240 protein-coding genes and 2 pseudogenes (2 of these 242 only partly in view) are annotated in these 214443 nt (G+C 62.5%); 99 read left to right on the forward strand and 143 right to left on the reverse strand.

Features of this window, described 5'->3' with window-relative positions; all coding sequences use genetic code 11:
- The 7 genes from AC1PUL_RS11130 to AC1PUL_RS11160 all read right to left on the reverse strand — a co-directional run.
- Positions 1 to 139, reverse strand: partial view of a winged helix-turn-helix transcriptional regulator gene (locus AC1PUL_RS11130; RefSeq protein WP_480464261.1) — the 5' end (the start) only. Its footprint begins 269 nt before the window's first position; only the first 139 of its 408 coding nucleotides appear in the window; it begins with the start codon at positions 137 to 139; its stop codon lies beyond the left edge, outside the window.
- Between the two features lie 308 nt (positions 140 to 447).
- Positions 448 to 1062, reverse strand: coding sequence for a L,D-transpeptidase (locus tag AC1PUL_RS11135; RefSeq protein WP_480464262.1), 615 nt, complete (start codon positions 1060 to 1062; stop codon positions 448 to 450).
- A 154-nt stretch (positions 1063 to 1216) separates the two neighbouring features.
- Complete coding sequence (locus AC1PUL_RS11140) at positions 1217 to 1738, reverse strand: GNAT family N-acetyltransferase (protein ID WP_480464263.1); 522 nt, start codon at positions 1736 to 1738, stop codon at positions 1217 to 1219.
- On the reverse strand, positions 1731 to 1940 hold the full coding sequence (locus AC1PUL_RS11145; RefSeq protein ID WP_480464264.1) for a YdeI/OmpD-associated family protein: 210 nt from the start codon (positions 1938 to 1940) through the stop codon (positions 1731 to 1733). The genes AC1PUL_RS11140 and AC1PUL_RS11145 overlap by 8 nt, the downstream gene beginning before the upstream one ends.
- A complete protein-coding gene (locus AC1PUL_RS11150; protein WP_480464265.1) occupies positions 1918 to 2331 on the reverse strand; it encodes a YdeI/OmpD-associated family protein in 414 nt (137 codons plus the stop codon). The genes AC1PUL_RS11145 and AC1PUL_RS11150 overlap by 23 nt, the downstream gene beginning before the upstream one ends.
- Positions 2332 to 2338: 7 nt before the next feature.
- Complete coding sequence (locus tag AC1PUL_RS11155) at positions 2339 to 4003, reverse strand: electron transfer flavoprotein-ubiquinone oxidoreductase (RefSeq protein ID WP_480464266.1); 1665 nt, start codon at positions 4001 to 4003, stop codon at positions 2339 to 2341.
- A 143-nt stretch (positions 4004 to 4146) separates the two neighbouring features.
- Positions 4147 to 4767 carry a TetR/AcrR family transcriptional regulator gene (locus AC1PUL_RS11160; protein WP_480464267.1) on the reverse strand — a complete coding sequence of 207 codons (621 nt, stop codon included), beginning with the start codon at positions 4765 to 4767 and terminating at the stop codon, positions 4147 to 4149.
- A 209-nt stretch (positions 4768 to 4976) separates the two neighbouring features.
- On the opposite strand from AC1PUL_RS11160, the gene AC1PUL_RS11165 reads away from it, so the two are divergent.
- Positions 4977 to 5411: a DUF2141 domain-containing protein gene (locus tag AC1PUL_RS11165; RefSeq protein ID WP_480464268.1), complete on the forward strand. Its 435-nt coding sequence runs from the start codon at positions 4977 to 4979 to the stop codon at positions 5409 to 5411.
- Positions 5408 to 6295: an SDR family NAD(P)-dependent oxidoreductase gene (locus AC1PUL_RS11170; RefSeq protein ID WP_480464269.1), complete on the forward strand. Its 888-nt coding sequence runs from the start codon at positions 5408 to 5410 to the stop codon at positions 6293 to 6295. Before AC1PUL_RS11165 ends, AC1PUL_RS11170 begins: the two co-directional genes overlap by 4 nt.
- A gap of 39 nt (positions 6296 to 6334) precedes the next feature.
- On the opposite strand, the gene AC1PUL_RS11175 is transcribed toward AC1PUL_RS11170, so the two are convergent.
- Positions 6335 to 7252 carry a VOC family protein gene (locus AC1PUL_RS11175; protein WP_480464270.1) on the reverse strand — a complete coding sequence of 306 codons (918 nt, stop codon included), beginning with the start codon at positions 7250 to 7252 and terminating at the stop codon, positions 6335 to 6337.
- A 64-nt stretch (positions 7253 to 7316) separates the two neighbouring features.
- On the reverse strand, positions 7317 to 7742 hold the full coding sequence (locus AC1PUL_RS11180) for a DoxX family protein (RefSeq protein ID WP_166604267.1): 426 nt from the start codon (positions 7740 to 7742) through the stop codon (positions 7317 to 7319).
- 134 nt (positions 7743 to 7876) lie between these two features.
- Here AC1PUL_RS11180 and AC1PUL_RS11185 point away from each other — a divergent pair, with 134 nt between their 5' ends.
- From AC1PUL_RS11185 to AC1PUL_RS11205, 5 genes are all read left to right on the forward strand, one after another.
- Complete coding sequence (locus AC1PUL_RS11185) at positions 7877 to 8773, forward strand: LysR family transcriptional regulator (protein ID WP_480464271.1); 897 nt, start codon at positions 7877 to 7879, stop codon at positions 8771 to 8773.
- Positions 8774 to 8866: 93 nt separating this feature from the next.
- Positions 8867 to 9652, forward strand: a complete 786-nt coding sequence (locus tag AC1PUL_RS11190; protein WP_480464272.1) for an SDR family oxidoreductase — start codon at positions 8867 to 8869, stop codon at positions 9650 to 9652.
- 135 nt (positions 9653 to 9787) lie between these two features.
- Positions 9788 to 10018 (forward strand): hypothetical protein, encoded by a 231-nt coding sequence (locus AC1PUL_RS11195; protein ID WP_480464273.1) that lies wholly within the window; start codon positions 9788 to 9790, stop codon positions 10016 to 10018.
- A 114-nt stretch (positions 10019 to 10132) separates the two neighbouring features.
- Entirely contained in the window at positions 10133 to 10330 is a 198-nt protein-coding gene (locus AC1PUL_RS11200) for a hypothetical protein (RefSeq protein WP_480464274.1), read from the forward strand.
- 136 nt (positions 10331 to 10466) lie between these two features.
- Entirely contained in the window at positions 10467 to 11759 is a 1293-nt protein-coding gene (locus tag AC1PUL_RS11205) for an Hsp70 family protein (protein WP_480464275.1), read from the forward strand.
- A 363-nt stretch (positions 11760 to 12122) separates the two neighbouring features.
- Here the strand turns inward: AC1PUL_RS11205 and AC1PUL_RS11210 are convergent, their stop codons facing one another.
- Positions 12123 to 12266 carry a type ISP restriction/modification enzyme gene (locus AC1PUL_RS11210; protein ID WP_480464276.1) on the reverse strand — a complete coding sequence of 48 codons (144 nt, stop codon included), beginning with the start codon at positions 12264 to 12266 and terminating at the stop codon, positions 12123 to 12125.
- Positions 12267 to 12929: 663 nt separating this feature from the next.
- Here AC1PUL_RS11210 and AC1PUL_RS11215 point away from each other — a divergent pair.
- The 3 genes from AC1PUL_RS11215 to AC1PUL_RS11225 all read left to right on the forward strand — a co-directional run bounded on the left by AC1PUL_RS11215 (position 12930) and on the right by AC1PUL_RS11225 (position 14452).
- Positions 12930 to 13823 (forward strand): uracil-DNA glycosylase, encoded by an 894-nt coding sequence (locus tag AC1PUL_RS11215; RefSeq protein WP_480464277.1) that lies wholly within the window; start codon positions 12930 to 12932, stop codon positions 13821 to 13823.
- 143 nt (positions 13824 to 13966) lie between these two features.
- Positions 13967 to 14158: a hypothetical protein gene (locus AC1PUL_RS11220; protein WP_480464278.1), complete on the forward strand. Its 192-nt coding sequence runs from the start codon at positions 13967 to 13969 to the stop codon at positions 14156 to 14158.
- Positions 14159 to 14293: 135 nt separating this feature from the next.
- Positions 14294 to 14452: a hypothetical protein gene (locus AC1PUL_RS11225; protein WP_480464279.1), complete on the forward strand. Its 159-nt coding sequence runs from the start codon at positions 14294 to 14296 to the stop codon at positions 14450 to 14452.
- 53 nt (positions 14453 to 14505) lie between these two features.
- Here the strand turns inward: AC1PUL_RS11225 and AC1PUL_RS11230 are convergent, their stop codons facing one another.
- A complete protein-coding gene (locus AC1PUL_RS11230; protein WP_480464280.1) occupies positions 14506 to 15417 on the reverse strand; it encodes a hypothetical protein in 912 nt (303 codons plus the stop codon).
- A 309-nt stretch (positions 15418 to 15726) separates the two neighbouring features.
- Between AC1PUL_RS11230 and AC1PUL_RS11235 the strand changes: the two genes are divergently transcribed.
- A complete protein-coding gene (locus tag AC1PUL_RS11235) occupies positions 15727 to 16962 on the forward strand; it encodes an MFS transporter (RefSeq protein WP_480464281.1) in 1236 nt (411 codons plus the stop codon).
- A 4-nt stretch (positions 16963 to 16966) separates the two neighbouring features.
- On the opposite strand, the gene AC1PUL_RS11240 is transcribed toward AC1PUL_RS11235, so the two are convergent.
- Complete coding sequence (locus AC1PUL_RS11240) at positions 16967 to 17905, reverse strand: DMT family transporter (RefSeq protein WP_480464282.1); 939 nt, start codon at positions 17903 to 17905, stop codon at positions 16967 to 16969.
- A gap of 294 nt (positions 17906 to 18199) precedes the next feature.
- Here AC1PUL_RS11240 and AC1PUL_RS11245 point away from each other — a divergent pair, with 294 nt between their 5' ends.
- The 3 genes from AC1PUL_RS11245 (at position 18200) to AC1PUL_RS11255 (ending at position 24832) form a co-directional block, all read left to right on the forward strand.
- Positions 18200 to 19309, forward strand: coding sequence for a methyl-accepting chemotaxis protein (locus AC1PUL_RS11245; RefSeq protein ID WP_480464283.1), 1110 nt, complete (start codon positions 18200 to 18202; stop codon positions 19307 to 19309).
- A 248-nt stretch (positions 19310 to 19557) separates the two neighbouring features.
- Complete coding sequence (gene pepN / locus AC1PUL_RS11250; RefSeq protein ID WP_480464284.1) at positions 19558 to 22206, forward strand: aminopeptidase N; 2649 nt, start codon at positions 19558 to 19560, stop codon at positions 22204 to 22206.
- 265 nt (positions 22207 to 22471) lie between these two features.
- Positions 22472 to 24832, forward strand: a complete 2361-nt coding sequence (locus AC1PUL_RS11255) for a PAS domain-containing sensor histidine kinase (RefSeq protein WP_480464285.1) — start codon at positions 22472 to 22474, stop codon at positions 24830 to 24832.
- 79 nt (positions 24833 to 24911) lie between these two features.
- Here AC1PUL_RS11255 and AC1PUL_RS11260 read toward each other — a convergent pair whose 3' ends face one another.
- The 5 genes from AC1PUL_RS11260 to AC1PUL_RS11280 form a co-directional block, all read right to left on the reverse strand.
- Positions 24912 to 26843, reverse strand: coding sequence for a methyl-accepting chemotaxis protein (locus tag AC1PUL_RS11260; RefSeq protein WP_480464286.1), 1932 nt, complete (start codon positions 26841 to 26843; stop codon positions 24912 to 24914).
- Between the two features lie 121 nt (positions 26844 to 26964).
- On the reverse strand, positions 26965 to 29916 hold the full coding sequence (locus tag AC1PUL_RS11265) for a bifunctional [glutamine synthetase] adenylyltransferase/[glutamine synthetase]-adenylyl-L-tyrosine phosphorylase (protein WP_480464287.1): 2952 nt from the start codon (positions 29914 to 29916) through the stop codon (positions 26965 to 26967).
- Positions 29917 to 29968: 52 nt separating this feature from the next.
- Complete coding sequence (locus tag AC1PUL_RS11270) at positions 29969 to 31384, reverse strand: sensor histidine kinase (RefSeq protein ID WP_480464288.1); 1416 nt, start codon at positions 31382 to 31384, stop codon at positions 29969 to 29971.
- 1 nt (position 31385) lies between these two features.
- Complete coding sequence (locus AC1PUL_RS11275; protein WP_480464289.1) at positions 31386 to 32144, reverse strand: response regulator transcription factor; 759 nt, start codon at positions 32142 to 32144, stop codon at positions 31386 to 31388.
- 98 nt (positions 32145 to 32242) lie between these two features.
- A complete protein-coding gene (locus AC1PUL_RS11280; RefSeq protein WP_480464290.1) occupies positions 32243 to 33784 on the reverse strand; it encodes a Do family serine endopeptidase in 1542 nt (513 codons plus the stop codon).
- A 208-nt stretch (positions 33785 to 33992) separates the two neighbouring features.
- On the opposite strand from AC1PUL_RS11280, the gene AC1PUL_RS11285 reads away from it, so the two are divergent.
- Positions 33993 to 34253 (forward strand): CopG family ribbon-helix-helix protein, encoded by a 261-nt coding sequence (locus AC1PUL_RS11285; RefSeq protein WP_480464291.1) that lies wholly within the window; start codon positions 33993 to 33995, stop codon positions 34251 to 34253.
- 10 nt (positions 34254 to 34263) lie between these two features.
- Here AC1PUL_RS11285 and AC1PUL_RS11290 read toward each other — a convergent pair whose 3' ends face one another.
- From AC1PUL_RS11290 to AC1PUL_RS11350, 13 genes are all read right to left on the reverse strand, one after another.
- Positions 34264 to 34707, reverse strand: a complete 444-nt coding sequence (locus AC1PUL_RS11290) for a cytochrome c-type biogenesis protein (protein WP_480464292.1) — start codon at positions 34705 to 34707, stop codon at positions 34264 to 34266.
- Between the two features lie 155 nt (positions 34708 to 34862).
- Positions 34863 to 36851 carry a heme lyase CcmF/NrfE family subunit gene (locus AC1PUL_RS11295; RefSeq protein ID WP_480464293.1) on the reverse strand — a complete coding sequence of 663 codons (1989 nt, stop codon included), beginning with the start codon at positions 36849 to 36851 and terminating at the stop codon, positions 34863 to 34865.
- Positions 36848 to 37300 (reverse strand): cytochrome c maturation protein CcmE, encoded by a 453-nt coding sequence (gene ccmE / locus AC1PUL_RS11300; protein ID WP_480464294.1) that lies wholly within the window; start codon positions 37298 to 37300, stop codon positions 36848 to 36850. The genes AC1PUL_RS11295 and ccmE overlap by 4 nt, the downstream gene beginning before the upstream one ends.
- Positions 37297 to 38511 (reverse strand): c-type cytochrome biogenesis protein CcmI, encoded by a 1215-nt coding sequence (ccmI, locus tag AC1PUL_RS11305; protein WP_480464295.1) that lies wholly within the window; start codon positions 38509 to 38511, stop codon positions 37297 to 37299. The genes ccmE and ccmI overlap by 4 nt, the downstream gene beginning before the upstream one ends.
- Positions 38512 to 38691: 180 nt before the next feature.
- Entirely contained in the window at positions 38692 to 39099 is a 408-nt protein-coding gene (locus AC1PUL_RS11310) for a hypothetical protein (RefSeq protein ID WP_480468558.1), read from the reverse strand.
- 122 nt (positions 39100 to 39221) lie between these two features.
- Positions 39222 to 40616 (reverse strand): ATP-binding protein, encoded by a 1395-nt coding sequence (locus tag AC1PUL_RS11315; protein WP_480464296.1) that lies wholly within the window; start codon positions 40614 to 40616, stop codon positions 39222 to 39224.
- Positions 40613 to 41278: a response regulator transcription factor gene (locus AC1PUL_RS11320; protein ID WP_102021540.1), complete on the reverse strand. Its 666-nt coding sequence runs from the start codon at positions 41276 to 41278 to the stop codon at positions 40613 to 40615. Before AC1PUL_RS11320 ends, AC1PUL_RS11315 begins: the two co-directional genes overlap by 4 nt.
- A 47-nt stretch (positions 41279 to 41325) precedes the next feature.
- Positions 41326 to 41565 (reverse strand): hypothetical protein, encoded by a 240-nt coding sequence (locus tag AC1PUL_RS11325; protein WP_480464297.1) that lies wholly within the window; start codon positions 41563 to 41565, stop codon positions 41326 to 41328.
- Positions 41566 to 41675: 110 nt separating this feature from the next.
- Positions 41676 to 42188 carry a type II toxin-antitoxin system YhaV family toxin gene (locus AC1PUL_RS11330; protein ID WP_480464298.1) on the reverse strand — a complete coding sequence of 171 codons (513 nt, stop codon included), beginning with the start codon at positions 42186 to 42188 and terminating at the stop codon, positions 41676 to 41678.
- Between the two features lie 3 nt (positions 42189 to 42191).
- Entirely contained in the window at positions 42192 to 42524 is a 333-nt protein-coding gene (locus tag AC1PUL_RS11335; RefSeq protein ID WP_480464299.1) for a type II toxin-antitoxin system PrlF family antitoxin, read from the reverse strand.
- A gap of 69 nt (positions 42525 to 42593) precedes the next feature.
- Positions 42594 to 42803, reverse strand: coding sequence for a hypothetical protein (locus AC1PUL_RS11340; RefSeq protein ID WP_480464300.1), 210 nt, complete (start codon positions 42801 to 42803; stop codon positions 42594 to 42596).
- A 23-nt stretch (positions 42804 to 42826) separates the two neighbouring features.
- Positions 42827 to 46603: a baseplate multidomain protein megatron gene (locus tag AC1PUL_RS11345; protein ID WP_480464301.1), complete on the reverse strand. Its 3777-nt coding sequence runs from the start codon at positions 46601 to 46603 to the stop codon at positions 42827 to 42829.
- A gap of 2 nt (positions 46604 to 46605) precedes the next feature.
- Positions 46606 to 47121, reverse strand: a complete 516-nt coding sequence (locus AC1PUL_RS11350) for an NlpC/P60 family protein (protein ID WP_480464302.1) — start codon at positions 47119 to 47121, stop codon at positions 46606 to 46608.
- 295 nt (positions 47122 to 47416) lie between these two features.
- Between AC1PUL_RS11350 and AC1PUL_RS11355 the strand changes: the two genes are divergently transcribed.
- Positions 47417 to 47677, forward strand: a complete 261-nt coding sequence (locus tag AC1PUL_RS11355; RefSeq protein WP_480464303.1) for a CopG family ribbon-helix-helix protein — start codon at positions 47417 to 47419, stop codon at positions 47675 to 47677.
- Entirely contained in the window at positions 47677 to 47985 is a 309-nt protein-coding gene (locus AC1PUL_RS11360) for a type II toxin-antitoxin system RelE/ParE family toxin (RefSeq protein WP_480464304.1), read from the forward strand. Before AC1PUL_RS11355 ends, AC1PUL_RS11360 begins: the two co-directional genes overlap by 1 nt.
- Before the next feature lie 293 nt (positions 47986 to 48278).
- Here AC1PUL_RS11360 and AC1PUL_RS11365 read toward each other — a convergent pair whose 3' ends face one another.
- From AC1PUL_RS11365 to AC1PUL_RS11380, 4 genes are all read right to left on the reverse strand, one after another.
- On the reverse strand, positions 48279 to 49175 hold the full coding sequence (locus tag AC1PUL_RS11365; RefSeq protein WP_480464305.1) for a DUF2163 domain-containing protein: 897 nt from the start codon (positions 49173 to 49175) through the stop codon (positions 48279 to 48281).
- Positions 49172 to 49804, reverse strand: coding sequence for a phage distal tail protein, Rcc01695 family (locus tag AC1PUL_RS11370; RefSeq protein ID WP_480464306.1), 633 nt, complete (start codon positions 49802 to 49804; stop codon positions 49172 to 49174). Before AC1PUL_RS11370 ends, AC1PUL_RS11365 begins: the two co-directional genes overlap by 4 nt.
- A gap of 251 nt (positions 49805 to 50055) precedes the next feature.
- Positions 50056 to 50640 carry an NUDIX hydrolase gene (locus AC1PUL_RS11375; RefSeq protein ID WP_480464307.1) on the reverse strand — a complete coding sequence of 195 codons (585 nt, stop codon included), beginning with the start codon at positions 50638 to 50640 and terminating at the stop codon, positions 50056 to 50058.
- A gap of 160 nt (positions 50641 to 50800) precedes the next feature.
- The gene (locus tag AC1PUL_RS11380) at positions 50801 to 51421 is read right to left on the reverse strand and encodes a phage tail tape measure protein (RefSeq protein ID WP_480464308.1); all 621 of its coding nucleotides are present in this window, start codon (positions 51419 to 51421) and stop codon (positions 50801 to 50803) included.
- Positions 51422 to 51541: 120 nt separating this feature from the next.
- Here AC1PUL_RS11380 and AC1PUL_RS11385 point away from each other — a divergent pair, with 120 nt between their 5' ends.
- Positions 51542 to 51871 carry a nucleotidyltransferase domain-containing protein gene (locus AC1PUL_RS11385; RefSeq protein ID WP_480464309.1) on the forward strand — a complete coding sequence of 110 codons (330 nt, stop codon included), beginning with the start codon at positions 51542 to 51544 and terminating at the stop codon, positions 51869 to 51871.
- Positions 51849 to 52340: a ribonuclease toxin HepT-like protein gene (locus AC1PUL_RS11390; RefSeq protein WP_480464310.1), complete on the forward strand. Its 492-nt coding sequence runs from the start codon at positions 51849 to 51851 to the stop codon at positions 52338 to 52340. Before AC1PUL_RS11385 ends, AC1PUL_RS11390 begins: the two co-directional genes overlap by 23 nt.
- Before the next feature lie 289 nt (positions 52341 to 52629).
- Here the strand turns inward: AC1PUL_RS11390 and AC1PUL_RS11395 are convergent, their stop codons facing one another.
- From AC1PUL_RS11395 to AC1PUL_RS11405, 3 genes are read right to left on the reverse strand one after another with little or no spacing between them, the layout of a single operon-like run.
- Entirely contained in the window at positions 52630 to 52833 is a 204-nt protein-coding gene (locus AC1PUL_RS11395) for a rcc01693 family protein (protein ID WP_480464311.1), read from the reverse strand.
- Positions 52830 to 53255, reverse strand: coding sequence for a gene transfer agent family protein (locus AC1PUL_RS11400; protein ID WP_480464312.1), 426 nt, complete (start codon positions 53253 to 53255; stop codon positions 52830 to 52832). The genes AC1PUL_RS11395 and AC1PUL_RS11400 overlap by 4 nt, the downstream gene beginning before the upstream one ends.
- A 7-nt stretch (positions 53256 to 53262) precedes the next feature.
- Complete coding sequence (locus tag AC1PUL_RS11405; RefSeq protein ID WP_480464313.1) at positions 53263 to 53670, reverse strand: phage major tail protein, TP901-1 family; 408 nt, start codon at positions 53668 to 53670, stop codon at positions 53263 to 53265.
- A 441-nt stretch (positions 53671 to 54111) separates the two neighbouring features.
- Between AC1PUL_RS11405 and AC1PUL_RS11410 the strand changes: the two genes are divergently transcribed.
- Positions 54112 to 55350: an MFS transporter gene (locus AC1PUL_RS11410; RefSeq protein WP_480464314.1), complete on the forward strand. Its 1239-nt coding sequence runs from the start codon at positions 54112 to 54114 to the stop codon at positions 55348 to 55350.
- A 244-nt stretch (positions 55351 to 55594) separates the two neighbouring features.
- Here AC1PUL_RS11410 and AC1PUL_RS11415 read toward each other — a convergent pair whose 3' ends face one another.
- From AC1PUL_RS11415 to AC1PUL_RS11455, 9 genes are all read right to left on the reverse strand, one after another.
- Entirely contained in the window at positions 55595 to 55993 is a 399-nt protein-coding gene (locus tag AC1PUL_RS11415; RefSeq protein ID WP_480464315.1) for a DUF3168 domain-containing protein, read from the reverse strand.
- Positions 55990 to 56211 (reverse strand): hypothetical protein, encoded by a 222-nt coding sequence (locus AC1PUL_RS11420; RefSeq protein WP_480464316.1) that lies wholly within the window; start codon positions 56209 to 56211, stop codon positions 55990 to 55992. Before AC1PUL_RS11420 ends, AC1PUL_RS11415 begins: the two co-directional genes overlap by 4 nt.
- A complete protein-coding gene (locus AC1PUL_RS11425) occupies positions 56208 to 56543 on the reverse strand; it encodes a phage head closure protein (RefSeq protein WP_480464317.1) in 336 nt (111 codons plus the stop codon). Before AC1PUL_RS11425 ends, AC1PUL_RS11420 begins: the two co-directional genes overlap by 4 nt.
- A 2-nt stretch (positions 56544 to 56545) precedes the next feature.
- Positions 56546 to 57115: a head-tail connector protein gene (locus AC1PUL_RS11430; protein WP_480464318.1), complete on the reverse strand. Its 570-nt coding sequence runs from the start codon at positions 57113 to 57115 to the stop codon at positions 56546 to 56548.
- Positions 57116 to 57474: 359 nt separating this feature from the next.
- Complete coding sequence (locus AC1PUL_RS11435; RefSeq protein ID WP_480464319.1) at positions 57475 to 58806, reverse strand: phage major capsid protein; 1332 nt, start codon at positions 58804 to 58806, stop codon at positions 57475 to 57477.
- Positions 58807 to 58811: 5 nt separating this feature from the next.
- Complete coding sequence (locus tag AC1PUL_RS11440; protein ID WP_480464320.1) at positions 58812 to 59387, reverse strand: HK97 family phage prohead protease; 576 nt, start codon at positions 59385 to 59387, stop codon at positions 58812 to 58814.
- Positions 59388 to 59736: 349 nt separating this feature from the next.
- A complete protein-coding gene (locus tag AC1PUL_RS11445; protein ID WP_480464321.1) occupies positions 59737 to 60057 on the reverse strand; it encodes a DUF6107 family protein in 321 nt (106 codons plus the stop codon).
- A 239-nt stretch (positions 60058 to 60296) separates the two neighbouring features.
- On the reverse strand, positions 60297 to 60866 hold the full coding sequence (locus tag AC1PUL_RS11450; protein ID WP_480464322.1) for an alpha-ketoglutarate-dependent dioxygenase AlkB: 570 nt from the start codon (positions 60864 to 60866) through the stop codon (positions 60297 to 60299).
- Between the two features lie 313 nt (positions 60867 to 61179).
- Positions 61180 to 62340, reverse strand: a complete 1161-nt coding sequence (locus AC1PUL_RS11455) for a phage portal protein (RefSeq protein ID WP_480464323.1) — start codon at positions 62338 to 62340, stop codon at positions 61180 to 61182.
- A gap of 108 nt (positions 62341 to 62448) precedes the next feature.
- On the opposite strand from AC1PUL_RS11455, the gene AC1PUL_RS11460 reads away from it, so the two are divergent.
- Positions 62449 to 62694 (forward strand): hypothetical protein, encoded by a 246-nt coding sequence (locus AC1PUL_RS11460; RefSeq protein WP_480464324.1) that lies wholly within the window; start codon positions 62449 to 62451, stop codon positions 62692 to 62694.
- 113 nt (positions 62695 to 62807) lie between these two features.
- Here AC1PUL_RS11460 and AC1PUL_RS11465 read toward each other — a convergent pair whose 3' ends face one another.
- Positions 62808 to 63113: a Dabb family protein gene (locus AC1PUL_RS11465; RefSeq protein WP_480464325.1), complete on the reverse strand. Its 306-nt coding sequence runs from the start codon at positions 63111 to 63113 to the stop codon at positions 62808 to 62810.
- 79 nt (positions 63114 to 63192) lie between these two features.
- Positions 63193 to 63813, reverse strand: coding sequence for a glycoside hydrolase family 19 protein (locus tag AC1PUL_RS11470; RefSeq protein WP_480464326.1), 621 nt, complete (start codon positions 63811 to 63813; stop codon positions 63193 to 63195).
- 209 nt (positions 63814 to 64022) lie between these two features.
- On the opposite strand from AC1PUL_RS11470, the gene AC1PUL_RS11475 reads away from it, so the two are divergent.
- Both AC1PUL_RS11475 and AC1PUL_RS11480 read left to right on the forward strand, forming a co-directional pair.
- On the forward strand, positions 64023 to 64148 hold the full coding sequence (locus tag AC1PUL_RS11475) for a hypothetical protein (protein ID WP_480464327.1): 126 nt from the start codon (positions 64023 to 64025) through the stop codon (positions 64146 to 64148).
- A gap of 351 nt (positions 64149 to 64499) precedes the next feature.
- Positions 64500 to 64856: an endonuclease domain-containing protein gene (locus AC1PUL_RS11480; RefSeq protein WP_480464328.1), complete on the forward strand. Its 357-nt coding sequence runs from the start codon at positions 64500 to 64502 to the stop codon at positions 64854 to 64856.
- 278 nt (positions 64857 to 65134) lie between these two features.
- Here the strand turns inward: AC1PUL_RS11480 and AC1PUL_RS11485 are convergent, their stop codons facing one another.
- From AC1PUL_RS11485 to AC1PUL_RS11525, 9 genes are all read right to left on the reverse strand, one after another.
- Positions 65135 to 66676: a DNA-packaging protein gene (locus AC1PUL_RS11485; RefSeq protein ID WP_480464329.1), complete on the reverse strand. Its 1542-nt coding sequence runs from the start codon at positions 66674 to 66676 to the stop codon at positions 65135 to 65137.
- Positions 66677 to 67019: 343 nt separating this feature from the next.
- Positions 67020 to 67511: a hypothetical protein gene (locus tag AC1PUL_RS11490; protein WP_480464330.1), complete on the reverse strand. Its 492-nt coding sequence runs from the start codon at positions 67509 to 67511 to the stop codon at positions 67020 to 67022.
- Between the two features lie 159 nt (positions 67512 to 67670).
- Complete coding sequence (locus AC1PUL_RS11495; RefSeq protein WP_480464331.1) at positions 67671 to 68183, reverse strand: HNH endonuclease; 513 nt, start codon at positions 68181 to 68183, stop codon at positions 67671 to 67673.
- A 260-nt stretch (positions 68184 to 68443) separates the two neighbouring features.
- The gene (locus tag AC1PUL_RS11500) at positions 68444 to 69604 is read right to left on the reverse strand and encodes a GGDEF domain-containing protein (protein ID WP_480464332.1); all 1161 of its coding nucleotides are present in this window, start codon (positions 69602 to 69604) and stop codon (positions 68444 to 68446) included.
- Between the two features lie 148 nt (positions 69605 to 69752).
- Positions 69753 to 70103 carry a carboxymuconolactone decarboxylase family protein gene (locus AC1PUL_RS11505; RefSeq protein WP_480464333.1) on the reverse strand — a complete coding sequence of 117 codons (351 nt, stop codon included), beginning with the start codon at positions 70101 to 70103 and terminating at the stop codon, positions 69753 to 69755.
- A gap of 249 nt (positions 70104 to 70352) precedes the next feature.
- Entirely contained in the window at positions 70353 to 70556 is a 204-nt protein-coding gene (locus tag AC1PUL_RS11510; RefSeq protein WP_210314909.1) for a heavy-metal-associated domain-containing protein, read from the reverse strand.
- A gap of 204 nt (positions 70557 to 70760) precedes the next feature.
- Positions 70761 to 71204, reverse strand: a complete 444-nt coding sequence (gene cueR / locus AC1PUL_RS11515) for a Cu(I)-responsive transcriptional regulator (protein WP_480468559.1) — start codon at positions 71202 to 71204, stop codon at positions 70761 to 70763.
- Positions 71205 to 71685: 481 nt separating this feature from the next.
- Positions 71686 to 74394 carry a heavy metal translocating P-type ATPase gene (locus AC1PUL_RS11520; RefSeq protein WP_480464334.1) on the reverse strand — a complete coding sequence of 903 codons (2709 nt, stop codon included), beginning with the start codon at positions 74392 to 74394 and terminating at the stop codon, positions 71686 to 71688.
- Between the two features lie 334 nt (positions 74395 to 74728).
- Entirely contained in the window at positions 74729 to 75028 is a 300-nt protein-coding gene (locus AC1PUL_RS11525) for a type II toxin-antitoxin system RelB/DinJ family antitoxin (RefSeq protein ID WP_480464335.1), read from the reverse strand.
- A gap of 167 nt (positions 75029 to 75195) precedes the next feature.
- Here AC1PUL_RS11525 and AC1PUL_RS11530 point away from each other — a divergent pair, with 167 nt between their 5' ends.
- The 3 genes from AC1PUL_RS11530 to AC1PUL_RS11540 all read left to right on the forward strand — a co-directional run bounded on the left by AC1PUL_RS11530 (position 75196) and on the right by AC1PUL_RS11540 (position 76560).
- On the forward strand, positions 75196 to 75525 hold the full coding sequence (locus tag AC1PUL_RS11530; protein ID WP_480464336.1) for a type II toxin-antitoxin system RelE/ParE family toxin: 330 nt from the start codon (positions 75196 to 75198) through the stop codon (positions 75523 to 75525).
- On the forward strand, positions 75522 to 75803 hold the full coding sequence (locus AC1PUL_RS11535; protein WP_480464337.1) for a helix-turn-helix domain-containing protein: 282 nt from the start codon (positions 75522 to 75524) through the stop codon (positions 75801 to 75803). Before AC1PUL_RS11530 ends, AC1PUL_RS11535 begins: the two co-directional genes overlap by 4 nt.
- A 235-nt stretch (positions 75804 to 76038) precedes the next feature.
- Positions 76039 to 76560: a GNAT family N-acetyltransferase gene (locus tag AC1PUL_RS11540; protein WP_480464338.1), complete on the forward strand. Its 522-nt coding sequence runs from the start codon at positions 76039 to 76041 to the stop codon at positions 76558 to 76560.
- A gap of 159 nt (positions 76561 to 76719) precedes the next feature.
- On the opposite strand, the gene AC1PUL_RS11545 is transcribed toward AC1PUL_RS11540, so the two are convergent.
- Positions 76720 to 77148: a hypothetical protein gene (locus AC1PUL_RS11545; RefSeq protein ID WP_480464339.1), complete on the reverse strand. Its 429-nt coding sequence runs from the start codon at positions 77146 to 77148 to the stop codon at positions 76720 to 76722.
- Positions 77149 to 77161: 13 nt separating this feature from the next.
- Positions 77162 to 77644 carry an SRPBCC family protein gene (locus AC1PUL_RS11550; protein ID WP_480464340.1) on the reverse strand — a complete coding sequence of 161 codons (483 nt, stop codon included), beginning with the start codon at positions 77642 to 77644 and terminating at the stop codon, positions 77162 to 77164.
- 297 nt (positions 77645 to 77941) lie between these two features.
- Here AC1PUL_RS11550 and AC1PUL_RS11555 point away from each other — a divergent pair, with 297 nt between their 5' ends.
- Positions 77942 to 78736 (forward strand): hypothetical protein, encoded by a 795-nt coding sequence (locus AC1PUL_RS11555; protein ID WP_480464341.1) that lies wholly within the window; start codon positions 77942 to 77944, stop codon positions 78734 to 78736.
- 39 nt (positions 78737 to 78775) lie between these two features.
- Here the strand turns inward: AC1PUL_RS11555 and AC1PUL_RS11560 are convergent, their stop codons facing one another.
- The 3 genes from AC1PUL_RS11560 to AC1PUL_RS11570 are packed head-to-tail and all read right to left on the reverse strand — an operon-like array spanning position 78776 to position 79892.
- Positions 78776 to 79096, reverse strand: coding sequence for a type II toxin-antitoxin system RelE/ParE family toxin (locus AC1PUL_RS11560; RefSeq protein WP_480464342.1), 321 nt, complete (start codon positions 79094 to 79096; stop codon positions 78776 to 78778).
- A complete protein-coding gene (locus AC1PUL_RS11565) occupies positions 79093 to 79371 on the reverse strand; it encodes a ribbon-helix-helix protein, CopG family (RefSeq protein WP_480464343.1) in 279 nt (92 codons plus the stop codon). Before AC1PUL_RS11565 ends, AC1PUL_RS11560 begins: the two co-directional genes overlap by 4 nt.
- Before the next feature lie 56 nt (positions 79372 to 79427).
- The gene (locus tag AC1PUL_RS11570; protein ID WP_480464344.1) at positions 79428 to 79892 is read right to left on the reverse strand and encodes a YcgN family cysteine cluster protein; all 465 of its coding nucleotides are present in this window, start codon (positions 79890 to 79892) and stop codon (positions 79428 to 79430) included.
- A 399-nt stretch (positions 79893 to 80291) separates the two neighbouring features.
- On the opposite strand from AC1PUL_RS11570, the gene AC1PUL_RS11575 reads away from it, so the two are divergent.
- Together AC1PUL_RS11575 and AC1PUL_RS11580 are read left to right on the forward strand one after the other, a co-directional pair.
- The gene (locus AC1PUL_RS11575; protein ID WP_480468560.1) at positions 80292 to 82421 is read left to right on the forward strand and encodes a transglycosylase domain-containing protein; all 2130 of its coding nucleotides are present in this window, start codon (positions 80292 to 80294) and stop codon (positions 82419 to 82421) included.
- Between the two features lie 350 nt (positions 82422 to 82771).
- Positions 82772 to 83932: a GGDEF domain-containing protein gene (locus AC1PUL_RS11580; RefSeq protein ID WP_480464345.1), complete on the forward strand. Its 1161-nt coding sequence runs from the start codon at positions 82772 to 82774 to the stop codon at positions 83930 to 83932.
- 10 nt (positions 83933 to 83942) lie between these two features.
- On the opposite strand, the pseudogene AC1PUL_RS11585 reads toward AC1PUL_RS11580, so the two are convergent.
- From AC1PUL_RS11585 to AC1PUL_RS11595, 3 genes and pseudogenes are all read right to left on the reverse strand, one after another.
- Positions 83943 to 84527: pseudogene (locus AC1PUL_RS11585) on the reverse strand (ATPase); the annotation flags it as partial.
- 21 nt (positions 84528 to 84548) lie between these two features.
- Positions 84549 to 84767, reverse strand: a complete 219-nt coding sequence (locus tag AC1PUL_RS11590; RefSeq protein ID WP_480464346.1) for a hypothetical protein — start codon at positions 84765 to 84767, stop codon at positions 84549 to 84551.
- Positions 84768 to 84882: 115 nt separating this feature from the next.
- Positions 84883 to 85656 (reverse strand): class I SAM-dependent methyltransferase, encoded by a 774-nt coding sequence (locus AC1PUL_RS11595; protein WP_480464347.1) that lies wholly within the window; start codon positions 85654 to 85656, stop codon positions 84883 to 84885.
- A gap of 271 nt (positions 85657 to 85927) precedes the next feature.
- Between AC1PUL_RS11595 and AC1PUL_RS11600 the strand changes: the two genes are divergently transcribed.
- Complete coding sequence (locus AC1PUL_RS11600; protein WP_480464348.1) at positions 85928 to 86599, forward strand: permease; 672 nt, start codon at positions 85928 to 85930, stop codon at positions 86597 to 86599.
- Positions 86600 to 86609: 10 nt separating this feature from the next.
- On the opposite strand, the gene AC1PUL_RS11605 is transcribed toward AC1PUL_RS11600, so the two are convergent.
- On the reverse strand, positions 86610 to 86891 hold the full coding sequence (locus AC1PUL_RS11605; RefSeq protein WP_480464349.1) for a hypothetical protein: 282 nt from the start codon (positions 86889 to 86891) through the stop codon (positions 86610 to 86612).
- A 162-nt stretch (positions 86892 to 87053) separates the two neighbouring features.
- A complete protein-coding gene (locus AC1PUL_RS11610) occupies positions 87054 to 87947 on the reverse strand; it encodes an NAD-dependent epimerase/dehydratase family protein (protein WP_480464350.1) in 894 nt (297 codons plus the stop codon).
- A 151-nt stretch (positions 87948 to 88098) separates the two neighbouring features.
- Between AC1PUL_RS11610 and AC1PUL_RS11615 the strand changes: the two genes are divergently transcribed.
- From AC1PUL_RS11615 to AC1PUL_RS11640, 6 genes are all read left to right on the forward strand, one after another.
- Positions 88099 to 88578, forward strand: coding sequence for a DUF3833 family protein (locus tag AC1PUL_RS11615; protein ID WP_480464351.1), 480 nt, complete (start codon positions 88099 to 88101; stop codon positions 88576 to 88578).
- Positions 88579 to 88658: 80 nt separating this feature from the next.
- Entirely contained in the window at positions 88659 to 89036 is a 378-nt protein-coding gene (locus AC1PUL_RS11620; protein WP_480464352.1) for a PH domain-containing protein, read from the forward strand.
- 49 nt (positions 89037 to 89085) lie between these two features.
- Positions 89086 to 89325: a DUF4160 domain-containing protein gene (locus tag AC1PUL_RS11625; protein ID WP_480464353.1), complete on the forward strand. Its 240-nt coding sequence runs from the start codon at positions 89086 to 89088 to the stop codon at positions 89323 to 89325.
- The gene (locus AC1PUL_RS11630; protein ID WP_480464354.1) at positions 89318 to 89731 is read left to right on the forward strand and encodes a DUF2442 domain-containing protein; all 414 of its coding nucleotides are present in this window, start codon (positions 89318 to 89320) and stop codon (positions 89729 to 89731) included. The genes AC1PUL_RS11625 and AC1PUL_RS11630 overlap by 8 nt, the downstream gene beginning before the upstream one ends.
- Positions 89732 to 89858: 127 nt before the next feature.
- On the forward strand, positions 89859 to 90443 hold the full coding sequence (locus AC1PUL_RS11635) for a DUF1214 domain-containing protein (protein ID WP_480468561.1): 585 nt from the start codon (positions 89859 to 89861) through the stop codon (positions 90441 to 90443).
- Positions 90440 to 90991, forward strand: a complete 552-nt coding sequence (locus AC1PUL_RS11640) for a DUF1254 domain-containing protein (RefSeq protein WP_480464355.1) — start codon at positions 90440 to 90442, stop codon at positions 90989 to 90991. The genes AC1PUL_RS11635 and AC1PUL_RS11640 overlap by 4 nt, the downstream gene beginning before the upstream one ends.
- Positions 90992 to 91247: 256 nt before the next feature.
- Here AC1PUL_RS11640 and AC1PUL_RS11645 read toward each other — a convergent pair whose 3' ends face one another.
- The gene (locus tag AC1PUL_RS11645; RefSeq protein WP_480464356.1) at positions 91248 to 91460 is read right to left on the reverse strand and encodes a hypothetical protein; all 213 of its coding nucleotides are present in this window, start codon (positions 91458 to 91460) and stop codon (positions 91248 to 91250) included.
- A gap of 393 nt (positions 91461 to 91853) precedes the next feature.
- On the opposite strand from AC1PUL_RS11645, the gene AC1PUL_RS11650 reads away from it, so the two are divergent.
- Complete coding sequence (locus AC1PUL_RS11650) at positions 91854 to 93005, forward strand: DUF2336 domain-containing protein (protein WP_480468562.1); 1152 nt, start codon at positions 91854 to 91856, stop codon at positions 93003 to 93005.
- 151 nt (positions 93006 to 93156) lie between these two features.
- Here AC1PUL_RS11650 and AC1PUL_RS11655 read toward each other — a convergent pair whose 3' ends face one another.
- From AC1PUL_RS11655 to AC1PUL_RS11670, 4 genes are all read right to left on the reverse strand, one after another.
- The gene (locus AC1PUL_RS11655) at positions 93157 to 93504 is read right to left on the reverse strand and encodes a DUF1491 family protein (RefSeq protein ID WP_480464357.1); all 348 of its coding nucleotides are present in this window, start codon (positions 93502 to 93504) and stop codon (positions 93157 to 93159) included.
- 54 nt (positions 93505 to 93558) lie between these two features.
- Positions 93559 to 94068 carry a type II toxin-antitoxin system YhaV family toxin gene (locus AC1PUL_RS11660; protein ID WP_480464358.1) on the reverse strand — a complete coding sequence of 170 codons (510 nt, stop codon included), beginning with the start codon at positions 94066 to 94068 and terminating at the stop codon, positions 93559 to 93561.
- Positions 94058 to 94381, reverse strand: a complete 324-nt coding sequence (locus AC1PUL_RS11665; protein ID WP_480464359.1) for a type II toxin-antitoxin system PrlF family antitoxin — start codon at positions 94379 to 94381, stop codon at positions 94058 to 94060. The genes AC1PUL_RS11660 and AC1PUL_RS11665 overlap by 11 nt, the downstream gene beginning before the upstream one ends.
- A gap of 176 nt (positions 94382 to 94557) precedes the next feature.
- Complete coding sequence (locus tag AC1PUL_RS11670; protein ID WP_480464360.1) at positions 94558 to 96018, reverse strand: methyl-accepting chemotaxis protein; 1461 nt, start codon at positions 96016 to 96018, stop codon at positions 94558 to 94560.
- Positions 96019 to 96209: 191 nt separating this feature from the next.
- Here AC1PUL_RS11670 and AC1PUL_RS11675 point away from each other — a divergent pair, with 191 nt between their 5' ends.
- Positions 96210 to 97193: a glycosyltransferase gene (locus tag AC1PUL_RS11675; protein ID WP_480464361.1), complete on the forward strand. Its 984-nt coding sequence runs from the start codon at positions 96210 to 96212 to the stop codon at positions 97191 to 97193.
- Positions 97194 to 97232: 39 nt separating this feature from the next.
- Here AC1PUL_RS11675 and AC1PUL_RS11680 read toward each other — a convergent pair whose 3' ends face one another.
- Both AC1PUL_RS11680 and AC1PUL_RS11685 read right to left on the reverse strand, forming a co-directional pair.
- Positions 97233 to 98249 (reverse strand): peptidoglycan-binding domain-containing protein, encoded by a 1017-nt coding sequence (locus AC1PUL_RS11680; protein ID WP_480464362.1) that lies wholly within the window; start codon positions 98247 to 98249, stop codon positions 97233 to 97235.
- The gene (locus tag AC1PUL_RS11685) at positions 98221 to 99717 is read right to left on the reverse strand and encodes a sensor histidine kinase (RefSeq protein ID WP_480468563.1); all 1497 of its coding nucleotides are present in this window, start codon (positions 99715 to 99717) and stop codon (positions 98221 to 98223) included. Before AC1PUL_RS11685 ends, AC1PUL_RS11680 begins: the two co-directional genes overlap by 29 nt.
- Positions 99718 to 100217: 500 nt before the next feature.
- Here AC1PUL_RS11685 and AC1PUL_RS11690 point away from each other — a divergent pair, with 500 nt between their 5' ends.
- From AC1PUL_RS11690 to AC1PUL_RS11715, 6 genes are all read left to right on the forward strand, one after another.
- Complete coding sequence (locus AC1PUL_RS11690; RefSeq protein ID WP_480464363.1) at positions 100218 to 100682, forward strand: DUF5330 domain-containing protein; 465 nt, start codon at positions 100218 to 100220, stop codon at positions 100680 to 100682.
- Between the two features lie 241 nt (positions 100683 to 100923).
- A complete protein-coding gene (locus AC1PUL_RS11695; RefSeq protein WP_480464364.1) occupies positions 100924 to 101184 on the forward strand; it encodes a CopG family ribbon-helix-helix protein in 261 nt (86 codons plus the stop codon).
- Positions 101181 to 101501, forward strand: coding sequence for a type II toxin-antitoxin system RelE/ParE family toxin (locus AC1PUL_RS11700; protein ID WP_480464365.1), 321 nt, complete (start codon positions 101181 to 101183; stop codon positions 101499 to 101501). Before AC1PUL_RS11695 ends, AC1PUL_RS11700 begins: the two co-directional genes overlap by 4 nt.
- 107 nt (positions 101502 to 101608) lie before the next feature.
- Complete coding sequence (locus AC1PUL_RS11705) at positions 101609 to 102025, forward strand: SufE family protein (RefSeq protein ID WP_480464366.1); 417 nt, start codon at positions 101609 to 101611, stop codon at positions 102023 to 102025.
- A gap of 124 nt (positions 102026 to 102149) precedes the next feature.
- Complete coding sequence (locus tag AC1PUL_RS11710; protein ID WP_480464367.1) at positions 102150 to 102380, forward strand: hypothetical protein; 231 nt, start codon at positions 102150 to 102152, stop codon at positions 102378 to 102380.
- A gap of 50 nt (positions 102381 to 102430) precedes the next feature.
- Positions 102431 to 102970: a hypothetical protein gene (locus AC1PUL_RS11715; protein ID WP_480464368.1), complete on the forward strand. Its 540-nt coding sequence runs from the start codon at positions 102431 to 102433 to the stop codon at positions 102968 to 102970.
- A 49-nt stretch (positions 102971 to 103019) separates the two neighbouring features.
- Here AC1PUL_RS11715 and AC1PUL_RS11720 read toward each other — a convergent pair whose 3' ends face one another.
- The 10 genes from AC1PUL_RS11720 to AC1PUL_RS11765 form a co-directional block, all read right to left on the reverse strand.
- Positions 103020 to 103823: a DUF6456 domain-containing protein gene (locus AC1PUL_RS11720; protein WP_480464369.1), complete on the reverse strand. Its 804-nt coding sequence runs from the start codon at positions 103821 to 103823 to the stop codon at positions 103020 to 103022.
- A 16-nt stretch (positions 103824 to 103839) separates the two neighbouring features.
- Complete coding sequence (locus tag AC1PUL_RS11725; RefSeq protein WP_480464370.1) at positions 103840 to 104268, reverse strand: helix-turn-helix domain-containing protein; 429 nt, start codon at positions 104266 to 104268, stop codon at positions 103840 to 103842.
- Positions 104269 to 104487: 219 nt separating this feature from the next.
- Positions 104488 to 104916 carry a Ros/MucR family transcriptional regulator gene (locus AC1PUL_RS11730; protein ID WP_480464371.1) on the reverse strand — a complete coding sequence of 143 codons (429 nt, stop codon included), beginning with the start codon at positions 104914 to 104916 and terminating at the stop codon, positions 104488 to 104490.
- Between the two features lie 407 nt (positions 104917 to 105323).
- Positions 105324 to 105656: a monovalent cation/H(+) antiporter subunit G gene (mnhG, locus tag AC1PUL_RS11735; RefSeq protein ID WP_480464372.1), complete on the reverse strand. Its 333-nt coding sequence runs from the start codon at positions 105654 to 105656 to the stop codon at positions 105324 to 105326.
- Entirely contained in the window at positions 105653 to 106051 is a 399-nt protein-coding gene (locus AC1PUL_RS11740) for a cation:proton antiporter (protein WP_480464373.1), read from the reverse strand. Before AC1PUL_RS11740 ends, mnhG begins: the two co-directional genes overlap by 4 nt.
- A complete protein-coding gene (locus AC1PUL_RS11745) occupies positions 106051 to 106524 on the reverse strand; it encodes a Na+/H+ antiporter subunit E (RefSeq protein ID WP_480464374.1) in 474 nt (157 codons plus the stop codon). Before AC1PUL_RS11745 ends, AC1PUL_RS11740 begins: the two co-directional genes overlap by 1 nt.
- Positions 106521 to 108104 (reverse strand): Na+/H+ antiporter subunit D, encoded by a 1584-nt coding sequence (locus AC1PUL_RS11750; RefSeq protein ID WP_480464375.1) that lies wholly within the window; start codon positions 108102 to 108104, stop codon positions 106521 to 106523. Before AC1PUL_RS11750 ends, AC1PUL_RS11745 begins: the two co-directional genes overlap by 4 nt.
- 20 nt (positions 108105 to 108124) lie before the next feature.
- The gene (locus AC1PUL_RS11755; RefSeq protein WP_480464376.1) at positions 108125 to 108502 is read right to left on the reverse strand and encodes a Na+/H+ antiporter subunit C; all 378 of its coding nucleotides are present in this window, start codon (positions 108500 to 108502) and stop codon (positions 108125 to 108127) included.
- The gene (locus AC1PUL_RS11760; protein WP_480464377.1) at positions 108502 to 108921 is read right to left on the reverse strand and encodes a Na+/H+ antiporter subunit B; all 420 of its coding nucleotides are present in this window, start codon (positions 108919 to 108921) and stop codon (positions 108502 to 108504) included. The genes AC1PUL_RS11755 and AC1PUL_RS11760 overlap by 1 nt, the downstream gene beginning before the upstream one ends.
- Before the next feature lie 253 nt (positions 108922 to 109174).
- The gene (locus AC1PUL_RS11765; protein ID WP_480468564.1) at positions 109175 to 111565 is read right to left on the reverse strand and encodes a putative monovalent cation/H+ antiporter subunit A; all 2391 of its coding nucleotides are present in this window, start codon (positions 111563 to 111565) and stop codon (positions 109175 to 109177) included.
- 309 nt (positions 111566 to 111874) lie between these two features.
- Between AC1PUL_RS11765 and msrB the strand changes: the two genes are divergently transcribed.
- From msrB to AC1PUL_RS11780, 3 genes and pseudogenes are all read left to right on the forward strand, one after another.
- On the forward strand, positions 111875 to 112288 hold the full coding sequence (gene msrB / locus AC1PUL_RS11770; RefSeq protein WP_480464378.1) for a peptide-methionine (R)-S-oxide reductase MsrB: 414 nt from the start codon (positions 111875 to 111877) through the stop codon (positions 112286 to 112288).
- A 149-nt stretch (positions 112289 to 112437) separates the two neighbouring features.
- Positions 112438 to 112839 carry a hypothetical protein gene (locus AC1PUL_RS11775; protein WP_480464379.1) on the forward strand — a complete coding sequence of 134 codons (402 nt, stop codon included), beginning with the start codon at positions 112438 to 112440 and terminating at the stop codon, positions 112837 to 112839.
- A gap of 130 nt (positions 112840 to 112969) precedes the next feature.
- Positions 112970 to 113245: pseudogene (locus AC1PUL_RS11780) on the forward strand (plasmid stabilization protein).
- Here AC1PUL_RS11780 and AC1PUL_RS11785 read toward each other — a convergent pair.
- The 5 genes from AC1PUL_RS11785 to AC1PUL_RS11805 form a co-directional block, all read right to left on the reverse strand.
- Positions 113242 to 113613 carry a helix-turn-helix domain-containing protein gene (locus tag AC1PUL_RS11785; RefSeq protein ID WP_480464380.1) on the reverse strand — a complete coding sequence of 124 codons (372 nt, stop codon included), beginning with the start codon at positions 113611 to 113613 and terminating at the stop codon, positions 113242 to 113244. The pseudogene AC1PUL_RS11780 and the gene AC1PUL_RS11785 overlap by 4 nt on opposite strands.
- Positions 113613 to 113978 carry a type II toxin-antitoxin system RelE/ParE family toxin gene (locus AC1PUL_RS11790; protein ID WP_480464381.1) on the reverse strand — a complete coding sequence of 122 codons (366 nt, stop codon included), beginning with the start codon at positions 113976 to 113978 and terminating at the stop codon, positions 113613 to 113615. The genes AC1PUL_RS11785 and AC1PUL_RS11790 overlap by 1 nt, the downstream gene beginning before the upstream one ends.
- 94 nt (positions 113979 to 114072) lie before the next feature.
- The gene (locus tag AC1PUL_RS11795) at positions 114073 to 114645 is read right to left on the reverse strand and encodes a nucleoside 2-deoxyribosyltransferase (RefSeq protein WP_480464382.1); all 573 of its coding nucleotides are present in this window, start codon (positions 114643 to 114645) and stop codon (positions 114073 to 114075) included.
- A gap of 111 nt (positions 114646 to 114756) precedes the next feature.
- Complete coding sequence (locus tag AC1PUL_RS11800; protein WP_480464383.1) at positions 114757 to 115173, reverse strand: hypothetical protein; 417 nt, start codon at positions 115171 to 115173, stop codon at positions 114757 to 114759.
- Positions 115174 to 115189: 16 nt separating this feature from the next.
- On the reverse strand, positions 115190 to 115825 hold the full coding sequence (locus AC1PUL_RS11805; protein WP_480464384.1) for a nucleotidyltransferase domain-containing protein: 636 nt from the start codon (positions 115823 to 115825) through the stop codon (positions 115190 to 115192).
- Positions 115826 to 115952: 127 nt separating this feature from the next.
- Between AC1PUL_RS11805 and recQ the strand changes: the two genes are divergently transcribed.
- Positions 115953 to 117809, forward strand: a complete 1857-nt coding sequence (gene recQ, locus AC1PUL_RS11810) for a DNA helicase RecQ (protein ID WP_480464385.1) — start codon at positions 115953 to 115955, stop codon at positions 117807 to 117809.
- A 179-nt stretch (positions 117810 to 117988) separates the two neighbouring features.
- On the opposite strand, the gene AC1PUL_RS11815 is transcribed toward recQ, so the two are convergent.
- On the reverse strand, positions 117989 to 118612 hold the full coding sequence (locus tag AC1PUL_RS11815) for a LysE family translocator (protein ID WP_480464386.1): 624 nt from the start codon (positions 118610 to 118612) through the stop codon (positions 117989 to 117991).
- A gap of 246 nt (positions 118613 to 118858) precedes the next feature.
- Positions 118859 to 119356, reverse strand: a complete 498-nt coding sequence (locus AC1PUL_RS11820) for an N-acetyltransferase family protein (protein WP_480464387.1) — start codon at positions 119354 to 119356, stop codon at positions 118859 to 118861.
- Positions 119357 to 119546: 190 nt separating this feature from the next.
- On the opposite strand from AC1PUL_RS11820, the gene AC1PUL_RS11825 reads away from it, so the two are divergent.
- Complete coding sequence (locus AC1PUL_RS11825) at positions 119547 to 120014, forward strand: ABZJ_00895 family protein (RefSeq protein ID WP_480464388.1); 468 nt, start codon at positions 119547 to 119549, stop codon at positions 120012 to 120014.
- A gap of 196 nt (positions 120015 to 120210) precedes the next feature.
- Here AC1PUL_RS11825 and trhA read toward each other — a convergent pair whose 3' ends face one another.
- Positions 120211 to 120870, reverse strand: a complete 660-nt coding sequence (gene trhA, locus AC1PUL_RS11830) for a PAQR family membrane homeostasis protein TrhA (protein ID WP_480464389.1) — start codon at positions 120868 to 120870, stop codon at positions 120211 to 120213.
- Between the two features lie 198 nt (positions 120871 to 121068).
- Here trhA and AC1PUL_RS11835 point away from each other — a divergent pair, with 198 nt between their 5' ends.
- From AC1PUL_RS11835 to AC1PUL_RS11860, 6 genes are all read left to right on the forward strand, one after another.
- Positions 121069 to 121452 (forward strand): MAPEG family protein, encoded by a 384-nt coding sequence (locus AC1PUL_RS11835; protein ID WP_480464390.1) that lies wholly within the window; start codon positions 121069 to 121071, stop codon positions 121450 to 121452.
- A gap of 303 nt (positions 121453 to 121755) precedes the next feature.
- Entirely contained in the window at positions 121756 to 123678 is a 1923-nt protein-coding gene (locus AC1PUL_RS11840; RefSeq protein WP_480464391.1) for a HAMP domain-containing methyl-accepting chemotaxis protein, read from the forward strand.
- Between the two features lie 487 nt (positions 123679 to 124165).
- Positions 124166 to 125977 carry a HAMP domain-containing methyl-accepting chemotaxis protein gene (locus tag AC1PUL_RS11845; RefSeq protein ID WP_480464392.1) on the forward strand — a complete coding sequence of 604 codons (1812 nt, stop codon included), beginning with the start codon at positions 124166 to 124168 and terminating at the stop codon, positions 125975 to 125977.
- Between the two features lie 480 nt (positions 125978 to 126457).
- Complete coding sequence (locus tag AC1PUL_RS11850; RefSeq protein WP_480464393.1) at positions 126458 to 128422, forward strand: methyl-accepting chemotaxis protein; 1965 nt, start codon at positions 126458 to 126460, stop codon at positions 128420 to 128422.
- 232 nt (positions 128423 to 128654) lie between these two features.
- Positions 128655 to 128927: a CopG family ribbon-helix-helix protein gene (locus AC1PUL_RS11855; protein ID WP_480464394.1), complete on the forward strand. Its 273-nt coding sequence runs from the start codon at positions 128655 to 128657 to the stop codon at positions 128925 to 128927.
- On the forward strand, positions 128915 to 129208 hold the full coding sequence (locus AC1PUL_RS11860; protein ID WP_480464395.1) for a type II toxin-antitoxin system RelE/ParE family toxin: 294 nt from the start codon (positions 128915 to 128917) through the stop codon (positions 129206 to 129208). The genes AC1PUL_RS11855 and AC1PUL_RS11860 overlap by 13 nt, the downstream gene beginning before the upstream one ends.
- A gap of 65 nt (positions 129209 to 129273) precedes the next feature.
- Here AC1PUL_RS11860 and AC1PUL_RS11865 read toward each other — a convergent pair whose 3' ends face one another.
- The 3 genes from AC1PUL_RS11865 to xylF form a co-directional block, all read right to left on the reverse strand.
- Positions 129274 to 130059, reverse strand: a complete 786-nt coding sequence (locus AC1PUL_RS11865; RefSeq protein ID WP_480464396.1) for an ATP-binding cassette domain-containing protein — start codon at positions 130057 to 130059, stop codon at positions 129274 to 129276.
- Between the two features lie 14 nt (positions 130060 to 130073).
- On the reverse strand, positions 130074 to 131387 hold the full coding sequence (locus AC1PUL_RS11870) for a sugar ABC transporter permease (RefSeq protein ID WP_480464397.1): 1314 nt from the start codon (positions 131385 to 131387) through the stop codon (positions 130074 to 130076).
- A 239-nt stretch (positions 131388 to 131626) separates the two neighbouring features.
- A complete protein-coding gene (xylF, locus tag AC1PUL_RS11875) occupies positions 131627 to 132667 on the reverse strand; it encodes a D-xylose ABC transporter substrate-binding protein (RefSeq protein ID WP_480464398.1) in 1041 nt (346 codons plus the stop codon).
- A gap of 240 nt (positions 132668 to 132907) precedes the next feature.
- Between xylF and AC1PUL_RS11880 the strand changes: the two genes are divergently transcribed.
- From AC1PUL_RS11880 to AC1PUL_RS11900, 5 genes are all read left to right on the forward strand, one after another.
- Entirely contained in the window at positions 132908 to 134119 is a 1212-nt protein-coding gene (locus AC1PUL_RS11880; RefSeq protein ID WP_480468565.1) for an ROK family protein, read from the forward strand.
- A gap of 147 nt (positions 134120 to 134266) precedes the next feature.
- Entirely contained in the window at positions 134267 to 134479 is a 213-nt protein-coding gene (locus AC1PUL_RS11885) for a hypothetical protein (protein WP_246780623.1), read from the forward strand.
- Between the two features lie 76 nt (positions 134480 to 134555).
- Positions 134556 to 135263 (forward strand): haloacid dehalogenase type II, encoded by a 708-nt coding sequence (locus AC1PUL_RS11890; protein ID WP_480464399.1) that lies wholly within the window; start codon positions 134556 to 134558, stop codon positions 135261 to 135263.
- Positions 135264 to 135393: 130 nt separating this feature from the next.
- Positions 135394 to 135642: a DUF982 domain-containing protein gene (locus tag AC1PUL_RS11895; RefSeq protein ID WP_480468566.1), complete on the forward strand. Its 249-nt coding sequence runs from the start codon at positions 135394 to 135396 to the stop codon at positions 135640 to 135642.
- A 209-nt stretch (positions 135643 to 135851) separates the two neighbouring features.
- Complete coding sequence (locus AC1PUL_RS11900; protein ID WP_480464400.1) at positions 135852 to 136919, forward strand: GGDEF domain-containing protein; 1068 nt, start codon at positions 135852 to 135854, stop codon at positions 136917 to 136919.
- A gap of 18 nt (positions 136920 to 136937) precedes the next feature.
- Here the strand turns inward: AC1PUL_RS11900 and AC1PUL_RS11905 are convergent, their stop codons facing one another.
- Entirely contained in the window at positions 136938 to 137375 is a 438-nt protein-coding gene (locus AC1PUL_RS11905; RefSeq protein ID WP_480468567.1) for a YqaA family protein, read from the reverse strand.
- Between the two features lie 201 nt (positions 137376 to 137576).
- Positions 137577 to 137879, reverse strand: a complete 303-nt coding sequence (locus tag AC1PUL_RS11910) for a hypothetical protein (RefSeq protein ID WP_480464401.1) — start codon at positions 137877 to 137879, stop codon at positions 137577 to 137579.
- Between the two features lie 182 nt (positions 137880 to 138061).
- On the opposite strand from AC1PUL_RS11910, the gene AC1PUL_RS11915 reads away from it, so the two are divergent.
- The 3 genes from AC1PUL_RS11915 to AC1PUL_RS11925 all read left to right on the forward strand — a co-directional run bounded on the left by AC1PUL_RS11915 (position 138062) and on the right by AC1PUL_RS11925 (position 140903).
- On the forward strand, positions 138062 to 139645 hold the full coding sequence (locus AC1PUL_RS11915) for a sensor histidine kinase (protein ID WP_480464402.1): 1584 nt from the start codon (positions 138062 to 138064) through the stop codon (positions 139643 to 139645).
- A gap of 204 nt (positions 139646 to 139849) precedes the next feature.
- Positions 139850 to 140671 (forward strand): hypothetical protein, encoded by an 822-nt coding sequence (locus tag AC1PUL_RS11920; RefSeq protein WP_480464403.1) that lies wholly within the window; start codon positions 139850 to 139852, stop codon positions 140669 to 140671.
- Positions 140672 to 140675: 4 nt separating this feature from the next.
- Positions 140676 to 140903, forward strand: coding sequence for a hypothetical protein (locus tag AC1PUL_RS11925; protein ID WP_480464404.1), 228 nt, complete (start codon positions 140676 to 140678; stop codon positions 140901 to 140903).
- Between the two features lie 95 nt (positions 140904 to 140998).
- Here the strand turns inward: AC1PUL_RS11925 and AC1PUL_RS11930 are convergent, their stop codons facing one another.
- Positions 140999 to 141391, reverse strand: coding sequence for a hypothetical protein (locus tag AC1PUL_RS11930; RefSeq protein WP_480464405.1), 393 nt, complete (start codon positions 141389 to 141391; stop codon positions 140999 to 141001).
- A 228-nt stretch (positions 141392 to 141619) separates the two neighbouring features.
- On the opposite strand from AC1PUL_RS11930, the gene AC1PUL_RS11935 reads away from it, so the two are divergent.
- The 5 genes from AC1PUL_RS11935 to AC1PUL_RS11955 all read left to right on the forward strand — a co-directional run bounded on the left by AC1PUL_RS11935 (position 141620) and on the right by AC1PUL_RS11955 (position 145123).
- Complete coding sequence (locus tag AC1PUL_RS11935; RefSeq protein ID WP_480464406.1) at positions 141620 to 143179, forward strand: helicase HerA-like C-terminal domain-containing protein; 1560 nt, start codon at positions 141620 to 141622, stop codon at positions 143177 to 143179.
- A gap of 151 nt (positions 143180 to 143330) precedes the next feature.
- A complete protein-coding gene (locus tag AC1PUL_RS11940; protein WP_480464407.1) occupies positions 143331 to 144137 on the forward strand; it encodes an EAL domain-containing protein in 807 nt (268 codons plus the stop codon).
- A gap of 49 nt (positions 144138 to 144186) precedes the next feature.
- Complete coding sequence (locus tag AC1PUL_RS11945) at positions 144187 to 144507, forward strand: YnfA family protein (protein WP_480464408.1); 321 nt, start codon at positions 144187 to 144189, stop codon at positions 144505 to 144507.
- A 62-nt stretch (positions 144508 to 144569) separates the two neighbouring features.
- Positions 144570 to 144818, forward strand: a complete 249-nt coding sequence (locus AC1PUL_RS11950; RefSeq protein WP_480464409.1) for a BrnT family toxin — start codon at positions 144570 to 144572, stop codon at positions 144816 to 144818.
- Positions 144815 to 145123 carry a BrnA antitoxin family protein gene (locus tag AC1PUL_RS11955; protein ID WP_480464410.1) on the forward strand — a complete coding sequence of 103 codons (309 nt, stop codon included), beginning with the start codon at positions 144815 to 144817 and terminating at the stop codon, positions 145121 to 145123. The genes AC1PUL_RS11950 and AC1PUL_RS11955 overlap by 4 nt, the downstream gene beginning before the upstream one ends.
- 25 nt (positions 145124 to 145148) lie before the next feature.
- Here AC1PUL_RS11955 and AC1PUL_RS11960 read toward each other — a convergent pair whose 3' ends face one another.
- Positions 145149 to 145784 (reverse strand): LysE family translocator, encoded by a 636-nt coding sequence (locus AC1PUL_RS11960; RefSeq protein WP_480464411.1) that lies wholly within the window; start codon positions 145782 to 145784, stop codon positions 145149 to 145151.
- 123 nt (positions 145785 to 145907) lie between these two features.
- On the opposite strand from AC1PUL_RS11960, the gene AC1PUL_RS11965 reads away from it, so the two are divergent.
- Entirely contained in the window at positions 145908 to 146612 is a 705-nt protein-coding gene (locus AC1PUL_RS11965) for a helix-turn-helix transcriptional regulator (RefSeq protein ID WP_480464412.1), read from the forward strand.
- Between the two features lie 11 nt (positions 146613 to 146623).
- Here AC1PUL_RS11965 and AC1PUL_RS11970 read toward each other — a convergent pair whose 3' ends face one another.
- The gene (locus AC1PUL_RS11970) at positions 146624 to 147001 is read right to left on the reverse strand and encodes a tautomerase family protein (protein WP_480464413.1); all 378 of its coding nucleotides are present in this window, start codon (positions 146999 to 147001) and stop codon (positions 146624 to 146626) included.
- Positions 147002 to 147096: 95 nt separating this feature from the next.
- Here AC1PUL_RS11970 and AC1PUL_RS11975 point away from each other — a divergent pair, with 95 nt between their 5' ends.
- Positions 147097 to 147939 (forward strand): LysR family transcriptional regulator, encoded by an 843-nt coding sequence (locus AC1PUL_RS11975; RefSeq protein WP_480464414.1) that lies wholly within the window; start codon positions 147097 to 147099, stop codon positions 147937 to 147939.
- A 4-nt stretch (positions 147940 to 147943) separates the two neighbouring features.
- Here the strand turns inward: AC1PUL_RS11975 and AC1PUL_RS11980 are convergent, their stop codons facing one another.
- Complete coding sequence (locus AC1PUL_RS11980; RefSeq protein ID WP_480464415.1) at positions 147944 to 148996, reverse strand: fatty acid desaturase; 1053 nt, start codon at positions 148994 to 148996, stop codon at positions 147944 to 147946.
- 318 nt (positions 148997 to 149314) lie between these two features.
- Positions 149315 to 149806 (reverse strand): histidine kinase, encoded by a 492-nt coding sequence (locus tag AC1PUL_RS11985; protein ID WP_480464416.1) that lies wholly within the window; start codon positions 149804 to 149806, stop codon positions 149315 to 149317.
- A gap of 465 nt (positions 149807 to 150271) precedes the next feature.
- Between AC1PUL_RS11985 and AC1PUL_RS11990 the strand changes: the two genes are divergently transcribed.
- The 3 genes from AC1PUL_RS11990 (at position 150272) to AC1PUL_RS12000 (ending at position 151325) form a co-directional block, all read left to right on the forward strand.
- On the forward strand, positions 150272 to 150481 hold the full coding sequence (locus AC1PUL_RS11990) for a cold-shock protein (RefSeq protein ID WP_298466534.1): 210 nt from the start codon (positions 150272 to 150274) through the stop codon (positions 150479 to 150481).
- Positions 150482 to 150722: 241 nt separating this feature from the next.
- The gene (gene rpsU / locus AC1PUL_RS11995; RefSeq protein ID WP_307375267.1) at positions 150723 to 150965 is read left to right on the forward strand and encodes a 30S ribosomal protein S21; all 243 of its coding nucleotides are present in this window, start codon (positions 150723 to 150725) and stop codon (positions 150963 to 150965) included.
- A gap of 132 nt (positions 150966 to 151097) precedes the next feature.
- Positions 151098 to 151325, forward strand: a complete 228-nt coding sequence (locus tag AC1PUL_RS12000) for a hypothetical protein (RefSeq protein ID WP_298466530.1) — start codon at positions 151098 to 151100, stop codon at positions 151323 to 151325.
- A gap of 132 nt (positions 151326 to 151457) precedes the next feature.
- Here the strand turns inward: AC1PUL_RS12000 and AC1PUL_RS12005 are convergent, their stop codons facing one another.
- Genes AC1PUL_RS12005 through AC1PUL_RS12015 form a run of 3 tightly spaced genes read right to left on the reverse strand, consistent with a single transcriptional unit; the run spans position 151458 to position 153490 of the window.
- On the reverse strand, positions 151458 to 152234 hold the full coding sequence (locus AC1PUL_RS12005) for a VOC family protein (protein WP_480464417.1): 777 nt from the start codon (positions 152232 to 152234) through the stop codon (positions 151458 to 151460).
- Positions 152235 to 152257: 23 nt separating this feature from the next.
- Positions 152258 to 152746, reverse strand: a complete 489-nt coding sequence (locus tag AC1PUL_RS12010) for a DUF1579 domain-containing protein (RefSeq protein ID WP_480464418.1) — start codon at positions 152744 to 152746, stop codon at positions 152258 to 152260.
- Between the two features lie 12 nt (positions 152747 to 152758).
- Entirely contained in the window at positions 152759 to 153490 is a 732-nt protein-coding gene (locus tag AC1PUL_RS12015) for a DUF899 domain-containing protein (RefSeq protein WP_480464419.1), read from the reverse strand.
- A 50-nt stretch (positions 153491 to 153540) separates the two neighbouring features.
- On the opposite strand from AC1PUL_RS12015, the gene AC1PUL_RS12020 reads away from it, so the two are divergent.
- The 3 genes from AC1PUL_RS12020 (at position 153541) to AC1PUL_RS12030 (ending at position 156576) form a co-directional block, all read left to right on the forward strand.
- Positions 153541 to 153987, forward strand: a complete 447-nt coding sequence (locus tag AC1PUL_RS12020; protein WP_480464420.1) for a MarR family winged helix-turn-helix transcriptional regulator — start codon at positions 153541 to 153543, stop codon at positions 153985 to 153987.
- A gap of 329 nt (positions 153988 to 154316) precedes the next feature.
- Positions 154317 to 155360: an AraC family transcriptional regulator gene (locus tag AC1PUL_RS12025; protein WP_480464421.1), complete on the forward strand. Its 1044-nt coding sequence runs from the start codon at positions 154317 to 154319 to the stop codon at positions 155358 to 155360.
- Between the two features lie 352 nt (positions 155361 to 155712).
- Positions 155713 to 156576: an AraC family transcriptional regulator gene (locus tag AC1PUL_RS12030; RefSeq protein WP_480464422.1), complete on the forward strand. Its 864-nt coding sequence runs from the start codon at positions 155713 to 155715 to the stop codon at positions 156574 to 156576.
- Positions 156577 to 156591: 15 nt separating this feature from the next.
- Here the strand turns inward: AC1PUL_RS12030 and AC1PUL_RS12035 are convergent, their stop codons facing one another.
- From AC1PUL_RS12035 to AC1PUL_RS12065, 7 genes are all read right to left on the reverse strand, one after another.
- A complete protein-coding gene (locus AC1PUL_RS12035) occupies positions 156592 to 158064 on the reverse strand; it encodes a lipopolysaccharide biosynthesis protein (protein ID WP_480464423.1) in 1473 nt (490 codons plus the stop codon).
- Positions 158065 to 158184: 120 nt separating this feature from the next.
- Positions 158185 to 159279, reverse strand: a complete 1095-nt coding sequence (locus AC1PUL_RS12040) for a vWA domain-containing protein (protein WP_480464424.1) — start codon at positions 159277 to 159279, stop codon at positions 158185 to 158187.
- Positions 159280 to 159477: 198 nt separating this feature from the next.
- Entirely contained in the window at positions 159478 to 160560 is a 1083-nt protein-coding gene (locus tag AC1PUL_RS12045) for a vWA domain-containing protein (protein WP_480464425.1), read from the reverse strand.
- Positions 160561 to 161019: 459 nt separating this feature from the next.
- A complete protein-coding gene (locus AC1PUL_RS12050; RefSeq protein WP_480464426.1) occupies positions 161020 to 161235 on the reverse strand; it encodes a hypothetical protein in 216 nt (71 codons plus the stop codon).
- 70 nt (positions 161236 to 161305) lie between these two features.
- Positions 161306 to 162043 (reverse strand): type 1 glutamine amidotransferase domain-containing protein, encoded by a 738-nt coding sequence (locus tag AC1PUL_RS12055; RefSeq protein ID WP_480464427.1) that lies wholly within the window; start codon positions 162041 to 162043, stop codon positions 161306 to 161308.
- Positions 162044 to 162084: 41 nt separating this feature from the next.
- Positions 162085 to 162462, reverse strand: coding sequence for a GFA family protein (locus AC1PUL_RS12060; protein WP_480464428.1), 378 nt, complete (start codon positions 162460 to 162462; stop codon positions 162085 to 162087).
- 40 nt (positions 162463 to 162502) lie between these two features.
- Positions 162503 to 163141, reverse strand: coding sequence for an NADPH-dependent F420 reductase (locus AC1PUL_RS12065; RefSeq protein ID WP_480464429.1), 639 nt, complete (start codon positions 163139 to 163141; stop codon positions 162503 to 162505).
- Between the two features lie 72 nt (positions 163142 to 163213).
- On the opposite strand from AC1PUL_RS12065, the gene AC1PUL_RS12070 reads away from it, so the two are divergent.
- The gene (locus AC1PUL_RS12070) at positions 163214 to 164158 is read left to right on the forward strand and encodes a LysR substrate-binding domain-containing protein (RefSeq protein ID WP_480464430.1); all 945 of its coding nucleotides are present in this window, start codon (positions 163214 to 163216) and stop codon (positions 164156 to 164158) included.
- A 71-nt stretch (positions 164159 to 164229) separates the two neighbouring features.
- Here the strand turns inward: AC1PUL_RS12070 and AC1PUL_RS12075 are convergent, their stop codons facing one another.
- The gene (locus tag AC1PUL_RS12075; RefSeq protein WP_480464431.1) at positions 164230 to 164652 is read right to left on the reverse strand and encodes an organic hydroperoxide resistance protein; all 423 of its coding nucleotides are present in this window, start codon (positions 164650 to 164652) and stop codon (positions 164230 to 164232) included.
- A 145-nt stretch (positions 164653 to 164797) separates the two neighbouring features.
- On the opposite strand from AC1PUL_RS12075, the gene AC1PUL_RS12080 reads away from it, so the two are divergent.
- The 5 genes from AC1PUL_RS12080 to AC1PUL_RS12100 all read left to right on the forward strand — a co-directional run bounded on the left by AC1PUL_RS12080 (position 164798) and on the right by AC1PUL_RS12100 (position 168546).
- Positions 164798 to 165253 carry a MarR family winged helix-turn-helix transcriptional regulator gene (locus AC1PUL_RS12080; protein ID WP_480464432.1) on the forward strand — a complete coding sequence of 152 codons (456 nt, stop codon included), beginning with the start codon at positions 164798 to 164800 and terminating at the stop codon, positions 165251 to 165253.
- A gap of 96 nt (positions 165254 to 165349) precedes the next feature.
- Positions 165350 to 166675 (forward strand): DUF2254 domain-containing protein, encoded by a 1326-nt coding sequence (locus tag AC1PUL_RS12085; RefSeq protein ID WP_480464433.1) that lies wholly within the window; start codon positions 165350 to 165352, stop codon positions 166673 to 166675.
- Between the two features lie 79 nt (positions 166676 to 166754).
- On the forward strand, positions 166755 to 167651 hold the full coding sequence (gene bla, locus AC1PUL_RS12090) for a class A beta-lactamase (RefSeq protein WP_480464434.1): 897 nt from the start codon (positions 166755 to 166757) through the stop codon (positions 167649 to 167651).
- Between the two features lie 17 nt (positions 167652 to 167668).
- Positions 167669 to 168001 carry a hypothetical protein gene (locus tag AC1PUL_RS12095; RefSeq protein WP_480464435.1) on the forward strand — a complete coding sequence of 111 codons (333 nt, stop codon included), beginning with the start codon at positions 167669 to 167671 and terminating at the stop codon, positions 167999 to 168001.
- Positions 168002 to 168141: 140 nt separating this feature from the next.
- Positions 168142 to 168546 (forward strand): baeRF12 domain-containing protein, encoded by a 405-nt coding sequence (locus tag AC1PUL_RS12100; RefSeq protein ID WP_298466502.1) that lies wholly within the window; start codon positions 168142 to 168144, stop codon positions 168544 to 168546.
- A gap of 110 nt (positions 168547 to 168656) precedes the next feature.
- Here the strand turns inward: AC1PUL_RS12100 and AC1PUL_RS12105 are convergent, their stop codons facing one another.
- The 3 genes from AC1PUL_RS12105 to AC1PUL_RS12115 form a co-directional block, all read right to left on the reverse strand.
- On the reverse strand, positions 168657 to 169364 hold the full coding sequence (locus tag AC1PUL_RS12105) for a L,D-transpeptidase (protein ID WP_480464436.1): 708 nt from the start codon (positions 169362 to 169364) through the stop codon (positions 168657 to 168659).
- A gap of 156 nt (positions 169365 to 169520) precedes the next feature.
- Entirely contained in the window at positions 169521 to 170348 is an 828-nt protein-coding gene (locus tag AC1PUL_RS12110; protein ID WP_480464437.1) for a L,D-transpeptidase, read from the reverse strand.
- A gap of 74 nt (positions 170349 to 170422) precedes the next feature.
- A complete protein-coding gene (locus AC1PUL_RS12115) occupies positions 170423 to 172027 on the reverse strand; it encodes an MDR family MFS transporter (protein ID WP_480464438.1) in 1605 nt (534 codons plus the stop codon).
- A gap of 133 nt (positions 172028 to 172160) precedes the next feature.
- Between AC1PUL_RS12115 and AC1PUL_RS12120 the strand changes: the two genes are divergently transcribed.
- On the forward strand, positions 172161 to 172697 hold the full coding sequence (locus AC1PUL_RS12120) for a MarR family winged helix-turn-helix transcriptional regulator (RefSeq protein ID WP_480464439.1): 537 nt from the start codon (positions 172161 to 172163) through the stop codon (positions 172695 to 172697).
- Positions 172698 to 172872: 175 nt separating this feature from the next.
- Here the strand turns inward: AC1PUL_RS12120 and AC1PUL_RS12125 are convergent, their stop codons facing one another.
- Entirely contained in the window at positions 172873 to 173076 is a 204-nt protein-coding gene (locus AC1PUL_RS12125; RefSeq protein WP_480464440.1) for a hypothetical protein, read from the reverse strand.
- Positions 173077 to 173293: 217 nt separating this feature from the next.
- On the opposite strand from AC1PUL_RS12125, the gene AC1PUL_RS12130 reads away from it, so the two are divergent.
- Positions 173294 to 174673, forward strand: a complete 1380-nt coding sequence (locus AC1PUL_RS12130) for a TIGR03808 family TAT-translocated repetitive protein (RefSeq protein WP_480464441.1) — start codon at positions 173294 to 173296, stop codon at positions 174671 to 174673.
- Between the two features lie 117 nt (positions 174674 to 174790).
- Complete coding sequence (locus AC1PUL_RS12135) at positions 174791 to 176626, forward strand: putative bifunctional diguanylate cyclase/phosphodiesterase (protein WP_480464442.1); 1836 nt, start codon at positions 174791 to 174793, stop codon at positions 176624 to 176626.
- A 102-nt stretch (positions 176627 to 176728) separates the two neighbouring features.
- Here AC1PUL_RS12135 and AC1PUL_RS12140 read toward each other — a convergent pair whose 3' ends face one another.
- On the reverse strand, positions 176729 to 177283 hold the full coding sequence (locus tag AC1PUL_RS12140) for a DUF2087 domain-containing protein (protein WP_480464443.1): 555 nt from the start codon (positions 177281 to 177283) through the stop codon (positions 176729 to 176731).
- Positions 177284 to 177584: 301 nt separating this feature from the next.
- On the opposite strand from AC1PUL_RS12140, the gene AC1PUL_RS12145 reads away from it, so the two are divergent.
- Entirely contained in the window at positions 177585 to 178244 is a 660-nt protein-coding gene (locus AC1PUL_RS12145) for a glutathione S-transferase family protein (RefSeq protein ID WP_480464444.1), read from the forward strand.
- A gap of 22 nt (positions 178245 to 178266) precedes the next feature.
- On the opposite strand, the gene AC1PUL_RS12150 is transcribed toward AC1PUL_RS12145, so the two are convergent.
- The 3 genes from AC1PUL_RS12150 to AC1PUL_RS12160 form a co-directional block, all read right to left on the reverse strand.
- Entirely contained in the window at positions 178267 to 178674 is a 408-nt protein-coding gene (locus tag AC1PUL_RS12150) for a DUF2442 domain-containing protein (RefSeq protein ID WP_480464445.1), read from the reverse strand.
- Positions 178667 to 178894: a DUF4160 domain-containing protein gene (locus AC1PUL_RS12155; protein ID WP_480464446.1), complete on the reverse strand. Its 228-nt coding sequence runs from the start codon at positions 178892 to 178894 to the stop codon at positions 178667 to 178669. Before AC1PUL_RS12155 ends, AC1PUL_RS12150 begins: the two co-directional genes overlap by 8 nt.
- 72 nt (positions 178895 to 178966) lie before the next feature.
- Entirely contained in the window at positions 178967 to 179323 is a 357-nt protein-coding gene (locus AC1PUL_RS12160) for a DUF4406 domain-containing protein (protein WP_480464447.1), read from the reverse strand.
- Between the two features lie 119 nt (positions 179324 to 179442).
- Here AC1PUL_RS12160 and AC1PUL_RS12165 point away from each other — a divergent pair, with 119 nt between their 5' ends.
- The gene (locus AC1PUL_RS12165; RefSeq protein WP_480464448.1) at positions 179443 to 180198 is read left to right on the forward strand and encodes a DeoR/GlpR family DNA-binding transcription regulator; all 756 of its coding nucleotides are present in this window, start codon (positions 179443 to 179445) and stop codon (positions 180196 to 180198) included.
- A gap of 18 nt (positions 180199 to 180216) precedes the next feature.
- Here the strand turns inward: AC1PUL_RS12165 and AC1PUL_RS12170 are convergent, their stop codons facing one another.
- The 3 genes from AC1PUL_RS12170 to AC1PUL_RS12180 form a co-directional block, all read right to left on the reverse strand.
- Positions 180217 to 181557, reverse strand: a complete 1341-nt coding sequence (locus AC1PUL_RS12170; protein ID WP_480464449.1) for a lipopolysaccharide biosynthesis protein — start codon at positions 181555 to 181557, stop codon at positions 180217 to 180219.
- A complete protein-coding gene (locus tag AC1PUL_RS12175) occupies positions 181554 to 182846 on the reverse strand; it encodes a GNAT family N-acetyltransferase (RefSeq protein ID WP_480464450.1) in 1293 nt (430 codons plus the stop codon). The genes AC1PUL_RS12170 and AC1PUL_RS12175 overlap by 4 nt, the downstream gene beginning before the upstream one ends.
- A gap of 115 nt (positions 182847 to 182961) precedes the next feature.
- Positions 182962 to 183969, reverse strand: coding sequence for an asparaginase (locus AC1PUL_RS12180; RefSeq protein ID WP_480464451.1), 1008 nt, complete (start codon positions 183967 to 183969; stop codon positions 182962 to 182964).
- Positions 183970 to 184041: 72 nt separating this feature from the next.
- Here AC1PUL_RS12180 and AC1PUL_RS12185 point away from each other — a divergent pair, with 72 nt between their 5' ends.
- Positions 184042 to 184776, forward strand: coding sequence for a DUF3750 domain-containing protein (locus tag AC1PUL_RS12185; protein ID WP_298466471.1), 735 nt, complete (start codon positions 184042 to 184044; stop codon positions 184774 to 184776).
- Between the two features lie 340 nt (positions 184777 to 185116).
- Here the strand turns inward: AC1PUL_RS12185 and AC1PUL_RS12190 are convergent, their stop codons facing one another.
- The gene (locus AC1PUL_RS12190; protein ID WP_480464452.1) at positions 185117 to 185485 is read right to left on the reverse strand and encodes an NIPSNAP family protein; all 369 of its coding nucleotides are present in this window, start codon (positions 185483 to 185485) and stop codon (positions 185117 to 185119) included.
- Positions 185486 to 185604: 119 nt separating this feature from the next.
- On the opposite strand from AC1PUL_RS12190, the gene AC1PUL_RS12195 reads away from it, so the two are divergent.
- On the forward strand, positions 185605 to 185910 hold the full coding sequence (locus tag AC1PUL_RS12195) for a hypothetical protein (RefSeq protein WP_480464453.1): 306 nt from the start codon (positions 185605 to 185607) through the stop codon (positions 185908 to 185910).
- A 358-nt stretch (positions 185911 to 186268) separates the two neighbouring features.
- On the opposite strand, the gene AC1PUL_RS12200 is transcribed toward AC1PUL_RS12195, so the two are convergent.
- From AC1PUL_RS12200 to AC1PUL_RS12210, 3 genes are all read right to left on the reverse strand, one after another.
- The gene (locus AC1PUL_RS12200; protein WP_480464454.1) at positions 186269 to 187735 is read right to left on the reverse strand and encodes a hypothetical protein; all 1467 of its coding nucleotides are present in this window, start codon (positions 187733 to 187735) and stop codon (positions 186269 to 186271) included.
- The gene (locus AC1PUL_RS12205; RefSeq protein WP_480468568.1) at positions 187735 to 188466 is read right to left on the reverse strand and encodes a COG3904 family protein; all 732 of its coding nucleotides are present in this window, start codon (positions 188464 to 188466) and stop codon (positions 187735 to 187737) included. Before AC1PUL_RS12205 ends, AC1PUL_RS12200 begins: the two co-directional genes overlap by 1 nt.
- 62 nt (positions 188467 to 188528) lie before the next feature.
- On the reverse strand, positions 188529 to 189836 hold the full coding sequence (locus tag AC1PUL_RS12210) for a hypothetical protein (protein ID WP_480464455.1): 1308 nt from the start codon (positions 189834 to 189836) through the stop codon (positions 188529 to 188531).
- Positions 189837 to 190041: 205 nt separating this feature from the next.
- Between AC1PUL_RS12210 and AC1PUL_RS12215 the strand changes: the two genes are divergently transcribed.
- Both AC1PUL_RS12215 and AC1PUL_RS12220 read left to right on the forward strand, forming a co-directional pair.
- Complete coding sequence (locus AC1PUL_RS12215) at positions 190042 to 191067, forward strand: hydroxyacid dehydrogenase (RefSeq protein WP_480464456.1); 1026 nt, start codon at positions 190042 to 190044, stop codon at positions 191065 to 191067.
- A gap of 157 nt (positions 191068 to 191224) precedes the next feature.
- Positions 191225 to 192349 carry a diguanylate cyclase domain-containing protein gene (locus AC1PUL_RS12220; protein ID WP_480464457.1) on the forward strand — a complete coding sequence of 375 codons (1125 nt, stop codon included), beginning with the start codon at positions 191225 to 191227 and terminating at the stop codon, positions 192347 to 192349.
- A 30-nt stretch (positions 192350 to 192379) separates the two neighbouring features.
- On the opposite strand, the gene AC1PUL_RS12225 is transcribed toward AC1PUL_RS12220, so the two are convergent.
- The gene (locus AC1PUL_RS12225; RefSeq protein WP_480464458.1) at positions 192380 to 193381 is read right to left on the reverse strand and encodes an NAD(P)H-quinone oxidoreductase; all 1002 of its coding nucleotides are present in this window, start codon (positions 193379 to 193381) and stop codon (positions 192380 to 192382) included.
- 452 nt (positions 193382 to 193833) lie between these two features.
- On the opposite strand from AC1PUL_RS12225, the gene AC1PUL_RS12230 reads away from it, so the two are divergent.
- Positions 193834 to 195123 (forward strand): pilus assembly protein TadG-related protein, encoded by a 1290-nt coding sequence (locus AC1PUL_RS12230; protein ID WP_480468569.1) that lies wholly within the window; start codon positions 193834 to 193836, stop codon positions 195121 to 195123.
- A 5-nt stretch (positions 195124 to 195128) separates the two neighbouring features.
- Here AC1PUL_RS12230 and AC1PUL_RS12235 read toward each other — a convergent pair whose 3' ends face one another.
- Positions 195129 to 196115, reverse strand: a complete 987-nt coding sequence (locus AC1PUL_RS12235) for a GNAT family N-acetyltransferase (protein WP_480464459.1) — start codon at positions 196113 to 196115, stop codon at positions 195129 to 195131.
- A gap of 59 nt (positions 196116 to 196174) precedes the next feature.
- Positions 196175 to 197974 (reverse strand): bifunctional diguanylate cyclase/phosphodiesterase, encoded by a 1800-nt coding sequence (locus AC1PUL_RS12240; protein ID WP_480464460.1) that lies wholly within the window; start codon positions 197972 to 197974, stop codon positions 196175 to 196177.
- A 345-nt stretch (positions 197975 to 198319) separates the two neighbouring features.
- Here AC1PUL_RS12240 and betI point away from each other — a divergent pair, with 345 nt between their 5' ends.
- Entirely contained in the window at positions 198320 to 198952 is a 633-nt protein-coding gene (gene betI / locus AC1PUL_RS12245; RefSeq protein WP_480464461.1) for a transcriptional regulator BetI, read from the forward strand.
- 112 nt (positions 198953 to 199064) lie between these two features.
- Positions 199065 to 200528 (forward strand): betaine-aldehyde dehydrogenase, encoded by a 1464-nt coding sequence (gene betB, locus AC1PUL_RS12250; protein WP_480464462.1) that lies wholly within the window; start codon positions 199065 to 199067, stop codon positions 200526 to 200528.
- Positions 200529 to 200754: 226 nt separating this feature from the next.
- On the opposite strand, the gene AC1PUL_RS12255 is transcribed toward betB, so the two are convergent.
- Both AC1PUL_RS12255 and AC1PUL_RS12260 read right to left on the reverse strand, forming a co-directional pair.
- Entirely contained in the window at positions 200755 to 201105 is a 351-nt protein-coding gene (locus tag AC1PUL_RS12255; protein ID WP_444558822.1) for a helix-turn-helix domain-containing protein, read from the reverse strand.
- Between the two features lie 3 nt (positions 201106 to 201108).
- On the reverse strand, positions 201109 to 201306 hold the full coding sequence (locus AC1PUL_RS12260; RefSeq protein ID WP_246780618.1) for a type II toxin-antitoxin system RelE family toxin: 198 nt from the start codon (positions 201304 to 201306) through the stop codon (positions 201109 to 201111).
- 100 nt (positions 201307 to 201406) lie between these two features.
- On the opposite strand from AC1PUL_RS12260, the gene betA reads away from it, so the two are divergent.
- Positions 201407 to 203059 (forward strand): choline dehydrogenase, encoded by a 1653-nt coding sequence (gene betA / locus AC1PUL_RS12265; protein ID WP_480464463.1) that lies wholly within the window; start codon positions 201407 to 201409, stop codon positions 203057 to 203059.
- Positions 203060 to 203062: 3 nt separating this feature from the next.
- Here the strand turns inward: betA and AC1PUL_RS12270 are convergent, their stop codons facing one another.
- From AC1PUL_RS12270 to AC1PUL_RS12290, 5 genes are all read right to left on the reverse strand, one after another.
- Positions 203063 to 203362, reverse strand: a complete 300-nt coding sequence (locus tag AC1PUL_RS12270; RefSeq protein ID WP_480464464.1) for a type II toxin-antitoxin system RelE/ParE family toxin — start codon at positions 203360 to 203362, stop codon at positions 203063 to 203065.
- Positions 203359 to 203631, reverse strand: a complete 273-nt coding sequence (locus AC1PUL_RS12275) for a prevent-host-death protein (RefSeq protein ID WP_298469795.1) — start codon at positions 203629 to 203631, stop codon at positions 203359 to 203361. Before AC1PUL_RS12275 ends, AC1PUL_RS12270 begins: the two co-directional genes overlap by 4 nt.
- Positions 203632 to 203695: 64 nt before the next feature.
- Positions 203696 to 205108, reverse strand: coding sequence for a virulence factor family protein (locus AC1PUL_RS12280; protein WP_480464465.1), 1413 nt, complete (start codon positions 205106 to 205108; stop codon positions 203696 to 203698).
- Entirely contained in the window at positions 205105 to 206436 is a 1332-nt protein-coding gene (locus AC1PUL_RS12285) for a phosphatidylglycerol lysyltransferase domain-containing protein (protein WP_480464466.1), read from the reverse strand. Before AC1PUL_RS12285 ends, AC1PUL_RS12280 begins: the two co-directional genes overlap by 4 nt.
- Before the next feature lie 205 nt (positions 206437 to 206641).
- Positions 206642 to 207784 (reverse strand): alpha/beta hydrolase, encoded by a 1143-nt coding sequence (locus tag AC1PUL_RS12290; RefSeq protein WP_480464467.1) that lies wholly within the window; start codon positions 207782 to 207784, stop codon positions 206642 to 206644.
- A gap of 367 nt (positions 207785 to 208151) precedes the next feature.
- Here AC1PUL_RS12290 and AC1PUL_RS12295 point away from each other — a divergent pair, with 367 nt between their 5' ends.
- The 3 genes from AC1PUL_RS12295 (at position 208152) to AC1PUL_RS12305 (ending at position 211108) form a co-directional block, all read left to right on the forward strand.
- Positions 208152 to 209186, forward strand: coding sequence for a TRAP transporter substrate-binding protein (locus tag AC1PUL_RS12295; RefSeq protein WP_480464468.1), 1035 nt, complete (start codon positions 208152 to 208154; stop codon positions 209184 to 209186).
- A 72-nt stretch (positions 209187 to 209258) separates the two neighbouring features.
- Positions 209259 to 209798 (forward strand): TRAP transporter small permease, encoded by a 540-nt coding sequence (locus tag AC1PUL_RS12300; protein WP_480464469.1) that lies wholly within the window; start codon positions 209259 to 209261, stop codon positions 209796 to 209798.
- On the forward strand, positions 209798 to 211108 hold the full coding sequence (locus AC1PUL_RS12305) for a TRAP transporter large permease (RefSeq protein ID WP_480464470.1): 1311 nt from the start codon (positions 209798 to 209800) through the stop codon (positions 211106 to 211108). The genes AC1PUL_RS12300 and AC1PUL_RS12305 overlap by 1 nt, the downstream gene beginning before the upstream one ends.
- Positions 211109 to 211128: 20 nt before the next feature.
- On the opposite strand, the gene AC1PUL_RS12310 is transcribed toward AC1PUL_RS12305, so the two are convergent.
- The gene (locus AC1PUL_RS12310) at positions 211129 to 211365 is read right to left on the reverse strand and encodes an Ada metal-binding domain-containing protein (protein WP_480464471.1); all 237 of its coding nucleotides are present in this window, start codon (positions 211363 to 211365) and stop codon (positions 211129 to 211131) included.
- A 152-nt stretch (positions 211366 to 211517) separates the two neighbouring features.
- Between AC1PUL_RS12310 and AC1PUL_RS12315 the strand changes: the two genes are divergently transcribed.
- Positions 211518 to 212168 (forward strand): DUF2161 domain-containing phosphodiesterase, encoded by a 651-nt coding sequence (locus AC1PUL_RS12315; RefSeq protein WP_480464472.1) that lies wholly within the window; start codon positions 211518 to 211520, stop codon positions 212166 to 212168.
- Positions 212169 to 212184: 16 nt separating this feature from the next.
- On the opposite strand, the gene AC1PUL_RS12320 is transcribed toward AC1PUL_RS12315, so the two are convergent.
- The 4 genes from AC1PUL_RS12320 to AC1PUL_RS12335 all read right to left on the reverse strand — a co-directional run.
- The gene (locus tag AC1PUL_RS12320; RefSeq protein WP_480464473.1) at positions 212185 to 212655 is read right to left on the reverse strand and encodes a DUF6644 family protein; all 471 of its coding nucleotides are present in this window, start codon (positions 212653 to 212655) and stop codon (positions 212185 to 212187) included.
- Positions 212656 to 212659: 4 nt separating this feature from the next.
- Entirely contained in the window at positions 212660 to 213061 is a 402-nt protein-coding gene (locus AC1PUL_RS12325; RefSeq protein WP_480464474.1) for a DUF6152 family protein, read from the reverse strand.
- A 164-nt stretch (positions 213062 to 213225) separates the two neighbouring features.
- The gene (locus AC1PUL_RS12330; RefSeq protein WP_480464475.1) at positions 213226 to 214242 is read right to left on the reverse strand and encodes a sulfate ABC transporter substrate-binding protein; all 1017 of its coding nucleotides are present in this window, start codon (positions 214240 to 214242) and stop codon (positions 213226 to 213228) included.
- 21 nt (positions 214243 to 214263) lie between these two features.
- Positions 214264 to 214443, reverse strand: partial view of a hypothetical protein gene (locus tag AC1PUL_RS12335; RefSeq protein WP_480464476.1) — the 3' portion only. 57 nt of this gene lie beyond the right edge of the window; the window shows 180 of its 237 coding nt (coding positions 58-237); its start codon lies beyond the right edge, outside the window — the gene reads right to left on this strand; the stop codon is at positions 214264 to 214266.

Here is a 214443-nt window from a genome sequence, read left to right on the forward strand (position 1 = left end):
GCTCGTTGAAGCGCAGCACTTCTTCCTTGAGGAGATGGTGGAGGATCACGCCCTTCCACTTGCCATCGAGCAGCTGCAAGGTCGATTCGATCTGGCAACCTCCAAGGTCAGACAAGCCGGCATTCAATTCGCGAGCCATTCGATATCCCTTCTCAAATCTCTGACGACACCGGCGTGCGGTGTGTCCGCTCCCACTTAGTCCCGCATGCCCGGAGCGAAAAGGCTCCGACCGGGCTCAATTGGTCGACACAGCGTCAACAGGGCTGATGACGCACAACTGTGCCTTAAAGTTTCATTGCAGGGAGATTGGGGCGAAGTCTTGGAGGTGCAAGAGGGTTGGCGAAGTCGTGACTGTACGTGACAGATACCATTCACCGAGCGATCAAACGGCTGTGGCGCCCGTCACGAAACAGGCGCCACAGGAAATCACCGCGATTTTCCAAAGCATCAAGCCTGCAGCACAACCACCTTGGAGCCGACCTCGACGCGCTGGTAAAGATCGATCACATCATGGTTCATCATGCGCACGCAGCCGGATGACATGGCCTGGCCGATCGACCAGGGCTGGTTGGTGCCGTGGATACGGAACATGGTGTCGTTGCCACCCCGATAGAGATACATGGCACGGGCGCCGAGCGGGTTGTTCGGACCTCCGGGCAAGCCACCCGCGTATTTCAGGTTCCGCTCAGGATCGCGACGGATCATGTTTGCCGTCGGCGTCCAGGACGGCCATTCAGCCTTGCGACCGACATAGGCATTGCCGGCCAGGGCGAGACCGGCACGGCCGACTCCGATGCCGTAGCGCATGGCGCGACCATTGCCCATGACGTAGTAGAGGCGCCGTGCCGGTGTATCGACCACGATCGTGCCTGCTGCATGCGGCGTCTCATAGGCCACTTCCTGACGACGCAGTTCCGGCTTGATCTTTTCAAGCGGCACCTTCTTCAGCGGAAAGGGCTCGTCCGGGATATCGCCATACATGGCTTGCTGATTGGGCACGGACTGGCAGCCGGCAAGGAAGAGCGGCAGGCCGAACAGGAGACCGCGGCGGGAAATGGTCATGTTTCAGGCGTCCTCAGGATACGATTCGTTGCCGAGGAGCCTAGGAATTTATGGTTAATGACCCGTAAAAATTAACGAAGCACAATTCACTGATGCGTCGAAGCCATGACATTGGTGTGACCAGACTTTGGCGCGAGCCGTTTGTCACGACATGTCAAAGGGCGGCGGTCATGGCACAACGCCGACTTGGATCGAGCCCCTTGGCGCTTTCAGTGTGCAAGAGAGCCGCCAAACGGGACGGGCAGTCTGCAACGTCGCAAATGGCGAAGCCCATGGTTTCATAAAAACGTGCATTGAATGGAGCCAACAGATCGGTGGTTAGGCTTGCCTGCCGCATGCCCCGCGCTTGCGCCAGAATTGCAGATACCAATCGCCGGCCAATACCCTGTCTTTGATAGTCCGGATGCACATCAATCTCGCCCAGATGAAGACAAGCTTCATCCGGTACAACATAGCCACCTGCATAGCCGATCACGGCACCGTCCGGGTCGATCGCAATCAGCAGTAGATCGTCCCGCAGGTAGAGTTCAAGTTCTTCCTCTGTGCTCGCTTGCGGCTCGCCCGAGACTGCACCGGCGGCGCGCAAGGTTTCGAAGGCGGCAAGTTCGACCTCCTGGATTGCGGCGAAGTGGTGAGGCTTCGCTTTGACAATGCGAAAATGTCCGGTCTCAGCCACGACCGCCCTTCCATTGGTTGGCTCGGATATTGTCGGCGGCAAGCGTTGCGGTTTCTGCAATGCGTTTCGCCCGCGTCTCTGCCGTCCGGGCATTGAGGATCCATTCCAGAATTCCGCGGCGTGCCGACTTCGGAAAAGCCTCGAAATTGACACGTGCCGGCGGCAAGGCATCCAGTGCGTCACCGAGATCCCCCGGGATCATTAGCGCATCGACCCTTCTCGAGGGCCTGCCAGCGGCCATTGGCCTTGGCTTCATTGATCACGGCAAGGCCCTGAGGCTGCATGCGCCCGCTGCTTATCGCACGCTCCACCCGCGCCTTGTTGACCGCCGACCAGTTTGAACTGGCCCGGCGCGGCGAAAACAGCAGCATGGTGAAGTCATCATCGCGTTTGCGGGGCAGGCTGTCGATCCAGCCCCAGCAGAGCGCCTCTTCCACGGCCTCGTCGACCGTCAGCTGGCCACCTTTCGACTGCTTGCGGTAAACCAGCCAGACGCTTTCACTCGTTGCATGATGATACCGCAACCATTCGGACCATTCGGCACGGCTCAGGGCTATCACTTCCGGGAATGCCTTGTCTCCTGCGCCTGCCACTTTGCCCTCACATGTTCGGATAAACCGGTCCTTCCCCGCCTTGCGGCGGCACCCAGTTGATGTTCTGGTTCGGGTCCTTGATATCGCAGGTCTTGCAGTGAACGCAGTTCTGGGCGTTGATGACAAAGGTCTGCTCGCCGTCCTTCTCCACCCATTCATAGACGCCGGCCGGACAGTAGCGCGTCGACGGGCCGGCATAGATGCCGAGTTCGGAGCGCTTCTGCAGGTCGAGATCGGCGACCTTGAGGTGAACCGGCTGGTCTTCCTCGTGATTGGTGTTGGAGAGGAAGACCGAGGACAGGCGGTCGAAGGTCAGAACACCATCCGGCTTCGGATAGGCGATCGGTTTGTGCTGGGCCGCCGGCTCGAGCGACTGGGCGTCGGTCTTGCCATGCTTCAGCGTGCCGAAGAAGGAGAAGCCGAAAAGCTGGTTGGTCCACATGTCGATGCCACCGAGGCCAACGCCAAGCGCCGTGCCAAGCTTCGACCACAGCGGCTTGACGTTGCGAACCCGCTTCAGATCCTTGCCGATATCGGTCGAACGCCATTCGTTCTCGATCTCGATCGGCTCGTCATTGGCGCGACCGGCGGCAATGGCGTCCGCGATCTTTTCCGCTGCCAGCATGCCAGAGAGAACGGCATTGTGGCTGCCCTTGATGCGGGGAACGTTGACGAGGCCGGCGGAACAGCCGATCAACGCGCCGCCCGGGAAGGAGAGCTTCGGCACCGACTGGTAGCCGCCTTCGGTGATCGCGCGGGCACCGTAGGAGAGGCGCTTGCCGCCCTCGAAGGTGTCGCGGATCGCCGGATGGGTCTTGAAGCGCTGGAACTCCTCGAAGGGGAAGAGATAGGGGTTCTTGTAGTTGAGGTGCACGACGAAGCCGACGGCGACCATGTTGTCTTCGAGGTGATAGAGGAAGGAGCCGCCACCGGTCTTCATGCCGAGCGGCCAGCCGAAGGAGTGCTGCACGAGGCCCGGCTTGTGGTGCTCGGGCTTGACCTGCCAGAGTTCCTTGAGACCAATGCCGAACTTCTGCACGTCGCTGTCGCGGGCAAGATCGAACTTGGCGATCAGCTGCTTGGCGAGCGAGCCGCGAACGCCTTCGGAGATCAGCACATATTTGCCGAGCAGCGCCATGCCGCGGGTATAGGCCGGGCCCGGCTCGCCATTCTTCTCGATGCCCATGTCGCCGGTGGCAACGCCGATGACAGCACCCTCGTCGTTGTAAAGCACTTCGGAGGCGGCAAAGCCCGGATAGATCTCGACGCCGAGCGCTTCCGCATGGGCGCCCAGCCAACGACAGACATTGCCGAGAGAGACGATGTAGTTGCCGTGATTGTTCATCAGCGGCGGCATCAGGGCGTTCGGCAGACGGACCGAGCCTGCGGGGCCGAGGAACAGGAACTGGTCGTCGGTGACGGGCGTCTTGAACGGATGGTCGGCTTCTTCGCGCCAGCCGGGGATCAACCGGTCGATGCCGATGGGATCGACCACGGCACCGGAGAGGATGTGCGCGCCGACTTCAGCACCCTTTTCGAGCACGACGACGGTCAGATCCGGATTGACCTGTTTCAGCCGGATCGCCGCCGACAGACCTGCGGGGCCGGCGCCCACGATCACGACGTCGAATTCCATGCTTTCGCGTTCAGGCAGTTCCATCTCGGTGCTCATTCGTCATTCCTCGCCAGGCGGTGCTTTCCGCCATCCTCCTTGACAAAACCCAACCGGATTGTCGAGCCGAAGCGCGACGCGCCAAGGCGCAAATTCCGGCAGAGCGGTGTGAAGACGAAGAATATCTTACGTGCACGTAAGGGTCAATGCGACAAGTTTGGATCGGCCGAGGCGATCAAGGCGGAGAAGCCACGGATCATATGCGCATCGCTGCCCTCGATCAGGGCGGCAGGCAGATCGAGGGTGCGGATGACCGAGGAGCTTTTGATCGAGGCAAGGCCATGCAGCGAGGACCAGATGACCAAAGCATCCAGAAGCACCGCGTCGTCGCCGCGCTCCTCGCCCTTGAGTTGCGCCCTGCGCTTCAGGCCTAATACGAGAAGCGAAAAAGCATGCTTCGCCTTGGCCATCATCTCGGGAAAGGCCTCGCCATCCGGCAGCGGCGTGCCGAACATCAGCCGGTATTCGAGCGGATGCTCACGCGCATAGCGCAGATAATCCTCCGCCATATTCGCCATGTCCTGATCCGGATCCTCGGATTTCGGATGGGCATCCAGGAAGGCCGCAAAGGCGTCGAAGGCGCGCGAGACCATTTCCGCCAGAATGTGATCGCGGCTGGCAAAATGCCTGTAGGGCGCCTGATGCGACACGCCGAGCCGCCGCGCCACCTCGCGCAGGCTCAGTTTTTCCAGTCCGTCGCTGGCGATGATCGCCATGCCTTCGGCAAGACAGGCTTCGCGCAGATCGCGTTGTGTTCTGGGCATAAGGCTTCCCGCAGATTTTCGCTCGATTTCGGGCCAGACGGTCGGACCACACGGCGCCCGTTCTCAAATAGCCGCGACGCCGCAAGCTCACAATAGATGCCGGCCCAAAGCGACCGAGGTTTCGGAGGTCCTTGTAGATCACAAATGTTGACAGCGTCAACTTTTGTGATTATCGATTAAGTTGACACCGTCAACATATGGAGGCCAGCATGATCAGGATCATCCCAGCATTCTCCTTTGCAGCAAGCCTTGTCGCTCTTGCTCCTTCGGGCGCAGCGGCACAGGAGCTGACCGTGCGCGTCTCCGGGATTGCCGAGGCGCGTGGCGAAATCGGCTGTGCGCTGCATGCGAGCGGTGCGTCGTTTCCGACCGGACAGGCCGGCGCGCGCATTGTCTGGATCAAGGCCACGGCGCCTGAGACCCGATGCCGGTTCGCCGATGTCGCCGCCGGAAGCTATGCGGTTGCGATCTCCCATGATCTCAACGGCAATCGGCGCACCGACACCAATTTCTTGGGCATGCCGACCGAGGCCTGGGGTGTGTCCAACAATGCGAGGCCCAGCCTTCGCGCACCGCGTTTCGACGAAGCACGCTTTGAGACTGACGGCAGCGCCCAAACCATCACCGTGAGGATTGCCAAATGAGCGACAATGTAACCGCCATCAATCACATGACCCGCAGGCGCAGCCTGAAATACGGACCACTGGCTTTGGTGACCGGCGCTTCTGATGGAATCGGTCGAGAGTTCGCCCGCGAGTTGGCGCGGCGTGGATATGGGCTGATCATCGTCGCTCGCAGGCGCGACCGGCTGGAGGCGCTGGCGGAGGAACTGGCGAGAGCCCATGGCGTCGCGGTGGACGTAGTGCCATGCGACCTGTCGCAACCAGACCAGGTGGACGAACTGATCCGCACCACGGCGCATTACGACATCGGCCTTCTGGTGGCCGCCGCCGGCTTCGGTACCTCGGGTCCGTTTACCCGCATCCCTGTCGAGACCGAGCTCGACATGATCGACGTCAACTGCCGCGCCGTCGTGCAGATCAGCCATGCCATGGCCAAACGTTTCGTGCGCCGCGGCTCGGGCGGCATGGTGCTGATGAGCTCGCTGCTTGCCTTCCAGGGGGTGGCGCAGTCGGCCAATTATGCAGCGACCAAGGCCTTCATCCAGACCTTCGCCGAGGGCCTGCGCGCCGAGCTTCGCCCCCAGGGCATCGACGTGATCGCCTGTGCGCCCGGCCCGATCGCCAGTGGTTTTGCCACCCGGGCCAATCTCGTCATGGGCATGAGCCAGCCCGCCTCGGTGGTTGCCGCCGCGACACTGAACGCCCTTGGCCGTCGCGGCACGATCCGACCGGGCCTGCTCGCCAAGGCGCTGGAGGCCTCGTTCACCGGCATGCCGCGATGGGGCCGCACCCTCATTCTGTCGAAGATCATGGCCGGCATGGCGCGGGGGCCTTCGAGGAAGGAGGATTCCGATACGGCTTTGTCGTCGGGGAAACCTTCTTTGAACCCGGTCGACCCCATCTGAACGCCGCAGGCAAACGGGCTTCGACGCCTCCTGCTGTGACTAAGTCTGTCGTCGGGCGAGGCGCAGACGAACGGTTGCCCCGGTCGGATCGCGGAACGCAATATCATTGGCGGACAGCACAGCGTCGGGATGACTGGCGAGCCCCTGATAAGAGGCGTCATCGGAGATCACGAATTCGTAGGCCAGAAGGCGTGCCATGTCTGCGGGTGCCGGCGTCACCCTCGGGCCCTGCCAGGTGTTGAAGGCCAGCCGATGGGTATAGGCAGCACCGGCACCCAGGTCGGCGAAACCGAGATGCGGCAGCACGAGATTGCGGACAAAGCCGAGCTGCTCGAAAAAGGCGATCGGGGCTGAAAGCTCCGGAACGCGCAGATGAAGATGTGCGATCCGCGCAGCGTCGTCGATGCGCCGCTCAACCGGGCGACCATCGAGATGCGCGAGTTCCTGCTCAAGATCAAGCCGCTCCCGGCCGCTATGCGGGCGGCCTTCCCGATCGTAGAGCCCGAAACCGCGCGCAAAATCGCCAAAGCGGCCAAAGCGCTCCGGTGTTTCATAGGCAATCTCGATGCCGAGACCATCCGGATCGTCAAAATAGATCGCCTTGGACATCAGATGGTCGACGGGGGAAATCGGCAGGCGGAGCACCATGAGATGGGCGAGCAGCCGGGAGAATTCGACCTGATCGCGGACGCCGATTGCGATGTGATACAGACCGGCATGAGCGGGTGTTGCCGCCCTCTGCGCACCACTGTGGAATACCAGAAGGATCTCGCTCTCCGTCCCGAGATGCACGGCGCATTTGGTGCGGGCATGGATCTTGAGACCGAGGGTGCGGGTCCAGAAGGCGATGGTGCGGTCGAGATCGGTGACGACGAATTCGGCGAGGGCGTATCGCAGGCGTTCGGGTTCTCCGACCGCGGCAAGGGCCTCGGCCAGCGCCAGCGCGGCGGTGGTCATCTTGGCATCCTCATGGAAAAGACAAGACAGCGGCCCGCATATGCGGACCGCCGCCTGGGAGCTGTCAGCGAGCCGAGATCGGCGCCTTGCGGGTGCGGCCCCAGAAGACGAAGATGGCAACGGCGAGCACGACGAAGTTGAACGGGGTGAGCGCTGCCTCTCCACGGGTGAAGTGGAACAGGATCGCCAGAACCTGGATCGCGCTGAAGCCGAGGGCTGCGAGCGGGGTCAGGCCGGGCTGAATGCGTGTCAGCGCCGGGAGAATGATGCCGAGAACGCCGGCAAGCTCGGCAAAGCCGATGCCGCGAACGAACCAGAGCGGATATTCCTGCGCCCAGACGAGACCCATGCCGACGAGCTGTTCGGGCGTCATGAGCAGCTTCATATAGGCTGCGAAGGCGAAGAAGGCGGCAAGCAGGGCCTGGGCAACCCAGAGGCCGATGGTCCAGCCCCGGGCGGGGGCGAGTGTTTGAAGGCTGGTGGTGTTCATGTCTCTCTCCTTGATCTCTGGGGTCTGGTGTCTGGGGGCACTGATCCAGACCCGGTGAGAAGAGATCTATACTTTTCCCCTCAGATGATCATGATTGCCAATATTGATCCAGAATTTCTCCTGAGTTGATGATCATGGACACCTTGACCAGTCTTCGCGTCTTCCTCTCCGTCGCGGATCTGCGCAGCTTCACGGCAGCGGCGGAGCGGCTCGACCTCTCGCCGGCCATGGCCAGCAAACATCTGCAGCACCTGGAGCAGCGGGTCGGTTCGCGCCTGCTGAACCGCACCAGCCGCAATGTCAGCCTGACCGAATCGGGCGCCCTCTATCGTGAAACGGTGCGGGCGCTGATCGAGGGACTGGATGATGTCGAGGCGCGCATCGCCCAGACGACGGTCACCCCGCGCGGCACTTTGAAAGTCAGCCTGCCGATCTGGATGGCCAACGGGGCCTTTGCCCGGCTGCTCGCCGCCTATCGCGAGCGGTTTCCCGAAGTCCAGCTCGACATCGATGTCAGCGGCCGGATCGTCAATCTCGTCGAGGAGGGATTTGATCTTGCGCTGCGTGTCACCCCCAAACCGGAGGAAGGGCTGATCCTCAAGAAGCTGCAAAACGTGCTCTTCGTGCTGGTTGCCGCACCCGCCTTCCTGCAGCGCAACGGCCGCCCGGCCGCCATCTCGGACCTCAACGACAGCCCCCTCCTCGCCTATTCTCCGGTCGCGGGGGACGGGCGCGTGACGCTTGGCAATGCGGACAAATCCACCCCTGTACAGTTCCGCACGGTACTGAAAAGCCCGAACGAGACGCTGCTCCTCCTCGCCGCGCGAGAGGGCATGGGCTATACCGTCATGCCCCGCTGGCTGGTCAATGACGATCTGTCCGCCGGGCGGCTGGAGCGCGTCCTTGCCGACGACGTGGCGGTAACGGTCCCCTTTTTCGCCGTCTATCCGAACCGTGGCTATATGCCGGCCAAGACCCGCAGCTTTCTCGACTTCATCGCCGCCGAGCTTGCGAAACTGGAATTTACGTGAGGGCCAGCCCTTCGCTCATTGTCGGGGTTCCGATCCGCCAGCCGCATCGGTAGACTGGTTGCACGCACATCATATCACGAAAGGATTTTCCCCATGGATCTCGGTATTTCCGGCAAACGCGCCCTCGTGCTCGCCGCCTCGCGCGGCCTCGGGTTTGGCATCGCAAAGGCGCTGGCGGCGGAGGGCTGCCATGTGCTGATCTGCGGGCGCACTGAAGAGAGACTGAAGGCCAATGTCGAGGCGATCCGCTCGGTCGGCGGCAAGGCGGATTACGTCGTGGCCGATCTCGCCGACGCGCATTTCGTAGATCAGATGCTGGCAGCCGTCCATCACACGCTCGGCGGCATCGATATCCTCGTCAACAATACCGGCGGTCCGACGCCCGGCATGGCGGAGGAGATGGATGCGGATAAGCTCTACACCTTCTTCCAGTCGATGGTGGTCCGCGTCATCACGCTCACCAATGCGCTTGTGCCGCTGATGAAGACGCAGGGCTTTGGCCGCGTGCTGACAGTCGCCTCTTCGGGCGTCTTCGAACCGATCCCGAACCTTGCGCTCTCCAACACGCTGCGCGGTGCCCTTGTCGGCTGGAACAAGACGCTGTCTTCCGAGCTCGCCTCCTATGGCGTCACCGCCAACATGATCCTGCCCGGACGTATCCATACCGACCGGATCGACGAGCTCGATGGTGCCAATGCCAAAAAGCAAGGCAAGAGCCTCGAAGAGGTGCGCGCCGCATCGGTAAAATCCATCCCCGCCCAGCGGCTCGGACGCGTCGAAGAATTCGCCGCCGCTGCCGCCTTTCTCTGCTCGGCCCAGGCCAGCTACATCACCGGCACCATGCTGCGTGTCGATGGCGGGGCGGCGAAATCGATCTAAGGTCGAACTCAGGCGCCAGCCTGCGCGCCAAACGTAAGTTCCGCTTCGCTAAATTTCGAATGATTGATTGAACAGCTTGGCAAGGTCTGGGGACTATTCAAAGACCAGTTTCACTGGGAGATGAGAGTTCCCGCCATGACGGAAGCCGGACATGAAGACCGGACGCTTCTCGACTTTCTTGCACCATTGTTCATGGTGGAAGACGAGCCGGAGACGCCCAAACCACTTCCCACCAAGGCGCGCTCTGCTGTGCAGGGCGCGATCATCGGGCAGTTGTTGTCGCGATTTGCCGAAGACGAAGAGCCTGAACCGCTCGACATTGATGCGCCCCTCGCCGTTCTCTCGCGCGCCTATCTGGATGTCTGAGACGCGGGTCGGCGTCAGAATAGAACCAACTCGGGCGACATCGCGCCAGGCGCTTGATCCGAGATAAAAGTGGGTTCACGGTCCCTCTCCGTATCACAATCCAGGAGAATGCCGATGCCGCCTGTCCGTATCGCCCTGCAAGTGCTGTTCGCACTCTGCGTTCTCATCGGCTTTATCTGGATGGGTCAGGGCTCGGGTCACTTTCCCTATCCCGCCTCCAGCTTCATGATCGACCAGACGCCGTGGATCTTCTATGGCGCAGCCCTTGCTGCTGTCGGGCTCTTCGGACTGTTTCGCCTGCGCCGTCGCTGACGATCCCGCCGCCATTTCCACCCTTGCCCTTGTCAGCCCCCTGTGGCATCAGGCGCGCTCTTTGACGCGTTGGCCTTGCCGACCTGCCGGCCAGCCGGCCTCCACAGACAACCAACAGAACTAGGGAGCGATGGCCATGGCTGAAGCGCTTGGGCTCGATTTCGGCACGACCAATACCGTCATCGCCGTCGCGGAAAGCGGAGATGAAACCCGCTCGGTTGCCTATACATCGTCGGCCGGCACCTCGGACAGCATGCGCACGGCGCTGTCCTTCCTCAAGGATCGCCAGCTCGGCGCGGGTGCCCTGAAGGTCGAGGCAGGCCAGGCCGCGATCCGCACCTTTATCGACAATCCCGGCGATTGCCGCTTCCTGCAGTCGATCAAGACCTTCGCGGCCTCCGCCCTCTTCCAGGGCACGCTGGTGCATGCCCGCCGCTTCCAGTTCGAAGACCTGATGGAGGTCTTCCTCAAGCGGCTGCAGGCCTATGCCGGTGATGGCTGGCCGGGCGAGGCAAAGCGCCTCGTCGCCGGTCGCCCGGTGCATTTTGCCGGCGCCAGCCCCGATCCTGATCTCGCCGTCACCCGCTACAACGAGGCGCTGACGCGGCTTGGCTTTCCCGAGATCCACTATGTCTATGAGCCGGTCGCTGCCGCCTTCTACTTCGCCCGCACGCTGAAGCGGGACGCAACCGTGCTGGTCGCCGACTTCGGCGGCGGTACCACCGACTTTTCGCTGATCCGCTTTTCGACCGAGGCCGGCAGGCTGAGTGCAACACCGATCGGTCATTCGGGTGTCGGCATCGCCGGCGACCAGTTCGATGCGCGCATCATCGACCAGCTCGTCGCCCCCGAGATCGGAAAGGGCAGCCAGTTCAAGAGTTTCGGCAAGCTGCTCGACGTGCCGAGCAACTACTATCTCGCCTTTTCGCGCTGGAACCAGCTCTCGGTCTTCAAAACCTTGAAGGAATTCACCGACCTCAAGTCGCTCGTCCGCCAGGCGGAAGAGCCGGAAAAGCTGGAATTGTTAATTGACCTGATCGACCATGATGAAGGCTACCCGCTCTACCAGGCCGTCTCCGCCACCAAGATGGCGCTGTCCTCAGCAGAGGAAGCCGAGTTCCGCTTCGCCCCCCTCGGCAAGGCCGGCGAAAAGCGCGTCACCCGCCGCGACTTCGAAAGCTGGATCGCCGAGGATCTTGTCCGCATGGAAGAGGCGCTCGACGAGGTGCTGGCGACGAGCAACACGGAAGCCGCCAGCATCGACAAGGTCTTCCTCACCGGCGGCACCTCCTTCGTGCCCGCCGTGCGCGACATTTTCCACCGCCGCTTCGACGTGTCGCGCATCGAAACCGGCGGCGAACTGGTCTCGATCGCCCATGGTCTCGCGCTGATCGGCGAGCGGGATGATATTGCGCAGTGGGTGGCGTGACCCCCCCCCGTGAGGCGGAGGGCGGAGCGAAGCTCCGGGCTGGGGTGATCCGACGAAGACGTCACACACAAAAGTGCCCCTCACCCTACCCTCTCCCCGTAGGCGGGGAGAGGGAGGCGCGCGACGCAGCCGGATCTGCCTTCTCCCCGCTTGCGGGGAGAAGGTGCCCGAAGGGCGGATGAGGGGCATCCTGTGATCAGCTCACCGCCGCGCGTTCTTCATCGCCTCCGTCACCGCCATGGTCTCAACAGACACAGTCGTCACCCGGGCGATGAGATCGATGACATGCTCCTTGTAGTCGGCGAAGCGGTAGGTGTTGAACTTTTCGCGGATCGTCGGGTCCTTCGGGGTCTTTTCCTTGTACTAGTCGAGGATCCATTCCAGCCCCGAGCGGTTGCCGAGCCGGTAGTCGAAGGCCGCCGGCGGAATGCCGGAGAGCACCGTTTCCGTATCGATGCGGATCTGGCCGTTGTCACGATCGGCTTTCAGGAACGGGTTGAGCTTCACTCCCGATTGTCTACTATAACGCGACGTTGAATACGGAGGCGCAAGTGAGATTTCCTGTGACTCTCTTACTTCTTTTGGCTCAGCCAGCGATGGCTGCGGAGCTCACGCCTCGCGACTACTCGCCTACAGATACAGCATCCATACGTACAATCGCTATAAAGAGAGACCCCGGTTACAATGTAGTTGTTGTAGGTATCGCCAATCGATCGACAGTGCCGTTTAATGTCAACTACGCCTGCACCCTGATTGATTCAACGGGCCAACCCTTTGGAACAACAGGAGGCACGGCCAATGCTGTCCCGCCCTTTCAGGAGATAATCTCCGAAAGCATATCGTTTGCCGAAGATGCAGCGGGGGCAGCTTGCCGTATCGAGTTTACACTCCCCCTCAACTGATCTCGCCGAAGGGGGCGACTAGAAGCAAACAGTGTTACTGAGTTGACGGGGTAGCGTCGTCGTGACGTGGCCGAGTTGGATTTCATCGGTTGTCCTTCACCCAGATCATACATGGTTCAAACAAGTAAGGCTGCGTGGTCTTCGTGTGGTTCTTTCCCTCGTACAATGCGCCGTGGCGGACGCAACGGGCCACAGGTTGTTTGCCGGCAACATCCCCCGCCCCGCTTTCCATTTGCCTTTCCCCTTCCAATCACACTAGAACAGCCTGATGATCCAAGCCCGCGACATGACGCCCGCAGAGCTAGCAGCGCTTCTCGCATTCCATGCGGAAGCGGGCGTCGAATGGCTCGTGGAAGAGGATCCCGTCGACCGGATCGCGGCTTTTCAGGCCGAGAAGGCAGCGCGGCAGATCACGCAGCGGCAGGCGGACGCTTCGACATCGAAGACGCCTTCGAGAACGGCGCCGGCCCGAGGTGCCGCCGCCGCATCAGAGCGTCAGCCGGCGCGGGCCCAGCCTTCGCAAAGCTCCGCTTTGCCCGCAATTCCGGATGAAAATGCCGTCGCAGAAGCCCGTTTTGCGGCCGAAAGCGCCCGTTCGCTGGCTGAGCTGAAGACAGCGATCGAGGCTTTTGCCAGCTGCAACCTGAAGACCTCGGCGCGCTCGACAATCACGGCCCAGGGTGGCGGCACGGCCGGCATCATGGTGATCGGCCCCATGCCGAATGCCGACGACGACCGCGAGGGTCAGGCTTTTTCCGGTCGCGCTGGTCTGCTTCTCGACCGCATGCTCGCCGCCATCGGCCAGAGCCGCGAGAGCGTCACCATCACCACCGTCATTCCCTGGCGCCCTCCGGGTGACCGCATGCCGTCTGGCCCGGAAACGGCCATCTGCCGACCGTTCATCGAACGGCAGATCGCGCTTGCCGAACCCCGCCTGGTGTTGGTGCTCGGCAATTTCGCCGCACGTTTCTTCTTCGGTGAAACCGGAACGATCCATGCGCTCCGAGGAAAATGGCGCGAAATCGGCGTCGGCGGCCATTCGGTGCAGGCGATGGCGACCCTGCATCCGCAGGAGCTCCTGTCCGCCCCGGCCAGCAAGGCGCTGGCCTGGATGGACCTGCTCGCCTTTTCCGAACGCCTCAATCCAGCCAATAACGGCTAAATTTATAGCAGTGTAAACAAATTATGAAAACTGCCATGCGCAGAATGCATGGCAGTATCGCAGCCATGCCGGTTGCCGAATCTATGCTGCACTGCGATATATAGAGTCGAAAGTGGGAGGGACACTTTTAAAGGAAGACCACCGTGAGCCTTCGCACCCGTCCTATCCATTGCAAATTCGAGACCCTGCGTCTCGCAGGCGAAACCGGTCGCGGCGCCAGCCCCTACAATCGCAGTGGCAGCGGCGTTGCAGCCGAGCAGCTGAGCGCCCGCTTCGCCGGTCAGGCTGGCCGCATCGCGCGTCCCGCCACCGTGTTTTCCGACTTCCGCGCCTGAAGTCAGCTTGCGCCGCCGAGCCAGCATGCGAGGAACGCATATCAGGGCTTCCGCATTGTGCATTGCGGCAATCGTTCAGCCGTGAACAAATATAATCGCAGAAATCGATATGCATAGAGAGCAGAGGACAAGACCATGAACATCTCGTTCCACCCCGTCCGCAGCCTCCGTGAGGCCATGCACCAGATCGGCCATGCCGTCAGCGCGTCGGAAGAACTGTCGATGGCAGCGCGCAAGCGGAAGCAGGCTCAGGACCGAAGTGTCGATCGCGCGCTCCAGCCGCTCGGCTTCTGATTGAACACGGATTGCTTGCTCACAGGGCCCGCCATGTGCGGGCCTTTTGCGTATCAGTGACCGCCGACCGCGCCGAGGCGCGGATCAGACTTTCCCACGCGCGCCGAGCCGCAGATCCGCTCATAGGCGAAATCGACGATCGCGAATTTGATCGCCTGCCAACCGCAATATTCGTCCAGGAAGTCGCGCCGCAGGATGCAGTGATTGCGATCTCCGTCCGGCCAGTGGAGGCAACCGCTTTCGACGGCGCGACGGAAGAGCCGCTGGAGATGGGTGCGGGAAATCATGAAATGCTCGGCCATCAGACGCGCGTCGATCCGGCCGATATTGTAGCCCTCGGCATCGGGCGACAATTCCATGGCACGGCGCACCAACTCATCCATCACGAGACCGCCGGCTTCCGTCCAGAGGAAGAGGGCCACGCGCGGCGGCGGTTCCAGCCAGCTGGGGTCCAGGCAGGCCCGCCGGGCAATCTGCGGCTGGATCTGGCGAAACAGATCGGGCTGCTCGGCCAGTGTTGCCGCCCTTTCGCCGCCATCCAGGCGGTCCAAGAGCTCAAAATTGGTCATCAGCCACTGATGCATGGCCTTATGGGGCAATTCCGTCGCCTCGTAGCGTCTGGGGCGGCGGTTTGGGTCGCCAGCGATGCGAACAAACTTGTAGCTCAGCAGTTGGTCGAGGAAATTGAGGACTGTGTTGCGGCTCGCGGCATTGTTCGAGGTGATGATTTCCCGGAGATTGGTGGTGGTCAGACCGCTTCCCGGTTGGCTGGGATCATATTCGAGCTGCAAAGCGAACGCGGCCTGGCTGAGCAGCCATCGCTGATGGGATGCCAGCATGCGGGAAAGGCGCGGGCTCTGGTCAAACTGGCTCCGCAATTTGCCGGCATAGGCGCGCAAGGCAGAAATGAAATGCGGGTGTCGGGCGATCGCGGTCGGTGAAAGGCTCATGACACGGTCATCCATGTCTGTCGATCCGGCCAGGAAAAGGTGGAGCACAAGCGGCTGCCACTTTGCCGTTTTACAACGCTTTTACTCGCGCGACCTGGCTCCATTCGACCCCTTTGGCGGGCACCAGACCGAAATTCGGCGCCTCTCTCACCCAGTTGTTTTAAAGGTAAACGATTTGCTCACAGTGTTTCAATCATTTATTGCCCGAATCTGCGAGAGAATGCTCAAAGCTCCCGCAAAAGCGCAAAACTGCGTCGTATTCAACATTTCACCTGCCGGGCCATGCTGGCACTATTCTTGAAGACGAGTTGCCCGGGGGAACCAATGCTGTCCAGTCTCGCATCGATTGCCACCCTGATGCTCTCCACCCTGCTGATGATGGCAGGCTTTGGCCTGATGGGCTACATGCTGCCAATCCGCTCGCTGAACGAGGGCTGGTCGACCTTCATCATCTCCGTCATCGCCACGGGCTACACCTTCGGCTTCACGGTCTCCTGCGTCGTCACGCCGATCTTCGTGCGCCGTGTCGGCCATGTCCGGGTGTTTGGCGCTTTGATTACCTTGCTCACCGTCTCCATCCTGCTCTGCGCTCTCGTGGTCGAGTGGTGGGCCTGGGTCATCTTTCGCGGCCTTTCCGGCTTTGCCATCGCCGGTGCCTATCTGCTGATCGAGAGCTGGCTCAATGAGCGAGTCACCAATGCCAATCGCGGGGCGCTGTTTTCCGTTTACATGGTGACCTGCCTGGTCGGCTCGATCGGCGGGCAATACATCGTGCCGCTGGGCGATGTGAATGGACCAAACCTCTTCATCATCTGCGCGCTGATCTTCTCGCTGGCGCTGTTCCCCGTCGCTCTCTCGACCGCGCCTTCGCCGACACCGATCGCAGAAGCGCGCTTCGATCTCAAACGCCTCTATCGCCGCTCGCCAATCGCCTTTTTCGGCTCGCTCCTGTCGGGCGCGCTTTCAGGCACCTGGGGCAGTCTCGGAGGCGTCTATTCCCAGACGATCGGCATGACAACGGCTGAGGGCGCCACGCTGCTTGCTGCCTTTCTCGCAGGTGGGGCGCTGGCCCAGGTGCCGATCGGGCGTATCTCGGACCGAATGGACCGGCGCCTGGTCATGGTCGCCTCCGGGCTCTTCGGCGTCGGCGCCTGCGGTTTGATGATCGCCTTCAGCGCCGGCGACGCAACGGCGCTCTACGTTGCCGGCTTCTTCGTCGGCACCGTGCTCTATCCGGTCTATTCCTTGAATGTCGCCCATGCCAATGACCTGGCCGATCCCGACGAATATGTGACGCTCTCCAGCGCCATCATGATCCTTTACGGCATGGGCACGGTGACCGGCCCGCTGATGGCCGGCAGTCTGATGCAGTGGTTCGGGCCCAATGCACTCATCGTTTTCCTCGGCCTCGCCTTCGCGCTCTATGCCACCTATGCCGCCTGGCGCATCACACGGCGTCCCGACAAGGGGTCGCTTGCCGACAAGGCCGATTTCCAGGCCACTGTTCTGCCCATGCAGGGCACGGAAGGCGCCTCGCCCCTCTCCGATCCCGAGCGCTGATCGGTCATCCCTGAGGGGTCGAGGCCTTGCGGGCGGCACGCCGTTCGAGGCCCAGCTGATGCTCCCGGTAGATGATGAAGATCCCGGCTCCAACGACGATTGCCGCACCGATCAAGGTGGTTGCGGGCGGGATCTCCGAAAAGAGAATATAGGCCGCGATCGAGCCGAGAATGATCGAACAGTATTCGAAGGGGGCGATCGTCGAGACATCGGCAAAGCGATAGCTCTCGGTCAGCAGAATCTGGCCGAGACCGCCGAAGAAACCGGCCAGCGCCAGAAGTGCCAGCGCGCGCCACGAGAGTTCCGCCCAACCGAAGAACCAGGTGAGTGCTGATAAAAGCGCTGCTGTGACGGAAAAGAACAGGACAATCGTCGAGGTCTTTTCTTCCCGCACCAGCTGGCGAACCTGCAGCATGGCGCCAGCGCCGAGCATGGCCGAGATCAGAACGGCCACCGCCCCCATCGCCGCCTCGGAGCCCAGACCTTGCTGACCAAACAGAGTCAGCTTTGGCAGGGATATGATCAACACGCCGACGAGGCCGACGACCACAGCAGTCCAACGGTAGAGCCGAACCGTCTCCTTGAGGAAGACAGCGGCAAAAATGACCGCGATCAACGGCATCGCATAGCCTATGGCGATGGCATCCGGCAGCGGCAGATGCACCAGACCATAAAAGCCGGTCCCCATGGCACAGACGCCAAGAAGACCTCGCTTCAGGTGACCGAGCGGATTGTCCGTCTGCATCGCCGAGCGCAATTCGCCCCGCCAGGCGAGGTAGATAACGATGGGAAGGATCGCGAAGGCAGAGCGATAGAAGCTGATCTGTCCAGGGGGAATGCCGCTTCCGGCGAGTTTGATGCAGGTCTGCATGGCAACGAAGACGGTCACCGAACAGACTTTCAGCACAATGCCGCGCAGCGGATTTGGGTCGGCAAAGGCCATGGGTTCAGGTGTCTTAGATGCGTGTGGCGGACGTGTCAGGATTTGCGCCAGGCTTCGGGAACGTGGCCTCTGCCTCGCCTCGGACTCGGCACAGACCTAGCTTGCATGCCGGGCGGCATGCCGCAAGCCGCATCTCACGCAAGATTGATCCAATAATGGTTGAAGTACGAGCCCCATACAACTCTTCGATTAACCGCGTTTTAATCGAAGAAAACTTATTTCCTAAGAATAAGTCATATTAATGCGGCGTCTTCTGCCGTTTTTCGATCGTTTCATTTGAAGAGGATTGGCGCCATGCCGCAGGCAGATCCCCAGAACCAGCAGCCGACAGACATCCCCGCAACGCCGCGTTCGATGCGCCTGATCACGGAAAGCATCGGCAGTGACCTGGAGCGCTTCAGCGCCGACAACGCGCTGATCGTGCGCCAGATCCGGCTCCTGGCGATCAACGCGCTCATCGAGGCAGCCAGGGCTGGCGAGACCGGTAAAGGCTTTGCCGTCGTCGCCAACGAAGTGCAACGCCTTGCCCAGGGGGCGGGCGAAACCGCAGAACGCTTCCAGGAGAACGTGCTCGGCCGCATACGGCAGAGCCGTGACATGGCCGATGATCTCGTGGCGCAGATGGAGGGGGTGCGGCTGGTCGATCTCGCCCAAACCCTTGTCCAGTTCATCGTGCGCAATCTCTTCGAGCGTACCGCAGACGTGCGCTGGTGGGCGACCGACAGTGCGCTGTGGGAAGCGCTCGAAGAGCCGACACCGGAGCGGGCAAACCATGCGGCAAACCGGCTCGGTGTGATCAACCGTTTCTACACGGTCTATCTCGATCTGGTCATGACAGATGCGAGCGGCCGCGTCGTGGCGTCGGCCAATCCGCGCTACCAGCGCAATCTCAGCAACAAGGATCTGTCGAACGAGGAATGGTTCCGCGCGGCGCGCGGCTGCCGCAGCGGAGACGACTATGTCGTCGATACCGTCAAGCGCAGCGCCCTGCACGACAACCGCGACATCCTCGTCTACGCGACCGGCATCCGCGCCGGCGGTCGCTCTGACGGTCAGTTGCTCGGCACGCTCGGCGTCTATTTCGACTGGAAGGCGCAGGGCCAGGCGATCGTCGACAAGGAAGCCAACCTGCCGCCACAGGTCGCCGAACGCACCCAGGTCCTGCTGCTCGACGGCAGCAACATGGTCATCGCGTCCTCCCGTCCCGAGCGACTCTACACCCATTTCGCGCTCAACAATCCAGGCAACCTCGCCCGGGGCAGCTATTATGACCATAGCGGCGCCACCGTCGCCTTTGCCAAGACCCTTGGCTATGAAGATTATGACGGGCTCGGCTGGTCGGGTGTCATCGTGCAAACGCTGGAGAGCGACGACGCGCTGCGTCAGCAATTGCGTCTGAAGTGAACCAGGTCGAAACCATAGATGTATTTTTAGCAAAGATGAAACGGCGACTATTCTTGGATTCTGAGCGTCTTCTGGGCGCACCAACCGAAGAAAAGCGGCCGACTGATCAAGAGCATACCCGAAAATAGCTCGCGTTTTAACAATCGTTCAGAAATTGCTGCAATTATTGCCGGCAACTTGACCCCATTCGGCCGCGAGCCCTTCCACTCGCGCCGGGGTGGCCAACCCCGCAGCGACCAGGACACACAATGCGCACAGATACGGGCCGGATCGTTCATCTGGCAGACTACCGCCCCACCGACTTCGTTCTGGAACGGGTTGATCTGACTTTCGAACTGGACCCGACGGAAACCAAGGTGGAAGCCCGCCTGATCTTCCATCGCCGCGAAGGTGTCGATCCGACTGCGCCCCTGGTGCTGGATGGTGACGACCTCACCATGACCAGCCTGCTGTTCGACCAGATCGAACTGGATCCCGCGCGCTACACCGCGACGCCGGAGAGCCTCACCATCCGCGACCTACCGGAATCGACGCCTTTCGAGATCACCGTTGTCACGATGATCAACCCGGAGGCCAATACCCAGTTGATGGGCCTCTACCGCTCAAACGGCATCTATTGCACCCAGTGCGAGGCCGAGGGCTTCCGCCGCATCACCTATTTCCCCGACCGTCCGGATGTGCTCGCCGTCTATACGATCAACATCATCGCCGACAAGGCCGCCAATCCGCTGCTCTTGTCCAACGGCAACTTCCTCGGTGGCGCCGGCTTCGGCCCGGACAAACATTTCGCCGCCTGGTTCGATCCGCATCCGAAGCCGTCCTATCTGTTTGCGCTGGTTGCCGGCGATCTCGGCGTGGTCGAAGACACCTTCACGACCATGTCCGGCCGTGACGTGACGCTGAAGATCTATGTCGAGCACGGCAAGGAGCCGCGCGCGGCCTATGCCATGGATGCGCTGAAGCGCTCCATGAAGTGGGACGAAGAGGTCTTTGGACGCGAATATGATCTCGACATCTTCATGATCGTCGCCGTCTCCGACTTCAACATGGGGGCCATGGAAAACAAGGGCCTCAACATCTTCAACGACAAGTATGTGCTTGCCGATCCCGAGACCGCGACCGACCAGGACTACGCGAATATCGAGGCGATCATCGCGCATGAATACTTCCACAACTGGACCGGCAACCGCATCACCTGCCGCGACTGGTTCCAGCTCTGCCTGAAGGAAGGCCTCACCGTCTATCGCGACCACGAATTCTCCGCCGACATGCGCTCGCGCGCGGTCAAGCGCATCGCCGAAGTCCGTCATCTGCGCTCGGAGCAGTTCCCGGAGGATGCCGGCCCGCTGGCACACCCGGTGCGTCCGACCAAGTATCGCGAGATCAACAACTTCTACACGACGACCGTCTACGAGAAGGGCTCGGAAGTCACCCGGATGATCGCGACCATTCTCGGCCGCGACGACTTCAAGAAGGGCATGGACCTCTATTTCGAACGCCACGACGGCGAGGCCGCGACGGTCGAGGATTTCGTCAAGTGCTTCGAGGATGCAAGCGGCAAGGATCTGACGCAGTTCTCGCTCTGGTATCACCAGGCCGGCACGCCGCAGATCACCGTCTCCTCGGCCTATGATGCCGGCGCCAAGACGCTCACCCTGTCGCTTGAGCAGATGATCCCGGCCACCCCCGGCCAGAGCAGCAAGGAGCCGATGCATATTCCGCTGCGCTTCGCCCTGATCTCGGAAAACGGCCCGGAAGCCTCGGCCTCCGCGATATCAGGCGGCGATGTCACCGGCGATGTGCTGCATCTCAACCAGCGTGCCCAGACCTTTACCTTCTCCGGCATCGGCAGTCGCCCGGTCGTCTCGCTCAATCGCGGCTTCTCGGCTCCGGTGACCCTGCATTTCGCCCAGAGTGCCGAGGATCTCGGCCATATTGCCCGCCACGACAGCGATCTCTTCGCCCGCTGGCAGGCCATCACCGATCTTGCCCTGCCGGTCTTGACCGACGCGGCCAAGACCGCCCGCGAGGCTGGCTCCGTGACGACAAGCCCCGCTTTCATCGACGTGCTGCTCTCAGTTGCTGCCGACGAGGCGCTGGAACCCGCTTTCCGCGCTCAGGCGCTCTCGCTTCCGAGCGAAGCCGACATTGCCCGTGAACTGGGCGACAACAACGATCCCGACGCAATCCATGCCGGCCGCCAGGCCGTGCTCGGTGCCATCGCCACGGCAGGCGCCGATGTCTTCCGCAAGCTCTACGCCACCCATTCGGCTTCCGGCCCCTTCTCGCCGGATGCTGCAGGTGCCGGCAAGAGGGCTTTGAAGAACCTTGCGCTTTCCTTCCTGTCGCTGGCGGAAAACAGCCCGGCGCTGGCCGCCGAGGCCTTTGCCAAGGCCGACAACATGACCGACCTGTCGCAGGCGCTGACCATTCTGGCCCACCGCTTCCCGGATGCGGCCGAGACGAAGGCGTCACTCGCTGCCTTCGAGACGCGCTTTGCCTCGAATGCGCTCGTTCTCGACAAGTGGTTCACCATCCAGGCGACGATCCCGGGTGCGGCGAGCCTGGAACGGGTCAAGGCGCTCATGGCAAGCCCGCATTTCCAGCCCAGCAATCCGAACCGCGTCCGCTCGCTCGTCGGCACCTTCGCCTTCGGCAACGCGACCGGCTTCAACCGCGCAGACGGCGCAGCCTATACCTTCTTTGCCGAGCAGATCCTGGCGATCGACCCGCGCAATCCGCAGCTGGCGGCCCGCCTACTGACGGCCATGCGCTCCTGGCGCCTGCTTGAAGCCGGCCGCGCCGAGAAGGCTCGCGCCGCACTTTCGACCATCGAGGCTTCGGCGACGTTGTCGACCGATGTGCGCGACATCGTCGAGCGCGTGCTCAAGGGCTGAGACAGCCCCGCGAACCATTCATGAAGGCGCCGGCAAAACCGGCGCCTTTTTTCGTCCGAAGGCTCGTTCAGAGGCCTTCAAGGCTGCCTGATTTCCCATCAGATTCAGCCGCTTGCCACGTCGCCAATAAAAAAGCGGAGTCGGAGCAAGGGGTTAATATTTTCTTTACGCACCGGCTCTGGACAAGGCGAATCGGTCATGATTCCTTGGCGTCAGATTCGAGCAAGCGGCGCTTCGAATCACACGAGGGACAGAGGCAGGGACGATGTTGGACGCGCGGCGGGTCACCGCAGCTGATGAGCGGCTGCGCATCAAATTTTCGGACATGGTGGAATTCTTCAGGCGGCACGGAGGGGCTTCCTCCGACTCTTCGTCTCAGGCGCATGGCGCAGCGCAGGCCACGGCGCGCTCGCGGCGCATCGAGACCATTTTGCGCCGGGCGATCCCGGTGCTCATCCTCGCCTTTCTGACCGTCGTGGCACTTGCGCGCACGATCGGCATCATGAGCGAGCATCAGCGCATGGAAAACGCCGTTCGTCAGTCGACGGCCCTGATTGCGGCAACCGTGAACGCGGCTCTCGGGGAGCGGCTCCCGCTCTTTGAAACACGCAATCGCGTCGAGGCGGAAAAGCGCCTCTCGACTTTCCTCGACCGCGAACACTTCTCCCATGGCGCCTTCGTGCTGCTCGTCGATCCGGCCGGCCGGGTCTTTGCCTCGTCACCGGAAGCCGCCGGTCAGGTCGGTGCGACACTGCAGAGCCTGCTGCCCGAGGTCATGACCATCCGCCAGTCCGGCAGCCGGACCGGAGCCATCGAAACCGACCTCAACGGCATTCCGCATCACGCGATCTTCACGCCCGTCGGCACGGATGGTGCGATGATCGTCGCGGCCCATTCGCTGCAGGCGGTCGAGGATTTCTGGCGCCGCGAACTCTCGCTGAACGTCACGCTCTTCACCTGCATCTCGGTGATCCTCTTCGTCATTCTCTACGCCTATTTCTATCAGGTGAAGCGGGCCCGCGAGGCAGACGATACCTTCCTGGAATCCAACCTGCGCGTCGAAACGGCGCTGGCGCGTGGCCGCTGCGGGCTGTGGGATTTCGATCTGGAAAGCCGCAAGCTGGTCTGGTCGCGCTCGATGTACGAAATGCTCGGCCTCACCCCGTCCGCCCAGCCGCTCGCCTTTGCCGATGCAGCCCGCCTGATGCATCCTGATGACGGCAATCTCTATGCGCTCGCCCGCTCCGTCGGCCGTGGCAGCTCGCGTCACATCGACCAGATCTTCCGCATGCGCCACGCCCAGGGCCACTATGTCTGGATGCGGGCCCGCGCCCAGATCATCTCGACCACCACGGGCGAGCAGCATGTGATCGGCATCGCCATGGACGTGACCGAGCAGCATCGACTGGCCCAGCGTTATGCCGAAGCCGATCAGCGCCTGGCGGACGCCATCGAATGCACATCGGAAGCCTTCGTGCTCTGGGACAAGAACGACAAGCTGGTCGCCTGGAACGGCCATTTCCAGAAGGTTTACGGCCTGCCGGATGATGTGCTCGTCCCGGGCAAGGAGCGTGCCGTTGTGCTTGCTGCCGCCGGCAAGCCGATCATCCAGCGCCGCATTGCCGATGCCGATGACGGCACCAATTCGCGCACCTCCGAGGTGCAGCTGGCCGACGAGCGCTGGCTGCAGATCAACGAGCGCCGCACCCGTGACGGCGGCCTGGTCTCGGTCGGCACCGACATCACGCTTCTGAAGCGTCACCAGGAGCGCCTGCGCGACCAGGAACGCCGGTTGATGGCAACCATCGGCGACCTCTCCGCCTCTCAGAAGATCCTGGAGCGGCAGAAGACCGAACTCTCCGACGCCAACGAGAAGTATCTCGCCGAAAAGCAGCGCGCCGAGGCCGCCAACAAGGCAAAGTCGGAATTCCTCGCCAATATGAGCCATGAGCTCAGGACGCCGCTCAACGCCATCCTCGGCTTCTCGGAAATCCTGCTTGCCCGCATGTTCGGCCCGGTCGGCTCGCCGAAATACGAGGAATATGCCAAGGACATCCACGAAAGCGGCAAGCATCTCCTCAACGTCATCAACGACATCCTCGACATGTCGAAGATCGAGGCGGGTCAGATGAAGATCCGTTGCGAAACGATCGATCTCTGCCCGCTGATCGAAGAAAGCATGCGCCTCACCGCAATTCCGGCCGAAGAGAAGAACATCACCGTCGAGCAGCGCGTCGAGCCTGGCCTGTCGCTGATCGCCGACCGCCGCGCCATCAAGCAGATCCTGCTCAACATCCTGTCGAATGCCGTGAAGTTTACCGACGAAGGCGGCAAGATCGCCCTTCGTGCCCGCAAGGTCGAGGGTGCCGTCATCGTCTCGATTGTCGATACCGGCATCGGCATACCGAAGAGCGCGCTCGGCAAGATCGGCAACCCCTTCGAACAGGTGCAAAGCCAGTATGCCAAATCGAAGGGCGGTTCCGGCCTCGGGCTTGCCATCTCCCGCTCGCTGGTGGCCCTGCACGGCGGCTCGCTGAAGATCCGCTCCCGCGAGGGCCAGGGCACGGTGGTGTCGCTGCGCATCCCGGAAACCCTCGCCTTCGCCCCGATGCGCCGCGCGGGTTGAGACGCCACCCCCACCTATCTCCAGAAACGCAAAGGCCGTCCGGTGGGCGGCCTTTGCTGTTTCAGGCTGATGGCTCTCTTCAGAACTCTTCCCAGCTCTCGGCCTTGGCCGAGGTCATGCCGAGGGCGCCAGCGACCTTGTTCATCATCCGGCGTGCGGGGGAGACGACAGGGGCGTGGGCGCTGCTGCTGGCGACCACCGGACGATGCGCGCCTTCGGAGGTGCCAAGCTGGAACTGCGAAATCAGCTGGCGCAGGCGCTCAGCTTCCGACGCCAGCGAGGCGGACGCGGCCGTCGCCTCTTCAACCATGGCCGCGTTCTGCTGCGTGGTCTGGTCCATCTGATTGACGGCCGTGTTGACCTCGGAGAGACCCACCGATTGTTCACGTGACGAGGTGGCAATCGCATCCAGCTGACCGTTGATCGCGATGACGTGGTCGCCGATCACCTTCAGCGCCTCGCCGGTTGCCGTCACCAGCTTCACACCGCTTTCGACCTCCTGGGCCGACTTGCCGATCAGTTCCTTGATCTCCTTGGCGGCCTGGGCGGAGCGCTGGGCAAGCTCGCGCACTTCCTGGGCAACAACCGCGAAGCCCTTGCCCGCTTCACCGGCGCGGGCGGCTTCGACGCCGGCATTCAGCGCCAGAAGATTGGTTTGGAAGGCGATTTCGTCGATCACGCCGATGATGTTGGAGATCTGGCTCGATGAGCTTTCGATCCGCTGCATGGCGTCAACCGCATCGGCGACCACCTGGCCCGACGTCTTGGCAGAGGCTGTTGCCTGGGCGGCCATGTTGCGGGCCTCTTCGGTGCGCTTCGACGAGTTCTGCACATTGGTCGTGATCTGGTCGAGCGCGGCAGCGGTTTCCTCGAGCGAGGCCGCCTGCTGCTCGGTGCGCTTCGACAGGTCGGAAGCGCTCTGGCTCAGTTCGCGCGAACCGCCATCGATTGCGGTCGCTGACTGTGCCACGGCGCTCAAGGTGCCGCGCAACTTGGTCACGGCTGTGTTGAAGTCGGCACGCAGGCTTTCAAAATCAGCGGCAAACGGGGTCAGCAACTGATAGCCGAGGTCACCATCGGAAAGACGCTGCAGGCCCTCTGCGAGGCCCGAGGTTGCCTGCGCCATGTCTGCCGACCGCTTCCGGTCCGCCTCGGCAGCCCTTGCCCGCTCCGCTTCGGCCTGGCTGCGTGCGGCTTCCGCTTCACTTTCCAGTTCGCGGGCCTTCAGACCATTGACCTTGAAGACCTGTACGGAGCGCGCCATCAGACCGATCTCATCGCGGCGATCGGTGCCGTCGACATGGGTATCGAAGTTGCCGGCCGCGAGCACGTCCATGGTTTGCGACATTTGCCGGATCGGACGGACCAGCCAGGCGCGCATGGCAACAAACCCGCCTATCAGGACTGCGGCGATGCCAAGGAAGACACCGATCAGCGAATTGCGAGCTGCGGCAGCCGTAGCATCGGATAACTCCTGGGCACGCGCATTCGATGCCGCGGCGATCTTGGTCACAAACGCGCTAAACTGCGGGGTGATCTGAGCGAAAGCCGGCTGGCATTCGGTCAGAAAAATCTGTTGGCTCTCGGCGATAGCTTCGGGTGTGGTAGCGAGTCTGCCGAGAGATACAGCGCGGCCACAGGTCTTTTCGACGATCTGTAGGACTTGGTCGCGCAGGCCAGAGATTTCTGCTTCACTAGGCAGTGCCTTGATCGCCATATCAGTAAACTGAAGAAAGGATGCCTTGGTGTCGGCCAGCTCCTTCTCGGCAGCGGCGATGGTGTCGGGATCGGCGGCCATCAGCATATCCCCGATCGATGCGCGCATCTGCTGTATCGTGCGCCCGGCGCGCGAAATGTACAGCGCTCCGGTCGTTTCATTCTCAAGGAGACCCGTGTAGGTCTCGTTCGTTGCGGTGAGCTTGCTGCCCATAAAGAGTGCGACCCCCATCGAAAAAATTCCGAAGGCGGCCATGATGGCAATGAACTTGCCCAGAATTGGTATGTTCCGCATTCCCATCTCCCACTTCAAGCGGTCAAGTGACCAGACGATTCGGGAGGAAAGTTTATTGAGCCACCATTAATTTACAGATATTCTAAATTAGATCACTCGAATATCACGTAAATTTTATGGCCTATGCGACCACGCGTGAAAACACTCCTCTGACCGCCTTGGATAGTCGTTTCACCTCCGCCTCAGCTGTCTTCACATCCGGGCTCTCGGCTGCCCGCGCCACCCGATCCGTCAAACCGGCGGGCACTTTGTCGGGATCGAAGGGACCGTCAATACACAGCCTTATGACCTGCGACAGATCGGTGTAGAGCTTTAAGGCCGTCAGGCAGGTGTCGAGATCGTTCGGATCGAGGAGTGTACCGAGCGCCTTCAGGGCCTCCGCCGTCGACAGTTCGTTGGTGCGCACGCGATGCCCCTTCGAAGGGGCGACCAGGGCCAAATACTGCGCAATGAATTCGATATCAACAAGGCCACCGGGAATGAGTTTCAGATCCCAGATGTCCCGTGCCGGCTTCTCCTGCTCGATCAGCCCGCGCATCTCGGCCACATCCTTGACGGTCTTGGCCTGATCCCGCGGTGCTGCCAGAACCTCCTCGATGATGCGCTCGGCCTCTTCGATCAGGCTCGGATCGCCGGAGATCATCCGCGCCCTTGAGAGCGCCATGTGCTCCCAGGTCCAGGCCTCCTCGCGCTGGTAGCGGGCGAAGGATCTGAGCCGGGTTGCGACCGGCCCCTTGTTGCCGGAGGGCCGCAGCCGCATGTCGACCTCATAGAGCACGCCTTCCGCCGTCGGGGCAGACAAGGCCGCGATCAGCCGCTGCGTCAGCCGCGTGAAGTAGCGCACCGGGTCGAGCGGCTTTGCACCATCCGATTCCGCTGCATCGTCGTCATGCTCGTAAAGCAGGATCAAATCGACGTCGGAGCCTGCCGTCAGCTCGTAGGAGCCGAGCTTGCCCATGCCGGCCAGCGCCACCCGGCCGCCCGGGATCCTGCCATGCGCTGCCTCCATCTCGGCAATGACCGCCTTCAGCGCCTCGTCGATGACGAGGCCGGCAAGATCGGTGAAGGCATGGCCCGCCTGGGCGCCACCGATCGAACCGGTCAGCAGGCGAATGCCGATCAGAAAGCGCTGTTCGGCGGCAAAGATGCGCAGCCGGTCGAGGATTTCCTCATAGTGGCGCGCGCTGGAGAGAAAGCTCTTCAGCCGCTTGCCGAGATAGTCGCGGGTGGGAAGTTCGACCAGGAGACCCGGATCCAGCATGCCGTCAAAGACATGCGGGCGCTCGGCGATGATCTCGGCAAGCCTCGGAGCAGCCGCCATGATGTTGACCATCAGGTCGAGAAGGGCGGGATTGTTGCCGAGCAGCGAGAAGAGCTGGATGCCGGCGGGGAGCCCAGAGAGGAAGTTGTCGAAGCGCAGCAGCGCCTCGTCGGCCCGCCGGCTTTCGCCGAAGGCCTTCAGGAGATCCGGCGTCATCTCGGTCAGCCGCTCGCGGGCCTCCACCGATTGCGTCGCCCGGTAGCGACCGTAATGCCAGGTCCTGATGACGCGGGAGATGTCCTCCGGCCGCTCGAAGCCAAGGCCCTTCAGCGTCTTCAGCGTATCCGGATCGTCCTTCTGCCCGGTGAAGACGAGATTGCCTGTCGCACTCGACAGGCCCTCCTCCTTTTCGAAGAGCCGGGCGTAACGTTTCTCGACGGTCTTGAGCGTCGTTTCCAGCGCGCGGGAAAAGGCGGTCGTGTCGATGAAGCCCAGCATGAAGGCGATGCGCTTCAGTTCGGCCTCGGTCTCCGGCAGGACATGGGTCTGCTCGTCATGCACCATCTGGATGCGGTGTTCGACATCGCGCAGGAACCAGTAGCAGTCGGTCAGTTCTTCTGCCGTCTGCGCGTCGATCCAGCGGGCGGCGGCGAGTGCGTTCAGCGCCTCTTCGGTCGGGCGGCAGCGCAGATCCGGCATACGGCCACCGGCAATCAGCTGCTGGGTCTGGGCAAAGAATTCGATCTCGCGGATGCCGCCGCGTCCCAGCTTGACGTTATGGCCCTTCACCGCAATCGCACCATGGCCCTTGTGCACATGGATCTGCCGCTTGATCGAGTGGATGTCGGCAATTGCCGCATAGTCGAGATATTTGCGGAAGACGAAGGGCACGAGTTCCCGCAGGAAGCTTTCGCCTGCCTTCAGGTCGCCCGCGACCGGCCGCGCCTTAATGAAGGCGGCGCGCTCCCAGTTCTGGCCCCTGCCCTCGTAATAGATGAGCGCAGCCTCGACCGGTACGGCAAGCGGCGTCGAGCCCGGATCAGGCCTCAGCCTCAGGTCGGTGCGAAAGACATACCCATCTGCCGTGCGCTCCTGCAGGATACGCACCAGACGGCGCATCATCCGGCCATAGGTCTCCATGGCGTCGACAGGGTCTTTCAGGATGCCGGCGTCCGGATCGTAGAAGATCACGAGGTCGATGTCGGAGGAGTAGTTCAGCTCGCGGGCGCCATGCTTGCCCATGCCCAGCACGATCAAGCCGCTACCTTCAGCCGGATTGCCGCGGTTCTTCAGGGTGAGTTTGCCGCCTTCATGGCCGGCGAGCAGCAAATGGTCGATCGCGGCTCCAACCGCAGCATCGGCAATGGCCGTCAGCCAGGCTGTGGTGTCGCGTGCGGTGAAGACGCGGGCGAGATCGGCGAGCGCCGTCAGAAAGGCGACCTTGCGCTTGGCGCGTCTCAGCCGTGCCATCACCTCCGCCTCGCCAGGTGCCGCACCGGAGGCGTCGGGCGCCCAAGCATTCCGCGCCGCGTCGATCGCGTCCAGGATCTGCGGCTCCAGCGGCTGGGACACCGCCTCGAGCAGAAGCGAGGGTTTCAGGTTTGCGACATCGCGCAGATAGGGAGAGAGCGTGAAGGCCGAAAGCACGAATTGGCGGAGCGGCCCCTCAGTCGAAAGATGCTCGGCCAGTGCCGGCTCCTGCTTCGTCAGGTCCTTGAGAAGTGCAACCGCCGCCTTCAGCTCCGTCTGGTTCAGCGGACGGATCACCCCATCCGCCACATCGGACAATCTGCTCGTCCTGCCGTTCCCCATCAGCCTCTCCTCTCCCGGTCGAGATTTCTCGCGAATCTCAAACCTGAATAGGTTACGGCTTCATTCCGGGAAAAACCATCGTTGCCGTCAGACCCGGATAATCGGGATCATCGCGCGTGTGGGAGAGCTTCAACTGCCCGCCATGCAGGGCCATGATCGCCTCGACCAGAGAAAGCCCTAGGCCCGTGCCCGCCTTCGACCGGCTCTTGTCCAGCCGCACGAAGCGTTTCACCACCTCCCCGCGCTTGTCTTCCGGCACCCCCGGCCCCTGGTCGGAAACGGCAATTTCGACGCCGGCTGCCCCTCGCGAGACGCGCACCCGGATCTCCGAGCCCGCCTCGCCCTGGCTGCCATATTTGATCGCGTTGTCGATGAGGTTGGAGATCGCCTGCCCGACCAGTTCGCGATTTCCCCGTACCGAAAGACCCGGCGCGATCTCGCAGATCATTGTCTGACCCGCCTCTTCGGCGACCGGCTCGTAAAGCTCGGCGCTGTCGGCGGCAACAGCTGAAATATCGATGTCTGAGAGTTCGGCGGCAATCGAGCCAGCTTCTACTCTGGAGATCATCAGCAGCGCATTGAAGGTGCGGATCAGCTGGTCGGATTCGGCGATGATCGTCTCCAGCGCCGCCTTCCTCGCATTCGCATCATCCTCGTCCAGCGCATCGGCCGCCTTGTTGCGCAGGCGCGTCAAAGGTGTCTTCAGGTCATGGGCGATGTTGTCGGAAACCTGTTTCAGCCCCTCGTTCAGCTGTTCGATGCGTCCCAGCATGCCGTTCAGCGAGGACGACAGCCGGTCGAACTCGTCGCCCGATCCTGACACGGGAAGGCGCTGCGAGAGGTCGCCGGCCATGATCTTCTGACTTGCCGCCGAGACCCGGTCGATGCGCTTCAAGGCATTGCGTCCGATGGCAAACCAGATGACGACAGCCCCGACGCCCATGATCAGAAGCGCCACCATCAGCGCCTGGCGCACCAGCAGTCTCAGCTTGCCCGGTTCGCCGAGGTCACGCCCGACCAGCACGCGCAGGCCATTCTCGAGGATGAAGACATGGCCGGTCGCCAGATGGCGTTTCACGCCGCCGCTGTCGGTATAGCGCTGGTAGCGGAAGGGGAAATCCGTCCATCCCTCTTCATCGAAAACGCCTGGCTGCAGAGAGGCGACATTGCCGGCGAGGATTTCGCCATTCGGCCCGGCAATCACATAGAGGTTGGCCCCCGGCTGGCGGGCGCGGCGCTCCATGGTGCGCAGCAGCTGGTTGATCCCGCCGCGTTCGAAGGCGCCCTGAATTTCGGTGATTTCCTGGCGCAGCGCCTCGCGGGTCTGATTGTTGAGGATACGCTCGGCGAGCCCCGTCACGTAGAAGACGAGGAAGGCGGCGCAGAGCGCAAAGAGCAGGATGTAGAGCGCGGACAGCCGCACGGCCGTCGACTTGGCCAGCACCCCGAGACGGGCCTTGAGCCGCATGTCAGCCTTCGTCCTTGATCATGTAACCGGCACCGCGCACCGTCTTCAGAAGCGGCTTGTCGAAATCCTTCTCGATCTTGGAGCGCAACCGCGAGACATGCACGTCGATGACATTGGTCTGGGGATCGAAGTGATAATCCCAGACATGTTCGAGCAGCATGGTGCGCGTCACCACCTGCCCGGCATTCTTCATCAGATATTCCAGCAGGCGGAACTCGCGCGGCTGCAGCAGGATTTCCTTGCCCGCCCGCTTCACCTCGTGAGAGAGCCGGTCGAGTTCAAGGTCGCCGACGCGGTAGACCATGTCCTGTTCCGGCTTGCCCTTGCGGCGACCGAGCACCTCGACGCGCGCCAACAGTTCGGAAAAGGCATAGGGTTTCGGCAGATAGTCGTCGCCGCCGGCGCGCAGGCCCGTGACGCGGTCATCCACCTGGCCGAGTGCGGAGAGAATGAGGACGGGCGTGTCGATGCCGCGCTTGCGCAGTTCGCTGATCACCGAAAGGCCATCGCGGCGCGGCAGCATGCGGTCGACCACCATCACGTCATAGCTGTTTTCGGTGCCCATGAAGAGGCCGCTTTCACCGTCGCTCGCATGATCGGCGACGATGCCGGCCTCGCGAAAGGCCTTGGTCATATAGGCTGCTGCTTCCAGGTCGTCTTCGATGACAAGTATCTTCATGTGCGCGACATTAGCGTCGCCGCCTGCCACCGTATAGCCGGTTTCGCCGGACTTCGGCTGCGCTTGCTCCGCGATCCCCATGCTTCGTCCTTTCCTGACACTCGGGCGGTAAACAACCGCCGGAAACGACAAGGGGCGCCGCCGGTCCACGACCGCCGGCGCCCCTCGTCACATCACAATCAGCCCTGGTTGATCGGGAGCGCCACGAAGCGGCTGCCGTTTTCCGATTCGACCTGGAAGAGCGCCCGGGTGCGGCCGTCCTTCTTGGCCTGATCAAGGACACGCTGGACATCGGCCGCCGAGGAGACTTCCTGGTTGTTGACCGAGGTGATCGTCTCGCCGGACTTCAGGCCCTTGTCGGCGGCATCGCTTGCCGGATCGACATCGACGATCGCCAGACCCTTGCCGCCGTCAGCCGGACGGACGGAGAGGCCGAGGCCCGACAGTTCCTGCTCGGCTTCCGGAGCCGGAGCCGTGTTGTTTTCCGTGTCGGCGCTCGCAGACTGTTCGGCCGGCAATTCGCCGAGCTTGACCTTGACTTCGGTCGCCTTGCCATCGCGCCAAAGGGCCACGTCAACGGTGGTGTTGGGTGCGAAGGCTGCAATGCGGCGGGCGAGATCGCGGGGATCCTTGACCGGATCGCCGTTGACGGCGGTCACCACGTCGCCCTGCTGGATGCCGGCCTCTTCGCCCGGCGAACCGGCCTGCGGGGCAACGACCAGAGCGCCGGCGGCTTCAGACAGGCCGAGGCTGTCGGCGATGTCCTGGTTCACGGGCTGGATCTGTACGCCGAGCCAGCCGCGCGACACCGTACCGGTCTCCTTCAGCTTGGCAATGACATCGGTCGCAACCGAGGCCGGGATCGCAAAGGCGATACCGACATTGCCACCCGAGGGCGAGAAGATCGCGGTGTTGATGCCGACGACTTCGCCGTTCAGGTTGAAGCCGGGGCCACCCGAATTACCACGGTTCACGGCCGCATCGATCTGCAGGTAGTCGTCATAGGGGCCGGAGCCGATGTTGCGGCCACGGGCGGAGATGATGCCGGCGGTCACCGTGCCACCGAGGCCGAAGGGGTTGCCGACGGCGACAACCCAGTCACCGACCCGGACCTTCTCGTCATCGGCAAACTTCACATAGGTGAACTTGGTGTTAGGCGCATCGACCTTCAGCAGAGCGAGGTCGGTGCGGCTGTCCTTGCCGACGAGCTTGGCGTCATACTCCTTGCCGTCGTTCATCACGATCGTGAAGGCCGAACCGTCGTCGATGACGTGGTTGTTGGTGACGACATAGCCGTCTTCGGAGATGAAGAAGCCGGAACCCTGGGCGGTCGGGCGCAGACGACCCGGGCCGCGCTCGGCACGCGGACGCTCGCCGGGGCCTTCCATGCCAGGGCCGCCGAATTCACGGAAGAAGCGCTTCAGCGGATGATCATCCGGCAGATCTTCGAAGCTGCGGCCACCGAAGTTGAAGGAGAAGTTATTCTCATCATTTGATGCAGGCTGGACGTTCGACTGGACGCGGACGGATACGACGGCCGGCAGGACCGCCTCTACGACATCGCCAAAGCTCGGCACCTGCGGTGCGTTGACCTCGACGGGGGCAGCGAGCGCCGGAACGGCGGCGAAGGGAGCAGCGGTCACCATCATCACGGCCGCAAGGCCGGCAGCGGTGGAGGTCTTGAGGATGGTCTTGAGGGAGCGACCTTTGGTCTCGGACATTTGATCTACCTTCATCTGTTCTTCTGACTGGAGCCGCCGGCCTACCCGGCGGTGGGAAGCGGTGGATGACAGGAGATATAGGGGGCGTCACGTTACGGCGAACTGTACGGCAGATGAATTCTTCGTAATCTTTGGCGGCAACATTGACCGCATTTGACCAGACATATGAGAGATGCTATCTTCTGTATTACAAACGGAGTGAAAAGCGATGCGGAAACAGCAGTTATCCGATCCGATCACACTGAGGTTACCTCTCGACCTTCTGGCCGAAATCGAGGCCGTAGCCGGTGCCTGCGAACGCAGCCGCAGCTGGGTCATGGTGCGGGCGCTGAAGGCCTACATGGCCCAGGAAGGGCGCGAGATCCAGGAGATCGCACAGGCACGCAAGGCGGTCGCCGATGGTGAAGGGTCGGACGCCGATGAAGTACTCGCCGAGCTTGACGCCATCATCAAGGGTGCTGCGGCGTGAACGCCCCCTATCACTCCGCGTCCAGCACCTTCCTCAGCCGCGCTTCCTCTTCCGGTGAGAGCTTGATCAAAGGCTGCGCCGCGCGCCGCCGGGTGTAGACCACGGCAACAATCAATCCGACGATCGCAAGGGCCGCCGGTGCGCCCCAGAGCGCGATCGTACGGATGCTGAGCCGCGGCTTCAGTAGTACGAATTCGCCGTAGCGCGACACGACATAGTCGAGCACCTGCTCGTCCGTATCGCCATTCACCAGACGCTCGCGCACCACCACGCGGAGGTCGCGCGCCAGCTCGGCATTCGAATCGTCGATCGACTGGTTCTGGCAGACCATGCAGCGCAATTCGGCCGAAAGCGCGCGCGCCCGCTGTTCCAGCGCGGGATCGGCAAGGATCTCGTCGGGATTGACCGCAAAGGCATGGATCGGGGTGAGGAGAAGGGTGAGGACCAGCAACATGCGCCGTAGCGGAAGACGTGCCCACCCCTCATCCGGCTGCCGCCACCTTCTCCCCGCAGGCGGGGAGAAGGCCGAAGCCGCAAGCGCTTGCCGTTCCCTCTCCCCGCCTGCGGGGAGAGGGTTAGGGTGAGGGGCAATCTTCTCAAACCACACGCTCACTCCGCAGCCTCCAGCACCGGCTTTGCCGAAATCTTCGCCCGCTTCGGCGCACCGACCCGCAGGCGGCGATCCGACAGCGACACCACGCCACCGATCATCATCACGATCGTGCCGTACCAGATGCAGAGGATCCAGGGTTTCCACCAGATGCGCACGACGATGCCGCCATTGGCCATGGGGTCACCGAGCGAGACATAGAGCTGGCTCAGGCCGAAGGTGACGATGCCGGCTTCCGTGGTCGGCATCTGGCGCGCGGTGTAAAGCCGCTTCGACGACCAGACATCGGCCACTTCGACGCCACCCTCACGGATGGTGAAATGTCCCTGGTCTTCGGTGAAGTTCGGTCCGGTCGCCGCACGAATGCCGTCGAAGGTCACGACATATCCGCCGGCCTCCGCCGTCATGCCGGGCTTCATCTCGACGACGGTCTCCGTCTCGAAGGTGGTAACGGCAACGACGCCGAGCACGGTGATGCCAAGGCCCAAATGCGCAAGCGCCGTGCCGAAGGCCGAGCGGGGCAGGCCCTTGAGGCGGCTCCAGGCCGTCGACAGCGGATGCTTGCCAAAACCTGCCCGATACCAGAGATCGGCAATCGCGCCACCCATGACGAAGAAGGCCAGCGCCAGACCGCCAACCGCCATAACCGGGCCGCCGTTCTGGGCGTACCAGAAGCCAAGCCCGATCACGAGCGAAGCCGCTGCCGCCACATAAAGACGCTGCAGGGCACCCAGGACGTCGCCGCGCTTCCAGGCAAGGAAGGGCCCAAAGGGCACGGCCAGCAAAAGCGGGATCATCAGAAGCCCGAAGGTAATGTTGAAGAAGGGCGGGCCGACGGAGATCTTCTCCCCGGTGATCGTCTCCAGCAACAGCGGATAGAGCGTGCCGATCAGGACCGAAGCCGTCGAGACCGTCAGGATCAGGTTGTTGAGGACGAGCGCGCCTTCGCGCGAGATCGGCTGGAACAGGCCACCCGCCTTCAACATCGGCGCGCGCAGCGCAAACAGTGTAAAGGCGCCGCCGATGAAGACGACGAGAATGCCGAGGATGAAGACGCCACGGCTCGGATCGGTCGCAAAGGCATGCACCGAAGTCAAAACGCCGGACCGCACCAGGAAGGTACCCAGCAGCGACAGCGAGAAGGCGATGATCGCCAGCAGCACCGTCCAGATCTTCAAGGCGTCGCGCTTTTCCATCACCAGCGCCGAGTGCAGCAGCGCGGTGCCCGCCAGCCAGGGCATAAAGGAGGCGTTTTCGACCGGGTCCCAGAACCACCAGCCACCCCAGCCGAGCTCGTAATAGGCCCAGTAGGAGCCCATCGAAATGCCGGCCGTCAGGAAGACCCAGGCAGCCAGCGTCCAGGGCCGCACCCAGCGCGCCCAGGCGGCGTCAATGCGGCCATCCATCAGCGCGGCGATGGCGAAGGAGAAGCAGACGGAGAAGCCGACATAGCCGAGATAGAGAAGCGGCGGATGGATGGCGAGCCCGATATCCTGCAGCACCGGGTTGAGGTCCTGGCCCTCCGCCGGGATCGGCGACAGGCGGATGAAGGGGTTCGATGTCAGGAGGATGAACAGCGTGAAGGCGGTGGTGATCCAGGCCTGCACCGCCAGCACATTGGCCTTCAACCGGTCCGGCAAATTGGTGCCGAAGAAGGCGACCATGGCGCTGAAGAAGGCAAGGATCAGCACCCAGAGCAGCATCGACCCTTCATGGTTTCCCCAGACGCCCGAGACCTTGTAGATCATCGGTTTCAGCGAATGGGAGTTCTGATAGACGTTCTGCACCGAGAAGTCGGAGACGACGTAGCCATAGGTCAAAACGGCGAAGGAGAAGCCGACCAGCAGAAGGGTGGCATAGGTGCCGGTGGTACCGACCGCCATCATCGCCGCATCGCCGCGGCGCGCGCCGATCACCGGCAGGATCGACACGACAAGACAGGTCGCAAGCGCGAGGACAAGGGCATAATGGCCAAGCTCTATGATCATTGGATCTGTTCCTTGCCGCTGAGTTCCACCCCTTGCGCCTTCAGACGATCCGCAACATCCTTCGGCATGTAATTCTCGTCATGCTTGGCCAGCACGGTATCGGCGACGAAGACCTGGCCCATGCCCTCGAAACGGCCCTCGGCCACGACCCCCTGCCCTTCGCGGAAGAGATCGGGAAGGATGCCCGTATAGGTCACCGGCAGCTCTTTCAGCGTATCGGTCACGGTAAAGGTCACCGTCGAGCCCTCGCCACGCACCACCGAGCCCGCCTCGACGAGACCACCAAGCCGGATGCGGGTCCCGGGCTGCACGTCGGATTCGGCAAGATCGGCAGGCACGTAGAAATAGGCGATCGACTGGCCGAAAGCGAACATCACCAGAAGCACGGCCGTCAGAATAAAACTCATGCCGCCGGCGATGACAGCCAGGCGTTTCTGTTTGCGGGTCATTGGCTCACCTCCTCGACATCAAGGCCGAGTTCCCTTGCCATGGCGATCAGCTGCTGGCCCTGGGCGCCCTCAGCCGGGAAAGCCTTCAGGCCCTCCTGCAGCGCGGCTTCCGCCCGTTCCATATCCTTCAGCATGGCATAGGAGCGGACGAGCCGCATCCAGCCTTCGAAATTGTTGGGATCTTCCTTCAGCCGCGCATCGAGGCTTGCCACCATGCCGCGGATCATCTCGCTGCGATCCGCCTCGGACATTGCTTGCGCGTTGGCAACATCTGCGGCTGTCGGGTTGCCTGGCGCGGCAGGATTTGTCTGCGCTCCGGCCGTTTGCGTCGGCGCCGGCTGATTGGCCAATGGCCCGCCTTCGCTGTTGGCGGCGATGTGCTGATTGACCAGCGGCATCCAGGGTGCCGTCGGCGGAGAGGCCTTGGCGATGTCCTGGAAGGCGGCCAGCGCTTCCGCCCGACGACCGGATTGCTCGAGAGCCAGAGCCAGATAGAAATCGGCACGCGGATTGTTGGGCTCGATCTTCAAGGCCGCCTGGAATGCCATCTGGGCATCATCCGTCACGATCCCGTCATTGCGCACGACAATCGTCTCGCCAAGCCCGCTCATCCGTTCGGAATCGGGGCCGAGAATGCGGATGGCGTTGCGGTAAGCGAGTTCGGCATCGTCATAGCGGCCGATACGGAAATAGACGGGCGCCAGGACATTCCATCCGTTGCCGTCTTCGGGTGCCGTTGCCAGATGTCGCTCGACCCTGGCAACCAACAGGTCAACATCATCGCCCGGGTCGGCCATCCGTGCCTCAAGCGGGGCGTCAGGCGTACCGGGGCTCCCAATTTCGAGATAGCCCGCCAACCCGATGACGGGAAGACAGAGCAGGATGAAGGCCTGGGACCAGGTATAGCGGCGGCGGGTCGCTGGTGCGCTGGCAGGCGCGACATCGTCCTGCGGCTCGTCACCCTCCGCCGTCTTTTCGCGGCTGGCAATCGCCAGCAATCTGCGGCCGATTTCGGCCCGGGCATAATCGGCATCCTCAGCCGAAATCAGCCCCTCCGCCTTGTCCCGCTCCAGTTCGCGCAGCTGATCACGATAGACCGCCGCCTCCCCTTCGTCATAACGCGTCGCGCGGGCCGAGGCCCGCAACAAGGGAGCCAGCAGAAGGACGGCGATGGCAACCGTCAGCAATGCAGAGATGATCCAGAACAACATGAAACTCAATTACGTCAAGGACAGTGGCTTTCCAACGGCTAAACCTCCCTTGACGGAAAGTTGAGATGTTTGGCCGCAGGAATTCTCTAATCCGTCATAACCCGCCTCCCCTTGACCCAAGTCAAGTGTTAGTGACACCATTCCGCGTCAGGTTCGTCGAAAAAATGCCAGCCTGAGCCTTCAGCTCAGCGGCGTCCAGGTGCCGTTCTCGTTGCGGCAGGCAGCACCGCGGGCCTGGCGCTCGCGACCATCCGTGAACACCTTGTGGGTAAACTGGCGGCAGTTCTGTCGGCCGACCTGATAGGGCGCAGCAGCCACCACCTCGCCGCGAACATCGCCGCTTTCCCAGGTCACAGGCTGGCCGCCAGGGGCTGCTTCGAGCGCGCGGTATTCAGCCTCCAGGGCACGCTGCGTCTCGCTACGCGACAGGTCAGCACCGGCACGCGAGACAATGCCACCTTGCAGGGCGGCGATGTAGACGGCGGAATTGGCTGCGGCATTGCGCCCGCCGCCCGAAGTGGTGCAGCCCGCAAGGGCGATCGACACGAGGCCGGTAGATACGATTATCCCGAAGCGTTTCACACCCATCAGACCGTTCCAAGTCCCGTCGATCGTTGCCGCCAGAAGGCGCATCTGACGCTTTTGCTGCCGACCGGCGTCGGCGGCTGAAAGCTGTCCTATACACCTATGTAATTTCACAGGAAAATCAATCACGCAGTGTCCTTCGTCACAGCCGGTAGGATCAACTGTGCGCGAAGCCCGCCGATTGTCGCACGCGAAAGGCCGAAAGAGCCCTGATATTCCCCGGAAATCTCCTTGACGATCGAGAGACCGAGCCCCGTGCCCGGCTTGCTCTCATCCAGTCTGCGGCCGCGTTTCAGCGCCTCGCCGATCTGTTCGGGCGCCAGCCCCGGTCCGTCATCCTCGACCACAACCTCGATCCAGCCACGCCGCCCATCGGTGACGTCATGGTCCCGCGTTGTCATGAAGGCCCGCGTCACCACCTTGGTGCGCGCAAAGCGCGAGGCGTTTTCCAGGAGATTGCCGACAACCTCCTCGACGTCCTGCTGCTCCATGGCGAAGGTGAGGTCGGGTGCGATATCCAGTTCAAAGGCAATCTCGCCATTCAACTTGCGCATCACGCGCGCCAGCCGCTCCATCACCGTCAGCGCCTCGGTACGGGCCAGCACGCTGTCGCGCTGGGCAGCGATCCGGGCCCTATTCAGATAGGAGGTCACCTGCGCCTGCATCGCCTCGGCCTGGGCGGCGATCACCTCGGCATGGGTCTTGTCGAGCGTGCGCGCCTCGTTGACCAGCACGGCAATCGGCGTCTTCAGCGAATGCGCGAGATTGCCGACCTGCATTCTGGCGCGTTCGACGATACGCCTGTTGCTGTCGATCAGCGCGTTGATTTCGCTCGCGAGCGGCTGCACCTCACTTGGAAAATCGCCCTCGATCCGCTCGGCCTCACCGCGGCGGATGCGCTCCAGCGCCCGGCGGGCGCGATCAAGCGGCTTCAACCCGTAGAGAATGGCAAGCCCGTTGACGATCAGTCCGCCAATACCGACCACGGCCAATGCCGCATAAAGCCGGCTGGTGAAGAAGGCGATTTCCTCTTCGATCACTTCGAGATTGCCCGAGACCCGGAAGCGGGCTGCCCGTCCCTGATCGTCGAGGACGACTTCCGTCTCAGCCACTCGGATGTGGTTACCCACATCATCGACCATTTCGTAATAGCGCTCGTAATTCTGATCAAAGGGAGTGAGATCGACGTCGGGAACGGCGAGATTGGCAACGCCCAGCGAGGCGGAGGCAAGCGGTGCTGTGGCATAATTGCCAAGCGGCTCGACCAGCCAGTACCAGCCGGTGGCGGGCTGGGAAAATCTGAGATCGCCAAGCGCCGGCGAACCGGTCAGGCTGTCGCCGTCCCCGATCGAGACGGAATTGACGACGTTATAGAGCTGGGCACGCAGGAGATTGTTGAAGCCGCGTTCGACGCCCTGCCGGTAGAGGGCGGAAATCGCCACCGCGATCGTCACAAGACCGAGCGCCGACCAGAGGGTGGCCAGCAGCAGGACGCGCGCGGTGAGCGAGCGGATCTTCATTTCGCAGGAGCTTGGATGCGATAGCCGAGGCCGCGGACCGTTTCGATCATATCGACGCCGAGCTTCTTGCGCAGGCGCCCGACAAAGACCTCGATCGTGTTGGAATCGCGGTCGAAATCCTGGTCGTAGAGATGCTCGACCAGTTCGGTGCGGGAGACGACCTCGCCCATGTGGTGCATGAGATAGGACAAGAGCCGGTATTCATGCGAGGTCAGCTTCAGCGTCACGCCCTCAACGGTCGCCTTGGAGCTCTTGGTGTCGAGCCTGACCGGACCACAGACGATTTCCGAGGAGGCATGGCCCGCCGCCCGGCGGATCAGCGCGCGGATGCGGGCGAGCACTTCTTCAACATGGAAGGGCTTGGTCACGTAATCGTCGGCGCCGGCATCGATGCCGGCCACCTTGTCCGACCAGCGGTCGCGGGCGGTGAGAATCAGCACCGGCATGACACGGCTTGCGGCCCGCCATTTTTCCAGCACGGTGATGCCGTCCATTTCGGGCAGGCCGATGTCGAGGATCACGGCGTCATAGGGCTCGGTATCGCCCAGAAAATGGCCTTCTTCGCCATCGAAAGCCTTGTCGACGACGTAGCCGGCTTCCTGCAGAGCCTCGACCAGCTGGCGGTTCAGATTGACATCGTCTTCGACGACGAGAATGCGCATGCGGTTCACCCCTCGATGCGGAGAGCCTGTTCAGTCCCTTCGGCAGGTCAACCGGCGACCCGCATCGTGACCTTGCGCGGCCGTTCGCTGCCGTTGCCCGGTACGAGCACAACGATCACGCATTCACCGCCCGATTCGTGCACGGAAAGCAACTGGCCGCCGACTTCGGCAACCACGCGTTCCGCAGCCTGCCTGCAGTCCGCCGCCACGGCATCGCTCCCGATCGCCGGCAGAGCCGCCACGGTCACGGCCAATGCCAGGCCCGTGTTTTTCATGAATGATGCCATTGCTGCTTCTTCTTGGATGACGTCCACTCTTGCAAATTATGTACCGCAAGGCGTCTGAATGGCAAATGAATGGTCTGTAATCGCAAGTGCGCAGCCCCGGTTTCCAAAGGTTATTCCCTGTCGTTTTGCAACTTCAATGACACCAATGCCAAGGATTCGAGGCGCCGAACGACGGCATCGCTCGACGCAGCATCAAGCAGCTGACCCCAGCTGTCGGGCGGGTTTCCATCCTCCAGCATGGCACGAAACACGGCATAGGCGTCGTTGCGCGAGCCATAGGTGCGCAAGGTCTCCGCGTCATTGACCCACGCAAATACAATCACTTTTGCCGCCGCATTGAAGCGAAAGAACAGCCGGAAGCGGCCATTGCCGAACTTCGCCCGGAACCAGTGCTTTCGATCACGACCAAGCGTGCCGCCCTGGCGAAAGTGCGGACCTGTCGGATCGGTCGGAATGACTTCGAAGATCAGCCTGTGGATGGCGGCAAGAAGCTTGAAGTTGGCTGCAGACCGGAACGTCGCGGGCTTTTTCGCTGCCTCCCTTTCGACGGCAGCCGTCAAGCGCTCCAGTTGATCGAGAAACAGAGGATGTGCCCTGATAATCCAGCCATTGATCGTCTCCATCGCTCAGAGATCGACCTCACCCTCAATCGGGGCGTCAAGATCGATCTCAGAACCAGCCGTCAATGCTGCGATTCTGTCCCTCAGGCCAGGCGGGATCTGTTCGAAGGCCTGAGACGGCCTTGCTGCCATGTCCCTGGCCAGGACATCGAGGAAGCCGTCCAGAACAGGATCCTCCTCCTCAGCATCATCCCGTTCGACGATGACCCGGTTCTTCTCATCCAGGCTAAAAGCGATCCGACCACCATACTCCACGCCAAGTGCATCGCGGATCACTTTCGGGACTGTCGTCTGTCCCTTGTCGGTGATGGTGCTGACCTTACGAAGGATCTTGTTCATGGCGTCGGCCCTGTTTCCTACGCGCAAGGTAATGGAAATTCCTTACATCGTAAAGGGTAACACGTTCCCTCATCCGCCCACGCCCTTCGTCGCCGTCAGACGCCCATAGAGCGCCAGCAAGCCTCCGAGCGTGCCGGCAATCGTCGTCAGTGCCTCGGCGATCTCGGCCTGCTCGGCACCGCCCAATTCCAGCCCTGCCCGGCCGAGCAGCGGAGCCGCAATCGCGATCAGCGCGCCCCAGACGGTCTTCGACTGATACCAGGGTTTCATCTCCAGCATGTCTGTCTCCTCTTTGTTGAACTTCAGGTGATGGCCACCACCGCCTCCAGCGGCAGGCCCGCCGCCAGGCGCCCGAGCTGGCGGATGCGGATCGACAGCGCGGTCTGCGCGCCCCCGAAATCGGCCATTTCATCCGTCGCCTGATAGAGATGCACGGCCTCGGTCACCTCGACCGAGCGAAGCACCACGCTGCCGCTCAGAATCTCCAGACGGTAGCGCTCCTCTGCCTCATCGAGCGGCACCTCGCCGTCCGTCCAGGCATCCGCCTCGATACGGCTGCGGCGTATCCAACGGATCCGGATGTCGCCCGATGGCTGCCGCATGGCCTTCGCGTGCACAGGCGAGAGCGGCGTTTCGGCCCGGAGACCGCCGGCAAAGACATGCGGTCCGGACAGGTCGGTCACCAGCCCCATCGGCTCTAGGATCCAGTTCTGCGCCGCCCCGCGCTCGGCATTCACCAGGCCCATCGGCCGCACTGCCGCATCGAGCGCCACGACGTCGGCACCGACGGCAGCCCCCGCCGCCATATCAGCCTCGGTCCCGCCCAAACCGCGCAACAGTCCCGTCAGGCGAAACCGTCCCGCGCTCACTTCCTCGGCCTCAAGGAAACCCAGCACCTCAAGCCCGCCACTCGCGGCCCGGACCGCCAGCCGGTTGGCCCCCGCCAGCACCGCGTTACGACTGGCCGACGCCAGAGCACCACTCGACAGGTCCACGAGCAGGCTGTTGACCCGGTCGAAGCGCCCGACAGGCCCCGGCTCCAGTGCCTCCGCCAGCCGCCCCATGGTCGCCGGACGATCGAGGGTCAGCCGCAGCCGATAGCCCTCCATCTCCGGCGAACTGGACACCGCCAGCCGCCGCCAGGGACGGCAAATGGCTGCAACACTCGTATCACCGACATGGCTTGCGCCCTCTAGCCTTGGCAGATCGAGAAACTGCACGACCGGCGCAAAGCCCGCCGCACCGCCACCATCGACAACCCGTCCGGGTTCGACCACCGGCACGGGTGCAGTGACCTTGCCGGCAAAGGCCCTCAGCGTCAGGCGACGCTCGAAGCCCTCGTCGATCGCCTCGACCAGAAACCGCCCTGCCGGCCCCTCAGGAAAACGCAGCACATCCCCGGGCTCGACCGCAATGTCCTGCGGCCCAAGCGCCAGCTGAACCGTCCGCCGCGCCAGCCGGTTGTCGCGCAGCCAGCCCTCAGCGGCGGCCAGCGCCGTCTCCTCGGGCATTGCCGCCGGCAGGTCGCGCGCCAGCTGCCGATCGGTCGCCGCCTCTACGCGCCTCGACCGCACGCTCGCCTCGACATAAGCCACCGCCGGATCGTAAAAGGTCACCAGCGCTTCCGAGGCAAAATCGCTGTCATGGCCGCGCGTCTCGCTCCAGAGCGGACGGTCGGCAATGTCGGCGAGCACCGTGATCTCGCGGGCGGGGAGGCTCGCCGTCGGCCGGGTGCGGAATTTCAACCGCCCGGCATCCTCGATCACGTCGATCTGGAAGAGCTCGAGCAGCGGCTCGATCAGCTCCCGCGCAGAGGTCAGATCCCCCTTCACATAGCCGCCGAGATCACCCGCCACCTCCGAAACGTCGAAATCGATAAACCCGTGATCCCTCAGGATCGCCGCGATGGTGTCGGCGAGCGTCGCCGTGCCCAGCCGACCGTTTAGCCAATGCCCTGTGCGCCAGTTTGCACCGTCGGCCCAGAGCGCCGTATTCTGCGGAAAGGCCGGATGGGGCCGCGCATCCCAGGTCCAGGCATAGAGCCTCTCCGGATCGACCATGCCGTCCGCTGCCCTTTCCTGCCAGTGCGTCAGATGCGCGTCGAGAAACTGGCGTTGCTGGCTGTCGCTGCGCAGCCCCGCCGAAAAGTAGGGCCTGCCACTTTCTGCCGATTTCGCATCGACAAAGATGTTCGGCTGGTTCGCCCCCTTGTCGACCGCGCCGCAACCGACTTCGGTCATCCAGATGGGTTTCATCCGGGGCACCCAGGCCGTGGGCGTCGCCTGCTCGACGCCGCCGATTCGGTTGAAATGCTGTTGCTCCCACCAGGATTTCAGATCCTTGAACCTGAAGACCCAGGGCTTGCCATAGGCGCCATCGGTGATTGGCGTCCTCACCCGGGCGCTGCGGTCCGCCACACCCGCATAAAACCAGTCGAAGCCCTCGCCCGACGCCAGCGCACGGGCAAAACCCTCGGCATCGTCGGCTCCTGTAAACCCGTCCGGGCTTTCGGCTTCCAGATCCTCGTCCCGCCAGTCGGCGAGCGGCATGTAATTGTCGATCCCGACAGCCGTCACATCCGGGCTCGCCCAGAGCGGATCGAGATGGAAGAAGACATCGCCCGAGCCATCCGCCGGCTGGTGGCCGAAATATTCGGTCCAGTCGGCCCCGTAGGAGATCGCCGTCGAACTGCCGAGAATGCCGCGCACCTCACCGGCGAGTGCCACCAGCGCCTCGACGAAAGGAAAGGCGTTTGCCCCGTCCCGCAGCGTCGTCAGCCCGCGCAGTTCCGAGCCGAGCAGGAAGGCTTCGACGCCACCCGCCTGAGCGGCGAGCGCTGCATAATGCAGCACGAGGCGCCGATAGCCCTCGCTGCGGTTGACGAAGGTCGACACCTGCGCCCGCGCCGAGGCCGTCTTGTCGGCGCCCGGCGGAAAACAGGTGATCCGCCCCCGCCAGGGATAGGCGCCCTGCTCGGCCCCGCCATAGGGGTCGGGCAGGCCGTTGCCTGAGGGAATATCCATCAGCACGAAGGGGTAGAGCGTCACCTTCAGCCCGCGCGCCTTCAAATCGCGGATCGCCTCGATCACGCTCTCGTCGCTGGGAGAGCCGCCATAGGCCGGGCCGCCGGCGTGGCGGGAGACGACGTGAGCCTCGCCTCTGCCAATGCCCGCGACACTCCAGGGCCGGCTTTCCTCGTTGCGATAGGTCACCTCGACGCCCGGCAGCACCCGGCAGTCGCCGGCGCGCAAATCCGTGCCGAACCAGGCGACAACCAGTGCCACGCTTTCAAGGTTCGGGCAGAGCGCCTGCAACTCGTCCAGCGAGGCCTGCCAGTCGGTGGCCGCAACCAGCGTGTTGCGGTTCAGCCAGCGCTTTGCGCCCTCACTTGGCACATCCGAAATCCTGACCGTCGCATAGCCATGCTCGGTCGCGCCGGGGATCATGGTGACCGCCCGGATATTCTCCTCCAGCGATCCGACGGGTCTGATGACCTCGAACTGGATCAGCGGAATACGATTGCCGAAATCATCGAGCGGCAGCCGTTCGAAGACGACATAGGCGAGGCCGCGATAGGCCGGCGCATGGGTTGCCCCCTGCTTGGCCGCGATCAGCGGATCGGCGGGCTGGCTCTCTGTGCCGCGATAGACCCGCATCTCGATTTCGGTGAGATCAAGCTCGCGCCCGTCTGCCCAGACCCGCCGCACACCGGCGATCGGCCCTTCGCAGAGCCCGAGCGCCAGATTGGCATAGTAGCGATAGGTCGTCGTGCGCGTGCCGCCGGAGGATTTGCCACCGGTCCGCTCGGTCACCGTCTCCTCCTCGAAACGCGTCGCCCAGATCAGCGTGCCACCCAGCCGCGCCGTGCCATAGAGCCTCGGGATAACAGTGCCTTCGCTCGCCCCGGAAAGCCGCGCGGAGGAGAGCCGCGCCCCATTCACCTCCCGCGTGCCGCTCAACAGGCTGCGGTCGATCATACCGCCGGCCAGCGCGCCGGCCGCCTGGCCGATCACCGCGCCCACGGGTCCGAAGACCGAACCGAGGGCAGCCCCCGCCGCCTGCAGAAGAATGGTCGCCATCGTCAGATCCTTTCGGGAAAGCGATAGATGCCGGCAATCTTGCGCCGCCAGCCGGGCACGAGCGCCGACAGCGTCACGGCCGACTGCTCATAGGCGTGGATGAAGGCATTGGGAGGCGGTTGACTGCGCGCGCATTCCGCCGAAAACTGCCGGCCCGCGACGCCCATCGCCCCGCCGCCCCCTTCCAAAGCCATGCAGGCCAATATCCCCGCATGTTTTGCCGCCAGATGCGGCCGAAAGCGAAACAGCACGAGATCGCCGGGCCGGCTCTGTCCAAAAGAAGAGACCGCCAGAAAATGCCGCTCGGCAGCCCCAATCAACCGCTCCTCCCCCGCCCGCTCCGCCCAATCGGGCGCATAGGCCGGCACCACCTCCGGCTCCCCCCCATAAAGCTCCCGCCAGATCCCGCGGATCAGCCCCAGACAATCGCACCCCACCCCCCTCGTCGATCCCTGATGCCGATAGGGCGTGCCGATCCAGGTCCCGGCAATGGCCAGAACGTCTGTGTTGATGGACATGAGAGGGCTCCGGGGTGGGAGATGGGAATGGGAAGCGGTGGGTTTGGAAATGGCGATGCAGGGAACGGGCAAGCGACGCGAGGGCAGCGGCAAAGGCCCGCGCAGCCCTTCCCCCTCACCCTGAGGCACCCTCGCTCCGCGAGGGCCTCGAAGGGTCGAGGCCAAGAACTGCATCCTTCGAGGCCCCTGCTTGCGCAGGGAGCGTCTCAGGATGAGGGCTGCCCCTCGCGCGATGTCCCTTCAACCGGCGTCCAATTCGTATTACACTGTAGTGCCGATTGTCTGGAGGTTCACCATGACCAAACCAACTCTGTCTGATCCGATCACGCTCCGGATACCCGAGGATGTGCTCGCCGACATCGAGACAATCGCGCAGGCAACCGAGCGCTCACGCAGTTGGGTCATAGTCCGGGCGCTCAGAACCTATCTCCAGCAGGAGGGGGCAGAGATCATCGCCTATAGACGCGGTCTCGACGACGTGGCGGCTGGAGAGGTCGAAGATCTGGACGAGGTATTCAACGACCTTAAACGCATCGCCTCCGACAAGGTCGCCTGATGCGCGTTTTCCTTTCGAAATCGGCAGCAGGCTGGCTTCGAACGGAATTGCGCTACCTGCAGCAGCGAAACCCCGCCGCAGCACAAAACGTCATTTCGCGCATCTCGGAGGCAAAGCTCGTCCTTGGGGCTCATCCCGAAGCCGGCCCGGTTGCCCGAAGCCTACCCGTTCCGGGCGCCCGAACCTTCGTCATGGGCGACTACCTGCTCGACTACCTGATTGAGCCCGAACGCATCGTTATCGTCACGATCCGCCATGGACGCATGCGCCCTCCGGATCTAACCCTTGAGGCGGATCCGGAGGAATGAGGGCAAGACATCGGTGTGGGAACGCGGCCCTTTCCCCTCACCCTGAGGCGCCCTCGCCCCGCGAGGGCCTCGAAGGGTCGAGGCCACGACGATTAGGTTTTCCCAAGGCCGCCGCCTGGATTGAGTTCGAGGCTCTTGCCCCTCACCCTGCCCTCTCCCCGCAGGCGGGGAGAGGGAGGCACACGCGGTTGCCATCTCCCCGCCTGCTCCCTGCTTGCGGGGAGAAGGTGCCGGCAGGCGGATGAGGGGCAAGCGCAGGCAGGGCTGCCCCTTCCTGCGAAGAGCCTTGGCCCTCACCGATAGAGCACCCCTCCATCATGGGTGCTGTCGCCGCTGACATAGGAATAGGCAAAGTCGCTGCCCGGCATATGCGGAAAACCGCGGAAATTCAGGGAATTGCCGAAGCGTGTTCGACAGGTTGCAAAACTCTTGTCGCAGCCGACCGTCAGCGTCACGGCATCGCCCGCCGCCGGCCTTGCCTCCAGCGGCAGCCAAAGCCGGAGCGTCACGAGACCACCCATGGCTGCCCCGCTTTCCTCGATCGCCAGTCGCCGGCCCAACAGCCGCCCCGCGTCAAACCGCATATGCCCGAGCCGGAAATGTCCTTCGGCCAGATCCGGAAGCCCCGACACGGTCAGCCGATCCGCCGAGAACACTTCGGCCACGACGCCAGACACCCGACGATTGCCCAGATCCATATCCACCCGGCATCTCGCATCGCCGAGATCGGCATCGCAGCGGCGGTTGTAGATCCGCCCCTCCGGTTGCTGCAAACGGTGCGCAAAGCTCCTGAGCTCCGCCGAAAAGCCCGGCCCCGCCCGGCTCACCTCGCCGATCTCCTGCACCGTCACAAGCGCATGCTGGTCCTCTGCCGCCTGCCAGTTGACGAGGAAGCATTCGACCCGCGCGCCGTCATAGCGCCCGGCTGCAAGATCCGCTTCCGTAATCGCCTCGCTCGAAAACCCGCCGCTCACCTCGGCACCGGGCGCCGCCAGCCCGCTTGCGCTACTCGCCTCGGTCGCCGCAAAACCGGTCCCCGGTTCGAAGCGTGTCCCGGCGAAGACAAGCACCTGGTCGTGCTCGGTCAAGCCGAGCCGAAAGCCGTCGCGGCAGGTCACCCGCCAGGCGCGGCACAGCGTCGTCTCAGCCGTCGCCAGATGCGCGGCAAGCGCTTGGGGTAACCGTTTCATGGGATCACCTCGATCAGCGGAATGGAGGGAATGCGCCCGGCGCGAAAGGCTTCGAGATCGATCTCGATCCGGTCGGTGTCGAACCGCACCGGCACGTCATAGTCGAAGCCCGCCCGGATCTCCGTGCCCACATCAGGCACATGCCCGGCCGAAAATGTCACAATCCCGGTCGCCGCATCGCAGCTGAAACCCTCGGTCACCTCGACACCATCGAGCGCGATCCGCACCGACCCCGCCACCGGCTTCACCACCGGCCGCCGCTCTACCGCCGCGCCATCGCCATAGGCCTTCACCAGCTGAAACGCCAAGGTCTGACCGTCGCCTGTCCCGATCCACTGATCGAGCGCCGTCACCGCCTCGCCCGGCCGGGCCGACGAGCCATCGACGGGATCGCGAAACCGGAACCCATGCAGCTGCCCGCCGCGTGCCTCGAAGAATTCCAGCACGGCATAGAGATCGCCGACCGAGCGCACCGCCGTGCCGACATCGTAGCGGCGTCTCGAAAACCGCCAGCGCCGATTGCGCGCCTCGCGCCCGTTCGACAGCGACACAATATCCGTCTGCCGCCCCGGCCCGCCGCTCGATGTCAGCGACAGACGCAGCGGAAAACGCTGTTCATGAAAGGCCATGGCAGGCTCCGTTCGATGATGTGTGAGGATGGGATGCTTCGAGGCCCGCTGAAGCGGGCACCTCAGCATGAGGGCGGTGCCGACATCCGTGAGGATTGAGACTGCCGACGCCGGCCGCAGTCCGCTCTCCCCCCCGTGTGGGGGAGATGTCGGCGCAGCCGACAGAAGGGGGTGCCCCACCTTAAAGAATGCCCCTCATCCTGAGGCGCCCGCGCCCCGCGCGGGCCTCGAAGGATCGCGTTCCTTGCGCCCTACGACCTGGCTTCCCGGCCGCGGGGCACGGTCGTCAGATAGCCGGCAGCGATCAGGGCCGAATGCAATGAAGAGACATGCAGGGCCTGTTCCAGCAACCCGCCGACGATCCCATCGAGTTCGTCGATCAGGCTCACCAGCTCAACCGTCAGGCCTTCCTCGCCCGTCTCCAACTGCGGGGTGGCAATCCGCACGGCCCCCTCGGCGAGAAAGGTGTGAAGCCTGTTGGTCTGCAGGGCCGGATTGGGGAAGCGCGTGGCGACCAATTGAAAGCGTGACGCGGTATAGCCGGTTTCCTCCAGCAATTCCCGTCGCGCAGCCGCTTCGAGATCCCGGTCCAGCGGGTCCACCGCACCGCCCGGCAATTCCAGGAAAGTCCGCCCGGCCGCATGCCGATATTGCCGTGTCAGCACCAGATTTTGGTCTTCGGTGATGGCAACGATATTCACCCAGTCAGGATAGGAGATCACATAATAGGGATCGATCTCGTGTCCCTCAGGGGTCTCACAGGTCTCGGCGCGCAGGTCAATCCAGCGATCCCTGACGACCTCCCGAACCTGGCGAACCCTCCACTTCCCGTCCATGCCCATCTCCCTGCGAAACGAGCAATCGTAGGCGCAATGCCCACGCTTTCGCAAACGCTCCCCGCTACAGACGCCCTCATCCTGAGGCGCCCGCGCCCCGCGCGGGCCTCGAAGGATCACCGTCCTACTCCCTACTCCCTACTCCCTAACTCCCTACTCGCTACATCCCCCGCCGCCCGCGCCCGACCGAACGCGCCAGCATGGCCGTGATCTGCCCTTCGCTCCTGGCAAAACTCGCCGCATCGCTCGCCGTCACCTGGAAATGGATGACCGTCGTCCCGCCACCGCCTTCGGCTGCAACACCCAGCGCCCCATCTGATCCGCGCTTCAGCGGCAGGATCGCCTCCGCCCCCGCCTCGCCCATCAGCCCGGTCCCGCCGGCCATGGGGAAGTAAGTGGGTGCCGAGACCACGCCGCCCTCGGCAAAGGGCGTGACCCGTCCGGGCATGCCGCCTTGCGCAAAGGCGCTGAGGCCACCAGAAACGGCCGATCCCAAACCCGAGGACACCCCCGAGGACAGGCCGTTGATCAGATTGCCCGCGACACCGCCGAGCAGGTTTTCGAGCGGCTTGAGACCCGCCGAAAGGGCGATGTCGGTCAGCCTGAGCCCCACCCCGCGCAACACCTCCTCCAGCCCCTTGCCCCCTGTCGTGGCCCCCTTCAGCGCCGAGGTGAGCACCCGCCCGAAACTTGCCGAACGGCTTTCGAGCTCGTCGAGCACGGAAAGCGCCTGCGCGCCGTCGAGATCGACGGAGAGCGCCAATGTATCGTCATCGGTCATCGGATTTCCTTTCCTCTACTCCGCCCACCGTGGGATTGCATCCTGTGCCCCTCTTCACGCAGAGCCTGGCCACTTCCTGTCGTGCCACGCTTGCGCTACAGTTATGGAAGGAGAAGGCTGATGAACCGCATGCAATCGTTGATCGCCGAAAGGCTTGAACCCAGGCTCGCATTGGCTCAGCGTCTCGTGGCCGCAATCGTGCAAGAGGCCGCTGGCGAAGGTATTGTCGTCACGCCCATCGGCTCACTGGCGCGTGGCGATTTTCGCATTCATTCGGATATCGACCTGCTGGTTCGAGGCCCTCTATCGCCAGCGCGCCGTCTACAGGCCGAGCAAATCGCGGCCTCGCATTTGCGCGGCACCCATCTGCCGTATGATCTCATCTTCGAGGCCGATCTTGAGGCTGACAGGGTAGACGAGCTTCTGCATGACGCCCTTCACGCTTGCTGAATTCTCGCGGCTTTCGCCAAGGCTCGATCGTTGTGATCGCGAGCTTGGCCAGCTCAGCGACTTCTTCGATCGCCACAGAAGCGATGTTCTGGCTGGTGACTGGGGCGCCGTCTCCGCTGCCTCGCTTGGCGTGCACAACGTCTATAACGGGATTGAGGACATCCTGATGAGCCTCGCGCGCGATCTTGATGGCTCGGCCCCGACAGGCCCCACGCTGCACCAGGACATACTCGACCAGATGGCCTCGGAACTGGCTGGCCGCAGACCGGCACTGCTCTCGCCCGATCTGCATATACAGCTCACCGAACTCAAGGGTTTCCGCCACCTCGTCCGACACAAGTATGGCTTCGATCTCAAGCCCGAGAAAGTCGTCGACAATGTCGAGCGGCTGCAGAAGGTCTTCCCGACGTTTGCCAAGCGACTGAAGGACCTGCACGACCAGCTCGCCGAGCGATCCCCCGCACCCTGAGGCGCCCTCGCCTGGCGAGGGCCTCGAAGGGCGAGGCCACCCCCTCAAGCACAAACCGATCCTTCGAGGCCCCTGCTGTCGCAGGGGCACCTCAGGATAAGGCCCCATGCGGCTTCCACCCACCTCCCCCTTGAGGGGGGAGGTCGCCGCGAAGCGGCGGGTGGGGGTGACGCGGGAGAAGCAAGCCAAGCTCACCCCACCCCGGACCTGCGGTCCGACCCTCCATCTCAAGGGAAGCGCGGCTTCGGCGCCAGCGGCACCGCCCCAAGCGGAGAGAGACACGCCGACGCTAATCCGGAAACCGCGCCATCAGGGCCTCCACCTCGCCGCGCGACATCCCGGCCTGTGGCGAGAACGCCCCCGCCATGGCCGCCAGTTCCGGCAGGCTCAGGCCCCAGAAAACCTCAGGAGACAGCCGCAGACGGGCGAGCCCGAGCGCCATGACCGTTTCCCAGGGAAACGGCAGCGCCCCTCGCCCGTCTGCGGCCCTCAAGGGGAGGTGCCGCCCTCGCCGGTTCTCCGCTCGCTTGGAGCCCGATCCCCCGGTGCTGCACCATCCGCGTCAGCACCGAAGGTCACGGCTAGCAACTCGCCGACCACCCGGGCTGCACCCGCCACGCCGCCATCCACCGCCATCTCGGCCACATCGGCATCCGATAGCCGGTTGCCGCCGCCGCGCAGACCGCAGGCGAGAATGCGGGTGAGATCCGCACTTTTCAGCCTGCCACTCGCAAACCGGGCCGCGAGATCGGCGAGGCTGTCTGCCCCAAACGCCGTCTCCAGCTCGGCCAGCGCGCCGAGCGTCAGGCATAAGATCCGCCGCTCGCCGTCGATCACCGCCTCCACCTCGCCGCGATGGCGGTTGGCGCGGTTCACCGTGACAGGCTCGCGCCTCTCCCGTTCATAGCCCCGCATGGCCGCCTCACAGCGTCGCGAAGGAAACGGCACCGGCCGATTCCAGCGCGATCTCGAAGGTCACCTCGCCGTCGTGATTGCCGGCATAATCGAGTGCTGTCACCTGAAACGGCGCCGTCACCGTGCCGAAATCCGGGATCACCACCTGATAAGTGAGGATCGATCCGGCAAAGAAGGCCGCCCGGATCAGCGCATCGGAAGCCGCATCCTTGAACAGACCCGAGCCGGTCAACCCGGCGCGCCGGACACCCGCCCCCTCCAGCAGCTCCCGCCAGCGCCCGGCGCTTTCGCTATCGGTGACATCGACGGTCTGCGCATTGAAGGCGAGCCGCCTCGCCCTCAAGCCCGCCACCGTCACAAACCCCGCCCCATCCTCGACCTTCAGCAACAGATCCTTGCCCTTCTGCGCACCCATGGCGTCTCTCCTTTGATGATGTGTGTGAATGCTGCTGGGACGAGACGCTTGGGGCGGCGCATCTCCCCCCTTGCGGGGGAGAACGGAAAATCGAAGGGTTAGGCGAGCGCAAGCCGCCTAAACTTCAGATTTTCCAAGAGGGGGGCAGTGTTCTGCTGGCGCTAAAGCTTACCAAGCCCCCCTCTTGCAAAATCTCAAGGTTTGGCCCTGATCGGGCCAATTCCTCTCAAAGCCTTCGCGCGGCGTCGCGCACGGGCCTCCGCTCGCTGAAATCGATTCACTGGATCGATTTCTGGCCTGCGGCCACCACTCCGAAGTCTCCCACGCCAGGGGGGAGATGGCCCGGAGCTAACAGCGCCCCGCAAGATTTCGCCCTATCGTCCGTGTCCCGACCGGCCTAGAACAAACCGCCCGCCCCGACACACTCCCCCGAGTCCCCGCATGAACATGCCCCGCACCCTCCTCGTCGCCGCGCTCGCGGTCTCGCAGATCCTCGGCTGGGGTACGACCTATGAAATGCCGGCCGTCTTCGGCCGCGCCATGGCCGCCGATCTCGGGCTCGCCAATGAAGTGGCCTTTGCCGGCCTCACGGTGATGATGCTCACCATGGCTTTTCTCGGGCCCTTTACCGGGCGGCAGATCGCCCGGCATGGCGCGTCCCGCGTACTCGCCATGGGTTCGGTGCTGATGGCCGTGGGTCTCGTCACCCTCGCTCTTTCCACCAGCCTTGCGACCTATGCGCTCGCCTGGCTGATCCTCGGCGTCGGCGGCTCCTTTGCGCTCACCGTGCCGGCCTTCGCCGCCGTCGTCGAGCGCGAGGGCCGCGATGCGCGCCGCGCCATCGGCATCCTGATGATCTTTACCGGCCTCTCCTCGGCCGTCTGCTGGCCGCTTTTGACGCTTGCAGGCGAGGTCCTCGGCTGGCGCGGCGCCCTGCTTGCGGCAGCCGGCGCCCAGCTGGCCATCGCGCTCCCCGTGCATCTGGCGCTCGGCCGCATCGCCATCACCCGCTCGGAGGAAGACCGCGCCGCCGATGCGATCGAACCGCTCGCCTTGAGCCCGCGCCTGGCAACGATATCCTTCCTGCTGATCGCACTCTCGACCTCGCTTGCCAGCCTGATGACCTTCGGGCTTTCGCCACAGCTCCTGCATATCCTGGAACTTTCGGGCGCCACGCCGGCGCTTGCGCTGCAGCTCGGATCGCTGCGCGCCGTCTTCGGCATTACCGCCCGCGCCTTCGATCTGGTGCTCGGCAAGCACTCGTCGCCGGTGACAACAGGCCTTGCCGGCACTGCCATGCTGACGGGCTCGACGCTGCTTTTGATCTTCTCCTCGGGCACGCCGTCGAGCCTGCTTATCTTCACCGCGCTCTACGGCTTCGGCTCGGGCGTCACGACACTTGCCCGCGCCACTCTGCCGCTCGCCTTCTTCTCCGCCAGCCGCTTCGCCCGCCAGTCGGCCCGCCTGTCCCTGCCGCAAAACCTCGCCAACGCCACCGCCCCGGTGCTGATGACCGCCGTCATCGACCGCGCCGGCATCTCCACCGGCCTCGTCCTCGCCACCCTGCTCGCCGCCACGGGTTTTCTGGCCATCCTGGCGCTGGCGGTGATCGCGCGGCGGGGACGGGTCCCCGATCCCATCTCCCCCCTTGTGGGGGAGAAAGGAAAATCGAAGGCTTAGGCGAGCGCAAGCCGCCTAAACTTCAGATTTTCCAAGAGAGGGGCAACGTTCTGTCGGCACTCACCTTACGGAGCCCCCCTCTTGCGAAATCTGAGGTTTGGCCCTGATCGGGCCAATTCCTCTCAAAGCGTTCGCGCGGCGTCGCGCTCAGGCCTTCGTTCGCTGAAATCGATTCACTGGATCGATTTCTGGCCTTCGGCCACCGCTCCGAAGTCTCCCCCGCAAGGGGGGAGATGAAACTGCCTCACTCCATCACCGCCCGAAACCCTGCCTCCGCGACAAACAGCCCGGCCTTGACCTCGCGCCGGCTCGCCGTCCGGCGATGGCGAAAATTCACCAGCCGAAACCCGCCCAGCATCTCCGGCAAACCATCGGCCACCCGCCTCACCTCCGCGACCAGCCCTTCGGCCTCGCGGCGTGACACCGCACTCCAGGCCTCCAGCGTCAGCAGGATCTCCGCGCCTTCGGCCTCGGCGGTCGAAAAATCCCGCGCCTCGACCGGACCGATCACCAGCGCCGGAAACCGCTGCGGCCGGACCGTCCGGTCGGACAGACCCTGGACCCCGAGTGCTGCCATCAGCGTCGCATCCGCCTTCACCGCCTGTTGAAGTGCCGCCAGCAAGGCATTGACCGCATTCGTCATGTGATGTCTCCCCGATCGCGGACAGGCGTGTCCTCGTCCATAACGCCCACCATGTGCATGCCCAGCATCCCGCGCTGATCCGTGTCCTGCCGCTCGCCAGCCGCCAGCGAAAGCCCATCCCTCGGCCGCGCGAGCCGACCCTTAAGCGCCCGCCGCAAAACATCGCCCAGGCGCCTGCCGGTGTCCTCCAGCGCCGTCCTCTCCCTTGCGCCGCTCATCCCGTCACCTCGCGACACAGCACCAGCTGAAATCGCCCGGTCTCGTCGGGATCGCGCAGGGCCAGGATTTCGAAGACCCGCGCGCTCTTGCGAAACCGCTGCCCAGCCGCGAGATCAGCGCGCGCGCGCACCGTCAAATGATGCGTCACCGTCGCCACCAGCCCCGGCCCCTTCTCCTCCTCGGCAAAGGAACGCGGCTCGATCAGCGCCCAGACGCGGGCAACCTCGACAAACCCCGTTACCGCCCCGCCCTGACCGTCGTCCACCGGCTCCGGCCGCTCCAGCACCAGCCGCGCCGTCAGCCGGCCGGCATCGATATCCAGCAGAACCATGGTCAAAGCCCCCGCCGGCAGAAGGGTGCGATCAGCCGCTCGTAACCCGGCGGCACGACCGCCGGCTGGGCATCGAACGCCACCACGCCCCGGCAGGCAAACATCGCCGCGACATGCGTGAGCATCGCTCGCTTCAACGTCTCCGGCACATCGGCGCCGCTCTCGCCAAAACCAGCTGCAAACTCCACCTCGATCCCGTTGATCGCCCGCCCCGGCTGCGGCACATCCCGCAGCCAGAGCCGCGCCGGCCGCGCTTCGCCATCCAGCAGATGCCCGGCGAGATCGACCGCCTGCGGCTCACCCTCGCCATCATAAACCGTCACCGAAGCGACGGCCCGGACCGGCCCGCGCGCAATCGTCACGATCCCGTCCGCCGGCCAGTCGTCGAGACACAGCCTGAAATCCCTCGCTGCCAGCACCAGCCCCGTCTCCCGCTCAAGATGCTCGCGGGCGACGATGGCGAGTGCTGCAAGCAGCGCATCCTCCTCCTCGCTATCCAGCCTCAGATGCGCCCTGATCTCGCCAAGCGTCAGCGGCTCCACGGTGGGAGGGGTTAGTTCGATGATGGTCATGGGGGGATCCTTGGCAACGAATTGCAGGTAGCCCCTCACCCTGAGGCGCCGGGCCACGCCCGGCCTCGAAGGGCGAGGCCAGCTGTTGAATGCAAAAACGGATGCTTCGAGGGGCGCTCGCGCGCCCGCCTCAGCATGAGGGCGGTGGCGGGCTTCTCGTCCTTCTCCCCGCCTGCGGGGAGAAGGTGGCGGCAGCCGGATGAGGGGCAAAATGGCAAAGCATGGGGGGCCACTACCCACCTCCCCCTTAAGGGGAGAGGTCGCCGCAAAGTGGCGGGTGGGGGTGACCCGGCGTCAAACTGGCGCAGTTTCACCCCACCCCGGAGCTACGCTCCGACCCTCCCCCTTAAGTGGAAGGGTCAAACCCCAAACTTCACCAGCTTGATCGCCTCGAAGTCCTGCACGCCGCCGCCGACGCGCTTGGTCGTGTAGAACAGCACATAGGGTTTTGCCGAATAGGGATCGCGCAGCACGCGCACGCCCACCCGGTCGACCACCAGATACCCGGCCCGGAAATCACCAAAGGCGATCGCCGTCGCATTGGCCGCGATCTCCGGCATGTCCTCGGATTCCGCCACCGCAAATCCCATCAACGAGGCGGGATCGCCGGCCCTGGCCGGTGGCGCCCAGAGATAATTGCCGTCGGCGTCCTTCAGCTTGCGCACGGCCCCTTGCGTCCTTCGGCTCATCACGAACGTGCCGTTCTGACGATGCCCCGCCTTCAGCGCATAGACCACGTTGATCAGCACGTCGGAGGCCCCGCTTGCCGCAAAAGCCCCCGCCGCGCCGGTGGCTACAGTGCCGATCTTGCCCCATTCCCAGGCGCCGTCATCCACCTGGTCGTAAGACAGAAACCCCTTGGGCTTCAGCACGCCGTCACCCGAGACGAAGGCCTCGCCCTCCTGTTCGGCAAACGCGATGTCGACTTCCGCCGCGATCCAGGCCTCGATGTCGACGGCGGCATCGTCGAGCAGACCTTGGGTTGCCGCCGGCATCGCATAGAGCTCCATGGTCGGGAAAGCGAGTTCGGAGAGTTCCGGCGTCCCGGTCTGCGTGCGCGCCGCCGTCTCGGCCACCCAGCCGCTCGCAAAGCCGCTCGCGGCAAAGGGCTTCTTCAGCACGGCGCTTGAGACCTGCCGCACGGTCGCGAGCGACCGGATCGGCGAGATGACCCTCAGCCTGCGGCCGATCTCCTCGTCCACCTGCGGCGGCACCAGATAACCGCCATCGCCGGAGACGCCTGCCGACAGCGCCTTCTGGTCGAGATCGCGCAAGGCTGCATCATCGCCGCGCCGCACATAGGCCTCGAAGGCCGCCTTGTGTTCGGCCAACCCCGCCTCGTCGCGGCCGGGACGCTCCAGCGCCGGACGGCGCTTCTTCAGCACCAGTTCGTCGAGAAGCCGGCTCTGCTCGTCGATCGCCTTGTTGATCCGCTCGACCTTGTCGCGGGTCACGACGTCACTTGTCAGCTTCTCCTCGATCTCGCCCAGCCGCTCGTCATTCGCCTCCTTGAAAGCCTCGAAGGCCGTCATGAATTCGGCAAAGGCCGCCGTCACCGTATCGGGCGCCGCCTTGACCTCGGGTGCGAGCCTGACCGGCTCCCTCTTCACCCGCCTGGCGCGACGCCCGCCCGCCGCATCCGTCACGTCCTGCCCCGTCCTGCCCTCACCCGTCATCATCGCGTCTTCCATGTCGCTCATCCTTTCGTAAAGTGATTGTTCGCCATCGAGCGAGCCGCCCGGCGCATCAGCCGGACAAGCTCGGTTTCCCTGTCGCGGTAAAACCGCCTGTGCTTGACATTGGAGACCCTGGCCGTCGGCAGCATGGGAAAGGTCACCACGGAGATCTCCCAGAGATCGGCCTCGAGAATGCGCCGCACCCCCGTCTTACGGTCACTCCTGGTCTTCACCGCGCGAAAGCCGATCGAGAGCCCATCGAGCGCACCCGCCTTCATCAGCGCATGCACCTCGCGGGCACGGGCGACGTCGGTCGCCAGTTTCCCCTCGACATAAAGCCCCCGCTCGTCCTCGCGGATCACGGTCCAGCGGCCGATCACCTCGGCCGGATCGTGCTGGTAGAGCATGCGCACACCGCCCGCCCCGCGCTTTGTCAGCGAAGCGGCAAAAGCCCCGGGCTCGATCGCGTCTCGCCCAAGATCCACCTCGCCGAACAGGCTCGCATACCCCGAAAACCGCCCATCGCCGGCCACGCCCTTCAGCGTCAGCCCGGCATAACAAAACCGCGGCGCCCCCGCCGTTTCCAAAGCCTGCATGGCTCGTCTCCTCGTGATGTTGATTTGGTTTGGCTGCCCAAGGGGCGGAGGCGGTGCCCACCCACCTCCCCCTTGAGGGGGGAGGTCGCCGCAAAGCGGCGGGTGGGGGTGATCCTGGCCGCGAGTGGAATGCTGAACTCAGACTGAGGCGCCACCGCGTCACCCCACCCCGGAGCTGCGCTCCGACCCTCCCCCTCAAGGGGAGGGTAAATAGCCGCTCCGCCCTTAACCCCTCACCCTGAGGTGCCCTCGCCATGCGAGGGCCTCGAAGGGTCAGGGCCACCCATTACATCCACGCAGCATCCTTCGAGGCCCCTGCCTGCGCAGGGGCTCCTCAGGATGAGCGCGTTCACCCACCCACCTTGTCCCCCGCCCGGCCCGTCAGCCGCACCAGGACACCGAGCCCCCACCAGGCGGTAAACGACGCCAGCGTCGCCCCCGCCAGCATGATTTCCGCCGTCGTGAGCCGGCCCTCGAGCCCCAGCTGCCCGGCGCCCCAGACACCCGTCGGCCCGCCGAAGATCAGCCCGCAGGCAACGCCGGTCAGAAAACGGACCGCCGCCTCGCGGCGATGTTTGGGAAGCAGATAGACCAGCGAGATCGCGGAACCCGCGACAGCACCGACCAGGCGCGCGGAGGTCACCCCGCCGTCATGGCCGAAGTCAGTCATTTGTTCATCTTTCGCGGTTAGCTTTTTGGGTGAGCGCCGGCCGGAACGATCCCGCCCCAAAGGCTGCGGCCGGCGCCCCTCTTCCTCTTCAGCCCAAGTCGAGCCCTTCACCCGTCAGGTGAAGTCGACACAAATTTCCGAATCCCTGGAATCGCTTGGCAGTGAAAGCTCACAGTCTGATTCCGCCGGTTGATTTGATGGATGAAGTCGCGGCCGGTCCCGCCTGACAGTGCCTTCGGTCAAAACCGCATGGTCCGAAAGGTCAGCGACACCCGCCGCTGCCGCATCACCCGCAGCCCGTCTATCACGTCCGACCGCCGCGCCGGGATCGCATGCGTCCAGTCACGCCGCGCCGGTCCGGCAAGCACCAGCAGCGAACGCGGCGGCAAAATGACCGCCCGCGTCTCGCCGCTCTCAAGGCAATCGAACCGCATCTCACAGGCCGCGAGCAGACTGAGCGAGGCGACCACCTCGCCGAAACAGGGCTCACAATCGACATGCGCGCTGATCCCCTGCCCGGGCCGATATTCATTGGCAATCACCTGGTCCGGCACGGCTAAGAAAAACCCGTCCGCCACCAGCCGCTCCGCCAGTCCCTGCAGCATCTCCCGCAGCGGCCCGATCCGGCTCTCCACCGTGGCGCGCCTCGCCCGGTAGTCATAGCGATAGCCAAAATGCCGAACCCGCCGCTTCAGCTCGTCGCTCCACGCGCCGGCGTCGAGGAAGGCGATCAGCGCGGCTTCCTGCTGAGGGGTGATCCAGTCGGGGGTGAGACTGGCACCGGGTGGAAGGTGGGGCTGGGTCTCCATGGGCGAGTGTCCGTATAGGTCAAGCGAGCATCCTAGCGTGGACGCGCTAGGCCGGCATCCGTATGATGCTGGGGTATTGCCAGTGGAACGGATCCCCTCACTTGCGAAATCTGAAGTTTAGGCGGCTTGCGCTCGCCTAAGCCTTCGATTTCGCTTTCTCCCCCACAGAGGGGGGAGAGGGAACGCGCCGCCAGCCGCATCGACACCTCTCCCCCTTGTGGGAGAGGTTACAAAATCGAGGGCTTAGCCCGATCAGGGCTAAACCTCAGATTTTGTTGGTGAGGGGATCAGCGCTTTTGGCACAACAAACCCCTCAATACCCCACCGCCTCACGCTTCTCCTCATCCGTCAGAAACGCCGCCGCCCCCACCCGCGCCCAAAGCGCATCGCGCTCCACTGACAGCCCCGCCACCGTATCGAGATCCGGCACCAGCCTAACTCCCTCCCCGGTCAGCTCCCCCAGAAACACCGAAAGCGACGCCCCGGTCCGCGTCACCAGCGGCAGCACGGTGAGGCGATAGAAGGCGCGGTTCGCCTCCTGGTAATTGGCATAGGTATTGTCGCCGGGAATGCCGAGCAGCATGGGCGGCACGCCGAAGGCGAGTGCTATGTCGCGGGCAGCGCCATTCTTCGCCTCGACGAAATCCATGTCCTTGGGCGAAAGTCCCATCGATTTCCAGTCGAGCCCGCCCTCGAGCAAAAGCGGTCGCCCGGCGCGCATGGGACCGGAATAGCCCTCGTCGAGCTCCACCTTCAGCCGCTGATACTGATCGGCGGAGAGATTGCCGCCCTCCTTCGGCTGATAGACCAGCGCGCCGGAAGGCCTTGCCGAATTGTCGAGCAGCGCCTTGTTCCAGCGCCCCGCGGCATTGTGTAGATCAAGTGCCACTTGCGCTGCCGCCAGCGGCGCAAAACCCTCGTGATCGTCGAGCGGGTGAAACAGCTTCAGATGCAGGAGCCCGTCCAGCGCAATCCGCCTGGCCTTCGTGCCAGCGCGGTAGTCATAAGCCAACGGCCAGCCATCCGCTCCGGTCACCACGCTCACCCGGTCCGGGCGAAGCAAATGCAGTTCCGCCCTCCCAGCACCGATGGCCACCGCCTCGACGTAAGAATTGCCCGAAAGCAGCAGCTGGCCATACAGCGTTTCCAGAAAATCCGCCCCCGTCATCGCCCCGTTCGGCCGCGCCAGCAGCGCAAGGGCCGGATGCTCTGGCCGCTCGGTCTCACGCTGATAGGCCAGAAAACCGATGCTGGCGGCTGCTTCGGACACCAGACGCACGCAGCGATGCGCCACAGGGTTCTTCATGAACCCCTCCCGCGACAGCGCCGCATAGGACCTGCCCGTCCACCGCGCCTCGCCCTCGCCCGCTATCAGCGCCAGGGCCGTTCCGGGACGGGGGTTGAGCGCCTTTTCTTCGGGCAAAGAGGTTCGATCCCGGGCCACAGCCCAGGGCAGACGGAAGGGGAGTTTCATCGGGGTGTCCTTGTTACAGGAGATGGTGACAGCGGAATTTCATCTTGGCCGGACGCCATCCCTGGATTACCATCTCAGGGTTGCATGCCCAACATATCGGGGAGACCGATGGAAAAGTCCAAGACTGCCTTGAACGTCCTGATCCGCAACGAAACTCAGAAGCTGACGGCGAATTTCATCAACACCTGCGGGACGACCATGGTGGCCATCGGCGTGCTGACACCAACGATCAACGCCATCGTGACAGATCCAAGCACGCTCAGTCCGCTTGCCGTCTTGGGATTCTCAGCATTCGGCGTTATATTGCATCTGTGGGCACAAACATTTCTCTTGGACCTGGAGGAAGCACCATGATGGACATCACCGCCACCAGCGGCTTCTTCAACCAGGCCGGCCTGTTCCTGCTCGGTTTATCGATCCTCGCCGGTCTCTACCTGCTGCTGCGCCGGCGCCAGAGCCGCTGAGCCTTAAAGCCTCGCCCCCACCGCATCCCCCACCACATAATCCGCCGCATAGCGCTCCTCGCGCAGCGGCTTCACGCGCCGGATGCTCTCCTCATAGAGCGGATGCGCCTTGTAGGCGGCAAGCGCTGCCTCATCCTCGAATTCACCGTAGACCACGAGGTCGATGCTGCGGTGAAAACCGTCGGTCTTCACATTGGTGCCGATCTCCAGCCGCGTCGCACTCGGGATTTCCGTCAGGATCGACAGCCCCGCCCGCACAGCCTCAAAGTTCTCGGGGCTGACAGTGAAGAAGACGATGTGGCGGATCATGGGGCACCTCGAAGAGCTGTTGCAGCGCACCAGCCGATAGCATCGCGCGAGCCGCCGCTCAATGCGCCGCTTGGCCGCTTCACACCATGAGCCCGGCCCTGATCGCCGCGTCGAAACTCCGCGCCGTCACCGCGATCTTCTTCGCCCGGTCCGTCCCGTTGACGATTTTTCGCGCCCCCGTCCAGTCGGCCTTGCTGCCGGAAAAGAAATCCGCAAGCCTTGCGCCCGAAAACAGCCCCTCGGTCATGCCGACCACCAGGATCGTCGCCGATACATCCATCCTGAGCGCCAGATCCGGCTCGGCGACGAGGTCGAGCCCGGTCACCCGGCTCATCCTCGCATAATTCTCGCGATGGGTGATCTGCACCAGACCCCGCCCATAATAGCTCCGCCCCGCCGCGTCTCGCCGCCAATAGGGCGTCGTCACCGTCGGCAGCTTGCCACCGCGCCAGGCCCGTTCCAGCCGGTTGACGGCCTCCTCATCGGTCGCCGCCAGCGTCTCGCGCACCGCCTGCATGGTGCCGGCGGTCTCGTGATGCGCCGTCGCCAGTATATAGGCGAGCCAGCGCGGATCGGCCCAGCCGCGCGCTGAAAAGCGCGTCAGCACCGCCTCCACGCCCTCCACCTGGCCCTGGGTGAGCCGCCCGCCGAACACGGCGTTGCGCAGCCCTGCGAAGACGATTCGCCGGTCGATCCGCATGGTCAGATCCTCAATGTCGGGAAAGCAGAGGCCCGCAACGCCGGTTGGGGCGGCAGAGCCATGAAAAAAGTTCAGAATTAAAACGATTGAAGAAATTTCAATCGTTTAGAGCTCGTTCCGTTCATATTTACAAAGGTTTAACGCTGTGGAACTTTGCCGCCCACAGACACGTTTGGAGCGCAATACTTCCAAACCCGAGGAGGGAAGAGATGCAGACGAACACCACGACCAAGACCACCGCCCCGGCTACAATCCCGGCCCATGTCCTCCAGCGCCTCGAAAACGAATGGCGCCAGGTCCGCCAGCCGACCCCGCCGAGCAGCCAGGCGAAGTAACCCGATTCACCGCATTGCGTGACGAGACCGGCATCCGAAAGGGTGCCGGTTTTTTTCGTTTGGATGCCAGCTGAACCGATCCCCTCACTTGCGAAATCTGAAGTTTAGGCGGCTTGAGCTGGCCTAAGCCTTCGAATTCGCTTTCTCCCCCACAGTGGGGGGAGAGGGAGCGCGGGGCCAGCCGCATCGACACCTCTCCCCTTTGTGGGAGAGGTTACAAAATCGAGGGCTTAGCCCGATCAGGGCTAAACCTCAGATTTTGTTGGTGAGGGGACCCGTTCCGTTGGCACAACACCCCCCTGCCACCACAACCCAAAGGCGCATACTGACCCAATCCAACAAGCCAGTCCCATGCGCCACGAACCAAAACCCCTTGATCGAGCCCGGGCGCGCCAGATGCGCGCCGACCCGACCACGCCCGAAGCCATGCTCTGGCGTGCGCTCCGCGACCGCCAGCTCGCCGGCGCCAAATTCCGCCGACAGGTCCCGCTGCGCGGCTATATCCTCGATTTCGTCTGCTTCGAAGCGAGGCTGATCATTGAGGTCGACGGCGGCCAGCATGGCGACAGCCTCCACGATCTTAACCGCGACGCCCTCTTCCGCGCCGAAGGTTTCCGCATCCTGCGTTTCTGGAACGACGAGGTCCTGCAGCATCTCGATGATGTCTGCCGTCACGTTCTCTCAGAACTGCGCAATTCGGGCGAGTGAGGGTGCCAACGGAACCGCTCCCCTCACACACAACGGGGAGAGGTGTCGATGCGGCCAGCCCCGCGCTCCCTCTCCCCCCACTGTGGGGGAGAAAGCGAAATCGAAGGCTTAGGCGAGCGCAAGCCGCCTAAACTTCAGATTTTCGCAAGTGAGGGGATCAGTTCCGTTGGCACAATCATCACCGATCCCCTCACCAACAAAATCTGAAGTTTAGCCCTCAATCGGGCTAAGCCTTCGATTTTGTAACCTCTCCCACAAAGGGGAGAGGTAGCCCCACCTCACACCCCGCGTATCCTTGGCTCCCCCCCGCCCTCCAACATCAGCGCCGTCAACGCCCAGACCAGCGAATCCAGCCGGTCCGGCGAGCGCCCGTTCGACAGTCCCTCCGGGCCGAAATCACACATCTGGTCCTCCAGCTCGACAAACCGCCCCGCATGCAACACCCGCCCCTGCTCGTACAAGGCCGCCACCGGTTCGGCGCGCAAAAACTTGCCGCGCGTCGCCCGCACCACCGTCACCGGCAGCCGCGCCTCGATGCCCTCCAGCACGGCGCGCACCATGTCGCCGCCCTGGTTGACCTCGGCCACCACCCGGTCGGCCTCGAAGCGCCTGAAGGCCGAGACCACCGCCCGGGCCCAGCCCGCCGGGCCGGCGCCCTCCACCGAACAATCCGCCAGCACCACCGCCTGGCCATTCTCCTTCAGCCCCGCGACGACGATGCCGCAGCAGGCCGAGACACCACCGGCCGGCGGATCGACCGCCACGACGATGCGCCGCAGGGGTTCGGCCAGTTTCACCACGATCTCGTCGAGCCGCGCGCGCTTCCAGAGCGCATCCGGCCGGTCCTCGATCAGCTCGCCATCCAGCTCCTGCCGCCCAAGCCTCGTCCCGCCATAACGGGCGGCAAGCGCGCTCAAAAACCCCGGCGCCAGGTGCGCCGCATTGGCCGACGTTGCCATCCTGGTCAGCCGCGTCGCCTCATCCGCCATCAGCCGCTTCAACAGCGGCACCGGCCTTGGCGTCGTCGTCACCACCTGGCGCGGATCGTCGCCGAGCCGCAGTGCAAATTGCAGCATGTCGAAGGTCTCATCGGCATGTTTCCATTTGGCGAGCTCGTCGCACCAGGCGAGATGAAATTGCGGCCCGCGCAGGCTTTCCGGGTCTTCCGAGGAAAAGATCTGCGCAATCGCCCCGTTCGGCCAGACAAGCCTACGTCTCGAAATCTCCACCTCCGGCCGCATCTGCCTGGCAATCCTGGTCAACCCGGAGGCCCCGTCGATCATCACCTCGCGCGCATCGCCGAGCGTTTCCGCCACCAGGGCAATGCGCAAATCCGTCCTTTTACCCGCCGCGATCACTCGCGCCTGCACCCATTCGGCCCCGGCCCGCGTCTTGCCCGATCCCCGCCCGCCGAGGATCAGCCAGCTCCGCCAATCTCCCTCCGGCGGCAATTGCTCGGGCCGTGCCAGAAGCGTCCAATCGCGTGCGAGAAAAGCGAGGTCGGAAGGGGTAAGCCGCGAAAGGTCGAGCGGTCCCTCAGGGCGGGCGGCCACATCTGCGCCACTCCTCACCGCCCCTGCCGCCACCCGCATGTCCAGCACCCGATGCCGTATAACAGCCTCCGGAGCCTCAAGCCCCGCCGCCGCCCAGGTCTCAGGCGCCATCGTCGTGCAAAGCGTCTCCGCGCCGGCCTTGACCCTGCTAGCATTCACGGCGAGCGCCTCAATGTCCCCCGCCATTTTGCCGATCACCACAGACGCGGCGCGCTCATTCTTCACCCCCCGATCCCGCATCCGCCGTCCCAGGGATTTCCGCGTCATCGGCAGCCTCCTTGGGCGATTATGCCAAACAGCTCAAAACCTCACGGCACCCCTCATGCTGAGGTGCCCGCGCCAGCGGGCCTTGAGGTATCCGGTTGATCCGGTGCCAGCTGAACCGATCCCCTCACCAACAAAATCTGAGGTTTAGCCCTGATCGGGCTAAGCCCTCGATTTTGTAACCTCTCCCACAAGGGGGAGAGGTGTCGATGCGGCTGGCCCCGCGCTCCCTCTCCCCCCACAGTGGGGGAGAAAGCGAAATCGAAGGCTTAGGCGAGCGTAAGCCGCCTAAACTTCAGATTTCGCAAGTGAGGGGATCGGTCCAGTTGGCAAGCCTTTTCCATCATCAGGCCTCGAAAACTTGCCCAAGCCCCACTCCCGGCGGTCCCCGCCCCTCGCCCAGGCCAGCCACCTCCGCCATCCTTGCCGCCACCGCAGCCTCCAACCGCTCAGCCACCGCCGCCTCGACCCTTGCGGCAATCAATGCCTCTATCTCGCCGCGCAAAACCTCCGGATCACGCGCCTCGATCAGCCGCTCGTCGGCATCCAGCCGATCGCGCTCCAGCTGGCGCAACAGGGCATCGATCTTTTCCAGTGTGCGCACGATCAGCGCGATCGCATCGGTCGCCGCCTTGATGTCGGCGCGCGCCTGCTTCGCCAGCCCCTCGTCGGCCCCGTCGATCAGGCTCTCGGCGCCGGCCCGCAGGCGGCGAAACAGGTCGAACTGGGCACGCATCTCGCTGGTGAATTCATTGAGCAGCGCCACCAGATCCCCCGCCCCCGCCGCTTTCACCTCGATCACCTCCGGCAATGCCTCGTCCATATGCGCGCCGAACATGGCCCCCTCCGAAACGAAAAAGGGCCCGCCAAGCGGACCCTTCGCAAAACCTCTCCCGGAAGCGCTTGAACCCTCCGGCCACAGCTTCCTGATCATGCCAAAATCCTATCCCGTGACCGTCACGCTGTCAAGGATTATTTTCCTATTTCACTCAGGGCATCAAAGTTCGTCCACTCCTAAGCTGCTTACGAACTCCCTCCCTTTATCTGTGATGTAAATGATGTCGGGGGTCGTCTTGATGCCACTGACCGTCATACCCGCGCCAATCTGGTACAAGCCAACATACCCAGCATCACTCAATCTTTTGAGAAGTACCATCATATATGCGAGCCAGGGGATACCTTCGTTTTTATCAGTTAAAGCGAGTTGGAACAGAACATCCATCTCCAACTGTGAAAACTTGTCGTGCGCAAATCGAAGATTAGATTTGTATATCCTTAGACTTTTCCTATCGATTTCACCTCGATCAGCCCGCCTATGACAGTTCGGACAGATTGCGATCAGGTTATCGTAATCATGGGTCTGACACTGTGACCACGGTACGATATGATGAATGTCGACCTCTATATGTCGGCATGTCGGGATAGCACATCTATGCCCTGCCTCAATTAGCACACGTCGACGAAGGTCAGCGCCAATAGCCGGGCGTGCCTCTTCATTGAAATTGCTCATTCTATGATCCAATTCTCCCTACTAGCAGCGGCCAACCGTTTTTTGATGCCACAAAGTAGCGCAGTTCAACCCGAGAGCAACATGAGATTCGGCAACTACAAGTTTCCCGATTTACGGGGAGATCGATGAAGATTGGCGAAGATGCGGCTCATAACCTCTCGCCTCCGGCGGGGTTTGGTGTTTGCGGCCGCCGCTCTCCCCCTCATCTTGAGGCGCCCCTACAACGCAGGGGCTTCGAAGGATCCAGGCCACCAGCCCCCTCAACCCGCCTTCGACCTGTTCCGCCCGGCGCTCTTCGCCTCATAAAGCGCCAGATCCGCCCGGATAATCAGGTCGCGGGCGTCGCGCATGCCGCCCTGTTCCGTGCCGGCATAGCCGACGGAGACGGTCACCGCCGACAGCCCGTCGGCGCGGGCCGGATGCGGAATGGCAAGCTCGCGGACCGTGCGCACCAGCCGGTCGGCGAGAAATGTGCCGCCGGTCTCGGCATCGACGGCAAACAGCAGCGTGAATTCCTCGCCGCCGTAACGCGCCACGAAACCATCGTGGCGGGTGGCGAAGGTCGAGAGGGCAGAGGCGATCCGGCGCAGGCAATCGTCGCCGGCGACATGGCCGAAGCGGTCGTTGAAGGCCTTGAAATGATCGACATCGACCATCATCAGCAGCACCTCGTCACGCGTCTCGATCCAGCGATCCAGCGTCTCGTCGAGATGCCGGCGGTTGGCGATGCCGGTCAGCATGTCGGTCAGCGTCAGGTCGCGCAATTCGTCGCCACGGCGCTCGGCCCGGTCGGCGCGGTTCTGGGCGTCATAGCGGGCAAGATAGGTGAGACAGCGTTGCCGCTCGACATGCCAGTTGCCGTAGAGCGTGAAAAACAGCCCTGTCACCACCTGAACGGTCAGGGGAAACACCAGGTTTTGGTCGAGATCGGGCTTGTTGTGGATCACCCAGAGCGCGGTCAGGCAGGTGACCGAGGTGAAGATCAGCGCCCATCGAAAACGCAGCACCAGCAACATGTTGCCGAAGAGCAGGACGAGCGGCAGTTCGCCGAGTGTGTAGCTCGCATAGCTCGATTGCGAGGCATAGAGCAGATAAAGCGGCAAAAGGCTGGCGACGAACATGCCACCCAGCAGCAGAAGCTCGCGGACAGCAGGCGGCACGCGCGGCACGAGGTAGAAGATCAGCAGCGATCCCGGCACGAGCACGAAGAGGCGCATTGCCACCGTGAAGGGCTGGATATCCGCCATCAGGTGCAGGCTGGTCAGGTTGTAGATGTTGTAGACGATCAGTCCGACAATGATGGCGTGACGCAAATGCCGGATGCGCTCGTCGCCGAAATCGCGTTCCTCGGCGCGCTCCACCACGGGCGGCATGCGCAACAACCAGTTCAGCCGCCCTTTCGCATTCACCTCAGTCCGCATGCCTGCCATCGCCTGTCTGGCAGCGACCACTTCGCTGCCACACGATGAGCATGCCCGGCGCGTACAAATTTTCTGCTAATTTAGCGCTATCAAAGCCGAACCAGGACGGAGAAATTTTGGGCTGAACGCCCGCCGCCCCTTCGACCGTTCAGGCCTCCGGCCCGCCAAACTGCTCCCAGGCAGCCATGGCGTCGCCGGCATACATCAGCGAAGGCCCGCCGCCCATATAGACTGCAAGCCCCAGCGCTTCCTCGAACTCGGCCTTGGTGCAGCCAAGCTTGATCAGCGCTTCCGTGTGGAAACCGATGCAGCCATCGCAGCGGGTGGAGATCGCAATGCCGAGCGCCACCAGTTCCTTCACCTTCTTCGACAGCGCCCCGTCCTTCGTCGCCGCCCCCGCCATGGCCGAAAAGCCCTGCATCACATCGGGAATATCCTTGCGCAGCGTCTTGATCCCGCTGGAAATATCCCGGGTGATAGCGATGTAGTCCTTACTCATGGCGATGCCTCCAAAATATATACGATACTTCATATATATTGAGGATGGAGGGGATTGCAAGGGATGGAGCGGCGGTAGCGAGTAGCGAGTAGCGAGTAGCGAGTAGCGAGTAGCGAGTAGCGAGTAGCGAGTAGCGAGTAGCGAGTAGCGAGTAGCATTCAAGTCGCCTATCGGCCGGTCAAGCCCTTGCCCGTTCGACCTGCCCCCTCCCACTATTCGCTATTCGCTATTCGCTACTCCCTCCCGCACTCACCCTTCCCGCACCGGCGTATAACCCGCCTCGCGGATCGCCTGTTCGGCCAGCACGGCATCTCCCTCGACAAAGGCCTTGCGGGCGGCGAGATCGATGGTGACGGCCTTGCCCGGCAGCACTTCGGCCAGCGCCTTGACCACCGTCTTTTCGCAATGGCCGCAGGTCATGTCCTCGATCCTGAAAATCGTTTGTCCGATCATGGTGTTATCCTTCCTTCTTCCCGACGGGTTTCACCCGCCGCTTTGTTGTCTCTGGCTTGCGCCATCACGGCGCGGCTCTGGTCTGCACGGCACTTCGCAAGCGCGACCCACCCTGACCCCTGACGGGGCGCTGCCGGCGAAGCCGCAAGAGGGTGTCGCGCTTGGCACCTCGCGTCCTTTCTGCACCTTCCCATGGGGGCAAGGTCAATCCCCGCAGCGGTCCCCGGCCTTCGCTTTGCCGGCGGTCTTTTGCCGCAGCGGTCTGCCCTCGAGGTCGGCGAGGATCGGGCAGTTCGGCCGGTCATTGCCCTGGCAGCGCTCGGCAAGGTGCACGAGCGTGTCGCGCATCGCCTGCATCTCGGCGATCTTTGCTTCCAGTTCCTCGACATGGGCGAGCGCCAGGGCCTTCACCTCGGCACTCGCGCGCTCTTTGTCGTCCCACAACTTCAACAGCCGCTCGGTCTCCTCCAGCGAGAAACCGAGATTGCGCGACCGCCGCACGAAGCGCAGCCGGTTGACGCTGTCACTATCATAGACCCTGTAATTCGAGGCCGTCCGCCCCGCCGGCGCAATCAGCCCGATCTCCTCGTAATAGCGGATCATCTTGGCCGAAACGCCCGAGGCGGCAGAGGCCTCACCGATATTCACCGTCATCGTTTCTCCTTCCTTCTCCTCTCCCCCTTGTGGGAGAGGTTACAAAATCGAGGGCTTAGCCCGATCAGGGCTAAACCTCAGATTTTGTTGGTGAGAGGCTCGGTTCCAGTGGCAGCTTTCACCATTCATCGCGCGACTTCTCCCCCTTGGTGGGGGAGAAAGCAAAATCGAGACTTAGGTCCGCGCAAGCGACCTCAAGTCTCAGATTTTGCAAGTGAGGGGGTTGGTTCGGGCCTGCCCGCAGCACCAATCCCCTCACCAACAAAATCTGAAGTTTAGGCGGCTTACGCTCGCCTAAAGCTTCGATTTTGTATCCTCTCCCACAGGGGGAGAGGTGGAAACCGCCGGGCTCCGCGCACTCCACCCTCCCCTTGAGGGGGAGGGTCGGAGCGAAGCTCCGGGGTGGGGTGAGCCGGCGACGTACACAACATCACCCCACCCGCGCGTTCCGCGCGACCTCCCCCTCAAGGGGAGGTCAAAACCCCGTCACCTTCGCCGCCCGCAGCCGCAATGCATTGGTCAACACAAACACACTCGACAGCCCCATGGCAGCAGCCCCCAGCATCGGCGAAAACGTCACGCCGAAGAGCGGATAAAGCAGCCCCGCCGCCACCGGTATCAGCGCCACATTGTAGCCGAAGGCCCAGAAGAGGTTCTGGCGGATATTGGCCATCACCCGGTCCGAGAGCTCGATGGCATGCAGCGCGCCCATGAGATCGCCGCCGACCAGCACGACATCGGCACTTTCGATCGCCACATCCGTGCCCGTGCCAATCGCAATCCCGGCATCCGCCGTGGCAAGTGCGGGCGCATCATTGATGCCGTCGCCGACAAAGGCGACCTTCTCACCTTTTGCCTGCAGCTCCTTGATCGCGCTCACCTTTCCCTCCGGCAGCACTTCGGCCACGACCGCATCGATGCCTGCCCTTCTCGCCACGGCCTCTGCCGTGCGCCGGTTGTCGCCGGTCACCATGACAAGCTTCAGGCCCCGCGCTTTCAGCGCCGCAATGGCCTTGGCACTCGTCGGCTTGATCGGATCGGCCACCGCAATCGCGGCGGCCAGTTTCCCGTCGATGGCCACATAAAGCGGGCTTGCGCCTTCATCGGCGAGACGTGTCATTACAACTGTGAGACTGGAGGCAAAGTCCCCCTCTGTCCTGGCGGACATCTCCCCCACAAGGGGGGAGAGACCGTGTGGCCGAGCGTCGGCAGAGACAGCCCCTCCCCCTTGTGGGGAGGGGTTGGGGAGGGGATTTTCTGAGTGACCATGTGGCATCACTCCGAGCTTCACCATGAACCGGTCGGCACCGGCAGCCACCCGCCGCCCGTCAACCATCCCGGTCACGCCAAACCCCGCCACCGCCTCGACCTGATCCACGATTGCCAGCGCAATGCCCCGCCCTTCCGCCGCCCTTACGATGGCATCCGCCAGCGGGTGCTCCGAACGTGCCTCAAGGCTTGCCGTCAGCCGCAGAACCTCCGCCTCAGCAAAGCCCTCTGCCGTCACGATCTCCGTCACCTCCGGCTTGCCGGCGGTGATCGTGCCGGTCTTGTCCATCACCACCCATTGGATATCCGCCAGGCTCTGCAGCGCCTCGCCCTTGCGGAAGAGCACGCCGAGTTCGGCGGCGCGGCCTGTGCCGACCATGATCGAGGTCGGGGTGGCAAGCCCCATGGCGCAGGGGCAGGCGATGATCAGAACGGCCACCGCCGCCACCAGCCCATGCGTATAGGCGGGCTCCGGCCCGAGCAGCAGCCATAGGAAAAAAGTCATAAGCGCGATGCCGATGACAGCGGGCACGAACCAGGCGGTCACCTCGTCGACGAGCTTCTGGATCGGCAGTTTTGCCCCTTGTGCCTCCTGCACCATGCGGATGATGCGCGAGAGCAACATGTCGGCGCCCACGCCGGTTGCCTCGAAACGGAAGGAGCCGGAACCATTGACCGTACCGCCGATGACGGTGGCGCCTGGCCCTTTTTCGACCGGGATCGGTTCGCCTGATATCATCGCCTCGTCGACGGCACTTGCCCCATCAATCACCCGGCCATCGACCGGAATGCGCTCGCCCGGACGCACCACGACGGTATCCCCGAGCTTCACGTCGGACAGGGCCACGTCGTATGTCGCGCCGTCGCGCTCCACCCGCGCGTTCCTGGCCTGCAGGCCCGCAAGCTTGCGGATCGCCGCCCCCGTTCGCCCCTTGGCGCGGGCTTCCAATAGGCGTCCGAGCAGGATCAGCGAGACGATGACGGTTGCGGCCTCATAATAGACGAAGCGCGCGGTCTCCGGCAGCAGGCCGGGCGCAAAGGTCGTCACGACAGAATAGAGATAGGCCGCCCCGGTGCCGATCGCGACCAGCGAATTCATGTCGGGGGTCAGCCGCAGGAGGGCCGGAATACCCTTCACGTAAAAGCGCCGACCGGGGCCTGCGAGCACCGCTGTCGCCAGGGCAAACTGCAGCAGATACAGGCTGTTGCCCGGGAAGACATCCATCAGAACATGATGCAGCGGCGGATAGATATGCGCCCCCATCTCCACGACAAAGAGCGGCAAAGTGAGCACAAAGGCGATCAGGAAATCCCGCTTCAGCGCGGTGATTTCCTTCTCGCGCCTGATCTCGCGGCCATCGACGGCCTGGCCTGTCGAACCCACCCGACGCGTGGACGTCACATCATCGGCCCCGGCATGGCCACAAGCCTCCTGCCCGCCCGCCGGCGAACCGCTCTCACCACCGGACAGCCTGACGGCATAACCCGCCTTGCCCACGGCTGCGGAGAGCGCCGGCAGGGCGGAGACACCGCCCAGCACCGTCACCACTGCCTCGCCGGTCGCCAGATTGACGCTCGCCGTCTTCACCGATGGCACCGCCTTCAGCGCCTTTTCGACCCGCAAAACGCAGGAGGCGCAGGTCATGTCCTCGACCTCCAGCACCAGCGTCTCGGCCTTCGCCTCGTAACCGGCCTTGCCGATCGCAGCCAGCAGAGCCTCTGCCGAAAAGCCCGGCCCCGGTTTCAGAACAAGGGTTTCACTGGCAAAGTTCACAGAGCTTTCGGCCACGCCCGGCACGGCGGCTGCGGCCTTTTCCACCCGCCGCACACAGGATGCGCAGGTCATGCCCTCGACGGGCAGAAGGATGGTATCGTCAACGTTCTTGGCCACATCGGGCCTGGACTGCATGTTCATGGAATTCACCTCTGGCAAACACCATGGACCTTCCCATCATGGGAGGGTCAAGGGGTGGGGTGAGGATTTTTGCCTGGCGGCCTGATGTGTTGCCCCACCCTCCCCTTGAGGGGGAGGGTCGGAGCGCAGCTCCGGGGTGGGGTGACGGGCGCAACGTCAGCGTTGATCAAAAAGGTCCCAACTCGTAGCCAAGTCACCCCCACCCGCCGCTATGCGGCGACCTCCCCCCTCGAGGGGGAGGTGAGGTGCGCCTACGGGCGCCGTGAACGAAAGTGCGCCACCAGTTCAAAGATCGCCATACGGTCAGCAATTGCCAGAGCTGACCAGGTGAGCCTCACCGGCCAGTATCCTTGGCGACGGCCGCCTCTCGGCGCTGTGCGAAGATGTTCGCCACAGCATCATCTTCGACATCGTCGCGCACATCTTCCAGCGCCTCGCGCACCTTGGCGCGGAACCAGGCATCATGCATGGCGGGATCCGAGAGGAGTTCGATCGGGAGAGCGCCTTCGTTGGCGGTGCGGGTCAGCAGAATGCGCACGGCATCGGACACCGTCAGCCCCATGCCCTCCAGCACGGCGGCCGCACGGTCGCGGATCTCGGGATCGATGCGAGTCTGGACGAGTGCGTTGGTCATGCCGTTCTCCTCACAGCACTGTACTTCAATTGCATGACGTCGACAATCACGCGCCCACCACCCTCCTCTTGAGGGGCAGGGTCGGAGCGCAGCTCCGGGGTGGGGTGAGGATTTGTTGCGGAGAAATCTGGAATTGCGGTTTATACAAAATTTTGTATGATCCCGCCATGAAAGCCGTGCTCTTCGTCGGCAGCGCTCTTGATGACCTCCGGCAGTTCCCTGCCGGAGCCAGACGTGATGCGGGCTATCAGCTGGATCGCGTGCAGAACAATCTGGAGCCGAGCGACTGGAAACCCATGTCCGGCATAGGATCCGGCGTTCAGGAAATCAGGATCAGGGATTTGAGCGGCGCCTTCCGGATCATCTATGTCGCGAGGTTCGTCGAGGCGGTCTATGTCCTGCATTGTTTCCAGAAGAAGAGCCAGAAGACGGCGCAGCGGGATCTCGAACTTGCCGCGAGGCGTTACGAGCAATTGATGAAGGAGCGAAAGGCATGACCGGGGACAGCGATACAAGCATCTGGGACGTCCTTGAAGACAGCCCGGCGGAAGCCGAGACCATGAAACTGCGGTCCAAACTGATGATGGCCCTGGAACAGCACATCAAAGCCAAGAACTGGACCCAGGCCGAGGCCGCCCGGCGTCTGGGCGTCACACAGCCGAGAATCTCCGACCTAAAGCGCGGCAAGATCGATCTCTTCGCACTCGACGGTCTCGTCCAGATGGCCCTTGCTGCCGGCCTGACGGTCGACCTGCAGATTCGCGACGCCGCCTGATGACACCCTCCCCTTGAGGGGGAGGGTCGGAGCGGAGCTCCGGGGTGGGGTGACGGGCACGACGTTAGCGTTGCTCAAAAAGGTCCGAACTCGTAGCCAAGTCACCCCCACCCGCCGCTTTGCGGCGACCTCCCCCTCAAGGGGGAGGTGGGGTGCGCACATCCCTTTGTACATTGATGGGCTTGCCGCCACGCCTCGCAGCACCTAGGCATGAACGCACATCGGAGGAAACGCCATGCCCCTCAGCTTCACCATCGGCGAGACCATGCCTGCAGATGAGCCCCAGATGTCCCAGCTCTACGCGTCCGCCTTTCCAGAGGAAGAGCTTGTCCCCCTGGTCCAAGCGCTTCTGCCAGAGCCTGGCGTTCTCTCGCTGTCTGTCAGGATCGGCGCGCTGCTCACCGGCCATGTTCTCTTCACCCGTGGCGCACTTGAAGGACGCCCCGAAATCGTGGCGCTGCTCGGCCCGCTCGCCGTCCACCCCGATCATCAGCGGCGGGGGATCGGCAAGGCCCTGATCGCCGAGGGTCTCGCACGATTGACGACCGAAGGTGTGACGCAAGTGCTGGTGCTGGGCGACCCGGCCTATTACAGCCGCTCCGGCTTCCGGCCGGCAAGCCATGTCATTGCGCCTTATCCGCTTCCCGCTGAATGGACGGAGGCCTGGCAGTGGCAAAGGCTTGATGGTGGCGACGACAATCTGGCGGGTCGCCTGCTCCTGCCAAAGGCCTGGATGCGGCCGGAATTGTGGGGTTGAGGGCCCTGCCACCCTCCCCTTGATGGGGAGGGTCGGAGCGCAGCTCCGGGGTGGGGTGACGGGCGGAACCGATGCGACAATCTCCAAGGCGAACTCGTGGATATGTCACCCCCACCCGCCGCTTTGCGGCGACCTCCCCCCTCAAGGGGGAGGTAGCTCTCAGCCCGCCTCTAATGCGCGCAAATGCTCGATCCGCTCGGGCCCGCAGGAGAGTTTGGCGGCGAGCTTGTCCTTCGGCGCGATGACGCGCCAGAAGGGCACGACCGCGTCCATCGGTTTTCCCGCCTCCAGTTCGTCCAGCGCCACTTCGGCCACGACGCGCAGATAGATCGCGGTGGTGACGGGGCACATGGCATCCGCCTTGGCGCGTTTGGCAAGATCGCTGCGCAGGCGGGCGATGGAACGGGTTTCGCCGGAGGGAATGGCGGCGACATAGCGGGCGATCTCGCCCGGCGAGGAGATCAGCATCATCGCGCCTGAGGGCACGCCGGCAAAGGGCGAGGAGAGCATCACCACATGCGGGTCCTTGGCGGCGCCGAAGCGCTTGCGCCAGTCGGTCGGCTTCTTCGGTTTGTCGCTCTTGGCCATGGGGCTCCTCCTTTCAACGCTCGGCTTCTGTTTTCAGCGCTTGCAGATAACGGGCGGCAAAAGCCTGCGGATCAAACATGATCCGGGCGATGATGCGACCGAGCGGATTGTCGATCGTGGCGCGCTCCACCACCGTCACCCGCGTGCCGCTCGCCTGCGGCTGAAGATCCGCCTGCCAGGCGCCATGATAACCGGCATCGGAGCGGAATGTCAGGGCCAGCTTCAAGGGTTCGCGCTCTGCCCAGGCAAAGCGGATCACCTCGCCGCGCGTGGTCGTCTCGACCCAGCCATCGCGGTCTACCTCGATGGAGGCTAGACCGTCGCGCCATTCCGGCTGGCGAGCGACATCGGTGATCACGGCGGTCACGCGCTCGGGCGGTGCGGCAATTTCAATCTGCGCCCTGCCCTCGCGGGTCGGCGGCAGGGAAAGCCCTGCGACAAAGACAAGGGCGGCAAGCCCGATGAGCGTAAGAGACAGGATCAGCAAGAATTTCACGCAAACCTCCTTTAGCAGTGGAGCACGTCCTAGCGAAGAACCGCGCCTGAGGAAGTATCGAGCGGAAAATCTTTGAGGATCAGAAGCTTGCAGGCGAAGCCCCGCATCTGGCGGCGTTTGCCCGATCCGGCGCATGACATCGCCTCGTCCATAAGCAAGACGTCAAACTGTGGCCAACCGGGCGCCTCGCCCCTGATCTGCCGAGACAAGGGGATCGTTTCATCCTAGCCTTGAGGTCCGAACGCCTGCAGTTGCGGTCTTTGCACCCTCGCGAAGACACCGAGACGGAGAGAACCGATGTCTTTCATGCGTGCCTCGCTTGCCTTGTGCTCTTCGACCGACCGGCTGCGCCTGACCCTGGCCGTCGCCCTCCTGTCTCTGCTCGCGTCCTGCCAGGCGCCACCCGCACCGCAGATCCAGAGCGTTCTCGGTCAGTTTTCGCTCGCCGAGATCACGGTTGATTATTCCAGGCTGAACCAGCCGCTGCTGGTGTCGGATCTGGAGGGCGACATCAACCGGTCGGTTTCGTCTTCGGCGGTCGATGGGCTCGGCACGCGGCTCGGGCTGACCAACCAGGCGGCCAAGCAGACGGCGATGCAGCAGGCGATATCAGCCCATATCACCCCGCATCTGCGCGATCAGCTGACGCCCCTCTTCAAGGGCACGCGCCCGGCCCGCGCCGAGGTTGTCGTCTATTCCGTCTTTATCCGCAGCCAGCTCAGCCTGCAGCGGCTCACCGGGGCGGAAGTCACCATCGACGGGGTCAGGCGACCGGACGGGCCGCAGCTGGTTGCGGGGCTTCGCATCGTTGATGTCCAGACGGGCGAGCCGCTGCAGGAAATCCCGCCGATCACCAAGACCGACGATGGCTCGATCACGGTGGCCCTGAGCGGGCCCAAGGCGCCCGAATACGGCGCCTCCCCCCGGCTCAACAAGCTGGCCTTCGACTTTGCCCGCGAGGCGGCCTACGCGCTTGCGAACGCACCTCCTGCGGCCGGTTTCGGCCCCGGCACCGTCCCCGGCCCGATGTTCGGCGGCCCCGCGACAGGGAGCGATGTGCGGACGCTTTGGTCGGTGCAGACGGTGGAGTGAGACGGTAAAGAGGAAATCCAGCCTGCTGTTTTGTGAACGCTACTCGTCTGGGGAAGCGTCCTCTCCGAAGTCCGCTTCGTAGTTCCGACCGCCGTAAAAGATGACCAGGATTGTAATTGTTTCCTGCGACACCTCGAAGAGGATCGTCACGCGCCTGCGGAAACCAAGCGTTCTCAGCCCTGGGCGAAGGTCATCTCGTTTCGTGCCTCGCTGCGGGAAAGTGCGAAGCTTTTCGCAATGGTCCACGATTGCATCGACAAATTCCGCTGCCCGTTGCGGCGATGCAGACTGCGCGATGTAAGCCTCCAGCGCTTCAAGCTGCTCCAATGCTTCTGGGGCGAACCGCAACGCATGTGTCACCGAATGCCAGGACCTTCCCGCTTCGCCCGCAAACGCGCCCTCACCTGGTCGATGCTCAAGGCCCTGCCCGGATCATTCTGCATCCGGTCGTAGGCAGCAACACCGTCCGTACGCAGCCAGGTTTCAAGCGATGCCTTCTCCTGCGCAGCGTCTTCCAGATCTTCTATATGGGCGACGATCGCCTCTTCTACGAGCGCGGCCTTGCTCATGCCCGTAGCACGGGCGAGATCATCAAGACGCGTATCAAGGTCCGCAGGCAGGGAAATGGCCAGCATGGCGATCGTCTCCTTTGTCGGCATAATACCACCGATATTGCCCAATCGCGAGGCCCCTACCCCCGTTCCGCTCCCACCTTCAGCGGCCAGTCGACGACGTAATCCTCGAGATCCTCGACATCCATGCCCTCTTCCGAGATCGTGCGGCCGCGGGCCGAGACGCCGGCCTCGTGCACCGTTTCCGGATCGCCCGAGACCAGCGGGTGCCACCAGTAGAGGTCGTGGCCTTCGTCGATCAGGCGGTAGCCGCAGGTGGGCGGCAGCCACTTGATTTCGCGCAGGCCCTTCAGCGTCAGCTGGATGCAGTCGGGCACGGTTTCCTGGCGGTTTTCGTAGTCCTTGCAGCGACAGCTGTCGCCGTCCAAGAGCTTGCAGGCCACCGAGGTGAAGACCACCTCGCCGGTGTCCCAGTCCTCGAGCTTGTTGAGACAACAGAGGCCGCAGCCGTCGCAGAGGCTTTCCCACTCCGCGTTGCTCATTTCCGCGAGCGTCTTGGTCTTCCAAAAGGGTTGTTCGGTCATCGTCTTGTTCAACTGACTTTGGTCCTGCAGCGTTGCGGCGCATCGGGCAGCGTTGCTGCGCCGGGCCGGTGGCAGGGCTGCAACGCCATGGATCAAAAGCGTGTGCTCTCCCCGACCGGGTTCACCATGCCCTGCGAAACCGCTTGTTCTTTTTCGGCAAATCGCCCATCACTCGGAGAATGACGAACTGCCCTTAATCCCTATGGGTCCTGATCCCAATCGTCGGGCGCGTCAAGGGAGTGGGCAACACGTTTTCGGGAAAAAGCAACGGTGGCCGATACAGACAAACCTGACGATCTCGACCCAGCGGAGCAGCTTGCTGCTGCCGATAGCGGCGATCGTCCGAGCTCTGTCGGCGCCGATGTCAAGGCCGAGCGTCCTGCGAAGCTCAAGCGCCACATCTTCCTGAAGATCGACAGCTGGCTCGACTCGACCCTCTGGAACGCCGGCTACGAACTCGGCGAAACCTGGGAAGAGATCACCATCTTCTTCCGCCGTTTCCGCGTAAGGGGCCTGAAGAAGCTCGGCTTCGAGATTGCCGGCGAAGCCATGACGCTCGGTACTGCGGGCATGGTGGTGCTGCTGATGCTCGCCCAGCCGGCGCTTGAGGAAACCAAGAAGGACTGGCGCAACCACGACAATTTCGCCGTCACCTTCCTCGATCGTTACGGCAATATGATCGGCCATCGCGGCATCATCCACGAGAATTCCGTGCCGGTGGACGAGCTGCCGGATCATCTGGTGAAAGCCGTGCTGGCCACCGAAGACCGGCGGTTCTTCGAGCATTTCGGCATCGATTTCTTCGGCCTGGCGCGTGCCATGAGCGAGAATGCCAAGGCCGGCGAAGTGGTCCAGGGCGGCTCGACGCTGACGCAGCAGCTGGCCAAGAACCTGTTCCTGACCAATGAGCGGTCGATCGAGCGCAAGATCAAGGAAGCCTTCCTGGCGCTCTGGCTCGAGGCGAACCTCTCCAAACAGGAGATCCTGTCGCTCTATCTCGACCGCGCCTATATGGGCGGCGGCACGTTTGGGGCAGCAGCCGCCTCGCAATTCTATTTCGGCAAGAACATCACCGAGGTGACGCTGGCGGAAGCGGCGATGCTGGCCGGCCTCTTCAAGGCGCCGGCGAAATATGCGCCGCATGTCAACCTGCCGGCGGCGCGTGCGCGGGCCAATGATGTCTTGACCAACATGGTGCAGAGCGGGCTGATGACCGAGGGCCAAGTGGTGGCCGCCCGGCGCAATCCGGCCTCCGTCATCGACCGCGACGAGAAGGATGCGCCCGACTTCTTCCTCGACTGGGCGTTTGAGGAAGTGCAGCGGATTGCGGCGCGCTTCAAGGATCATACGCTGGTCGTGCGCACCACGATCGATCTCGGACTGCAGCAGGCGGCCGAAGAGGCGGTCGCCTCGTCGCTGCGCGAATATGGCGAAAGCTATAACGTCAAGCAGGGCGCGCTGGTGATGATCGAAAACGGCGGGGCGGTGCGCGCCATGGTCGGCGGTCGTGACTATGGCGAAAGCCAGTTTAACCGCGCGACCCGGGCGCTGCGCCAGCCGGGCTCGTCCTTCAAGATGTATACCTATGCGCTGGCCATGGAAAACGGTTACACGCCGGAGACGGTGGTGGTCGATGCGCCCGTCGCCTGGGGCAATTGGAGCCCGCAGAATTACGGTCGCAGCTTTGCCGGTCGCGTGACCATGGAAACCGCACTGGCAAAGTCGATCAACACGATCCCGGTCCGGCTTGCCAAGGAAAAGTTCGGCATCGACGCGATCATTCAGACCACCAAGGCCATGGGTGTGGAAACGCCGATCAAGAAGGACGTGACGATCCCGCTCGGGACCGCCGAGGTGACCGTCATGGATCAGGCGACGGCCTATGCCGTGCTGCCGGCCGGCGGCTATGCCGCGCGCCGGCACGGCATTGCGCAGATTTCGAACTATGCCGGCGACGTGCTCTATGATTTCGAGCGCGACGCCCCGCCGCCTGAGCGCATCCTGTCGGATCAGGCGGCGCGCTCAATGAACCAGATGATGAGCAAGATCCCCTATATCGGCACGGCGCGGCGCGCGGCGGTCGATGGGATCCTGACGGCCGGCAAGACCGGCACGACGCAGGCTTACCGCGATGCCTGGTTCGTCGGCTATACTGGCAACTACACGGCTGCCGTCTGGTTCGGCAATGACGACTATACCTCGACCAACAACATGACGGGTGGCTCGCTGCCGGCGATGACCTTCAAGAAACTGATGGACTATGCCCATCAGGGCATCGACATCAAGCCGATCCCGGGCGTCGATCAGCCGATGCCGGCGAAGGAAGACAAGCCGCAGGTGGCGGATGCGGCGGCCAATCCGGATGCGCTGCCGCCCATGGTCAGGCCGCGGTCGCTCTCGTCGCAATCGACGCAGTTGATCCGCGATCTGGCCGCACGGCTGAAGGCGGCCGACCAGCTGGTGATCCCGGTCGGCGGCACGGCGCAGGTCGCCATCGAGCCGGAGACCACCGGCTCGACAAGTCGTTAAGACAATCAAAAGTTTACGAAGCGCTCAACATCGTCGAAGCGAATCACGACATGTAGATGTCGCCTTTCAGGTCGTTTGAGAGCAACTTTCGGGTCCGGCCGATCGCGCAGGCGGCAATACCATCCTGAATTGAAACAGGTTGTGGCGCCTCCGCGCCTTCCGATCCTCGCCGTTTACCACGGATTAACCATGGCCGTGGTGTTCATCTATGATTTCTCGTATTGGCACAGGCCCTTCACCCCAAATTAAGCGGGTCGATCCTAGGTTCTCTGCGTTTGGACGGATCTTATATTTCAATCGGTGATTGGACATCCATGATGCGATGGCTCGGACTTCCTGCGAGACCTCGGTTGACGGGGGAACAATATGCGGCCTTTCTCGAAAGTCGTGCCCCCCTTCGCAGTCGTATGCTGCGCGCCGCCGTCTTCTGTGTCCTGATCTTCTATCTCGCCTGTTTCCTTTTCGATCTGTGGTTGCTGGGTGACGTCACGGTTCTGTCGGCGGTGCTGCGCTTCGGCGTGATCCTGCCAATCGCGATCGGCCTGCTCATCTATATCGCCGGCGATCATCCCGTTGAGAGGAAGGAGGTCGCGGCGATCCTGGTGGCGCTCTTCGCCAATATCTGCTGGTGCGTGATCCTTCTGTCGAGCAAGAGCCCCGGGGTTCTCTCCTATTTCTATGCGGCGGCCAGCTTCCAGATGGCGATCACGATTGCCGCTGCCTCGCCCTTCAAACCGGCGCTGAGAGCAAGCATCTTCACCTACTGCCTGAACTATTCGGCGATCTGGTTCCTTGAGGGAGCCAACCCCGCCTATGTCATCCAGCATCTGGCGGTCTACTTGCCGACCGTGATCATGACGCTGCTCGTCTCCTATCAGCTTGAGGTGGAAGCGCTGACCAGCCATCTGCAGATGGAGGAAAACGAGGCGTTGAAACGCGAGCTTTCCCGGCAGAACAAGGATCTCGCGCGGCTCTCCGTCACCGATCCGCTGACCAGGCTTGCAAACCGCCGCGGCACGGACATGGAACTGGTGCGGCTGATGACCGAGGTCCCCGACGAGGCGCGTCGCGTGGTGGTGCTCGTGGCCGATGTCGATCACTTCAAGGCCTATAACGACGCCTATGGTCACGGGGCGGGCGACGATTGTCTCAAGCGCGTGGCGCGCGCCATGCGCCGCTCCCTGCCGATGGAGGCGCATCTCGCCCGTCATGGCGGAGAGGAATTTCTGGCGATCCTTTCTGACGCCGACGAAGACGCCGCGTCGCTTCTGGCCGAAGGCCTGCGCCGCGCCGTACGCCAGCTTGGAATTGCCCATGCCTATACCGGCGACCGCAATTCCTTCGTCACCATCAGCGTGGGTGCGGTGTGCGGCGCGATCCGGGCCGAAGGCGACTTCGAGCTCCTCCTGGAAAAAGCCGACCGCGCCCTCTATGCCGCCAAGGCCGACGGCCGCAACACCTGGCGGGTGAACATCGAGGCGGAGGCCGAGGCTGAGCGGGTGGTGGCGTGAGGGGTTGGGATCAGGGCATCATCGGCCTGGTCTTCATGCTCACCAAATCGAAAAGCTTGCGATGCAACGGCACATCAGCGTTGTAGCTGATCTGATCGATATACGAGCCAGAGCGACCCTCGAACAGGAAGAGCGGCTCTTGAGGCGAGTTGTCGATGATGACGAATTCATCGGCAAACTGCAGGGCTTCAGGCAAATTCTTGAGGGAGGCATGATAGCGCCTTAGAACATCCTGGTCGGGGATGTGATGTCCGCCCTGCGCCACGCGAAAGCGGACACGTGCGAGATTGAGCTCTGATGTTGCGAGAATGACGTAAACCAATCCCACAGCGTAGCCTGCGGCCTTCGCGCGCTGCATCACGTTGAGGGCATGGCGGCTGCTGAGGGTGGTTTCGAAGCAAAAATCGACATTCGACAGGATGGCCTTGTCGATTTCCGCGATGGCCATGCGGCCCGCTCGCACGCGCAGAGCACCAGGCATCATCCCATCCGGCAGTCTCTTGGCGATTTCGTCCGCATTGATGAAGACGCCGGGTGGCTGGAGCTTTTCATAGATCGACGACTTTCCCGATCCATTGGGCCCTGCGAGGATCGTGCATTCGGGCGATGGCGCCGCCTAACGCTTAGTGTTCTTCCGAGCAAGGTTGACAGCATTGCCTAGGTCTGCGACCGGCGTTTCTGTCAAAATAGGCAGGCGCTGGGAAAGAACAGCGATCTTCTGTTCCGGATAGACCAGATTGACAGGCTCTATACCGAGCGCACGCCCACGTTCGGCGGCATCGGCACCGATTTGCTTGATCGCCTCGCGGCGCTGGCTGATCCGGTCGAGCAACATTTGACCCTCTTCGATGGTGCAGAGAGCTTACCACGTTTTCGCTGCCTGGCGAGTCCGCCTCTCTATCTGGCATCTCAGCCGCCCCTTCTCCAGCTTACCAGTGAAAAGAAACCGCTCAATCCGCCCCGCCGATCGGATACAAAAACAGCCGGGTCTTGCGGCTATCCGAGAGTTCCCAGATCTCGTCTGGATCGACATCGGGGACGGGAAAGCTGTTGGAGACGAAGAGGCTGCCCGGCTTCATTTCCTTCGACAGCTTCTGCCAGAGGGCCGCCATGGGGGCGGGTGAGAGGAAGGCGTAGACGAGGTCTTCCTGAGAGACATCCGCCTTCCAGAGGTCGCCGCGACGGATCTCGCCCTTGCCCGAGATGCGTTGCAGGAGGCGGGCGGCGAAGTAGACGGCGGGGGCGTTTTCGATCCCGCGCGCCCGTCGCCCCTCGCCATCGAGCGCCCGCACCACGCCGCCGAGGCCGCAGCCGAGGTCGAGCATGCGCTGAGCCTTGCGGTCGCGCATAAGGTCTTTCAGCACAGAGGCCGTTTCGGCGTTGGTGAGATAGAGCGGCACACGGCCGCGCGTTGTGTTGGAAAAGACCAGCGCCAGGATGAGAAAAACAATGCCGAAGGGCCAGGCCGGCAGATTGCCGAGCAGCATGACCGAGCCCATGGCGAGCGGGAAGAGGAAGGCGATGAGCAGCCACCAGCGGGCAAGCCCCAGAGCCCGCGTTATGCCGGCGGCAATCACCCCCTGCAGGACAAGGGCGAGCGCAATAAGCGGCAGACGCTCCACCGAGGCCGAGAGCGGCCCGGTCACGGCCGCCACGACCGGCAGGGCGACGACCTGGGCGAGAAGCGCGCCGAGGATCGGCGTCTTGCGGAATAGGACGAGCATCGGAACTCCGGAGGCATGTCAACCGGGCGACACTGGCAGGGGGGGCGGTGATTCTCAAGCGTGCCCGTTCCCGTCGATGCGGGCAGTCGTCTTCGTGACAGCCCCTCCCCTAGAGCCGGGTCCCGCGCCACCTGCAACCTTGTGACGTGTCAAACTCAGGGGACGTCGGGCGGACTTGCGTGAGGTTCGACCGGCTGGCATCGTCGCGCTGCCCCTTGCCGCGACAGGATCCCGGCAAGTCACAGTCAGGCGGCAGGTGCACATGGATTTCATGAGGTTGCTAAAATCGCTGGAGGAGTTGCTCTACGAGCTTGTTTCCTGGCTGGTATTCTATCCCCTGACCTTCTGGCGGGCTTTGACCCGGCCCCTCAGCATGATGCGCTATGCCGACGACGAACTGGGCGACCGGCCGGAAGACCAGTATGACGACACGATAAGTCCGCCGCTTTTCCTGTTGATCACCCTGCTCCTGTCGCAGGCCGTTTCCGCCGCCTTTCCGACGACGGCCTCCACGGCCGAGGCGGCGGAACTCACCCAATCGCTCTCAAACCTGCTGATCGCCCGTGGCGTTATCTTCGGTGTCTTCCCGATGGTGATGGCGGTTACGCTCATTCTGCACAAACGCCTGATCCTGACCCGGTCCACGCTGCGCCCACCGTTTTTCAGCCAGTGCTACGTTGCAGGGCCGTTTGTCTTCCTGCTCGGATTGACGGTTGATTTCCTGATGATCCCGGATGGACAGGGCATCCCCTATGCTGCGGTTCTGGGGATCTCAGCGCTCGCCTGGTATGGACAGGCGGAAATCCGCTGGTTCTGCCGAGATCTTGGCATCGGCACCGGAAAGGCCGTCGTGCTCTTTGCGCTTGCCCTGCTGATCGCTCTCGTGACGGCCCTGGCGGTAACGGTCGCCTTTGCCTATCTACTGCCGCGCTGGAACCGCTGAGGTTGGCGCATCAGTGACGGTATTGGCCGAAAGCCTCATCGCCTTCGGCTCGCAAACCTGCCTCGCCGAGCAGAATCCGGCCAACGGCGGCCTCCAGTTCCGTCTTTTCCTTCAGATCGAAATCACGAAAGCCGTGAAAGGCTGCGTGAGACCAGAGGATGCGCCCTGCCAGAAGGGGCGCATCAACCGTCGAGATGACATAGCCCTGCATCGCCACGTCGAAGGTGACAAAGCACTGGCCGCGCACTTCGGTCTGCGCACAATTGGCGACTTCCACGCATTTGCCGGCCAAGTCTCGTCCTTCCTCAAAAGCAAAACCCCAAAAATCAGGGGGAATTCGCACTTGCTTATAGACGAAGATTACGCTGACCTCACGAAACATTTTCGGATTTCGCCCGGCAAAATTTGCAGGTATCGGCTGGCCCGTCGCTCGTGAATTTTCGCCTGACGACGGTCAGACCTTCACATATTTGCGCCAGTCATGCTCCTCCTTGAAGCCGAGGACTTCACGGATCTTCCGGTTGGAGAGCGGCGCTTCGAAGCCGTCGATATCACCGGTGATCGGGGTGTTCGGGGCATATTTGGCCAGGAATTCGCGGGTCGGGATGGTCGCCGTGATCGTGTCGTTGACAGCGTTGAAGACCTGGAAACCGAGGCCGTCCTTCTTGATGCAGAGATCAACGATCTGGCCGAGATCGCGGGCGTCGATATAGGACCAGGCATTGCGCTTGCGGCATGGGGGATCGGCGAGATAGCCGGGAAAATTGGCGTAATCCTCGGGGGCAATGACATTGCCGATGCGCAGCGCATAGACGTCGATGCCGTAGCGCATGGCAAAGGCGCGGCCCGTCTTTTCGTTGACCACCTTGGAGAGGCCGTAACTGTCCATCGGGTCGGTGTCGTAATCCTCGGTGAGCGGGAATTCCTTGTAATCCTTGTCGCCCTCGGCAAAGCAGACGCCGTAGGTGGTTTCCGAGGAGGCAATGATCACCTTGCTGATGCCGAGCTTGGCGGCGGCCTCGATGACATTGTAGGTCGAGACGGTGTTTTCCGCGAAGGTCTGGTTGTCCGGGTGCATCAGGATGCGCGGGACGGCGGCAAAATGCACGACGGCATCGACCTTTTTCGGGCCACCGGCCTCTTCATAGCCGTTATAGCCGAAATGGCAGGAGAGCGCGTTATAGACCTGGCCGCTGTCGGTGACGTCGGTCAGCAGCGTGTGCACGCCGGGCACGTCGAGAACGGCGCGATCGACATTCAGCACCTTGTGTCCCTGGTTCAGCAGATAGGGCACGACATGGCGCCCCGCCTTGCCGCTGCCGCCGGTAAACACGATCCGCTTGCCCATGGTGATCCTCCTTCAGATTGAGTTGTCGGATGACCAGATAGCGCGGCAAGGGCGAAAGCGTAAGGGGCTAAAACGCTTGGCGGCGGGCGCGGGAACCGGAAGAGCCCTCGCCGTGTTTTCCCGGACCCAGCGGCCACCGAGGAGAGACGCCTTGAACCTTCAGGATTTTGCAGACAAAGAGCCCCGTTTCATCCTGGAGGAATTCTTCTCCGGCAGTTTGCGCGGCTATGGCATGACGATCGGCCGGCTCGGCGGTTTCCAGAACCGCTTCACCATCGACGCGCGCGGGCGCTTCGATGCCTCCGCCAATGTGCTGTCGCTGACGGAGGATTATTTCTTCGACGACGGTCATTCGGACAGGCTGACCTGGACGATCCTGAAGCGGGACAAAGGCCGTTACGAGGGCCGCGAAACACTGATCGACGGCACGGCGGAGGGCGAACAGTCCGGGTGTGCCTTCCGCTGGCAATACAGTCGGGACGTGCCCCAGGCCGACGGATCCAAGACCCGTTTCGGCTTCGACGACTGGTTCATCCTGCATGACGAACGGCATATGAGCGTGCATGCCTCGCTCACCAAGCTTGGCGTGGAGGTGGCGACGCTTGAGGCGTTTTACGAGAAGGTGGGATGACGGCTCGAATGGATGGCAAGCACGCTTGACTCACCTTCCGCCCCTCCCCATCTCCGCTCCAACACCACAGGAGGATGACGATGGGTTTGTTTGACGGATTGCTGGGCCATGGATCGAGCGTAGACCCTTCCGATCTCGCCAAGCGGCTGGACGGCGTGTTGATCGAGGGTGAGCGGGTGTCGCTTGCCTTCAAGGTCATCCGCGACGTCTTCGTCTTTACCGACAAACGGCTGATCCTGATCGATGTGCAGGGCATCACCGGTTCAAAGGTCGATTACACTTCCGTACCCTACCGGGCGGTCACCCGCTTCTCCGTCGAAACCGCCGGCACGTTTGATCTCGACAGCGAGTTGAAGATCTGGGTGTCGGGTGCCCATGAGCCGGTGACGAAGACGTTGAAGAAGGGCACTGATGTGCGCGGCATCCAGCGGGCGCTGGCGGCGGGGGTGTTGAGGTAGGCCAATCGATACCGCCTTGCAAAACCCAACGGATGGGTTAAAGTCTTGCATGGTTGTCGTCCATCGCGCTTTTGGCTTTCGTTTCGTGATCTACACGCAGGATCATGAGCCTGCGCATGTTCATGTTACCGGAGCCGGGCAGGCGAAGATAAACCTACGTGGGCCGCATAACCTTCCAGAATTGGTCTACAGCGTCGGGATCTCGCGTGCAGACCTCCGACGTATCTTGACCGAAGTTGTGAAAGAGCAGGATCGCCTGTTGAGAGAATGGGAGCGCATTCATGGCTGACTTCGACGAACAACAACTCACCGATGCAGAAGCACGCGGTCATGCCATGCTCGAGGCCGGGGCAAGGGCAGTTGCTGCGAGATACGATGCAAAAACCGGTCGTGTTGTGCTCGATCTGGCCAACGGTTGTGTCTATGCCTTCCCGACGGCTCTGGTAGAGGATCTGCAAGGGGCCACGCCCGAGACTTTGGCTGGTGTCGAGATCGACGGTCTCGGCTTCAACCTCCACTGGCCGGATATCGATGTCGATCTGTTTGTGCCCGCGCTGATCGCCGGAATCTTTGGGACAAAGGCATGGATGACACGAGAGCTGGCCCGTCGCGCTGGCCAGGTCACTTCTGAGGCAAAAGCGAGCGCGGCTCGGATCAACGGCGCCAAGGGCGGACGACCGCGCAAAGCCGTCTAGCTGGTCAGGGGATGCAGCCAGACAGGTAGCCCCTCCCCCAAACTTCCCTCTCCCCCGAATCAGTGATACCCCTCGGGCATAGCCGTCCGGCGCTCGCATGCCGTATCCCGAAGGTCTCGTCCCGCCCGTGTTTCGTGTTCCGCTCATCGTCGCCACTGCGCTGATCATCGCCTTCGGTGGCGGGATCCTGTCGGCGTTGTCGATGCTGAATGCGTCCGTGGGTTTCGGGGCGATCGAGGTGGCCGGGTGGCGGGCCTTTCCGGCAGCGCAGACGGCGGCAGCCGACCCTTATGCCAAGGCGCATCGGGCCAAGGGTGGGCGGCTGCTTTATGGGTCTGCCGAAGGGCTGCAGTTCACCGCCTCTCGCGATAAGGACGGCCTGACTTTGACGGGCACGTGTTCCTACCGGATGAGCGGGCGCACGCCGACCGCCAGGCTCTGGACGCTTTATGCGGCGGACGCGGCGGGCAATCCGCTCAATGCTGGTCCGGAGCTGCCGACGGCGAAGAATTCCCAGACAGTTCTGCGGCGCAATGACGGCAGTTTCGACATCGTCATTTCGCGCACGGCCAAATCCGGCAACTGGCTGGCCATCCCCGATGCCGGCTCGTTCCAGCTGGTCCTGACGCTGCTGGATACGCCGGCGGCGGCCTCCACCGGTCTGTCGGGGCTTGCCATGCCGGTCATCGAACAGATCGGGTGTGGCCAATGAGCAAGCTTCTGTATGCCATCCTCACGGGTTTCTTTGGTGCCGTCCTCCTGCACATCATCATCATTCTGGGCGTGCCGCATTTCACCGGGCGCGATGCTTACACGCGGGTGACGGCCGAGGGAGCGCCCTTCGTCTTCCACGCGCTCAGTGCCACGCCCGATGCGGTGGGGCTTTCCAGCCTTGATCCCTATCTGCGCCTCGCCGTCTGCCATTTCGACATCAACCGCCAGCCTCTGTCGCTGGTGGCGCTGGGCGGCGGCGTCGATTTCTGGTCGGTGGCGATCTATGACAAGGATGCCAACGAGGTGTTCTCGATGAACGACCGGACGTCGGTGGCCGGCGATCTCGATGTGCTGGTGGCAACGCCGGTGCAGGTGGCGCAGCTCAGAAAGGCGCCGATTGCGGCACTGGCCGAGACCATTCTGGTGGAGCATCCGGGTACGGAGGGCTATGTGGTGCTGCGCGTGCTGGCGCCGCAGGGGAGCTACGAAGCGGATGCCAGAGCCTTTCTGGCCGAGGCGGAATGCCTGCCATTCACCGGCCGCTGACCTTCATACCGTCGAGGAGACCGATGCGGACGTTCCTCGAAACCTTCCGCCCGAGTGTGGCAGGGATGGCGGCGGGTTCGAGTTCGGTATGCAGCAGAAGGTGGCAGTGGGCGAATTCCCGGCGCGGACAGTTATGAGCGGCGGCCAAGGCTCCGCGTGAAATGGAGAGATGGCGCGATGCGTCTCACCCATGCTCGCGCCAAAAGAAAGGCGCAGGTCCTCTGGTTACGACCAGGCCTGCTCGGGACTGCGATGTCTACCAGGGGCGGCGGTCGGGGCCGAAAACCGGGCCTTGGGGTGCTGGCAGTGCGGGCAGCGTCGGCAGCTCGACGCGCGGCCATATGGCGTTCGGATCCAGTCGCTCGTAGCGTATCCCGGTGAAGAAGAGGATCTCCGCCTTCTGATAGACCTTGCGGGCCGAACGGCGTGAGGGGTTCAGCCGGTCCGAAATCCTGATGATGTCCGCCATGCTCGTCTCCTTTCGAGAAGAAAGATCGAGAGGGTCGAGAGGGTCATCTCGCCCTGCCCTCCTAGTACGAGGGCCGGCACAATCCGGTTCATGCTGCGGAATATTTCACACGCACCGGGTTCATCTGCGCCTTTCTCCGACGCGTTCCCCCTGTCGCGGTTCACCCCACGAAACGGGGTACGCATATGCCTAATATCGGAAACATGCGGCGAATCGTCTGCCAAGACCATCCACCTGCTGACAAGAAGCCATAGGTTAGTTAACAGCTTGCTAACAAATTCGTTCTAATCTGTGACGGATCTATTTGTATTGCGTTGGAGTGGGTTTGTCGTGAGCGAACAGTTCAGGGAGCTTGAAAAGCCGGCCGGCGCGCGGAACAAGGATGTCGTTCTGATGGCCACGGTCACGAGTTTCCAGGCGCTCTCCTTTCCCGGCAAGTCAGAGCTTCGACAATTTGCCGAGCTGTTCCAGCCGCTTTTTGCCGGTTCATCCATGGAGGCACGCCGCGAGGCCGTGGCCGCGCTCTCCCAGAGCCCGAACCTGCCGCTCTCGGTCGCAGCCTTCATCGCCTCACAGCCGATTGCCGTCGCCGCACCCTTCCTTGCCTCGTCACCGGCACTGACTGACGACATGCTGATCATGATCGCCCGCACGCAAGGCGCCGATCATGCGCGCGCCATTGTCAAACGCGAGCGTTTGTCGCCCACGGTGATCGATGCTTTGGTCTCGCTGCGCCATGCCCTGCCCCCGCGCCCGAACAAGGCAGAGACCGAGCAGGCGAAGCCCGCACAGGCGCCTCTCCAGCCAGACACGCGATTGAAAGCGACACCAGATGTGGAGCCTTCCCGGTTCGACCGGATCATGACGGAACTCATGATGGCTGATCTTCCCGGCGCGGTGACCGACGCCATCAGCGCCCGCAGCCCGGTATCGACGGTCGCGCCCGCCGCTGATGGCGGGGACAAAGCGAGCCAGATGCGCGAAGAAGTGCTGCGCCAGACGATCAAGACCATGGCCTCGCAGCAGCGTCCGCCGGCCAGCGATCGTCTGGGGCGCCGCAAGGCAACACCGCTGCAGACAGCGCTGCTGGTGCGGTTTGCCCGTTCGCATGACGGTGGGTTGTTCGCGACGACGCTGGCCGACATGCTCTCCTCCAGCCGCTGGCTTGCGGAACGCATCCTGCTCGATATCTCGGGTCGCCAGCTCGCCACGACGCTCGCCGGCGTGGCCATGCAGGAAGCTGACGCGATCTTCATTCTCGAACACATCTATCCGCATCTCGCCCGTCGTGAGAACGATGCGAGCCGGGCAGAACATCTACTGTTCGGCCTGGATCCCGACCAGGCGGAGGACCGCATCGACAGCTGGATCCGGGCAGACCGCTACACCTTTGCCGGCGAGGAGCCGCAGGCTGGCAGCCGCGAGGCTGGATCCGGTGCGAGCCATACGCCCCCCGGCATCACCGCTGCCAACCAGGCCTCGGCCAAGCGCCAGCCGGTCGGCGACGAGCATGCGCGCCAGGTGCTCAGGGCCCGCAAGCGCTAAGCGGCAGGATTTGCGCAGTAGGGCGTAGGCAGTAGGCAGTAGGCAGTAGGTGTCTATGCCTTGTGTCTCGAGCCGAATTTGCCGTGTTTGGGTCACCCCACCCCGGAGCTTCGCTCCGACCCTCTCCCTCAAGGGGAGGGTTGGTGTAAGCTCAGCCTGCGTCATCGGTGAGGGTGAGATAGGTGCCGAGATCCTCGACCTCGATTTCGACCAACCAGAGATCGCTGTCGAATTTCCGCTCGCGGGCAATGAGAGCCTCCACCGCCTCCGGCTCCGATCGCATCAGGCGCGGCTCGAAAAGCCTGATGTCACGATCCCCCTCCCCGATCATGGCCTGCGGTGCCGGGCCATAGAGCGTCTCCAGTCCGTCTCGAAACCGCTGCCGGACGAAGATCGCGCCCGAGGCCTCGGAGCCCTTGTGCACGACAGCGGCATAGCCGCCATCGGAGAAGACGCGACGGGTCAGGGCGGAGACGAAGATGTCAGAGCGGATGCGCATGGGCTAGGGTTTAGGGGATTGCACGGGCGGCGTCGAGGGTGGGGCTGGAGGCGCTCACAAATCGTCCGAGGGCTTCACCGCCTGGGCAAACCGTGCGCCTGAGCCTTCTGCCGCTCGCAGGATGGCGTCGAAGTCGTCTGGTGGATTGCCGCCATCCAGCATGCTCTTGAAAACAGCATAGGCATCCGAACGGCTGCCATAGGCACGCAGCGTTTCCTCATCGTTCACCCAGACAAGGACAATGATCTTCCGGCTGCTGTCAAAGCGAAAGAACAGGCGATATTGCTGAAAGAACTTGGCCCGGAACCAGTGTTTGCGATGACTGCCGAGGGTATCGCCCTGCCGAAATTGCGGCGATGCCGGATCGGCAGGTATATCGGTTCGGACGAGCTTGAGGATGGCGGCCAGCCGCTTCGTCGCGTTTTTCTTGCGCCAGGTTTCGGGGTCGCGATGCTTGCGCGCTTCGACTTCCGCAATCAGAGCATCCAATTGTTCTAGAAAAAGAGGATGGGCATAGATGGACCATCCACTGGCGATGATGGGAGTGCCAGTGTCATTCGTCATCGGGCGACAATGGGGCGTCGAGATCGACGTCGATGTCGCCGACCAGCGTATCAAGCCGTGTGAGCACATTTGGGCTCAAAGGCTTCAACCGCTCGGGATGGACGATCAGGTCGCGTTCCAACAGGTCGAGAAATGCTCCCAGTGCGGGATCCGCCTCTTCGGACACCGCTTCGATATAGACCCGACCAGTGGTATCCGTTCGATAACGGATCTGATCACCCTTGCGAAGACGCAATTGCTTGCGCACACCGCTTGGCACGGTGGTCTGATAGCGATCGGTCAGCCTGGATACTTCGTCCGGTCTTGCAGCCATGTCAGGATCTCGTCAGTCGTATGGCTACAAAGGTAATGCAATTGCATTGCCTTCACAAGCGCCCGATGGAAATCAAGCTCGACGCGATGCACATGCACCACCGCAAAGCTGGCGCACTCCAGGCAGTGGCGACGACGCCGACAGCGGAAGGTGACCGCTATCCTTCAAGCGACGCTTTACACCTTCACCGCCAGTCGCAACCCGCCCCAGTGGCGGCCCGCGACGAAGATCGGGGCGGAGATGTCTTTCATCAGGACGAAATTGCCGCCGCCCATGTCGCGGCGGTAGGTCTGGACCAGGAAGGGGGCCGTCGAGCGGCCGGCGGCCAGGCCGACGCGGTCGTTGAAGATGCGGCGGTTGCGACAGTTGGCCGTGTTCCAGACGCTGTCGCCGGGACGCTGGGGCGCCGAAAACTTCTTGTTGTGGGTCGGCAGATAGCCGTTTTCGTCCACAGCGGCACAGAAGCCGATGCGGTCGGACGAGGCAGCGATCGGTTCGATGATGGCGGGAAGCACCTGATCGGTGAACTCGGTGAAGCCGGTCATCATCTGGACGGGATCGGTGCCGGGGATCGGCCGGTAGTTGCGGTCGAAAAGGTCGCTGGTCCGGATGCGACCGCTGTCCACGGCCTGCTGGAAAACCTGCGAGATGCGCGCGGCGACATCGACGGCGGTGTCGATCCAGTCGCTGTCTGCGGTGCGGATGCCCGCACTTGCGGTCAGCTGGATCAGCGTTTCCGACAGCGCCACGACCTTGTCGACACGGCCTGCCGTCTGCTGCAGGTGGTGGTCGGACTGGCGGACTTCGCCGGACATATTGTTCAGCGTCGCGACGAATTCCGAGCATTGCCGGTCGACCTGGTCGGTCGTCTGGGCCATGGCCGAGGAGCCATCGAGAATGCGGGTGATGACCTGCTCCATGGCCGAGAAGGACTGGTTCATGGCCTGGGAGGTCTCGCGCACATCGCGGGCGCTGGCAGTGGCGCCGCGTCCCGCTTCGTTGAGGCGAACAATCTTGTGGCGGATCTGGTTCAGGGTTTCCTGGATGGCGCCGGTGGCCTGGGAGGTCTGGAGCGCCAGAGCACGCACTTCCGCAGCCACGACCGCAAAGCCCTTGCCGGCGTCACCGGCACGGGCAGCCTCGATGGCGGCGTTGAGTGCGAGGAGGTTTGTCTGACGGGCGATGGTGCCGATTTCCTCGGCCACCTTATCGACCTCGGAGAGCGACTGGGAGAAGCTGCCAATCTCCGTGCCGATCTCTTCAGAGGTCGCGACCATGTCGTCGATCTTGCCGACGGCGCCGGTCAGACGCGTGGCGCTGTCGGTCAGCATGCGCCGGGCTTCACCGGCCGTCTGGTCCGTCTCGCGCAGCGTTGCTGCAACATCGCGATTGGTCTCTGCGATCGATAGCGCTGTCCTGGTGATACCGTCAAAAGTCACGGCATGGCGCTTGGAAATCCCAGCGACGTCCTGGATGGCGCCGGCGATATCGACGAGATCCACGCCGAGCGTGGAAGCCTCCTCGGCAAGCCGTTGCACAATGCCGCGCAAAGTCGCGGTGTCCGCTTGGGCGGCTACCGGTGCGTCCGTGACAGAACCGTGATCGTCGTCGTAGCGCGCGTTCATCGCAGCAGTCATGAATGGTCCTCCTCCAATCGGAGAAAACTAGCGTTTACATGCTTAACACCTGGTTTCTTTAGGAACTGTGAAAATTCACGTAGACGAAAGTCTCAAGAGTGCTCTCCCGGATCACCAAGACCTTTCCGAGCCTGGAATTGCGCGCCGGGCCGCCAGCGTGTTAGGTCACGGAAACTTGATCCGTGGGTCCCATGCATATCGTACTCGCCTCACACACGCGTATTCCGGCCCGCCTCTATGGCGGCACCGAACGCATCATCCTCTGGCTTGGGCGGGCCCTGTCGGAAAGAGGCCATGTCGTCGGTTTGCTTGCACCTGCAGGCTCAAGCTGGCCCTATGGCCCTCTGTCGGTCTTCGATCCAAATCGCCCGCTGGAGGCACAGATCCCCAAGCAGGCGGATGTGTTTCACAGTCATATCGGGCTCGATCCCGAATTTGATGGCAAGGCCTGCCAGACCGTGCACGGGAATGCGGCCGGAGTGCCGCTGCATCGGAATTCGATCTTTGTTTCGGCCGACCACGCGAGGCGCCATGGCGGGACCGTCTTCGTGCATAATGGGCTCGACCCCCGCGTCTATCCGGAGCCGGATCTGGCCCATGGCGGGCGGTCCCTCGTCTTCCTCGCCAAGGCTGCCTGGAAGGTGAAAAACGTGCGCGGGGCGATCCGCGTCGCACATCGGGCCGGAAGGCCGCTCGAGGTGCTCGGCGGATACCGTTTGAACCTGAAGATGGGCTTCCGTCTGACGCTGGACCCCAATGCACGTTTTCACGGCATGGTCGATGACGCGGGAAAAGCCGCCATCCTCTCGCGGTCAGCCGGTCTGCTCTTCCCCGTCCGCTGGCATGAACCCTTCGGGATCGCGGTGATCGAGGCCATGTATTTCGGGCTTCCGGTGTTTGCCACACCCTATGGATCACTGCCTGAGCTCGTGCCGCCGCATGTCGGCCATCTCTCCGACAAGGCGGAGGTGCTGGTGGACGCGATCCGCGATATCGGCCGCTTCGACCGCGCGGCCATTCACGCGCATTTTCGCGAGAACTTCACGGCAGACCGGATGACCGAGCGATACCTTCAGCTCTACGAACGGATCGAAGCGGGGGAGAGCCTGCATCCGACGGGCTTCACGGCGCCCGTTGCCTCACGACCGAAGGAGATTCTGCCCTGGATCGATTGATCCATCAAAACTGAAGTATGGGATTTTGGACGCGGCCGTTCAGAGCGCGCCGATCGCCTTGAGCTTCTTCAGCACCGCCGCACTCGGCTCGCCGGTTTCCGGCATCTGATAATGGCGCTCAAAGCGGCGGATTGCGGCGCGGGTGTCTTCTCCGGGCACGCCGTCGATACGGATGTCCTTGTAGGCCATGTTGGACAGGCCGCGCTGGATTTCCATCACAAGGCCCGGATCGAAATTCGCCTGCTGGACCGGTGGCGGTGCCGTGGGTTCGACCGCCTTGGGCGGAACCGGCTGGACTGCGGCGACCGGACGGCGCGGAGCGGTGACAACCTGCGTTTCGGCATTGCGGATGGCGGCGGCCACGGGGTCTTCACCTGGCGTGTTGACATCCATCACCGGCCGTTGCGCCGGCACGGCTGCGGTCACACCGCGATCAAGCGCCAGGGCTGCCAGCAGTTCCGGCGTGACGAGACCATTCGCTTCCATACCGACGGTTTTCTGGAAAAGGGAGATCGCGGTCTCTGTGCGCGGGCCGATCACGCCGTCCGCATCCCCCTCATAGAGACCCCGGCGCAGCAATTCGGTCTGAACGTTGCGGATCAGGGCTGCGGTTTCCTCCGCATTCGCCGGAAGTGCTGAGGGCACTATGGGCTTGGCAGCCGCAGTCGCGCTCTGATCGAGCACCGGTGCAGGGCGCGTATCGGGGCCTTCGGATGCGGCAGGATCGGCGCCCGGCCTCTCACGCTCGATACGGAATGTGGTGACGTTGGCATCACTCTCATCGCTCAACAGCGGCGCGCGGGGCACGCCGGCCAGTGCGGTGAAGTCTGCAGCGTCTCGGGTTCTCAGGAAGGGCGACGGATGCTGGCCCGGCTGATACCAGAGGGCATTGGCGGCAATCGTCCCGAAGATCAGCGTGAAGCACACAGCACCACCCACGGCGCGTGGATGGCGTCCGACAAGCCGCGCAAGGGCGCCAGCGCCCTTGGAGAAAACGAAGAGGACCTTGGAGCCCGACTTCTTCTTCTCAGGCGATTTTCGCTTTCGCTTCGTCATGCCCCGGTGCTTTCCCACCCGTCTTCAGTTCATGTCCCGCATCGGCAAGGCGCGGCGGAAATTCGACCATATTGGTTTCGCCCACGATCTTGGCACCCGATCCATCCACCGGCAAGGTGACCGTGACGACAGTGCCCTCGCCCGGGCGGCTTTCGATCCGGAAGGTGCCGCCGTGCAGAGCCGTCAATCCCTTTACCAGCGAAAGCCCAAGCCCGGAACCCTCGTAGTTGCGATTGAGATCGTTCTGCACCTGTGTGAAGGGGCGACCGATGATTGCCATCTTTTCGGGGGCGATGCCGATGCCCGTGTCGCTGATGCTGACAGTCACTTCATTGCCATGGCGCATGGCATCGATGATCACGGCGCCGCCGGCATCGGTGAACTTGATGGCGTTGCCAACGAGATTGATGACGATCTGGCGCAGGGCGCGGCCATCGGCGGTGATTTCGCCGAGACCCTTGGGCAGGCGGCTCGTCAGCTTCACGCCCTTGGTCTGGGCCTGCAGCGAGAGCATGCGCTCGCATTCTGTCAGCGACTGCGCGAGATCGACATCCTCGAGCATCAGCTCGTAGCGGCCGGCCTCGATCTTCGACATGTCGAGCATGGTGTTGACGACCGACAGAAGATGGGCGCCGGACTGGCGGATCAGCTGGACATATTCGCGCTGGCGATCGTTTTCGAGCTTGCCGAAATACTCGCCGGCCAGAATATCCGAAAAGCCGAGAATGGCATTGAGCGGCGTGCGCATCTCGTGGCTGACGGCGGCGAGAAAACGGCTCTTGATCTCATGGGCCGCACTTGCCTCGGCCTGCTTGCGGGTGACTTCGTCGCGCATCTGCATCTCGCCCTCGATGTCGAGCATCTGGGCGCGCACGCCCGAGAGCGAACCGTCATCGGCGCGGACGGCGGTCATGTCGAGGCGGACATTGAGGAACTGCGCCTGGTCCAGACCGACGACGGGACGGTCGAGACGGAGATCGGTCACGACCACGTCGGCCCCAAGGCGCAGCTCGTCGAGCGCCTGAACAAAGGCGAGCCTGTCGGAGACATGCACCTGTTCGACGAAGGGGCGCGACAGCGGCTCGCGCAGGAAGGAGAGGAACATCTGGCGATCACGGCCGCCAGCGGCGCGCACGACCCCTGTGACATCAAGCGTCAGAAAGAGGCCCGGGCAGAATTCATAAGGGTCGTCGGCGCTCTCGACCGGGCCGATCGCATCGGCACCGGGGCTTGCGAAACGCAGGCCCGAAACCAGCACGACGGCGGCCATGAGGTAGAGGGCGGTGCCCAGGGCAAAGCCGATCGGCAGGCCGGTTGCGATGCCGAAGACGAGGCTCAAGGAGACGGACACGGCGACCAAGGCGAAGAGCGCGGCAAAGGTCAGCCGGCGCAAGGCTCCGATTTCGGCGCGATCCACCAGGCGGCCGGCGGCATGACGCGACAGCAGGCGGGCCAGAAGCCCGTCCATGGTCCCCGTCAGTGCATCCGACATTTTACGCAATACAACCACGCCAGAAATCCGCGATCGGTTCCTCTGATTTACCCGGCGAAGATAGGCCGCACGCGCTTAAGGAATAGATAAGGCAGGCGCCCGGAAGCGGCCCGAAGCCGCCGTTTTGATCCGAAACAGGACAGCCAAACTGGGCTTTCCAAATCATGGTTAACGGGGCGTAACCGCTGAAATCATTCGACTTTTCTGAAGCGCGTTAAGATTTGCGTCGACTGGGTCCGCCAAGAAGCGGGGGATTGCGGGCTCCTCGCCACATTTATGCTTAACGCCGGCCGCTAAACTTTTAGCCAACAGCTTCCGAATGCCGAGATCTCTCAAATTTTAGTCGAATTCGCGTCAAAACCGAGCGGCTTTTGCAAATCGATTTTGGCGAATCAAACCTAGGGTGGAAATCACGAGTTCGGGGAGAAACCCGGGCCGTTCCGGCAAAGACCGGCAACAGGGATTTGGTGAAGACCATGTGGTTTCTGATCAAGGGAACATTCTATTGCACCGCGACGCTTGTTGCGCTGTCCTTCCTCGCCGCCCCGCCGGCAGAGGAAGAGCAAGGCGCCGGCTTCGACATGGGTGCCGCCATCACCGCCGCCAGCGGTGCCTATGACTATGTGACTTCGCTTTGCGTCGAAAAGCCGGAAGTCTGCGAAAAGGGTGCCGCGACCTTCCAGGCACTCGGCCAGCGGGCCCGCGAAGGGGCGCTCGTCGCCTATCAGTTGCTCGACAATCAGTTCAGCGAGGGCGGCGAGACGGCGGTGGCCGAGGAAAGCCCGGCGCCGAAGGCCGGCGGGATCGAGATCGTCAAGCCGGCGGTCGAAACGCCTCAGCTCGCCACGGCGGAGGCCGAGGCGCCGATCGTGACGGGCACGGTGTCGCCGACCGAACGGCCGAAGCATCTGCCGAAACCCTACCAGCCGCCGAAGCCGTAAGGCCTCGGCAAAACCTGACCGCAATGGCGCGGTCACCTCAAGAATTCCGGGGCGAAACACCCGCCCCTCTCCGCTTGCAGCCGTTCTGCCATGGGCGGTTGCCTGTCTGCCTGTCCCTGACTGAATTCGGCAGTTGCCGGGCCGCGTAGCGCAAGCTGCGCGGCTTTTTTCTTTTCCCCTGCTCCATTTGTCATCGGTGCAGACCTGTCTTACAGTGTCTTGCACAGCAAAGGAGAATGCGATGTCGGACGGCAAATCGACGGAGTCCGTAACGCTTCGGATTCCGGGTGAAATCCTCAGGGATATTGACAGAATTGCGACCGCGACTGAACGCTCGCGCAGCTTCATCATTCTGCGCGCCTTAAAGGGCTATCTCCTCAATGAGGGGGCTGACATGCTGGCCGCGATCGACGGGCAGACGCAACTGGATGCTGGTGAGCATGAGGACTTCGATGCGGTGCTCGCGGAGATGGACCGTCTCATCGCCGGCAAGGTGGCATGAGATCCGTCCGGCTTTCCCGCGCGGCAGCAGACTATCTGCGCCGGGAAAGCATCTATCTGAGAGAACGCAGCCCTGCCGCAGCACGCGCATTGTCTGAAACGATGAAACGAGCCCGCGCATTACTGCAACAGTTTCCGGAAGCCGGTAACACTCACCACGGTTTGCAAGTTGCCGGTTTTCGGACGCTCGTCGCCGGCGAATATCTGATCGACTACCGGCTCTCTGAGACTGCCATCGAGATCGCAAGCATCCGGCATGGCCGCATGCAGATACCGATGCCCGAGCTGGACGACCCCGATACCCTTGACCTTGGCTAACCCTGCTTTACGCCGCTTCTAGGTCTCCGACAGGTTTCCTTGCCGCAGGCGGTTCAAAAGCGTCGGCGTCTCAACTATATCGGTCCGACGTAACAAGCGGGTGCAGCATGGCGACTTTGAACGAGATGATCGACGACTTCGGCTTCCTCGAGGATTGGGAGGACCGGATGCGCTATGTCATCGAGCTCGGCAAGGCGCTGCCGGATCTGCCCAACAGCGAGAAGACGGCTGACAACAAGGTGCAGGGCTGCGCAAGCCAGGTCTGGCTTTCGGTCTCGGCCGGGGACGGCGCCGATCCTGAGATGCATTTTCGCGGCGACAGCGATGCCTTCATCGTGCGCGGCCTCGTCGCCATCGTGCTGGCCGCCTATTCCGGCAAAAAGGCTTCGGACGTCGTCGCCTTCGACGCGCTCGATCTCTTCAAGCAGCTGGGGCTTCTGGAACACCTGACCGCCCAGCGCGCCAACGGGTTGCGCTCGATGATCCAGCGGATCCGCGAAGAGGCCGCACGCCGGCTGGTGTGACGATCGTTTTTTGGACGACGTCTGCGGGCTATCGAACGTCTCTCAGCATATGTGCCACAGCGCCAATCCTTGTGCCTCAAGGGCATTGGGCTTATGCTGTGCGTCACGAACGGAGGCTTGTTCGATGTTGAAGAACACGACCGCGAAGCTGCCAGAGGAACTGGTTGAGGGCCCGCTTCTCGCCTATTCAAGAGGTCTCCTTTCCCGTCGCGAAGCCATACGCCGCCTTGGCCTCAGGGACTCGGCCGATCTCCTCGTTGCACTCGGAGACGCTGGCCTTTCGATGCCGCTGCCACCTGCCAACGACCTCCAAGACCAGGCCGCGACCTTCGTGAAGCTCTGGAAAATGGGATGAAGAGGTGAACGATCATCCTGCCAGACGCTGGGCCGGTCAACAGCCTGTGGGTGGCCGATCGGCTCAATCTCCTGCTTCAGCTCGATATGCGGATTGTGATCGTCGATGCTGTCTACGACGAACTTACCAGCGATCTCTCCTACCTTAAGGATGCCGAGGTCAAAGCCTTCATCGATGGCAACTCTCCGCCTTTCGTCATCGAGCGGACCGACATCGGCGAGAGCGAACGGCGAAAACGGCGGCTGGGCGAAAAACCCAAGAAGAATGCCGGGGAACTGGCCATGGTGGACTTCGTCTCTGACGAAGGCGGTCTGGACCGCTATCTGAAAGCCAATGAGCCTGTCGCCATCCTGTTCGAGGATGCGGGTCTCAGAGTCTTCAACCGACCGCCCAATCTTCACCTGATTTCAACGGTCGGCCTGCTTCGCGGATTGGAAGAGGTGGGCATCATCGCCTCGGCAGATGAGGTGATCCAGGAGATGCTCCACCCAACCAAGCCGGGCAGACGGCCAGAACATGCGCGCAAGTTCACCGATCTTCCTCACGGGGTCGATGAGGCCGCCACGATCGGCAGCTCCTGGAAGCCCTGACGATCCGCAGTCCGACAGGATGCTGGCCAGACGCTCGCCTGACAAGCCTTCAGCCCATCTCCGGTCGAAAGCCCTCGTCGCCCCAATGGCTGGGACGTGGGCGCGGGGGTGGCGGGGTGTAGTGGCGGGAAAGCGCAAGCAGGGCGGCGCGCAGCATCAGCTTGGCGGATCGTGCCGGCCACTGCCGCTCTCGCTCGACGGTTTCCAGCCCCTTGCCGAAGCAGCAGACATCGAGCGCCACGCCAGACAGTTCCGGCCCCATGGCCTCGATGGCGCGGGTAACGCGGATTCGCGCGGCAAGCCTGTCGTCGGCCAGATCGGCGGCTTTCGGCGGGGCGCCCTTGATGCGGCTTGAAAGACGCGGCTGCCAGCTGGCGGTGATCCTCGGCTGCAGGCCGGCGAATTCGAAGTCGGCAGCGAGCCGGTCTCCGGCAGCAACAGCCTCCTCCGGCAGGAAGGCGCGGCCATCCTTCTCCTTCAGGCGCAGGAGCGGAAACAGGGGGGATTCCTGCAGATTGCGGCGCACCGCCTGGCGACCTTCGGCCAAGACGAGCGTCTCGACACGGATGGTGCGGTGCTGTTCCGCATGGGCTTCCTCTGGCAGATCACAGAGATCGCGACGCAGCCAGGCAGCCGTCTCAGTGGTCTGGACCAAGCCCTCGGCAGTCGTGGCGAGCAAGCCGTCCGCGACGAGGCGGGCGAGCAGCTCTGCCGGTGCGTCGATGACGGTTTGATCCGCTGGGCGGGCTCTTGCGGCGGTTGCCGCCCCAGGATGCGTCGGAGGCGATGCGAGCGGGCCGGCGAGCGCCTGGCGGAGGATCCTGCGGATCTGCTTTCTTTCGCTGCGGGTCATTGGCCGCCCTCCCCCGTCAGATGCTTTTGCCGGCGAGCAGATGCACGGCACTTGCCATGCGCTCGACGATCGCCACGAAGGTGTCATAGGCGCGGTCGTCGCGGCGGTCCTCGACCATGCGGCAGGCATGGCCGACGGTGGACCGGTCGCGACCGAAGGCCTGAGCCACCTCCCCCATGGGCATGGAATAGGCGACGTGGCAGACATACATGGCGACCTGCCGGACGTGGTTCGTGGCGCGGCGGCCGGGCTCCTGATCATGGTCGAGGCCCGTGGCGCGCAGCAATTCCTCGGTCAACTGCCGGACGATCATGCAGAGCAGCCGCCGCTCGGGCGTCAGCGCCTGTTCGGCAAACTCATCTGCATCGGCATCGGGCGACCATTCCACCGGTGGCGCAACGGTCATTGCCGGCTTGTGAATGCTGGACGGGTCGGGGCTGGACATGGCGCGCTCCACATAAGGATTTTATTCCTATTCAAGCTAACAGAGCGCGCCGCGATTTGAACCCCAAGATTTCAGGGTATTCGGTGATTTCTGCCGATGACCACAAATAGGGCTTTCTAAGAACGGCAAAGGCCGTGATTATTTTCCTACATCGCGATAAAGAAAAAGGCCGGTCGCGTGACCGGCCCTCAGCGTTTTATGCCGACACGCGGCAAAGGCTTACTTGGCGCGCTTGCGGCGCTGGCCGAGGCCCATTTCCTTGGCGAGGCGCGAACGCGCTTCGGCATAGGCCGGAGCGACCATCGGGTAATCGGCCGGCAGGCCCCACTTCTCGCGGTATTCTTCCGGGGTCATGTTGTAGTGGGTCATCAGGTGGCGCTTCAGCGACTTGAACTTCTGACCATCCTCGAGGCAGATCAGGTAGTCGTCCTCGATCGACTTGCGGATCGGAACCGGCGGCTTGGGCTTTTCGACGACGACCGGTGCCGGCGTCGGCGAAGCGGTGTTGCTCAAGGCCTGGTGCACATCGGCAATCAGATTTGTCAGGTCGCTGACCTGAACGACATGATTGCTGACATAGGCAGCGACGATGTCTGCGGTCAGTTCGACCAGCAGCTGCTGGCTCGGACCCTGTTGTACTTCACTCATTGACTTCTCCTGTTCAGAAACTGCAGAAGCCGCCGCTCCTGCAGGCAATAGTTAGTGGCGCTTCCGAACCGCTGATGTGCGGCCGGAAGATGAATCGCACCCCCGAGAAGATCACCAATTATGCCGCAACGGCCCCAAACCGTCCGGCGCTCTGCGCGGCTATATCAGCAAAGATCAGGCCTGGGACCAACCCTACACCCGATAGTCAACTTCACTTACATACCGAAAACGCAACAGATCAGCGCCCTCAGGACTGGATTATCACTCCGACCGCAAATGTCCATATGATATTTCTACTAGATATGACGGGTATAAATCTTTTTTATTGCCCGATCATATGCTCTGAACTGCCAGGCACAGCTCAGATTTCAATCGTGACACTCACTCAACCAATAATATTGGTTACTTCACTTGCCGATCATATCATCATTTACCGATACAGCAGAGAGTTTGTAGCCGACCTTGTGGGCTGCACGGGCCAGCAGATGGGCCGAGATCGGGGCGGTGAGGACGAAGAAGACGATGCCGGCCACGGCGCGACCGAAGATCGCACTGTCTGCCGCATGCAGACCCACAGCCAGAAGCAGCAGGCCGGAACCGACCGTACCGGCCTTGGAGGCGGCATGCATGCGGGTATAGAGGTCCGGCAGGCGATTGAGACCGATTGCGGCAATCAGCGAGAAAATAGCGCCGCCGACGGTGAGGATTGCAATGGCGATGGCTGCGAGGAGCGAGATCATTTGGCCTCCTTGCCGAGCGGTGCAGCGGATTTGCCGGTCTTGCCGGACTTAGCGCTTTTTGACGAGCCTGCAGCCTTTGGCCGCGACAGCCCCGCCTGGACCTCCTCCCCATCTCCCACACGGCCACGGGCGAGGATGAAGCGGGCAAAGGCGACGGTGGCGAGGAAGCCGACGAGGCCAAGGGCGATGGCAATGTCGATATAGAGCGTGTAGCCGGTTCTGAGCGCAATCACGGCGATGAAGCCGATGACGATGCCGACCAGCATGTCGAGCGCGATGATCCGATCCGGCAGCGTCGGGCCGACCACGGCGCGATAGACGGTCAACAGCAGCGCGATCACCAGAATGACGATGGCGACGAGAGAGGCGTATTCCACGATGATGTCGGGGGTCATCAGGCAAAGGCCTCCATGATCTTTTTCTCGAAACCATCCGCGATATCACGGCGGGCGGCCTCGATGTCGGAGCAGTCGATCGCGTGGATGTAAAGCGTCTGGCGATCCTCGGAGACATCGACGGACAGCGTGCCCGGGGTCAGCGTGATGAGGTTGGCGAGAAGCGAGATCTCCCAGTCGCTCTTGACCGTCAGCGGATAGGCAAAGATGCCGGGCTTCAAGTCCATGTTCGGCTTCAGGACGAGGATCGCGACCCGCCAGGCGGACTTGGCGAGCTCGACGAGGAAGAGCAGGACCAGCGAGAGAACGCGCCGGGTGCGGCTCGTATAGTCCCGGCCAACGAAGCGTTCGCGCAGCAGATAGAGGGTCAACAGCGAGAGGACGAAGCCGAAGATCAGGTTGAGGAGCGTGAAGCTGCCCGAGACGGTGGCCCAGATCACCGCCATCAGGATGCTGATCGCATAAAGGCTCATGGGGCAACTCCTTCAGGGAAGACGGAGCGGATATAGGCAGTGGGATCAGACAGGCCGGACGCCGCCTGCTGTGTCATGACGATCAGGCTCTCCGGGAAGAGGCCGAACCAGACCACGAAACCGGTGAGGATGACGATCGGCGCCATGCGCCAGCGCGTCTCGCTGGTTGAGATGGCAGGCGCTGCCGCGCCCCCTGCCCCGCCTTCCGCTGCCAGCGGGCGCCAGAAGGAGAAGAGGAAGACGCGGCCAAAGGCGATCGTCGTCAGGAAGCCGGAGACGAGGATCGAGCCGGCCAGCCACCAGGCGCCGATATCGATCGAAGCCTTGACCAGAAGTGCCTTCGGCCAGAAGCCGGAGAAAGGCGGCAGGCCGCTTGCGGCGAAGAAGAGAGCCAGCGAGATGGCGGCGAAAGCGGGCGCGGTGATCCAGAGCCCGCCGACGCGATCGAGACGGAAGCTGCCGCCAATGCGGCCGATCTCGCCGGCCACCAGATAGAGCGCGGTCATCAAGAGGATTGAGTGCAGGGCGTAGAAGAGCGCCGCACCAACGGCCATATCGCCGCCGATCGCGATACCGGCCATCATATTGCCGATACCGGCGATGACGACGAAGCCGAGGAAGCGGCGGATATCATTCTGCGCCAGGGCGCCGAGGGCGCCGAGGATCATGGTGAGGGCGGCGACCACGGCGATGACCAGACTCAGCGCCTCGCGCTCGACGGGGAAGAGCATGACCATGACGCGCAGCAGCGCGTAGACGCCGACCTTGGTCAAGAGGCCGGCAAACAGCGCGGCCACGACGACACGAGGCGTGTGATAGGAGGCCGGCAGCCAGAAATTGACCGGGAAGGCCGCAGCTTTCATCGAGAAGGCGAGGATGAAAAGCGCGCCCAGCGTCATCAGCGGCGCGGTTTCCGCATATTGCGGGACCTTCATGGCGATATCGGCCATGTTGAGCGTGCCGAAGATGGCGTAGAGATAGCCGACTGTGATGAGGAACAGCGTCGTCGCCATCAGGTTCAAGACGGCATATTTCAGCGCCCCGTCCAGCTGTTCGCGCTCGGAACCGAGGATCAGCAGGCCGAAGGAAGAGATCAGCAGGACTTCAAACCAGACATAGAGGTTGAAGATATCGCCGGTCAGGAAGGCACCGGAGACGCCGGCCATCAGCAACAGAAGCAGCGGATAGAAGCCATAGCGGCGGCCGCTGGTGTTGATCTCGACATGGGCGTAGAGCGCACCCGCAAAGGCGACGATCGCAGCGGCCAGCGACATGAGGACACCGGTCAGGTCGGCGGTGATGGCAATGCCGAAAGGCGGCAGCCAGCGCCCCATCATCATGGTGACAGGTCCATCATTGAGGACCTTGATCAGGAGCATGAGATTGTTGAGCACGAGCAGCGCCAGCGCCGTCAGAGCGACCGGCGGATGCCAGTCGGTGCGGTGGCGGATCATCATCAGGATCGCGCCGACGGCGATGCAGAGCGCCATGGGCATGACGGCAAGCCAGTCGGCAGCCGTCATCGGCTCCATCACATAGGCGGCGGCGTAGTTGGCAGGTGTCGATGTAGGGGCAGCCATGAGGTCCTCGTGTCTCCCGCTCAATAGCCGCTCGGCGGCAGCGGCTCGTCCAGCGGCTCGGCGACACGCATTTCACCCGTGTCGTCGGTGCCGAGGTCCTGATAGGCGCGATAGGTGAGCACCAGCAGGAAGCAGAAGAAGGAAAAGGAAATGACGATCGCCGTCAGGATAAGCGCCTGCGGCAGCGGATTGGCTGTGCCAGCCGGCAGCATGTCGACCCCGCCCGGTATGAAAGGCGGAATGGCCGGTGTCAGGCGGCCGGTCGTGAAGAGCAGCATGTTGACGGCATTGCCGAGCAAAACGAGGCCCAGCAGGATGCGGACGACCTTCTTCGACAGCATCAGATAGACAGCGCCGGCGAAAAAGATGCCGACAACGAGGGCGAAGATGACTTCCATCAGCCGTCATCCCTTTCTTCAAGTGCAAGCGCGATCGAGGCAAAGGTGCCGACGACCACGAGATAGACGCCGATATCAAACGAGATGACCGTGGCCAGCGGCACTTCGACGCCGGCCAGGCTCGGATAGACCCAGATGCCTGTCATGTAGGGATAGCCGAGCGGGGCCGAGATGAAGCCTGAGACGGTGGACACGAGAAGGCCGAAGCCGGCGATCGACATCGGATGAAAGACCATGGCGCGGCGCACGGCCTGGACGCCGAAAGCGATGCCATACATGGCAAAGGCCGCAGCACCAATCAGACCGCCGATAAAGCCGCCGCCGGGCTCGTTGTGGCCGCGCAGCAAAACGAAGATCGAAAAGATCAGCATTAGCACCGTGAGGAAGGGTGCGAAGGTGCGGAAGATCAGGGTGTTCACTGGCGGGCCTCCGTGACGGGCTGGAGGAAGAGTTCAACCGGGTGTGCGCTAGGTACCCCCCTCTGCCCTGCCGGGCATCTCCCCCTCAAGGGGGGAGATCGGACCCCCGCAGGCTCCAGTGCCCGCAGCAGATGTTGCAATTGTTGGGAGGCGAGCGAAACGGTCGTCGCCAATCTCCCCCCTTGAGGGGGAGATGTCGGCATAGCCGACAGAGGGGGGTAAGCCGCAGTCACGATCATCTGAGAAACGAGACTCATTTGCCTGCCCCCTTTTTCTTCTTCGCCGGTGCCGGCGACGGGGCGACGGCGGAGGGTGATGGGGCGGGAACCAGCGGCGCGCCGACTCGGATGCGGATCAGGGCGAGGATCGACAGGCCCGTGATCATCACCACGGCGATTTCGCCCAGCGTATCGACGCCGCGATAGTCGACGATGATGACGTTCACGACATTGGCGCCGTGGGCGATGATCTTGGAATGCTCGCCGAAGAAGGCCGAGAGCGAGCCATCGAAGGGGCCTGATGTCGAGGCCACCAGCATCATGGCAAAGCCGAGGCCGCAGGCGATGGCGAGCGATCCGTCGAGCAGCCGCGCGAGCATGGGTCGATGGTCGGAGAGCGACAGCCTGAGCCGGGTCATGACCAGCGCCAGGATGACGACCGAGAGCGTCTCGACCATGAACTGGGTGAAGGACAGGTCCGGCGCGCCATAGAGCAGGAAGATCACGGCGACGGCAAAGCCCTGGATACCAAGGCAGACGATGGCGGTCAGCCGGTCCTTGGCGGTGAGCACGGCAATGACGCCGATGACTGCGATCACCAGGATGGCCATTTCATGCAGGCCGACATCCGATGGCAGGCTGAGCGCGGTCGGTACCTCGCCGAAGACCACAGGCGTCACCAAAAGCACGACCGCAACGAAGATGAAGGACAGCGTGATGTAGGTTTCCAGGCGGCCGTTCTGGACGAAGCGGGTGACGGTGGTCGAGAAGCGTACCAGGCCGGAAACAAAGTGGTCGAAGCCGCGGTCCGGGCTTACGCCAAGGCCGATGACAAGGCGATCGACGCTGTCACGCAGGCGTTCGAGGTTGCGATACAGGAGGAGGCCGATCACCACCGTCAGCACCGAGAGAGCAAGGGCCGCCCCGAGCGAGGGAATGAGGCTGATGGTGACTGTCTGCGCCTCGCCATCGACCGCGCTCGCCATCGGCGAGGAGATGAAGCGATGCGCGAGGCCGGAGAAAAGCGCGCCGAGAAGCGAGAGCACGGCGAGCGTCAGCGGGCCGATCCACAAGAGCACCGGGCCTTCATGGGCATGCTTCGGTGTATCACCTTCCTTGCCGATGAAAGGCTTCAGGCCGACGGCAAAGGCGATGACAAACATCAGCGCATTGCCGATGACGGCAACGGCCGTGAACAGCAAGGCGCGCGGATCGGAGCCGGCCAGCGCATAATAGATCTCTTCCTTGGCGAGGAAGCCGAAGAGCGGCGGCAGGCCGGCCATGGAGATGCCCGCCAGGATGGCGGCGGCGAAGGTGATCGGCATCAGCTTGCCAAGCCCGCCCAGCCGCGTGATATCGCGGGTGCCGGCCTCGTGGTCGATGGCGCCTGCGACCATGAAGAGGGCGCCCTTGAACAGCGAATGGGCGACCAGATAAAGCACCGCGGCCTCGATCGCGCGTTCGGTGTCGAAACCGGTGAGCATGACGAGCAGGCCGAGCGATGCCACCGTCGTATAGGCAAGCATCAGCTTCAGATCCGTCTGACGCACCGCGAGCACCGCGCCGACGAGAAGCGTGATGCCGCCAAAGAAGGGGAGCAGGATTTCCCAGGCGGGCGTTTCGCCCATCACCGGATTGAGACGCATCAAGAGATAGACGCCGGCCTTCACCATGGTCGCCGAATGCAGATAGGCCGAAACCGGGGTCGGCGCTTCCATGGCGTTGGGCAGCCAGAAGTGGAAAGGAAACTGCGCAGACTTGGTGAAGGCGCCACCGAGGACGAGCAGCAGAGCCGCTAGATAGAAGGGGCTTTCGCGCAGTGCGTCACCGGTGGAGAGCAGCAGCGAGAGCTGGCTGACGCCGGTGATGTTCCAGATGAAGATCATGCCGGCCAAGAGGATGAGGCCACCGCCGCCGGTGACGACGAGCGCCTGCAGGGCAGCGCGGCGCGAGGCTTCCCGCGTGTGGTCGAAGCCGATCAGCAGGAAGGATGTGATCGAGGTCAGCTCCCAGAAGACGAAGAGCATCAGGAAGCTGTCGGAGACGACGAGGCCGAGCATGGCGCCCATGAACAGCAGGATGAAGCCGATGAAGCGTCCCTGCTGCGGATGGCCCTTCATATAGCCGCCGGCATAAAGCACGATCAGCGTGCCGATGCCGGTGATCAGCAGCGCGAAGGTGAGCGACAAGCCATCGATGAACCAGGAGAAGGAGAGGTTCAGGCTGGGCACCCAGGCATAGCCGCCGGTGATCCGCTCGCCGGCAGAGATCGCGGGCAGGAAGCCGGCGAAATGGGCAAAGGCGAGAGCTGGCGCCAGCGCCAGAACCCAGGCGCCGTTTGCACCCAGACGAGAGACGAGCCACGGCGCCAGAACGGCGGCGGCAAACGGCAACAGCATGGCGACCCAGGTCATGTCGCTCGTCATCTCAGGCATTCCATCTCCCCGTGGGCGTCGGATCGGTTCTCGATCATCAGTCAATACAAGGTGATACGGTGTTAGGACAAGCCAACCTTCGTCTCAAGCAAAAACGGACACTTGCCTCTTCACGGACGCGTCAACCCACGATTCAGTGAAATCACCCCCATGTATTTCAGTTTGCTGTGAAAGGACCGAGCGGCTGGAACGTCCAAAGCGCAAGAAAGGGACGATTGCCGCCTTGCGGGGGCCACCCTATCTATAGTGCAACATCAGCCGGACTTTTCTTCAATCCGGCGACTGCCCAAGGAGAAGATAATGACCGCCGCGAACACCGCCCCGAAGATCGTCAAGTCGGATGCCGAATGGCGTGAGCAGCTGACGCCGGAGCAATACCGCATCCTGCGCGAACATGGGACCGAGCGCGCCTTTACCGGTCCCTACTGGGACAATTTCGAAAAGGGCCTTTATCGCTGCGCCGCCTGCGACGAGCCGCTCTTCGTCTCCGACACCAAGTTCGACGCCGGTTGCGGCTGGCCGAGCTATTTCGAACCGGTGAAGCCGGATGCCGTGACCGAACATCGGGACATGTCCTTCGGCATGATCCGCACGGAAATCCGCTGTGCCAATTGCGGCGGGCATCTCGGTCATGTGTTTCCGGATGGTCCGAAGCCGACGGGACTGCGCTACTGCATCAACGGCCATTCGATGGTGTTCGAGCCGCTAAAGTGACCGCCCGGCCTCCCGCCTCGCGCGGGAGGCACCGTTCCGCACACCTTTGGTCGTGGATATCCCACGTTGCGCCACATGGCTGCAGCTTTTGCATTTGACGACTGACCGCTTTGATGGAACCGATCTCCAATCAACAACCGGGGGTCACCATGAATACCAGATACGTCGCCGTCACCGCTCTCAGCATTGCCGCTGCTCTCTCATCCTGCGCCAGCAAGCCGCAGGATATCGAGGCGGCCTATGTCTCGCCGACGCTTTATGAGAGCCTCACCTGCGACCAGCTGCGCGAAGAGGCGACCGCCGTTTCCGCCCGGGCGATCGCGGCCAGCGGCGCGCAGCAAAAGAAGGCCGACAATGATGCGGTCGCCGTTGGCGTTGGCGTGGTGATCTTCTGGCCGGCGCTTTTCTTCGCCAAGGGCGATGGCGCGACCGCTGCGGAAGTCTCGCGCCTGAAGGGCGAGATGAAGGCGATCGAAATGGCGTCGCTGAAGAACAATTGCGGCATCCGGTTTGAAGACCCGACAGCCAAGCCGGCGGCGAAGAAGGCCTGACAGTTTCAGCTTGAGAGCTCAGTTCGGGCATTCAACTGGGGCACAGATGTTGCAGCAGATGGCGAACCATCTGCTGCCATCTTGATGGCGGGCAGTCGCGGGGCAATATTGTCCAGCAGGGCGATTGACCATGGCCAAACCACAGCTCTCTGTCCGCAGCGCCCGTGCCCGTGATCTGGCACATCGGCTGGCGCGCCGTGAGAACCGCTCGATCGCAGACATCGTGGAACGGGCGCTGGAAGCCTATGAGACGTAGCAGACGGGTCGCGAACCGGCTGCCGATTTCTAGTGCCGGACCAGCTTGCAAGCGGCGCTCAATATTGATCTCGACGCGGTGCTCCGTGCGGATCGGGAGGCGCATGAGGGACCGGAATTGGGAACTTGCGGGCGCGCGTTCTGGCCTTAAGGCCCGACATTGCGCGGCGCTTGCCCGGACCTTCGTGGCACCTCCGAAAGGCTCTTTTCACCGATGCCTGCCAGACGCACGGGCGCATGGTTCTTGAACCGGACGACCAGATCAAGTTCACCGCCCAGCGCTTCGACATAGTCTCGCAAGGTCGAGAGCAGGAAATCCGATCGCTTTTCCAACTGGGCGATCGAAACCTGCTTCTTGCCCATCTTTCGCCCGATATGCTCCTGCGTGAGGTCAAGCGCCTTTCTGAGCTTCTGCAGCGTGTCATACTCATCCAGCAACTCGGCTGCCCGACGCTCCGAGGCCGCTATCATCTCGGGCGTCATGGTTTCGGCAAACACGTCGTCGGCGGATCTGGCCATCAGGGCTTTTCCTTCTTCAACAGGGCTTCAAGATGGGCCGCGTAACGCCCATCAGCCTTACGGATCAATGTCTTATAGAACTGCTTTTGACCTTTTCCGGACTTGTCACCGGCAACGAGAATGACGGCTTTCCTTTCAGGGTCGAAGGCAAAGGCCACCCTCCAGACACCATCAGCCGCATCGAAACGCAGTTCCTTCATGTTGGGATAACTCGAACCCCTTAGCGTGTCCGCCCTTGGCCTTCCGAGTTCCGGTCCACGCGCCTTGAGAAGAAGAACCATTGCACGCAGCTCAATTTTGACCTCTTGCTCGAAGTCCGCGAATTCCCTGGCGAAATCGTCATCAAAAACAACTTCCCACGACATGAAATATAACTTTCAGATTATATAACTTCAACCCTATTATCAATCTTTTCGCGCAGAGGATATCAGCGTTCAAACCTTGATCAAGGTGCCGACATCATCCCCTCCCCGCCAGCGCCTTCAAGCACTGTTCGAAGGCGGTGAAATCGGTCCAGAGCGTCTCGGGATCGGCGGCGTGAATGCAGACGGGGCCGCCGCGGCGCTCGACGCCGCCGTGCAGCATCAGGTTCTCGATCATTTCGAAGTCTTCCAGCATGGTGCCATCGGCTGCACGTCGGCGACCGTCTTCGCCGACATGGACATCGCCGCCATAGAAATCGGCGGAGCGCTGGTAGTGGCTGGCGGCGACATTGGTGTAGCAGGCGACGATCTTGCCGGCGCCGCACATATAGCCGAGCTCGAAGACCGTGCCGGGATCGGCGGCGATGCCGCGAAAGGGCGTGAGATTGGCAATGACGCCATCGGCGCGGTTCATGAAGCCCTCGTCGACTTCCGAAATGTTCAAGCCGAACTGGTGTTTCGTCGGGGCCGGCGGGATGACGAGATCGCCGGGGCAGATCGGCTCGAAACCGTATCTGCGGGTGAGATCGGCCTTGGCATCGAGCACGGCGCGGGCGTCGGGCAGGAAGACTTCTGGGCCGGCGAGATAGAGTTTCAAGGGGGAGGACATGGGCAGTGCGATCCAGATGATTGGGATGTCGATGAGGAGCAGCCGGAGGGCGGGCTTGCAAGGGCAGAACGGGTCTGGAGAGGGTGATGTGCACAGGGTTTCGGAAGGACATCACCGGAGAAGCATTTGCTCCGCCCAGGCGGCGAACTGTTCCAGCCGCTCCAGCGAGCGCTCCGCGTCGCCGCGCGACATCAGACGGGCGCCATATTGTACCTCATCCTTCTGTTCGAGGATGGCACGAAGGATCGCCTCCTGCTTGTCGGGGAGCTCTTTGCCCAAGGCCGCACGCAGCAGTTTGATCACACCCTGATGATCCCCTTGATTGATTTCCCCCTTGAACGTAGCCGTCAGCGCATCGGCATAGGCAATGGCACCATGGATGACGGTTGCCATGGTTGCATTGCCGAAGTCGCCGGGATCTGCAAAGGCTGCACTGTTGCGCGCCTCCTTGAGAAAGGCCCTCGCGATCTTCAGTCGCGCGGAGGCATAGGCTGCATCCTTCTTCTTGGAGGGGCCCGTCCTAACCATTGACCCGCCGACCCTGCTATCGCGGCAGGCTGGCCGGGTGCTGGCCCGCGAGCACAACAAGCTGGCTCAGCGCGCCATTCCACCATGGATCATGCTCGCGGCTTAAACGCAGTACGTCATCGCCGGAGAGACCGATGACATTCGGAGTGAAGCTGAAGATTCTCGCGGTCGGCCTCAACGTCTCGCGAAGCGACTGGACGGTCTCGGCAAGATCAGATCCGGCCGTAACGACGAGGAGGTCAAGGTCACTCTCTGGTCGATCGGTGCCGGTTGCCACACTGCCAAACAACGAGAGGCTGAGGATCTGCGGCAGTGAGGCGGCAATTTCTCGGATGGCATCGAGGATCTGCGGAAACCGTTGCGTCTCTGCCTCGAACAGCGTCTCGATCATGGGAGCGAAATAATTTTGCCGATTGAACCGATGGAGGCGCGTGCTTCTCGTGCCTTCCGAGATCACCAGATCGAGACTCTCAAGGGCAAGCAGTCCAAGCCGTATGCTGCTTTTCGACGCGCCCGAACGCTCAACAATCTGCGACGCTGCCAGCGCCCCACCATGGCGAACGAGCTCACGCAGAACGACGACATTCGAATCCACGCCGAAGACAGCGTTCAACGGGTTGCGCAGACCGGCTCGGAGTTGCAATCTCGCCATGGGTTTCCGTCGCATTGAAGGCCAACCGATCCGATATCAGATCGATTGGTTCGATATTAAATCATGAAGCTGGAATACTCAAGCCGTCCCTGTGGCCAGCCCCTCGCCCATCGGCTACACCATGCGCATGCCGACTCATTCCCTCACCGACCCACTGTTTTCCGGCCAGACCCGCGAGAGCCCGCTTTCGGTGCTGAAGCGCGTCTATGGTTATTCTGCGTTTCGCGGGCGGCAGGCGGAGGTGGTTTCCCATGTGGTATCCGGTGGCGATGCCGTGGTGCTGTTTCCGACGGGGGCTGGCAAGTCGCTCTGCTTTCAGGTGCCCGCGCTCTGCCGGCCAGGCGTCGGCGTCGTCGTTTCGCCGCTGATCGCCCTGATGCGCGACCAGGTGGAGGCGCTGAAAGGTCTCGGCGTCAGGGCTGCGGCGCTGAATTCGACGCTCAGCCGAGAAGAGTATGTCGAGATCCGCCGGGCGCTTGATCGCGGCGAGCTTGATTTCCTCTATGTGACGCCGGAGCGCACGGCGACACCCGGTTTCGTCGAGATGATGCAGGGCGTGGAAATCGCGCTGTTTGCCATCGACGAGGCGCATTGCGTTTCGCAATGGGGGCATGATTTTCGGCCGGAATATCGCGAACTCGGCAAGCTTGCCGATCTCTTTCCCGGCGTTCCCAGACTGGCACTGACGGCAACCGCCGATCCGCATACGCGCGAGGATATCATCGAGCGGCTGCGGCTGACGGAAGCGCAGGTCTTCACCACCTCCTTCGACCGGCCGAACATCGCCTATGAGATCGTCGAGCGCGACCAGCCGCGGCAACAACTCCTGCGCTTCCTCTCTCGGCACAAGGGATCGAGCGGCATCGTCTATTGCCTGTCGCGCGCCAAGGTCGAGGAGATCGCCAGCTGGCTCGACGAGCAGGGCATCCGCGCGCTGCCCTATCATGCCGGCATGGACCGGGCGCTGCGCGACGCCAATCAGGATGCCTTCCTGAAAGAGGAGGAGCTTTGCCTGGTTGCCACGGTTGCCTTCGGCATGGGCATCGACAAGCCGAATGTGCGGTATGTCGCGCATCTCGACCTGCCGGGCTCGGTCGAGGCCTATTACCAGGAGACAGGGCGCGCCGGGCGTGACGGCCTGCCGTCCGAAGTCTGGATGGCCTATGGTATGGCCGATGTCATCCAGCGCGGGCGGATGATCGATGAGGGCGGTGCGGCAGACGACATCAAACGGGTGGAGCGGGCGAAACTCAATGCGCTGCTCGCGATCTGCGAGACGCCAGGCTGCCGGCGTCAGGCGATCCTCAAGCATTTCGGCGAGAGCCATGCAGGCGGCTGCGGCAACTGCGACACCTGCCTGAAACCGGTCGAGACCTGGGACGGGCTCGATGCCGCAATCAAGGCGCTGGCGGCGATCTACCGCACCGGCGAGCGTTTCGGCACCGGCCATCTGATCGACGTGCTCATGGGCACCGAGAACGAGAAGACGCTGCGTTTCGGCCATTGTGACATGCCGGTCTTCGGGGCGGGCAAGGACCTGTCGTCTAAGACCTGGCAGTCGGTCTATCGCCAGCTGCTGGCGGCCGGCTTTATCCGCGTCGACCACACGGCCTATGGCGCACTGACGCTCGACGAAAGCGCACGCGCCGTCTTCAAACGCGAAGTGGACGTGCGCTTCCGCAAGGACCGGCCGACGACCGGCAAGGCGGCACGGGCCCAGTCCTCACGCACGGCCCAGGCCAAAGCCGGGCTCGACCAGGCGGACCAGGCGCTGTTCGAGGCACTCCGCGCCCGGCGCATGGAGCTTGCGAAAGAACAGGGCGTACCGCCCTATGTCGTCTTCCCCGACACGACGCTAATTGCGCTCGCCACCGAACGGCCGATGGACGAGGACGAGATGCTGGGGATTTCCGGCATCGGGCAATCGAAGCTCGAGCGCTACGGGGAGGCGTTTCTCGAGGTGATCACGGCCTATTCGCGGTGAGCGTACCACCCTCCCCTTGAGGGGGAGGGTCGGAGCGCAGCTCCGGGGTGGGGTGACAGGGCGCAACCTTTCCCCTGCTTCATGTATCGAACTCGCAGCGTGGTTCACCCCCACCCGCCGCTTTGCGGCGACCTCCCCCATCAAGGGGGAGGTGGGCGGGCGCCTGACGCCCTCGCGGTTCAAGTCCCCGAGCGCAGGGTTGCGGTGGCGACACCCGCGCCGATCAGAAGCGTGCCGCCGGTCTTGTTGAAAAGGCCGATCGCCCTTGGGCTTTTCACCAGATTGCGGGCGCGCGAGGCGATGAGAGCGTAGCCGGCGGCATTGAGGAAAGCCAGCACCAGGAAGGTCGTCTCGAAGATCAGCATCTGGGTGAAGAAGTCGCCGTGCTTGTCGAGGAACTGCGGCAGGAAGGCGACGAAGAAGGTGATGCTTTTCGGGTTCAGCGCCGTGACCAGCCAGGCATGGGCAACCATTTTCATCGTGCTTGTGGCGTCGGTCTTCGGCTCGACATCGAGCGTGCCGCCGGCGCGAAACAGCTTGATGCCGAGATAGATCAGATAGGCGGCACCCGCCCATTTCAGCGCGGTAAATACGGTGGCCGAGGTCGCAAGGATCGCGCCGACGCCCAGCATCGACAGCGTCATGGCGGTAAAATCGCCCAGCGCCACGCCGATCGACACGGGCAGCGCGCTGCGCCAGCCCTGGCCCAGAGCATAGGAGACAACCAGCAGAATGGTCGGTCCGGGAATGATCAAGAGGACCGCCGAGGCGGCGGCGAAGGCAAGCCAGGTTTCGAACGTCATGGGGATCTCCTGCCGAAGACCAGGATCAATCCCGATGGCCGGACCGTTGTAAAGAGGGCTTGCGGACAATGCCGGTCGGCGGCACGGCGGGATGTCCACCCTCCCCTTGATGGGGAGGGTCGGAGCGGAGCTCCGGGGTGGGGTGAACGGTGCCACGCTCGCCCCTGTTTGATACGCCGAACTCGCAGCCCTCGTCACCCCACCCGCCACTTTGCGGCGACCTCCCCCCTCAAGGGGGAGGTGGGTTCAATCCAGCTTCAGTTCCATCATCGTTAAATCCAGCCAGCGGCCGAATTTCTGGCCGACTTCGTGGTGGGTGCCGACGAGGCGGAAGCCGAGGCTTTTGTGGAGGGCGATGGAGCCGGTGTTGCCGGCTTCGATGGCGGCAATCATAACGTGGATCTTGCCCGCCCTCGCCCGCTCGATCAGTGCGGTCATCAGCGCCTTGCCGAGGCCCCGGCCGTAGTGATCCTTGTCGACATAGACCGAATGCTCAACCGAATGGCGGAAGCCGTCGAAGGGGCGCCAGTCGCCATAGGAGGCGTAGCCGGCGATCTTATCCTCGACTTCGGCAACGAGGATCGGGAAACCGCGTGACTGGCGCAGATCAAACCAGGCCTTGCGGTTGTCGAGATCAACCAGCGTCTCGTTCCAGATCGCGGTCGTTTCGGCCACCGCGTGGTTGTAGATGGCGAGAATGGCGGGGAGATCGGCGGGGGTTGCGTCGCGTAGAATGAAGGTCATGATGCGGCTTTTGCGAATGTGCGGCGGGAAAGCCGCCGGGCGGGACAGAGATGTGAGAGGCGATACTTCGCCGCATCGACACATGGCGCAACAAGGGGCGAATACCAAGTGTCGGCGGTAGGAGCAAAGCGGTTCCTATCACCGACACTTCGTATAAAGGCAAGAGCCAAGACAGACGGAAACCGACGCGATGACATCTCTCCTTCCCGGCCTCATGACCCGCTACATGCTCGTGCTGATCGGCGCGCAGCTTGCCATGTTTCTGCTGGCGCGGGTGCTCTATGCCTTCGGCTGGGGCGAGAGCCTGTCGTCGGCGGCCAATGTGGCGGTGCTGCTTGCAGCGGGCGCGGCTGCGGGCTCTCATCTGACCGCGACGCTGAAGGCGCGACCGAGCTGGGGCTTGAGCCTGAAGCTTTCCGGCCTCCTCGCCCTCGTCGCGGTGTTGACGGGGGCGATATTGCTGCTCGGGATCGTGTTTCTAAACGGCTTCACCCAGGCGGAATTGACCCTGCTCGCCGCGCAGATGGGGATGACGCCGCTTATGGCTGCACTGGTGTTTGCCGGCTTTTTGCTGGTGCTGACCTATCCAGTGACGCTTGCAGGCTTCTACATCGGTGCCGCAGTCACAGCACGCCAGATCGAACGGCAGGGGCGGTGACGCAGAGCTGAGGGGGCTGTGCTTCCCTGCCCTGTCGTCATGCTCGGGCTGGGTTTGGCACAGACACGGATGTCGGAACGGCTTCGGCGAAAGCGGTCGTGTCGAAACCTGGGCCGGCCTTGGCAGATCCTCGGCACGGAGGCCGAGGATGACGGCCTGGGGGCGAGGATGATGGACCGATGGGGCTGAGTGTCCCTCAGCCCAGGCTGATCGCCGTGAACACCGCCGAATAATGCACGATGGACGCGGTCACCACGAAGGCGTGCCAGATGGCGTTCTGGAAGCGCAGGCGTTCCCAGACGTGGAAGACGACGCCGGCGGAATAGATGCAGCCGCCGACGATGATCAGCGTCAGGGTGATTTCGGGGATGATTTCCGACAGGGGCCCCATGGCCAGCGCGCCGCTCCAGCCCATGCCGAGATAAAGCAGGATGGCCAGGCGGTCGTAGCGGCCGGGAAAGCGGAATTTCAGCCAGATGCCGATGAAGGCGGTCAACCAGATGCCAATCAAGAGTGCCAGGATCATCGGGCGATCGGCACCCTGGACGAGGAAGGGCGTATAGGTGGAGGCGATCAGGATGAAGATCGCCGAGTGATCGAAGCGGCGCAGGATCCACTTCACGCGGGAATGCGGCCACATATTGTAGGTGAAGGAAACGCCGAGCGAGAGGATGAGCCCGAGGCCGTAGATCCAGCTTGCGGCGATATCGGCATAATCCGAATAGACGGTGGCATAGAAGATCAGCGCGGTGGCGCCCACGAGCGCAAAGACGACACCGATGCCATGAATGATCCCGTCGGCGACCAATTCGTGCAGGTCGTAGGCGCGGCCAAACTTGAACGGGTCGGTGCTCATTGCGTCTCTTCGTCTTCTCTCTTGATCGGCCCATCACGACCGCGAACCATTGCCGTCGAATGATGGCGGAATTGGTTGCGGTGAACAAGCGCCTGCTCATTCACAAAGGCAGACAGACCGTAACCTTGCTTGCTTGCCATCTGATGACAGCCCGCCTACCAAGGATTGGTTAACCCTTTTCCCTGGCGGGACTTCTTCATGCGCTTCACCATCCTCGCGACCTTTGCCGCTCTCCTGACCTATTGCTGGTTCCTGCTGAAAGTCGGCCAGGCGCGCAAGAAGTTCGGTGTCGAGGCACCGAAGACGACAGGCAATGCGGATTTCGAGCGTATCTTTCGGGTGCAGCAGAACACGGTGGAGCAGATGGTGCTGTTTTTGCCATCGCTGTGGATCTTCGGCTTTTACGTCTCCGACATGCTGGCCGGCCTGCTGGGCCTTGGCTGGACGGCGGCGCGGGCACTTTATGCGGCCGAATATTATGCCGATGCCAAGAAGCGCGGCCCGGGGGCGGCGCTGACCTTCCTCATCGGCATCCTGCTGCTCGTCGGCGGCACGATCGGGGCGCTGATCCAGGGCGTGTGACACCGCGCTTGGCAGCGCCCGAGATGCAACTGGTCCAGGCACAATGGAATTCCTGAGTCATTTCAGGCAATTGCCCCAATAATGTGCGAATATTCGAAAATTGCCTGTTTGTTGAGCAAAACTTAGCCATTCGTAAACAATTGACCCCTAAATTTCAGGATGCATCGGCCTGAAATGGAGAACGATGGCTCGGAGTTGACGAAAAACAAGGCAGAAACCTGCCAGTGCCTCGTCATTCGCCAGAGCATCGAATCCAACCGTCAGGCCCGATCCACCATTCTTGACATGCCGCGGGGGACATACATGACCATTCGAACCAAGCTTCTTGCCTGCATCACACTTCTCACCACAAGCATCCTGATCATCTCGGCCTTCTCCTTTTACACGATGGGGGAGCAGTCCCGTCTGGCAAACGGGATCGTTGTCGATCGCGTTCAACCGATGGAACAGCTCAAAGTGATCGCTGATCGCTATGCGGTCGATATCGTCGATACCGCGCACAAAGTGCGCTCCGGTGCCATGACAGCCGAGGATGGCGTGGCCGGCGTCAACAGGGCTCTGGCCGATATCGAGGACCATTGGAAACAGTATACCGCGACAACCCTGACGGACGAAGAAAAGCAGATTGCCGAGCATTTCGACATGATGCGACGCGATGCGGACAAGGGCGTTCAGGAGCTTCGCGACATCCTCACGGCCAAGGACATGGCAGCGCTTGCCAATTTTGCCGATACCAAGCTCTATCCGACCATCGATCCGCTTGGCACCGACATCGCCAAGCTGATCGATCTGCAGATCCGCGTGGCCAAGGAAGACCTCGCCAGCGGCAACCTGCTGAAGGACCAGCTGACGACAGGCATGATTGCGCTGTCTATGGCGGCTGCGGGCGTCGCGGCTTTCTCGATCTGGACCGTCCTGGCCGGTGTCATCCGTCCGGTCAACTCGATCACCAATGCCATGAACATTCTGGCGGGCGGCGACACCGAGGTGACAATCTATGGCGAAGGCCGTAGCGACGAAATCGGCGGTATGGCGGCCGCAGTTGCGATCTTCCGCGACAATGCCCGGGAACGGGTGCGCCTTGAGCAGGAAGCCGAGGCGAACCGCTCGCTGTCCGAACGCGAGCGCCTGGAACGGGAGCGCCAGCAGGCACGGGAGGCCGAGGAGGTGCGCTTTGCCGTCGAGAGCATCGGCCATGCGCTTGGCCAGCTGTCCGATGGGAAGCTGAACTTCCGGATCACCGAAGCCTTTGCAGAGCGGCTTGACCAGGTTCGTGTCGATTTCAACGAGGCGGTTGCCAAGCTCGAAGATGCCATGCGTCGGGTGGGTCAGAATGCCCAGGCGATCGCGGCCGGTTCCAACCAGATCCGCGCTGCCGCCGACGACCTGTCGAAGCGGACAGAGCAGCAGGCTGCCTCTGTCGAGGAGACGGCTGCGGCACTCGAGCAGATCACAACCACGGTCAGTGATTCCAGCCGTCGCGCCGAGGAAGCCGGCAAGCTGGTGCAGCAGACCCGCGCCTCCGCCGAACATTCCGGGGAGATCGTCAACCGGGCCGTGAACGCCATGCACGACATCGAGGCCTCGTCCAACGAGATCTCGAACATCATCGGCGTCATCGACGAAATCGCCTTCCAGACCAACCTTCTGGCGCTGAATGCAGGTGTCGAGGCGGCGCGTGCGGGCGAGGCCGGAAAGGGCTTTGCCGTCGTCGCTCAGGAAGTGCGCGAGCTCGCCCAGCGGTCGGCCAGTGCCGCCAAGGAAATCAAGGCGCTGATCGGCAAGTCCAGTGAACAGGTGAAAAACGGTGTCGATCTCGTGACAGAAACGGGCAAGGCACTCGTCCACATCGTGACGCAGGTTCAGGCGGTCAGCGGCAATGTCAGCGCCATTGTCGAAGGCTCCAAAGAGCAGGCGACGGGGCTCAAGGAGATCAACAGCGCCGTCAATACCATGGACCAGGGCACCCAGCAGAACGCCGCCATGGTCGAGGAATCCACCGCTGCCAGCCACTCGCTCGCCAAGGAGGCGGAGGCGCTGTTCCAGCTGATTGCGAAGTTCGAGATCGGCAACACCTCCGGCGCGACATCCACGGCAGCCGTTTCGTCCTCGGCACCAGCCTCTGCCGGTAGCGGTTCGCCCGCTCGGCGGCTGATCAACCGGGTGGCGGGCGCGATGCGTGGTGGTCAGGCTGCCGTTCGTCAAGAGGCCTGGGAGGACTTCTGATCCCCTGCGACACCTCCTGGCCTAGGGCAGGAACCCATCAAAGACATGATCGGCGGCGCGCCGCCGATCATCCCCACCGGCACTCAGCCACTCCACGGCGGCGCAGCCAACACACGGGTCTCGACCCCGACGGATGCCGCAATCCGCATAAGATTCTCGGATATCGTCAGGACTCCGCAAAACGTGCGCCGCCCAAGCGTTCACGAGAACGTGCGCGCTAAAGTAGCAAAATTAAGAAATCTTTGTTCTGAATCTGCGCAAATACTCACGTACATGACGCATTTGACGGCAAAAATTAGCAAAGCGTAAACGGGCGATCCCTAAATCTCGTAAGGGTCTGCGACGGCGGTAATGCGTCCTCAGCGGACGAACACGCATGCCGCCGGCCCGCAGGGGGAACTGTAACCGCGGCTGTGGATGAACCATAACCGATGACGCTAAGCATAGGCCGTCATGCGTCTTAACCGTTTAAGCTTTTGGGGCTCTGATGACCATCCGACTGAAATTGCTTCTCTGTATCTCGCTCCTCACCACGGTGATCGTGACGATTTCCACCTTTTCGTTTTACGCGATGAGCGAGCAATCCAAGCTCTCCAATTCGATCGTTGCCGACCGGGTTATCCCGATGGAGCAGCTGAAGGTGATTTCCGACGCCTATGCGGTCGAGATCGTTGACGCCGTACACAAGGTGCGCTCCGGCGCCTTCACGCTCGAGGAGGGCAAGGCGAGTGTCGCGGCGGCCGTGGAGAAGATCGAAGGTCGGTGGTCGGCCTATATGGCGACCTATCTGACGCCGGAGGAGAAGGCGATTGCCGACGAGTTCCTGCGCGTTCGCCAGAACGCGGACGCGGGCGTCAAGGAGTTGCAGGCCCTGCTCGCCGCCAGCGACATGGCGGGGCTTGCAAGCTTTGCCGACACCAAGCTCTATCCGACCATCGACCCGCTGGGCACGGAAATCTCAAAGCTGATCGAGCTGCAGATCCGGGTTGCCAAGGAAAACCTGGCCATCGGCAACGGGCTGAAAGACATGCTGGTGACGTTGATGATCGCGCTATCGGTCGCAGCGGCCGGGATTGCAGGCTTCTCCATCTATACGATCGTCGCCGGTGTCATCCGGCCGGTGAATTCGATCACCTCGGCGATGGATCGGCTGGCGCATGGCGATCTTGAAGTGGCGATCTACGGCGAAGGCCGCCGCGACGAGATCGGCGTGATGGCCTCGACCGTTGCTGTCTTCCGTGACAATGCCCGCGAGCGGGTGCGGCTGGAACGGGAGGCGGAAGCCAATCGCGCAACGGCCGAGGCCGAGCGGATCGCCCATGAACGCCAGCAGGCCCAGGAGGCGGCGGAAGTGCGCTTTGCCGTCGACAAGATCGGGCATGCGCTCAGCCAGCTGTCCGAAGGTCGCCTGTCCTATCGGATCGGCGACACCTTCGCCGAGCGGCTGGATGCGATCCGGGTGAACTTCAACGATGCCGTGGCAAGGCTGGAGGATGCGATGCGCCGGGTCGGCCAGAACGCTCAGGCGATCGCTGCCGGATCGAGCCAGATCCATTCGGCTGCGGACGATCTGTCGAAGCGCACCGAACGCCAGGCGGCTTCCGTCGAAGAGACGGCAGCGGCGCTGGAGCAGATTACCACGACCATAGGCGAAACCAGCCAGCGCGCCCGCGAGGCCGGACGGCAGGTGCATGAGACGCGCGCTGCGGCGGAACGCTCCGGCGCCATCGTCGAGCGGGCGGTTTCGGCGATGCAGGAGATCGAGGGCTCGTCGAAGGAGATCACCACGATCATCAGCGTCATCGACGAAATCGCCTTCCAGACCAACCTTCTGGCGCTCAACGCCGGGGTCGAGGCGGCACGTGCCGGCGAGGCTGGAAAAGGCTTCGCCGTGGTTGCCCAGGAGGTGCGCGAACTGGCTCAGCGCTCGGCGAGTGCCGCCAAGGAAATCCGCGCACTGATCGGCAAATCCGGCGACCAGGTGAAGAATGGCGTCGATCTGGTGGTGGCGACGGGCAAGGCGCTGGAGGAGATCGTCGCGCAGGTCCAGGCCGTGAGCATCAACGTCACCGCCATCGTCGAAGCCTCCGGCGACCAGTCGATCGGCCTGAAGGAGATCAACTCCGCCGTCGCGATCATGGACCAGGGCACGCAGCAGAATGCCGCCATGGTGGAAGAATCCACCGCCGCCAGCCATTCGCTGGCGAAGGAGGCGGAAGCTCTGTTCCAGCTGATCGGCAGGTTCGAGATCAGCGGGCAGAGCGAGTCCCATCGCACGGACATGCGCAAGGCGGCGTAATGCCAAGTGCCTATGACAAGAACCCATAGGTTCCGATCATCGACATTTGGTACAAGCGCGTCTCGCGGGGTAGGCTTGACACGGCGCCCGATCTGGGGCGCCTCTCAAGCTGTGTTCCAAACTTCGCTTTTCCATTGCTAGACCTGTGAGGCCGCATCTGCGGCCTCTTGCTTTCTTGAAGCCCCTGCTTCGCCATGCACCGCTATACCGTTAACTTTAATTATCTTGATACAATCATAAGTAATTGTATTTAAACAACATTCTGTGACAATACCGTTAACGCTCTTTTATGGAGCTGCCCCTAAGTTGGCCTCGCGAAACCGGCCTACGAAGCCGGGACGCCGGTTCGCGCTGCGGATGTGCGCTGCCGGGACGGCGTCGCGATTTCCTCAATCGCCCTCCGCATTCTCAGCTTCCGAGCAGATGATCTGCTCTCGGCCTCCTCCACGTTTGTATCAATCATCAGACAGGGGCATGCCCGTGAAACACATCTCTATCAGCGGAAAATTTCTGACCATCATGGCCGGCTTCGGCCTTTTCTCGCTCGCGACAGCGATTTACTCCGGCAAAACGATGTCGGACATCGACCAAAACTACAGCGCATTGCTGACAGGCGAATCGACCGCCTCGCTCTCCATGGCCCGGGCCAACCGGAGCATGCAGGCCGTGCGTGCCTCGATCAGCGAACTGATGATGGCGCAGTCCGCACAGGACAGGCAGCAAGCCCAACAGGCGATCAATGATGCCCAGGCCGACTTTGAGAAATTCATAGACACCGCCAGCACCGCGCTTCCTGCACGAAGAGATGCGCTTGTCGCATTGAAGACCGAAGTGGCAGGAATAGTTTCCCAAGCCTGCGGTCCCAGCATTGCCGCCGCAAGCGCGTCTTCAACGGCGCAAGACGCCATGGCGGCACAAACGCTGTTCCTCGGCAGCTGCCAGCCTGCCCTCTCCGCCGTGACGCCTAAAATCTCGGTAATCAACAACGAGATCGTTCAGTCGACCGACGATCGGAGCGCAGAGCTTTCCGTCACCGTCAAATCCACCATCATGACAACGCTCGCAGCCGTTGTTGGCGGGTTGCTTCTGGTTCTCGTGCTTGGCTTCCTCGCCGTGCGCGCCTGGCTCGTTCGCCCTATCCAGGCGATGTCACAGACCATGGCGACGCTTGCCAATGGCGATCTTTCCGCCACTGTCGACGGCACCGACCGGCGCGACGAGATTGGCGGCATGGCCAAGGCCGTACAGGTCTTCAAGGACAATGGCCTGAAGGCCCGGGCTTTGGAGCAGGAGGCTCTCGCCAATCGTTCGGCAAGCGAAGCGGAACGCGCTCGGGTGGCCGAAGCAGAGCGGCTCAGGGCGGCGCAGATGGCAGAGGCGACAAGCGGGCTTGGCGAGGGTCTGAAGCATCTGTCGCATGGCGACCTCACCTTCCAGCTGAACAAGCCGTTTGCAAGCGACTTCGAGGGCCTGCGCGCTGACTTCAACGCTGCCGTGAAGCAGCTCGGCGACAGCCTCCGGGCGGTCTCTGAGGCAACCGGCTCGATCGATAACGGGGCTCGCGAGATCAGCCAGAGTGCGAGCGACCTTTCCAAGCGCACGGAACAGCAGGCTGCCTCGCTGGAGGAAACTGCGGCAGCGCTTGACCAGATCACGGCGAATGTGGCGAATTCTTCAAAGCGCACGGAAGAGGCCCGCAATGTTGCGGTCGAGGCCAACCAGTCTGCGCGCCGCTCGGGCGAAGTTGTGTCGAGCGCTGTCGCCGCCATGCAGCGCATCGAGCAGTCCTCGAGCCAGATCTCCAATATCATCGTGGTGATCGACGAAATCGCGTTCCAGACCAATCTCCTGGCTTTGAACGCCGGGGTGGAAGCCGCCCGGGCCGGCGAGGCCGGCAAGGGTTTTGCCGTCGTGGCCCAGGAGGTGCGTGAGCTTGCTCAGCGTTCCGCACAGGCGGCAAAGGAGATCAAGGACCTGATCCGCAACTCGACCGACGAAGTTTCCAACGGCGTCCAGCTGGTGCGCGAGACGGGCGAAGCGCTGAAGGTGATCGAAAGCCAGGTGGTGACGATCAACGCGCAGCTTGACGCCATCGCAACCTCTGCCAAGGAGCAGTCGGTGGGCCTGGCCGAGGTCAACACCGCCGTCAACCAGATGGACCAGGTGACGCAGCAGAATGCCGCAATGGTCGAGGAATCGACGGCGGCGAGTGCCTCGCTCGCCAGCGAAGTCACCCGGATGCGGGAGATCGTCGCCGAGTTCCGGCTCGGCCAGTCCGGCGTGACCGCCACAGCCGGCATCGCCTCACAGCCGTCGCGCCCACAAGCCGTCAGGGCCGGAGAAAAACCGGTGGCTTCGCCGGCACGCCGGATGCTGGCCAAGGTCGCCGGCGCAGTGGGCATGGGCGGCAGCGCGCAGGCTGCCGAGAGCTGGGAAGAATTCTGACGGTTCAAGACAGTCGAGTGACGAAGGCGGCCGGGGCAAGCGATTGCCCCGGCCGTTGCGTTTGTTGGGTTGAGGTCCGGGTGTTTTGGAAAAGGCGGGGTTTTACACCGTCACGCGAGGGCATGGCTGAAGGGGGCGGGGTGTTGGTTTGAAACCGCGGCCACTGCCTTGCGTCGACAGCAACTGCCTCATGCCGTATCATTCAAAACACACCACGACGACAGGTGAACGGATGAGCCGCCCTCTAATCCTCGATGATGTACTCAAGTCCCGACTGACAGATCTGGCGAACCGCACGCAGCGCACCGAAGAGCAGTTGCTGCAGGAGGCCGTCCACGACTATCTGGAGCGCCAAGATGCAAGGGCCGGCTTTCTTGCGGAGGCCGAACAATCCTGGCTAGACTATCAGGCCGATGGCCAACATCTGACGGGTGAAGAAGTGCGTGCCTGGTTGCGGAGTTGGGGTACGCCGGATGAAAAGGCACCGCCGGAGTGCCACGCCTGATCTTAACAAAGCGCGCGTACCTGGGGATAGGGCGATGCCGCGTATCTCTGGCCCGGCAATCGCCGGAGACCGCAACCCGGGCCGGTTGGGCCATCGAGCAATACCTGCTCAAACTTGAAACATCCCCGTTGCTCGGACGTCCCGTGATCGGTGGTCATGCGATGCGAGAGCTGCTCATTCCGTTTGGCAAGAGTGGATATGTTGCCCTCTATCGCCACGACCCGGACAAGGACGTCGTTCTCATCCTCGCTTTCCGACACCAGCGAGAAGCCGGTTACTGACCTCCCCAAAACGCAAACGAGGGGGCTTTCGCCCCCTCGCCTGTCTCATTTCACTGCCTCTCGGCTCACGCCGTCTGCATGGCGCCCGGGCCCGGGATTGCGCCCGGGGGGCACTTGCCGAGGATGATCATGCCGAGCACTTCGTCCTTGGTGACGTCTTCGGTGCGGGCATGGCCCACAACGCGGCCGTTCTTCATGACGAAGACGCGGTCGGCGAGGTCGAAGACGTCGTGGATGTCGTGGCTGATCAGGAAGATGCCGATGCCGTCCTTCTTCAGCTGCTGGATCAGGTCACCGACCTGGGCGGTTTCCTGGGGCCCAAGGGCTGCCGTCGGTTCGTCCATGATCAGGATCTGGGCGTCGAAGAGGATTGCGCGCGCAATCGCCACCGACTGGCGCTGACCGCCGGAGAGGGCTTTGACCGGCTCCTTGAAGCGCTGGAAGTTGGGGTTCAGGCGCCCCATGACTTCACGCGCCTTGGCTTCCATCGCGACGTCGTCGAGCGTGCCCCAGGCGGTGCGCAGCTCGCGGCCGAGATAGAGGTTGGCGGCGGCATCGACGTTATCGGCGACGGCAAGCGTCTGGTAGATCGTCTCGATGCCGTATTTCTTGGCGTCGCGCGGGTTGTTGATGTCGGCAAACTCGCCACGGACCAGGATGTCGCCGTTGTCGCGCTTGTAGGCGCCCGACAGGATCTTGATCAGCGTCGACTTGCCGGCACCGTTATGGCCGAGCAGCGCCACGACCTCTCCCGGGAAGAGATCGATCGAGGCATCGTCGACGGCGTGAATGCCGCCAAAGGAGATGGAAACATTGCGCATTTCCACGAGGGGGGTGCGGTTTTCAGACATGAGTTCAACTCCCCTTACTTCGCACGCGAGCGGTAGACGGTGTCGAGCCAGACCGCGACGACGAGCACGATACCGATGACGATGCTCTGGAGCGGTGTGTCGAGACCGAGCAGAACCATGCCCGAGTTCAGTGATTGCATGACGATGGCGCCGAGCATGGCGCCGGCGATGGTGCCCACGCCGCCAGCCAGCGAGGTGCCGCCGATAACGGCTGCGGCGATGGTGTATAGCTCGTCGAGCGTGCCCTGGGCGTTGGTTGCGGCGTTCAGACGGGCCGTCGAGATGGCCGCGGCGATGGCGCAGAGCGCACCCATCAGGGCGAACAGCTTGACGGTGACCCACTTCACCTTGATGCCGGCGAGTTCGGCAGCTTCCGGGTTGCCGCCGATCGCGAAGACATAGCGGCCGAAACGGGTGCGGTTGGTGATGAAGGCCATGATCATGGCGATTCCGATGGCGATCAGAACCGGCACGGCGATGCCAAGACCGATCTGCAGACCACCTTCCGGCCACGGGATACCGTTTTCTTCGGCATAGCGGCGGGCAAGGTTGACCGGCATGTAGTAGCTGTTGGCGACCCAGACAGCGCCGAGAATGGCAATGCAGCCGGAGGCGACGAGAAAATACTCGGCCCAGAGCGGGCGCAGCGGGAAGCCGAAGCGGCGGCGCTGTTTACGGGTATTGAGGATCGACAGCACGATCATCAGGCACGCGACGATGCCGACGATCCAACTTGCGGTGACCCCGATCGATCCATCCGCGCCACCGCCCATCAGGCGGTAGGTGGTGTCCATCGGGGCAACCGTGGCACCCGAGGTAACCATCCAGGCAGCACCGCGCCAGACGAGCAGGCCGCCAAGGGTGACGATAAAGGCGGGCACGCCGAGGAAGGCGATGATCGCACCATGGAAGGCGCCAATGGCGGTGCCGACGAGAATGCCGGCGCCAAGCGCGATGATCCACATCATCGGATGTTCGAAGCCGATGATCGGCGGCAGAATGCGCGCCTGCAGGACGCCCATGATCATGCCGACAAAGCCGAGAATGGAGCCAACGGACAGGTCGATGTTGCGGGTGACGATGACCAGCACCATGCCGGTGGCCATGACCGAGACGGAAGCCGCCTGGACCGACAGGTTCCAGAGATTTCGCGGCGTCAGGAACAGGCCGTTCGACAGGATGTCGAAGCCGATCCAGATGAGGCCGAGCGCAATGACCATGCCGAGCAGGCGCGTGTCGATCTCGGTGGCTTGAAAGAAGCGCTTCAGCGCTGAAACATTGGATGCCCGTGCTCCGTGCGCGGGCGTGGCAAGGCTGTGATCCGCCATACGAATTATTCTCCCCAGTCGTTTGTCGGCTTGCGAAGGGCCGCGCCTTGCGCGGACTTACGGGCTTTGGCCCGCCATGCGGATCGAGGCATGTCTCATTGTCGTGTGCGGATCATGTGGACACGGCGGCCCCTTAAAGCCGACGATCCAATCCTGCCGCGATGCTCTCGATCAGTCGAAACGCCGCAGCACAAGCGGCTGCGGCGTTCCGGCTCAAGCTCTAAAGCTCAGTCACTCGATCAGTTGCAGGCGGCAACCGAACCGGCGGCAACGCCCTGGCAAGCCTCTTCCTTGGTGATCCAGCCAGCGTCGATGACGACGTTGAGGTTTTCCTTGGTGATCGGCAGCGGAGCGATGAAGTAGGAGTTCATTTCGACGCCCTTCGGGCCGCCGGAGAACTTAACGGTGCCTTCGATCTCGTCCATGGACTTGCCAGCAGCAAGCTCATTGGCGATTTCGCCGGCCTTCTTGCCGAGTTCGCGGCTGTCCTTCCAGACAGACACGGTCTGGGTGCCGAGTGCTACGCGGTTCAGAGCGGCCTTGTCGCCGTCCTGACCGGAGACCGGAACGGAACCGGCGAGACCCTGGGCTTCGAGAGCGGCGACAACACCACCGGCCATACCGTCGTTCGACGAGACAACAGCGTCAACGGCGTTGTTGTTGGCGGTCAGGAACTGCTCCATGTTCTTCTGGGCAGCTTCCGGCTTCCAGCCGTCGGTGTAGGCTTCGCCAACATTCTTGATCTTGCCGGCGTCGATGGCTTCCTTCAGCACTTCCATCTGACCGGAGTAGAGGAAGTCGGAGTTCGGATCGGTCGAGGCGCCCTTGATGAAGACGTAGTTGCCTTCCGGCTTCACCTTGAACACTTCGCGGGCCTGCATGCGGCCAACTTCCTTGTTGTCGAAGGTGATGTAGTAGGCGTCCGGGTTCTCGATCAGACGGTCATAGCCGACGACCGGGATACCTTCAGCAACGGCCTTTTCGATGGCCGGGCCGATGGCTTCCGAATCCTGGGCGAGAACGATCAGAGCGTTTGCGCCCTGGGCGATCAGGCTTTCGATGTCGGTGAGCTGCTTGGCGGCAGAGGTCTGGGCGTCGGCAGAAATGTACTTGTTGCCGGCGGCTTCGAGTGCTGCCTTGATCGCTGCCTCGTCCGTCTTCCAACGCTCTTCCTGGAAGTTCGACCAGGAGACGCCGATGGTCAGACCTTCGGCATTGGCGACAGAATGCAGGCTCACGATGACGGCAGTTGCTGCCATCAGCTTCATAACGGATTTCATTTTTAAAACCTCCCAAGGTGAAAGCGGACCGTCGGAAGACCTCCCAACCGCACGACCCGCTGCGAAACTGCCCTTACCCCATGGACCCCCGTCCAATGGTTTTTCTCGACAGTCGAGAAAATAACTGTCAGAAGATTCTCACGCTGTCAACACGGGCCGGGGGAGGCTTGCAAAGACAGTTGCCAAATGCTTTGGGAGGAGCATGCGGTGGACCATACCAGACAGGGCGACAAGCCCATCATGACAGCCAGTCCTCGGGCGAGCACGGAAGCGGTTCGCCACCAGAACAACGGGCTCGTGCTCAAGGTGCTCAGGCGCGATGGCCCCCTTGCGCATACCGATCTGTCGGCGGCGACGGGGCTATCCTCGGCGACCGTTTCGGCAATTACCTCGCATCTCGAGAAAAATGGTTTGCTGGAACGCCGTGAGGTAACAAGCGCCGGTCAGCGCGGGCGTCCGCGTGCCCTCTTTGCCCGTAAGCGGGATGCCGCGCATGTCATCGCGGTGAGGATTTCTTCGCATGCCGTGCAGTATTCGCTGGCCGATTATCGCGGCACGATGATCGACCGATTCGAGGAGGCGCGCGAACAGGGGACGGAATCGCCTACGCGTTTCCTGAACGGCTTCCGCATGGCCATCGAGCGGCTCATCCAGCGCTCGCGTCTGCCGGCGTCGGCGATCTCGACCATCTCGATTTCGAGCAAGGGACTGGTCGATCGCGAGCGGGCGAAACTTTTGTGGTCGCCGGTCTTCGGCTATCAGGAGCTCGACTTCGAGACGGCGCTGACCAGCTTCAGCGGCAGCCGGATCCATCTCTTCAACGAGAGCCTGCTGGTTACCCATGCACTGGCGCTCCGGCTCGAAAAGAACAGAGGCGTGCCACTCGCATCACTGGCGACCCTGTCGCTCGGCCATTCGATCGGGCTCGGCATCGCCTATCGCGATCAGCATGGGGAACTGGAGATTCGGGCGCCGAATTTCGGCCATATGCTGCATGCGAGCGATGGCAAGCTCTGTCGCTGCGGGGCGATCGGCTGCATCGAGGCCTCGGCCGGCTTCTACGGCATCCTGCGCATGGCGTTTGAAGTGCCACCCGATACGATCCCGGCGAAATTCGTGCCGCTTGCGGAAATGGAAAAGATCGCGAGCCGCGCCCGTCAGGGGCACCGCGCCTCGGAATATGCCTTTCGCCAGGCGGGACTGGCGCTCGGCCAGGGATTGTCACGCATGCTGAGCCTTGCCGAGGAGACGATGCCGATCGCAATCACCGGTCCGGGCACGCGCTTCATGGATCTCCTGACCCGCGGCCTCGACGAGGGGCTTGGCCAATCGCAGCATGTGCGGGTGCGCGGCGCGCCGGAGATCCTGATCATCACCGAGGAAGAGACGCTGGTCTTCGAAGGGCATGTGGACCGGGCGCTGACGGAGATCGACCAGGATCTGGGTGGGTGATTAGCCCGGGCCCCTACACCACCAATGGAGCCGCAGGCGACCTTTCGGCGCATCAGATTGAGGTCGACCTTGCGCTGACGCTGAGGCATATCAGCCGAACATTCAAAGCTTGCTGCCTTGCATGAAGGCATCCAGAGAAAGACCCCGATGATCAAGATCATGGTATTGCTGCATGCGGCTCAGGGCCGGGATTGGCAGACGCCGCCGAAGGGTACCAGCCTGAAGACGCTTGCCGAGGCCGAGGAGCAAGGGCTGATCGAGGTGCGCGGCGAGTTTCAGAAGCGGCAGTTCCGGCTGACGACGCGCGGTTTTTCGACCGTCGAACACGACCGGGGCCGGCTGGCGGCACGACGCAGCTGATTACGGCCTCTGGCGGCCCCTCGCCTGCTTGAACGACTGACGCCTGCGCCCTACCCTCCTTCGAGGAGGAGACTTCATGACCGACGCGATTGCATCCCTGGCCGATGACAGAACCGCATCCAGGCCCCAAGCCTATGTCTTCGATGCCTATGGCACGCTGTTTGATGTGCATGCGGCCGTTCGCCGGAATTCAGCGGCAATCGGGCCGGATGCACAGGCTTTCTCTGACCTGTGGCGGGTGAAGCAGCTCGAATATACCTGGGTGACCAGCCTGATGGGTCAGTATCGGGATTTCCGCGCACTGACCGAGGATGCGCTCGATTTCTGTTTCGGCCGCTTTCCGGCTGTTGACAGAGGTCTGCGGGCCGATCTGATCGATGCCTATCGCAAACTCGACTGCTTTCCCGAGGTGCCGTCGGTGCTGGCAGCGCTGCGCGAAACGGGGGCGAAAATCGCCATCCTCTCCAACGGCACGCCACAGATGCTGGAAGATGCGGTTTCAGCGGCGGGCATCGGCGGGCTGATCGACGACGTCTTTTCCGTCGATGCCCTCAAGGTCTACAAGACAGCACCGGCGGCTTACGCGCTGGTCACCTCAAGCTACAGGCTGGTTGCGCCGGATATCGCCTTCCAGTCCTCCAATCGATGGGACATTGCCGGCGCCAAGGCCTTCGGCATGACATGCCACTGGATCAATCGTGCTGGTGCTCCGGACGAGTATGCCGATCTTGCACCCGACAAGGTCTTCAAATCTCTCCATGGCTTGACCGGTGAGACAGGCTGAGCCGGGCCTCATGCGGTCCGAATGATCCTCGGCGACAGAAAGCGTGGCACAGAGCAATTTTGTCGGCTATGGAGACGCGACACGTGCCGCAGACCTCAATGGCGGCCAAGACGGCAAGGACATGACATCAATGCGCAAGATCTGGAGCAAGCCCGTGATCCTGCACGGGATCGGCGAAGACGGTGAGGATGTCGTGGTCGACAGCGCGCTCGGCGCATCCTGGGCGCTGATCGAGGACTGGCCAGAGGAAGACGGCGAGGCCCTCGACAAGGCTCTGCTCGTTCTTGCCGCCGTGGCGCAAGGCAAGGCCAAGGAAGAAGACGGCCGCAAGGCGTTGATCGCAGCGGCGCTCGAAGCCGGGGTGAAGATCACCGCGTGACCGTCGCACTCGGCTGCCGGTGATTTTCAGCGCATGCCCGTGTCATTTTCTGGGATGATGGCGCCGGCGGTCAATCTCGTCCCATTCGGCCTTTCCAGCTCTTTCCCATAACATGAATTCCAGATATTGGCTTGTTCGCCCGACTAGGGATGATCGGGGTGCATGCTTTTTCAAGATTCCATTTTATCACCTGCTGACGAGCACCTTCGATGTTCAATCTTGCCGAAGAACGACCGTTCCATCTGCAGATCAATATAGCCGCCACGCTTTCGGTGCTGGTCCTGGTGTTCGGTCGGTTGCTGCGTCCGGAGACGGGGGAGTTCCTCAGCCCGTCGCATATCGCCTCGGTCATGCCGTTCTGCCTGTGCTGGGCCATGCTGATGCGCACCCGGCATGACCTGACCTTCCGTATCTGCGGCGCCTTGTGCATCCTTTCCTGCGCGCTGGCGTTCAGGATTTTTCTCGGCAAGCTCGGTTTACATGGCGACTACTGGCGCTTCTTCGTCGTCGCCCTGATCCTGGTGCATGCGGCTGTCCTGTTTTCGCGGATCGTCGATTATGTGATCTCGGCGATCTTGTGCGGGGCGATCTCGTTTATCGGCCTGCCGCGCGCGTATTTCGAGGCTGCCGGCCACCCCGAATTTGTGATCGCGACCGGTGTGACTGCCGTGATTGGGGTCATGCTTAACATCATCGTCATGTCGTCCTACGGCAAGTTGTTCGAGGCCAAGGAGACGTATCGGCGGCTTTCCGGCACGGATCCATTGACCCGCCTTCTCAATCGGCGCGCGTTTCTTGCCCGTTTCGCCAAAGCGCAGGGGGAGCACGCAGAGGGGCCACTGCACCTCGCGATGATCGATCTCGACCATTTCAAGCAGATCAATGACCGGCACGGGCATGATCGCGGCGACGCGGTGCTGCTGGCAATGGCACAATGCCTGCAGCGGCATGCGCCGGGGCTGGCCGGACGGCTGGGTGGAGAAGAGTTTGCCGTCATCCTGCCCGACCAAAGCCGCACGGAGGCCGTTCGGCATCTCGACAGCCTGCTGCGTGATGCGCGGGGGCTCGATGTGGATGGCATCAACATTACCTTCAGCGCCGGGCTGGTGGCTGCCGAGGCCGGCGAGACTGCGGAGCGGGTTCTGGCGCGGGCCGACCGTGCGCTTTATCAGGCCAAGGCAGCGGGCCGGAACCGGATCGTTTATGGCGACATCGCGCCCGTCGCCGCGGAACAGACCATGCGCAGCCCGGCGCTGCAGCAGGCTATCGCCGAGTAGAAAGTTCCGGCGACCGGTTCAGGCGAGGCCAAGGGTGATGGCGGCGAGCACCAGATATCTTCCGCCCTTGGCGATGGTCACCAGAATGAGGAAGGTCAGGAACGGTGTGCGCAAGACGCCGGCGATCACGGTCAGCGGATCACCGATGATCGGCACCCAGGACAGAAGCAGCGACCAGATGCCGAAACGGCGATACCAGGCTTCGGCGCGGGCGAGCTTTGCCGGAGAGACGGGAAACCAGGGACGGTCGCGGAAATGCTCGATGAAGCGTCCGAGCAACCAGTTGACCACCGAGCCCAGCACATTGCCCATGGTGGCAATCAGCAGAAGCAGCACGAGCGGCTGATCCTTCGCCAGGATCAGCCCGACGAGCACAGCTTCGGACTGCGCCGGCACGATGGTTGCCGCGAGGAAGGCAGCGAGGAAAAGCGCGAGATAGGCGGCAAATGCTGTGATCACCCGACCGGTCTAACCTGAAAGGACCAAGCTGGCAATGTGGGGAAAGGCGTGGGCCATCCAACGCGCTGTGCGGTCCAGGTGAAAACAGCCGCCATGCATCTCCGGGGGGCAGGATACATGGCGGCTGCGGATGGCCCTGGGGGCTTAGGCCATCAAAGGGGGGCCATCAAAGGGAGGCCATCAAGACGTGGCGTCCGGTCAGACGACGCTTCGGGCTGCGCGCTCGATATCGGCCTCCGCCGCTTCATCGGCATCAATCACGCGGCTGCCTTCGACGCGGGCACCGGGCTGAAGGCCACCGGGGGCATGGTCTCGAACCTGATGCGGGGCGGGTGTGGTGATGGCGCCGTGGTCCGGATCGTTGACATCCTGGCCGCGCACGCCGCCGGCGACCGTTTCGTGTTCCTCCGGGGCATTGCGGGTCCGGCGCTCGGCGGTGGCATCGGCAATCAAGCGGTCGAGTTCGTCCTCGGTCATGGCGCTCAGATCGAAATCCTGCATCGGGGTCTCCCTGCTTCTTCTGATGATGAGGGTTTGTTCGCCTAATCAACGCATGACGCGGGAAAAGGTGCCGTGGCATGTGGCGAATGGCGCAATCCGTTCCGGAGCGATCAGCCAGGCTGTCTTCATAGGCCGGTCTTCCTGTTGCGTTGCCGCGTGCAACCTGCTCTAAAAACTAAGTCTTGAACAATTTTCACTATGGTTCGCAGGGGTATTTCGACGTGACGGTCTGGGGTCCCGATATGGTGTTGCGCTGGTTCCGGACGATCCAGATCGGAAGCGTCGTTATCCCGGTTCTCGGGGGCCTGATCTGGGGCGGCATAGCCTGGCAGGAGCAGCGCGCGATTGCCACGGATCATGCGGTGGATTCCGTCACGCTTGTCCGCCAATACTCGCAAAGACTGTTTGAGACGGAGATCGTCAAGCATGGCGCCGCCCGCAGCCGGGCAAACGGCGAGACGGCGGACTTCCTGCGGTCCCAGGCCTTTCACAGCTTTCTCGCCGGGCTCGACGCGCGCCAGCCCGACAATTACGGCCTGGTGGTGATCGCCGAGGACGGGCAGATGATCGCCTCCAGCCGCGCCTTTCCCGTCGATGTGCCAATGGGACCACGCGACTATATCAATGCCATCCGTGACGGCGCTCGCCTCTATGTCGATCGGATCAAGCTGTCGCCCGGTGGCGAGGATGCCATCATTGTTGCGAGCCCTTTCGTTACCAATGATTTCCGCGGCATGATCGTTTCCTCCGTCGCCACCGACACCAGCCGCACCTTTCTGCGCAGCGTGACGGCGCGGGAGGACGAGGCGGCCTCGCTGATGCGCGACGACGGCAAGCTTCTGGTGCGCCAGGAGCCGTCCGAGCCGATCATGCTGGCGCCCGACACGCCGGCACGGCAAAACATAGCGGAGGCGAACGAGGGCGTTTACGAGGCGCTGGCCGTATCCGATGGCATCCGCCGGATCTATGCCTTCAGCCGGCTGGGCGACGTTCCGCTTGTGGCCAATTTCGGCGTGCCGCAGAGCCAGATCGTCGCCGCGACGCTCCGAAGCGCCCTGCCCGTCTGGCTGCTGATGGTGGCGATCAGCGCCTTTACGCTGGTGGCAACAGCGCTGGCGCGGCGCAGCATGCTGGCGCAGCGCGAAAGCGACCTGCAGGCCTTGAAGCGGGTCGAGGCAGAGAACCTCGCCCATCAGCGCTCTGAACTGGTGCGCGAAATGAACCACCGCGTGAAAAACAACCTGGCGCTGGTCACCAGCCTGATCAACATGCAGGCCCGGCGCGGCAATTTCGACGTGCAGACGCTGCATATGCGGGTTCGGGCGCTGGCCGAGGTGCATGACCTGCTCTATCGCTCGAACCAGGGCGAAAAGATCGATCTTGGCGATCTCATCGCGCGGGCTTGCGACCCTGCAACGCTGATCCCCGAAGATCGGGCCATCACGCTTCAGGCCAGTCTGGCAGAGGGCGTGCTGGTGCCGGCCGATCGTGCCTCACCGCTGGCGCTGGCGGCGCTGGAACTGGTGACCAATGCGGTGAAACATGCCTTTGCCGGCCGCGACACCGGCACGATCCGGCTGACGCTGTCGGCCAGCAGCAAGGGCTCAGCGCAGCTAACGATCGAGGACGACGGCATCGGCATGCACCAGGAAACCGCCCGCCGCTCCGGCACCCGCCTCGTCGACGCCTTCATCCAGCAGGCCGGCGGCGAGGTGACCCGCGAGGTGGATGGCGGGACGAGATATGTGATCCGGTTTGGGGTGTGAGGGGTCGGGCCTCAGTCGTCGCGGCGGATTGTGGCGGAGATGGCGGCGGCGGCGATGGCGATCGGCCCCAGCATCAAACTGTTTTCCCGACGCTGCGGTCATTTTGGTCTCATGCGCGACCATTGGTGGAATTTTTATAATACGCAACTTGACAGGATGAGGTTGCGACTTAATCTCTGCGACCGGTGACATACGGGGCCAGCAATGCCTTCTGATCCGAATGCTCAATCTCAGGGACGGCTTCCTGCAAAGGGGTCTGCAGCGGCTCACTCGTCCGATTCTTCTGATCGCAGCTTGCGACAAGCGCCCGCTGCCCCACCCGCACCGATCGAAAGGCCATATCAGCCTTTCAGCGGCGTCAGTCTTGAAGACTCGGTCGCACTGCCGCTTGACGATCCGAGCCCCATCGACCTCGAACAGTTCGCCACGGCCATTTCTCACCACCTTGAAAGCAATCATGCTCTTGATGGGGAGGTAAAGGTAATGCTTTCTCAACATCAGGTAGTGCATGCTCAGGCACTGTTGGGCAGCAGGCTTGACGTGTTAGCCTTTCAGACCGACATAACTGACGCGGTCGTGAGCGCTGCGATGGTGCAGGCGCCGGCAAATATCTTTGCCAAAGAGGCGCATGATCACGAGTCGAACCGCGTGGGAAGACGAGATCGTATGCCAGAGAAATCAGAACAAGGCCATTTCGTCCAGGAAATGGCGAAGCGCCTATCACCGCAATTCGATGCATTGAAGATGCATGTGGATGCGCTGGGTACTGATCTGGTGGAGGTCAAGGCGACCCTGACCGAACACGGACATGCGCTTTCCGACATCGGGCGGCGTCTTTCAGAGCAGTATGAGGTAACGATCGCGCACACCGAGATGCTGGAAACCGAGATCGGCTCCCTGCGGCAGGCGCTTGAAACCCAAATCGGCTCGCTCCGGCAGGAGATGAAGGACAGCAGCGCCCAGACAAATGCCTTGCTGCAAACGATAGCCGCATCGCTTCGGGGTCGTTCAGCGTCGATGGAGTGACGCGATGGCAAGGCAAAAAATCACGCCTGATCATCTCGATTACGTTGAAATCGATGAACATGGGCGGTTGTTCTGGCGAGGCGAGCCGATCGTGACCGATGCGCGACTGGCGCTGAGCAAACGACAAAACCTAATTGCCGGTATCATTGGCGTCGCTGCAGTGCTCGGCGGCTTGGGCTCCTTTGTTCAAGGGGCCATCGTATTCATCGAATACCTGAATGGTTCCGGCTAACCCTGAGCGACCGGACACCTGATGCTATCCGCCCGAACACAAAAGCCGCCGGGTTGTCCCGACGGCTTTGCCAATTCAAATACTTATCGTTCGTCTCAGACGAACTGGCTCAGCCCCGGCACCGAGGCCACAACCTCGTCCACCACATCCGAGCCGGCATATTCGCGGGCGACTGCCATGGTTTCCTTGGCAAGCGTGGAGATTTCGCCCATGCCGAGTCCCTGGGACATCAGCTGCTGGCCGAGACCCATGATGCCGCCGCCGCCGATGGCGCTCATCAGGCCGCCGAGCAGGCCACCGCCGCCGGCACCTTCGCCATTGTGCTTGGCGACCAGTTCGGCTGCACCCGGAATGGCTTCGATCATCTTAGCGACCGGGCCGTCGGCTGCTTCGCGCTGCAGGAAGCCGAGCATCATGCCGAGCGCGGTTTCAGCCTTTTCCGGGGAAATGCCGACATTGTCGGCGATGCGGGTGACGATTTCGCTCATTCTCGAAGTCCTCCTGAGGCGATTTTTGACGTTAACGTCAACGTAATGGAAGTTCTTTCCGAACTCAAGCGGTCCGGTCCTGGCGCGACGAAATTTGCCGGGGACGACACAGGCTTTCGACCGCATCGCCGGGGCGTACCGAAACGGGACGGACGACCGTTGTCGATGTTCCACAGTCCTCCTATAAGAGCAAGCTGAAGTGTTGATGGCGATGGGAGAAACGTCCGCATGCTGCAAGAAGGTTCGCTCTATCTCGGCACCAGCCGCAATCCGGACGACAGCCTGAACAAGGCGGAGTATCTGGCGCTGAAATACGGCAACCGCCACGGCATCGTCACCGGGGCGACGGGCACCGGCAAGACCGTGACGCTGCAGGTGCTGGCCGAGAGTTTTTCCGAAGCCGGCGTTCCCGTCTTTGCCGCCGATATCAAGGGCGACCTTTCCGGCATTGCCGCCATGGGCGAGCCGAAGGACTGGATCACCCAGCGGGCGACGCAGATCGGTTTCAAGGAATATGCGCCGGCGGAATTCCCCGTCATCTTCTGGGATATCTATGGCGAGAAGGGCCACCGGGTGCGCACCACCGTCGCCGAGATGGGGCCGCTCCTGCTCTCGCGGCTGATGAATGCCTCGGAGGCGCAGGAAGGCGCACTCAACATTGCCTTCAAGATCGCCGACGAGGGCGGGCTGCCGCTGATGGATCTGAAGGATCTGCAGGCGTTGCTCACCTATATGGCCGAGCATGCGACGGAGCTTTCCAGCCAGTTCGGCCTGATCTCCAAGGCCTCGATTGCCACGCTGCAGCGCGGGCTTCTGATCCTCGAACAGCAGGGAGCGGAGAATTTCTTTGGCGAGCCGGCGCTTGCCGTCACCGACATCATGCGCACGACGCATGACGGGCGCGGCGCGATCTCGATCCTGGCCGCCGACAAGCTGATGATGAACCCGCGTCTTTACGCGACCTTCCTGCTCTGGCTGCTCTCGGAACTGTTCGAGGAACTGCCGGAAGTGGGCGATCTCGACAAGCCGAAGCTGGTCTTCTTCTTCGACGAGGCGCATCTTCTCTTCAATGATGCGCCGAAGGTTTTGATCGAGCGGGTGGAGCAGGTGGTGCGGCTCATTCGCTCCAAGGGGGTCGGCGTCTATTTCGTCACGCAGAACCCGCTCGACGTGCCGGAAACCGTGCTCGCGCAGCTCGGCAACCGTGTGCAGCATGCGCTTCGCGCCTATACGCCAAGGGAGCAGAAGGCGGTGAAGACGGCAGCGGATACCTTCCGCCCCAACCCGGCCTTCGATTGCGCCACCGCGATCACCCAGCTTGGCATCGGCGAGGCACTGGTGTCCACGCTTGAGGCCAAGGGTATTCCGTCCATGGTCGAGCGCACGCTGATCCGCCCGCCCTCGGGCCGGGTCGGGCCGCTCACCGATGCCGAACGCCAGAAGGTGATGGGTCTCAGCCCCGTCGCCGGCCAGTATGACATCGATCTCGATTCGGAATCGGCTTACGAGATCCTCAACGCCCGGGCGAAGAAGGCGGCGGAGGCGGAAGCGGCCAAGCGCGCTGCCGAGGAGAAGGCCGAAGGTGACGACAGCGCTGCCGGTCGCTGGACGCTGCCGGGCTTCGGCGACGAGCCTGCGGCGGACGATGGTGGGCGCAGCACGAAGCGCAGCACCGGATATCAGCGCGAAACCGTGATCGAGGCGGCGATGAAGAGCGCGGCACGATCGGTCGCGACATCGGTCGGGCGGGCGCTGGTGCGTGGAATATTGGGCAGTCTTCGCCGGTGAGCCTGCCGTTTTTGTGCAAAACACAAGAACTGAGTGACGAAAGCTCGCCGTGTCTCGGCGAGTTTTGTTCACTTCCGAGCAACCATCCCTGATATATACTGTGCATGGATACAATTCTCGGCCCTGCATCCGGGAATTCATGAGGTCGAGCTTGGACAGCAGTCTGGATCACATCGTTCTGGTCAACAATGCGAAGCGCGCGCTGGAGCGCGGTCGCTTTGAGCTCACCTATCAGCCGATCTACTCCGTCGATCAAAGGGAAGTGGACAGCGTTGAAACGCTGCTGCGCTGGCGCATCGCGCCCGGACGTCTGGCCGCCGCGCAGGACTTCCGCTCCGTCTTCCATGATCCGATGCTGTCGCTGTCGATCCGCGACTTCGTGCTGTCAACGACGCTGCGCCAGGCGGCGCGCTGGCGGGCCGAGGGCCATGAGATGGGGCGAATCAGCGTCAATGCCACGGCGTTCGACCTCTGTGCCGGGGATTTCGCCCTGCGGCTCACCGACATGGTGCAGAGTTTCGGTCTCACACCCGACATGCTGGAGATCGAGGTTGCGGAGCCTGCCTTCTATGGCCCGCTGGCCAAGCCCGTCAGCCTGGCGCTTGAAGCTTTGCATTACTGCGGCTTTGCGCTGGCCATGGACAATTTCGGCGCGACCCATGCGGGACTTGCGGCGCTGCGAAACCACACATTCCGGCGCCTCAAGATCGATCACTCGCTGATGCGAAGCGCGCTGAACAATCCGGTCGACAAGGCGATCGTGCGCCATGTGATTGCGCTCGGCCATGATCTCGGCATGATCGTGACGGCGGCGGGCGTCGAAAACGAAGACCAGATGGAAACGGCAGTCCAACTCGGTTTCGACAGCGTGCAGGGTTTCTTCGTCTGCTTCCCCAAGGAGGCCGAGCTTCTGCCGCGCGTCTGCCATGTCTTGAACCTGCAGGGCCGCACCGGCTGACCCCGCCCCTGCCCTTTCGTCTTGAAGCCGGCCATGGCAGGATCGGGCCATGACCCTCCTGATCTATCCCGCCGCAGCCCTTGCCGAAATCGCCGGATGTTTTGCCTTCTGGGCCTGGCTGAAACTTGATCGCTCGCCGCTCTGGCTTGTGCCCGGTCTCCTGTCGCTCGCCGCCTTTGCCTGGCTTCTGACACTTGTGCCCTCCGAGGCAGCGGGCCGCGCCTATGCGGCCTATGGCGGCGTCTATATCGCGGCGTCACTCTGCTGGCTCTGGCTGGTCGAGGGGCAAAGGCCTGACCGCTTCGACCTGATGGGCGCTGCGATCTGCCTGATCGGGGCTGCGGTGATCCTGCTGCCGCAGCGGGGTTGAGCGAAAAATCCCCCAGATTGGCAGGATGCCTGGCTTGCGGATTTTTCGTATATACATAAACTATGGTCATTGTCTGGGATGAACCGAAGCGGCTGGCGAATATCGACAAGCACGGGCTGGATTTTGCAGACCTGTCGCTTGCGTCCTTCCAGCGCGCGCTCATCCGGCCGGCCAAGCGCGGCAGGCTGCAGGCAATCGGGCGGTTGGCGGATGGGACGGTGGCCGTGATTTTCGTGCGGCTCGGAACCGAGGGCGTGTCGGTGATTTCCATGCGGGCCGCAAATCCGGCAGAGCGGAGGGCATTGCGATGAAAAAGACAAAGCCTGCGGCAGACGGTTTTCAAGAAGGTCGGGGCTATAGTCGTGCTGACTGGGAAGAAGTCGCAGACAACCCCGAAGTGACCGAGGAGGAATTGAAAGAGTTCCGCCCCTTCCGCGAGGTGTTTCCAGATCTGGCGGAAGCAATCGACCGCAAGCTTGGTCGACCCAAGGCCGCGAGCCCGAAGAAGGCGATCAGCATCCGGCTCGATCAGGAGGTCATCGATCGGTTCAAGGCGACGGGCGATGGCTGGCAGTCGCGGATCAACGAGGCCTTGCGCAAGGCGGTGGGGCTTTAGGGGCCGACGTCGCCCCTCCCCAGCCTCACCAGCTTCGCCAGCCCTCCACCAGCATCAGTGTCGCCACGGCGACAAGGAGCCAGCCGGCGGCGCGGCCGATCCAGATGGTGATTTCAGGCCTTGAGGTCAGCGCGTCTCTCCCCTTGGCAGCGGCCAGCGCGAGCCCGCCATAGACGGCTGCCTGGAGCATGAGGGTGAGCGCCCCCATGACCAGCGCCTGTTGCCAGAAGGGGCCGTATTCGGGCCGCATGAATTGCGGGTAGACGGCGAGGATGAAGAGCCAGGCTTTCGGATTGAGCAGGCAGGTGATCAGGCCCTGGGTGAAGATCCGTGCCGAGCGGTGCAGTTTTGACGCCTCGATGCCGTCGATGACGATGGCGCTTCTGGCGAGCGTGTAGCCGATCCAGATCATGTAGGCGGAGCCGATGACCAGCATGGGGCCGGCAAGCTGCGGAACAAGCGTCGAGAGGGTTGCGACCGCGACGGTGCCGAAGAGGGTGTGGAAGACGCCACCCAGCATGATGCCCGAAGTGGCGGCCACGCCGGCGCGGCGGCCGCCGGTCAGGGTATTCGCCGTGACGAAGATCATGTCCATGCCGGGCACGGTGATGATGCCGGCCAGGAGGAGCGTGAAAAGCCAGAGATTCTCCGTATAGGTCATGTCAGTTGTCCGTGTTGCTGCTTGGATGACCGATCCAGGTTTCTGGCCTGTTTTCAGTCTGTTGCGCCATGCTATACAGAGATCCAACTGACAGAGCTGTGTCAGTTGTGATGAGGGGATGACATGCTCAAGGCGTCCCGGCTGTTCGAGATCATCCAGATCCTGAGGCTCGCCGACCACCCGATAACCGCCCAGCAGATCGCCGAAAAACTGGAGGTCACGCAGCGGTCGATCTATCGCGATATCGCGGCCCTACAGGCGATGCGCGTGCCGATCGAGGGCGAGCGCGGCATCGGCTATATCCTGCGTCCCGGCTTTCACCTGCCGCCACTGATGTTTACGCCCGAGGAAACGGAGGCGATCGTGCTCGGCATGGCGCTGACGAAGCGCACGGCAGACCCCGAGCTGCGCGAGGCCTCGGCGCGGGTGCTGGACAAGATCGCGGCTGCCCTACCCGACCCGCTGCGCGAGGCGATGGTCTCACGCACGCTCTATGCCTGGGGACGGGTGGCCGCAGCACCCGAGGCCATCGACTTTGCGATGCTCCGCCGCGCCATTCGCGACGAGGAGAAGCTCGAGATCGACTATGTCAACGAGAAGGGCGAGGCAACGACGCGGCGGATCCGGCCGATTGCCGTTATCCATTATGCCGAAGCGGCGGTGATTGTCGGCTGGTGCGAATTGCGGGAGGGGATCCGCAATTTCCGGGTCGATCGGGTCAGGGACTGCCGGGCGACGGGAGCGCATTTTCGGCGTGAGGGGGATCGGCTGCGCAAGCTTTGGATCGCGGGGTGGGATAGCTCCGGCCAAGACGCGGCGCGTGGCTGACCGGAGTGCTCCTATCGTGCTGCTGCGCGATCCGCCTGACTGAGGCCGTCATAGCCCCAGTCGGTGGCCGGCAATTCCTGCACCACGACATAGGTAGCGGGATGGAGTTCCGGCCATTGGGCGCGCAGCAGAGCCGTGGCCTTTTTCAGAAACGCCCGCTTCTGTTCCACCGTGTTGGTACCGACGGTGACGAAGACTTCGAGATGCGCGGTCCCTGGCTGCAACTCTCCACCAATGGTCCAGGTCTTGGCAGGTGTGGGCTCAATCTGCACCGAGGTGAGATCATGGCGCTTGGCCAGATCGGTGGCGATAAGGTCCGTCAGGGCGCGGGCGAGATCGCGTTCACGATCAGGATGGGGTGGGTGATAGGTCAGGCGGGCAAAGGGCATGGTCGAATTCTCCGAAACGGGATGACGGAGGCAGGATAGTCACGGTATGCTCAAATAATATCGATCAATTATGCAGTCTGACTTGAGGAAAACTCATGTTTCCGGATCTCCCCTCGCCGCTCCTGCGCAGTTTTGTCGCCGTGGCGGATTGCGGCTCGCTGGCGGCGGCGGCCATGCGGGTCAACCGCAGCGAATCGGCGCTCAGCCTGCAGATGCAGCGGCTCGAGGACATCATCGGACAGGCGCTTTTCGATCGGGACGGGCGGTCGCTGAAGCTCAACGGCACGGGCAGTTGGCTGCTTGCGCACAGCCGGGCGATCCTGGCGCGGATCGATGCGGCGCGTGCAGAACTCGATGCCGCGTCGCGCCCACCGATCCGGCTCGGCATGGTTCAGGATTTCGTCGGCCAGGTGCTACAGCCGACCCTTGCCGATCTGCGTGGGGACGACGGCGCGACACGGTTTTCGATTGTCATCGGCAGCACCAGCGAATTGCTGCAGGCCATGAGCGAGGACAGAATCGATACGGCTGTCTGCGTCGGCGAGCCGGGCATTGGTCATGTGCAGGCCACCACCTTGCAAACGGGCTGGTTCGGCGATGCGCGGCTCCTGGAAGACGAGGTGGTGCCGCTGGTCAGCATCACGCCGCCCTGCCCTTTCCTCTCTGCAGCGACCCGGGCGCTGGATGCCGTCGGGCGGCCATGGCGGCTGGCGCTTGTCACGCCGAGCCTTGACGGGGTGAAGGCCGCTGTGGCGGCGGGGCTCGGGATTGCCTGCCGGACGGAGGCGGGCATGGGCCAGGCGGCGCTCGAAGGAGCCGGGTTGCCGCAGCTTTCGGAGATCCGCTACGTGGTGATGGAGAAACGGCCCGGAAAATCCGGGCCGTCAGAAGCGGCAGGCCGAATGGCGGCCCATCTTGCGGCGCTTGGCCGACGCTAACAGGTCAGGCGGCCACGGCCATCCGCCGCGCCTCGCGGAACGAGACGAGACGTCCCCGCGCTTCGTCCCAGAGCACGAGCTTCACGCAGGCGAAGCTTTCCTTCAGCGTGATGCGGCTGATCGACTTCAGTTCGGGGTGATCGCGCAGGACTTCCGGCAGACGGTAGAAGGGGATCTTGCTGGAGAGGTGATGCACGTGGTGCACGCCGATATGGCCGGTCAGCCAGCGCAGGCCCCAGGGCAGGTCGTAATGCGAGGCGCCATGCAGGGCGGCGTGCTGGAACTGCCATTCCGGCGGGTTCGACCAATGGGTATCTTCGAACTGGTGCTGGACATAGAAGAGCCAGATGCCCAGCGCACCGGCGAGCAGCACGATCGGCAGATGGACGATCAGGAAGGCATCGAGACCGGCGAGCCAGATCATCAAAGCCGCCATGGCAACCATGCCGGCATTGGTGGCCATGGTCGAGACCCAGGGCAAAGCGCCATCCTTCATCATGCCGAAGGGCAGGCGCTGCTTGAGCAGGAACACCCAGATCGGGCCGATGCCGAAAAGCACGACCGGATTGCGATAGAGGCGGTAGCCGAGCTTCTTCCAGCCTGGCAAAGCGCGATATTCGGAGACGGTCAGCGTCGTGATATCGCCGATCCCGCGCTCTTCGAGATTGCCGGCGCTTGCATGATGTTCGGCATGGGCGCGACGCCAGTAGTCGTAAGGGGTGAAGGTCAGGACGCCGAGCAGACGGCCGGTCCAGTCATCGATCGAGCGGCGGGCGAAAAAGGAGCCATGTCCGCAATCATGCTGGATGATGAAGAGGCGCAGCAGGAAAGCGGCCGCCGGGACGACCAGGATCAGGCCCGGCCAGAAGGAATATTCAAAGCTCGCCCAGGCACCGAGCCAGAAGAGCACGAAGGGAACAAGCGTCACGCCCAGCTCGAAACTCGAGCGCGTCAGGTTCGGCTTGCGGTAGGCGTTGACGATCTTGAGCCAGGCTTTGGCATCGGGGGTCTGGTCTTCGGCGACCTCATCGCTGCGATATTCGAAGGCTGCGCTCACTGGCCAACCTCCGTCAGTTTCTGCTCATCGGTCACGGTAAAGAAGAGGATGGGCGCGTCCGACATCGCGGCGCGCGGCTTGGGGCGTCCGAAGGAGAGGCCCGCAGCAATGGTCATGGTCGGCTGGCTTTCGTAAAAGAATAATCGGCCCGCCCTCCCAGGAACGGGTGCTTTCTCCTATCAGATCACGGGGGCCTTGTCGCCATGGAACTCGAAACCTTGCCAGGCTGCGGCATTTTCCCCCGGCAAAGGCAAAAACGCCCCGGTCCCTGTGCGGAACCGGGGCGCTCGTCATGAAAGCAAGCGTGACCGCCGCGAATCAGCCGGCCGGCTGCAGCGTTGCGAGGATCTTGCCGACTTCCGGTATGTTCTTCTCTTCGGTTTCGGCCGAGGCCCAGTAGGTGACGATGGCGATCTTGTCTTCGGAGAGACCGATGATGCCGACGCCGATCGAAACGGGGCCGTCCTTATCGGTGCCCTTCCAGTCGATGGTCTGGAACGGCATGCCGTTCAGCTGATCTTTCGTTTCGCGCTGGCTCGCCGGGTCCGGCACCACGCCGTTTTCTTCAAGGAAGGCGAAGACATCGCTCATCACCTGCTCCATGTCTGCAGCGCCGGCGACATCGAAGGAGATATAGGTGCCGGCGTCGGGCGAATTGGCCTCGACGCCATAGTCGGTCTCGGTCGGCTGCCAGTCAGCCGGGATCTCCACGGTGGCGGCCGGTTCGTCAGCCGGGAAGGTGAAGCTATCGGCGAAGGACGCGGTTGCGGAGATCAGGAGGATTGCCGTTGCGGCAAGGAAGTTTTTCATCGGATGAGCCCGTAGCTGAGTGAAAGAGAATGCCAAAGCCGTGTGCTGAGGGTGGCGGCCTGGCGCACCGTATTAGCAAGTCACAACGGGACTTGTCGTACTGTTTTTGGACAGAACCGCTCTCGGAGGACCGGAATGTAGCGATTTTTCAAGTTATGGCTAATTTTAAGAGGCGGTGACATTCGAGGACCCATCACGCGAATTTTTTCCACTTGACCCACGCGGCCATTCTCTGAGCGTTATCAGCCTGTTGTCCCCATTCATACGGCCGGCTTTCGGGTGCCGGATGCCTTGATGTTCCGGTTTGCGCTTGTGTCCGACAGGGTGACGGCCTATATTGCGGCCATCGAAGATTGCGAGCGACTTTGTCTACGCGCTACCGCGCACGCCAGATTTCCCTTCAACGTCGATAGAAAGCCGGACGAATGTCTCTCCGGCGAACCCAACGATTGAAAGGATATCGTTATGAGCACAGGTACCGTAAAGTGGTTCAACAGCACCAAGGGTTTTGGTTTCATCCAGCCGGATGAAGGCTCTGCCGACGTGTTCGTCCACATCTCCGCCGTTCAGCGCGCTGGCATGCGCGACCTGGTCGAAGGCCAGAAGATCGGCTACGACATCGTACAGGACAAGCGTTCGGGCAAGAGCTCGGCCGACAACCTGCGCGCTGCCTAATGAATTCTGTTGCTCGCCAAGCTGACCACGGATGTACCGGCAGCGAAGGCTGAGTGACGAGAGGAAGGTCGGGTTCCGCCCGGCCTTTTTTGTTTCTGTGCGGATCGGTGCTTATTGGCGCGATCCGCATGTTTCCCGACGTCATCGGGATCTTCGCCGGGGCCTGGCGCGTTAGCCTGTCGTATCCCCTCCTTCGCAACACAAGAACAAGCGGGCCGCAACGCCCGGAAAGGAAACGACCGTGCAAGTTCTCGTTCGTGACAACAATGTCGACCAGGCACTCCGGGTGCTCAAGAAGAAGATGCAGCGCGAAGGTCTCTTCCGCGAAATGAAGGCCCGTAGCGCTTTTGAAAAGCCGTCTGAAAAGCGCGTGCGCGAAAAGGCAGAAGCCGTTCGTCGCCAGCGCAAGCTCGCCCGCAAGAAGCTGCAGCGCGAAGGCCTGCTGCCGGCGCCGAAGAAGGCAGCCGTTCGCGGCGCTCGCTAAGCCGAACCTTGTCCGTGCGCCCCACGGCGCGCGGACCCGCCCGCCCCGCCCGGCCGGCCCCATGCCGATGAGGACGCAGGCGATGACACGACATGCCGAGACAGGCAGCCCCGCTGCGGGAAGGATCCGGACATGACCGCCACCAAAGACGCTTTCTTCAAACCCGAAAAAGTTTCGCCGCAGGACAAGGCCGCGACCACCGACAGCGTTGCCCGCTCGCTGATCGCAGCGGAAGCGACCGCGCGCGAACGCAAGACGGAAGCGCTGAAGGCGCTGAGAATGGAGCGCGAGGCGCTGGAAGCCGACAAGGCGCCGGCACCGAAGAAGCGCGCCGTCAAAAAGGCCGTGAAGCGCGGCTGAGCAGAGCGCGATCTTTCAGCTGCGCTTTCCACGCTTCACCCGGTTCGCCCCCACTGTCGGCTACGCCGACATCTCCCCCACTGGTGGGGAGATTGCCATCAGGCGCTGGGGCCGGCCCCATTCAGCCCCATTTCAACGCGTTGCCGCCGTCAGGTTGAAGAACGCACCCTGCGGATCTTGGCAGGCGGCGATCCAGGAGCCGCCGGGGACCTGATGCGGCTCCATCAGCACCATGCCGCCGAGTTCAGTGACCTTTGCAGCGGCCGCATCGATGGCCGGCACGATGAAGTAGAAGCCCCAATAGGCCATTGGCATCTCCGGCATCTTGGTCATCATGCCGCCAATGCTCTGATCACCGCGCTTGAAGGTCTGGTAGATGCCCATGGCATCCATGTCGACGGCCATGTCCTTTTCCCAGCCGAATCGGGCGGCGTAGAAGTCCCAGACTTTTTCCCAGTCTCCCGCCATCAGCTCGTTCCAGCCGACAGTGCCGACCGCGCCCGGGGTGGGCCAATTGCCGGTTTCACCATCGGGCATCTGTGGCGCCATGATACAGACGACGGCCCCTTGCGGATCGGCGACAACGGCGAAGCGGCCGATGCCGGGGATGTCTTCAGGGGCGCGGTGAACTGCGCCGCCATTCGCCTCATATTCATCCGCCGTCCTGTCGACGTCATCGACTTGGATATAGCCGGTCCAGTTCGGCGGGAGGCCCTGCCCCGCCATCTCGGGCGTGAGCTGCATCATGCCGGCCACGCCGGAGGGAAAGCCCGGTACGGCAAAGGTAGTATAGGTGAAGCCTTCCATCTCCATATCCGTCGGCTGCCAGCCGAGCAGTGCGCCGTAAAAACCCTTGGCGGCGGCGGGGTCGGGCGTCATCAATTCATGCCAGAGAAATGTGCCATGCATGGAAAAGTCCCTCTCTTTTGAAATCAGCCGATACGTTTGGAAACACTGGTCATGAAGGTGTGAAAGCTGCCGTCGGGCTTCCTGATGCTGCCGGAGAAGCGTCTGTTGTCATCATCGATGAAGTGGATGACATCGCGATAAAGCTCGTTGCGTTCAGGGTCTTCCATGCTCGGGCCTTCGGCCTCGAGCACAAGCGTCTGGCCCTCGTCTTCCAGCCAGCCCTTGTAGACCCAGAACTTGTCCATCATCGAGCCGATCCAGCTGCCGACATAATGGCCGACACGCGGATCGTAGCCGAGGGTGATGATCATGGTGCCGCGCTCGCCCTCGCCCATACCGCCCTCCGCTTCGGCGACGATCCAGAGGCCGCCGATGGAACGGACCTTCTCGGTCCAGCGCTTGAGGGGATCCTCGGGGTCGTAAGCCTCGTGGCCGGTGGAGGTGACATAGAGCCAATCGCCGACCAGGCGGTCGAGAAAGCGGTGATGTGCGCTCGGTTTTGAAGATTCCATGGCCCATGCTCCTCAGTGGCAGCAGCCGGCCTTTTCAGCCGGCTTTGTGACATATTCGTCCTTGCGCTTGACGAAGCTCAGCGTGCCCGTTTCGTTGCGGCCGAGCGGCGCGTGATCGAGGATCATCAGGGCACCCAGGGTTTCCTCGCCGCCGCGGGCATATTGCGAATAGGTGTGGAAGATCTCGCCCTGTTCGTTGCGATAGAAGGCGGACATGCCGGGCAGTTCGTCGAAGGCCTGTTCGCTCGGGGTCTGGCGGAAATTGTAGTGCACCGAGCCGGAAGCGAGCTCTTCCTTGGTGAAGGAGACGTGGAAGTCGTAATTGAAATCACTGCCAAGGGACGAGACCCAGGGGAAATGCCAGTTCATGCGGCGCTTATAGGCCTCGATCTTGTCAAGCGGCGCGCGGGACACCGTGACCAAGGTGACGTCGTGATTGTTGAGATGCGGCAGCATGCCGTCGATATGGTCGGCGAAGAAGGAGCAGCCCTCGCAGCCGGCATCCCAGTCGGGATGGAACATGAAATGGTTGATCATCAGCTGGCTGCGACCACCGAAGAGATCGGCAAGCGAGACCTCGCCCTTCGGGGACTGGAAGCGATAATCCTTCTCGACCTTGACCCAGGGAAGCGCCAGGCGCTGAGCATTCACGCGATCGCGCTGGCGCGTGAGAGCCTTTTCCTCAGCCAGCAGAGCCTTCCGGGCCTCGAGCCACTCTTCCCGGGAAACAACGGAATATTCCATTTTTCTGTTCCTCCTCTTGACATTTACGTTGATATCAACATATTTATGGCATGTCAAATGGGCCACTGATTCCCTACTCCACCACCATCCATGTGAAGGACACGTGCCTTTGCCTGCATGCCCAGCGGGCGGCACGGGCGCTGGCGCGGCGCTTTGATGCGGCGTTGAAGCCCATCGGGCTGACGAACCAGCAATTTTCGCTGATGATGGCGCTGAACCGGCCGGAACCACCGCCGATGGGGCCAGTTGCGAAGCTGCTCGCCATGGACCGGACGACGTTGACGGCGGCGCTGAAGCCGCTGTCCGCGCGCGGCTGGGTGATGATCGAGCCGGACCTCAGGGACAAGCGCGGCAAGCGGCTGAAACTGACGCCGGAAGGCGCGGCGGCGCTTGCGAGCGCCGTGCCGATCTGGCGCGAGGTGCATGCCGACATCGAGGCTGGCATGACCGGCGACCCGCAGGCGCTACGCCAGGGGCTGATGGAGATCAGCGGCTGAGATCTTTCGTCAGCCGGCGACCCACTGCCGCCACACAAGCTCTGCACCAGGCAGGCTAAAATATCAGCATAAGCCCACTTTGCGACAGCCGCTTGACGCGGATTGACGCGGCAGCAAGCAATGAAAATATTTTTACTAAACTGTCGTGCGTTCCGGATGTCGGTATTGGCTTCGCCGGCACACCGCTCTCATCGACATATTAGAACACAAAAAACTACCAATAATAAATGGTAAATTTGAGCAAGCGCTCGGATTGCTTATCCCGTATATAAATTCTCCCCACCAATCTATCACGATTTTTCAGTGCTTTTTTGGGGGGAGAGGGTGACATGAATAATGAAAAAATTTCTATTCCGCGTGTGGGCGATTATCTGCGCCCCGTTATAGGCAACGGCTATGTCGGCCTTGATACAAGAATTTCGAATGCAGCCAAGCTGGAGCAACTGTCGGGACAACCGGACATTCCCTATCTGACGAGGCCTTTGCGCAGGGACCCGGTCCAGGCGTCTCTCAGCGGCTTCAGGAGCCCTGGCGTATCGATCTACAAGGTCTGGACCCAGTCTGCGATCAGCTCGAAGAGCAAGGGCGCGATCGACGTCATCGTGATCCGGTTCGTGCTGGAGGGTGCCCTGTCGGACCCTTCGGCAACGATCCGGCAGGAGTGTCGCAAGGGCTATGCCTTGCTGACGCCGCACGAGCAGATCTCCGAGTTCTTCTGCGCGGCAGACACAGAGTTCCTGACACTTGCGATCGATCGGACGCGGCTGGAGGGGGTTTCAAAACTGTTCAGCCACCCCGACGACTACCGCTGGGAGCGCTACGCCTCCGTGGTGCCGGCCGAAGCCTCGAACATCGCCAACTGCCAGCGCCTTGCGCAATTCATGATGCAACAGCTCAGCGGCGGAATGCACGACGCCGGCTCCCTATATCCGATGTTGGAGGAGGCACTGCTGGTGCAGATCCTCACCATCTGGCCGCGCAGCCTGCAGCCTCAGCGAAGCATCCAGCTGATCAGCAGCCGCGGCGTGCGACGCGCCCTCACCTTCATCGAGGAGAACCTGCACAAACCGATCACCGCCGGCGACGTCGCCAAGGCCTGCGGCATGTGCATCCGCTCGCTACAGGCATCCTTCAAACGGGAGTTCGGTTATACGCCGAGCAACTACATTCTGTTTGCCCGGCTGGATAGGGTGCGGGCCGAGATCTGCAACCTTGATCACGACCCTTACGTCTCGGACGTCGCCTATAAATGGGGCTTCCGCCATATGGGCGATTTCTCGACCCGCTACAAAGCGCGCTTCGGCCTTACCCCGAAGCAGGACCGAGAGCGCGCCATGGCCGAACGCCAGAAGGTCTACAAGCTGATCAACTGATCAGATGGGCGCAATCGTCCCTTTGCCCGGACCGAGCGGCAACAAAACCTGCAGACAAATGCACCTAAGCTATTGCGATTGAAGTCACGCCGAAAAACAGAAATTCCAAATATTAATATATCTTTATGTGTTGTTTTCTTGGTGTGCAATTTGAGGGAGGTTGAAGTCAACGGTGAGGAGTGGAAACATCTCAAGCGTTCGACTTGGAGACTATTTTCGGCCAGTCCTGCACACTGGTTGCGTCGGCCTGAACGCATCGATATCCGATGCCAGAAGCCTTGAGCTCTTCTCGTCACAGCTCAACATTCCCTATCGGATCAGGTCCGCACACAGGGATCCGGTGCGAGCGTCATTGACCGGCTTTGGTAGCGCTGGCATAGCCATCTACAAGTTCTGGACCCAGTCTGCTTTGTATGCCACCAGCCAGGTCGCCATAGACGCCATCGCGGTTCGTTTCGTGATCAAAGGCATGATGACGAACCGTTCATCAGGGAGTCTACAGGATTTTCCTGCCGGCTACGCGTTGTTCGCCCCGAAAGATCAACTTTCGGAGTTGTACTGTTCGGCGGATACGGAGTTTCTGGCGCTGGCGATCGACCGCACACGGCTGGAGGAGGTCTCCAAACTCTTCACTCACCCGGAAGACTATCGCTGGGATCGCTATACCGGTGCCGTTCCGGTCGAGGCCTCGAACATCGGCAACTGTCAGCGACTGGCCGAACTCATGATGCTGCAGGTCTCCGGCGGATTGCAGGATGCCGGCAGCCTTTATCCGATGCTCGAAGAAGCGCTGCTTTTGCAGCTCCTGACGGTGTGGCCATGCAGCCTTCGGCCTCAACGCAACATCGAGCTGATCAGCAGTCGCAGCGTGCGACGCGCGCTCACCTTCATCGACGAGAACCTGCAGAAACCGATCACCGCCGGCGATGTCGCCCAGGCCTGCGGCATGTGCATCCGCACCCTGCAGACATCCTTCAAACGGGAGTTCGGCTATACACCGAGCAACTACATCCTATTTGCCCGGCTGGACAGGGTGCGTGCCGAGATCTGCAACCTCGATCACGATCCTTATGTCTCGGAAGTGGCCTACAAATGGGGCTTCCGCCACATGGGCGACTTCTCCACCCGCTACAAAGCGCGCTTCGGCCTCACTCCAAAGGAGGACCGAGAGCGCGCCTTGGGCGAACGCAAGAAGGTCTACAAGCTGATCAATTGATCGCAAGAACGGCCTTCAGCGAGGGTGCTCTGCAATCTGGACCTGGACCGGCATAGGCTTGGCGACCCCGGTCAGCTTCGACCTCAGGAAATCATAGGTGCCGAAGCCGTGGACACTGCGTGTGAGCCTCAGCATCACGAGATAGACGAACAAAGCGATCACGGTCGAAACCAGCGCCGCCTGACCCGGCGGCAGGAGTGGATACGCCATAACGGCGGCGATCGCGGCCGTGAGACTGGACGAGAAGAGTGTTGCAAGTGCGGTCGCGGGGATCTCCATGCGCTGTCGGACGCAAGCATGATAGATGAGAATGCCAAGGGTGACGCATTCGATAGCGAGCCGCGCCCAGGCGAGGCCCTCGATGCCGCCGAGCAGAAAGGCCAAGGGCGCCACAACCAGCGTGAGGCAGGCCGACACCAGGCTTACATGGCAAAGCGTCTGAGCATGTCCGGTCGCGGCGAGGAAACTCCAGGGCACAATGGCGATTGCGGAGACGCCGGCGGCCAACAAAAGCAACGCGGCCGCAGGACCTAACTCGGCGAATTCAAGCCCGAAGAGCTGCGGAATGAGGCCCGGCAGAATGGCGCTTCCAATCATCGCAACCGGCAGGAAGAAGAGTGCCACACCCAACCATGCATCCACGTGACCACGCGTTGGCGCACGGACGAACTTCACCGTCAGCGATGACGAGAGCTGTAGCGCCAGCTGGCTGACCAGCCCGGTGAAAACGATCGCGACGGCGAAAAGTCCGACATCGCTGACGCCAACCAGAAATAGCAGGAAGAGATAGTCCACCCTGGACATGGCCAGGGCCTGAAGAAGATTGATGAGCCACATCTGCGCCCGATAGCCTTGAAAGGCTTGCCCGAGAGGGTTCGGCCCCGGCGCGTCAATGTCGTTTGGGTTTGTGACCAGCCGACACAGGTCGAGCGCCTGCGGCAAAAAGCGAGCCGCGAGCGCCAGCAGTGCTCCGGCCGGCCCCAGCAAGAGGACACCGATCGCCGAGAGAGGGATGAGAAGCAGGCTACCGACGACTGTATTGCGTGCCGGGCGGTAAAAGTCACCGCTGCCACGTGATGCAGCCTCGGCGACCTTCGCCAGGCTGTAGGTGAGGAATAACACAGCGGCGGCAAAACAGAAAAGCGGCATGCCATCAGCTCCCCAGGCGAGGCTTGTCAACGCCAGAAGGAGAACTGCCAGAAACGTGGCGACAACGACGGGCACATAGCCATCGAAAGAGGCGCGGATGATATCCTGCTGGTCGGAGGCCACGCGGCTTTGCGCCGCAAATCTGAGAATGCTCTGCGGATAGCCACGCTCGACAATCACGCTCAGGTAGACCACCGCCAAGAAGCCGAATGCCGTCGCCCCCAGACCGTCAGCCCCGAGCTGGCGCGCGACAAAAACGGAAGCCACAAACCCGCAGGCCATCGAGACGGCTGTTGACCCGAGGTTGAGGACGGAGTTTCGCAAAGCGCTGTCTGACATGGATAAAGCTTTCTTTGAAATGCGGGCCGGCCTTCAGGCCTGGTGTCTTATGGTTTGGAGAGTGGGGGGCAGGCGTTGCGGATCAGGAAAACCCGGACGCCGGCCGGTCACACGCACAGGTCAGCGTTGGAGTCTCGACCCGAGATCGAGATCACTCTCTTGGATCACAGCCCTGCCGATACTGGCAAACCGGTTTCGGAGTGCGATGGCGCTTCCGGCCCTTGAGAACTTTCCGGGCGACGCACAGGCCTGAAGAATGCCTCCCGCGCTACTGCCCATGTCGAAGCCAACCGAGTAGATGACAACACCTGCGGCCTTAGCCGCATCGCAGAGCTCGCGTGTTCTGGCATTCGCGCCATCAACAGTGTTCGCGCCATCGCCCATGAAGACTATATACTTCGAAGGATTGGGTGATTTGTTGTGCGCCAGGTGTGCAGCATCGTCTTCAGGCGATGTGAGCGCGTTGACAGCCTCTCGCATGGCTGGCGTCGAATTTGTCGCGCCGCCTGACTGCAAAGCGTTCACGGCGTTGCGCGTCTTCACGAGCTCAAATGTAAGTTCAGAGTCTTTCTTGAGCTGACCATTGAAGGCGGCGACAGCCGTTCGAAAATAGGTTGTCTGGACTTTGGTGGCCGTCAGCTCGTCTATCAGGGCCCGTGCCGCTTGTTTAAGATTTAAGATCTTATCACCGCCCATCGAACCGGAAGTGTCGAGAACCATGTAGAGAGAGAAAGCCTGCATACCACCCCCCTGCCCTTCATTCACAGCGCTGGCGGTCACGGAAACGTCGCGTGCGCCCACTCCGAGAAGGCGCGTCAGGCCTGACACCTCAAAAGCCCTGGAGGCGGTGACCGTCACTTCATATTGCAGCTGACCGCCGGCAATCGGCTTGGTCACGGCATCGGCAACGACCTTCGGTGCGGCGACAGTGACCTCCGAGGTTACACCCAGCTGCTTGATCTGCTCGCGGGTAAAGTCGCTTGCCACTTTCTCAGCGGTTGAGAGGCCAGCGCCCTTGTGAGCCATGGCCGACACTCCGGCCAGGGCGCCGGCATCGGCTGCCGCCTGCAACTGGCTCTTCAGATCGATCATCCGGTTCACATCGACTGCCACGCCTGCCGTCGCTGCAAGACAAACGACGCTGCCCGCGGTCAAGATGCCGAAGTTGCCATTTCTGCATTGCAGAAAGTGCCGTACCAAATGCTTTATACGCATAACAAGCCTCACATTCGCTACTCGCCAGCCCTCGCAGAAGAGGCAGGCGTCGAGACCAGGTGTCCGTGAATTGCAATCCAAGAAGCGAGTGAAAACCGAGCCCCCGCGACATCGACACGCGGGGGCTCGGGGCGAAGTGCGGATCCGTTCCCGGTTTGACCAGGTGAGAACCCGCCGCCGACCAGCCTCGCGCGCAGGTCAGCTTCGCAATCTTGATCCCCGCGCACTCGAAACGAGCGCGCTATTGGCTATGTTTCTGAATTGATTGATAAGTTGGCTCGCATTTGCCGCCCGGAAGTACTTCCCTGGAGATGCGCAGGTCTGCAATATTCCACTTTTCCCTGCGGGCACTCTGAACCCGACGGCGTAAATGACGATGCCGGCAGCCTTGGCTTCATCGCAGAGTTCGCGCGTCTTGGCGTTCGCACCGTCGATGTTGTTTGCTCCATCCCCCATGAAGAGAATGTACTTGGCCGGATTTGTCGATTTCGTGGATTGATAATGCGCAGCGTCGTCGCTTGGATCCATCAGCTGGTTCACGGCGACCCGCATCGCCGGGGTCGAGTTGGTCGCCCCGCCGTCATCCAGATCATTGATGAATGCGCGGGTCTGTTTCAGGGTGAAGGTCAGATCGCTCTGATCCTTCAGTCTTCCGCTGAACGCCGCGCCGCCTGTTCGGAAGAATGTCTTGGGTGTCTCGCTGTTGTTGAGGGTGTTGACCAGCGCAATACCTGCCGACTGTAGATCATCGATTTTGTCACCCTCCATAGACCCCGAGGTATCGAGGACCATGAACAGAGAGAATGCCTGGGGGCCGCCCCCCTCATTCACCGCATTCGCAACAACGGACACTTCTTGCGTTCCCATTCCGATCAGGCTCGTCAAGCCGGAAACCTCGAAACTCCTCGAGGCTGTCACAGTCACTTCGTAAGCCTTGATCCCTCCTGGACCGGTCGAGACGGTTGCGTCGGCGCTGACCTTTGGCGTGACGACGATGTCCGAAGAGAAGTTGCTCGACCGCTTGATCTGTTCAAGGGTAAAGTCGGTCGCGACCTTTTCCGCCGTCGTTTCCCCGACATTCTTCTCCGCCATATGTGACACGCCGGCCAAAGCACCGGCATCTGCCGCCGCCTGCAACTCTGTCTTCATGTCGATCATGCGGTTGACATCAATCGCAACGCCTGCGGTTGCCGCGAGACAGGTGATACTGCCTGCAGTCATGATGGCGAAGTTGCCATCCCGGCACCGCATAAACCTGAATATCAGATTCCTTATACGCATAACAAACCTCACGAACCTGTACTCTTCGTGAGTTAACCGTCGTTTTGCGGCGTAAAAATCATATTAACGCTCAGGACAAGATCTGCCGCATTGAATTTAATATTCGCATTTCAGATATCTTTATTCGCAATATTGATATGCACGCACCAAACTGCCAAACATATTCTGTAAGTTTATTGAAATTAAGCTGAAACGCATTGACGATATTTTGGCGCTATCGTCAATGCGAATCGTGATCTCGTTGCGCACTTCAGCGCACAAGAGGTCTTGAGACCTGTGAGTGGGTAAGGTCCGATAAGCGGCTGCGTTTGCGAACGCCCCCGCAGGCATGGTGCCAGGGGGCTTCCGGTCTCGCCCTCGAGCATTTCCGGTGAAAACGGGATCACCTGAAATGCTCTATCTATCTGTTTTTACGCAGTCCGGACGCGAAACCGCTGACGCACTTTTGCTGGACCTGCTCTAGCCGGCAAGCCCAAGGGGCATCGCGGCCAGCGGGGCGATCAGCATGACGGTCGCCATGGCGAGTGCGATGCGATCGCGCCCTTCGAAAAGCGGCCCGCGAAAGGCGGCGGCCGGATAGCGGCGGCGGATCTCATGGCGGGTGGCCTCCTGGACCGGAGCATCCGGCGACAGGCGATCGTCTTGTTGAAGCTCGTTTGCAATGGTGGTGTGCATGGGTTCGTCCTCGGTTGGGGGTACCAAGATCGAACCCGGGTCCGGGGCAAAGTGTTCCCCGCTCAGCCCGTCAACGCCCCAACGCCTCAATGACGAGCCTTGCAGCTGCGGCGCCGGAATTCTGCTGCTGGCCGGTGATCAGGCGGCCGTCGCGGATGGCGAAGGGCTCGAACATGCCGTGGACGACAAAGTTGGTGCCTTCGAGCTTTTTCGCCTCCTCCTCGATGCGGAAGGGCTGGATGCGCTTGCCGACGAAGCTGTCGGCGAAATCCTCCTCGCTGTCGGCAAAGCCGGTCCAGGTCTTGCCCTTGACCAGAAGCTCGCCGTTGGAGAGCTTCGTCTTCAGGAGCACGCAGGTGCCGTGGCAGACGATGGCGACGATCTTGCCGGTCTCATAGGCGCGGGCGACGAAGGCGTGCAGGGTCTGGTCATCGATCATGGTGACCATCGGTGACTGGCCGCCGACGAGGAAGATCGCGTCATAGCCGGCAAGATCGACATCGGCGATGGACTTCGTGCCCTTGAGCAGGGCCGAATGACTGGGCGAGGTCTTAAAGCCGAGCGAGAGGATGTCATGGGCGGAATAGCCCGAGGCATCCTCCGGATCGGAATAGGCGTCGGCGACGAGATCGCCACCTCTGGGGCTGACAATGTCGATGGCGTAGCCCGCCTCGTGGAAAGCCCAGTAGGGATGGGTGAGCTCGGCCCACCAGAAGCCGATCGGCCAGCCTGTCGTGGGCGAGATGCCGGGATTGGCGGCGATGATGAGAATGCGGCACGCAGGGGTATTGCCCGCGGAATGGCTCATAGGGGTCTCCAGTGATTTTGAGGGTGGCAGGCTTTCGACGCTCAGGTCGCAACAGCGGGCAGGTCGTACCAGTCGGGTTTCGAGTCCGCCCAGAGGTTCTTGATAATGCGACGACCGGTTGGGCCTTCGATCAGGCCGGCGGAGATCAACCAGCGGCCGGCCTCCGTCACCTCCTTCAGCACACGAGCACCGCAGGTGGCGCAGAAGGCGCGGCGGGCGGCGGCAGACGACTGGTACCAGACCAGATGTTCGGTGCCCGACGCCTCGACGTCCACGACAGGAACGGCGAGGAAGGCGTTGAAATTGCCGTGCATCTTCTGGCAGTCATCGCAATGGCAGGCGAGCACGCCGGCAGCATTGGCAGGCAGCGTCATATGCACCTTGCCGCAATGGCAGCGGGCATGCAGGCGATCGGTCATGGTCTTTTCCCCTTGTGGTTCTCTCGTTGAACGGGCCGGCTCACGCCGCCGGGCTGACGGCGGCGAGCGCCCAATTCCGCCCCTTGCCGCGCAGCAAGGCCTGGTTGATCCAGACCATGGCGAGCGGTTCGAGGAGGCGCGCGCGTTTGAGTGCTCCGGCATCGAAGGGCTCGAAGCCTAGGTCTACAAGCAGGATCGATACGGCAGCCTTGGCCGCCTCGTCGTCGCCGGCCATGAACTGCGCCGGGCGGTGCGGCAGGCTCTCATTATCCTGCATGATTTCGGCGCCAACCTGGTTGAGGGTCTTCACCACGCGGGCGCCGGGCAGCCAGGACTGCACCTGTTCTGCGCCACTCGTTGAGTGGCCGAGCGCAAGCGACAGGCTGCCGTCGATCATGGCCAGCGGGTTCATGCAGTCGATGACGATCTTGCCGGAGAGATCGCCCAGCGCCTTCACCGCGCTTTCCGCCTTGTCCCAGGGCAGTGCGAGGATGACGATCTCGGCAGCCTGCGCAGCCTGAACCGGGTCGAGAAGACGGGCTTCGACTTCCCCTGCAAGGGTCACGAGGTCGGGGCGGGTGACATCGCGCACGCCGAGCGTTACCTGATGGCCCCTGCCCTTCAGACCGCGGGCGATGGCGCTGCCGACATTGCCGATTCCGATGATGGCGATCTGCATGACCTTCTCCTTGCGCATCTGATGGAGAAAGAGATAGGACATGGATGATTGGCGTAAAATCGAAATCGGATCATGTCTGACTTAAGCCAAACCAAACTCAGAAAGCTCGACCTGACGCTGCTGCTGGTGTTCCTCGGCCTCCTGCGTCATCGCAAGGCCGCCGCCGTGGCCGGCGAACTGGGGCTGACGCAATCGGCGATCAGCCAGGCCCTGAAGCGGTTGCGGGATGTGTTTCGCGACGAACTTTTCCTGCGCCGGCCCCATGGCATGGAGCCGACGGCGGCAGCACTTGCGCTGGAAGTGCCGGTTGCCCAGGCGGTTGCCGCGCTGCGCAGTGCGCTGACGGTGACCCGCAGCTTCGATCCGGCATCCGCCGACGGCGTGGTCCGGATCGCCGCGCTCGATTCCGAACAGGCGGTCATCATGCCGCGCTTCGCTGCCCGTATACGGCAGATGGCACCGCAGCTTCGGCTCTCGGTGCTGCCGCTCGGGCGGCGCGACGCAATCGAGGCGCTGGGAGACGGCCGGGCCGAAATCGCACTCGGCTTTCTCTGGGATGCGCCGGACAGCCTTTCCAGACGCAATCTCTATCAGGAGAGTTTTCTGGTGGCGGGGCTGGCCCGTGCCCTGCCGGAGGCGCCACGGATTTCACTCGATGCCTATTGTGCAGCCGAACACGTGCTGGTCGCGCCCGGCGGCGATCTGACCGGCATTGCCGATCGGACACTGGAGGCGATGGGACGGAACCGGCGGATCGTGCTCGGCCTGCCGTCCTTCCTGCCGGCGCTGGCAGCCGTGGCACAATCCGGCGCGATCGTCACGCTGCCGCGCAGGGTGGCGCAGGATTTTGCCGCCGGCTTTGGCCTGGTCACGGCGGAGCCGCCGATCGAGATCCGGCGATTTCCCGTCTCCGCCTTCTGGCATCGGCGCAATGACAGCGACCCGCTGACGCAATGGCTGACGCAATGGTTGGTGCAGGGGCTGGTGCAGGAGCTGGCGGCGACGCTCGATCCCTGAGCCTGGACGAGAAAAAGGCCGGCGCGAGGCCGGCCTTCGGGCGGTGGATGGAATGGTCGGCTGTCCGCCGATCAGATGACCGAAACCGGCACTTCGGTCGAGGTGCGCATGGCGTGGCTGTAGGGGCAGACGATGTGGGCTGCAGCGACCAGCTTCTCGGCCAGTGCGCGCTCCATGCCCGGGATTTCGACAGAGATCTTCACTTCGATGCCGAAGCCGGTGCCATCGTCGCGCGGGCCGATGCCGACATCGGTGTGGACCTTGGCGTCTTCAGGGATCTTCACCTTTTCCTTGCCAGCGACAAACTTCAGGGCGCCGAGGAAGCAGGCGGAATAACCGACGGCAAAGAGCTGCTCGGGATTGGTGCCGGTGGCGCCGTCGCCGCCGAGTTCCTTCGGGGTGGTCAGCGTCACATCGAGAACGCCATTGTCGGAGGCGCCGTGACCGGAACGGCCGCCGGTGGCATGACCGTGAGCGGTATAAAGAATTGCCATGAGGTGTTCTCCTTGTTTTACGGTTGATGCGTTTCTATATAGAGCACAACTGAATTGCGCACAATTGTTTTTTTGCGCGTTGAAATGTGGGCCGTTTTTGTCCACTGTGGAAACAATAGATGCCGAGAGAGGTTCATCAAGGACCATGACCGACGAAATGCTGGAAAACGATTTGCGGCTGGACAAGCAGCTGTGCTTTGCGCTTTACGGCGCAGCACATGCCTTCACGCGCGCCTACAAGCCGCTTCTGTCGCCGCTTGGGCTGACCTACCCGCAATATGTGGTGATGATGGCGCTTTGGGAGGAAGACGACCTCTCGGTGAAGGCGCTCGGCGAAAAAGTGGGGCTGGATTCCGGCACGCTGTCGCCGCTGCTGAAGCGTCTGGAGCAGATCAACTATGTCGCGCGCCGCCGTGACGCGGCCGACGAGCGCGTGGTGTTCATCACGCTGACGGAACAGGGACGGGCTCTGAAGGCGCGGGCGCTGCAGGTCTTTTCGACGATCGGCAACCAGACCGGATGCGACATTGCCGAGATCGAAAGCCTTCGCGACAGCCTGAAGCGGCTGAAGGCCCAGCTTGAGACCATCGGTCGGGACTGACCGCAGTCTGCGCATGGTGGATTTGACCCCGCAGCCCAGACAAGGGTGTCGGCTCCCTGGAGGGGAGCAAAGTCATGCCTTGCGCGTTGTGGAACAATGGACAAAGCGCGCAATCTTTTCGACATCGTCAGGGGTCAGCTCTGGCTCCTGCCCCTGATCTTTTCCTGCCTCGCGGCCATTTTGGCATTTCTGCTGATCGCCTACGGCCATCTCGTGGCACCGGAGGCGGTGCGCGAGGCCTGGTGGCTCTATAGCGGCGAAGCCGAGACGGCGCGGCAATTGCTAAGCAGCCTGCTTTCAGGCCTGATGACCATGACCTCCCTGGTGGTCTCCGTCACCTTCGTCATTCTGACGCTGGCGGCCAACCAGCTCGGCCCGCGACTGATTTCCCATTTCATGGCCGACAGGCAGATTCAGGCCGTGCTCGGATTGTTCATTGGCACGATCCTCTATCTCATCCTCGTTCTGCGAACAATCTCCGACACGCTCGGGAAAGACGGGGTGCCGCATCTGGCGATTTCCGCCGGCAGCCTGCTGACGGTCATCTGCCTGCTGGCGCTGCTCTTTTACATCCACAAGGTGGCGCGGCTGATCATCGCCGACAATATGGTGCAGGCCTTGCACGCCAATCTCGTCGGTACGGTCAAAGAGGTCCTTCCGTCCAAGCCAGCGCAGCACAGCGAAGAGGTGGCCCGCTTTGCCGGCCTCGGCCATCCGATCGCTCTTCACAAGGTCGGGCATGTGCAGGTGATCGATTATGGCAGGCTCACCCGCATTGCGGCCGACAAGGATTTGCGGATCGATGTGGCGGTCCGGGCCGGCCAGTATCTCCTGTCAAACGGCGACCATTTCACGATTTTTGCCGACAAGGACGTCGAGGACGACACGATCGCCGCGCTGCGTGACTGCTTTACGGTCGGCCTTCAGAACACCACCGCGCAGGATCTGGAGTTCAGCATCCGGCAGCTGACGGAGATCGCCGTCCGGGCACTTTCACCAGGGGTCAACGACCCCTTCACGGCCGTGGCGGTCGTCGATCGCCTGGCTGCAGCCTTCGAGGAGGTGCAGCAGCGCCCCCTGCCCTACCGGCAGCATTACGATGCACAAGGCGTGTTGCGGCTGATAGTCAGCCGATCGGAGTACGCGCGGCTGCTCGACACTGGCTTTCGCCTGATCCGCCAGGCGGGCGCGGGAGAGCCAATGGTGCTGATGCGGCTTGCCGCGCGGCTCGCGGATCTGGGCCATTCCGTGCGCGAGCGGACCCAGATCGAGGCGCTTCTGACCCAACTCGCAGCCCTGGAAGACACCGCTGCTCAATGCCACTCGATCGAACAGGACAGGGCCTCGATGCAAGCCCATCTTGATGAAGCGCGCAGGGTATTGGAGACGGCGAGATCCAGACAAAGAACAGCCGTAACCTGATTGCGAAGCAGCCCGCGCCGAGCGCGCGCCTCGCTGATGCCTTCATTGACCCCGAAGCAGGGGGCTGAAGGAGAAGCGCATGACATCATCAAGACCTACCGCAAACCGCCCACCTGCCACCATCACCCGCCTCTTGCTGATAACGGTGGCGCTTGCCGGCGCGACGCTGCCCTTCGGCAGACCGGTCATGGCGAGCGAGGTCGTCATCGCGGCGAAGGAGGTGGAGAAGAAACTCGACATGCGGGTGGGGCTCTCCGTCATCGATACGGGCAGCGGACGCGTCACGGCCTATCGCGAGACGGAGCGGTTTGCGATGGCCAGCACCTTCAAGGCGCTGGCCTGTGCAGCAGCGCTTTCGGCCGGAGAGGACGTGCTGGCGCGCAAGATCCCCATTCGCAAGGCGGATCTGCGCCCGCATTCGCCGGTGACGGAAAGACGTGTCGGCGCCCGGATCTCCACCCGCGAACTCTGCGCGATCACGCTTGAGACCAGCGACAATGCGGCGGCGAACCTCATCCTCAAGGCGATCGGCGGACCGGACGGATTGACGGCGTTTCTGCGCAGGATTGGCGATAAGACGACACGGATGGACCGCTATGAGCCGGAACTCAACACGGCGACACCAGGGGATCCGCGCGACACGACGACGCCCGGCGCCATGGCGCAGACGCTCAGGCGGCTGCTGATTGCGGATGCTCTGTCGCCAGAGGCACGCGACGAACTCCGGGGCTGGATGGCGGCCAATGCCGTGGCAGACGGATTGCTCAGGGCCCGGCTGCCCAAGGGCTGGCAGATTGCCGATCGCAGCGGCGCGGGGGGACACGGGACACGCGGCGTGATTGCCGTTCTGTGGCCACCGGCTGCGGCACCGCTCGTCGTCGCGATCTACATGGACGGGCAAAGCCACAATCTTGCAACACGCGGTGCGGCGATCGTAGAGATCGCCGCCGCCATCTTTGCCGAGCATGCCCGATGAGATTGTCCTGGTTTTCAATGCTTATCCTTGCACTCGCCTCAGGTCTGGCGTCCGGCGCTTCGGCATCGGAACCCGTGGGCGAGACGGATCAGGAGCGGCTTGCCTGGCAGAAGAAGAAATGTGCAGTGTTCGAAACCGCCTTTGCCGAGCTGACGGCGGGGCTTGGCACCGAGGGGACGTCCGAGACCTTTCTCGCGGGCAACCGGGCGTATATCGCAAGCGGCTGCCTTGCGGATGTCGACGCCTGCCCTGAAACGGAGAAGGACATCGCGATCGCCAACGGGCTTACCATCGCCACGATGAATGCCGGCGCGGCCTCAACCTTCAGCCCGTTCCGCTGCCGGAGTTAGCGGCTGGCGCGAAACGTCGCAGTCGGCGGGATCCGGTTGCCTCTAGAGGAACCGATGCCCTGCGAGAAGGGTTCACCCCGGGTCAACCGCGGCACGGACCTGTCTCGTTCATGCCGCCCAGACCAGCAAGGAGTTCCCATATGCAAGTGCCTCAGAACACCGTCATTGCCGTCGCCGACGGCGAGAAGCTGAGCTTGTTCCAGAACGAGGGCAATGCGTTGGACGTCAGGCTGAAGGCGATCCCCTGCGAGGAGATCGACGGTTCGAAGATCTCGTCCGGCAGCCGCCATCAGAGCAGCGCGGCCAATCCGGACGACAGCCAGCAGCAGGAAGACGGTTTCGGCAGCGGCATTACCGACATGCTGAACGCCCATGTGCTGGATGGCACGATCCAGAATCTGGTGATCATCGCGGCGCCGCGGACACTCGGCGAAATGCGCAAGGGCTACCACAAGCAGCTCTCTGCGGTGCTGATCGGTGAACTTGCAAAGGATCTGACCGGCCATTCGCTGCAGGACATCGAAAAGGCGCTCGACGCCGCGTGACCGGGATAATCGCCATTGCGCTCAGGGCGCATCGGACACGAAAAGAGGCCCCGCCATGTCTGGAGGGGCCTCTTCTCGTGGATGGCAGCAGCCCCGAAGGGCGCGCCCTGCTACTGGCGGACGATAATGCGGGCCCTGTTCGGCACGCGCTCGTAGAGATCGATGATGTCCTGGTTCATCAGGCGGACGCAGCCCGACGAGACAGCCTTGCCGATGGAATTCCATTCCGGCGAGCCGTGCAGGCGGTAGAGGGTGTCTTCGCCGTTCTGGAAGATGTAGAGGGCACGCGCACCGAGCGGATTGTCGATGCCGCCGGGCTTGCCGCCGTTGCGGACGGAGTATTTCTCCAGTTCCGGCTGGCGGGCGATCATTTCATCCGGGGGCGTCCATTTCGGCCATTTCTGGCGCCACTGGATGACGCCCTGGCCACCCCATTCGAAGCCGTCGCGACCGATGCCGACACCGTAGCGCATGGCGGTGCCGCCGCGCTCGACGAGATAGAGGAAGCGGTTCGGGGTGTCGACGACGACGGTGCCTGGGGCTTCGCCGGTGGGATCGATGACCTGCTGGCGATAGAAGCGCTCGGGGATCCTCCAATAGGGCACGGCGGGAATGACGAAGCCACCGTCATAGACCTCGCCATACATGGCGTCGAGTTCAGGTGTACGGCCCTTGGGGGCTGCCGGCACGACCGGGCCTTCGACGCGGGTGCCGGGGGGAAGCGGACGGGAGGTTGTGCAGCTGGCGAGCAGGGTAGCTGCGCCGAGACCTGTCAGGGACAGAAGCGAACGGCGGGTCAGATGCGGTAGAGAGGACATGAATATATAGGTTTCCTGTAGCAGTTCTGCGGAGGAAGACGCCGGGATCAGCTCTTTGTTCCGCGATGATGCGATGCAAACAGGAAAGGTTCAATTAAAGCAACGCTGCCCCCCTTTCACGTTTTGGAGAGAGGCGGAAGTCGCAAATGAGTGTCGCTAAATGACAACAATGGGCGTGTTCTCAGGTACGCGATCGAAGAGATCGATGACATCCTGGTTGAACATGCGCACGCAGCCGGACGAGGTTGCCTTGCCGACCGACTGCCAGTCGGGGGTGCCGTGGACGCGGTAGAGCGTATCCTTGCCGTCCTGGTAAATGTAGAGGGCGCGGGCGCCGAGCGGATTGTTGAGGCCGGCCACGAGACCGCCACGCTCGGCAGAGACGGTTCGCAAATTGGGGTTCTTCTCGACCATCTCATCGGTCGGCGTCCAGTGCGGCCATTTGGCCTTGCGCTGGATGACGCCCCTGCCCGACCAGGCATAGCCGTCACGGCCGAGACCGACGCCATAGCGGATCGCCTTGCCATTCGCCTGAACCAGATAGAGGTAATGGGCCTTGGTATCGACGACGATGGTGCCGGGGGCTTCCGCCGTCTGATAGCTCACCTCCTGGCGCAACAAGTCGGCGCGCACCCGGTCAAGCGGGATCGGCGAGAGGGTATGGCCGTCATCGACCATCAGGCCGTAAAGGGTGCGATGCAGCGGATTGCTGACCGGCAGGCCATAGGTCTGATGGAACTGGGTGCGATAGAGATCGCGTTTCTGCGGCGCGGTCTGGTCAGCGGCGGGCGGCGTGCGGGCCGGGTCATACCAGACGGGCGCCACCTCGTCTTGAAACACCTCGATGTTCATCCGGCTGGTATCGGTCATCAGGATACAGCCGGACAAGGAACCGACAAGCGCCGTGCCAAAACCCAGCGAGACGAGGCGTCTCGACAGCAGGGACACTGCGGAAGCGGGACCGGACGGGGAGGACTTGGACATGCTGCACCGATTCGAACTGACGTCGTTGCAACACCCTTTCAGCCCCGGCTGGCGCGAAGCTTATGGCCTCGACCTCACTCCGCGACGACCGCATCTGTTACCTTGCCCTCGCCTTCCCGCGGCAGGCGGATATTGGGCAGGAGCAGCGCGCAGATCAGGCCGATGACCATCATCCCGGAGGCCGTCAGGAAGAGCGGGACGAAGGCGTCGGAATAGGCGTTGGCGACGAGGGTGCGGGCGGCGTCCGGCAGGGCGGCCAGGGCTTCGGGCGTCAGGTTGCGGAAATCGACGCCGCCGGGCAGCGCGATCTGCACATGGGCGAGGCCGGAGCTGACGATGGCGCCGTAGATCGAGATGGCGATGGCAGCACCGCCCATTCGGGTCAGCGTGACGGTGCCGGTGGCGGCTCCGACATCGGCCCTGGAGGCGGCGTTCTGGACACCGATGACGGGGACCTGCTGGCCGATGCCGACGCCGACGCCCTGCAGCAGCATGACGAGCGCGATAACGATCAGTGGTGTTCCGGCATGCAGGAAGGAGAAGATGCCGAGGCTGATGACGCCCAGCGCTGCCGAGGCAATCGAGAAGGGTTTGTAGCGGCCACTTCTGGCAATCAGGCGGCCGGTGGCGATCGAGCCGATGGCGATGCCGCCTGTTGTCGCGACGAAGAGCAGGCCGGCCATGGAGGGTGAGAGGCCTGTCGTGGTCTGGAGGTAAAGCGCGATGTAGTTGACCGAGCCGATGCCGATGGCGCCCGAGACCAAGGAGATGACCAGAAGCAGGTTGATGGTCGGCTTGGAAAACAGGGAAAGCGGCACCACCGGTTCGGGCGCGCGGCGCTCGACCAGCACCCAGCCTGTGGCGCAGAGCACGCCGAAGGCGACGACGGCGAGGCTTTCCCATGACATCAGCGAGCCGAAGATCTGGCCGCTATCGGCCCAGAGCACGACGGAGGCGACGGCACCGGCCAGCAGGATCGCGCCGGCATAATCGATCTTCGGCTTGCGGTTCGGCTTGCGATAGGGGAGCAGGAAAGCGAGACCGATCAGGACGGCGATGCCGATCGGCAGGTTGACGAGGAAGATCGAACGCCAGCCGAAAAGGTCTGACAACGTGCCGCCGAGCACGGGACCGAGGGCGCCCGAGGCCATCAGCACGAGGCTGGAATAGCTCTGGTAGCGGGCACGTTCACGCGGCTCGAAGAGATCGGCATTGATCGAGAAGATCGAGACCATGATGCCGCCGCCGCCAAGCGCCTGCAGCACGCGGGCGGCAATCAGCGTATCCATGGAGACGGCGAGACCGCAGACGAGCGAGCCGATGGTGAAGATCGCGATTGCCGCCATGATCACGTATTTGCGGCCGAAGAGATCACCCAGCTTGCCGTAGAGCGGCATGACCGCGCTGGTGGTCAGCAGATAGGCGGAGCCGACCCAGCCGAAACGTTCGAGCTCGCCGAACTCACCGACGATGGTCGGCAGTGCCGTCGAGACGATCTGGTTATCCAGGGTCGCCATGAACATGGCCGACATCAGAAGCAGATAAACGAAGAGCCGGAGCCTCGGATCGGTGACCAGCGGCCCTTGGTCAGGCGGCAATCGACCGGCGCCTAGAGATGTCGGATGTGGTTCGAAACGGGTGTCTGGCCCTGATTGGGCGGCGGTGATGGGGCGGGTCATGGATCGGGGGCTCCTATGCGAAGCCAAAATGTGCCTCCCGCAATTATATGTCAATAGCACATATTTGCTTAGCGCATCTATTTTGCTTTTCGTCCCGATCTTGCTCTGCTAAACTGCGCTGATGACGACACAGATGCCGAAACAATCCGACGCCTCTCAGACCGTTGCCCTGCATGGCGATGTGCCTGCTTCCGATGGCAGTTCGCTGGCCGCTATCGGTCACGCCATGACCCGCATGCGGCTGCTGATCGGCCGGCGCTTCATTGGACGGCTGGCGCTGAAACGTATCGGCACCGGGCTGGAGTTGTCGGATATAGACGCAATCGGCGTGATCAAGCGGATCGGCAGCCAGCAGGAAGTCACGGTTGGCACGATCGCCGAACAGTTGCGGATCGACCCGTCACGCGGCAGCCGGATCGTGGCCGACCTGGTGAAGCAGGGATTGCTCGAACGCGCGGCCTCTCAGGAGGATGGACGCCGCAGCCTGGTGCGCGTGACAGAGGCCGGTCGCCGGGTGCTCGACGACATCGAGGCGATCAAACGTGAGACGATCGTGGAAGCGACTGCAGGATGGTCTGCCGAGGATGTGGAAGCCTTTGGACGGCTCTATGCCCGCTTCACCGAGGGCCTTGAGGCGCAATATGCGCGGTTCGAGCAGAACGAAGACTGAGGCAGGCTTGTCCCAGGCGGGACTGCGGATCGGTGACTGATGTCTGAGAGAACGACCCGACCGGCACTCCCTCCCCCGAGAAAATGCCGGCCGGTCGTCATGGGACCGGTTTTTCACCAACCCTCCCCGCTCCGCCAGGACAGGAAGGGCGAATGTCCCACGCCGAAGAGAAATTTCAGACCGGTTTCGGCCCTTGCAAGGCGTTGTAGATCTTCTTGGCCAGGACCGCCGAGACCGGGATCGACAGAACGATACCGGCAGCAAAGGCCGACGCGATCTGCCAGCCTTCGCGCATGTCAAGCGTCAGGACCGCGATCACCGCCGCACCGCCGACGGCGCTGGCGACGAGGATGTAAAGAACGGCTGCGAGACGAAGCATGGTCGTTTTCCTTCGTGTTCTTGTCTTTGCATCTAGACCATACGCCGGTGCCGCTGATCTTCCTTGATCTGCCTCAAGTTTTCCGTGCAGACACCTTAGACAATAGGCGAAGGTCTTCGCTCGCCGCGTTAACACTGTTTTAAGCCTTTTCTTGCCGTCGAGCGCAGCGTCCGGCAAGGTCGCCGTGACTTGTTTGCTCAGGATGAGAAGGAAGCAAATGCCGTCTCGACGGGTGGTCATGATCGGCCTTGGCGGGCTGCTGGCAGCGGCGGGGCTGCCCTGTGGCGGTCGGCTGGCCTCTGCACAGACACTTGCCATGGCAGAGTTGCGCGGCGGTTTCGATGCGGGCGAAGCCGGCATCCTGCCGGGAACCGCCGATGATCAGAGCCGCAAACTGCAGGACCTCATCGATCGGGCGGCGGCGGTCGGCCAACCGGTCTTCCTGCCTGCCGGCACCTACGAGGTCGCCAATCTCGAATTGCGCGATGGCACCCGGCTGACCGGCGTGCCGGGGCTGACACGTCTGGTCTATCGCGGCGATGGACATCTGATCGCGGCACAGGAGATCGGCCGGGTAAGCCTTGAAGGCATCACCTTCGACGGCGCCAACCGATGGTTGGCGGATTATACCGAGGGTCTCCTCTCTTTCCGCAATGTCGGCGAGGTGACGATTGAGGATTGCGAGATCGTCGGCAGTCGCAAGTGCGGGATCTATGCGGCGCGCTCAGGCGGCGTGATCGAAAGGACCCGGATCACCGGGGCCGCCGAGGCCGGCATCTGGGGGATCGAGAACGCCGCCTTTACCATTCGCAACAACGAGGTCTTTGACTGCGGCAACGGCGGCATCCTCGTGCATCGCTGGACCAAGGGCGAGGATGGGACCGTGATTACCGGCAACCGCGTGGCACGGATCGCCGCAACGAATGGCGGTACCGGGCAATATGGCAACGGGATCAACGTGTTCCGCGCCGACAATGTGATGGTGACGGACAACCATGTGTCCGACTGTGCCTTTTCGGCAATCCGGGGGAATTCCGCCTCCAACATCACGATCAGCAACAACCAGGCCTTCCGCTCCGGTGAAACGGCCGTCTATGCCGAGTTCGAGTTCGAGGGGGCACTGATCACCGGCAATATCATCGACGGGGCAGCGATCGGCATTTCGGTCGCCAATTTCGACAATGGCGGGCGGCTTTCGACGGTCAGCGACAACATCATCCGGCGTCTGGTCAACATGGGACCCTATGTTCCAACGATCAGCAGCTTCGGCTTCGGCATTTCGGTGGAGGCCGACACGCTGGTCACCGGCAATCTGGTCGAAGGCGCGGAGACTGCGGCGCTGGCGATCGGCTGGGGCCCCTATCTGCGCAATGTGATTGTCACCGAAAACATCCTGCGCGACAGCGCTCAGGGCATTCAGGTGAGTGTGGTCGAAGGGGCCGGCCAGACGGTCATCCGTGACAACATCGTAGACGGCGCCCGCGACGGGGCGATCTTCGGCTATCGCTGGAAGGAGCGGGTGAGCGAGGATCTCATCGACGGCGCCCCATCATTTCCGCATCTGAGCATCAGCGGAAACGTCTCAGCCGGACGCTGAAGACACCGCAAGACCTTGTTAACTCTGCCGAGACCCAGGCGAAACGTCGCATAATGTCGTAATGACTGTTTAAGTATGGGCTGATTTAATTCCCGCCAACAAACGATCGCGGGTCCCATGCTTCTTCATCTGCAGAACATCATCCTCGAGAAGATCGCAACCGGCCAGTCTCTGGCCGAGACCATCGACTATCTCTGCCGCGAAGTCGAAACCATGATCGACGACCTTGTCTGCTCGGTCCTTCTGCTCGAAGACGAAAAACGCCTGCGTCATCTGGCCGGCCCGTCTCTTCCCTTCGAATACACCTCGGCCGTCGATGGGATCGAGATCGGTCACGGTGTCGGCTCATGCGGAACCGCTGCCTATCATGGCGAACCGGTGCTCGTGGAAGACATCGATACCCACGAATATTGGCAGCCCTATAAGCACCTCGCCCTGCCGATCGGCCTCATGGCCTGCTGGTCGACGCCGATCATCGGCTCCGGGAAAGTGCTCGGGACCTTCGCTTTCTACTATCGCACGCCCCGTGGGCCTTCGGAGCAGGAACGGCAGATCGTCAATGCCTGCGTGCATCTCTGCGCCATCGCCATTGAACGCGAACATCGCGTGACGGAGCGCCGCCGGCTTGCCGATACCGACGGGCTGACCGGCCTTGCGAACCGCAGCCGTTTCAACGAGGTGATCAATGAGGTGTCACGGCGCGAGCCCGAATGGGCCCTGCTGCTGATCGATCTCGACAATCTGAAGATGGTCAACGACACCTTTGGTCACGGGGCCGGAGACGACCTGATCCGCATCGTTGCGGAGCGAATGAAGCAGGAGGCGTCCCCCGGCATGGCGTTTCGTCTCGGCGGCGATGAATTCGCCGTCATTGTGCCCTGCGTGGCGACGACGGAGCCGGCCGATCTCGCCGAACGGCTGATTTCGCGGATCAAGGAGCCAGCCGATTGCGGCGGTCACCTGATCTATCCGGCAGCAACGCTGGGCGGCGCCCGGGCAGGCCTCGAGCGGAGCCCGCAGCAGGTGCGGCAGAACGCCGACTATGCCCTCTATCACGCCAAGGAAAGAAGTCGCGGACGCTACCTCGAATATCAGGCCGGGCTCGGAACGGCGATCGTCAAGCGATTCCGCGCGGTGCAGGAAGTGGACAAAGCACTGCGCGACGACCGGATCGAGGCGCATTTCCAGCCGATCGTCGAGCTTTCAACCGGCCGCATCATGGGATTTGAATCCCTTTGCCGGATGACCATGCCCGATGGCAATATTGTTGCGGCTGCGCATTTTTACGAGGCGATGAAGGATGCGCATGTCGCAATCGAAATCACCGACAGAATGCTGGAACGCAGCGCTTCGGCTGCAGGCGCCTGGCATCGGGAAGGCCTTCTCTTTTCGCGCGTCGGGATCAACCTCTCGGCTGCCGACTTTCATCGCGGCGGCTTGACGCGACGCATTGTCGATGCCTTTTCCAAGGCCGGGCTGGGACCGACTGCGGTCGTCGCCGAGGTGACGGAATCCGTCTATCTGGCCCAGAAAGACAATGTCGTCGCCGACGAGATCCACGCTCTGCGCGAGGCCGGCATCAAGGTGGCGCTCGACGATTTCGGCACGGGCTTCGCCTCGCTTACCCATCTCCTGACGGTGCCCGTCGACGTTATCAAGATCGACAAATGCTTTGTCCGGCGGCTCGCCGATGCCGGCGGTGGCGGCATCATCACCAAGGGTCTGCTCGACATCGCCAAGGGCCTCGGCATCTGGGTGGTTGCCGAAGGCATAGAAGAATTGTCTCAGGGCGAGCATCTGTTGTCGCTCGACTGCAAGGCGGGCCAGGGCTATTTCTTCTCCCGGCCGATCGACCGCCACACAGTGCGCGAAATGCTGAAGGTCAGCAATTTTCATCAAGACTGGGCGCGCGTCCTGCGCGAGCTGCAACCCTTGCTCGGCAAGACCGGCTGAGGCGCGACGGGTTAATACCAAGTGTCGATGATAGGAACCTATAGGTTCCTATCATCGACACTTGGTATAAGGCCCGCCACGCCCGAGGGATCATTGTGTCATTCAGACAGCACGTCCCCAACCCGCAACGATCCGGATCAATTCGCGCGCTTCCGGCGGCGGGCGCTTCTCCACTCTCCGATACAGTCGGCAATCGCGGGTGCGGGTGAGGAGCCCCATATTGACTAGTTCGCGGCGGATCAGCACGTGATCGCCAAAACCGTTGTGGCGCATCAGCACCGTATTGACGGCTTTTTCCGGCATGTCCTGGCCTGCCGGCAGGAAGGACCAGAGCACCCAGAGCGCCAGCTGCTGCTGGTTGAGCTTGCCCGGCCAGCGGACGAGCACATCGGTTCCGGCAAAGCAGCGGGCGGTCAATTCGACGCGGCGGAAATCGGGGGCTGGTTCCGCTTGGACTGCTGGCGGGTTGGCCAGCCGGTTTTCCGCAGCAAGGCTTGCCTTGAAGTGCTGGTAGTTGCGATAGCCGACGGCGCGGGTCAGCATGTTCAAGAGCTCGACATGGCCGGGCAGTTCGGCCCGCGCTTCGAGTTCGCGTTTCAGGTGTTTGGCCAGCGACGACAGATCGGGGGCCGCGAAGGCATGGATTGTCTTCGACATCTCATTTCTCCTGGTCGTGCCCGGTCTTTGAAAGGACCACAAGGCCGGTGGTCACCGACTTCCGACGGGGCACGGGAAAACGAGCTTCGTCGATCAGAAGAAAAGCAGGTTTAGCTCCCCTCATCGGGGCGGTGACGCCTGGGTGAACTGCAGACCCTGGAGGGCAAGGGATAAGCGCTGCAGGCGGGCTCTGTCAATTGTGCGATCGATCAGGAAAATTCATCGTTGCCATCACGCCGGGCTGCTTTTCCCGGAGACGGCGCCGCGCTAGCCTCCGGCCCATCAATCAAGGGAGACCGGCATGCTGAAGATCTACGGCGTTTACAAGTCGCGCGCGACGCGCATCCTCTGGCTGGTGGAGGAACTCGGCATGCCCTTCGAGCTCAAGCCGGTGATCCAGGCTTACAAGCTCAAGGATCCGATGGCTGCCGATGCACGGCTCAATACGCGGTCGCCGGAATTCCTTGCGGTCAACCCGATGGGCAGCATTCCGACGATCGAAGACGACGGGCTGGTGCTGAACGAGTCGCTGGCCCAGACGCTTTATGTGGCCAAGAAGACCGGCGGACCGATCGGCCCGCGCGATCTCCACGAGGAAGCGCAGATGCTGCAATGGTCTCTGTTTGCGGCCACATCGATTGAGACGGATGCCCTGAAGATCTCGATGGCCAATGCGAGCGGCAAGCTAGCCTCGGCTGAGGGCCAGGCGGAGGCGGCTGAGGTCGCAAAAATCCTCGCGCGGCCATTCGGGGTGCTTGAGGCGCATTTCTCGCACAATGATTATACGGTCGGCGGACGTTTTACCGTGGCCGATATCAACCTGGCCGAGGTCGTTCGCTACGCGCAGGCGTATCAGCCGCTGTTCGACGCGCATCCGAAGACCGCCGAATGGCTCGCCCGCGTGCAATCCCGCCCGGGCTTCAAGGCGATGTGGGAGAAGCGGCTGGCGGAGGTGGAGTGAGGGTGCGAGCTGTTGTGAACGCTCAGCCGACAGTCTTCTTCGGCCGACCGCCCTTGGCGCCGTTTGCGCGGCTGGCGGCAATCTTGGCCGGGGAGCGCGACTGCCCTCCCCGGCGCTGGGCCTCCAGAAAGGCGCGGGATCCGAAGATGCCGGCCATCAGCCCCTGGATGGTGTAGTCGACATCGAGCCTTTCCCAGTGCAGGCCGGTTTCGCCGAGCAGTTCAACCTCGGCCAATTCATCCAGCGTAGCATGCTCAAGGCCCTCAAGCGCCCGGGCCGGCACGAGGAAGGTCGCGCCGTTTGCGAAGTCAACGACGATGCGCTCGCTCTCGCGGTCGAAGCGCGCGGCGACGGGAATTGGCCTGATAGCGCGTTCTTCTGTCCAGCGAGCCTTGGCAGCCTGCAATTCGGCGTCTGTGACCTCAACCATGATAGCGTCTCCACGTCTCGATGAAGAGCGACTGTTGCGCTCTGATTTCCTCGACAGCCCTTCGGACGTCACGATCGGACAGCCCGCCCTGGGTTATGACCTTCAGGGTGACAATGTCGATGCGAGCCTCTCCGTCTCCGTAGACATGCACGTGCGGGGGCTCGTGATCTGCCGTGTAGATCACGAAGCGCATGCCATGCTTGCGGAAAACAGTGACCATAACCAAGAATAACCCAGGAAGTTGGGTTATTCAACCTTACCAGACCCTGTGCCCTGGCCCGACGTTCCTCCCTCACCCGCAGCCCGGCACATCCTCGAGCCGGTACCAGACGGGGATGCCGCGTTCGGTGGCGATGCGGACGTCGTTGTCGGCGCCCTTGGAGGCGCCGGGTAGGCGCAGGACACCGTCGCACAATGCCAGGAGCCGGCCGGCGACGGGGTGGAAGATTTCTTCGTAGAGAGCGTCGCCGATCGCCTTGCCGCCGGCGGCATGCCAGACGGGCAGCGCCACCCACTCCCCGATCATCGGCACATGGCCCGCCTTGAACAGCGCATAGGACGGCGTTTCGAGCACCTTCAGGTTGGCGGCCATCTTTTCGGGGTCATCGCCCGTGCCCGAACGATAGGGGCCGGCTATCAAAATCAGCATGTCAGTCTTCCTTTCTTGTCTGCCTCATGCAGAAACGTGCATATATCCGCACGATTTTGCTGGATTGTCGAATCTATTTCGGCATAATCCCGATATATCGTGAACAAACGGGCACAATCATGCTGACTGAACAGAGACGACGGCTGATCCTCGATGTGCTGAAGCGTGACGGGCGGGCGGTGGCCGGGGAGCTGGCGCGACTTTGGGAGGTGTCGGAAGACACGATCCGGCGTGACATGCGGGACATGGCGGCAGCGGGTCTGCTCAAGCGCGTGCATGGCGGGGCCCTGCCGATTGTTGCCCCCCTGCCCGATCTCTCCGTGCGGCGGGGGCTTGCGACCGATGAGAAGCGACGGCTGGCGGCGGCAGCGCTTCGGCTGATCTCGCCGGGTCAGGTTGTGTTCTTCGACGGGGGCACGACGACGGCGGAGATCGTGCGGCAGATCCCGCTCGACATGGCGCTCACCGTCGTCACCCATGCGCCGACGATTGCCGCCGAGCTGGAACGGCACAGCTATATCGCGGTGGTGCTGATCGGCGGGCGGATCTATCGCCATTCGATGGTCGCGGTCGGGCCGACGGCGCTTGCGGCTATCGAGCAGATCCGGCCGGATATCTTTTTCCTCGGCGCGACGGCCGCGCATCCGGCAGAGGGGCTCACGACCGGGGATTTCGAGGAGGCGGCGATCAAGCGGCGGATCTTGGAGCGCAGCCTTGCCAGCTATTGCCCGCTGACTGCAGAGAAGCTGGACAGCGTCTCACCGTTTGGCATCGTGCCGATAACGCAGGCGACCGGGCTGATCGTCGCCTCGGATATCGATCCGGCCGTTCTCGACGGCTATCGCGCCAAGGGCGCTCATCTTGTGCTGGCCTGACGATGGGCGCCCGAGCGGTCAGTCCTGCGCGGCAATGCGTGTGAAGGGACGCGCCAGCACCCAGTAGCCGGTGTGACGGTGAACGAGCACCGTGACCACCACGAGCCGGACGACCTGCACAAGAACCATGGCGGCGGCGGCGCCAATGATCCCATATTGCGGCACGAGCGTAAGCATCGCCAGGACACAGACCGCAATCGACAACATGACAATGACAAGGCTCAGGCGGTAGCGGCCCTGGACGACGAGCAGTTCGGATGCCTGGCCGATCGCGGCGCGCACAACATAGGCAAGACCCAGAAGCACAAGGCAGGGATAGGCCGAGACAAAGGCATCCCCGAAGAGATGCAGCAGCGGATAGCCGGCCACCAGTGTCAACGCCACCGAGGGAATGGTGAGCCAGAAGGTGGCATTGGTGGAGCGGGTGATGCGGGCCTGCAGCGCTGCCCTGTCGGCAGAGGCGAGCGACAGCGAGAAGCCACGGGCGGCGACCAGCATGAAGCCATATTGCACGAAGGCGGCAAGCGAGAGCGAACGCTGGGCGGCGAAATAGAGCGAGGCCTGATCGGGCGGCACGAGGAAGCCGAGGATCAGAACGTCGATCCAGACGAAGAGCTCCTCGGCCGTCATCGCCGGCATCATCAGCACGGAAGCGAGAAGCCAGAAGCGGCGACGGCCCGGCGCCTTTGTGGGTGGAGAGGGGCTTTTCGGCAGACGGGCGCGCAAGACAAAGGCCTGGACCAGGAGCACCAGAAGCGAAGCCAACGCAACAATCGCCAGGACAGTCACGGCATCAAGCGGCAGCCCGGCGAGGCTCGCCATAGCCACGCCCGCCATGACCAGCACAGGCCGGAGGACAAAGCCCGGAATCGTCGAAAGCGCATACCAGCCGAAGCCCCGGGCTATGCCGGTCAGATAGGTCTCAAGCGACAGGATCGGAAAGCCGATGGCAAGCACGGCGATGGGCAGCAGAAAGGCCGGATCGACCAGGCCTGGCAGGATGAAGAGGAAGGCGAGCGCGAGTGCGGCCAGCAGACCGGAGCCGATCAGGACGGCGCGGAAGCCGGTTTCGATATATCCCGCGAGATGCGCATGCTTTTCGCGTCGGCCATACCGGGGAATGAAGCGGGCGGCGGAATCATAAAAGCCGAGCACGCCGATCTGCCCGACGACACTGACCCAGGTCCAAAGGATGACATAGACACCGTAGTCGCGAAGATCCATGGCCCGTGCGAGGAGGATCTGCAGCCCGAGCCCGACAAAGGCCGCGGCGATGCGGACGGATATGCTGGTGAGCACGCCGCGCAAACCGGGATCACGAAGTGCGTTCGCCGCCCTGAGCCGCAGAGCTGCCATCATGCAAGGCAGAGCAGGACGAGGCTGACGGTGCCGCTCTGCCTCGAGAAGACACGCGTGACAGCATTGACCGCAGCGAGAACCCGCGACCGCGCGCCGGCGCCGACTGCATCATATATGGAGCGAACACGCGGCCTGAGACCCGCCATCCAATGTCGGCAGTAGAGCTGACCGAGCGCGGTCTGCGGCATGTAGCAGGCGGTGAGCGGTTCGATCGTGTCTGTCCAGCTTGACTTATAAGTCGAGGGATCGTTGAGGAAATCGAAACGCCTGATACCGCTCTCGATTGCCCAGCGCTGCGCACTTTCCATCTGAACCTTGCCGGGCGAATATTTCTGGTAGTCGAGATCGATGGCACCGAGGAAGCAATAGTAGTGGTCGCGCAGCCTCATGCCGATTTCCATGGCGATGGGCGTGCCGTCGAGGGTCATGACATGAAGGTAGATGCCGTCCTCGCCTTCCAGCGGTAAAGCCCCCAGCTGGCGCAGCAAGGCGAGGAAACGCGGATCAAAGATGTTGCGGCCGACACGGCCGGTGCCCTTGAGCCAGGATTGCTTCAGGCTGATGCAGCGATCGATATGCGCCGCATATCCTTCGCTCCCGGCGGGGTAGATGTGATAGTCGAGCGTGCCCAGCTTTTCGAGCCGGTTGCGGCGGCTGTTGCGCTGCAGGCGCTGCTTCTTCGGCAAGGCGCGGTGGTGGCTCTCCCAGTCGCTGATGCGCGTGAGGTCAAGCAGGCAGGACTGGCGGGTCTCGTTGAGGTTGACGCCTTCGCCTGCGAGGATCTCCGCCAGGAGGGATGATTGCGGGACGTGATCGAAGCAGATCGCATCATGGCCCTTGTCCTTGCGGATCTCGTCGAGCACGGCGCGTCCCAGCATCCGGTCGAAGCGCTCGGGATCGTAAAGGACGGTCGAATATTGGTTCACCGGGGCCGTGAGTGGCACCAGAAGGGTGATCGCCGGGCTCATCCTGCGGGTCATCAGCGGCAAGATCATGATGCAGGCGCCGGCATCCCAGAGGACATAAAGCTTCAGCCGAGCCTCGGGCTTTTCACCCGTCAGAAACGCCTGGCACCAGTGACGGCACCATTCAAAGCTCTGGAAATAGGTGAAGGGCTCGGGGCAACGCCGTTCCAGTTCGCGCCAGACATCCTCAAGCGCTTCGAGATCGGCCAATGTCTCCCGGCATTCGAGCTCGAACAACCGACCGGCCAGATCCAAGGGCGCAGACCGAATGCGGCCGTCCTTGCGAACGACAACGGGGTCCTGCCCTCTGGTTGGAACTTGCATGAAACGCGGTCTCGTCGGTTGCGTATGATCGGTCGCAACGCAGAATAGCTGCCAAGGGTTAAACCTCCCTTGAAGCGAACAACAATGCCTAGTAGCCCCCAGCGGCCCTCAGGGCTCAGGCGAAGAGCACATCGGTCGTGCGCACAGTGCCGACCGGCAAGCCGTTCCAGTTGGTCATGCCGTGATGGGCAAGCTTCATCAAAGCCGCCTGCTCCTCGCTGTCCTTTTCAAAATGGCGGGCAAGAAGAACCGCGATCATGGCTTCGGCCGCCCGGGTTGCGCCATCCTCGCATTTGACGGCAAAGGACAGGCCCTTTTCCGGCAGGAGCGCGCAGAAGACGCCTTCGGCACCGGTCTTGGCGAAGATTTTCCCCGGTGCCACCTGCATCAGCTTCGTGCAGAAGCGTTTGGTGCCGGCGACATAGAAGGGTTCGGCCATGCAGGCATCGATCAGGCGGCGGGCGGCCGCGGCGCGGATGGGTTCAAGTCCCCTGCCCGTGGCGAGCTTGCCGAAGCCTCTGGCGAGACCGATAAGCGGTACGGCATAGGTCGGGATCGAGCAGCCGTCGGTGCCGCAATTGTCACGCGAGAGCACGGCGCCCGTCAGATCCGACATGATGGCGCGGATCGCCTGCTGCAGGGGATGATCGAAGCCGGCATAGCCGCGCGGGTCTTCGCCGGTATGCACGCAGGTGCAGACGAAGCCGGAATGTTTGCCGGAGCAATTGTTGTGAAGCGCATTCGGCTTGTCGAGCGTGCGGGCCTGGTCGATCAGCACGGGCTGGTGCGAGGACCAGTGGGCGCCGCATTCGAGCACGCTTTCATCCCGCCCGGCGGCCTTCAGCATGGAGGCGGCGGTGGCGACATGTTCCGGTTCCCCGGAATGGGAGGAGCAGGCGAGCGCCAGTTCGCGGTTGCCGAAACGATAAGCATCCGCGGCACCGCTTTCGACCAGCGGCAGGGCCTGCATGGCCTTGCAGGCCGAGCGCGGGAAGACGCCCGCCTCGACATCACCGGCGGAGAAAACGATCTTGCCCTCGGCATCGACCACAACGGCAAGCCCGCGATGGCGGCTCTCGACGAGTTGACCGCGTGTGACCTCGACCGTGACTGGATTTTCCATACTACGCCTCAAAATACCAACAATGTCAGAGTTCTTTTAAATCATGCATCGCTCCAATCTTCGAGGTCGGGATTGAAATTTCTGCTGCGCTTCCTCTCCGTCGTCGTTCTCGTCTTCATCCTGCCGACGCTGGTTTCGGCCGGGCTCTGGGTGTCGAAGGACCGACCGCAGCGCTGGAGCGAGGCGAACTGGGGTTCGTCCGGCCTGCTGCCGACGGCGGAGGAGAGCCCGGAAGCGGCGATCTATGTGTTTTCGGCGATGACCGGGGGCCTGAAGGGCGCGATTGCCAGCCATGCCTGGATCGTCACCAAGGACGAGAACGGCGCCTATCAGCGCTATGACAAGGTGGGCTGGGGCTCGCCGATCCGCAGGAACCATCGGGCGCCGGATGCCTTCTGGTACTCCAACCCGCCGCGGCTGGTCGCGGAGGTGAAGGGCGAGGCGGCAAAACGGCTGATCCCGAAGGTGGAGGCTGCCATCGAGGGCTACCCCTACGGCCAGCCGGGCGGCTACCGCATCTATCCGGGGCCGAACTCCAACACCTTTGTCGCGCATGTGCTGCGGGAAGTGCCGGAACTCGGCGCCGTGCTGCCGCCGGATGCCGTCGGACGCGACTATCTGCCGGGCGGCGCCTTCTATCATCTCGACGAAGACGGCCGCGACCTGCATGTGAGCCTTGGCGGGCTTGCCGGCTTTTCGGTCGGCGTGCGCAGCGGGCTGGAGGTGAATTTTTTGGGGTTAGTTGCCGGGATCGATGTCGTGCAGCCGGGCATCAAGGTGCCGGGCTTCGGGACCGTCGGGCTTTAGGGCTTTACCATTCAAGCGCACATGGCCAGAAGCAAAAGAGCCACCCGCGAGGGTGGCTCCCATGAGCTTTAGTCCTTGTCCGGACCCGGATGGCGAAGCATCCGAAGGAAGGCTGGATCAGGCCGAGGGCTGCCCCGTCAAAACCGCACCCTTTCCAAAGTCACGCACGCAGACCGAAATCTCACTAGACATTGGATCACCTTCCTTTCGTTACGTTGCCGATAATGGAAAGGTAGGGTGGCATCGGGGATTCGACAAGGCACGTTGTGTGACGTTTTGTTGGGATAATTGTGTTGCATCGCACAGCAGTGCGTCCATAATCCGCGCGCTCGCGCTTCGATCACTCTTCTTTCAAAAGGGGCGTCAGGAACAGTCGCTCATAGCTGACGAACGGTGGTGATCTGCCGAATTTTGCGTTGGCAGCAACGCCATCCGGATCTCGTACGACCTCTTCACGGTATTTGAGATAGGATTGCTCGTCCGGGAAGGTGAAAATCGCAATTGCGGTGTTCGCATCGCCATCTTGACCGGCACCAGGAAAGCTCACCCTGGCGTCGTAAGGCGTTTCGTGAGGCATGAAGTAGCCAAGGTGTTGACCCCCGTAGCGCTCAATCAGCGCAATCCAGATCCTGGCATATTCCTCAAACTCTGCGGTCCGACCGGGATGCAGCCGATATCGAATTTCGCATGTGATGGCACGTCTGAGCATGGGGCCTCTTCTCGGTGTGATGGCGCGCGCCACCATTGATGCAACGCCTTCCGGGCGCATTCCATGTTGACCGTCCCCGTCCCGGCGGCGACACTCGCTTTGCAATGGGAGGACATATCATGGACGATAGCATCCGCTGGCGGAACATGCGCTCGGCGCCGCGCGACGGCAGCCGCATTCTTGTGACCATACGGGCCACCGAACAGGGGCCGGGTGCGGTCGATCTCGTCTACTGGTCGAAGGGCGACCGGTTCGGGGCCGATGGCTGGCGCTCGTCCGATTCGACGCCGGGCGCGATCATTTCCTATGCCGAGCCGGAGCTGAAATGCTGGATGCCTCTTCCGGGCGTCAACATGGATGCGATGGTGAGACCGCCGGCCTGGGAGGGCGAGGACGAAAAGGAGCTGGATGGCTCGGGGATCTGAGGGGTGGTGTGATGGGCTCAGTCGTCAGCCTGACACTCCGAGCCTAGGATCGCGTCATGTTCACACCGAGTAGAAAGCACGACAGCTATCAAGCACTCCGCTCTCAAGTTGGGTGAACTCGGCAGTGCGAGGTTTTGCACAATGTCCGCCAAGGCTGAGCAGGAGGGGTTCCATCGGGGTGTGGGAATTGCGGAGTTGCCTAGGACTGTGGCGCATCTTAAGGCGACACAATTGGGCGCCATAATCAAATAGGTACAAGGTTCGACCTTGAGAATTTAAAAATGTAATCACGGCAAGCCTGATAGGCACGCGGGCGATATCCAAAGGGTGCCGGACACTTGTGGTTTCGACGATCAGCCTATTCAGCGCCTTCAGGCCGCCATGCTTCACCAAAGCTGGCCTCTTTCAATTCCTCAACAAAATCAGCGTGCTTCTGACGCAGGTCGCCCTTCTTCAAAATAAGGTATGCCAAAGTCGACCCAATTATATGAGCAGTATTCGCCTCAGCTAAAGAAACAGCACGCTCACCATTGTGGACGATCCGAGAACGGGTGCCATAAGCTTTCTTGATCTCCCTCGCCAGCGTGGCCCGTGATCCGGGGGTGGCTGTCCATATAGATCCGGCCAAACGCGCGATTGTATCCGTGACTGCGCTTTTATCGTCTTTCGGCGCCAGCATGGATTCGATCGCGGTGAAGAAAAGTAGAACCCGTTCTGCGGGTTCGGTCGATCTACGCCCACGGGTAAGCCAACCCAGTGCTTGTTGAAGGCGTTCAGCCAGAGTGCCCGGATCAGGTTTAAGGAGTAATTCTAGCTTCTCCGTTGTTTCTGGAGAACCTAAAGAAGCGGCAAGCTCCCTGTCGATCTGGTACCACCGAGGAAGGTCACCTCCACCTCCTGACAACACCTCAGCAGACATCACGAATCCCGGTGATCCCCAAATTGGCGGGTTGATGGGATGTGGCTCGACGTCGTTGAAACCTGGGAACATTGCGTGGCTGGAGCGATACTGCAGCCGAATAAAACTGGTGGCCACGTCAATCATCCACAATGCTTGAGGCTGAAGCGCCTTTGGCATGCCTTGCAAAGTCACAGTCCAGCATATTGGCGGCAGGAATGCGTTTGCGACGCCCGCATCGTCAAACGTGAAGGCTCTCACTCCGTGACTAGAATCTTGAAGGTTCAAGTCGGGGTGCTCCGCTGAAAGCTCTCGCGCCAACGTATCGCGGCGGACGATCCGGATGCGTCCGATCTTGACGTCATCTACGCCTTCTTCGAGCTTAACAAGGTAATTCGGCCAAAACATCGTATGCTGCTTGGTGGCGACTTCCTGCAACTCGAATGCAATTGCCTTTGCAATATCACGTGACGACTTTGAGCCGACAATTGGGAAGACTACTCGCCTCGCCACGTCGCCAACGGTTCGTTCGTGTATAAATGCGTGCCCAAAAACAGCTATGGCACGTTCGGTGAGCTTACTCTGCACGCTTAATAGTTCATCAGTGAATTCGACTATACCCGACTTGCCGGTGCTGTAACCGCCACTGCGCATTCGCAGGACTGCACGGAAATCTTCTTCAGTCCGAACAATCGCCTGATTGAACGCTTTGACATACGCTTCGGCAAGATCAATTAGGGGCTTATCGTCAGCGCCCTTTGCACTTTTTTTGGCCATCTGCAAACTCTCTGAGTTGTAGTCCATTGGCAAACTACGGCCAATGCCATTACTTAGAGTAGATAGCATACGATGAGCGACCAGAATGCGATCAAGTCTTACATCAGCACTTTTCGAAACCACTAGGAGCTCTCCCAGCTCCAGCGCCATCACCCCCCCTGCTTCGCCGTCGCCAGGGGCTCGGTGACCAGCTTGAATTCCGTCATCTCCTCCGGCGTCAGGTAATAGAGCCGGTCGGGGGGTGTTTCCAGCGCGTGGATCCAGAGCCCGTCGGCAATGCCCATGTCGTCGAGGTGACGGGCGATGCGGGCCGTCGTGCTCTGGGCGGCCGACATGGCCTGTTCCGGCGAGGGGCGCTGTTGGCCGGCGTTGAAGACCTGATGCACACCGACAATCGCGTCTTGAGCGGCCTGGCGCGCCACGCCGCCTGCAAAGATCAAGGGGCAGGAGGAAGCGCAGAGCGCCCGGGTTTCCACCTGGGTGTTGAGCCCCTTTTCGCGGATCAGCCGGGAGATCGCCAGCGCATCATCCACGGAACCGCCCGGCGAATTCAGCGTGATCGACTTCACATATTCGCCCCGGGCGGCGATCTCTTCGGCAAAACGATCGGCGGCGCCGAGATCGATCGACCCTTGCGCCTTCAAGACGCCTCCGGTCGTAAGCTCGAAGCGCATCGGCTGGCGCAATTCGTCCTGTGGCGTGGCCGGCTCTACGGGCGGAGACTGAGGGACGCCGTCGGTCAGGGCCGGCGGAAGGACCGGGGCGTCCGTCGTCATCGGATCGTGGCCGGGCAAGGCCGCATTGGCGAGGCTCATTTCCCTGAGATCGACGAAGAGAAAAGCCCCTGCCGCCGCCAGAAGGCCGAAAAAGGCGCCGCGCATCAGGAGGCCGTCATCGGCGCGGACAAAGGCATTCTTCAGCCGAACGAATGGCGCTGACGGTCTCACGCGGGCGGCCCCTTGCGCGGCGCTTTGGCCGACATGTCGAGGCTGGTGACATTCGGGCCGGCACGCCTTTCCTCCTCATCGACTTCGGCGGCTCTGACGGCCTCGGCGAGATCGACGCCCCGGTGGCTCAGCGCACGCTGCACCTCCAGCGCTTCCAGAAGCTCGGCGGCGGTGATCCGCTGGGCAAAGGGCAGCCGCTCGTCCTGCCGGCGGATCGCGCTATGGACGACGGCGAGGATGAAGACGAGAACGGCGGGCAGAAGGTCGATGGAAATGGCACCCGCCCAGGCCGGAATGAAATCGGCGGCGTAACGCAGAACGGCTTCGGCCGAAGACAAGGGCACGAAGCGGCGCTCCGGCACCGGTTCGCGCGCCAGGATTTCGTCTGCCGCCTGCGACAGGACCTCTGACTGGGCGGTGACCGAAGCGCGGATGGTCTCCATCACCTGATCCTGGCGTTCGGCAAGATCGGCTGCGCGACCGTCGGCGACGGGGGCGATGAAGCCGAGCGACAGGTCTTCCGCAGCGCGCTTGACGGAGGGGGCGATCGAGGTCTGTTCGAGCGCGGTGATGACGCCCGAGAGCGCCACGACTTCGGCCGAGAATTCATCGCTGCGGGGCGCAACGGCGCCCGGCGCCGACACCAGCTTGCGCATGGTTTCCAGATGCGCGCGGCCCTGATCGAACAGGGTGGTCACGCGCTCCCGCGAGGCGGTGATGCCGGTTTCGAGCTCGTTGAGCTGGGCCGACATCTGCGACAGAAGCTGCACGACGCTGCCCGAACCGGTGGTGCCGGTCAGCGCGCCGTTCTGACGCTCGTCTTCGGCAAGCCGTGCGAAACGTTCCGAGGCTCGCTGGATGTCGGGCAGAAGGCTCTGCGCGGCCAGCGCATTCTGATGCGCCTGGTCGAGATCGGCGGTGTAGTCCTCCACCGTTTCGGCAAGATGCTGTTCGAGAGCGGCCGAGCCTGCGAGTGCTGCTGCATTCAGCCAGCTCGACATGGCGATGATCATGGCGCAGCCGAGCGCCATGACGCCGAGCATGGCGCTGCGCGCCGCCGTGCCCGTCACATGCGGATAGAAGCGCGCCATGTAGGACCAGAAGGCATAGATCGCGACCGAGACCGAGGCCGAATAGATGATGGCGGCAAAGAAGACGGCGGTCGGCGAGCCATCGAGTATGCTGCGCACCCCGAGATAGGTATAGACGCCGGAGGCAAGTGCCAGCACGGCCAGCGCAAAACGGGTCATGGTTTCGACGGCGGCAACGCCATCCTGCAAACGATGCGAAGCGCCAAGCGCCATGGAGACCTCCGACAGGGACAGATGTCTTAACAAGCGCTTAAGAACGGGGCGGAATGAAGGCTGGGGAGTGGGTTGTGATCGGCAGTCGCTTTTTCCCGACAGCGAAGACCGCTTCAACTCCGGATGGCACGGCGCCAGGGCTTGCCCATGGAGCGACATTTCGCGCTAAGCTTTGCGGCAGTCGGGATTCTCAAGGGAGGAAACAATGAGTCGTTCCGTCATTCTGGTCGATCCATTGCCGCGGACACTGGATCTGATCATGGAGCCCGCCGTCCGGGCCCGGCTCGAGGCCCTGGGCGAGGTGATCGTCTCGGAAGATCGCCCCATGCCTGCCGAAGTGGTCGAACAGCATCTTCCCGACACCGTGTTGATCTTCGGCCAGACGGACATGCCGAAAGAGCGCCTGGACCGGGCGCCGAGGCTGAAGGCGATCATCAATGTCGAATCGAATTTCCTGCCGAATATCGACTATCAGGCCTGTGTCGAACGCGGGATCTGGGTGATCACGCCGGCCTCGGCCTTTGCCTCGCCGGTGGCGGAGGCGGCCCTTGCCATGGCGCTGGATCTCGCCCGGGGGATCACGGCGGCGGATCGCGACTTTCGCCTTGGCGTCGAGCGCTATGGCCTGGAGGGCAATGCGAAGACCTTCCGCTTTGCCGGCGCCCCCGTCGGGATCATCGGCTTTGGTGATCTCGGCCATGCGTTTCGCGACCTCATCCGCCCGTTCAAGAACCGGGTCCGCGTCTTCGATCCCTGGCTTCCGAAGGAGATCATCGAAGGCCAGGATTGCGAGCCGGCGACGCTCGACGACGTGCTCCGCGAAAGCCAGGTGGTCTTCGTGTTTGCGAGCGTCACCAGCGAAAACGAGGGCTTCATCGGCAAACGCGAGTTCGCGATGATGAAGCCGGGGGCGGCTTTCCTGCTGATGAGCCGTGCGGCTGTCGTCGATTTTCCGGCGATGATCCAAGCGGCCCAATCCGGCCATATCCGGGTGGCGACGGATGTGTTTCCGGAGGAACCAGTCGCCGCCGACGATCCTGTCCGCCAGGCGTCTGGCATTCTGCTCTCGGCCCACAGGACGGGCGGTACGCGGGACGCCTTCTATGCGCTGGGCTCCATGGCCGTTGCCGATGCCGAACTGATCATGAAGGGCCTGCCGCCCCGCCTCTGCCGCCGCGCCGACCCGGCAACGGCAAGCCGGTTGAGGTCGAAGCCGGTGACGGTGTCGTGAGGGCGGGGGCGTGTGTCCTCGACCGGACGGAAGTCATGCCGCCCATCAAGATATCAAATTTTGTCGTTCGGCCTGACTGAATCTTAAGCTGGCTGGTCCATGATGCGCGCAGCGACGGCCCCTTGAGAGCCTAAACCATGTGCCTGAGGGATCTGGCGTGCGTGACAGAGAAGCCGACGATGTGTTCAAGACGCTGGTATCGGAGTTGCACTCGACGCTGACCCCGACGACGATTATGGGGATCACCATCCTGGCCGTCGGGCTGTTTGCCTATCAAAGCCTCGGAAGCATACCGGTGCTGATGGCGACGATCGGCGGTGCCACCGCATCGCTTGCCAAGATTGCCGTTTCCCTCGCCCATCGCCGCGCTGACGCGAGGGCGCGCACAACGGTTGCGGACGCGGAGCGCTGGGAAAAGGTGCAGGGCCTCGTCATCGTTCTGATTGCCGCCTGTGTGGGGACGATCGCGACCATCGCCTTCTATCACCGAGACCTGTCGGTCCACATTCTCGCCGCAGCGCTGACCTTTGGATACTGCGCCGGTGTGACGGTCAGAATATCCGTTCGACCGTTGATCGCCGCAGCTGCGATCCTGATTGCCGCCGTCCCCGCGACGATCTCGATCTTGTTGTATGGCGATTTGGCCCACTGGATTCTCACTCTGCTCTGCGTGATATTCATCGTGGCCGCGCTGCAGAGCATGCTGCATGTGTATCGAACGACCGTGCGTCACATCCGCCTGTTTCTGCAGATGGAGCATCAGGCGCGGCACGATCCGCTGACGGGGCTCGGCAACCGCACGGCACTGACGGAAGCCTACATGAACCTATGTCGCGCTGACGATGCGCTCACCTCAGTGCATTGTTTCGACCTGGATGGGTTCAAGGACGTCAATGACCGCTTTGGTCATGCAGTGGGAGATGCATTGCTTGTCGCGATCGCCGGACGGCTGCGCGAAAAACTGGAGGCGCCACATCTCGCCGTTCGCATTGGCGGCGATGAATTCGTCATCCTGCAACCCGATGTCCGCCATCCCGATGATGCCGAGGCTCTGGCGCGCAGGGTGCTGGATTTTCTCCGCGCGCCTTACGAGATCGCCGGTCAAGAGATCCGCATTGGGATAAGCCTGGGCTATACGATGGCCCTTGGCGGATCAGCGGATCTGGACCAGATGATGGTCACGGCAGATACGGCCTCCTACCGCGCCAAGCGAAACGGTGGCGGAATCGACAGGGAAATTCCAGCCATGCCCGGCCTTGGAAAGTTTTCCGCCGTCGCGTGATGGGATGATGAGAGGTGCCGACACGCACCCTCACCCCATCTTCAACACGATCTTGCCGATATGTTCTGAGCTTTCCATCAGCCGGTGCGCCTCCACGACCGCCTCGAAGGGCATGACCGCGTGGATGACCGGGGCGAGATCGCCGCGTTCGAGGCGGGGCCAGACTTCGGTGGCGAGGTCATCGCGGATGGCGCGTTTTTCTTCCGCCGTGCGCGGGCGCATGGTCGAGCCGGTGACGGTTAGGCGCTTGACCATGATCGGGCGGAGATCTGCTTTTTCGGCCACCGCGCCGCCGAGGAAGGCGATGATGGAGAGGCAGCCGTCCTTGGCGAGGACCTGGAGATTGCGATCGAAATAGGAGGCTCCGATCATGTCGAGCACGACATCCACGCCCGTGCCTTGCGTCTCTTCCTTGACGATTTCGACGAAATCCTCGGCCTTGTAGTTGATTGCCCTGGTGGCCCCGAGATCCATGCAGGCCGCGCATTTTTCCGCCGAGCCGGCGGTGGTGTAGACCGTTGCGCCGAAGGTTTTGGCGAGCTGGATGGCGGTGGTGCCAATGCCCGACGAGCCGCCATGGATGAGCACGGTCTCGCCTTCGGTCAGGCCTGCCATCTGGAAGAGATTGGCCCAGACAGTGAAGAAGGTTTCCGGCAGAGCGGCGGCCTTCACCGCGTCATAGCCCTTGGGGAATGGCAGAGCCTGACTGGCGGGGACGGCGCAGTATTCGGCATAGCCGCCGCCATTCGCCAGGGCGCAGATCCGGTCGCCGATCTGGAAATCGGTGACACCCGTGCCAAGGCCGACGATCTCGCCGGCGATTTCCAGGCCAAGAATGGGGCTTGCATCCTTCGGCGGCGGATAGGCGCCCTGGCGCTGGGCGACATCCGGCCGGTTGACGCCCGCTGCTTCAACCTTCACCAGGATTTCGCCGGGCCTGGGGCTCGGCAGCGGCCCCTCGACGAGGCGCATGACCTCCGGGCCGCCATGGGTGGTGAGATCAACATGGCGCATGGTGGCGGGCAGTGACATCGGCGGGCTCCTCGGATCGATTGCTCAAGGTGAGGCATAGAGCCTCGCAAATGCGATGAAAAGGAGGCCCTTTGTCCGACGCGACAAATGGTATCGGAGGCGACAAAGGCTTAAGGCCAAGCTGATCGTCTTCGAAAATATTTCTCGCAGTCTCGCAACATAATCCAAAATACAGGAAACAAATTAAGTCTCACAAATCAACATGTTTGAACAATAAAATCCAAAGCCATACGCAAAAAAACCGAAGCCTGAGAATATTTATTATACTATACGTGCCGGTCAACGACGTGCGACAATGCTGTGCGTTACTTACAAAACCTAGATTGGAAAAATTCGCCGAGATTGGATGTTCTACGAACGATATTCTACTCACATTAAATTTATTTACCAAAAACGACAACCCAACATTAATTTCCAACACCCTAAAAGACCCTCAGAAATTGGGGGTTAATATGCGCAGTTTATGGGAAGATCGTAGCGGCAATTTCGGCATCACCACAGCTCTTCTCCTGGTGCCCGTGATTGGCGTTGCTGGCCTCGCGATCGATATTCACACAGCGGTCATCGCCAAGGGCGACCTGCAGGCGGCTGCGGATTCAGCCGTTCTGGCGGCGGTGGGCGAATATTCGGCCGGGACGCGCCAGGCGATGCAGATCGGCGACAAGGGCAGACTGACGGATGCCATCGAGGATGCCCGCAAGGTGTTTAATGCGCATGCCGGCAATCACACAGACTTCAAACTCGTTGCAAGCGATGTCGACGTGGTCAAGTCCGGTCGCGATCTGCAAGCCGTCTTCAGTTATACTGCGGAGGTGCCGACTGTTCTGGCCCGCATTCTCGGCCAGGAGAGCGTGACCATCTCTGGGCAGGCGACCGCCGTGTTCCAGACGGAAACCTTCCGCGACTTCTACCTGCTGCTCGACAACACGCCGTCCATGGGCGTGGCCGCGACACCGACCGAAGTGAGCCGGATGATGAACGCCACGCCGGACAGCTGTGCCTTCGCCTGTCATGTGGTCAAGGATGGCGTGGACGACCTTAACTCGTATTACCATATCGCCAAGCGAAACGGGATCGTGACACGTATCGATGTCGTGGCGCAGGCGACGAGCGCGCTGATGGCGACAGCCATGAGCGAGCGCAAGTCAGACAACCAGTTCCGGATGGCCGTCTACACCTTTGGACAAAAGGCCGAAGACATGAAGCTCCTGGAGGTCTCGCCGCTGACCAAGGACCTGAGGTCAGTACAAAACAATGCCTCGATGATCGACCTGATGTCGACGCCGAGCCACGGCTTTGCCCGCGATGCCCTGACGAATTTTACGCAGGCTATCGAGAACCTGGGAGAGAAGATGGGCACGCCCGGCGATGGATCGACAGCTTCTACGCCAGAGAAAATCGTCTTCTTCGTCTCGGATGGCGTGGCCAACTACATGAACCGGACGTCCTGCATGCGCCCCACCAGCAACAACCGCTGCATGGAGCCGGTCAACTTGAATTCCTGCAAAGCACTGAAGGACAAGGGCTATCGCGTGGCGGTCCTGTATACGACCTATCTGCCACTACCGACCAACAACTTCTATCGCAACTGGATCGCCCCCTTCCAGCCCAGCTTGCCAACGGTCATGCGCGATTGCGCCTCGCCCGGTCTCTATTTCGAGGTGAGCCCAAGCGAAGGCATCGAGGAGGCGATGAACGCGTTGTTCATGAAGATCATCAACACGCCACGGCTTGCGAGTTGAGAGTCTTAGAGATCGATTTCCATGAAAGTGGCAATCGGGGTCTGACGGTAGGCGCCGAAGGGCCCGCGGTCGCGGAAACCCACGCTTTCATAGAGGCGCCGCGCCTCGACATTGCGGATGCCGACTTCGAGCCGCACGGAGTGGATGCCCCTCTCTTTCGCGGCTTGCAAAACGGCCAGTAGGAGGGCGCGGCCGACGCCCTGCCCGGCGTGATCGGGATCAACGATCATGCGCTTGAGTTCGGCGGCGCCCTCAATCAGGTCCATAAGGGCGGCGCAGCCGAGCGCCCGCCCGGCTTCATCACGGGCGACAAAGACCGAGATATCAGGGCGCGCGAGGGCGGCAGCCGTCAGCGGCTGGCGGAAGGCGCCGGGATACAGGCGTAGGGCGGCGGCATCCGATAGCGCAAGCAATTTGTCGATTTCCGCTTGGTCTGCTGCTTCGACCGCCACGTCAACCGTCATCGTCGCCAAGCCATTCGCCACATGGTCAAACGACCCACCGGCAACAATGGCATCTATGAACGGCTCTTTGCCATCAAGGTATTCGCGTATGCCGGAGATATTCTCGCGCTCCAGCCGCAGCTTCAAGTGTTCATACTCGCTGCGCAGGACATGGTTGGCCCGCAATTTGTCGCGAAATGTCAGCAGATGCGCGATCTTTGGGTGAGACGCCTTGATCACGTGAAGCTTATGGGTCCTCACACCGTCTACGTCGCGCTTGAAGAAATGGTGACCCGGCGTCAGATCCCCGCCACGTCGATATCCCAGATCCTTGAGCTGTTGTTCCGTCGAGGCGGAGATCTCTGCCTCATGATGGACTGCCAGAATGTCGATCTCGGGTTTGGCGGCAAGGCCCGGCACCGCCGTGCTGCCGACATGGTGGATCTCGAACCGGCCAATTCCGAATACTGATCTCAGCCTCGCCGCCTCCTTTTCGAAGCGGTCAGGCCATTCGGGATCATAAGGCGCAATCTGGCTGGTCAGGGGCATGGCCCACCATAGACCAGCGTCGCCATGTCTTCCACAGATCGCAGCGGCGAAAGCTGCTCTCAACCGTCGAGCAGGCCGAACGACAGCCCACCGTCGTTCTCCTTCGCCTGCTTTTTCAATTCCGCGATCTCGCCGCTGATGCGGTTGACATCGTCGATGACGAGGCCGGCGGGGAGTTCGAGCACGCCGATCGAGCAGCGCATCAGCGGGAAGTCTCGCTCGCGGCCCTGGCGGTCAAGGCCCTTGATATGGCCGGTCTGGCGGTCGGATTCGGAATAAAGGTCGATGATTTCGTCGTGGAAATCCGAAAGCAGACGGTCGAGGATTTCGGTCAGTTCCTCGCGGGTCCAGTCGCTGACGCCGATGAAGAAATCATCGCCGCCGACATGGCCGAGGAAATCGCCTTCGGAGAAGAAGTAGCGGCGCAGGAGCGCTGCGAACAGCGAGATGGCGTGGTCGCCCTGATGGAAGCCATAGTGGTCGTTGAACGGCTTGAAGTGGTCGAAGTCGCAGTAGCAGAAGAAGCGGGCGCCATCGCCGTCGAGTGCTGCAGTCCTCATGAAATCGCGGATGGCGCGGTTGCCGGGTAACCCGGTCAACGGGTTCTGGTCCTGGGCGGTCTTCAGCTGCTTTTCGCTCATGATGCGGATCAGCGAGGCGGCGGAGACCACGCCGGCGTAACGCATGTTCTCCGTCAGGATGACGCAGTCGGAGCCTTCCATATTGGCGAACATCGTCATCAGCCGCTCGGCATCGGCATCCAGGCCGACGATCGGCGCGCGGTCGACGAAATGCGAGATGGAGCGCTCGTAGAGTTTGTTTTTCAGAAGATCGCGGCCGAAGGGCTGGTAGATGTATTCCTTCAGATGCCGCTCGTTGATGATGCCGCGCGGCTCGCCATTGGCATTCAGCACCGGGAAGAAGGACTGGCCGGGGTTGCGGCGGAAGAGATCGAAGACGTGGTCGATGTTTTCGTGTTCGAAGACGGTGGGCAGCGTTTCGATCTGCTTGCGGATCAGGATCTCGTCGAGGGACTGGCTGGTGCGGCGGGCCTTGCCGACATCCTGGAGATGGGGAAAGGCGCTTTTCAGTTCCGAGACGATGGTGCTGGGGCGGGCGATATACCAGCCCTGGACGAGATCGACGCCGAATTCGCGGCAGGCAAGGAATTCGCTTTCCGTCTCGATGCCTTCGGCAATGACGCGCACGCCGAGCACATGGCAGAAATTGACGATGTTCTTGACGAGGTGGCGCTTGCGCGGATTGCTGTCGAGGCCGGCGATGAAGTGGCGGTCGATCTTCACATAGTCGACAGGGAAGTCGCAAAGCAGCTTCATCTCGCCGTGGCCGACACCGAAATCATCGATGGCGAGCTTGAAGCCGGAGCGGCGCAGGCGCTCGACCAGGCTTGCGAATTCCGGAACGCGGGTGTTGTCGAAACGCTCCGAGAGCTCGAAACAGACGGAAGACGGCGGCACATGCGCCTTGCGCAGCTGGTCGAGCAGGGTGTCGACGAGTGCGTTGCCATCGGGGATCAGGCGGACATCGAGATTGAGGAAGAGGGTGGCGCTGGCGCAATCCGGAAGCGTCGCGAATTTGGCCAGCGCGCGGCTTGCGACCATCTGTTCGAGGGCGAGCAGCTGGCCGGTGGCGGCGGCCTGATCAAGCAAGTCGAGCGGGCTTTCGAAGCCGATGCGGTCGTGGCCGCGCATCAGGCTCTCGTGGCCGAAGACAGCACCCGTGCCGACCTCGACGATCGGCTGGAAGGCATTTTCGACGACGAGCTTGGCAAGCGTGACGAGCTGGTCACTGGCGAAGCGGCGCAGCGCTCCGAAATCCTCAGCCACCCCTGCAGACATGACGCGATACTCCAATATCCACTTGTTTTTATGGGCGGAAATGTGCCGGGCCAATCGTCAACAAAGGCTTTCTCCAGTGTGACAGCGAGATGAAAGTTTTGCGGCACAACCATTGGCCGAGACGACGCTGCCGTGCACCTCAACGCAGGAAAAGCCCGGCGGGCCGGGCGTTCCGGACGGCCGCATAAGGGCGGTCTCCAGCCTCATTCGGGCACTGGACCGCATCGGCCGTGTTCCGGTTTACCGTTAAGCGCGCGCCGCTTTCGGGGCTATCGGCATGTCGCAGATTTTTTATTGATTGATCAGTCAATCAAAATTATCATCCGGCAAGACAGGGGAACAGACATGCCGAAGGTCGGAATGGAGCCAGTGCGCCGCAAGGCGCTCGTCGATGCCGCGTTGAAGACGATCGGCCATCACGGTTCGCTGACCGTCACCATGTCGGAGATTGCCCGCGAGGCGGGCGTGTCGGCAGCACTTGCGCATCACTATTTCGGCTCGAAGGACCAGCTGCTGATCGAGACGATCCGCTCGCTGCTGCGCCAGTTGCGCGCCGATGCGGTGGTGGCGCTGGCGGCGGCGCAAACGCCGCGTGAGCGGATTTCGGCCGTCATCCGCATTTCCTTCCAGGCCGACCAGTTCGACCCTCAGGTGGTGGCCGCCTGGCTTGCCTTCTACTCCGAAGCACAGCGCTCGGAAGAGGTGCGCCGGCTGCTCGCGCTTTATGCGCGGCGGCTGCAGTCCAACTTGATGTCCGGTCTGAAGCCACTGTGTGGTGCAGTCGACGCGAGCCGGATTGCCGACGGTGCGGCGGCGATGATCGATGGGCTCTATATCCGGCAATCTCTGAAGGCCGCGCCGCTCTCCTTTGATGCCTCTGTCGCACTGGTCGAGGATTATGTGACGGGGCAGCTCGCCGCCCACCCTCCCCTTGAGGGGGAGGGTCGGACCAAAGGTCCGGGGTGGGGTGAGCCATGAGCGCAGCAGACCGAACGAAACGACATCAGAAGATCACCCCCACCCGCCGCTTTGCGGCGACCTCCCCCCTCAAGGGGGAGGTGGAGAGAAACCACCCGTCTGGAGACAGGACATGAAAGCCCAACCGCAAGCCTCCCACTTCATCGACGGGGAATATGTCGAGGATACCGCCGGCACCGTCATTGAAAGCATTTATCCGGCGACCGGCGAGGTGATCGCACGGCTGCATGCCGCCACACCGGCGATCATCGAAAAGGCGATCCAGTCCGCCAAGCGGGCGCAGAAGGAATGGGCGTCGTGGAGCCCTTCGGCACGCGGGCGCGTGTTGAAGAAGGCCGCTGAGATCATGCGCGAGCGCAACCGGGAACTCTCCGAACTCGAGACGCTCGACACCGGCAAGCCGATCCAGGAAACGATCGTTGCCGATCCGACCTCGGGCGCCGACAGCTTCGAATTCTTCGGCGGCATCATCGCGACAGCCATGAACGGCAGCCAGATCCCGCTGGGCGGCGACTGGGCCTATACCAAGCGCGTGCCGCTCGGCGTCGTCGTCGGCATCGGCGCCTGGAACTATCCGCAGCAGATCGCCTGCTGGAAGGGTGCACCGGCACTGGCCGCCGGCAATGCGATCGTGTTCAAGCCCTCGGAAGTGACGCCGCTCGGTGCCTTGAAGATTGCCGAGATCCTGATCGAGGCCGGCGCGCCGAAAGGTGTCTACAATGTCATCCAGGGGGACCGGGAGACGGGGCCGCTGCTCGTCAGCCACCCGGATGTCGCCAAGGTGTCGCTGACCGGCTCCGTGCCGACCGGCCGCAAGGTGGCGGGGGCGGCTGCGTCGCAGCTCAAGCATGTCACCATGGAGCTTGGCGGCAAGTCGCCGATCGTCGTCTTCGACGATGCCGATATCGACAGCGCGATTTCGGGCGCCATGCTCGGCAATTTCTATTCGACTGGCCAGGTCTGCTCGAACGGCACGCGCGTCTTCGTGCATAAGGCGATCAAGGAGACCTTCCTGGCACGGCTGAAGGCCCGCACCGAAGCGATCCTGATCGGCGACCCGCAGGACGAAGCGACGCAGATGGGGCCGATGGTTTCGCTCGCCCAACGCGAGAAGGTCTTGTCCTACATCGACAAGGGCAAAGCGGAGGGTGCGACGCTCGTCACCGGCGGCGGCATTCCGAACAGCGTCACCGGCGAAGGCTTCTACATCCAGCCGACCGTGTTTGCCGATGTCACCGACGACATGACCATCGCGCGCGAGGAGATCTTCGGGCCTGTGATGTGCGTGCTCGATTTCGAGGACGAGGCCGAGGTGATCGCGCGCGCCAACGCCACGGAATTCGGCCTGTCTGCCGGTGTGTTCACCGCCGACTTCTCCCGCGCGCATCGCGTGGCGGATCAGCTGGAGGCAGGCACGCTGTGGATCAACACCTATAATCTCTGCCCAGTCGAGATCCCCTTCGGCGGCTCGAAGCAGTCGGGCTTCGGCCGCGAGAATTCCGCAGCGGCACTGGAGCATTATTCCGAGCTGAAGACGGTTTATGTCGGCATGGGCAAATGCGAGGCGCCGTATTGAGATGAGATCGGGCGTCGCGCGAGGATACCCCCCTCTGTCGGCTTCGCCGACATCTCCCCCACAAGGGGGGAGAGTGGCCGCGATCGCTTTGCCCGATAAACGTTCTGGAATGCGATTGGCGAGCTTCGCAAGCCTGTCGAGCGGTCAGCCACGCGCCGCTCTCCCCCCTTGTGGGGGAGATGTCCGGCAGGACAGAGGGGGGTGCCGCGGCTCCGATGCTTGGCCGTCACACCACAATATCGTCGAGATCGACCTTGAGTGCGGCGGCAATGCGCTTGAGCACATCGACGGAGCCGGTCTTCTTGCCGCTTTCGATCTCGGAGAGGTAGGGCTGGGAGATGCCTGCCGCGGCCGCGAGGTCGGAGACAGTCATCTTGCGGTAATTGCGGTAGGTGCGGATGCGGCTGTCGGTTTCAAACAGCTCATAGACGAGTTCCGCCGGCCAGGTTTCCTCGCCCGCACGCACGCGGGCCATGATCCTTTCGGCCGTGATCGTATCGATCAGGTCTTCGTAGTCGTCCTCGGGAACGAGAACATAGGTCTCGCCGTCGATGACGGTCTTACGCACTTCGCCCATGGTTCACTCCTTGTAGATGCCGCCGCGCGGTCCGACCTCAACGACAATCACCAGCATCGTCTGCTCGTCGATGATGACTCGGTCGTCTCCGACACGAATTCTCAGAAGTGGGCTGCCCTTCAACTTCTTCACATCGACCCGTTCGCCGCGCGCGAAGGCATCGACCCTCGAACGGATCGCATCCCGTCGCTTGGGCTGCATGCGGTCCAAAGCTTTGGTCGCAGCTTTGGTGTAGTCCACCCTCTTCATGCCAAGAGTATAGCAAATAGCTATAACTCTTCAACCATTCGGACCTGACACCATGCAGAACGCAGACTACGTCATCATCGGTTCCGGCTCCGCAGGGGCGGCCATGGCTTACCGTCTTTCGGAGGATGGCAAGAACACCGTCATCGTGCTCGAATTCGGCGGGTCGGACATCGGGCCCTTCGTGCAGATGCCGGCGGCACTCGCCTATCCGATGAACATGGACCGCTACAACTGGGGCTATATGACCGAGCCCGAGCCGCATCTCAACAATCGCCGGATGATTGCGCCGCGTGGAAAGGTGGTCGGCGGATCCTCGTCGATCAACGGCATGGTCTATGTGCGAGGCCACGCGGAGGACTTCAACCGCTGGGAGGAGCTGGGGGCGACCGGCTGGGGCTATGCGGATGTGCTGCCCTATTTCAAGCGGCAGGAAAGCGCGCATGGCGGCGAAGAGGGCTGGCGTGGGACCAACGGGCCGCTGCATGTGCGGCGCGGGGAGATCAAGAACCCGCTTTACCGTGCCTTCATCGAGGCGGGACGGCAGGCCGGGTTCCCGGTCACCGAGGACTATAACGGCCGGCAACAGGAAGGCTTCGGCCTGATGGAGCAGACGAGCTGGCAGGGGCGGCGCTGGTCGACGGCGAATGCCTATCTGAAGCCCGCTCTGAAACGGCCGAATGTCTCGCTGATCCGCTGCTATGCCCGCAAGGTCGTGATGGAAGGCACCCGCGCCGTGGGCGTCGAGGTCGAGATCGGCGGCAGAATAGAAGTTGTGAAGGCCAACCGCGAGGTGATTGTTGCGGCATCGGCCTTCAACTCGCCGAAGATCCTGATGCTCTCAGGCATCGGCCCCGCCGCGCATCTCAAGGAGATGGGCATTCCCGTTGTTGCCGACCGTCCGGGCGTCGGGCAGAACCTGCAGGATCACCTGGAATATTACCACCAGTTCAAATCGAAGCTGCCGATCACGCTGCATTCGAAGAACAACTGGTTCTGGATGGGGATCGTCGGCGCGCAGTGGCTGTTCTTCAAGAAGGGCTTGGGCACCTCCAACCAGTTCGAGGCGGCGGCCTTCATCCGATCGGCGGCGGGGGTCAAATGGCCCGACATCCAGTATCACTTCCTGCCGATCGCGATCTCCTATGACGGCAAGTCGGCGGTGGGTGGCCATGGTTTCCAGGCGCATGTCGGTTACAACATGTCGAAGTCGCGCGGCTCTGTGACGCTGCGCTCGCCTGACGTCAAGGACGCGCCGGTTCTGCGCTTCAACTACATGAGTGACCCGGAGGACTGGGTGAAGTTCCGCCATGCGGTGCGCGTCACCCGCGAGATCTTTGCCCAGAAGGCGTTCGATCCCTACCGAGATGTTGAGGTGGCGCCGGGCCCGAATGTGCAGTCGGATGAGGAGATCGACGCTTATCTGCGGGAGCATCTGGAAGGCGCCTATCACCCCTGCGGCACCTGCAAGATGGGTCGTGCGGACGATCCGATGGCGGTGGTCGATCCGACGACCAAGGTGATCGGCGTCGAGGGGTTGCGCGTGGCGGATAGCTCGATCTTCCCGCATGTCACCTATGGCAACCTCAACGGCCCCTCGATCATGACCGGCGAGAAGGCGGCGGATCATATCCTCGGCAAGCAGCCCCTGCCCCGAAGCAATCAGGAGCCGTGGGGCAATCCGCGCTGGGAGACGAGTGATCGGTAAAGGTTAGCGGTAGTCGTCTTCGCGCTGGTGGCGGATGGCGAGGATCTGAACGTCACCGTTGTCCGCGAGCTGATACAGCGCGACATAACCGGCGCGCCCGAAGGATATCGGCAGTTCCCTCAACTGCTGGCCATCGTGCTCTACTTTTCTGCCAGTGTGCGGAAAACGGATCAATCCCGCGACTGCACTGACAATCGCATTCAGCGCGCGTTCTGCGGCTTCGACGTCCCGGTCAAGGAGGAAGTCGTAGAGCCTATTGAGGTCCGCCCGCGCTTTTGCATTGTAGCGGACCTTTCGGCTCATTGGCTCAACTCGGCTTTCCTCTTTTCGAGCTTGGCTCTGAGTTCAGCGTGAACCTCTTCGGCGCTGTACCAGACGCCCGTGCGTTCGGCCTCCTCCAAGGCCGCCAAACCTCGCGCAACAAACTCCGCCTGTTCCCGCCGATACTCCACCTCCGCCCGTGCCGAGCGGTCGATCAGATCGGCGACGGTCTCGCCTTCGCGCAACACGCTTTCGGCCGCGGCGTGGAACTCCGCGTCGTCGAGGACGGATGGCTTGACGGTCTCGTTCATGGCTGAACTCCCTGCTATCGCGCCATCATACCCCGAAAAGGCCGATGTGATAAGGCATGGGGGATCAGGGAGCGACTATCCGCGCCAGGATCCTGTCCGCCACCAGTTCGTAATTCTCGTCGAAGTGATGGCCGCCGGGGCGGGCGATGAGGTCGACGCCGTCCTTGACACGGGGCGAAAGCGCCGAACAGGCAGTGTCTTCCTCTTCCAGGCCATAGACACACTGGATCCTTATCGGCTCGACCGTGGCGAGGTGATCGACGGGGTCGCCATGCTTGCCCGAACCGGCGGCACCGAGCCAGCCGGAAACGGCGATCTCGAAGTCGGCCTGGTGCGACAAGGCGAGGAGCGAGAGGAGTGTCACGGATTTGCTGTCGTGGTCGGGCAGCAGGCCATAGACCTTCGGCAGGATGTTGGCGCCGAAGGAATAGCCCATCAGCACGACCTTCGAGACGCCCAGGCGCTTGCGGTAATGGGCGATGATGTCGGACAGGTCGGCTGCGGTCTCTTCCGGCGTCTTCTCGCTCCAGAAATAGCGCAGCGCATCGACACCGATGACCGGCACGCCGTTCTCGTTCAGCCGGGCGGAGAGGCGCTGATTGATCTCGCGCCAGCCACCGTCGCCGGAATAGAGGATGGCCATGGTGTCGTGCTCGGGGATGACAAGCTCTTCGATCAGCGGCAGATCGAGGGCCGCATCATCAGGCGTCAGGCGATCAGCGAGCGTCGCGGCCTCAGTGGACAAGAGGCGGACGCGACCGCCCTCCCCGTCTGCGATCACCACATCAGGATGGCTCGCCTGCAGCGACGCTGCATGCTGGCGCGCGGCCTGGTCGGCTGTCGTTGAAAAGGCGATACGGACGGGATTGGGCAGTTTTCCGGGCGACAGCCCGTAGGCCGTGCCGCGCGGTGTCTCCCGGCGGGGGGCCGGCGTACAGAGCGGCTTGGGCAAGGCGACCGCCTCGGTCGGATCGACGGCCACCGTCTCGCCAATCGTCTCTGCGAAACTGCCATTCGGGGTCTGGGCGGCAATGGCGAGCGCCAGTGCGCCGCCCTCGCCGAAGCCAAGGATGCGTGGCGGGCGGTAGAACTCGGCCGTGTGGCTTCGATGCAGCTGTCGGGTCAGGCGCTCGATATCGGCGGGTAGAAACAGGCAGTCGCGCTCGGTCTCGCGCGACAGCGCCGCGCGCCAGGTCTTCAGATCGACGCCAATGCCGATTGCGCCATCGAGCACGACGGTTTCCAATGCCGCCTGTTCGACCATGTCCCAGCCATTGGCATCGGAGATGATGACGACGACGCCCGTCATGCTGTCGTCATCCGGGGCGAGAATGCGGTCCTGCGGCAGGCTGACGATCTCCCGGTCGGTCGCGGTAGCCGGCAGCCATCCGACCAGCCAGAGGGTGAAGGCGATACAGCCACAGACGAAGGCGCCGGCCCGGCCCCGGCTCTGGGCTCCCGCCTGCATGGGCGTCATTTGCGCATCAGGCCCTTGAGACCTCCGCCGATCAGCAGCGTCACGTCGACCAGTGACAGGATCGGCAGGCCCTGGCCGGCCACGGCGAGATAGCGTGGCTGCCACTCGGGATCGAATTTTTCCTTGAAGGCGCGCACGCCGCGGAAATTGTAGAAGCGCTCGCCATGCTCATAGATCTGACGGGCGAGATGGTTCCAGGCGGGCGCACGCCGGTTGTCAGAAAGGCCGGCAAGCGGTGCCATGCCGAGGTTGAGGGTCTGGAAACCTTGCCCCTTCAGCGTCTCCATGATCTTCACGAACAGCAGATCCATCATGCCGCGGTGAACGCCGGGCACATGGCGCATGAGGTCGATGAAGGCGTCACCGGTCGATGAGGCGGTCATGAGGGTAGCGAAGGCGACGATCCGGCCGTCGAGCCGGATCACGGCCACCGGGCCGGCGGCGACATAGTCACGCTCGAAGGTGCCGAGGGAAAACCCTTTTTCCGCCGCCTTGTGCGTGGTGAGCCAGGTGTCCGAAACGCTCTGGAGCTCGTCCATGACCTCCGGCACCGCCTCGGGGGCCAACATCTCGAAGCACAGCCCGTCGCGTTCGGCGCGGTTGATCGAGCGGCGCAGCTTAAGCCAGTCGCCGCCGGCGATCGTGAAGGTCGTGAGGTCCACAACCGCCTGCTCGCCGAGCTTCAACGCCTGCAACCGCATCTCGACGGCAATCGGCAGGAACTCGGCTGAGACTTGGTAGAAGACCGACCGGCTGCGACTGCGCCTTGCCTCGGCGATGAATTTTTCGACGAGTGGCGCCCAGAGGTGTTTCGGACCGACGGGATCAAAGAGCGCGACCAGCGAGCGGCCCTGCCGGGCATACATGATGAAGCCCTGGCCGCAATCGGAGAAAAGGATGCGCTTGTCGCCGAGGCGGACGAGGCCGGCGCTGGCATTGGCCTGGGCCGGCAGAAGTGCGATGGCGCGGGCAAGATCGTCCGACGCATCGGTCTCGTCGGCGCGCCTCCGGCGCGGCAGGCGCACCAGCCCCCGCGAGGCAATCACGCCGAGGACCATGGACAGGCCCAGCGTGCCTTCGGTCGCATCCATCCCATGACGCGCAAGAACGAGGCCCCAGCCGAATTTCAGCAGGCTCTCTTCGGCAAAGATCGGTCCGAGCAGTGCCAGCATGACCAAGGCGCCGAGCATCAGTCCGGTGCGCGGGGCACGCAGAACCAGCTTCGGCAGAAGCGAGAGCAGGACGACCGAGATCGGCCTGGCGCGGGCTACCGGTGGAGCCGGTGCTGCAGGTGCCGCCGCGTCGGCGTCATTGAGAGAGGAAGCCATGAACCGGACCACGAAACCAGGAAGATCGAGCGCTTATTAGCGCCCATGCATGGACCGAAGCTTGTGACACCAACGGGTAAACGAGTCCGTAAGCCAACGCATAAATTGCGCAAGACACCCTATTTCTTCCGCCGTCAACCTGCCAAAACGCAAGGCTGCCCTGCAGCGCGGGAGCAGCCGTCCAGTCAGCACACCGCTGCCTGGATTACTGGCGACGCAACACCTTCGCGGCAAGCGAGAAGGGACTGGAAACGGTCTGGGCAGCGGCATCGAGTACGAAGGCGCCGGCGTCACCGAGCGTTGCCGTCGCTGCCGGCTTGTTCAAAGTCGCCGCCAGCTGCTGGGCATCGAAGAAGCGATTGTGATTGGTCGCGTCGGTTGGCTCGAGCTGGGAGATATCGATCACCGTCACGCCGTAACGCTTGGCGGCTTCTGCCACCTCTGGATCACGTGCATCGATCGAACCCACGCGCTGGGTGCCAGCACCGAGAATGCTCGATACCCTGAGCGCCCGGTCATCCGGGGCAACGAGAAGCGTTATCGGTGTTCGCATTCGGCCGATGACGTCGAGCTGGGCGGTGAACACGTCGCGATCGATATCTGGAGCGGCCATGATCACACGGAGCCGGTCCAGGACGTCATCCTTGCCTTCCAGTCTGAGCTGTCTCAGGGCCTCTGCCGTCAGCCAGCCGCCCATCGAATGGGCGAAGACATCCACCTGGCCCTTTCTGGCGCGCACGACATCCCTCAGAAGATTGGCCAGCGCATCACGCGAATAGGTCGCCGATTCCTTGTCCGCGACATAGCCTGGAAGGGCAGCAACGGATGGCCAGGAAAACAGCACCGGCGTTCCATCGATATTGCTGTCGGTGCTGAGCTGGGCAAGGCGGAAGAGCGATTCCTGGAAGTTATAGTTATAGCCGTGCACGAAGACGACCGGCGGCGCGGCCTTCGGGCTGCCGATCGCGCTCAGGAAGCTCTGGCGCTCCAGAACGGACTGCCCGACGACGGCAAAGTCCGTCTTTGGATCAACCTTGCGGCCGGGCTTTGGCCATTCGATGTTGGTCGGCACATGATTGGGCGGGATCGAGATGCGGAAGCTCGCATAATTCGGGTCGCGGGTTTTCGTCGTCGTGAAAACATTCTGGCCAGGCTCCGCCCGGTCGCGCGTCGTGACGGTATAGAGCGTCTCGACGCGGGTGGGCTGATAGTCGGTCAGAGCGACTGTATCGAGCGTTTCAGGACCAGGCCTTCCGGCGCAGGCGGCAAGTAGGCCGACTGCGGCCGCGCAGATGGCAAGTTTCGCAAAACGCGGGGTGGAGGCAATGGCAACAGAGACGACATTCATAGTGTGATCCAGCCTTGTTCATCGCCACCGGCACGCTGCTCGTCATGAACGCGTTGCGGCCGAGCTATAGCGGTCCCAGCGCGCTTCGCCAAGCTCAGGAAGTGCGACGACAGCAGGGGTCGTCCAGAGTTCGGCCTCCCTGTATTCGAGAGCAGGCACATATCGATCCGGTTATGAGTTTCCGCGAGAAGATTATTTGCTTGGCGACAAACCATCTGTAATCATAACCATCAAGGAAGCGTTTGTCGGATGGGAGAGAGGTAAGCAGCGACACGACCTTTACGTGACTGAGGAGGTCATGTTCATTGGTCGTCGTGTTGCCTCGAGCCGGCGGACTTCCCGAGCTCAGATATCAAGGGAGGAGATCATGTTGCGCCAATTCGTTATTGCCGGACTGTCCGGTATTGCAGTGTCGTTGATGGCAACCGCCAGCTTCGCCGCAGACGTTACCCTCAAGCTTCATCAGATGCTGCCGCCGCAGGCGACGATCCCGTCCAAGGTGTTGCAGCCCTGGGCCGAGAAGATCCAGGCCGACTCCGGTGGGCGTATCGCGGTCGAACTTTATCCGGCCATGCAGCTGGGTGGTAAGCCGGCCGACCTAGTCGATCAGGTCAAGGACGGCGTGGTTGACCTGACCTGGACGCTGTTCGGTTATACGCCGGGCCGTTTCCCGAAGTCGGAAGCCTTCGAGCTTCCCTTCATGGTCACCACCGCTGAGGCGACCTCCGTCGCCTTCCAGGAATATTATGAAAAGCACCTCAAGGACGAGTTGACGGATTACCACGTGCTTGCGGTTCACACGCATGGCCCGGGCCTGATCCACACCATCGCCTCCAAGCCGGTGCAGAAGCTTGAGGACATGCAGGGCCTGAAGCTGCGTGGAACGTCCAAGGTCATCAACCAGATGCTCGAGGCCATGGGTGCATCTGCGGTTGGCATGCCCGTGACGGCCGTGCCGGAAAGCCTGTCGAAGAGCGTCATCGACGGCTCCGTGGTGCCGTGGGAAGTAACGCCGGCGATCAAGATTGCCGAGCTCGCTCCGAACCACACGGCCTTCTCCGGCCCGAATGGGCTCTACACCGGCACCTTCGTCTTCGCGATGAACAAGGACAGCTATGACGCGCTGCCGGATGACCTGAAGAAGGTCATCGACGACAATTCCGGCAAGGAACTCGCCCGTCTATTCGGCCAGGCCATGGATGCAGGCGATATCCGCGGCAAGGAGATCGCCGACAAGGCCGGCAACACGACCTATGTTCTGGACGAAGCTGAAACCGCGCGCTGGAAGGCCGCCGGCGAAGCCGTGACGAAGGCATGGATTGCCGAGATGGACAGCAAGGGCCTCGACGGCACCACGCTCTACAACGACGCTCTGGCGCTGATCCAGGCCAATACTCAATAACCTCCCCGCCTTGTCCGGGCGCTTGTCGGAAGGCGCCCGGACCCTTTGCGCCTACTTTCAAAGGACTTTCTGATGGTGACTGCCGTGTCCACCAGCTTCGAACGATTGGAGCGGGCTTGCCATGCTCTTGCCACCGTCCTTGTCGTGTTCGGCGGTGTCTGCCTCGTAGTCGCCTGCGGCCTGACGGCCGCCTCCATCCTGGGCGCACTGACGATCCGCCCTCTTCCGGGTGAGATCGAACTGGTCGAGGCGCTCTGCGGCCTTGCCGTCTTTGCCTTTCTGCCCTTCTGCCAGTTGAAACGCGGCCATGTCGGCGTCGATATCCTGATCTCAGCCTTCGGACCGAAGGCGATGAACTGGACGCAGCTGATCGGCGACATCCTGATTACGCTTCTGATCGGCCTGATCACCTGGCGCCATGCCATCGGCACCATGGACAAGTTCGGCAATGGTGAGACGACGCCGCTGCTTCTCCTGCCTGTGTGGTGGGGCTATGCCATCGCGCTAGTCCTTCTCGTCGCCAATCTCCTCGTCTGCCTCTATGTGATCGCCGCCGATATCCGCGCGATCCGCCAGGGCAAGACGATCGTCGCTGCGATGGGAGCGCACTGATGAGCAGCATTGAAATCGGTCTCTGGTCCTTCCCGGTCCTTATCCTCCTCATCTTCCTGCGCGTCCCGATCGGGGCTGCCATGCTCGCCACCGGCATGGTTGGCACCTATCTGGTGCTTGGCAAATGGACGCCCCTGCTCGCCCAGCTGAAGGCAATCGCCTGGAATACGAATGTCAATTATTCGCTGTCGATCATTCCGCTCTTCCTGCTGATGGGACAATTTGCGGCGCGTGGCGGCATGAGCCAGGCGCTGTTCAATGCGGCAGCCGCCTTTCTCGGACACCGCAAGGGCGGGGTCGCCATGGCCGCCGTCGGTGCCTGTGCCGGCTTCGGCTCGATCTGCGGCTCGTCGCTGGCAACCGCGGCGACCATGGCGCAGGTGGCGCTGCCGGAACTGAAGCGCAACGGCTATGCCGGCGGGCTTGCCACGGCTACGCTTGCCGCCGGTGGCACGCTCGGCATCCTCATTCCGCCCTCGGTCGTTCTGGTCATCTATGCGATCCTCGCCGAGCAGAACATCGCCAAGCTCTTCCTCGCCGCCTTTGTGCCCGGGATCATTGCGGCGATCTCCTATCTGATCGTCATCGCGATCTATGTGCGGCTGAAGCCGGAAAGCGCCGGCCAGGCGCCGCGCATTCCGTGGAAGGATCGCGTGCCGGCCCTGATTGCCGTCTGGCCGGTCGTGGCGATCTTCTTTGCGGTCGTCGGCGGCATTTATCTTGGCTGGTTTACGCCGACCCAGGCTGCCGCAGTCGGTGCCGCCGGCGCAGGGCTCGTGGCCTATGTCAATGGCGGGCTTGACCGCCAGTCGCTGATCGCCTGCTTCAAGGAGACCGCCGTTTCGACGGGCATGATCTTCTTCATCATTCTCGGTGCCTCGGTGTTCAACTCCTTCCTCGCCTTCTCCCGACTGCCGCAGGTGGGCGCGGAATGGGTGACAGCGCAGGGCTTCACGCCGATGACGGTGCTGATCATCATCCTGGTGCTCTACATCATCTTCGGCTGCATCATGGACTCGCTCTCCATGATCGTGCTCACCATCCCGATCTTCTTCCCGATCGTGACGGCTATGGATTTCGGCATGAGCCCGGAGCACTTCGCCATCTGGTTCGGCATTCTGGTGCTGATGGTAGCCGAGATCGGCATGATAACACCACCCGTGGGCTTAAATCTCTTCATCATATCGGCCATGTCGAAAGACGTCCCGATCCGCGAGACCTACAAGGGGATCGTGCCCTTCGTCGGGGCGGACGTATTCCGCATCGTTCTACTCACGGCCTTTCCGATCATCTCGATCTTCCTGGTGTGACAAGAGGCGAGGCCGAGGGATCACCAGCTTTCGGGATTACCCGGACGACAGCGCAGACAGGCTCGGAAGCCGCCCGCAAGGGCGGCTTCCGCCGTTTCATGGATCACGACATTCTCCGGACGGGCGGGCCGCGAGGGGCAGGACGGACGACAGAAGATGCCGGTGGAGCGGACCCCGTAGACAAACAGTCCGTCCTGCGACGCGTCGCGGGTGCGGATCGCCTGCCAGCGGGCATCATCGATCGGGTCTGGTGACATGGCCTGCTCCTTGGTTCTGCAGAAAGATGATGGCGCAGCGACCCAACACAAGGCCACCCGGTTCTTGCCGCCCCGCTCGAAGGATTTCGGATGACGCAGAGGCACGAAGCACGCTAGGGACAAGTCAGCCCGCAACCTGATCCCGGCCCCCGATGGAAACCTCGCTCTATCTTCCCGTCAAAAGCTTTCTCGAAGGCGCCGGCTACACCGTCAAGGGCGAGATCGGCGGCTGCGATCTCGTGGGCCTGAGCGATGGCGATCCGTCCGTCGTCGTCATCTGCGAGCTGAAGCTCAGCTTCAATCTCGAACTCATCCTGCAGGCGGTCGATCGGGCCTCGGTTGCCGACGAGGTGTGGATTGCGGCGCGCATCTCCGCCAAGGGCAAGGGGCGCGAGAGCGACAAACGATACCGCGATCTCTGCCGGCGCCTCGGTTTCGGCATGCTGGGCGTTGCCGACAATGGGGAGGTCAACGTGATCGTCGGTTCGGTGACGCCGATGCCAAGGACCAATCCGAAGCGACGCTCGCGGCTGATGCGCGAGCACCAGAAGCGCAAGGGTGACCCGGTCACAGGCGGCAGCACGCGCACGCCCCAGATGACCGCCTATCGCCAGCAGGCCCTTGGCTGTGCGGCGGCGTTGGAAAGCGGTCCACTCAAACTCATCGAGGTCAGGGCCCGCGTGCCCGAGGCTGCCAAGATCCTGCCCGACAATGTCTATGGCTGGTTCGAACGGGTGGAGCGGGGTGTCTACGGCTTGACGCCTGCGGGGCTGGAGGCGCTTGCGCGGTGGCAGAAGCCGTGATGCAGGCTAAGTCGATCTAGAGAAAACCGATCCAGCGACCGGCAAGGACGGCTGCAACCCAGATCACGAGCGAAAGCACCGCCGCCAGACGGAGTCCTCGGGATGGTGGGGCCCCGGCAAGCACGGCCTTCCAGCCTTGCGATCGGCGCACGGAGACCGCGTTCAGGGCGCCCAAGGCGACGAGACCGAGCTTGGTCAGGAATGCCGTGTTGGCCGCATAATCGAGCGGTTGGACCGAAAACAGCAAGGCACCGGTCAGGATCGCGGATGCGAGGGCGATGGCAGCGATGCGTGACAGGATCCTAACCGTCTCGCCAAGCGGCAGTCCGGCGAAGGCCCCGAGCAGGCGCAGGTCGAGGATGACCGTCGCGCCGAGGAGCATGCCGAGCGAGAGGATATGGCTGGCATTGGCTATGATGTAGAGCACCGGCGCGCGGATGAACGCCCGGGCCAGCATCGTATCGCCAAGGACTGCCAGCCATTCCATGGCTTCAGTTGGTCACGATGCGGTTCGGATAGATATCGTAGTTCTTGCCGGCCACGATCACCCGCACGGCCTTGAGGCGCTTTTCCTCCGGGTCGAGCGAGCGGTTGCCGCGCACGGTGATCTCGTCGCCGACGGCAACGACGCCTTCGACGAAGCCGGAGCGCTGGGTGAGGCCGGGATTGCCGAGCTCGATACGCCATGGGCCTTCGGCGGTGTCGAGTTCCAGCGTTGGATGCGGCGGGGCAAAGGAGATCGCGGTGATCTTGCCGGTCAGGTTGATTTGGTCTGCCTCGGCCCAGGACCAGCCGTGATGGGCGACGGCGGCACCGGCAAGGAGAAGACCGCCGGCCAGGGCGGCGGCGGGCAGCGAAGGCTTGAGCAAGGATAGGCTGAAGGAAGGGGTCATGATCGGCTCCGGATGGGGTTCAATCCTATCCTCAAGGGTAGTGCGCCCCGCCGGTTTTTCGACCTCACCTTTGCTTGATCTGCCGGTGAGATGAGAAGGGGCGGCGCAAAACAGAAAAGGCGGCCCTTTCGGAGCCGCCTTCCTGCCTCGGGAGGAGCCGCCCGTCAGGGGCGGTAGATCTGGTCGAAGATGCCGCCTTCGCCGAAATGTTCGGGCTGCGCCTTGGCCCAGCCACCGAAGAGCGGATCGTCGATGGTGACGAGATCAAGCTTCGGCAGCTCCGTGCCCGAGCCGGCCGGAACGAGATCCGGGCGCGAGGGACGGTAGAAGTGCTTGGCAATCAACTGCTGGCCTTCCGGGGAATAGAGGTAGTTCAGATAGGCCTCCGCCTGCTTACGGGTTCCGTCGCGGTCGACATTGCGATCGACCACGGCCACGGGTGGCTCGGCGAGGATCGAGAGCGACGGCGTGACGATTTCAAAGGCGTCGCTGCCGAATTCCTTGCCAGCCAGATGGGCCTCGTTCTCCCAGCAGATCAGCACATCGCCGATCTCGCGCTGGGCGAAGGTGGTCAGCGAGGCGCGGGCGCCGGCATCGAGCACGGGCGCGCGGCGGTAGATCTCGGCGACATAGTCGCGGATCTTCTGCTGGTCGCCGGCAAATTCCCGGTTCGCCCAGGCCCAGGCGGCGAGATAGTTCCAGCGCGCGCCGCCCGAGGTTTTCGGGTTGGACGTGACGATCTCGACGTCGCCCTTGACCAGATCGCCCCAGTCCTTGATGCCCTTGGGATTGCCCTGGCGGACCAGGAAGACAATGGTCGAGGTATAGGGGGCCGAGTTGTTCGGCAAACGTGCCCGCCAGTCGGGAGCGATGAGCTTGGAGCGTTCGACGATGATGTCGATGTCGCTTTGCAGGGCAAGTGTGACGACATCGGCGCCCAGGCCTTCCATCACGGCGCGCGCCTGCCGGCCGGAGCCGCCATGCGACTGGTCGATGGTGACGGTCTCGCCGGTTTCCGCAAGCCAGTGCTTCGCGAAGGCGGCGTTGTAGTCCTGATAGAATTCGCGGGTCGGGTCGTAGGAGACGTTGAGCAGCTCCGCAGCGCCCGCCGGCAAGACCAGACCCGTGGACAAGCTCAGGCCGACCAGAAACGCCGATAGATGTTTTCCCATGCACGTCATGTCTGTGCCTCCTCTCTGGCGTTAACGATTTAAGACTACCGAACGGGTCGTCTTAGTCAACGTGGCCGGAAAAATAGCAAAACCGTGCTCGTCAGCGGGTGTCGTGGCGGAATGGAAGCGCTGCTGCGCGCCTGGTTCGTGATGAAATCTGTCGCGATCCGGTGGCGGCACGAAATCGCGCTGCTCTTCGTCCGAACCAGC

The organism is Rhizobium sp. P43, assembly GCF_056730705.1.

What these genes read in the sequence shown, in the direction of transcription:
- AC1PUL_RS12130 (WP_480464441.1), top strand. Translation starts at nt 173,294, where the DNA reads ATGCCGTCTCGACGGGTGGTCATGATCGGCCTTGGCGGGCTGCTGGCA.
- AC1PUL_RS11455 (WP_480464323.1), bottom strand. Translation starts at nt 62,340, where the DNA reads ATGAAACTCCCCTTCCGTCTGCCCTGGGCTGTGGCCCGGGATCGAACC.
- AC1PUL_RS11345 (WP_480464301.1), bottom strand. Translation starts at nt 46,603, where the DNA reads ATGGCGACCATTCTTCTGCAGGCGGCGGGGGCTGCCCTCGGTTCGGTC.
- pepN (WP_480464284.1), top strand. Translation starts at nt 19,558, where the DNA reads ATGCGCACAGATACGGGCCGGATCGTTCATCTGGCAGACTACCGCCCC.
- ccmE (WP_480464294.1), bottom strand. Translation starts at nt 37,300, where the DNA reads ATGACCCGCAAACAGAAACGCCTGGCTGTCATCGCCGGCGGCATGAGT.
- AC1PUL_RS11230 (WP_480464280.1), bottom strand. Translation starts at nt 15,417, where the DNA reads ATGGATGACCGTGTCATGAGCCTTTCACCGACCGCGATCGCCCGACAC.
- AC1PUL_RS12005 (WP_480464417.1), bottom strand. Translation starts at nt 152,234, where the DNA reads ATGCATGGCACATTTCTCTGGCATGAATTGATGACGCCCGACCCCGCC.
- AC1PUL_RS12060 (WP_480464428.1), bottom strand. Translation starts at nt 162,462, where the DNA reads ATGACCGATCGCCTGCATGCCCGCTGCCATTGCGGCAAGGTGCATATG.
- AC1PUL_RS11165 (WP_480464268.1), top strand. Translation starts at nt 4,977, where the DNA reads ATGATCAGGATCATCCCAGCATTCTCCTTTGCAGCAAGCCTTGTCGCT.
- AC1PUL_RS12075 (WP_480464431.1), bottom strand. Translation starts at nt 164,652, where the DNA reads ATGGCAATTCTTTATACCGCTCACGGTCATGCCACCGGCGGCCGTTCC.
- AC1PUL_RS12310 (WP_480464471.1), bottom strand. Translation starts at nt 211,365, where the DNA reads ATGTCACCAGACCCGATCGATGATGCCCGCTGGCAGGCGATCCGCACC.
- AC1PUL_RS12010 (WP_480464418.1), bottom strand. Translation starts at nt 152,746, where the DNA reads ATGGAATCTTCAAAACCGAGCGCACATCACCGCTTTCTCGACCGCCTG.
- AC1PUL_RS12050 (WP_480464426.1), bottom strand. Translation starts at nt 161,235, where the DNA reads ATGCACACCACCATTGCAAACGAGCTTCAACAAGACGATCGCCTGTCG.
- AC1PUL_RS11785 (WP_480464380.1), bottom strand. Translation starts at nt 113,613, where the DNA reads ATGGCCAGATCCGCCGACGACGTGTTTGCCGAAACCATGACGCCCGAG.
- recQ (WP_480464385.1), top strand. Translation starts at nt 115,953, where the DNA reads ATGCCGACTCATTCCCTCACCGACCCACTGTTTTCCGGCCAGACCCGC.
- AC1PUL_RS11705 (WP_480464366.1), top strand. Translation starts at nt 101,609, where the DNA reads ATGGCGACTTTGAACGAGATGATCGACGACTTCGGCTTCCTCGAGGAT.
- AC1PUL_RS11255 (WP_480464285.1), top strand. Translation starts at nt 22,472, where the DNA reads ATGTTGGACGCGCGGCGGGTCACCGCAGCTGATGAGCGGCTGCGCATC.
- AC1PUL_RS11630 (WP_480464354.1), top strand. Translation starts at nt 89,318, where the DNA reads ATGGCTGACTTCGACGAACAACAACTCACCGATGCAGAAGCACGCGGT.
- AC1PUL_RS11880 (WP_480468565.1), top strand. Translation starts at nt 132,908, where the DNA reads ATGACAGCCAGTCCTCGGGCGAGCACGGAAGCGGTTCGCCACCAGAAC.
- AC1PUL_RS11865 (WP_480464396.1), bottom strand. Translation starts at nt 130,059, where the DNA reads ATGTCTGAAAACCGCACCCCCCTCGTGGAAATGCGCAATGTTTCCATC.
- AC1PUL_RS11440 (WP_480464320.1), bottom strand. Translation starts at nt 59,387, where the DNA reads ATGCAGGCTTTGGAAACGGCGGGGGCGCCGCGGTTTTGTTATGCCGGG.
- AC1PUL_RS11360 (WP_480464304.1), top strand. Translation starts at nt 47,677, where the DNA reads ATGCGCGTTTTCCTTTCGAAATCGGCAGCAGGCTGGCTTCGAACGGAA.
- AC1PUL_RS11595 (WP_480464347.1), bottom strand. Translation starts at nt 85,656, where the DNA reads ATGCTCGTCCTATTCCGCAAGACGCCGATCCTCGGCGCGCTTCTCGCC.
- AC1PUL_RS12230 (WP_480468569.1), top strand. Translation starts at nt 193,834, where the DNA reads ATGCGCAGTTTATGGGAAGATCGTAGCGGCAATTTCGGCATCACCACA.
- AC1PUL_RS11755 (WP_480464376.1), bottom strand. Translation starts at nt 108,502, where the DNA reads ATGGAAGTCATCTTCGCCCTCGTTGTCGGCATCTTTTTCGCCGGCGCT.
- AC1PUL_RS11950 (WP_480464409.1), top strand. Translation starts at nt 144,570, where the DNA reads ATGGTCATTGTCTGGGATGAACCGAAGCGGCTGGCGAATATCGACAAG.
- AC1PUL_RS12065 (WP_480464429.1), bottom strand. Translation starts at nt 163,141, where the DNA reads ATGCAGATCGCCATCATCGGAATCGGCAATGTCGGCAGCGCCATCGCC.
- AC1PUL_RS12280 (WP_480464465.1), bottom strand. Translation starts at nt 205,108, where the DNA reads ATGACGCCCATGCAGGCGGGAGCCCAGAGCCGGGGCCGGGCCGGCGCC.
- AC1PUL_RS11145 (WP_480464264.1), bottom strand. Translation starts at nt 1,940, where the DNA reads ATGATCCCGGGGGATCTCGGTGACGCACTGGATGCCTTGCCGCCGGCA.
- AC1PUL_RS11135 (WP_480464262.1), bottom strand. Translation starts at nt 1,062, where the DNA reads ATGACCATTTCCCGCCGCGGTCTCCTGTTCGGCCTGCCGCTCTTCCTT.
- AC1PUL_RS11505 (WP_480464333.1), bottom strand. Translation starts at nt 70,103, where the DNA reads ATGAGTAAGGACTACATCGCTATCACCCGGGATATTTCCAGCGGGATC.
- AC1PUL_RS11845 (WP_480464392.1), top strand. Translation starts at nt 124,166, where the DNA reads ATGACCATCCGACTGAAATTGCTTCTCTGTATCTCGCTCCTCACCACG.
- bla (WP_480464434.1), top strand. Translation starts at nt 166,755, where the DNA reads ATGACATCATCAAGACCTACCGCAAACCGCCCACCTGCCACCATCACC.
- AC1PUL_RS12300 (WP_480464469.1), top strand. Translation starts at nt 209,259, where the DNA reads ATGGTGACTGCCGTGTCCACCAGCTTCGAACGATTGGAGCGGGCTTGC.
- AC1PUL_RS11370 (WP_480464306.1), bottom strand. Translation starts at nt 49,804, where the DNA reads ATGGCCTTTCATGAACAGCGTTTTCCGCTGCGTCTGTCGCTGACATCG.
- AC1PUL_RS12055 (WP_480464427.1), bottom strand. Translation starts at nt 162,043, where the DNA reads ATGAGCCATTCCGCGGGCAATACCCCTGCGTGCCGCATTCTCATCATC.
- AC1PUL_RS12070 (WP_480464430.1), top strand. Translation starts at nt 163,214, where the DNA reads ATGTCTGACTTAAGCCAAACCAAACTCAGAAAGCTCGACCTGACGCTG.
- AC1PUL_RS11645 (WP_480464356.1), bottom strand. Translation starts at nt 91,460, where the DNA reads ATGGCGGACATCATCAGGATTTCGGACCGGCTGAACCCCTCACGCCGT.
- AC1PUL_RS11730 (WP_480464371.1), bottom strand. Translation starts at nt 104,916, where the DNA reads ATGAGTGAAGTACAACAGGGTCCGAGCCAGCAGCTGCTGGTCGAACTG.
- AC1PUL_RS11320 (WP_102021540.1), bottom strand. Translation starts at nt 41,278, where the DNA reads ATGCGCATTCTCGTCGTCGAAGACGATGTCAATCTGAACCGCCAGCTG.
- AC1PUL_RS11710 (WP_480464367.1), top strand. Translation starts at nt 102,150, where the DNA reads ATGTTGAAGAACACGACCGCGAAGCTGCCAGAGGAACTGGTTGAGGGC.
- AC1PUL_RS12290 (WP_480464467.1), bottom strand. Translation starts at nt 207,784, where the DNA reads ATGAATGTCGTCTCTGTTGCCATTGCCTCCACCCCGCGTTTTGCGAAA.
- AC1PUL_RS12080 (WP_480464432.1), top strand. Translation starts at nt 164,798, where the DNA reads ATGACCGACGAAATGCTGGAAAACGATTTGCGGCTGGACAAGCAGCTG.
- AC1PUL_RS11470 (WP_480464326.1), bottom strand. Translation starts at nt 63,813, where the DNA reads ATGCGGATCGACCGGCGAATCGTCTTCGCAGGGCTGCGCAACGCCGTG.
- AC1PUL_RS12165 (WP_480464448.1), top strand. Translation starts at nt 179,443, where the DNA reads ATGCTGACTGAACAGAGACGACGGCTGATCCTCGATGTGCTGAAGCGT.
- AC1PUL_RS11375 (WP_480464307.1), bottom strand. Translation starts at nt 50,640, where the DNA reads ATGGACGGGAAGTGGAGGGTTCGCCAGGTTCGGGAGGTCGTCAGGGAT.
- AC1PUL_RS12035 (WP_480464423.1), bottom strand. Translation starts at nt 158,064, where the DNA reads ATGTCAGACAGCGCTTTGCGAAACTCCGTCCTCAACCTCGGGTCAACA.
- AC1PUL_RS11225 (WP_480464279.1), top strand. Translation starts at nt 14,294, where the DNA reads ATGAACATCTCGTTCCACCCCGTCCGCAGCCTCCGTGAGGCCATGCAC.
- AC1PUL_RS11205 (WP_480464275.1), top strand. Translation starts at nt 10,467, where the DNA reads ATGGCTGAAGCGCTTGGGCTCGATTTCGGCACGACCAATACCGTCATC.
- AC1PUL_RS11870 (WP_480464397.1), bottom strand. Translation starts at nt 131,387, where the DNA reads ATGGCGGATCACAGCCTTGCCACGCCCGCGCACGGAGCACGGGCATCC.
- AC1PUL_RS11510 (WP_210314909.1), bottom strand. Translation starts at nt 70,556, where the DNA reads ATGATCGGACAAACGATTTTCAGGATCGAGGACATGACCTGCGGCCAT.
- AC1PUL_RS11790 (WP_480464381.1), bottom strand. Translation starts at nt 113,978, where the DNA reads ATGTCGTGGGAAGTTGTTTTTGATGACGATTTCGCCAGGGAATTCGCG.
- AC1PUL_RS11495 (WP_480464331.1), bottom strand. Translation starts at nt 68,183, where the DNA reads ATGAGCAATTTCAATGAAGAGGCACGCCCGGCTATTGGCGCTGACCTT.
- AC1PUL_RS11935 (WP_480464406.1), top strand. Translation starts at nt 141,620, where the DNA reads ATGCTGCAAGAAGGTTCGCTCTATCTCGGCACCAGCCGCAATCCGGAC.
- AC1PUL_RS12200 (WP_480464454.1), bottom strand. Translation starts at nt 187,735, where the DNA reads ATGGCGCTGGAGCTGGGAGAGCTCCTAGTGGTTTCGAAAAGTGCTGAT.
- xylF (WP_480464398.1), bottom strand. Translation starts at nt 132,667, where the DNA reads ATGAAATCCGTTATGAAGCTGATGGCAGCAACTGCCGTCATCGTGAGC.
- AC1PUL_RS12225 (WP_480464458.1), bottom strand. Translation starts at nt 193,381, where the DNA reads ATGTCACTGCCCGCCACCATGCGCCATGTTGATCTCACCACCCATGGC.
- AC1PUL_RS11485 (WP_480464329.1), bottom strand. Translation starts at nt 66,676, where the DNA reads ATGACGCGGAAATCCCTGGGACGGCGGATGCGGGATCGGGGGGTGAAG.
- AC1PUL_RS11825 (WP_480464388.1), top strand. Translation starts at nt 119,547, where the DNA reads ATGACATCTCTCCTTCCCGGCCTCATGACCCGCTACATGCTCGTGCTG.
- AC1PUL_RS11385 (WP_480464309.1), top strand. Translation starts at nt 51,542, where the DNA reads ATGAACCGCATGCAATCGTTGATCGCCGAAAGGCTTGAACCCAGGCTC.
- AC1PUL_RS11775 (WP_480464379.1), top strand. Translation starts at nt 112,438, where the DNA reads ATGAATACCAGATACGTCGCCGTCACCGCTCTCAGCATTGCCGCTGCT.
- AC1PUL_RS11430 (WP_480464318.1), bottom strand. Translation starts at nt 57,115, where the DNA reads ATGACCATCATCGAACTAACCCCTCCCACCGTGGAGCCGCTGACGCTT.
- AC1PUL_RS11750 (WP_480464375.1), bottom strand. Translation starts at nt 108,104, where the DNA reads ATGGCTGCCCCTACATCGACACCTGCCAACTACGCCGCCGCCTATGTG.
- AC1PUL_RS11565 (WP_480464343.1), bottom strand. Translation starts at nt 79,371, where the DNA reads ATGCTGGCCATTTCCCTGCCTGCGGACCTTGATACGCGTCTTGATGAT.
- AC1PUL_RS12205 (WP_480468568.1), bottom strand. Translation starts at nt 188,466, where the DNA reads ATGCGCGGCGCCTTTTTCGGCCTTCTGGCGGCGGCAGGGGCTTTTCTC.
- AC1PUL_RS11280 (WP_480464290.1), bottom strand. Translation starts at nt 33,784, where the DNA reads ATGTCCGAGACCAAAGGTCGCTCCCTCAAGACCATCCTCAAGACCTCC.
- AC1PUL_RS11955 (WP_480464410.1), top strand. Translation starts at nt 144,815, where the DNA reads ATGAAAAAGACAAAGCCTGCGGCAGACGGTTTTCAAGAAGGTCGGGGC.
- AC1PUL_RS12020 (WP_480464420.1), top strand. Translation starts at nt 153,541, where the DNA reads ATGTCAAATGGGCCACTGATTCCCTACTCCACCACCATCCATGTGAAG.
- AC1PUL_RS11270 (WP_480464288.1), bottom strand. Translation starts at nt 31,384, where the DNA reads ATGCGGCTCAAGGCCCGTCTCGGGGTGCTGGCCAAGTCGACGGCCGTG.
- AC1PUL_RS11330 (WP_480464298.1), bottom strand. Translation starts at nt 42,188, where the DNA reads ATGGAGACGATCAATGGCTGGATTATCAGGGCACATCCTCTGTTTCTC.
- AC1PUL_RS11535 (WP_480464337.1), top strand. Translation starts at nt 75,522, where the DNA reads ATGACCGGGGACAGCGATACAAGCATCTGGGACGTCCTTGAAGACAGC.
- AC1PUL_RS11650 (WP_480468562.1), top strand. Translation starts at nt 91,854, where the DNA reads ATGGCCACGGTCACGAGTTTCCAGGCGCTCTCCTTTCCCGGCAAGTCA.
- AC1PUL_RS12140 (WP_480464443.1), bottom strand. Translation starts at nt 177,283, where the DNA reads ATGTCGAAGACAATCCATGCCTTCGCGGCCCCCGATCTGTCGTCGCTG.
- AC1PUL_RS11195 (WP_480464273.1), top strand. Translation starts at nt 9,788, where the DNA reads ATGACGGAAGCCGGACATGAAGACCGGACGCTTCTCGACTTTCTTGCA.
- AC1PUL_RS12315 (WP_480464472.1), top strand. Translation starts at nt 211,518, where the DNA reads ATGGAAACCTCGCTCTATCTTCCCGTCAAAAGCTTTCTCGAAGGCGCC.
- AC1PUL_RS11655 (WP_480464357.1), bottom strand. Translation starts at nt 93,504, where the DNA reads ATGCGCATCCGCTCTGACATCTTCGTCTCCGCCCTGACCCGTCGCGTC.
- AC1PUL_RS11400 (WP_480464312.1), bottom strand. Translation starts at nt 53,255, where the DNA reads ATGCGGGGCTATGAACGGGAGAGGCGCGAGCCTGTCACGGTGAACCGC.
- AC1PUL_RS11695 (WP_480464364.1), top strand. Translation starts at nt 100,924, where the DNA reads ATGTCGGACGGCAAATCGACGGAGTCCGTAACGCTTCGGATTCCGGGT.
- AC1PUL_RS12285 (WP_480464466.1), bottom strand. Translation starts at nt 206,436, where the DNA reads ATGGCTTCCTCTCTCAATGACGCCGACGCGGCGGCACCTGCAGCACCG.
- AC1PUL_RS11190 (WP_480464272.1), top strand. Translation starts at nt 8,867, where the DNA reads ATGGATCTCGGTATTTCCGGCAAACGCGCCCTCGTGCTCGCCGCCTCG.
- AC1PUL_RS12150 (WP_480464445.1), bottom strand. Translation starts at nt 178,674, where the DNA reads ATGGTTGAGGTCACAGACGCCGAATTGCAGGCTGCCAAGGCTCGCTGG.
- AC1PUL_RS11765 (WP_480468564.1), bottom strand. Translation starts at nt 111,565, where the DNA reads ATGACGAGCGACATGACCTGGGTCGCCATGCTGTTGCCGTTTGCCGCC.
- msrB (WP_480464378.1), top strand. Translation starts at nt 111,875, where the DNA reads ATGACCGCCGCGAACACCGCCCCGAAGATCGTCAAGTCGGATGCCGAA.
- AC1PUL_RS12155 (WP_480464446.1), bottom strand. Translation starts at nt 178,894, where the DNA reads ATGGTCACTGTTTTCCGCAAGCATGGCATGCGCTTCGTGATCTACACG.
- AC1PUL_RS12085 (WP_480464433.1), top strand. Translation starts at nt 165,350, where the DNA reads ATGGACAAAGCGCGCAATCTTTTCGACATCGTCAGGGGTCAGCTCTGG.
- AC1PUL_RS12125 (WP_480464440.1), bottom strand. Translation starts at nt 173,076, where the DNA reads ATGCTTCGTCTCGCAGCCGTTCTTTACATCCTCGTCGCCAGCGCCGTC.
- AC1PUL_RS11885 (WP_246780623.1), top strand. Translation starts at nt 134,267, where the DNA reads ATGATCAAGATCATGGTATTGCTGCATGCGGCTCAGGGCCGGGATTGG.
- AC1PUL_RS11465 (WP_480464325.1), bottom strand. Translation starts at nt 63,113, where the DNA reads ATGATCCGCCACATCGTCTTCTTCACTGTCAGCCCCGAGAACTTTGAG.
- betI (WP_480464461.1), top strand. Translation starts at nt 198,320, where the DNA reads ATGCCGAAGGTCGGAATGGAGCCAGTGCGCCGCAAGGCGCTCGTCGAT.
- AC1PUL_RS11200 (WP_480464274.1), top strand. Translation starts at nt 10,133, where the DNA reads ATGCCGCCTGTCCGTATCGCCCTGCAAGTGCTGTTCGCACTCTGCGTT.
- AC1PUL_RS11525 (WP_480464335.1), bottom strand. Translation starts at nt 75,028, where the DNA reads ATGACCAACGCACTCGTCCAGACTCGCATCGATCCCGAGATCCGCGAC.
- AC1PUL_RS11355 (WP_480464303.1), top strand. Translation starts at nt 47,417, where the DNA reads ATGACCAAACCAACTCTGTCTGATCCGATCACGCTCCGGATACCCGAG.
- AC1PUL_RS11175 (WP_480464270.1), bottom strand. Translation starts at nt 7,252, where the DNA reads ATGACCACCGCCGCGCTGGCGCTGGCCGAGGCCCTTGCCGCGGTCGGA.
- AC1PUL_RS11720 (WP_480464369.1), bottom strand. Translation starts at nt 103,823, where the DNA reads ATGACCCGCAGCGAAAGAAAGCAGATCCGCAGGATCCTCCGCCAGGCG.
- AC1PUL_RS12040 (WP_480464424.1), bottom strand. Translation starts at nt 159,279, where the DNA reads ATGCGTATAAAGCATTTGGTACGGCACTTTCTGCAATGCAGAAATGGC.
- AC1PUL_RS11445 (WP_480464321.1), bottom strand. Translation starts at nt 60,057, where the DNA reads ATGACTGACTTCGGCCATGACGGCGGGGTGACCTCCGCGCGCCTGGTC.
- AC1PUL_RS11835 (WP_480464390.1), top strand. Translation starts at nt 121,069, where the DNA reads ATGCGCTTCACCATCCTCGCGACCTTTGCCGCTCTCCTGACCTATTGC.
- AC1PUL_RS11235 (WP_480464281.1), top strand. Translation starts at nt 15,727, where the DNA reads ATGCTGTCCAGTCTCGCATCGATTGCCACCCTGATGCTCTCCACCCTG.
- AC1PUL_RS11910 (WP_480464401.1), bottom strand. Translation starts at nt 137,879, where the DNA reads ATGCAGGATTTCGATCTGAGCGCCATGACCGAGGACGAACTCGACCGC.
- AC1PUL_RS11795 (WP_480464382.1), bottom strand. Translation starts at nt 114,645, where the DNA reads ATGTCCTCCCCCTTGAAACTCTATCTCGCCGGCCCAGAAGTCTTCCTG.
- AC1PUL_RS11680 (WP_480464362.1), bottom strand. Translation starts at nt 98,249, where the DNA reads ATGACGAAGCGAAAGCGAAAATCGCCTGAGAAGAAGAAGTCGGGCTCC.
- AC1PUL_RS11160 (WP_480464267.1), bottom strand. Translation starts at nt 4,767, where the DNA reads ATGCCCAGAACACAACGCGATCTGCGCGAAGCCTGTCTTGCCGAAGGC.
- AC1PUL_RS12180 (WP_480464451.1), bottom strand. Translation starts at nt 183,969, where the DNA reads ATGGAAAATCCAGTCACGGTCGAGGTCACACGCGGTCAACTCGTCGAG.
- AC1PUL_RS11625 (WP_480464353.1), top strand. Translation starts at nt 89,086, where the DNA reads ATGGTTGTCGTCCATCGCGCTTTTGGCTTTCGTTTCGTGATCTACACG.
- AC1PUL_RS11340 (WP_480464300.1), bottom strand. Translation starts at nt 42,803, where the DNA reads ATGCTGGAGATGAAACCCTGGTATCAGTCGAAGACCGTCTGGGGCGCG.
- AC1PUL_RS12105 (WP_480464436.1), bottom strand. Translation starts at nt 169,364, where the DNA reads ATGTCCTCTCTACCGCATCTGACCCGCCGTTCGCTTCTGTCCCTGACA.
- AC1PUL_RS12295 (WP_480464468.1), top strand. Translation starts at nt 208,152, where the DNA reads ATGTTGCGCCAATTCGTTATTGCCGGACTGTCCGGTATTGCAGTGTCG.
- AC1PUL_RS11945 (WP_480464408.1), top strand. Translation starts at nt 144,187, where the DNA reads ATGACCCTCCTGATCTATCCCGCCGCAGCCCTTGCCGAAATCGCCGGA.
- AC1PUL_RS11545 (WP_480464339.1), bottom strand. Translation starts at nt 77,148, where the DNA reads ATGGCCAAGAGCGACAAACCGAAGAAGCCGACCGACTGGCGCAAGCGC.
- AC1PUL_RS11675 (WP_480464361.1), top strand. Translation starts at nt 96,210, where the DNA reads ATGCATATCGTACTCGCCTCACACACGCGTATTCCGGCCCGCCTCTAT.
- AC1PUL_RS11640 (WP_480464355.1), top strand. Translation starts at nt 90,440, where the DNA reads ATGAGCAAGCTTCTGTATGCCATCCTCACGGGTTTCTTTGGTGCCGTC.
- betA (WP_480464463.1), top strand. Translation starts at nt 201,407, where the DNA reads ATGCAGAACGCAGACTACGTCATCATCGGTTCCGGCTCCGCAGGGGCG.
- AC1PUL_RS11725 (WP_480464370.1), bottom strand. Translation starts at nt 104,268, where the DNA reads ATGTCCAGCCCCGACCCGTCCAGCATTCACAAGCCGGCAATGACCGTT.
- AC1PUL_RS11155 (WP_480464266.1), bottom strand. Translation starts at nt 4,003, where the DNA reads ATGAGCACCGAGATGGAACTGCCTGAACGCGAAAGCATGGAATTCGAC.
- betB (WP_480464462.1), top strand. Translation starts at nt 199,065, where the DNA reads ATGAAAGCCCAACCGCAAGCCTCCCACTTCATCGACGGGGAATATGTC.
- AC1PUL_RS11490 (WP_480464330.1), bottom strand. Translation starts at nt 67,511, where the DNA reads ATGTTCGGCGCGCATATGGACGAGGCATTGCCGGAGGTGATCGAGGTG.
- AC1PUL_RS11970 (WP_480464413.1), bottom strand. Translation starts at nt 147,001, where the DNA reads ATGCCCTTTGCCCGCCTGACCTATCACCCACCCCATCCTGATCGTGAA.
- AC1PUL_RS12115 (WP_480464438.1), bottom strand. Translation starts at nt 172,027, where the DNA reads ATGACCCGCCCCATCACCGCCGCCCAATCAGGGCCAGACACCCGTTTC.
- AC1PUL_RS11670 (WP_480464360.1), bottom strand. Translation starts at nt 96,018, where the DNA reads ATGACTGCTGCGATGAACGCGCGCTACGACGACGATCACGGTTCTGTC.
- AC1PUL_RS12330 (WP_480464475.1), bottom strand. Translation starts at nt 214,242, where the DNA reads ATGACGTGCATGGGAAAACATCTATCGGCGTTTCTGGTCGGCCTGAGC.
- AC1PUL_RS11800 (WP_480464383.1), bottom strand. Translation starts at nt 115,173, where the DNA reads ATGGTTAGGACGGGCCCCTCCAAGAAGAAGGATGCAGCCTATGCCTCC.
- AC1PUL_RS11805 (WP_480464384.1), bottom strand. Translation starts at nt 115,825, where the DNA reads ATGGCGAGATTGCAACTCCGAGCCGGTCTGCGCAACCCGTTGAACGCT.
- AC1PUL_RS12320 (WP_480464473.1), bottom strand. Translation starts at nt 212,655, where the DNA reads ATGGAATGGCTGGCAGTCCTTGGCGATACGATGCTGGCCCGGGCGTTC.
- AC1PUL_RS11435 (WP_480464319.1), bottom strand. Translation starts at nt 58,806, where the DNA reads ATGGAAGACGCGATGATGACGGGTGAGGGCAGGACGGGGCAGGACGTG.
- AC1PUL_RS12160 (WP_480464447.1), bottom strand. Translation starts at nt 179,323, where the DNA reads ATGCTGATTTTGATAGCCGGCCCCTATCGTTCGGGCACGGGCGATGAC.
- AC1PUL_RS11890 (WP_480464399.1), top strand. Translation starts at nt 134,556, where the DNA reads ATGACCGACGCGATTGCATCCCTGGCCGATGACAGAACCGCATCCAGG.
- AC1PUL_RS11420 (WP_480464316.1), bottom strand. Translation starts at nt 56,211, where the DNA reads ATGAGCGGCGCAAGGGAGAGGACGGCGCTGGAGGACACCGGCAGGCGC.
- AC1PUL_RS11425 (WP_480464317.1), bottom strand. Translation starts at nt 56,543, where the DNA reads ATGGTTCTGCTGGATATCGATGCCGGCCGGCTGACGGCGCGGCTGGTG.
- ccmI (WP_480464295.1), bottom strand. Translation starts at nt 38,511, where the DNA reads ATGTTGTTCTGGATCATCTCTGCATTGCTGACGGTTGCCATCGCCGTC.
- AC1PUL_RS11260 (WP_480464286.1), bottom strand. Translation starts at nt 26,843, where the DNA reads ATGCGGAACATACCAATTCTGGGCAAGTTCATTGCCATCATGGCCGCC.
- AC1PUL_RS11960 (WP_480464411.1), bottom strand. Translation starts at nt 145,784, where the DNA reads ATGACCTATACGGAGAATCTCTGGCTTTTCACGCTCCTCCTGGCCGGC.
- AC1PUL_RS11815 (WP_480464386.1), bottom strand. Translation starts at nt 118,612, where the DNA reads ATGACGTTCGAAACCTGGCTTGCCTTCGCCGCCGCCTCGGCGGTCCTC.
- AC1PUL_RS11660 (WP_480464358.1), bottom strand. Translation starts at nt 94,068, where the DNA reads ATGACGAATGACACTGGCACTCCCATCATCGCCAGTGGATGGTCCATC.
- AC1PUL_RS12305 (WP_480464470.1), top strand. Translation starts at nt 209,798, where the DNA reads ATGAGCAGCATTGAAATCGGTCTCTGGTCCTTCCCGGTCCTTATCCTC.
- AC1PUL_RS11895 (WP_480468566.1), top strand. Translation starts at nt 135,394, where the DNA reads ATGCGCAAGATCTGGAGCAAGCCCGTGATCCTGCACGGGATCGGCGAA.
- AC1PUL_RS11215 (WP_480464277.1), top strand. Translation starts at nt 12,930, where the DNA reads ATGATCCAAGCCCGCGACATGACGCCCGCAGAGCTAGCAGCGCTTCTC.
- AC1PUL_RS11170 (WP_480464269.1), top strand. Translation starts at nt 5,408, where the DNA reads ATGAGCGACAATGTAACCGCCATCAATCACATGACCCGCAGGCGCAGC.
- AC1PUL_RS11415 (WP_480464315.1), bottom strand. Translation starts at nt 55,993, where the DNA reads ATGACGAATGCGGTCAATGCCTTGCTGGCGGCACTTCAACAGGCGGTG.
- AC1PUL_RS11365 (WP_480464305.1), bottom strand. Translation starts at nt 49,175, where the DNA reads ATGAAACGGTTACCCCAAGCGCTTGCCGCGCATCTGGCGACGGCTGAG.
- AC1PUL_RS12170 (WP_480464449.1), bottom strand. Translation starts at nt 181,557, where the DNA reads ATGATGGCAGCTCTGCGGCTCAGGGCGGCGAACGCACTTCGTGATCCC.
- AC1PUL_RS11540 (WP_480464338.1), top strand. Translation starts at nt 76,039, where the DNA reads ATGCCCCTCAGCTTCACCATCGGCGAGACCATGCCTGCAGATGAGCCC.
- AC1PUL_RS12045 (WP_480464425.1), bottom strand. Translation starts at nt 160,560, where the DNA reads ATGCGTATAAGGAATCTGATATTCAGGTTTATGCGGTGCCGGGATGGC.
- AC1PUL_RS12210 (WP_480464455.1), bottom strand. Translation starts at nt 189,836, where the DNA reads ATGGCGCTTGGCGCTTCGCATCGTTTGCAGGATGGCGTTGCCGCCGTC.
- AC1PUL_RS11275 (WP_480464289.1), bottom strand. Translation starts at nt 32,144, where the DNA reads ATGGGGATCGCGGAGCAAGCGCAGCCGAAGTCCGGCGAAACCGGCTAT.
- AC1PUL_RS12110 (WP_480464437.1), bottom strand. Translation starts at nt 170,348, where the DNA reads ATGTCCAAGTCCTCCCCGTCCGGTCCCGCTTCCGCAGTGTCCCTGCTG.
- AC1PUL_RS11460 (WP_480464324.1), top strand. Translation starts at nt 62,449, where the DNA reads ATGGAAAAGTCCAAGACTGCCTTGAACGTCCTGATCCGCAACGAAACT.
- AC1PUL_RS12100 (WP_298466502.1), top strand. Translation starts at nt 168,142, where the DNA reads ATGCAAGTGCCTCAGAACACCGTCATTGCCGTCGCCGACGGCGAGAAG.
- AC1PUL_RS12275 (WP_298469795.1), bottom strand. Translation starts at nt 203,631, where the DNA reads ATGAACGAGACCGTCAAGCCATCCGTCCTCGACGACGCGGAGTTCCAC.
- AC1PUL_RS12095 (WP_480464435.1), top strand. Translation starts at nt 167,669, where the DNA reads ATGCTTATCCTTGCACTCGCCTCAGGTCTGGCGTCCGGCGCTTCGGCA.
- AC1PUL_RS11555 (WP_480464341.1), top strand. Translation starts at nt 77,942, where the DNA reads ATGTCTTTCATGCGTGCCTCGCTTGCCTTGTGCTCTTCGACCGACCGG.
- AC1PUL_RS11975 (WP_480464414.1), top strand. Translation starts at nt 147,097, where the DNA reads ATGTTTCCGGATCTCCCCTCGCCGCTCCTGCGCAGTTTTGTCGCCGTG.
- AC1PUL_RS11920 (WP_480464403.1), top strand. Translation starts at nt 139,850, where the DNA reads ATGCCTTCTGATCCGAATGCTCAATCTCAGGGACGGCTTCCTGCAAAG.
- AC1PUL_RS12190 (WP_480464452.1), bottom strand. Translation starts at nt 185,485, where the DNA reads ATGCTCAGACGTGCCATCACATGCGAAATTCGATATCGGCTGCATCCC.
- AC1PUL_RS11685 (WP_480468563.1), bottom strand. Translation starts at nt 99,717, where the DNA reads ATGGACGGGCTTCTGGCCCGCCTGCTGTCGCGTCATGCCGCCGGCCGC.
- AC1PUL_RS11480 (WP_480464328.1), top strand. Translation starts at nt 64,500, where the DNA reads ATGCGCCACGAACCAAAACCCCTTGATCGAGCCCGGGCGCGCCAGATG.
- AC1PUL_RS11745 (WP_480464374.1), bottom strand. Translation starts at nt 106,524, where the DNA reads ATGAGCCTTTATGCGATCAGCATCCTGATGGCGGTGATCTGGGCCACC.
- AC1PUL_RS11700 (WP_480464365.1), top strand. Translation starts at nt 101,181, where the DNA reads ATGAGATCCGTCCGGCTTTCCCGCGCGGCAGCAGACTATCTGCGCCGG.
- AC1PUL_RS11265 (WP_480464287.1), bottom strand. Translation starts at nt 29,916, where the DNA reads ATGGGGAACGGCAGGACGAGCAGATTGTCCGATGTGGCGGATGGGGTG.
- AC1PUL_RS12215 (WP_480464456.1), top strand. Translation starts at nt 190,042, where the DNA reads ATGAGTCGTTCCGTCATTCTGGTCGATCCATTGCCGCGGACACTGGAT.
- AC1PUL_RS11740 (WP_480464373.1), bottom strand. Translation starts at nt 106,051, where the DNA reads ATGACCCCCGACATCATCGTGGAATACGCCTCTCTCGTCGCCATCGTC.
- AC1PUL_RS12195 (WP_480464453.1), top strand. Translation starts at nt 185,605, where the DNA reads ATGGACGATAGCATCCGCTGGCGGAACATGCGCTCGGCGCCGCGCGAC.
- AC1PUL_RS11900 (WP_480464400.1), top strand. Translation starts at nt 135,852, where the DNA reads ATGTTCAATCTTGCCGAAGAACGACCGTTCCATCTGCAGATCAATATA.
- AC1PUL_RS11610 (WP_480464350.1), bottom strand. Translation starts at nt 87,947, where the DNA reads ATGGGCAAGCGGATCGTGTTTACCGGCGGCAGCGGCAAGGCGGGGCGC.
- AC1PUL_RS11450 (WP_480464322.1), bottom strand. Translation starts at nt 60,866, where the DNA reads ATGGAGACCCAGCCCCACCTTCCACCCGGTGCCAGTCTCACCCCCGAC.
- trhA (WP_480464389.1), bottom strand. Translation starts at nt 120,870, where the DNA reads ATGAGCACCGACCCGTTCAAGTTTGGCCGCGCCTACGACCTGCACGAA.
- AC1PUL_RS11930 (WP_480464405.1), bottom strand. Translation starts at nt 141,391, where the DNA reads ATGAGCGAAATCGTCACCCGCATCGCCGACAATGTCGGCATTTCCCCG.
- AC1PUL_RS12235 (WP_480464459.1), bottom strand. Translation starts at nt 196,115, where the DNA reads ATGCCCCTGACCAGCCAGATTGCGCCTTATGATCCCGAATGGCCTGAC.
- AC1PUL_RS12120 (WP_480464439.1), top strand. Translation starts at nt 172,161, where the DNA reads ATGCCGAAACAATCCGACGCCTCTCAGACCGTTGCCCTGCATGGCGAT.
- AC1PUL_RS11335 (WP_480464299.1), bottom strand. Translation starts at nt 42,524, where the DNA reads ATGAACAAGATCCTTCGTAAGGTCAGCACCATCACCGACAAGGGACAG.
- AC1PUL_RS12255 (WP_444558822.1), bottom strand. Translation starts at nt 201,105, where the DNA reads ATGGGCGAAGTGCGTAAGACCGTCATCGACGGCGAGACCTATGTTCTC.
- AC1PUL_RS12325 (WP_480464474.1), bottom strand. Translation starts at nt 213,061, where the DNA reads ATGACCCCTTCCTTCAGCCTATCCTTGCTCAAGCCTTCGCTGCCCGCC.
- AC1PUL_RS11315 (WP_480464296.1), bottom strand. Translation starts at nt 40,616, where the DNA reads ATGAAGATCCGCTCGCTCACCGCGCGCGTCCTGCTGCTGGCCACCCTC.
- AC1PUL_RS11990 (WP_298466534.1), top strand. Translation starts at nt 150,272, where the DNA reads ATGAGCACAGGTACCGTAAAGTGGTTCAACAGCACCAAGGGTTTTGGT.
- AC1PUL_RS11925 (WP_480464404.1), top strand. Translation starts at nt 140,676, where the DNA reads ATGGCAAGGCAAAAAATCACGCCTGATCATCTCGATTACGTTGAAATC.
- AC1PUL_RS11820 (WP_480464387.1), bottom strand. Translation starts at nt 119,356, where the DNA reads ATGACCTTCATTCTACGCGACGCAACCCCCGCCGATCTCCCCGCCATT.
- AC1PUL_RS11380 (WP_480464308.1), bottom strand. Translation starts at nt 51,421, where the DNA reads ATGACCGATGACGATACATTGGCGCTCTCCGTCGATCTCGACGGCGCG.
- AC1PUL_RS11390 (WP_480464310.1), top strand. Translation starts at nt 51,849, where the DNA reads ATGACGCCCTTCACGCTTGCTGAATTCTCGCGGCTTTCGCCAAGGCTC.
- AC1PUL_RS11245 (WP_480464283.1), top strand. Translation starts at nt 18,200, where the DNA reads ATGCCGCAGGCAGATCCCCAGAACCAGCAGCCGACAGACATCCCCGCA.
- AC1PUL_RS11180 (WP_166604267.1), bottom strand. Translation starts at nt 7,742, where the DNA reads ATGAACACCACCAGCCTTCAAACACTCGCCCCCGCCCGGGGCTGGACC.
- AC1PUL_RS12240 (WP_480464460.1), bottom strand. Translation starts at nt 197,974, where the DNA reads ATGTCTGCAGGGGTGGCTGAGGATTTCGGAGCGCTGCGCCGCTTCGCC.
- AC1PUL_RS11290 (WP_480464292.1), bottom strand. Translation starts at nt 34,707, where the DNA reads ATGTTGCTGGTCCTCACCCTTCTCCTCACCCCGATCCATGCCTTTGCG.
- AC1PUL_RS11600 (WP_480464348.1), top strand. Translation starts at nt 85,928, where the DNA reads ATGAGGTTGCTAAAATCGCTGGAGGAGTTGCTCTACGAGCTTGTTTCC.
- AC1PUL_RS11965 (WP_480464412.1), top strand. Translation starts at nt 145,908, where the DNA reads ATGCTCAAGGCGTCCCGGCTGTTCGAGATCATCCAGATCCTGAGGCTC.
- AC1PUL_RS11185 (WP_480464271.1), top strand. Translation starts at nt 7,877, where the DNA reads ATGGACACCTTGACCAGTCTTCGCGTCTTCCTCTCCGTCGCGGATCTG.
- AC1PUL_RS11325 (WP_480464297.1), bottom strand. Translation starts at nt 41,565, where the DNA reads ATGGCATCATTCATGAAAAACACGGGCCTGGCATTGGCCGTGACCGTG.
- AC1PUL_RS11295 (WP_480464293.1), bottom strand. Translation starts at nt 36,851, where the DNA reads ATGATCATAGAGCTTGGCCATTATGCCCTTGTCCTCGCGCTTGCGACC.
- AC1PUL_RS12015 (WP_480464419.1), bottom strand. Translation starts at nt 153,490, where the DNA reads ATGGAATATTCCGTTGTTTCCCGGGAAGAGTGGCTCGAGGCCCGGAAG.
- AC1PUL_RS11620 (WP_480464352.1), top strand. Translation starts at nt 88,659, where the DNA reads ATGGGTTTGTTTGACGGATTGCTGGGCCATGGATCGAGCGTAGACCCT.
- AC1PUL_RS11350 (WP_480464302.1), bottom strand. Translation starts at nt 47,121, where the DNA reads ATGTCCATCAACACAGACGTTCTGGCCATTGCCGGGACCTGGATCGGC.
- AC1PUL_RS12000 (WP_298466530.1), top strand. Translation starts at nt 151,098, where the DNA reads ATGACCGCCACCAAAGACGCTTTCTTCAAACCCGAAAAAGTTTCGCCG.
- AC1PUL_RS11475 (WP_480464327.1), top strand. Translation starts at nt 64,023, where the DNA reads ATGCAGACGAACACCACGACCAAGACCACCGCCCCGGCTACAATCCCG.
- AC1PUL_RS12260 (WP_246780618.1), bottom strand. Translation starts at nt 201,306, where the DNA reads ATGCAGCCCAAGCGACGGGATGCGATCCGTTCGAGGGTCGATGCCTTC.
- AC1PUL_RS11520 (WP_480464334.1), bottom strand. Translation starts at nt 74,394, where the DNA reads ATGAACATGCAGTCCAGGCCCGATGTGGCCAAGAACGTTGACGATACC.
- AC1PUL_RS11530 (WP_480464336.1), top strand. Translation starts at nt 75,196, where the DNA reads ATGAAAGCCGTGCTCTTCGTCGGCAGCGCTCTTGATGACCTCCGGCAG.
- AC1PUL_RS11570 (WP_480464344.1), bottom strand. Translation starts at nt 79,892, where the DNA reads ATGACCGAACAACCCTTTTGGAAGACCAAGACGCTCGCGGAAATGAGC.
- AC1PUL_RS12145 (WP_480464444.1), top strand. Translation starts at nt 177,585, where the DNA reads ATGCTGAAGATCTACGGCGTTTACAAGTCGCGCGCGACGCGCATCCTC.
- AC1PUL_RS11690 (WP_480464363.1), top strand. Translation starts at nt 100,218, where the DNA reads ATGTGGTTTCTGATCAAGGGAACATTCTATTGCACCGCGACGCTTGTT.
- AC1PUL_RS11240 (WP_480464282.1), bottom strand. Translation starts at nt 17,905, where the DNA reads ATGGCCTTTGCCGACCCAAATCCGCTGCGCGGCATTGTGCTGAAAGTC.
- AC1PUL_RS11985 (WP_480464416.1), bottom strand. Translation starts at nt 149,806, where the DNA reads ATGAAAAACTTCCTTGCCGCAACGGCAATCCTCCTGATCTCCGCAACC.
- AC1PUL_RS11405 (WP_480464313.1), bottom strand. Translation starts at nt 53,670, where the DNA reads ATGGGTGCGCAGAAGGGCAAGGATCTGTTGCTGAAGGTCGAGGATGGG.
- mnhG (WP_480464372.1), bottom strand. Translation starts at nt 105,656, where the DNA reads ATGATCTCGCTCCTCGCAGCCATCGCCATTGCAATCCTCACCGTCGGC.
- AC1PUL_RS12025 (WP_480464421.1), top strand. Translation starts at nt 154,317, where the DNA reads ATGAATAATGAAAAAATTTCTATTCCGCGTGTGGGCGATTATCTGCGC.
- AC1PUL_RS12270 (WP_480464464.1), bottom strand. Translation starts at nt 203,362, where the DNA reads ATGAGCCGAAAGGTCCGCTACAATGCAAAAGCGCGGGCGGACCTCAAT.
- AC1PUL_RS11855 (WP_480464394.1), top strand. Translation starts at nt 128,655, where the DNA reads ATGAGCCGCCCTCTAATCCTCGATGATGTACTCAAGTCCCGACTGACA.
- AC1PUL_RS11840 (WP_480464391.1), top strand. Translation starts at nt 121,756, where the DNA reads ATGACCATTCGAACCAAGCTTCTTGCCTGCATCACACTTCTCACCACA.
- AC1PUL_RS11285 (WP_480464291.1), top strand. Translation starts at nt 33,993, where the DNA reads ATGCGGAAACAGCAGTTATCCGATCCGATCACACTGAGGTTACCTCTC.
- AC1PUL_RS11590 (WP_480464346.1), bottom strand. Translation starts at nt 84,767, where the DNA reads ATGTTGCTCGACCGGATCAGCCAGCGCCGCGAGGCGATCAAGCAAATC.
- AC1PUL_RS11310 (WP_480468558.1), bottom strand. Translation starts at nt 39,099, where the DNA reads ATGGGTGTGAAACGCTTCGGGATAATCGTATCTACCGGCCTCGTGTCG.
- AC1PUL_RS11410 (WP_480464314.1), top strand. Translation starts at nt 54,112, where the DNA reads ATGAACATGCCCCGCACCCTCCTCGTCGCCGCGCTCGCGGTCTCGCAG.
- AC1PUL_RS12175 (WP_480464450.1), bottom strand. Translation starts at nt 182,846, where the DNA reads ATGCAAGTTCCAACCAGAGGGCAGGACCCCGTTGTCGTTCGCAAGGAC.
- AC1PUL_RS12135 (WP_480464442.1), top strand. Translation starts at nt 174,791, where the DNA reads ATGCTTCTTCATCTGCAGAACATCATCCTCGAGAAGATCGCAACCGGC.
- AC1PUL_RS11500 (WP_480464332.1), bottom strand. Translation starts at nt 69,604, where the DNA reads ATGCGGACTGAGGTGAATGCGAAAGGGCGGCTGAACTGGTTGTTGCGC.
- AC1PUL_RS11665 (WP_480464359.1), bottom strand. Translation starts at nt 94,381, where the DNA reads ATGGCTGCAAGACCGGACGAAGTATCCAGGCTGACCGATCGCTATCAG.